We start from the raw sequence: 230,686 nt of genomic DNA on the forward strand, positions 1-230,686 counted from the left end.
ATATAGTTGAGCATTATGAAGAACATAAAAAGCTATTAAACCTTCCAGATTATGCTTTTCCCGCTGCTATGCTATGCTTAGGATATTATCCTGAAGGATTAAAGCTTACTCCTAAACCAAGGTTTGATAAAAAGTATATTGTTTTTAATGAAGAATATAAAAGCTTGAATAGTGATGAAATCAAAGATATGTATTCTTCTTTAAACAATAGATTTAGCAGTGAAAATAAGTACAAAGCTGAAAATTATGCTCAAATGCATTATGCTTTTAAAACAGGTTCTGATTTCTCAGAAGAAATGGCACGGTCAATGAGAGAAATAATAAAGATATGGAATGGTAATAAATTATAAAATTTAAACTATAAAATAAAGCCAGAGCATTGCTCTGGCTTAAAATTTTTTTAATACTAGGCTGGTATATCTGTGTTTTCTTTGCTAGTTGCTTTTGATGCTAATGTAATTAAGTATCCTATAAATATTAATATTATAGGTCCACCATAGGTCTTAATTATTGAAACTACGGCATCTTTTGTGCTTTCAGCACCAAGTACATAGTCAAGACCAGCACCAAAGAAACCGGCAACACTTAAAGCAAATACTATACCTGCCATTATATAAGCAGTAGTATTTGACTTAAACATAGTAAATGGTGCTGATTTTCCTCTTTTTCTAAAGCTAACATAGGCAATTGCTAAAATAGCATAAGGAATTATCAATGATAAGGATGAAAGGTCAGTTAATAGTCTAAAGAAATTATCAATAGATTTAAGTCCAACTGCTGGGACTAGTATTAAGACTATAACTACAGCACATTGTGTCCAGAGAGCATTTTTAAGAACTCCATCCTCAGTTTTTTTAGTTAGGAATTTAGGGAAGGTACCATCTGGAACCTCAGAGAACATAGCTCTTATTGGTGATTCCATCCAAACTACATATGCTGCTACTGATGTAATAGTAAGTATAAGAGCATATATCTGAATTACTATTTTACCGCTAAGTCCATAGTTTTCAGCAAGAAGCTTATAAACTACATAGCTTGCATCCTTAAGGCCAGCCTTTTGAATTACTTCTGGAGAAGCAACAAGGCAAGTTGCTATTGAACCAACAACATATGCTAAGGCTACAAATACAGTTGCAAGAATAACTCCCTTAGGGAAGTTCTTTTTAGGGCTGTCCACTTCTTCTATATAAGTACCTGCAACTTCAGCACCTGCAACAGCAAATAAAAGCCAGGAGAAGGTTGAAAAATATGAAGTATTAAATGTAGGAATTACAGTAGAAGCAGTAAATTGTGTAGCTGAAGGTTTTCCGATAAGAAGTCCTATTATTGCACATACAATAAATATTACAGTTACTGCAATAGTAAATCTTCCACCAAAATCGCTTAGCTTTGAGAATTTTTTAACCCCTGTTGTAGCAATTAAGGTAAGTAATATAGCTAGTACTATTCCTATGTAAGGAAGTATATAGGCATTTGCATCATTGAATCTATTCTCTCCAAATATTGCCCAGGATACCATTACTGGTATTCTTGCAAATACCATCTGAAGGTAAAAAAGATTAGCAATAAAATAAGACCAAGTACCGATATAAGCCCATTTAGACCCTAAACCAGTATCAATCCAAGAATAAATTCCTGCTGCCTTTCCATTATTTACGGAAGCAAGCTCAGCAAAAATCCCTGATAAAGGTAAGAAAAATAATACCGAAACAATAAGCCAGGATGGAATAGCTGCTGGTCCAAGTGCTACCGCATTTGTAGTAATGTTACCAAAGCCAAAGGTTGGAACAAAAATTAACATTACTAGACTCCAGAGACCAATTTTTTTTGAATTATCCATATTAGTCCTCCTTTTACAAACTTGTAAACGTTTGTACAAATTATACAAAAAAAGTTTTTGTATGTTTTTAATTCTACTAAATTTTTTTGAAAAATGCAATATAAAAATTATATAGAAGCAACGCAAGAATTAAATATTTAATGAGATTACTTTTAATGGTATAATTGGTAATGGTGTTATATGCAATTGTTAAAGTTAAATTATATGGGGGTACTTAATGGAAAAGAATAATAATCCAATTATGTCTATCAAGGAACTGAGAATGAGCTATGGTGGCGATGATGTCCTTAAAGGTATAGATTTAGATATTTACGAAGGTGAAATTATAGGTTATATAGGACCTAATGGAGCGGGTAAAAGTACTACAGTTAAAATACTGCTGGGAATTATAAATAGTTATAGAGGTTATGTTGAGATTTTTGGAGAGGATATTTCTAAGGGGTCTATTGAATACAAAAAAAGAATAGGGTATGTACCTGAAACTGCAGAGATTTATGATAATCTTACTGCACAGGAATACCTTACTTTTATAGGAGGAATCTATGGTTTATCTTATAATGCTGTAGATGAAAAGGCAAAAAAGCTTATGAGTTTATTTGGTATTGAACAGCATTATACGTCAAGAATATCTTCCTTTTCAAAAGGAATGAAGCAGAAGGTACTTATTATAGCAAGTCTTATACATAATCCAGATATTTTATTTTGGGATGAACCCTTAAGTGGACTTGATGCAAATAGTGTTATGATTGTGAAAGAACTTCTTTCTGAACTAGCAGCTCAAGGAAAAACTATATTCTATTCATCTCATATAATGGACGTGGTAGAAAAAATAAGTAACAGAATTATACTTATCAATAATGGACAAGTCGTTGCAGATGGAACCTTTGAAGAGCTTAAAGGAAAAGAAAGTGAAGAGTCTTTAGAAGAAATCTTTAATCAGTTAACAGGCTTTAATGGGCATAGAGAAATAGCTGAAGAATTTATTGCTGTGTTAAAGGAGAGATAAGCTATGGTGGAATATAAAATCTTTAAGCTTTTGGATGTATTTAAAGCATTGTTTATTAAAGCAGGTATAGATTATGACATAATGAAAAGAATTATCCAATTAAAAATCATTATGGATGGCAGATCTGTGCCTACAGTATTAAATAATCAAAACTATGATAATAGCAAAGCTAGTGCTTTTAAAAAGTCCTTGATCTCATATGGATTTACTGGAGTAATGATTGGTCTTTTTATGCTAGTTCCACTTCCTATGTTCTATAAAATGAATGTGCAAATCGGGATAATTATTTTTATGATAATGCTAACTATGATATCTGATTTTTCCACAGTTTTACTTGATATAAAAGATAAAAATATATTGGTTCCTAGACCTATAAATGAAAAGACTATATCTGCAGCAAAGATAATTCATATTTTTATATATCTATCTATAATTAATATGTGTATAGCAGGACCATCTCTCATAATTGGAACCTTTAGGTATGGAATAGTGTTTTTTCTGCTATTCTTTCTTCAGTTGTTTTTTATTACCACATTAGTATTGTTTTTTACTTCATTGTTATATTACATAGTTTTGAAGTACTTTGATGGTGAAAAATTAAAGGATATTATTAATTATTTTCAAATAATACTTTCAGTGTTTATGGCTATTAGTTATCAATTTGTTGGAAGGATATTTGAAGTTTCAGACATGAAGTTATTTTATCATGTTAAGCTGTGGCACTACTTTATTCCTTCTATGTGGTTTACAGGAATGTATAGTATGATTTTTGATAAAAACTTTAGCTATTACAATGTTTGTTTTGCACTATTAAGTACTATTGTTCCTGTGGTTGGGATCTTAATTTATTTTAAGGTAGTGGCACCTTATTTTGAAAAAAATCTTCAAAAACTAGGAAATAACAGACTAGAGAAGCAGAAAAAAGACTCATTAAAGGTAATATGTCAAAGGTATATAGCAGAGCTAATCTGCAAGGATAAAACAGAAAAGAACTTATATGTTTTTACAAGGAATATGATTTCAAGTGAAAGAAAACTAAAACTATCCTTATATCCAAATTTGGCTATGGCAATAGCTTTTCCATTAATATTTTTAGTAAATGGAATAAGTATGAAAAAGTCATTTTATGAAAATATAGAAAAAATCATTTCAGGTAAGGGGTACTTTGGAATTTATATTACTGTATTGTCACTTGTTGCGGCTTTTACAGTACTAAGCTGTAGTGAAAAGGCTAATGGTGCATGGGTATATAAAGCTCTTCCTATAGAGAATCCGGGAATTATTTTTAAAGGAGCTGTGAAGGCATACATTATGAAAATTGTGTTTCCAACCTTTGGTATAGTCTCACTTATATTTTTGATTATTTTTAGATTTACTATAGTAAAGGATATGGTAGTTATTCTTTTAAGCCTTTTAGTTATTTTACTTCTTATGTTTAAATTTTTTATGAAACAGCTGCCGTTTTCAAAGGAGTTTGGATACGTTCAGAGTCAAAACTATAAATTAGTAATTTCAAACATAGCTCTAACAGGTGGAGCAGCTTTTTTACATTACTTTTTAAGCAAAATGCCCTATGCAATTTTAGTATATATTGGCGTATTAACTTTAGTTTTGATAATCATATGGAACAGTGCATTTAAATTGAGTTGGGAAGAGTTCTTAAAATAGCAAATTTATTTTAATGAGCTAGGAACTTTATAACAGTGATGGCAAATCTGATATAATATACATGTGGTGCATTAAGTTGAAATTTTTAAAAGTTTTGGGGTGGTGGGTTTTGAGTAAAAGAAGGATACTTTTAGATTTTATTTTAGAACATAAAGTTTCATATATCATAGGCCTTATCTTTATGCTTATAGCCTGCTATGTGCAGACTCTGTTTCCAAAGGTGCTTGGTAGAACCATTGATATTTTAAAGGTTAGTAATTTTGATATTAGCAGAGTTAAGCTTAATATTATATATATTTTGATTATAGCACTAGGGGCTTTTTTAAGCACTTATGCTTGGAGAAATCTTATAATAAGAAATTCAAGAGAGTTTGAATGCGAACTCAGGGACAGGCTTTTTACACATTTTCAAAAGCTGTCACCAGAGTTTTACAATAGAAGGAAAACTGGTGATTTAATTGCTTATGCAATTAATGATATAAGTGCTGTAAGGATGACTCTTGGGCCTGCAACTGCAATGAGTATTAATGGTATAGCCATATGCGCTGCTGCAATTTATTCAATGCTGCAGTCAGTAAACTTACGGCTTACAGTTATTTGCCTTGCGCCTATTCCTATAATTATTGTAGTTATGCTGCAGGTAGGAAAGCTGGTGCAAAAACGATTTAGAAAAGTACAAGAAAGCTTTTCAGCAATTTCTGATAGAGTTCAAGAAAATATCTATGGCATAAGAGTAATTAAAGCCTATGTTCAAGAGGATGAGGAATTAAAGAACTTTGAAAAGTTAAACAATAATATGATGGATGCTAATATGGATATGGTCAGGGTAGCTTCTATGCTGTCTCCAATAATTGAAATTTGCTTCAGTATCAGCTTTGTTGTAAATCTTATTGTTGGTGGAAATATGGTATTAAAAAATACTATATCACTAGGAGATTTTATTGCCTTTAATACATACCTTACTATGATTATGACTCCAATTATTTCAATTGGGCGTATTATAAATATACTTCAAAGAGGAATGGCTTCTTATAAAAGAATCAATGAAATATTCAATACTGAGCCTGATATCACAGATGGTAAAGCCATGATTGACAAGGAAATAAAGGGGTGCATTGAATTTAAAAACCTTAACTTTGCTTATCCTGGATCAGATGAACAAGCTTTAAAGGATATCTGTTTAACAATAAATCAAGGTGAAAATCTTGGTATCATTGGAAGGACAGGAGCGGGAAAGACAACCCTTTCAAGTTTATTGCTGAAGCTTTATAACGTTGAGGACGGAAAGATTTTTGTAGATGGCATAGATATAAATCACTACAGGCTTGATGCTTTAAGAAATGGCTTTGGATATGTGCCTCAGGATAATTTTCTTTTTTCTGCTACTGTAAAGGATAATATAGGTGCTTTTAAAAAAGCTTATTCAATGGAGCAAGTAAAAAAAGCTGCTGAGGCAAGCTGTATATATGAAAACATAATAGATTTACAAGATGGCTTTAATACAATTTTAGGAGAAAGAGGAGTAAATCTTTCGGGCGGTCAAAAGCAGAGGATTGCAATAGCTAGAGCTGTAATTAAGGAACCAGCAGTGCTTATATTGGATGATTCATTATCTGCTGTTGATACAATTACTGAACAAAGGATATTAGAAAATTTCAAAGACATAAGAAAAGATAAAACAGCAATTATAATTGCTCATAAAATCTCTTCAGTTCAGGATTGTGACCAAATAATAGTGTTAGATAAGGGAAGAATTTGTGAGAGTGGAACTCACAATGAGCTGCTTAAAAAAGGGGGGCTGTATTATGACATCTATAGGGAGCAATGGAAAGACAGAAAAAGATGTGAAAATGAAGCTTCATAAATCAAAAAGCTTAGGAAGGCTATTAAAGCTTACAGTACCTTACTTAAACAAAATAATATTGGCAGGAATATGCGTGCTCATGGTTAATGCTGCTCAACTAATAAAGCCGTATATATTAAAGCTTGTAATTGACGACTTTTTAATAAAAAAAATAAGTCCCAGAGGAATGTATTCAATTACTACAATGGGAGTATTGTATTTCTTAGTTGTGCTAGGAAGTGGTTTATTTTCAATTGCTCAAGCTAATTTAATTAACAAGGCTGGGCAACTAATTATGAAGGGGCTTAGAAAAAGAGTTTTTAATATTATCCAATATTTACCTCTTTACTATTTAGATAAAACCTCTTCTGGAAAGCTTATAACTAGGGCAACTAATGATGTGGAAGCCTTAAGTGAGATGTATACAGATGTTTTAATAAACTTATTCAAGGATATATTTTTGCTTATTGGAATAATATATGCAATGCTTGCATTAGATTTAAAATTGGCTCTTATATCCTTTTCAATGGTTCCAGTAATGTTTGCAATAATATTCTTCTTAAAAAAGAAAATAAAAGATAATTTTAAGAAAATGAAGCATTTTATAGGAAGAATAAATGGCTTTATGGCTGAAAATATTTCAGGTATGAGAATTGTACAAATATTTCAGGCAGAAAAGGAAAAGCATGAGGAGTTTAATGAACTAAATAATGAATACTATAAGACTACAGTATTTCAAGTTTGGTTAAATAGTATATTAAGACCAGCAGCAGATGTATTTCAAAGTATCTCAGTGGCAATGATTATTTGGTATGGTATGGGTAAAATAATGAATCAAACCTTAGAAATAGGTGTACTCTATGCCTTTACCACATATATAAAACAATTTTTTAATCCTATCTCTGACCTAGCTGATAATTACACTACAATTCAATCAGCGTTAGTCTCTGCAGATAGAATCTTTGAACTTATAGATCAGGAAGATATTCTAGAAGACTTAGATGCGGGAATAAGCATGGAACATTTTGAAGGTAATATTGAATTCAAAAATGTTTGGTTTTCTTATAATGATGAAGATTGGGTGTTAAAAGATATAAGCTTTAAACTAAGGCGAGGACAAACAGCTGCCTTTGTAGGTGAAACAGGTGCAGGGAAAACAACAATTATTAGCTTAATTAGTGGCTTTTATAAAGTACAGAGAGGAGAAATATTCATCGACAGCATTAATATAGAGGATATTAAACTTAGGGATTTAAGAAAAAATATTGCAGTTGTGCTTCAAGATGTATTTTTGTTTTCAGGAAATATCCAAAATAACATTACGTTAAATGATGAGATATCTAGTGATACTATAGAAGAAGCACTGCAGCTATCCTGTGCAGAGGATTTTGTAAATAATATGCCCCAAGGCTTAAAGGAGCCGGTTATGGAAAGAGGAAGCACTTTTTCAGCAGGACAAAAGCAGCTATTATCTTTTGCTAGAGGCCTTGCTCATACTCCATCAGTATTAGTTCTGGATGAAGCCACAGCTAACATAGATACTAAGACTGAAAAGCTGATTCAAAAGGCTATAGAAAATTCTTCAAAGGATAGAACTACTCTTGTAATAGCACATAGGCTTTCTACCATAAGAAATGCAGATAAAATAATTGTTTTGAGGCATGGAAAAATAGTTGAAATGGGTAATCATGGAGAGCTTATGGAAGCTGGTGGATACTATAAGAGTCTTATAGATAATAGCTCCTCTGATATGTACAAGGCTGGATAGCTAATATGAAGCACACATACTTTCTAACGGTAAGAAGTTTACTTAATGGGCTTTAGAAAAATTTAAACATAAAGATAGAGACTGCTGAGGCCATAAATAGCCGTAAGCAGTCTCTTTATTATTTCAAGGTTTTATATTTTTTAATTACTATCAGTTTTTTATTTAATCCCTCCAAATATGCCACATGGCATTGTTAGTACCGCGAGCAAACACATCTGTTCTATTAGGACCCCAGGAAACAGCTGCTGGATCGGAAGTAATATTACCGTCAAGATTAGTCCAATTACTCCAGCGAGATCCATTCCAGGACATAGTTATTAACTGGTTGTTTTGGTTTCTAGCAAATACTTCAAGTCTGTTATTTTCTCTAGAGGAGACTGCAGGAGCAGAGGTTATTCTTTCACGAAGGTCTTCCCAGCGGCTCCAGCGAGATCCGTCCCACCATAGGTGATATAAGCGGTCGCCGTGTCCTCTAGCAAACACATCAATTCTATTAGCACCCCAGGAAACTGCAGCAGGAGCAGAGGTTAATGTGCCACCAAGGCTTTCCCAGTCGCTCCAACGAGAGCCATCCCACCATTTATGCCAAAGAGCGTTATCAGTTCCTCTTGCAAAAGTATCAAGTCTGTTACGTGCCCAGGAAGAGGCAGCAGGAGAGGAGGTTATATTTCCACCAAGGCTTTCCCAATTGCTCCAACGAGAGCCATCCCAGAAGATATGCCACATAGCATTATCAGTCCCTCTTCCAAACACATCAATTCTATTAGGACCCCATGAAACAGCAGCAGGAGCAGAGGTTAGTGAGCCACCCAGGCTTTCCCAATCACTCCAACGGGAACCATCCCACCATTTATGCCAAAGAGCGTTATCAGTTCCTCTTGCAAAAGTATCAAGTCTGTTACGTGCCCAGGAAGCTGCAGCAGGTGCTGAAGTTATCACTCCGCCAAGGTCCTCCCATCGGCTCCATCTTCCTCCAGGAGTTGGTCCAGGACCAGGTACAGGTGGGGCACTAATGTTTCTTAGAGTAAATTCTATTACATCTCTAAAGGTTCTATCTATTACATTGTTAGGTACTCCTGCTGCACGAAGAGCAACAAATATCCATGCCCTACTTCTTCTAAAGCTATTAAATATAGTATTTGTTTTTTGATTTATGTTCCCACTTGTTGTTCCAGCATTATCAATAGTATAGGCTATTGCATTTCTAAAATAAGTATTGATTAGGGTTCTATTTACTCCGTATCTCTGGAGATTTCTGCTCAGGTCAGGCCTTTGAGCGTTAAGTAATACTAATATTCTATTTACTTCCTGCTGAGGAGCCCTATTATTATCTAAGTAGTCTTCTGAGTTTAATAAGTCATACTCATCGTCGAAAGGTACATCTAAATTATCGTAGTCATCGAAATCATCAAAGCTTCTTGTTTGTTCAGCTGCAAATGGACATATAACTGGCTGTATGCAGTAAGGACAATAAAAATTATTATTGAACATGTAATTCCTCCTGATATTTTTGCTCAGACTATTAGTCTTATCAATTTCATTTTATGATTATAAAGACAGAGTGTTACAAAATAAGAAAAGTATTAATATGACTTTACAAAAATATTATCAAAATACTTTTTAAAATACTTTTTAAAACATATTGAAAAGGTTTACAAGGTGGAGTATTATTAAAGTATAGTTTATGGAAGTAATTTCAAGAAAGGAATGGGGGAATAAAAATGAAGGAATACTTTGTAAATGTACCTGTAATAAAATACGAGGGGAAGGATTCTAAAAATCCTTTTGCTTTTAAGTATTACAATCCAGATGAGCTTGTAGGCGGAAAGACAATGAAGGAGCACTTAAGATTTACAATGTCTTACTGGCATACATTAACTGCTAACGGAACAGATCCCTTTGGAGTTGGAACCTATGAAAAACCTTGGGATGGAGAAACTGACCCTATAAAACTTGCTAGGATGAGACTAGAAGGTGCCTTTGAATTTATGAATAAGCTTGGAATAGACTATTTTGCGTTCCATGATAGAGATATTGCTCCTGAAGGAAAAGACTTAGCTGAAACAAATGCAATACTTGATGAAATAGTAGCTTATGCTAAAGAGTTAATGGCAAAACATAATAAAAAGCTCTTGTGGGGAACTGCAAATATGTTCTCAAATCCTAGATTTGTACATGGTGCAGCAACAACTTGCAATGCTGATGTTTATGCATATGCTGCAGCTCAAGTTAAAAAAGCTCTTGAAATAACAAATGAATTAGGTGGAGAAAATTACGTGTTTTGGGGTGGAAGAGAAGGATATGAGACTCTTTTAAATACTAATTTAAAGTTAGAACAGGATAATCTAGCTAGATTATTTCATATGGCAGTAGATTATGCTAAGAAAATTGGATTCACAGGACAATTTCTAATAGAGCCTAAACCAAAGGAGCCAACAAAGCATCAATATGATTTTGATGTAGCTGCTGTATTAGCCTTCTTAAGAAAATATAATTTAGATAATTATTTTAAAGTTAATATAGAAGCTAACCATGCAACCCTTGCAGGGCATACCTTCCAGCATGAGGTGGCAATGGCTAGAATAAATGGAGCGTTAGGAAGTCTTGATATAAATCAAGGAGATCCAAATTTAGGTTGGGATACAGACCAGTTTCCAACAAATATCTATGATGCTGCTCTTATTATGTATGAAGTTCTTAAAAATGGAGGAATTGCTCCTGGAGGACTTAACTTTGATGCGAAGGTAAGAAGAGCTTCCTTTGAAGCAGAAGATTTATTCTTAGGCTATATAGCAGGTATGGATACACTTGCTAAGGGCTTAAAGGTTGCATATAAGATGTTTGAAGAAGGCGAATTTGAAAAAGTTGTAGAAGATAGATACAGAAGCTTCTCTGAGGGTATTGGTAAGGATATAATTGAAGGCAAAGTAGATTTTGAAGCTTTAGAAAGGTATGCCTTAAACAATAGTACTATTAAAAATAAGTCAGGAAGACAAGAACTTTTAGAAGCAAAATTAAATCAATATATATTCAACGAATAATAGTGTAAAATAATGTAGAGACCCGTAGATAATTTTAGTTTAAATATTGAATCTGCAGCAAAGGTCTCTACATTATATTTATAAGTGGTGATAAAATGATAGCTTTAGATCATAGCGATATAAAAACAAATAATAAAAAGAGAATAATAAGCCTTTTAATTAAAGAAAGGGAACTCACAAAATTAGATATATCAAGAAAGCTTGACATAAGTGTACCTACTGCTACAACTATTGTTGGAGAACTCAGTGAAGAAGGTTTAGTTGAAGAAGCTGGTATGGCTAGTTCTACAGGAGGAAGAAAGCCCGTCATAATAAGGTTTTTACCTAATTCAAGGTACACTATAGGAGTTGACTTAGGAAAGGACTATATTAGGGCTGTTTTAACTAACCTTGACAGCAAAATAATAGAAGATAGAAGAAGAGAACTTAAAACCATTGATAAAGATGAAGTACTGAAAGTTACCAAGGAATTAATAGAAGAAGTAATTAATTTAGATATAAATAAAAATAGTAAGCTTTTGGGAATAGGCTTATCACTGCCTGGTATTGTGAATCAGGAAGAATTGAAGCTAGAAGTTGCAACTAACTTTAGACTAAAAAACATTTCTTTTAAGGAGCTTCAGACTTATTTTAATCTTCCGATTTACCTGGAAAATGAAGCAAATGCAGGAGCTTTAGCTGAATCTAAATTAGGCATAGCTAAGAATTTAAATAACCTCATTTATGTTTCTATTACGGAAGGCATAGGTGGAGGGATTTTTATTAATAATGACATGTACAGGGGCAGAGACAGAAGAGCTGGAGAAATAGGGCACATGTGTATTGCCAAAGGAGGAAGGCAGTGTAATTGTGGCAGAAAAGGCTGCTTTGAAACTTATGCCTCAAATCGTGCTCTAATTAATAGTTATATTGAAAAGACTAATGTAAAGGTAAAAACTATTGATGAGGTAATAAATAGGTACAAGTTAGGTGAAGAAGACGCAGTAAAGGTAGTAGAGGAATATATAGATAATTTGTCTGAGGGTATAGAAAGCTTAGTTTTCATTTTTAACCCCGACTATATTGTTATCGGTGGAGAAATTAGCAAGTACTCAGAAGTATTAAGTCAAAAGCTTTCAGATAAAATATTCAGCAATAATGAATTTTACAGGGAAGGGGATGTGAGTATATTGTTTTCATCCTTAGGAGATGATTCTAATATTTTAGGTGCATCCCTAATACCAGTTTTTAATAGCTTTGGGCTAGATATAAGATAGTTATGCACAAATATTAATCACAAATTAATTAATATTGTCCTAAAAAATGTGGATAAGTTTTTTATAAATAAGGAGTGTTCATTATGAATTTTTTAGGTGTAGATTTAGGAACATCCTCAGTAAAAGTAATAATAATGAATGAGGAGGGACAAGTAATATGTTCTGTTTCTAAAGATTATGATGTGAGCTATCCAAAGGTAGGCTGGGCAGAGCAAAATCCAGAGGATTGGTGGACTGCAACCAGAGATGGTATAAGAGAAATAGTTAATAATTCAAAGGTAGAAACAGTAAGCATTAAAGGTATAGGTTTCAGTGGGCAGATGCACGGACTTGTGCTTCTTGATAAAGAAGGTGAAGTTTTAAGACCAGCTATACTGTGGTGTGATCAGAGAACGCAGGAAGAATGCGATTATTTAAATAAAGAAATCGGTCAGGAAAAAATATCATTTTATACTGGAAATATGGCATTAACAGGTTTTACTGCACCTAAGCTTTTATGGGTAAAAAAGCATGAAGAAGAAATATTCCATAAAATAGCTCATGTGCTTTTACCAAAGGATTATATAAGGTATAAGCTAACAGGGGAATTTGCTACAGATATATCAGATGCATCAGGTATGCTTATGCTGGATGTAAAGAACAGAAAATGGTCAAAGGAAATGCTTGAATTACTTCAAATTGAAGAAGAGGTACTTCCTAAAGTTTTTGAATCTTGGGAAGTAACAGGAAAGCTTACAAGGGATGCAGCAAAAAACACAGGCCTTTCTGAAGATACTGTTGTGGTAGGCGGAGCAGGAGATCAGGCTGCAGGCGCTGTTGGCTGTGGTGTAGTTAAGAGCGGTATATTATCTGCATCCCTTGGAACTTCAGGAGTTATTTTTGCCAGCAGTGACAAATATGAAGTAGACAAAGAAAATAGATTGCACTCCTTTTGTCATTCTAATGGAAAGTGGCATCAAATGGGTGTTATGCTTTCTGCTGCTTCCTGCCTAAAGTGGTGGATTGAAGATATAAACAAGAATACTGAAGAAATGGCCTTTGAAAAACTTTTGGAGGAAGCTTCACTTTCTCCTGCAGGCAGCAGAGGAGTTATTTTTCTTCCCTACCTAATGGGAGAGAGGACACCCTACAGTGACCCAAATGCAAAAGGGGTTTTCTTTGGACTTAATATAACAAATAAAAGAGAAGATATGACAAGAGCAGTACTTGAAGGAGTATGCTTTGGACTTAGAGATTCTCTTGAAATATTGAAAGATTTAAAGGTGCCCATAGAAGCAGTAAGAGTTAGCGGTGGAGGTTCAAAGAGCCTTCTTTGGAGACAAATTTTAGCAGATATATTGGGCGTTAAGGTTCAGGTTATAAACTCAAAGGAAGGCCCAGCTTATGGAGCGGCTATTTTGGCTGCTGTTGGCTGTGGCAGGTACATAACTGTTGACGAAGCCTGTGAAAAGCTTATAAAGGTTAATGAGTCAGTTGAGCCAATAGCTGAGAATGTTGAAAAATATAATGGCTACTACAAGATTTATAACAGCTTATATAGAGCATTAAAAGATAGTTTTAAGGAAATAAGTGAACTGCAATAATAAAACCTAGGGTGTAATAATGCACCCTAGGTTTTATTCTGCTAAAAACTAAAGAAAATTTACAAGGGCAAGGAATAGATAAACAGGTTAAAAAGGAACCTTGAACTCGGTTTAATATATTCTTGCAACAACTGCATCTCCAACCTGACTAGTTGTAGCAGTTCCTCCCATGTCTGGAGTAAGAACATTACCATCAACCAGTACCTCCTGAATGATGTCCAATAATCGTTTACCCCAATCTTCGTATCCAAAGAAATCTAACATTTGACTAACTGACCATATAGCTGCTAGTGGGTTTGCTATGTGTTGTCCAGCAATATCCGGTGCTGAACCATGAATTGGCTCAAACATAGAAGGAAATTTACGTTCAGGATTTAGGTTTGCACCAGCAGCTAAGCCCATTCCACCAGCAATTGCGGCCCCTAAGTCTGTTAATATATCTCCAAAAAGATTAGAGGTGACCACTACTTCAAATCTCTCAGGATGCTTAACCATAAGCATGCTAGCTGCATCAACTAGATAACTGGCAGTTTTAATATCTGGATATTCCTTACTAATCTCGTTAAAAATCTGATCCCAAAATACCATGGAATAATTAAGTGCATTTCCCTTGCTGATGCTAGTAAGAGACTTACCTTTACTGCGAGCTAGCTGGAAAGCATAACGGATTATTCTCTCACAGCCATGACGAGAGAAAACACCATTTTGAATTACAACCTCATAGGGGGAGTTTTTGTAATGCCAGCTGCCACTGCCAGCATACTCTCCTTCACTGTTTTCACGAACAAATATCATATCCACATCTTCACATTTTACATCCTTTAATGGGCATGGTGCGCCTTTAAGCAATTTTACTGGACGTAGGTTCACATATTGATCAAAGCTTTTTCGGATAGTCAGTAAAAGCTCCCAAAGAGAAATATGATCTGGAACACCAGGAAAACCAACAGCCCCTAGGAAAATAGCGTCAAACTTACTTAATTGCTCAATACCATCCTTACTCATCATTCGTCCATTTTTTAGATAGTACTCACACCCCCAAGGAAATGTGACATATTCAAATTTAAAGCTTCCATCTAGCTCTGATATCTTATCCAAAACCTTGATTCCCTCAGCAATAACTTCTGGGCCAATGCCATCACCTGGAATGACTGCTATTCTATGAACGTACATTAATAAAACCCCTTCCTATGATTAGAGTTAGATAAAAAATATTCCACTATTTTCTTTTATCCTACTCCAATATAATATATAAGTAAAACATATTTAATCCAATAAATTTTTGCTACGTTAATATAAAATTCCTTTTATCTCATGTTTATTTAATGCAGAAAAATATGATATACTATTGTGTACTGGAAATAATACTAGGTGGAAAATTATGAGCATAATTTCATGTAATGGTTCTTTTTGTGATATAGCTTTGTAGAATTATGATTCGTAATAGTTATGTTAATTTACATAATTTTGATTTAAAGTTTGTGAGATTTTTAAGTTATTGGGAGAAGGTTAAAGAGTGCCATGAAAAGAATAAATGAAATTTTTAGTGATTATGATACTGGTGGAAACATAAATACTGCCTTTGTAGAATCGGTAGTATTGAGTAAAAAAACTAAATCCTTAGAAATGCAAATCAGCTCAGACAAATACATAGATGTAAGGGAATTTGAGGGCTTTAATAAGTTCATAAGAAAAAGATTTGCCTTAGAAGATTCAAAGATTGCAGTAAAGTACGCTGAGGGAACGCATAAAAAGCCTATTGAAGAAGAACTGAAAAGTATTATATTTTCAGTTGCGGAAAAATACCCTGCATTAAAGGCAGTGCTAGGCAATAGTGAGTATGAAGTTGCTAAAAATACAATCAATTTTAATTTTAAATTCGCAGTATCAGACTTTTTAAAGACCATGGATTATGACAGAAAAATCCATGATGTAATAAAAAGCTTATATGGTTCAACTTATAAAATCAATTTTGTTGATAAAGTGAGCAGTGAAGAATTAGCAAGAATGCAAGAGGATTCACTTTCAAAGGAAATGCAGCTCATTCAAAAAGAAATTAAGAATATAGCAAACAATAGTGCACCTAAACCGCCTAAGGAAGCTTTTGAGAAAAAACAGGAAGTGCAAGGAGAAGGCGATGGGAAAAAAGGTGATCCATTCTTAATATTAGGAAGAAGCACTAAAATTAAGGAACCAATAATAAAGATTGTAGATATTACACCGGATGAGGGAAGGATAGCTATAGAGGGTGAAATATCAAATATAGAATCAAAGGAATTAAAGAGTGGAAAAACCTTGGTATCCTTTGATTTATATGATGGCTCAAGCTCTATGACCTGTAAATCTTTCTTGAAGCCAGGTGAAGAGGAAGAGGTATTACCTAAGCTTAAAAAGGCCAAAGGGGTTAAGCTTGTTGGAAATTCAGGTTACAGCAAGTTCTCCGATGAAATTGAGCTTATTGCTAATACTATTGTAGAAACAGGAGGCAGAAAGAAGTCCAAGAGACAAGATAATTCAGAAGTTAAGAGGGTAGAACTGCACATGCATACCCAGATGAGTCAAATGGATGCTATGACAAATGCCACTGACTTGATTAAAAGGGCCATGAGTTGGGGAATGAAAGCTATAGCTATAACGGACCATGGAGTGGTTCAGTCTTTTCCAGAAGCACATAAGTTACTGGGTAGAGATAATCCAGATATGAAGATTCTCTATGGAGTGGAGGCTTATTTAGCACCAGATAAAAAGCCTTCAGTAACAAATTCAAAGGGCCAGAGCATAGATACTACTTATTGCATTCTGGATTTGGAGACCACAGGATTTTCACCAAAAACGGAAAAAATCACTGAAATAGGAATCATGAAGCTTAAGGATGGAAAGGTAATAGATGAATTCAGCTGCTTTGTAAATCCTGAGAAGCCTATTCCAGCAAGAGTTGTAGAGGTTACTAATATAACTGATGACATGGTAAAGGATGCAGAAACCATAGAAAAGGTATTTCCTAAAATGCTAGAGTTTATCAAAGACAGTGTTTTGGTTGCCCATAATGCAGGCTTTGATATTGGCTTCTTAAAGCATAATGCCAAGGTATTAGGTTATGATTTTGATTATACATATGTGGATACATTATCCTTAGCTCAGGCTATATTTCCTGAATATAAATCTTATAAATTAGGAAGAATTGCTAAAAACCTTGGTATAAAGGTTGAGGTTGCTCATAGAGCCTTAGACGATGTTGATACAACAGTTAAGGTATTCAAAGTTATGCTTGAAAAGTTAAAGGAAAGAGGAGCAGAAGCTATAGATGATATGGATTCCTTAGGAAGTGATGAGGCGGCTAAAAAGCAAGAGTATAAGAAGCTTAAAACCTACCATGCAATTATATTTGCAAAGGATTATGTAGGTCTGAAAAACTTATATAAGCTGGTATCTTATTCTCATTTAGATTACTTTTACAAGAAGCCCCGTATATTAAAGAGTATGTATAAAAAATATTCCGAAGGCTTGATACTTGGAAGTGCCTGCAGCGAAGGAGAGCTGTACCAGTCAATACTTTTAGGAAAATCTGATGAGGAAATTGAAGCTATTGCAGAGGATTATGACTATTTGGAAATTCAGCCTCTAGGAAACAATGATTACCTAGTAAGAAATGATCAGGTAGAGAGTCGAGAGCAATTAAAGGAAATCAATAGAAAAATTGTTGCCTTGGGAGAAAAATTAAATAAGCTTGTAGTGGCTACAGGAGACGTGCATTTCATGGATCCTGAGGACGAAATATATAGGCGTATCCTAGAAGCAGGACAGGGTTTTAAGGATGCTGATAATCAGGCGCCATTGTATCTAAGAACAACTGAGGAGATGCTTGAAGAGTTTTCTTATTTGGGATATGAAAAGGCCTATGAGGTGGTAGTAACAAACACTAACAAGATAGCAGATATGTGCCAGCAGATAAGCCCTATTTCAAAGGATAAAGCTACACCGCACATAGATGGCTGTGAGCAGACTATAAGGGATATTACTTTTGGAAAGGCTCATGAACTCTATGGAGATCCACTTCCTCAGATTGTTCAGGAAAGATTGGATAAGGAGCTGGATTCCATTATTAAAAATGGCTTCTCCGTAATGTACATTATTGCACAAAAGCTGGTATGGAAATCCAATGAGGATGGATACCTAGTAGGTTCTAGAGGATCTGTTGGATCATCTGTGGTTGCATACATGACTGGGATAACAGAAGTAAATGGTTTGCCGCCACATTACAGGTGCCCAAAGTGCAAGCATTCTGACTTTACGGATTATGGCGTAAATAACGGCTTTGACTTGCCGGATAAGGTGTGCCCAGTTTGTGGAGAAAATTTAGCTAAGGATGGTATAGACATACCTTTTGAAACCTTCTTGGGCTTCAATGGTGATAAGGAGCCGGATATCGACTTAAACTTCTCGGGAGAATACCAAGCAAAGGCACATAGATATACCGAAGTTATCTTTGGTAAAGGCACAACCTTTAAGGCAGGAACCATAGGAACCATAGCAGAAAAAACAGCATTTGGATACGTGAAAAAGTATTATGATGAAAAGAATGTTCATGTAAATAAGGCAGAGATTGCTAGAATTTCGGTAGGGTGTACTGGTATTAAGAGAACTACAGGACAGCACCCTGGTGGAATTATAGTTGTACCCAAAGGACGAGAAATATTTGAATTCTGCCCAGTACAGCATCCTGCTGATGATCCTGATTCAGATATAATAACAACACATTTTGATTATCACTCCATCGATCAAAACTTATTGAAGCTGGATATACTTGGACACGACGATCCTACAGTTATAAGGATGCTGCAGGATATAACAGGAGTAGATCCACAAAAAATACCTATGGATGACAAGGATACTATGTCGCTATTCTCATCCACCAGGGCTTTAGGGGTAACACCAGAACAGATAAATTCCAAGGTAGGAACCTTTGGTGTTCCTGAATTTGGTACTAAGTTTGTAAGAGGAATGCTTTTAGATACTATGCCAAAAACTTTTTCAGATTTAATATGTATATCAGGACTTTCCCATGGTACCGATGTGTGGCTGGGAAATGCCAAGGATTTGATTGATCAAGGTGTTATTTCCAGCATAAGTGATGCAGTATGTACAAGAGATGATATTATGGTTTATCTTATCAAAAAAGGATTGCCTCCAAACTCTGCTTTTAAGATAATGGAGACGGTTCGTAAAGGAAAGGCATTAAAGGAACCTAAGTTCCCAGAATATGAAGCTATGATGAGGGAGCATGATGTACCGGAATGGTACATAGCATCCTGTAAAAAGATAAAGTACATGTTTCCTAAGGCGCATGCTGCAGCTTACGTAATGATGGCCTTTAGAATAGCTTGGTTTAAGGTTCATATTCCTAAGGCCTACTATGCAGCCTACTTTTCCATAAGAGCAAAGGCCTTTGATGCAGAATTTATGATTTATGGAAAAGAAAAGGTTAAAGAGAAGATGAAGGAAATTGAAATGATGGGTATGCAGGCCCCACCTAAGGATAAGGATATGTACGATGACTTAGAAATAGTTTTAGAAATGTATGAGAGGGGTATCAAGTTTCTTCCAATAGATTTATACAAATCTCATGCTACAAAGTTCCAGCAAGAGGAAGATGGCTTAAGACCGCCACTTAACAGTATAGCAGGAATGGGAAATGTGGCAGCAGAAAGCATATATAATGCTGTACAGGAAGCTATTCGAATAGAAAAACCTATAAGCTCTATTGAAGACTTAAGAAAGCGTGCTAAGATAGGAAATTCTGCAATAGATTCACTTAAAAAGTTTGGATGTTTTAAAGGACTTCCTGAAAGCGATCAAATATCCTTCTTTGATATGCTGGGGTAAGGAAATTACTTAGTGAAAAAGTTTAGTAAGACTAAATCAAGGAGATTCAAAGTGCTTGATTATAGCATATGCATAACTAGTTAATATTAAAAAAGTATATTGAATAATAAATGGCGCCATGTATTAGTTAAGGCAACTATTGCATGACGCCATCTTTTTTATGAGGCTACTTCCAGTAAAATAAATAGGATTCTTTTGAAGTCCAGAGCTGGTTAATTTGTGATTAGAGTTATATTTTGTGGATAATTAAGGAAATTTTGTGCATAAAAATTTAGTACAATACACTATTTTTTATAAACATATTTTTCCTTTTCAAAGGTTTACAATAAAAAAAGAAAATGGTAAAATGAAATAAAACATAACAGTGCTGCATAATATTGTAATATACAAATCAAAGTGGAGATGAGGCGGACTCGTGAAATTAATAGACGATTTTAAGTGCGTTTTACCAAGTATTTGCTTAATTACAGATGATCCATATCGTGTCAAAATGATTGCTGCTCATTATTTGGACAATGTTGAAATATTTACTGAAACACGTGGACAAGTTGGTCTTATGGGTAAATTCAATAGTATCCCTTTATTTGTTATGTCCGTTGGAATCGGTATAACGTCAACAATGGCTTATTTGACTGAACTTTGCTCAAAGAATAAAATTGAGCGTATTGTCTATTTTGGTGATTGCGTTACAAATGATTACAGCCTACCTGTTGGTTCAATAACTTACATAAAAAAGGCATATGAAAATGACAAATATTACGATGTATCTGATAATTTATTAAAATATGTAGAAATTATAATGAAAAAAAATAATATCAATGCACATGCTTGCGTAACTACTACTAATGATAATTATCTTATTGAAAAAAAGTATATTACCAGTGAAGAATCTAGACTTCTAGATTTCACAACTTCTGCTATATATAGAATTAATAAAAGTAATACTAAAGTGGAATCTTTATCTATACTTAATGTTTGTGAGAATGTTAATACCAACGAAAGAATAGATGAAGCGGTAAGACAAAGTGGCTGCCATTCAGCTATAATGCTAGCACTCCACTCATTAATTTTTTAACTTTTTTTAAAGGGTTGTGAAAGCGTTAACATAAATAAAAGAATAGATAAAGCATAATACGATTGACTGCTAGTCAGTCATAATATTAACACTTTATACTGTAATTTTCAAAACTCACTAAAAGTACTATTCTCTTATTATATGGTAGCGATTAACAATAATAAATATTATTTAGGGGGGCTGAGAATCAAAAAACTAAATATTTGTGAAAGCGTTAACATGAGTAAAAGAATAGATGAAGTATCGAACAAAGTGGTTGCTACTGTGTAATACTGCAAGGCTTCACTCCGTACTTTTTAAAAGTAATATTCTTTTATTTTATGATAACGACTGATAGCAAAAGTATATTGAAAAGGGGATGTAAAATGAAAATAGCAATGAAACCAAAAAAAGCACGGTTATTAGCTGTAATGTTATCATGCTTATTAGTACTAAACACGATAATTACACAAACAGCGCTAGCGGCAGCTACTAATGACGTAGTTAATCCGCCTCAATCTACTGCAGGAAAAACCGAAGTTACATCGTGGAATTTTGGTGCTCTACCTGATGTTACTAATGGTGATTTCGCTGCTACAAGTGGTTATTATAACAACGCCACAACTCTTATGCAGTTATACCAAGGTGCTACTCCTGCAAAAGTAACTTCTGGTTTTACTTACTCCACTTCTTCTTTGAAAAATACTGGATTTGAAAAGCCAAGCTATTGGCTTGTAACAACATCCACTAAAGGATTCAAAGATTTAATATTCAATTTTACTATGTACTCTGCTTCGACAGGTCCTAGGGATTTTAATACAGAGTGGAGTACGGATGGTACAAACTGGAATGTCTTTGGTAATCTAAATAGTTCTACACAATATACTATTAAGAATCCAAGCAAGCAACTTCAAAATTATGGAATGGCTTTACCAGCATCAGCTGAAAATAAAGATGTACTTTACATCAGAGTGGTTAAAGCCTCTGAAGTCCAAGCCAATGGTACAGGAACTATTACAACTTCAAGTACTAATATTGGTAATAATATTAACGGAATTCAAATATATGGTGCAAAAGACCCATTATATACAACACATGCTGTAACTACAACTAACGATATTTCTAAGCCAATATTAGACGTTACACCTATAACTTTGTCTTGTACAGATGCAAATGCACAAATTTTCTATACAACAGATGGAACTACTCCAGCTGCAACAGCAGGTGGTTCTACAAAATTATATAATGGACCTTTCACAGCACTTTCTGAAGGAGGCTTTAAAGGTGCAGATCCATTTGTTGTTAAAGCTGTAGCAAAATCACCAGAACTTTTACCAAGTGATGAAGTAACTTTATCGTTTAATCAAGAAACTATTACTTCAAATGCAGATGCAAAAAAGCCTGCCGTTGTAGGCACTTATGTATGGGTAAAAGGTATTGGTACTTACTCCACTGCAAATAGAACTTTATATATTCAAGATGGTATGAATGTTGGCAGTGGTCTTTGCATTGACAAGTCGGGTGCAGACTTTAGATCATATGTAGGTAAAGAAATATATGTTCATGGTAGAGCTACACTTTATAATGGTCTAATTGAGATTGTTCCAGATGCTGTTGATGCAACAAATGTAATAGTGCGTAATGATAGCCCAGCAATACCAACCCCAACTAAAATTATGTTCGACCAACTTTCAGATAGAGCATATGAGGGAATGTTGGTTGCATTCGATACAGTAAAACTTGATAAAATTGGTGGAACAGACGTTGCAAAATTATTTAATCATACAGTTAGCCAGGCGGGCATATCAAGTACATTGCGTGCTAAGGGTATATCTTCTACAGTTAGTTCAACTGGCTATGTTAATATTAAGAACGCCATTGCAAGCTTTTATAATGGCATACAGATACTTTCTACAAATACATCAGATTTAGAATCTACAGCCATACCAACTGTTGAGTTCATGACTGCAAATGTAACAAGTGGAGCTGCAGTACCACTAAATTCTAAGGTTACACTTACTACAACAACTCCAAATGCAACAATAACTTATAGCTTGAATGGTGGTGCGCCAGTAACAAGTGTCTCAAATTCAATAGATGTTACTATAGATGAATTCAAAGATGGAAAGGCAATTATTACAGCATCTGCTACAGATGGATCATATACAACAGCAACTCAAACTTTCACTTATACACAAAGTAAAGTTGAAGCTGTATCTGCAAAACCAGGTTCTGGTGCAGTTGATCCAACATCATCAATAACATTATCATCAACTACAGCAGATGCAAAAATAGTTTATTCACTATATCAGAATTCTTTTTCAGATAGTGATGGTACTTTGGTTGGAACTGCTGATCAAGAGTATACAGAGCCTATTCAATTACAAGCAGCATACTTCCCTGTAAGAATAGTTGCAAAAGCAACACTTGCAAATTACTTGGATAGTAATGCTGCAACATTCACATACACTGCTAAAAAAGCAGCTGGTGGCGAAAAGAACTACTATGGACAAATACACGGACATACAGCAGAGAATTCAGATGGTCAAGGTACTTTGGCAGAGGCAGATGCTTATGCAAGAGACGTAGCTAAGCTTGATTACTTTATATTGACAGACCACTCAAATTCTTATGATAAAGCTCCAGCTTCAGATACAGCAGCAAGTATTGGTAATATAAATAATTACAATACAACAAACCAACAATGGTTAAATGGTAAAAATGAAGCTAAAAATGCATCAACATCAACTTTCCTCTGCGATTACGGTTATGAAATGACATGGTCTGGCGGTCCTGGACACATGAATACCTTTAATACAACAGGTTTTGTTAGCCGTAATAATGCAGAACTTAATAATAAAACTAATGATGCTGGTATGAGGGCTTATTATGAACTGTTAAAAAATACACCAGGATCAATTTCACAATTTAATCACCCTGGATCTACTTTTGGTAACTTTGCAAACTTTGCTTATTATGATCCTCAGATAGATGATAAAGTTAATCTTTTAGAAGTAGGTAATGGTGAAGGTACTGTTGGTTCTGGAGGGTATTTCCAGTCTATTGATCAGTATATTTTAGCACTAGACAAAGGCTGGCACGTAGCTCCAACTAACAATGGAGACAATCATAAAAAAGCTTGGGGAACATCCAACACTTGTGCAACTGTTGTTTATACAAATGATTTTACAATGGCTGGAATCTATCAAGCTATGCGTGACCGCTCTGTATGGGCAACTGAAAATAAAGATTTAGATGTTGCTTATCATTTGAATGATGGAACAAACACTTACAGCATGGGTGCTATTTTAGATGTAGCTCCTGCTACTGCTAATGTTACAGTAACAGCTAAAAACAAAAATTTAGGAAAAGAAACTAGTAATATTGCTTCAATTGAGCTTATAAGCAGTGGCGGAAAAGTGGTAGATAAAATCAAATACGCTGCTGGAAATAGTGATGTTACTTACACATATTCAATGACAACACCCGCTGCTGGTTATTATTTTGCAAAGATTACTGATAATCAAGGTTTTGTTGCAGTAACTGCACCAATTTGGCTTGGTTCAGCTCCAAAGGTTGGAATAACTTCTGTTGTTAATGATACAGTAATGCCTGTTACTACAGAGGCTATGAAATTAACAACTACTTTCTTTAATAATGAAACAAAAGCTGCTACACTTAAATCTATATCATATACTGTAGATGGAGATGCTTCAGCTAACAAAAATTATGATCTTAATAAAGATATAGCATCACTTGGAAGTGTTACTCATGAATTTAGCTATACTCCAACAACAGCTGGAGATAAAACAGTAAATATTAGTGCTGTTATTACAGTTAATGGGGTAGATACAACTTATACTGCTACGAGTACAATGAAAGTTGTGGATATTAATAAAGTATTGTATGTAGGACTTGACGCTGCTCATGGTAACGAATATGTGAGTGGAGGAGATTATCCTGATTCAATGGCTAACATGATGACACTTGCAGCAAAGAATAGTGTAAGAGTAGTACAACTTAAGACTTCACAAGATTTAATTAACGCTTGCAACAATCCTAAATATAAAATGATGATTTTAAATGCACCATCAAGAAAAAATGCTGCTGCATGGCCAAATCCGACAAACTATACTGCTGATGAAATTGCAGCACTTAAAGTTTTTTCAGAAAACGGAAACACACTTGTATTTGGAAATATTGCAGACTATGGAGAAGCTTCAAATGGTGATACATCAGATCCACAAAAGCATATGGCTGGACTTCAAAATGATGTATTGACTGCTATAGGTTCAACTTTGCGTGAAAGCGATGACGAAGTTATGGACGATGATAATCATAGTGGAACACAGGCATTTAGATTGCTTCCAACTGAACTTAATATGTCTAATCCGTTGATGCTGGGAGTTGTAAATGGACAAACATATAGCCAATTTTCAGGTTCTACTATTTATGCTGTAGATCCAAAAACAGGCGATAGAACTTCAACACTACCAACAACTGTTAGTCCGCTTGTTTATGGTTTCCCAACCACATATTCAGCTGAATGCGATAATGATAACTTTGGATATGGTACAGATAAAGCTACATTCCCATTTGTTGCTGTAGGAAAAAATAAAACAGATAAAGGAATGAACAATGCAGATGGTCTATACATTCCTAAGTATGTTAATCCAAATAGTAGTTTTGCAACAAATCCAGAAGAAAAACTACTAGCAGCATCTGAAAACGTAGTTCATTCTAATGGTAAAACTTCATTAGTTGTTGTGGCTGGTGGTTCCTTCATGAGTAACTTTGAAATACAAGTTACTTTGGAAAATACTGCAACATTACCATATGCTAACTACAACATAATGGATAACCTTTATAAAAATGTTAACCCATTAACCATAACAAGTATTGCTGATGCAAAAAATTTACCTGATGGAACAGAAGTTGTAATCGAAGGTACAGCTACTAGTGAAATAAATACTCAAAGTACAAATACTGATACAAACAAAGGTTTCTTTGACTGTATTTATGCACAAGATGCAACAGGCGGTATTAATTTGTTCCCAGTTGCTTCAGGTGTAAAAGAAGGACAAAAGGCAAGATTTTTCGGTAAAATTGCACATTATCAAGGTGAAGTAGAGTTAACAGTTAGCAAATTTACTATTTTAGATGAAAACATCAATAAAATAGCACCTACTGCTCTTACTTCAAAGGATTCAATGCTGCCAAGCAATACTGGACTTTTAATAAAAACTCAAGGTATTGTGTCAAATATTATAAAAGACAATGACGGAACTATAAATCAATTTACTATTAACGATGGAACTGGACCTGCTATTGTATTCATCAATGGATACATCACAAAGGGAACATCACTTTCATTCGTTAAAGACGGTGCATTTGTTTCTGTTACAGGCTTAGCTTCTATCGGTGAGGTTTCAAGTGATTCAGATATGCACCCAAGAATAAGAGTTAGAGACCGTGCTGAAATAGTTAGTATTCCAAAAGCATTGACAGGAATACAAATTACAAAACAGCCAACAAAGACAGAATATGTAGTTGGACAAAGCTTAGATTTAACAGGATTAGTTGTTACAGGAACATATAATGATGGAACATCAGCTCCAGTAGAAATTACATCCTCAAATATAAGTGGATTTGATAGCACAACTGAAGGAACTAAAACAATAACAGTAACAGTTGAAGGAAAGACAGCAACCTTCAATGTAAAAGTAATAGCAAAAGCATTGACAGGAATAGAAATTACAAAACAGCCAACAAAGACAGAATATGTAGTTGGACAAAGCTTAGATTTAACAGGATTAGTTGTTATAGGAACATACAATGATGAAACATCAGCTCCAGTAGCAATTACATCCTCAAATATAAGCGGCTTTGACAGCACAACTACAGGAACTAAAACAGTAACAGTAACAGTTGAAGGAAAGACAGCAACCTTCAATGTAAATGTAATAGCAAAAGCATTGACAGGTATAGAAGTTACTAAGCTGCCAACAAAGACAGAATATGTAGTAGGACAAAGCTTAGATTTAACAGGACTAGTTGTTACAGGAACCTATAATGATGGAACAAAAGCATCTGTAACAATTACACCTGCAAATATAATTGGCTTTGATAGTTTAACTACAGGAACTAAAATAGTAACAGTTGCATTTGAAGGAAAGACAGCAACCTTCAATGTAAAAGTAATAGCAAAAGCATTGACAGGAATAGAAATTACAAAACAGCCAACAAAGACAGAATATGTAGTTGGACAAAGCCTAGATTTAACAGGATTAGTTGTTACAGGAACATATAATGATGGAACATCAGCTCCAGTAGCAATTACATCCTCAAATATAAGCGGATTTGACAGCACAACTACAGGAACTAAAACAGTAACAGTAACTGTTGATGGAAAGACAGCAACCTTCAATGTAAATGTAATAGCAAAAGCATTGACAGGAATAGAAATTACAAAACAGCCAACAAAGACAGAATATGTAGTAGGACAAAGCTTAGATTTAACAGGACTAGTTGTTACAGGAACTTATAATGATGAAACATCAGCTCCAGTAGCAATTACATCCTCAAATATAAGCGGATTTGACAGCACAACTACAGGAACTAAAACAGTAACAGTAACAGTTGAAGGAAAGACAGCAACCTTCAATGTAAATATAATAGCAAAAGCATTGACAGGAATAGAAATTACAAAACAGCCAACAAAGACAGAATATGTAGTAGGACAAAGCTTAGATTTAACAGGACTAGTTGTTACAGGAACCTATAATGATGGAACATCAGCGCCAGTAGCAATTACATCTTCAAATATAAGCGGATTTGACAGCACAACTGCAGGAACTAAAACAGTAACAGTAACAGTTGATGGCAAAATAGCAGTCTTCTATGTGGAAGTAAAGGCAGCAGCTCCATCAGATAATACTAATTTAGATAACTATGATGGAGAAAAGATTATTGAACTTATTGGTAATGCTTCAACAAGTAAAGTTACAGTAGTTGCAAATACTAATAAGACTGTTGACCAATCAGTATTTGAAGCAATGAAGGGAAAGAATAAGACTTTAGTAGTAAAAACACCAGTTGAGAATAATTCAGGTGTTACGGAAATAGAATTTACCTTTAATGGCCTTAATATGAAGGCAGAGGATGTTAAATCTTTCGATTTATCCTTAAGAGCTGTTCCTGAGCATAAAAATGAAATAGCAGCCTTAGATAAAGATGCTTTAATTTTATCCTTCAATGATAGTGGAAGTCTTCCTGGAATAACAAATGTTAGAATAAAATTAAGCAGTGCTTATACTTCATCAGATAAGCTATATCTTTACTACTTTAATCCTAAAACTAACAAAGCTGAGCTAGTAGGAGGAGTATTAAGTCCTGATAAGGATGGGTATGTAACTGTTGGAATTAAACATTTCAGCGACTACTTTATCAGTGTAAAGGCACCAAGTGGGAATTCAACACTTGAAAACATGCCAAAGACAGGTTCACCTATTGATATGAATTTACTTTTAGGATTAGGATTATTATTTATTGCTTCAGGTGCTTACTTTATATTTAGAAAAAAGCGTACAGTAAAATAAGCATACTATTTTAAGCTTTTGGGCATGTTCTAGAATTAATTATAATTCTAGGGCATGCCTCTTTTATTTTTAAAGTTAAATTATATATTTATAGTTACAATAGAAAGTTTATTTTTATAGTGCTAAAATAATCTATAGAATAATTTAAATATCATAGGAAGTGGGGGATTATTATTAGTTACAAATTAATTTGCATTGATATGGATGGAACTCTTCTAAATAGTAAAAAAAGAATCAGTGACTACACAAAGGCCTCCATAAAGAAGGCTCACGATATGGGAGTACATATTGTTGTAAGTACAGGAAGACTGTATTCAGATGCTGAGGTTTTTTCAGATTTAATAGGTGTAAAATCTCCAATTATAGCTTCAAATGGTGCTGTAGTTAGAGGGATAGAAAAAAATGATATTATTCATAAGAGTATATTTGGTGAAGAATTATGCAATAAATTATTAAACATTTTTGCAAAGTGCAATATACAGCCAATATTTAATACTCCAGAAAAAATATACACTGGAAGTATTAAATATAAGCTGTTTATTGAACAAATCAAGCTTAAGGGTGCAATAAGTAAAAATGTTAAAATACAATATGTTTTCTCCTTAAAGCAGTGGAGCAAAATTTTTAGCCATGAAAAAAATAACATAGTAAAATGTGAAGTTATAACTATAGATAAAGAGAAGCTTCACCAAGTTGGAAAGGAATTAGAAAGCATTAAGGAATTAGAACTAGTAAACTCTACAGATCACAATATTGAAATTACTAGAAAGGGAGTTTCTAAAGGAAATGGTGCCAAAATCCTTTCAGATTATTTTAAGATAAAAAGAGAAGAAATCATTGCTGTGGGCGACAGTGGAAATGATGTTTCTATGATTGAATTTGCAGGTCTCGGAGTAGCTATGGGAAATGCAATGGAACAAGCAAAGCAAGTTGCTGATTATGTTACTGATACTAATGACAATGATGGAGTAGCAAAGGTCATTGATAAGTTTGTTTTACAGAAGGAAAGCCAAAGTGCATAAGTATTTATTACTTAAAAGCAAATTAAGAATATCATTTTGATTTAATCTAACTTTACTAAAATTACTATAGCTTTGAGATTACAAAAAAGGTGCCGTAAAACTTTTATAAAAGTTTTACGACATCTTTTTTTTTCAAGAGCAGATGAAAAACTCCACTCTGTAGAAGCAATTATAAAGCGATAAGGAATAGGGTGGAAATTCAACATATTAATGTTAGAAAATAAAATTCGTGACTATTTTTGTCTAGAAGTTTTATTTTTTAATGGTTAAGAAATAATATTTACAATTATGGAAAATAAATGTTAAAATATAAGCAAATGTAAAACATAAGTTTTACATTTTTAAATAATATAAGGGGGAAATAAAATGAAAAAAAGGGGGCACCAAAGAATATTAGCCAGTTTTCTTACGCTAATATTAATAACAGGATTGATTCCTGAAAAAGCTAGTTCGGTAGAAGTAGCAAATAGTGGAGCGGTGGGAATTTCTACTGAAAAATTAATAGTTAAGGAGCTTACAGAAAAAAGACAGGAAAATGCGAGATTTTTTTTGAACTCGGATGGCTCAGAAACAGCTGTTATCTACAATACTAAAGTAAATTATAGAAGTGGAGATGCATATCAGAGGGTAAGCAATAATTTAATACAACCAGCTGCTCAGTACATGGAATCTGGCTTTACTTATAAAAATGAAGCTAACGACTTTAATGTTTATTTTAAGGATAACATAGCTAAAGAGTCACCTGTGCAATTAGAATTTGGAAACTACCAAGTAAGCTTGACTCCAATATCAGCAAATGGAAGCAATGTATTGCTTGGTACAACTTATAGTTCATCGCAGCTAACAGCTCAAAATACTAGCATAAGCAGCATAGATGAGAAAAATAAACAACTTCCAGCGAACATAAATCAGTATGTTAATCCTGTAGTAAAAGATTCTATAGAATATAAAAACGTATATGGAGAGGGAAGTAGTATTCAATATCAACTTATTAATTCTGGAATTAAAGAAAATATAGTTTTAAATGCGTATAATAACACTAATAAGTTTGAATTTAATTTGAATCTCAAAGGTCTTAAACTAGAAAAAAAAGAAAATGGACCTATTATTCTTAAAGATGCTGTTACAGGAGAGATAAAAGGGGGAATGCCTCTTCCATTTATGGTGGATTCAGCAGAAAATGAACATTACTCAGAGAACATACAGACATACATAGAAACAAAAAATGAGGTAGAGGGCCGTTATAAATTAATATATATAGTTGATGAAGAATTCTTAAAAAGTGCTGATACAGTATATCCTGTTACAATAGATCCACCTATAGTAATACAAGGTTCAAGTTATAATGTTACTCGTGATGCCTATGTAGAAAGTAAGTATCCAGGCAGCAATTATTGGACATCAGCTCAACTAAGAGCAGGTTATGACAAAACTACAGGAACAGCACGTTCTTATGTTAAATTTCCTAATTTGCCAAGCTTGGGGAACGCTACTATTACTGGCGCTTGGTTTGCAGCAGTTGGTACAAATGAAAACTTGGATAAAGGAAACAATGCAACAATCGAAGTGAGAAAACCTAATAGTAATTGGGATTCATCAAATATAACTTGGAATAATGCGCCTAGCTATGGAGAATGTATCGATTCCACTGCAGTTAGTTCACCTGACTGGTATTATTGGAATATTACCAGTGTAGTAAGTGATTGGTATAAGGGCAGTGTAAACTATGGACTAGTGTTGAAAGATAAAAATGAGACCTGGCAGTATAGAAGGTTTTCTTCTTCTGATGGACAATATCCACCAGCTTTAATTATTAACTATATAAGCCCAGTTACCACATTAAGGTCTGCTGCCTATGGAGGGGCTGCTAATTCACAGAATGGGTATGTTAATTTGACCTGGAATGCAGTTTCTGGAGCTAAAGGATATTATGTAGCAATATTTAATGGACTTGAGTACCAGTATTTTGATGTAGGTAATGTGACAAGCTGGACAACTAAAGGCCAAGGAATATGGCCTGAAGCTGGAGAAATAGCTAAAGGAAGGTATCAGCTTCATAAAGATAAATTAGGCGTAGAACTTCCAAATGATCCAGTAAATTGTTATAGAGTATCACCAGGTGATGCTGTGTACAAATCTCAGCATTTTTACTATTTTAGAGTGATGCCTTATAATGATGGCGGATATGCCAACATAGATAGTTGTAATTGTGAAAAGGTGTATATTCCAGATACATCTAGTCCTGAAGGTATTCAAACAACCAGTATTAAAGTAAATAATAATCCGGCTATAAACGAAACCAATGCATGGCAGCTAAAGTTAACTTGGACTATTCCTAAAGACTTACCTGAGGGAAAAAAAGAGGATGGCACAAGTTTAGCAAGCGGCATACAAAAGTATAAGGTTAGATTGATACAAGTTAATAGTAATAGCGTAGTAAAAGAGGCAGAAGTAACTTCTGGCACTACAGAGTATTTATTTAATAATGTGGCTGACAACTATGAGTATAAAGCTGAAATATATGCTTATGATAATAATGGTAATTATACTATAAGTGCTAAAGCTGCAGGTCCTGTTATAACTGGAGATAGAACACCTCCTACAGTACCTTCAAATGTATCAATAAGTAGGTCTTCGGGTAAACTTGGAGATATTCCTTCAATTACCTGGGCAGGCATAAAGGATGAAAAGGGATTATCCTCAGTGCAATATAAGATTAACAATAATGGTTGGGTAGATATAGGTAAAAATACTGAAGGTGGAAGTGTTGATATTAATTGCAGTTATCTTCAGGAAGGTAATAATATTATATATGTAAGAGGAATAGATAAGCAGGGGAATATAGGGGAAAGTAAAGCTGTATATTACAAGCTAGATACCAAGTTGCCTTCTATAAATATTACAAGTCCAAAGGATATGCAGATAATAAATGGACAAATAGGAATTAATGGGGAAATATATGATGAAAATATTAAAGAATGGAAAATTGAATATGGATATGGAAGAACTCCTAGCTCCTTTACTACAGTTAGTGCTGGAACTGCCAATTCACCAGAATTAAACTATATATTAGACGTAAGTGGCTATTTAACCGGTTTGTATACTATTAGGATAACAGCAAAAGATATTGCAAATAACGCAAGTGTAAAGCAAGTTACAGTTGATAAAAGTAATAAAATAGCTTTGGAATCAACTCTAAATATTACACAGCCCATTAAAGGACAAACTTTAAATAATATTATGACTCCAGTAAAATATGCTTTTTTAAATGGAAGCAGTATAGATGGTTTAAAAGGGAAACTGTATATAAATTCCATGCTATATAAAGAACAAAGTGCTAGCACGGATATTCTGCAGATAAATGCATTAGATTTTAAAGAGGGCAGTGAAAATAATATATATGTAGATGCTTTTAACTCTGACGGGAAAAAATTTAGCAGTGAAAGCAGCTATTATATTAAATCAACTAAAGGATTGAAAGATATTCTGTGGACTAAACAAGACAATATAGTATTATCACCTGCCATTACTCTAGAGTATGTAGATGATACAAGTAATAATGGATTTCTTGAAGGACAGGTTGAGTTTGAAAATGAAGTTCAAGCTATTACCCTTAATGATGATGTTTATAGATATGGAAGTACTACTACTTCAGTGAGTTCGAGTGGAGACCCAACTGGTGAGCCTGTAGATTCACAAATAAATTATAAGATTTCTTGTGATAATGGCATAACGTGGAAAAGCATATGGCCAAATAATAAGGCGTTTTTAGATAAGCCTAATAAAAAGATAAAAATTAGAGTTAGTTTGACTATGGCTGAAATTCCATCAAAATATACCACTGCATTACTCCAAAATAAACTGAGTATATATAAGTTTGTTCCTAAGATTTTTGATATTAATATTACTGGTCTATTTGATTGCATACTTGATGATAATTTTAGTAACATGAATAAAATTAATAGTAGTACTATTAATTCTGTGAGCATAAGCAGTGAAGGAATAAAATTAATAAACCCTCAGTCTACAACTAGCAATTCATCATTGTCGACTAAGGTAGTTGGAAGTGTTCAAGCAAAAAAAATAGAGTTAATGGAATCTGTGTCAAAAGTTAGAGTTGAAGCGCAAGAAATAAGAGGCTCAGGAGAAATATTTTACTATATATCCTCTGATGAAGGGGTAAGCTGGCAAAAAATTAATTTAAATGAAGATACTAATCTAAATAAGGCTAGCAATAAACTGATTTTAAAGGCAGAACTGTCAGCTCCTACCGGCGCTGTAAGCCCAACAATAAAGTCATGGAGGTTAATAGAACTTGATTGCAAAAGACTTACCACAAGTAATACTTTTAAAGTTCAGCTTCTAGATATACCACAAAACCTAGAAGCAACTCCAAAAGTAAATTATACTACCTTGTTAAGATGGCAATATGATTTGTTAAAGATTCAGCAAGGAGTGAGGTTTAATGTTTATAGAAGTACAATACAAGGGTTTACACCTTCAAAAGAAAATTTAATTGCATCTAATATTACTACAACTTACTATAACGACTATAACATTAATTATGGTCAGAAATTCTATTATAAAGTTACTGCAGTTAAAGATTTCGAAGGCCAGAAGGGAAGAGAAAGCTGCAGCTCAAATTCTGCTCTAGCTACCATTGTGGATAAAAATGAGCTGGATAAAAGACTTGGGCTAGAGGACTATTGGGCGGCATCTCAGTTTAGGACTGGTGCAGGTTCAGGCTTTATAAATCTAACTAGCGGTAATCTTTGTTATGAAGGTACGGATTTTGTGTATCCCTCCCCTAAACTGGCAATGGTTTTAAGGAGAACCTATAATAATCAAGCTACTTCAAAGTCATCCTTTGGAATTGGTTGGGACTTTAATTTTAATACAAATTTATTAAAAGAATATGATGTTACTGGAAAAATAGTACAAGCTCTTATATTAAAGGATGGAGATGGAACAACCCATAGATTTAAAATAAGAGCAGATGGTACCTATGAAAGTCCTAAGGGTTCTCACATGGAGCTTACGCAAAAAACTAATGGAACTTATGAAATTAGACGAGAGGATAATATAACTTATGTATTTGATAGTTCCATGAACTTAAAGCTGTTTAAAGATGATTTTGGAAATGCTTTGAATATTACTTACAACGGACGTGGTAATATTGACAGTGTTTATGATAACTATAATCATAAAATAAGTTTTTTTTATGAAAATAAAAATATAGATTTAGTTTCAAGCATAGTAGACCCCTCAGGAAGAGTATTTCACTATGAATATAACAGTAATGAAAAGCTTGAGAAGATGTATATAATTATAGAAAATAATCAAGTTTATTCAGAGACCTATTTATACGATAAGAATAATAATATTGAAAAGGTTATAGGCCCTAAAAATCAGCAGACAACAAGCTTTCAGTATTATGATAATGGTACTGTTAAGAGATTTACTGATCCTAAAAGTGAATATATTGATATTCAGTATGCTCCACAGGTGAACGCTGCTATATTTACAGAGGGGGAAACCACGCTCGTATCAAATAGAAATGTAAAAGCTTCTTTTAAATACAATGTGGAAGGTAATCTTATTGAAACAGTAGATCCATTATTAAACCACACTTATTATGAAGTTGATAGCGATTATAATACAAGAGCTATGAAGTATTATAAAAAAACTGATGATAAAAGTGAAGAAATTAAATATTCCTATGATTATGATAGTAAAGGTAATATTATATCTATAACTGATCCAGAATTAAATCTTACAGAGTTTAAGGATTATAATAAATTTAATGAACCCAAAAAGATTATTAAAAAGGGTATAGAAGACGGTAAGGAAGTCATTATTGAGACTAACTATAATTACGATGATAATAATGGTAATTTATTGACTTCAACAGATTCAGAAAATAGAGTGACAACCTATGACTACTATAGTAATGGATTAATAAAGAGTTCCACGGATAACTTCAATAATAAAACTGAGTACATTTATTATGAGGAAGGAGCTTATAAAGGAAAGCTTAGAAAAACAATAGAACCTTTAGGAAAGGTAACAGAAGTAACGGAGTACGACAAGCAGGGTAATGCAACAAAAATAATAACCTATGATGCAAATAATCCTAGTAAAATAGAGGATTCAATTGGGGCTTTATATGATATCCTAGGCAGAAAGACTAGGACTATATACCAAGATAACCAGTATGATGAGTATGAGTATGACTTAAATCATAACCTTGTAGCTAGTTATGATAGGGATAAAGTGCCTACAATATATGGCTATGATGATTTAGACAGGCCAACTTATGTGCAAAAGGTAAATGGTGACTGTTCATCTACATCATATGAGTATAACGCAGATAATAAATTAGTAGTTACTACTGAAGATGCAGGTGCAAGAACAACTCAGCAGTACTATGATGCAGCAGGAAGAGTGGAAAAAACTATATCAGGTAACAATTATACCAGATATGAATATGACAACCTTGGTAATATGACTAAGATATTTGGAAGAGATGACTATGATGAGAAAAAGGAAAAGCTAATAGCTACTGCTCAGTATGATGTTTTCAATAGAATTACTAAGCAATTTATTGATCCAACAAATAAGAATATTTGCAGTTCAGTGGATTATGATTTTCTTGGTAATAAAAAAAGTGAGATAGATGGTTTAGGAAATAAGACAGAATATAATTACGATAACATCGGGAGATTAAAAGCTGTTCACAACTTTGTTACTTCAAGGACATATGATGAGTCAAGTAAGAAGATTACGGAAACTCAAGGGAAAATTGATGATCTAGTAACAGATTATCTTTATGACCAAAGGGATCCAGTAGAAGTTGGATTAGTTTATAACAGTGTTAAGGATGCGCTGCACAGAGAAACAAGAACTTACTTTGATGCTTTAGGAAGAAAAGTAAAGGAGACTAAAAAAGACGGTGAAACTGGTGAACTAAGGGAAACTAAGTATGATTATTACATTACTGGCAAGCTTAAAACAGAAATTAAGCCGGACAAAACCCCTATTTCTTTTGAGTACACCAATTTGCTTCAGTTAAAGACCGTAAAGTATGGAGCAGATAATAGTCAATATACCTCCTTTGATTATTACAACAATGGATTAACAAAATCTATAGAAGATCTAATGAACGGTAATAGTATAAAAACGGATTACCAATATGACAGCATAGGAAGATTGGAACAAATAACCCAAGAAGGACAATATATTGGATATCATTATGATGGAAGTAATAATGTAACGGATATATCTTATGCTTGTGGAGGTGAAAATAAAAATATTCACTACCAATACGATAAATCTAATAGATTAGATTATATTGCTTCAGGTGAGAATACAGTAAGAGAATATAAGTACACCTTTGCAGATAGGGTAGACAATATTATTAACTACAGAAAGTTTGATACTGGAAACAAGGATAGCTATACTCTGCAAAAATATAAATACAATTCTTTAGGACAGCCGGAAGAAATACAATACCTAGAGAACGGAAACTCATTAAAAGAAAAGTATAACCTTCAATTTGACAATAATGGAAGGATAAAAAATGAAGTTTCTTGGTCAAACTATACCAATGCAGATTACACAAAGACAGACTATGAAAACAAAGATAGCAATAAGCAAATTGAAATAAGTAAGACAGAAAGCTACTTATATGATGAACTTGGCAGATTAATAACTGATACAAGTACTAAAACAGAGACGGGCAAGGAGACTAAGAATAAAGTAACAAATTATAGCTATGACTGGGTTGGTAACAGAAAGGCTAAAGTAAGTGATACGGAAACCTTAGCTTATAATTACAATGATTTCAATAACTTGCTAAACATATACAGAAACGGTAATATTAAGAGTAAATGGACCTATGATTTAAATGGCAACCAGCTCACTGAAACAACTAATCGTGAAAAGGATGAGGTTCCAGGAAAGGATGCAGCTCAGGTTACTAAGGAGTTCATATATGATAGGTCGGACAGATTATATAAACTAAAAACAACTGATGGAACTAATCTTCAAGAAGTAACCAATTATTATAATGCAAATGGTGAGAGAACAAAGCAAATTGAAGTAAATAAAAAAGTAACAGACACCAACACTTCAGTACCAGGCTTAGAAACAAGATATTTTTATAATAATGGAAAGCTGCTATTTACAACTGATCAGAACCATACATTAGTTGAGGATAATCTACTTGATCCATCAGGACAAATAATCTTTACAAAGAGAAATGATGGCAATTATACTAACAAATACTTCTTCTACAGCCATGATACAAGAGGAAGCGTAAGCAACATTATAAACCCAGATGGCAAGCTTGTTAAAGGTTACAGCTATGACGAATTTGGAGGCACTGAAGAAAGAGGAGACAAGTCTTTCAAAAACAGTGTAAAATTCACTGGTGCTGTAAATGACAGTTCTACCGGACTATACTACATGAATGCCAGATTCTATAACCCAAGCACCGCTAGATTCCTAACTCAAGATAGCTACACAGGAAATCCATACGAGCCGCGAACTCAACATCTATACAGTTACTGCGCTAACGACCCAATAAATTATACCGACCCTACAGGACATATGATGAGAAGTGATGCAGAAGATGGAGGAAGCACCCCTGACCCATTGCAGACTTATTTGAATAATAGGGTTAAATTGGGAGGCAGCTCCGTACTTTCACCAGCTACTAGAAAAGCTTGGAATGGCTTAAATGATACATTTAAATATGAAGGGGTTATTTCTAATTTCGCAAAAAATATTGACAAAGGGATTAGTAAAGCATCAGATGCGGCGAACAACAATATTATATTTGCTATTGTGCCTTTATTAAGAGGTAACACACAAGCATTAGAAAGGGATACAGAACTATTTGAGAGTAAGATTCCTCGCATAGAAGGTATTATTCAGAGGTCATCTAAAACCTGTAATCTTCCGGTTTTACATTCAGATCAGATTATAATGAATAATTATCAACGATACTATAACGAAGCTTGGTCTCAAGTTGTCAATGATTTCAATAAGGGAAAGATTACTATACCAGCTGATATGAATTGGAAAACTGTACTGGGGCAACGTACTGATTCAATAGCTAGAAATAGACTTATTAATTTTTTGGGAAGAGAAGGAATTCCAGAAGGACCACAAACCGATGTGCTTGTAAACAGGTGGCTACGTGATCCAAGTGGTTCTGGCAAATATCGTATACCTGATTTGAGACTAAAAGCAACTGGAAATATACTTGATGGTACAATTGGTAATAAAACTATGACTTCTCCTCAAATTCAGGATTTTATTAAATTTTCTGGTGGAGATAAAGTAATAATCATAAGACCTTAACTTAAATTGGAAAAGGAGAAACGGTATGGCATTAAGCTGCTGGTATAAGAGACTTAAAGATATATTGATATATAATATACATTATGCACCTAATTATCCTTATGAGGATTACACTAATTTATATAAAGAGTTTGGGCAAATAGAGGAGTATCTTGACAATGTAAAAAATGGAGTAAAGTCTGATTACAAGATAACTCAATTGAATTTTGCTAAAGTGAAAATAAAAGATGCATTTTTAAAGTATGAATCAGGAAACAATGGAAGAGTGTTATTAGAGGAAGCATTAAGATATGTGGAAGATTCTAAACGTGCAAAGCCACCTGCTACAAACTTTATTGCAGGTTCTAATGGTATTGTTAAACTAAATAAAGAAAGTGAAAATGAGTAAAATGAGTATTTATCGGTATATCTAAAACGTAGGTTAAAGATACCTATATTTATATCTATATGAATAATAATGCTATAATGGCTTTGTAGAGAGTTATTAAGCAAAACAAAATAAATGCTAAAATGGTGGTAGCGACAGCAAAAAATTGTTGCTACCATTATTCTTTAATATATAATACATAGTTTCAGTCCTTAGAGAGTATTTAATTAAAAAGTGAAATTTATGTTGTTTCTAGGATAGTGAGTAAAAGAACAGTTAAAATCCAATAAATAGTCTAGTTATTGGACTTCGGAGAAGAAGCATAGGAGAAATAATGGGAAAAGTGGAATAGTAGTGGTAATTATATGTAAGATACATTGAAAAGTTTTTAAAGTAGTGGAAATGGAAGAGTTGCAGACACTAATAATTATGCGCATTCAAAAAGGTTATTTTAGAATAAATATACACAATTATAATAATTAAATTATTATAATTGATTTAACTGCTGAAAAATATGGTGAGATAATCCGAATTAATATAATTGGCACATATAAAAGTGGGGAGCCAATAATAAGTGAGATAAATACCACTAATATAATTAATAAAAAAATAAACTGATATTCTTATAAAGGGAGATTATGATGCCTAAAGAAAAAAATTTCTTTGCTACTAAAGCAGATTTAATAAATGGGCTAGACGCATTTGAGCAATTAAGACCAGTTAAGTATGTAAAATGTGGCGTGTCAGATACTAAAGAAATATTGATTTATGAAACTATTGATGAGTTTATTAACCTAGGTAAAAATAGTACAGGAGATCATCAAAGCGAGAGTTATCTGGTTCTTGATTATAATGTGGATTTAAATTTAAGACAAATAAAGCAAATGGATGGAAGTGTAAAGTATTTTGTTGATCAATTAATGAATAAAAGTTCTGTTGTGTTTTGGCCAGGAGGTATTTATGATGAAACCTATTTAATTTGTGGTCATGTTGCTACAATATCAGATGATCCTATATCATTAGATCTATTTAAGCATTTTTCAATGGCTATAACTAAAGGGTTTGAAAAGGTTGGGAGATATTATATTGGATTAGAGGCTAGGAAATTATCTTTAAAAAGAAGGTTAATTACAATGAATATTAATCAACCTGTAGAATATGATTTGAAGTTATAATCATACTTAAGGAAAACTAATTAAGAAATCTCAAGCAAATTAAGTAAAAAAAATGAATTAGGGGAAAAAGATGAATTTGTTTGGATAGATTTGAGAAAGTAAAATAATGGTGAATCATATTATTAATTACAAAGGCCTTGAGCCAACTTTGAAAAATGCTAAAACTAGGAAGTGATAAAATGACTACATCACTTGTAGGAATGCTGGCAGAAGCAAAAGGCGGTCCGATTGATTATCATGGTAAAAGAGTAATGATGTCATATAAAATACCTGTAACTACAGGTCAGGATGTATTAGTGGAGATTTTAAGGTATGATAATATATTTGAACAAGGAATAGCAATATCTATTGATAAAAGAAAAGGAATAGTAGAAGTTAATAGCCAAAAGACTAATGCTCCTATATTTTGGACAAGGACCGCACCTAGAACATTTAGTTTTAAATGTTTTCCAAGCAAAACCACAGGAGTGTTAAATATTTGGAATGTATGGGAAAATACTGAATACAAGGACAATATTGATGCATGGATAGGTAATGCCGGACTTTACGTTGATCAGGAGGAAGATGGTGCAATTGTTTTTCATTGCAGCAATGGAATGCAGCAGGTTGATTTTGAAAATCTTGTTTTTAGGATCAAATTAAATCAATATAGTGGCAAAGATTAATTCAAGCTATTTACAAAACTAAAAATTCAATACCCTAAATTAAGTTTACAGCATAAAAAGCGAGTTTTTATAGACTCGCTTTTTTTACATCAAATTATACTATTCAATTTATTCTTTAAATGATCAGATATTCTAACCAAAGGTAGTCTAACTTCATCTGAGTCAATAAGACCTAGCTTACTCAGACAGTATTTTATAGGAGCAGGATTAGGTTCTTCAAATAGCATAGGTATTAGTTTTGAGAGCTGCTTCCATATTTCAAGGGCAGCTTTATAATCATTATTTTGTATTTTATTGTACATGTCAATAAAACTTTCAGTATTTAAATGGGAGGAGGCTAATATTCCTCCGCTGGCACCAAGAAGCAGTGAATTATAAAGTAGGATATCTTCTCCTACCATAACTGAAAAGCCGCTGGGTGCATTTAGAATTAGATTCATACTCAGCTTCATGTCACCGCAAGCATCTTTAATACCAACTATATTTTTAAGTTCTGAAAGTTTAAGGATTGTAGGTAGCTCTATATTTCTTCCTGTTCTATATGGAATATTATATAGCACCATATCTAAACTGGTAGACTCCGATATAGCTTTAAAGTGTTCATATATTCCGTTTTGATCAGGTCTATTGTAATATGGACTTACAGAAAGAATCCCTTCAGGCTTATACTTTTCAACTACCTTTATCTTTTCAATAACTTTTTTGGTATAGTTACCTCCAGCACCAACTATGACAGGTACCCTTGCGTTTACATATTCCATGGTTTTATCAAGAATAAGCTCATACTCCATATCAGATATTGTGGGGCTTTCACCAGTAGTTCCTAGCGGTATTATACCTGATATTCCCTTATCTATATAGTAATTAATTAGCTTTTCATAGGATTTTAAATCAACCTTATCCTCTATAAATGGAGTAATTACTGGAAGCCATATTCCATCAAGCTTCATATAAAAAACCTCCTTCTTACTTCTTACTTTTTACCTCTTACTTCTTACTTATCACTTATCATATATTCAGCAATTTGTACTGCATTAGAAGCAGCACCTTTTCTTATGTTGTCAGCGACTACCCAAAGATTAAGACCGTTATTTATGCTGAAGTCCCTTCTTATTCTTCCAACATAAACTTCATCTGTTCCAGCAGCATCTATAGGCATTGGATAGATGTTGTTCTTAACATCATCACGTAAGATTATTCCTTTAGAGTTTTTATATAGTTCAAATATATCTTCTATATTATAGGAAGAATTAAGCTCTACGTTAATGCTTTCACTATGACCATAGTAAACTGGTACTCTAACTGTGGTTGCTGTAATCTTAAGTGAAGAATCCCCTAGAATCTTTTGAGTTTCATCAATCATTTTCTTTTCTTCCTTTGTGTATCCATTATCTAAAAATACATCAATATGAGGAAGTACATTGTAAGCTATTGGGTGAGGATACTTTTTAGGTTCTTCACCTTTTAATCCATTTTCTAGGTCAGAATATCCACCAAGCCCTGAACCAGAAACTGCTTGATAGGTTGAATATACTACTCTTTTAATACCGTAGGCATCATATAGAGGCTTTAAGGCTACTACTGCCTGAATAGTTGAGCAGTTTGGATTTGCAATTATGCCTTTATGCCATTTTATATCCTGTGGATTTACTTCTGGAACTACTAGTGGAACTTCAGAATTCATTCTCCAAGCACTGCTGTTATCTATTACTACAGCGTTATATTTAACAAAAATAGGCGCAAATTGTAGACTTGTATCTCCACCTGCTGAAAAGAGAGCAAAGTCTATTTGCTTGTTAGAGATATTTTCTTCTTTTAATTCTTCTACTATAATTTCACTGCCTTTATAGGATAGCTTGGTACCAGCAGAACGCTTTGAAGCATAGAAGTAAATGTTATTTATAGGAAAGTTTTTTTCCGCAAGTACTTCTATAAATTTTCTTCCTACCATTCCAGTAGCTCCAACTACTGCTACATTATATTTCATATGAATCACTCCTAAATATTTATTTTTATATGAATGTTTTAATAAGCATATACTGACACTTTATTTGGTAAATACAATACAGTATATGACTAAAAAATACAACTGTTAAAGTATTCTTTTACTACTTCTATATCATCAAAGTGTATTGTTCTATCGGATAGTATTTGATAATTTTCATGACCTTTTCCAGCTATAAGAACTACATCACTTGGACGTGCCATTTTTAAAGCATGTATAATTGCTGCTTTTCTATCTAGTATTTTTTCATAACTGCAGTTAGTATTTTTAATACCTTTTTCTACGTCTTCAATAATTTTTTCGGGAAGTTCAGTACGGGGATTATCAGAAGTTATGATGCAGTAATCTGCAAAGTTACCTGCTATATGACCCATAATTGGACGTTTGGTTTTATCTCTATCACCTCCGCAGCCAAATATTACATATAGTTTTCTGGGGTTAAATCTTCTAATGGCATCTAAAGTTTTTTCTAAGCTATCGGGTGTATGAGCGTAGTCTACAATAGCAAGGGGTGTATTATCCCTACACACACACTGAAAGCGACCTTTAATTCCTTCTAGCTGTGCAATGCCTTCAATAATAATATCTAAAGGGAGTCCAAGGAAGTAACAGGCTCCTATAGCTGCAAGAGCATTATATACATTAAACTCTGAGGGAATATTTAATTTAACTTCTTTTTCTACGCCGTGAAAATTTAAGGTGAAGCTTGTGCCAGTAATGGAGAATGACATATTTTTAGCAGAAATATCAGCAGGTGAATTAATACCGTAGGTTATAAAATCACAAGGGCAGTCTTTAATAAATTCCAAGGATACATCATCGTCCATATTTACTATTCCAAGTCTGCACAGACTGAAAAGCTTTTTCTTTGCTATTTTATAATTTTCCATAGTGCCATGCTCATCTAAATGATCTTGACTAAGATTGGTAAAGATGCCTATATCAAAGTCGCAGTTGTCTACTCTATGATTATCCAGTGCTGATGAGGTAACCTCCATCACTACATCATTTACATTTGCATCTGCCATTTCTTTAAAGCTTGCTTGAAGTTCCAGTGAATCAGGGGTGGTTGGGTTAGTTTTCTTTATGCTTAAGGGCTTGTCATCAATGGTATTTTCAATAGTGCTTATAACTCCTACTTTTCTGCCAGCATATTTCAATATACTAGAAATCATATATGTTATAGAGGTTTTGCCGTTAGTACCTGTAGTTCCAATAAGGTTGAATTTATTTGAAGGCTTATTGAAAAATATATTTGCCATTTGTGCCATAGCCTTACGGCCATTCTCAACTTTTATTACTGTAACATGAGATGGAATGTTTTCAATAAATCTTTCAACAACTAAAGCTGAAGCCCCTTTTTCAATTGCTTCTATGGCAAAACTATGTCTATCTAAAACCCGGCTTCTTGTGCAGATAAATAAAGAGTTGCTGCCTACATTTCTGGAATCCCAGCTTATTGTGTCCACTTCATTATTTACGTTTCCTTGAAGTGTTTCATAGTTTATGCCTTTTAATAAATCTATAATTTTCATTGGTTATATCTCCTTTATGCTGTCCTTTAATACTTACACTAATATTGTATTCTAAGTTTTTGCAAATTTTATTGCTTAATGTGCTATAAATATTGCAAAAAGTGCTATAATAAAAAAGTAGGTAAGAAGTAAAAGGTAAGAGGTAGAAGGAAGGTTTTTGTAGTGGAGAAAGAGCTTTCAGGGTATAAAAGAGGATATTTAAAAGAAGATTTTATATATTTTCATTTAAAAGATAAAAAGAGTATGGAATTTGAACTCCATTATCATGATTTTAATAAAATTATTATTACTTTGTCCGGCAAAGTTACCTATCTTGTTGAAGGTAAATCCTATAACTTAAAACCCTGGGACATACTTTTTGTAAGCTCTAATCAAGTTCATAAGGCTATAATAGCTTCTGAGGAAGTATATGAAAGAATAATTATATGGGTAAACCCTCAATTTATCGAAAAGCATAATAGGAGTGACTGTAACCTGTTAACCTGCTTTGAACTCACTTTACTTCAAAAGTTCAATATGCTTAGACTTACGAAGGAACCTTTAAATCAATTAAAACATACTTTAAATCAGCTTGAAGTAGCATGTAAAAGTAATGAGTTTGGAAGTCAAATACTAAAGAACTCCTTATTTCTACAGCTGTTGGTTCATTTAAATAGACTTATGCTGAGAAGCAGCGATTGGGTTATTAAGGACCAGATTTACTACGATAAGAATATAGAAGATATACTAAGTTATATAAATGAGAATATAAGAGAGAATATGAGTGTTGACAGTATAGCTGATAAGTTTTATATTAATAGGCACTACCTGATGCACAAGTTTAAAAAGGAAACGGGTTATACCATTCACAATTATATAGTCCAAAAGAAAATAGCTCTAGCCAGCAGTCTTATAATTCAAGGGGTAAGTATTATGGAGGTGTGTGAAACCTGTGGTTTTAATGACTATTCCAGCTTTGTAAGAGCATATAAAAAACAGTATGGACTGCCGCCTAAAAAACACTTTTCACTTCTTAAAAGTTTGGAGGAAGAATACAAAAGCAGGCATATTATATAGTTCATTGTCTATTAATTTTGTTTACAAAGTGTTTTCTTTTATGAGAGTGAAAAAAAATTAATATATGATATACTTTAATTATTATATTTAAAATTATCAATAATATATTAGAAATATATAAAGGTCCTAAATGGATTTTTAATAATAAATGTCGATAGCAGTCGACATGGATAGATATCACAGTGTTTGGAATGAAATGATGTAAAAGTCCTAAATGGATTTTTACGGACGTCCTACAGACGGGATGTCCGGTGTTTTCAATTGAAAGGAGAAAATATATGCAAAAATGTTCCGTTTGCAAAAAGAATGTTGCAACTATCTTTACAACAAAGATTGAAAATGGAAAACCTGAGACTGTTGGGTTATGTATTCCTTGTGCTCAAAAAATGGGTTTTCCTGTAATAGATCAGGTTATGCAGCAAGCAGGTATTTCAGAGGATGAGCTTGAGAGTATGACTGAACAGATGAATGGCATGCTTGAAAACATGGATAATGAAGAGGGGGATGAAAAAAATTCCCTTATGAATTTTATGAATAACATGTTTCCAGGTATAAATGGTTTAGGAAAAAAGGATGAAGAACTTGAAAGTATAGAAGAACCAGTTAATATAGATAAATCTGCTAACCTAAAAGAAGAATCAAAGGAAAAATCAAAGAAGGGTGGGTTTTTCAAGAAGAGAAAAAACCTTGATACCTATGGCATTAATTTAACTGAAAAGGCTAAGAGTGATGCAGTTGATAAAGTTATAGGAAGAAATAGAGAAATAGACAGAGTTATTCAGATACTAAACAGAAGAACTAAGAACAATCCTATATTGATAGGAGAGCCTGGAGTAGGTAAAACTGCAATTGCAGAGGGTTTGGCAGTTAGAATAGCTGAAAAGCAGGTTCCAGAAAAGCTGTTTGATGCAGAAGTATACCTTTTAGACTTAACTGCAATAGTGGCTGGTACTCAATTTAGAGGTCAATTTGAAGGAAGGATGAAATCAATTATAGATGAAGCTAAGGAATGCGGAAATATAATTCTTGTAATTGATGAAGTTCACAATATTATTGGTGCAGGAGAGGCCCAAGGTGGAGCTATGAATGCTGCTAATATATTAAAACCTGCTCTAGCTAGAGGAGAAATACAAATAATAGGGGCAACTACCTTAGAGGAATATAGAAAGTATATTGAAAAGGATTCTGCACTTGAAAGAAGATTTCAGCCTGTACTAGTAGAAGAACCAAATATACAAGATACTATTGAGATATTAAAAGGAATAAAGCATTACTATGAGGATTACCACAAGGTTAAAATTTCTAATGAAGTTATAGAATCAGCTGCTACTCTTTCAGAAAGATACATTAATGGCAGATTTCTTCCAGATAAGGCTATAGACGTAATAGACGAGGCTAGCTCAAGAGCAAATCTTAAAAATAAAGGTTTAGTTGAACTTAAAGCACTTAAGGAAGACCTAGATGCATTAAAGGAAGAAATTAAAACTGCAGCTGATAATACAGACTACGAAAAGGCAGCTGAGCTTAAGGTTGATGAATGTAAGCTTGAAGGCAAGATAGCAAAGATAGAAAAGGAATGCAGTGAGGTTGAACTAACTGTAGGTGATATTGCTTATGTTATAGAAGCTTGGACTAAGATACCAGTACAAAGCATTACAGAAGAAGAGGCTGATAAGCTGCTTCATTTAGAGGAAAGGCTCCATAAAAGAGTCATTGGACAGCAGGAGGCAATCACAGGAATATCAAGAGCAATTAGAAGAAACAGATTAGGATTCAGAATGAAAAAGAAACCAGCATCCTTTATATTTGTTGGGCCTACTGGAGTAGGTAAAACTGAACTTGCAAGGGCACTGGCTTCGGAGCTCTTTGGTAGTGAAGAAGCACTTATAAGAATAGATATGACTGAGTATATGGAAAAGCATACTGTATCTAAACTAATTGGAGCGCCTCCAGGATATGTAGGCTATGATGAAGGAGGGCAGCTTACTGAAAAAGTAAGAAGAAAGCCTTATTCAGTAATATTATTAGATGAAATAGAAAAGGCTCATCCAGACGTATTTAATATGCTGCTTCAAATACTTGAGGATGGAAGACTTACAGACAGCCAAGGAAGGACAGTTCATTTTGACAATACTGTAATAATTATGACCTCTAATGCAGGAACTAATTTTAAATCTAACGGCATAGGCTTTGCTCAAGAAGGCTATAATGCATTAGAGCATAGAGTAAAGGAAGCATTAAAAGAATACTTTAGACCAGAATTCTTAAATAGAGTAGATGAAACAATAGTATTCAAGAATCTTACTAAGGAAGAATTATATCAAATAATTGATTTAATGCTTAAGGAAGTAAAAGAAGAAGTTGGTGAGAAAAAGATTACTATTGAAGTAACAGGGGCAGTTAAAGAGTTTATACTAGATAAGGGCTATGATGAAAAATATGGCGCAAGACCTTTAAGAAGAACTATTCAGAGATATATTGAAGATGAAATTGCAGAACAATATCTTCTTAAGAAAATTAATGAAGGGTCTCATGTAAAAGTTGATTTAATTGATGATAAAATTGTTTTAATGTAAGTGAGTTTAAAATATCAGCAAATGATTATAGTTTGCTGATATTTTTTTACTATATCAATATAATTGATTATATTGATATAGTAAAAATTTACAAATAAGTACTAAGTATGGTAAAATTAAAGAAAAAAGCAGGAGAGTGTTTATGAGGTTATTTGTGTGGTTAGTTATCATATTTATATTGGGGATAGCCTGTACTAGAAACTTCAATAATAGCTGCAGCTTAGCTAAGGTAAAAAAACTCTACAGCAGAAAGCAATACTTTGAAGCATTAGAGTGTGTGGAAAGAGCTATTGAAAGCAATCCTGAGAATTTTATGCTTTACAACGAAAAGGGATGCATACTTGTCAATCTAGGAAAGGCTGAGGAAGCACTGGAATGTATTGAAAAGGCAATTGCTTTAAAATCTGATGATAATGGACCTTATAATAATAAAGCTTGGGCACTATACGAACTGGGAAGGTTTGAAGAATCTTTAGAATTTAGTAATAAGTCTTTAAAAATTAATTCAAAAGATTATTTTCCCCATGTTAATAAAGGAAATTCACTTCTTGCTCTTGGAAAATATGAAGAAGCAATAGATGCTTATGAAGGTGCGCTAATTCTTGATAAAAATGGGGCTTTTGCATTGTATGGAAAAGGGCTTGCTGAATTTTATGTGGAAAAGTATGAAGCTTGTGTGGAAACTTTTAAGAGATATGTAGGGGTAGGAGAGAGTAAAGAAGATGCTTATTGCTACATAATAAAAGCACTTAACTACATAGGCGAATATCAGGAGCTAATAAAGTTTTGTGATAGGCTTTTCAAACTGAATTCAGGCATACATTGGGCATATTTAGCCAAGGGAGATGCACTATGTTATTTGGGGAAATTCAAGGAGGGACTTGAACTTTTTGATAAGGCTATACAACTTAGACCTGATTATGCAGAAGCTTATTATTATAAATGCAGAATTCTTGCACTTTTCAGGTGTATAGACGAGGCGATGAAAGAATTGAAGCTAGCAGTTAAGCTGGATGATAGTTATAAACAAATTGCTTTAGAGGATGATTTTTTAAACAATATTAAAGTATTTAGCGAATTTAGAAAGATTGTATTAGAGTAAAGTAAAAACACCCAACAATGGGCGTTTTTACTTTTTATTTTTTCTTAGTGGTACTTCTAAGATCGGACATCCATTCATACATTTGTTCTATAGTCATAGAAGAGTTGTTTATTTTTTCATTTATATCATCTAGTTTTTCTGATAGTTCAAAAAGACCCGATTCTACATCCATTATTTTCAGCTGTTCATAAGAAACCTGATTTCCATCTTTATCTACATAAATGCTTTCAGGAGGGTTTCCACATTCAGTACATTTAATATACATCTTACCTGTGCCTTTGTCATTAAAAGCTTTAAAGCTTTCATTATCACATTTTGAACATTTAGGAAGGATAATATGATTTAGACTATCCAGACTATAGTTAAAGGATGTACTGCATTCAGTACAAGTAAGAATTAGCTTATCATCTTCGGTATTTACTTTAAATTTATTGCCGTTGCAGCCCTTTTCTGCACAAACTACTGTAATTATCAACATAACCACCTCCCATATTCTATATTCACAAACAGTGAAATTTATTACTATATTTATTATCTATTCTAGGAAATTATAGCTTTATATGGTGAGATTATTTAGAAAAATATTAACCCCTTGAAACACATGTAACAAGGGGATTGGATTATGAATAAATATCAGAAAACTCAATTCTTATTCTTTCAACTGCAGAGTTATTAAGTTTAGTAGTTTCAATATTGGAACATTGACAATCTTGAACAATCTTTATAGGTAATTGGATTACAAATTCAGTACCATTTCCATAAGTACTATTTACAGTTATATTGCCTTGATGTAATTCCACCAATGATTTTACTAGCGATAATCCTATACCGCTTCCTTCTATGTTTCTAGCAAGGGATTTATCCACCTGTCTAAACCTGTCAAAAACTAAGTTTAGTTTATCTGATGGAATTCCTACACCGTTGTCCTTAACGGATATATAAAAACTGTCATCTGTTTCAAATAGTTTAACTAAAATAGTTCCTCCAGCTTTAGTAAATTTAACTGCATTGGATAGAAGATTTAATATTATCCTCTCAATTTTATCAGAATCTATAGCCATAATTCTTTCTTCTACTTCAGTATCAAAGATTAATGATATAGATTTTTGCTCAATATATTCAGCTACAGAAAGGGTTATATCTTCAATTGTGCTAACTATGTTTTTGTTTTCTAGATAAACTTCGTAGTATCCAGCATCTATTTTAGAAATATCAATTAAATTGTTTACCAGGCGTAGTAATCTAAGGCAATTTTGCCTAATTATTTTTTCGTATTTATCAAATTTACTTATATCTGAATTGCCTTCATTTCTATATAGATCTATAACTTGAATAGCTCCAAGAATTACATTTAATGGTGTCCTAAGCTCATGAGAAATATTTGCAAAGAATTCTGTTCTAAGATTTTCAAAGGCAATAGATTCATCTAATAATCTGGATTTCTCTTCACTTTCTACTAATTTCTTTTCTGAAATTTTGTTCTCGGTGATGTCATGAGCTATAACAGAAACAAAGCCAGCTTCACAGGTATAAATGGAGCCAGATAACCATTTACCGAACACATTAAAATATTCTTCGAATTTCAAACCTTCACCAGTGCTGCATACCAGTGCACAGGTATTTATTAAGTTTTCTAAGTCGGGACTAGCATTAGGAAAAAGATCTCTAAGTGTTTTTCCTAAAACATAGTCTTTTTTGTAATTAATAATCATTGAAAAACTATAATTGATATCTTCATGTATAAAATCTATAATATTATTTTCATCATTATAAACTGCCTTAAGGTATACAAAACCATCCAGCATATTGTCTATTATTGCTCTATATCTATCATTTACAGTAATAGCCCCATCTAACAAGTATAATTCCCCCTTTAATATAATGAATCACTTTAGCATTAGTAAAAATTACCCATAGTTATAATTTTACATTAAAATTTTGAGATATTCTATACCAAAATACGAAATAGTGTGAAGATTACGACTATCATATTTAAGCAATTTGATATTTATACAATGATTGTTAAAGTTTGTAAGTTTATATTGACACGAACATATGTTTGATGTACTATATACTTAATAAGTATAAAATTTAATTTGTTGGCGGTATGAGAAAAATAGGGAGGCGTTTTTATGATTGAACATATTTTAAAAGCTTCTTTAGAGAGGAATATGATTATAACAATCATATATCAAAAGGGAGGAGAAATAACCATTAGAAATATTAAGGTTCTGGATTTAGAAAAAGAGCATATAAAGGCGTACTGCTACCTTAGAAAAGAAAAGAGAATCTTTAAAAAAGAGAATATTTTGTCTGCAGCCTTTTTTAGTTCAAACACTCTTAAGGATATTAATATCTAAAGTATTTATAATTAAAAATTAATAGTCTGTTCATTTTTTTTAAGCACTTTTGGGCATAATAACCTTGTAAAAATTATGGAACATAATGCTAGATTTGGAGGTTGAAGCTCTAGTTAACCTCTAACAGGCAATGAAAGGAGAAAAAAATGAAAAGACAAATCGCAAAAAAGATTGGAGTGGTTACTTTAACTTTAGCAATAGGGGTAAGTTCTTCTGCTTTTGCTCAAGAGAAGAAACCAAATACTAATCAGGATGGAACACAAAAGAACATAGAAATTAAAAAAGACTGTAATGATTGTAACAAAAAACATGGTAGAGCACATATGAAGCATAATAAAGTCTTCGAAAAGATGGGTATAAAGAAAGAAGATATTGAAAATGCTAAAAAGTCAGGAAAGACTATGTTTGACTTAGCTAAAGAAAAAGGCTATACTGAAGCACAAGTTAAAGAGATGATAATAAAGGATAGAACTGAGGCTATAAATAAAGCTGTTGAAAGTGGTAAACTCAAAAAAGAAGAAGCTGAAGTTAAAATTGTAAATATGAAAGAAAAGGTTACTAAATGGGATGGAACTATTAAGGATCATAAATCAGAACATAAGCAAAATAGTAATCAATAGTAGAATTTTTAGAGTGGGATTAAATACCCACTCTTAGTTTATAAAATTGAGTCTGGCAATAATGACTCATAAATAAAATATTATTACTATAGTAAGGGGATGGAAGTATGATTGTTTTTAGAAAATTAACTCACGAAGACTATGATGATATTGTGGATATTTCAAAGAATATATGGGGAGGCGGAGATTATCTTCCGATGGTATTCCATAAATGGGTAGATGATAAAGGATTTTTCTTAGGGGCTGTTGATAGTGATAAAAATAAGGTAGTAGCAGTGGATAAGTTTTCAATTCTACCAGATGGTACTGGATGGCTAGAAGGTTTAAGAGTACATATTGACTACAGGGGACAAAAGATTGGGAGAGATATTGCAGAGGAAACCTTAAGGATAGCAAAAGAACTATTAAAGGAAGGTAGAGTTAATAAATTAGCCTTTGCCACACATATTTCAAATATTGAAAGCAAAACTATGATGGAAAAGAGAAACTTTGTAGCAAAAGAAGCACAAATATTGGCTACAAGGGAGACTCAAAGTTTAGACAGCTCACTTTCTCTTAATAATTTTAAAATTGAACCTTGGGACATATCCTATGAACAGTTTAAGCATATTTCTTATTTAAAAAGGAGAAATGGACTTTTACCTTTGGCCTTTGTTTTTCAGGAAGTAACAGAGGAGTTATATGAGCAAATTAAGGAAGAAGAAGGCTTCATAAAAATTAATGGACATCCAGGTATATTTAAATATAAAGGGGAACCTAATTTTGTTGCAGTTGAAGATACTTTTGAAGGAATAGATACCTTTATGAATTATAGTCTTTTAAAGTATGGCAATGAAGTAAAGGAAGTATATACTCCAGTTTTGACTGATGATATTGAGCTAATTAAAAAGCTAAAAGAAAATAACTATACATCTTGGTATCAGTGGCAGCCAGATTATCTTTATTACATATATAATGGCCAATAGAAAAATTAGAAGAATAAATTGTTAATTATAAATAAAGCCTGAAAATATCACTAAAATAGTATATATTCAGGCTTTACTTTATGGTAAAATATAAGAAATATGGAAAAATAATGGACAAAAAGTTATTTTTGCTGGTTTTGTGGTGCTTGATGTACATAAAAGCCGCCATTAAATACTTTAGGGTTATAAAGTATTTCTGTATTTTGAAAATAAATTGTATGTTTTGCAGTAACTATAAAGGTAATACCATCTACTTTTATTACCTCATCTTCAGATCGGCGTTCATCCAGAACAAGGCCTAATGCAGGCTTGCTTCAGCCAAAAGCTAGTACTTTTAATCTTATTACTCTATTTTGAGAAGAGTTTATTAGATTTTTTAAAGCAGCTTTAGCTTCTTCATTAAATATTATATTCATTAAAATCACTCCTATCTTATATGTATTGCATTTTCATTTAATATTTCTTTTGACAAAAGAAAATACTCTCAATAATATTTTAATCCTATGTAGAAAATTTTATCATAAAATATTTAATTGCGTAATAATTGTTACCGATTTTATTAGCTTAAGTTGATATGATGTTATTGTGATGAACAGGAAAAATTCAGAGCATGAAAGTACTTTAAATGCTACATAAATCTAAAATAATAAGAGCCAAAGGCTCGCTGAGATAATAAGGAGGGTTCTATTAATGAGTATGTTTTGTTATCAATGCCAAGAGACAGCAGGTGGAAAAGCTTGTACAATGAGAGGGGTTTGTGGTAAGACATCTGACCTTGCTAACCTACAAGACCTATTAATGTATGTTTTAAAAGGAATATCTGTTGCTAATGTAAAAGCAAGAGAGCTAGGGGTAAATAGACCAGAAACTGATAAATTCGTATTTGACGGATTATTCATGACTATAACAAATGCTAACTGGGATAAAGCTAGATTCCTTAACGCAGTTAGAGCTGGATTAAAGCTAAGAGATGAAATAGTAGAAGCAGTTGTTAATGCTGGTGGAAAGATCCAAAGTAATTATGAAGGTTTAACATGGAATGGCTCATCCGATGCAGAATTAGAAGTTAAGGCTGAATCAGGAGATGTAAGCATTCTTCAAACTAAGGATGAAGATATAAGATCTTTAAGAGAATTATTAACTTATGGATTAAAAGGAATGGCTGCTTATGCAGAACACGCATATAACCTAGGTTTTAATGATAATGGCGTATTTGAATTTATGCAAAGAGGACTTGCAGCTACAACTGATGATAAACTAGGTGTAAATGAATATGTAGCAATAGTTTTAGAGTGTGGAAAATATGGCGTAGATGCTATGGCATTACTAGATAAAGCTAATACTACAGCTTATGGTAACCCAGAAATGACAAAGGTAAATATAGGGGTAAGAAATAACCCAGCAATACTTGTAAGCGGACATGATTTAAAAGATTTAGAGATATTATTAGCTCAAACAGAAGGAACTGGAGTAGATGTATATACTCACTCAGAAATGCTTCCAGCACACTACTATCCAGCATTTAAGAAGTACAGTCATTTTGCAGGAAATTACGGAAATGCATGGTGGTTACAGGATAAAGAATTTGAAAGCTTTAATGGACCAATACTAATGACAACAAATTGTATTGTACCTCCAAAGGATTCCTATAAGAGCAGAATGTTCACAACAGGAGCAACAGGAGTAGAAGGCGTTAAGCATATAGATAAGAAGGCAGATGGATCAAAAGATTTCTCAGAAATAATAGCTCTAGCAAAAACTTTACCAGCTCCAACAGAAATAGAAAGCGGAGAAATACTAGGCGGATTTGCTCATGCACAAGTATTAGCATTAGCTGATCAAGTGGTAGAGGCAGTTAAAACTGGTGCTATTAAGAAGTTCTTTGTAATGGCAGGCTGCGACGGAAGAATGAAGAGCAGAAACTACTATACAGAATTTGCAGAAAAGCTTCCAAAGGATACAGTCATATTAACAGCAGGATGTGCTAAATATAAATACAACAAGCTAAACCTTGGAGACATCAACGGAATTCCAAGAGTATTAGATGCAGGACAATGTAATGACTCTTACTCTTTAGCTGTAATTGCATTAAAGCTAAAAGAAGTATTTGGTCTTGAAAATATTAATGAATTGCCAATAGCTTATAACATTGCTTGGTATGAGCAAAAGGCTGTAATAGTATTACTAGCATTACTACACTTAGGTGTTAAGAATATTCACTTAGGACCAACACTACCAGGATTCCTTTCTCCAAATGTAACTAAGGTATTAGTAGAAAACTTTGGAATTGGCGGAATAACAAACGTAGATGATGATATGAAGATGTTCATGGAAATGTAATTAACAATAAGCGCACACATAATACAGTTTCATATCCCCTTTTAAGGCCTCCTAAATTTAGGAGGCTTTTTTTCTTTACTTTTTGCATCATAGCTTTATAATAGAATATAACTAATGTAAAGGTTTAAATAATGACAAAAATATGGATTGGGGGAGATTTTATGACAAAATTTGTTGAACTCAAGGCAAAGGACTTAGTTTTAAATTTTCCACAGCTGCCTGCTTTTAAAACCACTGAAGATATTGAGCCCTATAAGAGCATAATAGGCCAAAAGAGGGCAGAAAAGTCTATAGAACTAGGACTAAAGATGAATAAAAAGGGCTATAATATTTTTATTTCTGGTCACAGCGGCACTGGTAAGACTGGTTACATTGTGAGAAAGATTGAAGAATACGCAAAAAATCTTCCAGCGCCAGAGGATTGGTGTTATGTTTATAATTTTGAAGATTCTAATATACCTTTAGCTATTCCTCTAAAAACCGGTACAGCAAATAAGTTTAAAGAGGATGTGGCGGAATTTATAAAATATCTTTTCAAGGAAGTTCCTACTTTTTTTAATTCTCAAAACTATGAAAAAGAAAAAAGTAAGCTCATGGATAAATACGAAGATGAGATAGTGAAGCTTTCTGATTATCTTGAAGAGGAAGCAACGAAGAAGAATTTTAACATTAAGGAAACTCCCACTGGTGAGTTTGTTTTCATCCCAATGATAGGTGATAAAGAGATGGAAACTGAAGATTATAATAAGCTTACACAGGAACAGAAGGAAAAAGTTAATAGTTCTATAGGGGAACTAAGAATGCTTTCTGTAGATATAATTAAGAATACTAGAAAATTATCCAAAAGGATGGAAGAAGAACTAAAGGCTTTAGATAATAAAATTGCTGAAACTATAATAAAGCAAAAAATTTCATACCTTTTTGAAAACTATGGATTAAATGATAAGGTTAGAAGATATATTGAACAGCTTAAAAAGGATATTATACAGAATATAGGAGCCTTTCTTGAGAATGAAGAGCAAGAAAAAAAGGATAAGGAGCTTGAAAAACTATTCTTTAGAAGATACGAAGTTAATGTTTTAGTATGCAATAGTGAAGACAAAGGAGCTCCAGTAATCTTTGCTGATTCTGCGGAGTATGGAAGCCTTCTTGGAAAGGTAGAGTATGAAAATAAGCTTGGAAATTTAATTACTGATTTTTCACTAATAAAGCCAGGGTGCTTGCATCAAGCTAATGGTGGATACTTAATTATAAAAGCCCATGAATTATTTTCGAGTCCAAAGTCTTGGGAAGCTCTAAAGAAGTGTATAAACTTAGAAGTTATTAATATTGAAAATTTCAAGCACGACGTAGATATGCTGCCCATTATTACTCTAAATCCAGAAAGTATACCTTTAAAAGTAAAAGTAATTCTTCTGGGAAGCAATATGCTTTATTCAATGCTGTTAGAAAGGGATTTGGAGTTCGAGAAGTTATTTAAGATAAAAGCTGAGTTTGATAGCGAAATAGAAAATGAAGAAAATAATATTTGCAACTTGGTGGGCTTTCTTTCAAATTATGTTAAGCAGAATGATTTAAGGCATATAACAAAGGCTGGAATAAGCGAACTTTTAAGATATTCTTCAAGACTTGCAGAGAGCAGAAATTATTTTTCGGCATCAATGAGCAAGCTTATGCAGATTGTTGATCTAGCTGATTATTATGCAGCTTCTGAGGATTCAAAGCTTATAGACAGAGAGCATATAAAAAGTGCTATGTTGGAAACTGAAGCTATGCATGGTTTAGTTAGAAAAAAGGTTCTTAATATGTATGAAACTAGAAAATATGTTGTTGAACTAAAGGGAAGTAAGATTGGACAAATTAATGGCCTTTCTGTATCTAATTATGGTGACTGTGTTGTTGGACAGCAGCATAGAATAACTGTTAACACTTATGCAGGTAAAAAAGGTGTAGTTAATATTGAAAGAGAAACTGAAATGAGCGGCAGTATTCATGATAAAGGGATCATGATACTTTCAGGCTTTGTAGGAGAATTATTAGGTCAGGACACAAGAATTTCCTTTAACGCCAGCATAGCCTTTGAGCAGCTTTACTCTGGGATAGAGGGGGATAGTGCTTCTGCAGCTGAACTACTAGCGTTATTATCTAGTCTTTCAGATATTCCTCTAAAGCAAAGTCTAGCTATTACTGGATCTGTAAATCAAAAGGGAGAAATACAGCCAATAGGTGGAGTTAATGAAAAAATAGAAGGTTATTTTGATATTTGCTCCATATTTGGTCTTGACGGTTCTCATGGAGTTATAATACCAGTTACTAATGTGGATGATCTTATTTTGAATGATAAGATAATAAATGCAGTGGATAGTGGATTATTCCATATATACTCAGTAGCAAGCATAGAACAGTGCCTTGAAATTCTATGCGATTATAAATTTACTAGTAGGACATCGCCTAAGCTTATAAAGGAAATTAAGGACAGAATAATTCAAAAGCTTACACGATATAATCAAATTTTAAAAGAGAGTTAAAAAAAACTCTACGGCAAAGCCGTAGAGTTTTTTTATGCATGAGATTTTAAAACAAAAAATTAGTAGTTGCATTACATATATAAGATTTTAAAATACACAGATTTTTTCGAATAATGCATTTAGGATAATGCAAAAATCAATTGACCGAATTGTCAAATAGTGTGACCGATTATGCAAAGTAAAAACAAGTACCCTGTGCTAATCTATTAATGAAATCAATTACAAATAAATTTGTGATGTAAGGGGGAAATAGTATGAATTTAAAAAAGATAGTTGCCTTAGTTATTAGTACTACTATCGCAGCATCTATTCTTGGTGGTTGTAGTCAAGCTACTAGCAGTAACAAGGGTGAAAAAGGAAAAGTAACTTTAGTTTATGGTATTTGGGACAAAAATCAAGAACCTGTAATGAGACAAATAGCAGATAAGTTCCAAGAGAGCCACCCCAATATTAAGGTGGACATTCAGCTTACTCCATACAAACAGTATTGGACAAAACTTGAGACTGAGGCAACGGGGGGGAATCTTCCGGATGTATTTTGGATGAATGGCCCTAATATTGCTAAATACGCTTCTGGCAACATGCTATTACCTATATCAGACAAAGTTAAAAAGGACAATTTGAGTCTTGAGGATTTTCCTAAATCCCTAGTGGATTTATATACAATTGACAGTAAATTATACGGAATTCCTAAGGACTGGGATACTACAGCAGTATGGTACAATAAAAAGCTATTTGATGAAGCTAAGGTTCCTTATCCAAACAGCAGCTGGGACTGGAATACAATGAGAGAAATAGCTAAAAAATTGACAAATAAATCTAAGGGTATATATGGTGTAGCAGCAGCACAAGATGATCAGCAGGGCTATTATAATACAATTTTGCAAGCTGGAGGATTTATAATTTCAGAGGATAGAAAGAAATCAGGATATGATCAGCCAGGTGGGGTCGAAGGTATACAATGCTGGCTAGATTTAATCAAGGATGGTTCTTCACCTACAGCACAGCAGATGACAGAAACTTCAGCTCAAGATTTGTTCTCATCAGGAAAGGTTGCTATGACCTTCCAAGGCTCATGGATGATACCACAATTTTTAAAGAATGATCAAATAAAAGATAATATAGATTTAGTTTCAATGCCAAAAATAAATAAAAATGCAGCAATAATACATGGTCTTAGTAATGTAATTTATACAAAGACAAAGCATGCAGATGAAGCATGGGAATTTGTAAAATTCTTATCAAGTAAAGATGCTAATGAAATGGTTGCAAAATCAGGTGTTGTAATCCCTGCATATAAGCCAGCCCTTCAAATATTGCTGGATTCCTATAAAAATGTAAACTTAAAAGCTTATACAGATGAACTAGATTATTCTGTAATGTATCCTGTATCAAAGAATACATCTAAGTGGGTTACTATACAGGATGAAAATCTTAAAAAGGCATGGGCAGGAGAAATTTCAGCAGCTGATGCATGCAAAGCTATAGCGGATGGAATGAATAAGGCATTACAGGAAGAAAAGTAATATAAATACAGTCGGCACTATTATAGTATTAGTGCTGACTGTTGATAAAGGGGTAATTATATGAGGACAGAATATAGTGTAAATAGCGCACTTAGAAAGCCAAAGCGCTTAGGTAGAAAAAAATTGAATGATTGCTACTGGGGATACCTCATGATTTTACCTGTTATGGTAGGATTGATTGCATTCTACATAATACCATTTTTTAAAACCTTTTTTATAAGTTTTACAAACATGGGAGCCTTCGGAGCATATAATTCAATAAATCTTGACAACTTTAAGAAGATACTTACGGATACAACGTTTTATTTAGCTCTTAAGAATACTTTAGTGTTCACAATTATTGCAGTACCTGTAGGAGTATTTTTATCAATACTGCTAGCAGTTCTTCTTAATTCCAACATTAAAGGTTTGACTGTATATAGAACAATTTATTTTTTACCTGCAGTAACTATGCCTGCTGCGGTTTCAATGGTATGGAAATGGCTATTTAACAGTAATTACGGTCTTATTAACTTTCTGTTATCTAAAGTTGGCATTAAAGGCCCTGGTTGGATAACGGATCCAAAGATAGCTCTTTTCTCTATAATTATGGTTGCTATTTGGACAAAAGTTGGCTATAACATGATAATACTTTTAGCAGGGCTTCAAGGTATTTCTAAGAGCTATTATGAGGCTGCAGAAATAGATGGAGCTGGGGGGCTAGCAAAGTTTTTTAAGATTACTTTACCGCTGCTAACTCCAACCATATTCTTTGTTGTTGTTATGACGTTAATAGAGTCATTTCAAGTGTTTGACTATATATTCATGATGATTTCAACTAATAGCGTAGCGTTGGAAAGCACTCAATCAGTAGTATATTTGTTTTATAGAAGTGCCTTTGAATTACAAGAAAAGGGATATGCATCTGCAATTGCCATTGTGCTGTTCTTTATAATAATGATAATAACTGCAGTTCAAGTAAAATTACAAAATAAATGGGTTAACTATGAATAGGAGGTGTGAGTACTGTGGAAAGTGGAATAAAGAAAACAAATAAAATTTTTATTCACATCATACTTTTAATGGGAATATTGATTACAATAACTCCGTTTATATGGATGCTGCTTACTTCACTTAAAACCTTAGGTGAATCTACGCAGATACCACCCTCAATTATCCCTAAAAAGTTTATGTGGTCAAACTATAAGGAAGTTTTAAAGACATTGCCATTTTCAACCTTTTATTTCAACACTATAGTATCAACCGTGGTTAAAACAGTAGGACAGGTTTTATTATGTTCAATGGCTGCTTATGCCTTTGCAAGAATTGAATTTCCTTTTAAAAATGCCATATTCATTCTAATACTATCAGTGTTGATGGTACCTGGACAAATATTTTTACTGCCTCAGTATATGATAATGCAAAAACTAGGGCTGTTAAACACTTTAAGGGCACTTATAATACCTGGACTCTTTAGTGCCTTTGGAACCTTTTTGCTAAGACAATTTTTTATGACTCTGCCTAAAGAGCTGGAGGAGGCGGCTATACTTGATGGCTGTAATCACTTTCAAATATTTTGGAAGATAATGATGCCACTCGCAAAGCCTGGACTTACTTCTTTGGGAATATTCACTGCATTATGGAGCTGGAATGATTTGATGTGGCCGCTTATAGTAAATACTTCAGATCATAAGATGACACTTTCAGCAGGGCTAGCATCTCTCCAAGGTCAGCACTTAACCAATTTCCCAATACTTATGGCTGGGTCAGTAATGGCTATATGGCCTATGATAGTTTTATTCATAATTTTCCAAAAGTCATTTGTAGAAGGAATAGCTTTAACTGGAACCAAAGGGTAACAATTAAGTTAGGTTAAATGATAAGATCCCTGTTTATTTAAGGGATCGTCTGATGCATAAATCTGATTTTATAGATATGGAATACTCTGATGGAGTCATTCCAGTAATATTCTTAAATTGTCTTGAAAAATGATGAACAGAATTATAGTTTAGTTTATCTGCAATTTCTGAGAAGGTAAAAAGTTCTTCTCTAATAAGTCTTTTAGCTTCTTCGATTTTTAGATGTCTATAAAAGTCCATTATACTTTTGCCTGTGACTTCTTTGTAAATTACTTTAAGTGTAGTTTTGCTGAGATTACAGAAGGAAGCTACATCTTCAAATTGAATAGTGGAATAAAGATTTTTGCTTAAATAATTCTCTATCTGCTTAGCTATTTCTTCATGATACTGTTGTTTTGATTCGGCAGACATTCTTTCTACCTTATCAATACTAGAGTTTTCTCTTAAAAGGTATATTAAAAGCTGTTCAAGATAGATTTTTATTAATTGTTCAGAACCCTTGGGAGGAGATGGTTGTCTATTTAATTTGATTTCTTGTTTTACAAAGTCAGTCTTGATGGGAAGCTTAAAGCATAGGTTAGCTTCCTTAGCTATTTGAGACAATAGATCTTTACAAGTACGATTTAATTTTGAAATTTTATTTTCAAAGTATTTCATTTCAGGTGAAGAGCAGCAAAAGGAGATAACCATGATATTAGGAGCCACTTTTCCGTTGCACCACTGACTGTGAAATTCATTTGGCTTATGAAAGATAGCTTCACCTTGATTTAAAACATACATATTTTCGTCGGCGAGTATTGAAAGTTCACCTTTATCTATATAGACGATTTCCCAGAAGTTATGTGATTCGCCGTAGAATTTATAGTTTTTAGAGAATTCAAAGTAGTGAATAGTTACTACACTGTTAATAACAATATCTTCTTTTAAATCAGTTTTTACAAATTTCATAGCACTACCCCCTGATAGTAATTATTCTAGGAGTTCTTTTGTTATCAACATAAGTATATCATAAAAATACGAATGCAAAATATTGCATAGCATAAAAATATTTATTTGGAGGAAGATCCTAAAAAGGCTTTTATGGGTAAACTCATATTTTAATCCGCAAGGTTGGTTTACCCAGTGTTCTCAGTAAAAGGAGGAAGAAATATGAGAAAATACAGACTTGGAATAATCGGTACAGGAATGAGAACCATGTTTTTCATTAATGAGCTTTTAAAACATGGAAGGTTTGAAATAAAGGCTATATCAGATATACACCAAGAGAATATGGACTTACTTTGCAGCAGATATGAGGCAGAATGGGATAAATACAAGGACTATAAAATGTTGTTAAAAAGAGAGGATATAGATGCAGTTGTGATAATGAGCCCAGATTATGTTCATGAGGAGCAGGCAATAGCAGCTTTTGAAGCTGGAAAGCATGTTTTTCTGGAAAAGCCAATAGCTACCACTATTGAAGGTGGAAAGAGAGTAATTGAAAAGAGAGATGAAAGTGGAAAGACTCTTACAATTGGCTTTGTGCTTAGATATAACAAACTATATAAAAAGATGTATGAAATTGTTAATAGTGGAGCTCTAGGAGAACTTAAGACAGGCTGGGTACTTCACTCAGTTGGTGCGGGAAGCGATTGGTATTTCCATGACTGGCACAGCACCTTTGAAAATACAAGCGGTTTGCTTTTGCAAAAGGGAAGCCATGACTTTGATATTATAAACTGGATTGTAAATTCTAATGCAAAAAGATTAATGGCTTTTGGAAGTCAGGACTATTTCGGAGGAGATAAAGCTAATGAACTAGTGTGCGAAAACTGTGAAGAAAAATATAACTGTCCTGAAGCAACGAGAGAGAGAATAGTTAATTGGGAAAGGTACGATGGTAAAAAGACAGAGGTTTTATATAATATATGGAGAAATCAATGCGCATTTAGAAAAGAAATAGATGTACTTGATAATCATCAAGTAATATTAGAATATACTAATGGAGCTAAGGTTTCTTATATGGAATGTCATTATACTCCTGATGATAACAGAGAGTATATATTTATAGGTACTAAAGGAAAATTAAAGCTGGATGATGCTAAGGACACCATTACTGTACAGTTAAGACACAGCATGTATGATAGAATTGAAACTATTACATATACCAATCTTCAATCCTCAGAAGGACATGGTGGTGGAGACAAGTATATCATCCAAGACTTTGTAGATGCACTTGATACTGGAAAGCAGCCAATAGCAGGAGGAGAAGCTGGACTTGAGGCTATTCTTTTAGGCTTAAAGGCTCATGAGGCAATTAGGACAGGTGAAATACAGGAGTTGTAATGTAATAAAAACTGCTATCTAAAAAAATAGTTGACAACTCAACCTAAGCTGATAAAATTATTATTAAAATTAAAGAATTTAATTGCTTAGGGGGACTTTTATGTTTGATATAGATTCCTGCATAGGATTTATAACTAATAAGGCATCAAAAAAGATAGCAGAAGTATTTAATGATAGATTAATGTCATATGGAATAACAAGAGTTCAATGGATTGCGTTATATTATCTTCTTAAGGATGGTAAGGCGTCTCAAAAAGAACTAGCTGATAAAATGAACATTAAGGAATCTACTATAGTAAGACTTATTGATAGACTGGAAAAGGAAAAGTATGTAGAAAGAGTAAAGGAGCCTGAGAATAGGCGAATAACTTATATTATACTTACGGATTCAGGAAAAAATAGAATTACAGAACTTATTCCTGAAGGAGAAAAAATGAAAGATTCTATTTCAAAAGGCATTACAGATGAAGAGTTTGAAACCTTTAATAGAGTTTTACAAAAAATGATTGACAATATAAGCTAAATTTTAAGTATAAATTTGAGGGCTGTTTACCTGAAGCTAGGTATAACAGTTCTTTTTTTAAAAACATTGTTAAAAAATACACAAAAATATCAATTATAGCTTGAATTTCTATCACATACTTGCTATACTAATAATTAGCATAGCAAGTATTTAAAGGGGGAATATAAAATGGGAAAAAATCCAAGAGAAATGTTAAATGATTTTATGAATGGTTTACAAACAGTAGGAGCGACTAATGAAGCACAAGTTAATGCTTTCATGGGATTATTAGGAGCTGCCTATGAACCAAAGGCATTAGAAGTAAAAACAAAAGAACTTATAAGTGTGGGAATAGCTGCTTATAACAGATGTGAGTATTGCATTGTATTCCATGTATACAAGGCATTGGAAGCTGGTGCTACAAGAGAAGAAATAATGGAAGCAGCGATGGTTTCAGTAGCCTTTGGCGGAGGTCCCTCTATGGCTTATTCTGTAACACTGTTAAAGGATTCTATTGAAGAGTTTGCTCCAGAATTTAATAAGTAGATACATATAATAAGGCAGCTTAAAAGCTGCCTTATTACATAAAGGAGGGTAAAATGGTGGAATTAAAAATTGGTTCATTGCTTGGACATGGTAAAGATGCAGTGGTAACTAATATTCATAAAAAAAATGGCGATAAAGTAGCAGCTGGTGAATTAGTGCTTGAAGTTGAGGGAAGTAAGGGAAATATGGCTGTAAAGTCTCAGGTTTCAGGAAGTATTGATGAAATTAAGGTAGCTGTTGGTGATAAAGTAGATTCACAAACTTTGCTTGCGGTTATTAATGCTGAACAGTTTAAAGGGAGTACAACAACAATTTCAAAAGATAATAAGCCTAACAGCTTTAATTATTTTCAAAATATGATAAAACCAATTAAGCAAAAAATTGAAACAGATATTCTTATTATAGGTGGCGGGCCTGGGGGATATGTAGCAGCAATTAAGGCTGCTCAAATGGGTGCAAAAGTAGTTTTAGCTGAGAAGGAAGCGCTAGGGGGAACCTGCCTTAACTTAGGATGCATACCTACTAAAGCTCTAGTTAGATCTGCAGAAGTATATAGAGAATTAAGGGAAGCAGAAAAGTATGGATGTTACGCTGAAAATATATCCTATGATTTAAAAAAGGTTATGGATAGAAAGGACAGCGTTATTAAGGAATTAGTTTCAGGAATTCAATATCTCATGGACAAAAATAAAATAACTATTGTTAAAGGAATGGCAGAGTTTATTGATAAAGAATCTGTTTTGGTTAAATCTAGTACTAGTGAAACTACTATCATGGCTAAAAATATCATAGTTGCAACTGGTTCAAAATCAGTAAATCCACCTATAAAGGGCATAGAGCTTTCCGAAGTTATTAATAGTAGTGAAGCTTTGAACTTAAAAGAACTTCCTAAAAAGCTTGTGATAATTGGTGGCGGAGTCATAGGAATGGAATTTGCTTTTATATTCTCAAGCTTTGGGTCACAAGTTACAGTTATAGAATATGTTGATGATTGTTTGATGAATTGTGATAGTGATATATGTAATGAACTGTATAGAAGTGCAAAAGATTGTGGTATTAAAATTTATACTAAGGCAAAAGTAGAAGCTATCATAAGAGCTGAAGATGGAAGCAGTATTGTTGAATTTAAAACAGAAAACGAAACTAAATATGTAACAGCTGATAAAATACTTTCAGCAGCAGGAAGGGCTCCTTACTATGAGGGTTTAAACATAGAAAACGCAGGTATTGAACTTGGGGAGAAAAGAGGTATAAAAGTAAATTCTCACATGGAGACAAATGTAGAAGGTATATATGCTATAGGCGATGTAACTAATATAGTACAGCTTGCCCATGTAGCTTCTCATCAAGGAATTGTTGCTGTGGAAAGTATAATGGGTACAAGCGTGGATATGGATTATAGTACTGTACCTAGTGTTATATTTACCTATCCTGAAATTGCAATGGTAGGAATTACTGAAAAGCAGGCTGAAATTATGGGCATAGATATAAAAGTTGGAAAGTTTCCTATTGCTGCAAATGGTAAGGCACTTACCTATGGAGAAAGTCAAGGGTTTATTAAACTAATAGAAGATAAGTCGACAGGTAGACTCATAGGCGGAGCTGTAGTTGGACTTCATGCCTCTGACTTAATTGGTGAAATTACACTTGCTGTAAAGAACAACTTAACTGCAAAGCATATTGAAGAGACTATTCATGCACATCCAACTACAACAGAGATTATACATGAAGCTGCATTGGAGTTAAGAGGGGGTTCAATACACTTTGTCAAATGATGCCTTCAGGTTAGAAATTGTTCATTCAAAATCAAACAATCCATGGTTTAATTTAGCACTAGAAGAATTCCTGTTTAATAATGTTAAGAAAGATGAAGTGATTTTATATCTATGGCAAAATGATAATACAATTGTTATAGGGAAAAATCAAAACCCGTGGAAGGAATGCAGATGTAAGGAATTCGAAGTTATAGGTGGAAGAATAGCAAGACGCCTCTCAGGAGGTGGAGCTGTATTTCATGATATGGGTAACTTAAATTTTACATTTATAATGCATAGGAATAGATTTGAAATAAAAAAGCAGCTTCAAGTAATTATTGATGCTGTAAAAGATTTTGGAATAGAAGCTGAATTTTCTGGGAGAAATGATATTACGGTTCAAGGAAAAAAGTTTTCGGGAAATGCTTTTTACTATGATGGAGAAAAAGCCTATCACCATGGTACACTACTTGTAAATTCGGATATTAATAAAATGGTAAAATATCTGCAAGTTTCTAAAGAAAAAATAATTTCTAAGGGAATTGATTCCGTGAAATCTAGGGTGGTGAATTTAAATACATTTTCAAATTCTATAAATGTAGACACTTTGAAGAAAAAGCTTCAGGCAAGCTTTCTTAACACTTATGATTGTTCTAGTGTGGAAGAATATATTGCCGATGAAAGAATGATTGACATACAACAATTATATGATAAATATTCTTCTTGGAAGTGGAGATATGGTGAAACTCCTGAATTCAATGTATCCCTTGAAAATAGATTTCCTTTCGGGAATGTAGATATAAATTTTTCCTTACATGATGGAAAAATAAGTATGGTGAAAATATACTCGGATGCATTAGACTATAGCTTTATTGATATACTTTCAAAACAATTAACAAATACTGAATTTAAGAAGGAAGCAATTCAAAAAAGCTTAAACGAAGTAAGAAGCAAGAATAGTGTTATAGATGAAATAGCAAGTTGGCTTGTAAACTGTAATGACTTAATATGATTAATAGATATATTCCACTTAAGTTTAATATATAAGCAGTAGTCTAAAGAAAAGACTACTGCTTTTTTAATAAAATAACTAAATTAAATTTAAAATTCAACTTTTAACAATGTTAATTTACTAAGTCATAGATTTTAAATAAAGTTTATAAAAGTAAAATAGGCATAATGGAATAATAAAAAAGCAAACTATTATAGAGGTGAATTATATGATTAATTACGTACCCAATAAGGCATATATAGATCCAAAATGCTTAAAGCTTGAACGAGGAAAGCAAATAGTAGAAAAACTTGAAAAACTAAATGTACCTTTAGAATATACAAAAAAAGTTGAGATAAAGGGAGATTCTCCTGCTGAAATTTATATGAATGCGAAGAATACTGTGCTTGTAACTGTAAACTCTCAGAAGAAGTTAGCACCCTGCAGGCCTTCTGCAGACTATCAGTTTTCACTAACAAGTTCTTGCCCTGGCAATTGCGAGTACTGTTATTTACAAACTACACAAGGTGAAAAACCGTATATAAAGATATTTGCAAATGTTGAAGAAATACTTCAGGTTATAGATGATTATATAGAAGAAAACAAGCCTAATATCACTACCTTTGAATGTGCAAGCATAACTGATCCCATTGGACTTGAGCATCTTACAGGGAGCCTTGGTGAGTGTATAGAATACTTTGGGGGTAGTGATTATGGAAGGCTTAGATTAGTAACAAAATTTGCAGATGTAGATTCTTTATTAAATTTAAAACATAATAAGCACACAAGATTTAGATTCAGTATAAATGCAAAATATGTAATACAAAATTTTGAACATAAGACTGCAAGCTTTGAAGAGAGGATGGAAGCAGTTAGAAAAATTGCAGAAGCGGGATATCCGATAGGTTTTATTGTTGCTCCTATAATGATATTTGATAACTGGCAGCAGCAGTATAATGAACTTTTTGAAAGATTAAAGGGTGCACTAGGCAATTACCAGGAACAAATTAGTTTTGAACTAATTCAGCACAGGTTTACAGCTACAGCTAAAGAACTTATACAAAGCAGATTTAAGAATACAAAATTAGATATGGAAGAACAGAACAGACAGCTAAAGTGGGGACCCTACGGAAAATTTAAATATGTTTATAAAAAAGAACAGAGTATTGATATTAAAAATTATATTACTAAGCTAATAAACACCAATTTTAATAATTCTAATATTGAGTATTTTACATAGAAGCTTAAAAAGGCTGCATAATGATAAGCAGCCTTTTAAAACCATATGAGAGAAAAAATAGTTATATTTTTGATACATTCAAATCCATAACCATATATTTATTTATAGATAATGGATTGATTGCGCTTTTAGCTGTTCCTCTGTATCCAGCACCAAACATATGATATATATTTGAGAAAACTTGAAGCTCTGGAAGTCTTCCAATAAGCCTTTTGCCATCAAATAGAAATGGCAGCTGTACTGGTGTTGCAAAGTCACCAGCTGGGGTGAAATCTCCACCGGAGGCAATTGCAACAAATATTGCTTTTTCTCCTCCTAGCAGGTCTTCTAGGCTTTTATTTGCTTCTTCAACACTAAAGCCTGTTAATCCTAAACTAGGAACACTATCATATTCAGCTACAGCACTACCGGTTAATGCAAGCTTATACTTATCCGCCGTTCTTTTATCAGTATAAGGGGATACAACTACACCGTTTTTTATAAGGCTATATCTATAATTATCATTAACTGTTCCTTCTGCATCAAAGAAAGGATGAATTCCATCTTCAGGGTTTAAAGACTGATAGAGGGTAAAGTCATTGCTAAAAAGCTTTTCTCCTGTTTTACCTGATAAGAGTGAACTGCCTGTAGAAAATAAGTTAGCATTAAGGTCTTGGAGAAACTTCATAAGTGGAAGTCCTTCCAGCATAGAAAAAACTACAGGATAAGTGCCCTCCTTATCAAAGGATAAAAGATTGCTATATGCATCACAGGTGCTATTTGTTAGAGAAAGAAATGCATCTCTATTATATTTTCTTCCTTGAAATTCAACAAATCCATCCATGATATTCCTTGAAGATTTTTCTTTGAAAACAAGTTCAGCAAGCATATATCTATCTTTGTATGAAAGGTTTAAATTTCTTATGTTGCTAAGATTGATTTCCTGCTCTACTAAGTTTATTTTATTTGTAAAGTAAAAATTAGGCTGAGATTTTTTTAATTCTTCCATTACTATACCGATTTCATTAACAAAAGCTTCATCATCTAGCAGTTCTCCTCTACAATCTATAGCTTCTTCTTTGTTAGCTGTAGGTTCAAGGTTATAGGGGATTTTATTAGCAAGTGCTTCTTCAGCTTCTTTAATAAGTATACTGTCCTCTGCATTTCCTAAAGAGCCTGAGATTCCAATGAAGCCATCTTTGTACACTCTCATGCCCGTTTTGGTTATATCCTTTTTCCTTATTGATTCCACAGAAGTTTGAACTATATTTATACTGGTTTCCTTAATTCTATTAGAATATTTTTCAACTACCATAACTGCACCTCCTTATTGTACATTCATATTTCTAACCCTTACGTATGGGCCGCCAAAGCCTACAGGTAGAGGGAATTGTTCCATTTTTCCGCATCCGCCAGTTACAAAAGATATAATTTGGAGTTTATCAGATAGTCCGTCTATTTCAGAAAGGGTGTCAAATACGCTGCCAGTTATAACAGAAACATTAACTGGTTCTGCTATTTTTCCATTTCTTATATAGTAGCTTCGATTAGGTGCTAAAGTAAATGTGGACATACCAGAGCCGTGCTTTATAGTTTCAACTAAAATACCTTCTTCAACTTCTGAAATAAGCTGTTCTTTGGTTTTATTTCCAGGCATTATATAAGTGCAGGTCATTCTAACAATAGGCTCAAATTCAAAATTAATTGCTCTTCCGTTACCTGTTACATCTTCTTCAAGGGAGGCGGAAGTAACGGCACTGTGAAGTCTTCCTTTAAGTATTCCATTTTGAATTAAAAAGGTTTTTCTAGCTCTTGTACCTTCATCATCAAAAGGTACATAACCGCTGGATATTTCATTTCCATCATCAACTATAGAGAGATGCTCTGGCGCAATTCTTGAACCTAGAGCCCATTCTTTTTTCATGGTTTCATCTCCAAGCATAAAGTCTGCTTCGCTCTTGTGACCAAAGCTTTCATGGGCAAAAACACCAGCTGCCTCTGGTGAAAGAATAACAGTATACTTGCCAGGTATTACTGATTTAGCTTCATGTAGATAATTTTCGCAGAGCTTAATATATTCTACAAATTCATCTTCTTTATTCAACAGCTCATTGAAATAGCAGGAAGATCTTTGAAAACCATCTGTAAGCTGCTTTTCACCTTCTGCCATATTAAATCTAAGAGAAAAACCAGCTCTTTGGCTGTCAAAGGTTAAATTAGAGCCTTTACTGGAATATATATTTTTCACTTTTCTTTCATCGATGTATTTAAATGAATACATTTTTATAAATGGATTTTTGATATATTTAAAGTAAGGTAATAGAAGGGAAAGCTTTCTTTCCTTTGGGATTTTAGATATATCATTGTCTGTAAAAGTTATGCAGCTTCCGCTGTTAGTCTCTAGCTTTTTAATTACAGGATGATCATAAATATTCTCGTTTGGCGTTGCTAAGGAAGCTAAATTATCAATTTCCTTTTGAATGTTAGAGATGTCAGTAGTAGAACTGTAGTACCACTTTATGCCATCGAATACTCTAATAAATGCGGCTTTATAATGTCTTGTTTTATTTTCATCAAGATTTTCCATAGTATAGAATATTTTTGTTTCAAAAACTTCCTCTATACGTACATCAGTATAAAGATTTCTTGGAAATATAAACATGGAATCCCTCCTTTATCCACATGTAAAGTTAAGAATAACTATTAATTGTGGACTAATTTTTATAATTTTAGGATAATTATACCAGGTAATTAAAGAATTTCATAGTGATATATAAAACGCCCACCTTATAAACCTATGTTCAGAGAAGAAGAAATATGCATATTTGGAAGCGTTATAATTAGACACGAATTGCGAAAAATGTTATAATATGAATGAAAATGAGTGTGCGCAAGGGGGATTGTCATGAAGTTTTTAGTAAAAAGGTTTAAAAAAATTAAACTAAAAAATGGAATTTTCATAATAGTTCTAATCTCGATGATATCATATATGTTAATGTGTGGTGTAGGATATAGAAATATGAGCAGTATTGATAAGAATGTAAAAAATATATACTCAAATAAATTGATTCCTATCACAGATATTTCGGCAATAAGATCAAATTTACTTGGTATGAGACTTATTATGAATAAGGCTCAGTTATCCTATACTCCTGAATACATGGCTAAAATATCAGATTATGATGTTCAGATTAAAAATAGCTTTAAAGACTATAAAAAAAGTACCATGACTAGTGAAGAAAAGAAAATGCTTACGGATATTGAAAACGATTATAATGCATACATAAAACTTTGGGACGGTGTAAAGGATAAGGTTTCTAAAGGAGAGGATTTAACAAGTACAGAAAACGAAGAATTATATAGTAAAGGAGAGATATTGGAGGAGAGTATAAAGCAGCTTCAAAATTTAAATGCAACTAATGCAGAAAAATTAAACATAGACAGTGAAGCACTATTTAAAAGTAATATAATACTTCTACTTGTTATAGCATTAGCTTCCATAGCTGTATTTATGATTGTTGCAATAGCCTTTTCAATAACTATTAGTTCCTCTTCTATGGAATTAATCCAAAAATTAAAGAAGATTGCTGGTGGTGACTTTACAGTTGAGCTAGAGAGAAACAATAAATCTGAATTTGGGCAGATGAGTAAAGCTCTAGGAGAAACTTTAGATAATGTATCAGCCATGATTATAAATATAAAAGAGAAGTCAAATCATATAGATATGCAGTCCTATAACTTATCTTCTACAGCAGAGGAAATGACATCCTCTTCTGAAAATGTTGCTACTGCTATATCGGAGGTGGCAAGTGGTACAAGTTCTCAATCTAATGAGTTAATGAGTATAAGTGAGATTGTACAGGATTTTGGAGAAGAATTAGAAAAATTAGTAGTATCCATTAATGAAATTGAACAAAATACAAGGGGGATTAATAACTTAGCAGGATCCAGCAATAAAGATATGGAAAAACTAGCTGCTTCGGTTCAAGGTTTAAGTAGCTCCTTTAACAGCTTTATTAGTAAAATAGATAATTTAGGTATGAGTATAAATCAAATAAATGAAATAACTGCCTTGATAAATGATATTGCTGATCAAACTAACTTATTGGCACTCAATGCAGCAATTGAAGCTGCCAGAGCTGGTGAAGCAGGAAAGGGTTTTGCAGTAGTAGCTGATGAAATTAGAATGCTTGCTGAACAGAGTAAAACATCTTCAGAGAACATTAATGTATTAATAGGCACTATAGCAGATGAGTCAAAAGAAATGATACTTTCTGCTGGAAATATGGATAATGAAATGCAGCAGCAAATCAATATGATTAATAGTACTATTGAATCCTTTAAAAATATAATTAATGCAGTTGAAATGGTTATACCAAAGGTAGAAGAGGCAAATGGTGCTGTGGTAAAAATAGATAGCGAAAAGAATGAAATACTTGAAAAGGTTGAACAGGTATCTTCTATATCGCAAGAAGTTTCAGCATCATCAGAGGAAATTGCCGCAGCTGCACAGCAGATGAATTCTTCTTCAGAGGAAGTAGCAACCTCTGCAGCACAATTGACCGATTCAACCAAGGAAATGATGGAACAGGTTGAAAAGTTTATAGTGTAATCTTTTAAAGGCGGCTTATTGGCCGCTTTTTATAAATTTTTCCTATAGATAAAAGCTATGGCTGAAATTTTATCTATTACTAAAAATAATTTTACATTTGGAAAAAATAGTGATATAATTTTTATGTTGTTAGTGACAAGGCTCCTTGGTCAAGCGGTCAAGACGCCACCCTCTCACGGTGGAATCAGGGGTTCGATTCCCCTAGGAGTCACCATTACAATATAATATTGGGGTGTGGCCAAGCGGTAAGGCTCCAGACTCTGACTCTGGCATTCGTAGGTTCGAATCCTACCATCCCAGCCAATTTTATATAAGCAAATTATAAAAAAGAGTTCATAGAAGAGCTCTTTTTTTATTTTTTTGCTCCTACACTTTTTTTAAAATTCTTGTTAGTTATAGATATTATACAAAAGAAATAATACAATATGCATTTTTAAGTATAAGTATTAATAAAATATGCATAATTATAAAATTACTATTTTAAACTTAATACATAATTATGAAAAGGTTTATATGCTTTTATTTGATAAAATTGAAGCAAATCTATGAAAACATAAGTAAATATGAGAAATAGCTATATATTTTGAATGAATCCAGATAAGCAAAAGAAAATGATGTTGTATAAATATGAATAATAATGTATAATTGTTGCATAAGTTGAGTATAAATATACAAATTAAATGTATAAATATTAAATGTGATAATGGTTTTGTAAGGAGGATGTAGTATATGGAAAAAGTAATTTTAGCTTACTCTGGAGGATTGGATACTTCAATAATAGTTACTTGGTTAAAGGAAAATTATGATGTAGAGGTAATTGCAGCTTGCATAGATGTGGGCCAAGGGGAAGATATGGAGGCAATTAAGGAAAAAGCAATAAAGACTGGTGCTTCCAAAGTATATGTAGAAGATTTAAAAGAAGAGTTTGTAACTAAATATTTATATAATGCTATTAAGGCAGGGACTCTGTATGAAGGTAAATATTTGCTGGGAACAGCATTAGCTAGACCATCCATGGCTAAGAGATTAGTTGAGATAGCACATGCTGAAGGAGCTAAATATATATGTCATGGATGTACTGGTAAAGGCAACGATCAAGTGCGCTTTGAGGTAGGAATAGCAGCTTTTGATCCCAGCATAAAAATAATAGCGCCGTGGAGAATATGGGATATAAAATCAAGAGAGGATGCTATTGATTATGCAGAAGCTAAGGGGATAGATATACCTGTTACTAAAGAAAAAATTTATTCAAGAGATAAAAATCTTTGGCATGTAAGTCATGAGGGGGGAGATCTAGAAGATTTAAAAAATGAACATAAAACAGATATGTATCTGATGACTATACCTCCTGAAAAGGCAAAGGATGAAGCAACATATGTAGAAATATATTTTGAAAAGGGTGTACCAGTAAAAATTAATGGTGAAGAAATATCCCCAGTAGGAATAATTGAAACCTTAAATAAATTAGGCGGAGAAAATGGGATAGGTGTTATAGATATTCTAGAAAACAGACTTGTTGGAATGAAATCAAGAGGTGTTTATGAAACTCCAGGAGGAACAATACTTTATGCAGCACATAAAGAACTGGAATATGCAACTCTAGAAAAAGATTCGCTACATTACAAACAGCTTATAGCACAAAAGTATGCAGAACTTGTATATAATGGACTTTGGTTCACTACCTTGAGAGAGTCCTTAGATGCATTTGTAGAAACTACACAAAAGAATGTAACAGGAAGCGTAAAGCTAAAATTGTATAAAGGCAATATAATGGTAGCTGGAATTGATACACCATATGCATTATATGAAGAGTCCATTTCCTCCTTTGGTGCAAGTAATATGTATGATCATAAGGATTCAGAAGGCTTTATTAATCTATTTGGATTGCCATGTAAGATAAATGCACTTATTAAAGAAAAAAATAAGCTTTCAGAAAAGCTAGGAAGATAATTATAAGTGCATTCTTATACAAAAAGCTAATAAAGATAAAAGAAAGGTTTGATTGATGTGAAGCTTTGGGGAGGAAGATTTTCTAAAGAGGAAAGTAAGCTTATGGAGGAATTCAACTCTTCTCTAAGCTTTGATAAGAGGTTGTATAGTGAGGATATTAAAGGCTCAATAGTCCATGCAGCAATGCTGGCGAAGTGCAGTATAATAAGCAAATCTGAAGCAGATATAATAATTGAAGGATTAAAATCTATCAATAAGGATATTGAAGAGGGACAGTTATTAATCCAAGGAGATTACGAGGATATACACAGTTTTGTAGAGTCTAACCTTATTACTAGGATAGGAGAAGTAGGAAAGAAGCTTCATACTGCAAGAAGCAGAAATGACCAAGTTGCATTAGATATGAAGTTATACTGTAAAACTAAAGCAAAGAATATTATTGAAGAACTTGAAATTCTCATAAGTGTACTTGTTAAAGTGGGAGAAAGCAATAATGTAATTATGCCTGGGTATACTCATCTTCAAAGGGCGCAGGTAGTTACTTTTAAGCACCATATGATGGCTTACTGCAGTATGTTTGGAAGGGATAAGAAGAGAATAGCTAATGCAGTAGAAGTAATGAACGAAAGCCCTCTTGGCTGCTGTGCGCTGGCAGGTACTACTTATAGTACAGATAGAGAATTTACTTCTAGTGAGCTTGGCTTTAATAAGCCGGTAGATAATTTTTTAGATGGAGTAAGTGATAGGGATTTTGTAATAGAGCTTTCTGCGTGCTTTTCCATAATAATGATGCACCTGAGCAGATTAAGTGAGGAATTGATACTATGGAGTTCTAAAGAATTTGATTTTATTATTATAGGTGACGAATTTACTACGGGCAGCAGTATAATGCCTCAAAAGAAAAATCCTGATGCTGCTGAACTTATAAGAGGAAAGACTGGAAGGGTATATGGAGCACTTATAGCCATACTTACAGCAATGAAGGGACTACCATTAGCATATAATAAGGATATGCAGGAGGATAAGGAGCTGTTCTTTAATGCTATGGATACCACCTCTATATGCATAAGAGTAATGGGAGAAATGCTTAACACTATTAAGGTGAATAAGGATAAGATGTATAGTGCGGTGAAAAAAGGTTTTTTAAATGCCACAGAAGCTGCAGACTATCTTGCTTCTAAGGGTGTACCATTTAGAGATGCACATGGCATAATTGGTGCTATAGTAATATACTGTGAAGAAAATAAAAAGGCTATAGAGGAATTAAAACTAGAAGAGTTAATACGTTTTAGTGGTATGTTTGAGAACGATATTTATGAATTTGTATCTTATAATAACACATTAGACAAAGGTATAAAAAAACTATTAAAATAAAGGAAAACTGCAGTTCAAATCGGGGCTGCAGTTTTTTATTTTATAAAATTTTTTCAAATAAGGTATTGCAAAGATGAACAATGTTCAGTATACTATGATTATAGAAGTTTCGGATAATAAATATTAAATAGTAGTAATTATTAAGGAGTGCATTAAATTATGAAAGAAAAGAAATATTCAATACTTCCTATATTTTTTACAGTGTTTTTGGATCTTTTAGGCTTAGGTATTGTAATTCCTATATTACCAGCTGTTCTTTTAGATCCTAGAGGAGGGGTATTACCTTTTAGTTATACTTTTTCAACTAGAACCATGTTATATGGATTTTTAGTAGCGGCTTATCCAATAGCACAGTTTTTTGGAGCTCCAATATTAGGTACTCTTGCAGACAAAAATGGAAGAAAAAAACTGCTGCTCATATCACTTTTAGGAACTTTGATAGGCTATATTATTTTTGCTATAGGTATTATCGAAAAAAATATTTATCTTTTATTCTTAGGTAGAATAATTGATGGATTCACTGGAGGAAATATTTCTATAGCACAATCAGCTATGGCAGATATAAGTGATGAAAAAACTAAGTCAAGAAATTTTGGACTTATAGGTATGGCTTTTGGACTTGGATTTATAATAGGGCCATATGTGGGAGGAAAACTTTCCGACGCATCTATTGTAAGCTGGTTTACTTATGCAACACCATTTTGGCTTTCAGTGGTATTAACTACAGTTAATATACTGCTTGTAGTTTGGAGATTCCCAGAGACATTAGCAAAAGGAAGACAGGTTAAGGTTAGTGCTTTTACTGGTATAAGAAATCTTAAAAAAGCTTTTGGATATGAAGAACTAAGAACCATGTTCTTAGTAGGATTTCTTCTAACTGTAGGATTCAACTTCTTTACACAGTTTTTTCAAGTGTTTTTGATAGGTAAGTTCCATTTTTCTCAATCAAAAATCGGTGACTTCTTTGCTTATATGGGATTATGGATTGCACTAGCACAGGGTATGGTATTAAGACCTCTAGCTAAAAAGTATAAACCAGCAAGTATATTAAGCTTTTCAATAATACTTTTAGCAGCAAGTTTTCCAATACTTTTAATTCCTGATAAAGCAATGTGGCTATATTTAATAGTACCATTCATATCAATATTTCAGGGATTAACTCAACCAAACAGTACAGCTATAGTTTCCAACTTAACGGATAGAGAAAAGCAAGGTGAGATATTAGGAATAAACCAATCAATACAATCAGTAGCTCAAGCTATTCCACCTATAATTGCAGGCTTTGTAACTTCTGTTAATATAAATCTTCCTACAGTATTTGCCGCTGCAGCTACATTAGCAGCGTGGTTAATGTTTAGATTTGTATTTTTAAAAAAGAAGGGTGCCGTAGAGAAACTTCAGCTGCAGCAAATTAATTAAATAAAAATAATATATAGAATATGGTGATACCTCTATACAAATTCGTATGGGGGTATAACTTTTTCCACATATAGATAAAACTGTGTGATTTTTATGTGATAATTATGTGTTTTAACATTTTGTTCATAATGTTGTCACTAGCTTGTCAACAACCTCAAATAATATTTAATTATTGTTAAAGAAAAAGCAGTTAAAAATATATATTACTTAGAAAGTAGGAGGAATAACTGTGAAAAAGACATTAATTAAGATTTTAATAGCTTGTTTAATTGTAGGTGGTGTAGGGGCTGGAGGATATTATGGCTACACAAAGTATAAAGCTAGTAAAGCTACGGTAGCAACAGTGCAATATATAACTGCTACTGCAAGAAAGATGAACCTTCAAGTAACTATTCAAGGAACTGGAAGTGTATATGCGGCTAATCAAAAGGATATTGTTGCTAATAATAATGGAGATATTAAAGGCTTAAGTTTGAATGTTGGTGATACAGTTAAGAAGGGAGCTAAGATTTGTACTGTATATAGCGATCAAGTACAACAAAATGTAACTAAGGCTTCAAATAATCTTCAAAAGCAAAATCTTCAGCTTGCAAATGCAAAGACTGATGATGCTGTAACACTACAAAACTTGGCTATAAGTGATGCTCAAAACGACTTAAATAGTGCTATAGCACAAAGGGATAAGATGACAATTACTTCACCTATAGATGGAATTGTTATTGCTAAAAATAATGATAATGGTGATTCCATTCAAGCTAATAAAGCAATTTTAACAGTTGTGGACCCTACTTCCTATAAAATAAAAGTAGCAGTAGATGAATTGGATATAGCTAAGGTAAAACAGGGGCAAAAGACTGAAATTAAATTTGGTGCTATAAAGGATAAAACCTATGAAGGAACAGTAGATACTATAGCAGAGACTGGAACAACTTCAAATAATGTTACTACCTATGATGTGGTTGTTTCTATAAAAGATCCTTCTGGCATTAAATTAGGCATGAATGCAAATGTAAGTATTCAAGTTGAAAACAAAGAAAATGCATTAGTTATACCAACAGAAGCTTTGGTTGAAAGAAATGGCAATAAATTTGTATTGATAGAAAATAGTGATGGAACAAATACAAGTTCAAATGGTAATTCACAGAAAAATGCAGAAGCTAGTACACCTAGCAATGGTCAAAATACTGGAACAAACCAAGGTGGTAACGGACAAAATAGTGGATGGAATCAAGGTGGTAGTGGACAAAGTTCACAAGGACGTTCAAATAATGGACAAAGAAATCAAAATGGACAGAGCTCAAGAAATGCGTCAGGATATGCTGGTGCAGCGTACAGTGGTAAAGGTAAGCTAGTTCCAATTAAAACAGGCACCGAAAATGAAAACTACATTGAGGTAACTGAAGGTTTAACAGAAGGCGAAAAAGTATTAATAGCTTTACCTCAAGTAAGTACAACTAATAATAACAATAATCTGAGAAACAGCTTTGGCGGAAGCATGGGTGGTTTCGGCGGAGGTATGGGCGGAAACTTTGGAGGTCAAGGTGGCACAAGAAATAATGGTGGAAACAGTTCAACAAAGAAGAATTAGGACATTTTAATTTTATCAAGTTTCATATGGAGGAAAAATATATGAATGATTCCATGGGCAAAGTCGAACTTATAAAAATGAAAGACATTAATAAGATATATAACATGGGAAGTTCCACCTTTACTGCTTTGAGCCAGGTTAACCTTACAATATGTAAAGGGGAATATGTGGCTATTGTAGGACCTTCCGGAGCAGGTAAGTCTACGTTAATGAATATTTTAGGATGTTTGGATACTGCATCTAGTGGTGAATATATTCTGGATGGACTTAACACAAAATGCAGTGATTCAAAGCTGGCGGAGATAAGGAATAGTAAGATTGGCTTCATATTTCAAAATTATAATCTGCTTCCAAAGCTGAACATTATGGAAAATGTAGAGCTGCCTCTTCTGTACTTAGGACTTTCTAAAAAAGTGGTTAAGGAAAGAGCTTTAGAATCTCTAAAAAGGGTTGGCCTTGAAACTCATCTTAAGCATAAATCCACTGAACTTTCTGGTGGACAAAAACAGAGGGTAGCTATAGCTAGAGCTTTAGCTACAAAGCCACAGATAATACTTGCAGATGAACCAACAGGAGCATTGGACAGTAAGACTGGAAAAGAAGTTTTAGCTATGCTTAAGGATTTAAATAAAGAAGGCAATACTATAATAATAATTACCCACGATAATGAAATTGCTAGTGAAGCTAAGCGTATTATACATGTAAAGGATGGAAAAATCACATCTGATACTATTAATGAAAATATAAGGGAAGAGGTGTAGCTATGAGATTTACAAGACTTTTTAAGATGGCTATGGCCTCCATCTGGGGTAGTAAGATGCGTTCCTTTCTTACTATGCTTGGAATAATTATCGGTATTTCCTCGGTAATAGTTTTGGTAGGCATGGGTCAAGGAACAAAAAAACAGGTAACAGATCAAATAGAAAAGCTGGGAACAAATCTTATTACTGTAAGTATCACAGGTAACAGGACTGCAGCGATTACTGATGAAGAGCTTGCGGATTTAAAGACAAAGCCAGGTATTAAGGAAATTGCTCCTACTCTAACTCAAGGAAACGTAAATGTAAAGGCTGGGGATCAAACAGCTACTACAAGCCTTGAGGCATCTACTCCAAATTACACTGAGATAAGAAAAGTTGGAGTTAGCGCTGGTAGATTTATTACAGACAGAGATTTAGAGAATAGATTTAAAGTAGCTGTAATAGGTGTTGATGTAGCTAACAATCTATTTGGTAATACCAATGTTGTAGGAAAAACTATGTATGTTAACGGAATTGAATTTAATATAGTAGGACTTCTGGAATCTACAGGAACTTCAGCTGCTGGCTCTAATGATGATAAGATCATATTGCCCCTTACTACTGCTCAAAGACTATTAAAGACTACTGCTATCAGAACCTTTTATGTAGAAGCTGCGGATAAAGATAAGGTTTCAGAAGCTATGTCTTATCTTCAATTATTTTTAAATAAAAAGTATAATAATGATACAAAGTCCTATAGGGTATTCAATCAAACTTCCCTATTAGACACAGCAAACACTACAACTCAGAGCATGACTACAATGCTAGCTGGTATAGCAGCTATATCTCTCGTTGTTGGTGGAATAGGTATAATGAACATTATGCTTGTATCAGTCGTTGAAAGAACTAGGGAAATAGGCATAAGAAAAGCTATAGGAGCCAAGAGGGGAACAATACTTACTCAATTCCTAATTGAAGCTTCAACTATAAGCAGCTTAGGTGGAGTTATTGGAGTTTTAATTGGATTTCTAGCGGCTTATGGTGCTGAAAAGTTCTTTAATATGACTATTGTGATATCAAATAGCGTTGTATTTGGAGCGTTCTTATTTTCTGTTTTAGTTGGAATTATATTTGGAATATATCCAGCTAGCAAGGCTTCAAAGTTAAATCCAATAGATGCCTTAAGATTTGAATAATTCTCAAAACTCATGTAGTATTAAATATAGGATAAACTATAGCTGCATGAGTTTTTGACATATTATCATTGAGGTAATAGTCTAAATAACGATTATTGGGTAGTTAAGGTAATGATATTTAGTGTTAATTAAACTCAGATGCTCGCCAGTAGAGCTTACATAATAGATTGCAAAGTGGTTTGGGTAAAAGGAGAAAATTATGAACGAAACTATCTTGATTGTAGATGATGAAGAAAGAATTAGAAAGCTTATAGGTGCTTATCTTAAAAAGGAAGGCTATGAAATTTTAGAAGCAGAAAATGGTTTAGAGGCTTTAAACAGCTTTAAAAATAATAATGTGCAGCTTGCTCTATTAGATGTTATGATGCCAGTAATGGATGGATGGACTGCTTGTAGGGAACTAAGAAAAATTTCAAATGTGCCTATAATTATGCTTACAGCAAAGAGCGAAGATGAAGATAAATTATTAGGCTATGAATTTGGAACGGATCACTATGTAACTAAGCCCTTTAATATGAGAGTGCTTTTAGCTCAGATAAAATCTATATTGAATAGAGTTTACAGTGATAAGCATGAAGATGTAAGTAAATGCATGGATTTTGATGGACTATATATCGATGAGCTTTCACATAGAGTAACTATAGATAGTAACGCTATAAATCTTTCTCCAAAGGAATTTGATCTACTGCTTTATTTTGTAATCAACAAAGGTATTGTTTTGACTAGAGAGAAGATTCTTGATTATATATGGGGAATGGATTTTGAAGGTGATTTAAGAACTGTAGATACTCATATAAAAAGACTTAGAGAAAAGCTTGGAGATAAGGCCTATTTAATAGCCACAATAAGGGGCACTGGTTACAGATTTGAGGTGAGCAATGAAAAATTGTAATGAAGTTTTTCTTAAGGGTAGAGAAGTACTTTTAGAAAAGCTTAATGTATTTAAAAATAGGTTAAATAAAATAAAAATAAGGTTTAATATATTTAAAAATAACAAAAGTATAATTAAAAAACTGTTTATCATTACAGCAGTGGTTTTTGCATTGTTCATTGGAGGAACCCTTTTAATACAATCTTTATTTTTTGAGAAGTTTTATATTACGAAGAAAACCGACGAACTCAATGAAAGCTTGAGGAAATTTGTTAGTGCATACAGCAAACTTGAGGATAATACTAAAATTGCTTCGCTTATTGAAGAATATGAGCAGAACAACAATATAAAACTAGGCATACTTGATAGTTCAGGAGTATTAAGTGTGGTACAAAAGACTTCAGGTAATAGAATTGATCCAATGAAAACTAGAGAATTAGACCTATATGCAAGGCGACTGATTCAGAATCAGGATACTCTTACAAAGATTAAGAATAGCAACAAGATTTACTGTGTAATTTCAACAAAAAATGATCAAATTTCTAGGAGTATTGTTAGTATCTATTATCAAAAAGACAAAAATGAATATATAATAGCGCTTTCATCACTTCAACCTGTGAATGAGGCAGTGTCAGTAATTAAAGAGATGTACCTGTATTTTTGTATAGGAGCTCTATTCTTTATTATAGTTCTGGCTTTTGTATATTCAAATATGATTGCAAAACCACTAGTTAAGATAAATAAGACTGCTACTAAAATGGCAAACCTGGACTTTACAGAAAAATGTCAGATTACGACTATGGATGAGATAGGCAATGTAGCAGCATCACTAAACTTTCTTTCGGAAAATCTTGATAGTGCATTAACTTCCTTAAGGGATGCCAATGCACAACTAGAGCAGGATATAGAGAAGGAGAGAAGGCTGGAGAGAACTAGAAAGGAGTTTGTTGCAGCGGTATCCCATGAGTTAAAGACTCCTATTACTTTGATTGACGGCTATGCAGTAGCGTTAAAGGATGATATTTTTGAAGGAGCAGATAGAGATTACTACCTGGATATAATAATAGATGAAGCAAGTAAAATGGGAAGCCTAGTAACAGATATGCTTGACTTATCACAGCTTGAATCAGGCAGCTTTAAGCTTAATAGACAAGAATTTAATTTGACAGAGCTTATTACTTATACACTTAAGAAATATGGAACGCTTATTGAAGAAAAGTCAGTTAAACTGTATACAAATTTAATTGATCCTGTAATTATAAATGCAGATTGGAGCCGCATGGAGCAGGTAATCACCAATTTTATTACTAATGCTATAAGACATGTGGACAATGAGGGTACTATAACTATCAATACTTCAAAAGTTCAGGATAGTATAAAGGTTGAAATTGAAAATACGGGATCTTCAATTCCGGAAGAAGAAATGAAAAGGCTTTGGGATAAATTTTATAAGCTTGATAAGTCTAGAAACAGAAAGCTTGGAGGTACGGGTATTGGATTGTCTATTGTAAAGAATATATTAGAACTTCATGAGTATTCCTATGGAGTAGAAAATACTGAAAAGGGAGTTAAATTCTATTTTGCTGTATCTCTAGTAAAAAATGAAAATAATAATGATTAAAAAAATAAGCCTAGGAATTAACCTAGGCTCTTTTTTTTATTACTTTAAACCTTGTTCGTAGGATTCAACCATTTTCTTAACCATTTGTCCGCCTACGCTTCCAGCTTCTCTTGAAGTAAGGTCTCCATTGTAACCTTCTTTTAAATTAACTCCTACTTCACTAGCTGATTCCATTTTAAATCTGTTTAATCCTTCTTTTGCTTGAGGTACTAAAGTTCTGTTATTATTATTTGCCATATTAAATTCCTCCTTTTTATTAATATGTAACTTTATGTTGGTTCATTGTTGTATTATAAGTTTGTACAATTTGAGAGTTTATATCCTATGAAACTATAGGTAAATGGTGAACATTTTTCCTTTAAAGTAAAATGAGGAACTTATATTAAAGCAAAGACTGTTACGAAATTTAATATAACCCTAACGTATTAAAAATATTCTGAATATATTTAATGCTGAATAATCAACTAAGTTCATAAATATTAAGTAATTTTAGTTACTTAATAATATTTGTTGGTTAGGAGAGAAATCTATGAAAGAATTTTATTAGGAGCTTATTTTCTACATAGAACCTTAAATTAAAATATATTTATAAAGAAAAACCTGAGCCTAAGCTCAGGTCTCTTATTAAATATTATTTTAAACCTTGTTCGTAGGATTCAACCATTTTCTTAACCATTTGGCCTCCTACTGAACCATTTTCTCTTGAAGTAAGGTCTCCATTGTAGCCTTCATTTAAGCTAACTCCTACTTCTCTAGCTGCTTCCATTTTGAATCTGTCTAATCCTTCTCTTGCTTGAGGTACTAATGTTCTGTTATTTCTTCTTGACATGATTGAATTCCTCCTTTTTTTTATTATGTAGTTAATTTCTAGTTGAACCTTTGTTGTAATAACAGTATGTGTAGGTTAAGGTTTTATATCCTATGAAAGTAGTGGAAGTACATGCAGTGCTTGGCAATTTTCTCTATTTTAAAATTTAGATTTGAAGTTAGGAAAAGGCTTTTATTATTGAGGAAGATGTCTACTTACACTTGCTGCTGATTTGAACTTATGTATTGTATAAAAAAATTTATTATGTGGATTGATAGGGATAATTGAATATTCTATATAACTAAAAAAGGTGCAAATTTGCACCTTTTTTATGTTGATTACTTATATGAATTAGACTTACAATTTCTATGGAAGCATTATAAATCTTAATATGAACAATAATGCAAGTATATAAACTATTGGATGAACCTCTTTTCTTTTTCCTGTAACTAGCTTAACTATTGGATAGAAGATTATTCCTGCAGCTATACCATTTGCAATGCTGTAGCTGAATGGCATAATAGCTATTGTAAAGAATGCTGGAAGGGCCTCTGTAAAATCATCAAAGTTTATCTTTGTAACAGCACCCATCATAAGTACCCCAACAATTACAAGAGCTGGAGCAGTTGCTTCAGCTGGTACAACTCCAACCAATCCGCTAAAGAATATTGAAAGTATAAATAACACACCAACTGTAAAGGAAGTTAAACCTGTTTTACCGCCCTCTGAAATACCAGAAGTTGATTCTACATAAGTAACTACAGTACTAGTACCAAGCATTGAACCAACAGTAGTAGCTACTGCATCTGATAAAAGAGCCTTAGGCATATTTTTTACTTTTCCATCTTTATCAAGCATGTTTGCCTTTTGTGCAGTTCCAACAAGAGTTCCAAGAGTATCGAATAAGTCAACTAAGCTGAAAGTGATAACTACCATTACTACACTCATTAATGCTCCAAGTACTCCCTTACCACCACCGTGTCCAAGTAGTCCACCAAAGTCCATTTTGAAAAATGTAGGAGCTAGTGAAGGAGGTGCGCTAATTATGTTTGCACCACCAAGGTGAGTAATTCCAAAAGGAATACCTATTAATGTAGTTAATATAATTCCAATAAGCATTGAACCTTTAACGCCTCTTGACATTAGAATAGCAGTTATTGCAATGCCTATTAATGTAACTAATGCTGATGGAGTAGTGAATTTTCCAAAGGTAACTAGTGTTTCTGGGCTTGCTACAATGATACCACCGCTCTTAAGTCCAATTAGAGCTATAAACAAACCAATACCACCGGATATAGCTAATTTAAGGTTATGAGGTAGTGCATCTACAATTTTTTCTCTAATAGAAGTTACTGTAATTATTATAAATAAAACACCGGAAATAAATACTGCTGCAAGTGCTTGCTGCCAGGTATAGCCTAAAGTTAAACAAACGCTATAAGTGAAAAATGCATTTAAGCCCATACCTGGTGCTTGTGCAAAAGGTAGGTTAGCATAAAGTGCCATTACTAAGGTTCCTACAGCTGCTGCAATACAGGTAGCTGCAAAAACAGAAGCAACTACTGGGTCATTTAATGCAGTAAAGGCAGCTGCACCATCACCTTTAATATTAGCTGCATTCATACCTGCGAACTTTAAAATGTTTGGGTTAACGAAAATTATATATGCCATGGTAATAAAAGTAGTTATACCAGCAAGTATTTCCGTTTTCACATTAGTGTTATTCTCTGATAGCTTGAACATTCTTTCAAGAATGGATGAATTTTGGTTTGAATTTGACATATGTGTACCTCCTCGCCCTTCTTTGAGAATCACAAAGATAATTAATCTGTGTGTCTCCTTAAATAAAAATAGTATTCCACTTTTGGCTAATAAAATCCAAAGGTGAAATACTTATTTTACATAATGAGGTAAAATATATATTTACTAAGGATTCAGCCATAGCCAAAAGATTGTAAGGTCTTCTGTAGAAACTCCTGAACCATATTATCAGGAATATATGGATGAATAATTTTTACTATATAAATATACGGTTTTATTTTACCTCTGTCAATACATTTTGAACAAAAAAGCGAATATTTCTACAAAATTTTTATTTAACATTCGACTTTATTGTCTAAAAACTTGCTGTTCTAAATCCCATATCCTTGTTACAAAGTCACAATAAAAATCGCTTTCGTGGCATACTAGAACCACTGTGCCGTTAAAATTAACTATAGCTTCCTTTAGAGCTAATTTAGCATTAACATCTAGATGGTTTGTTGGTTCATCAAGCAGCAGCCAATTTCCAGGGTACATCATAAGTTTGCAGAGTCTAACCTTTGCTTGCTCACCACCGCTTAAGCTGCTCATTTTTTGAAATATTAATTCTTGCCTTAAGCCGCATCTTGCCAAAGCCTCGCGTATTTCTCTTTGGGTCTTTTTGGGGTAAGCATTCCATACTTCCTCAATGGCAGTTAAATCACTAGCCTTAGTCTCCTGCTCAAAATATATAGGGGTTAGAGATTCACCAAGTTTTATTTTGCCTCCAAGTGGCGGTATAACTCCCATTATTGTCTTTAATAGAGTAGACTTGCCTATTCCATTGCAGCCTGTTACAGCTATTCTCTCACCTTTAGTTATATGGAGATTAAGATTATTCATAATTGGATAGTTATAGCCAATGTTTAAATCATAACTATCAAATACATGCTTCCCTGAATCACCAGAGAATATAAATGAGAAGTTTGATTTTAGAGAAGGCTTTGGTTTTTCAAGTCTCTCAATTTTATTTAGCTGCTTCATCTTACTCTGAGCTCTTTTAGTAGTAGCAGCTCTTACAATATTCTTTTTAATAAAATCCTCCATACGTTTAATTTCTTCCTGCTGCTTTGCATATTGCTCAATATACCTTTTAGTTTCTTCATCCTTTAGTTTTAAATATTTATTGTAGCTTCCTGGATAGCGTTTAATATTAGTAAACTCCAGGTGATATATAACATTAGTTATTTTATCTAAAAAATCAGTATCATGTGATATAACCATAAAACTATTAGGATAGTGCACAAGGTATTCTGAAAGCCATTCAATATGCTCCTTATCCAAGTAGTTTGTTGGCTCATCAAGAAGAAGTATATCTGGATTTTCCAGTAGCAGCTTAGCCAACTTAACTTTAGTTCTCTGACCGCCACTTAATTTTTCTACTGGTGTACTCATGTCTAGTGCAAATAAACCTAAGCCTTGTGCCACTTGATCTATTTTACTATCAATACTATAAAAATCACTAATATATAGTTTATCTTGAAGTACTCCTAAATCCTTTAAGAGTCTTTCCATATCCTCAGAGGCGCAGTGACCTAGCTTGTCGCCTATATCAAGCATCTTTTTTTCTATTTTGTAAAGGTCACTGAATACTTGCCGGAGTGTATCTCTTATACTTAATCCCTCTGTAAGAATTGAATGCTGATCTAAGTAGCCAACCTTTTTAGAGGAAGAATATTGCATAGTACCGCTGTCTGGTACAAGTCTTCCAGTTAATATATTAAATAGGGTAGTCTTACCGGCACCATTACTTCCAACTAAACCAGCGTGATCTTCCTTTAAAAGTCTAAAGGATATATTATTTAATATTGTTTTATCTCCAAAACTAAAATTTAAATTTTCAACGTTAATTATGCTCATTTTAATACCTCCTGTGGTTTAACTTTTATTTAACCTATTGTTAAGGCAGTTAATTTTATATTTAAAAGTGTAAATATTTATTAAAAGCTGCTAGAGAAAAAGCCTCAAAAAGCACAAAAGGAAAGGGGAGATTAACTCCTCTTTCCTAAATATATAAACGTGCTTTTATATGCTTATGTGCTGAATGCAGCTAGCTATAAAAGAAATGTTTACTTAAATCCTTAAATCCAAAACAGCCAGTATAACTTACAACCTTTGCATAATTAAAATAATGCAGTAAAAAATAATACTGTTTTAAAAGTAAGAATTTAAGACGTAAAAAAGAGTCTTATCTTCAAATGGTAATTTCTATTAGGTTTTTAGCTTAAAAAAGGGCAGACTTCCCCTAGGTTAAGCTAAAACCGCTGTTAGAATTACCATTTTACACACGATAGACTCACATCTCCTTTATAGAAATAAATATTTACTACTATAGTATATACCAGAAAAGAAAAAAAGTATACATTAAATGTAAAAAAGCTGCCCCAATATTTTGGAACAGCTTTAGTATAATTATTTTGAAATTTCGTTTAAAAGACTAATTGTGTATTGGGCTGCCATACTTTGCTGCTCAGCAGAAGTAATCTTGGCTGAGTTATCACCCTTTTGAGGGCCGTAGCTTCCAAACTGTGCATGGTTTCCACCTTCAATTGCCTTAAATTCTGCATCCTCTGGTACTAAGGATTTAGCTCCCTGTACTTTTTTTAAATCTGCGCAGCCATCTTCTGTGCCCCAAACAGAAAGTACTTTAAGGTTTTGTTTTGACATGTTATTTTTATCCTGAGGGTATGCTGCATATAGAACAAGTCCCTTAACTTGATCTGGATGTTTATAAGCATAACTAGCAGCCATTACTCCCCCTAAGGAATGACCACCTATTACCCAGTTTTCTACATCTGGATTAGCAGCTATTACATCCGAAGCTTTATCTGAACTTAAGATTGCTAGATTAAGCGGCATTGGAGCAATGATAACTTTATATCCACTAGCGGCTATCTTGCTGCATAGAGGTGCGTAGGCATCAGCAGCTACTTTTCCACCAGGATAAAATATAAAGCCAGTTTTTGATTTTTTCTCTTTTGGAGCAAAAGTTATAAATTTATCCTTGCTAATTTCTATACTTGAGCTGTTATTAAATACGGCTGTAGCTTCTTCAGCTGGGCGATAATAACTGGAAACCCATATAGCACAGTAAGCTGTTAACAATAATACTATTGCAAGTGGAATGAATTTAATTAGTTTTTTCTTTTTCATAAAAGCCTTCTCCCAAAAAAAATTATATCAATATAATTATACTGCATAGTTTAATAACTTTCGATAAGGAATTTTTTGATGAAAATAGGGCATAATATTATTGTTACAATTTTCTTCATAAATCGATTTTATGCTTTTACCATAATTAGTGGTTTTTCAAAAAGTTATAATTATGTTATAATAAAACGGAAAAAATAGATGGAGGTATGTTCTATGCACAAAAAATTATCAAAAGATGCGTATGGTGGTGTTGCTGGTAAAGATTATGTTCCTTATATTTCCAGTGGCTCTAAGTTTGGTGGAAACGTTTCAGTATTAATTATCGGTATTATTTTATCTGTATTATTTGCGGCGTCCACTGCTTATTCTGGTATGAAATCAGGACTTACAGTTGCTGCAGGTATACCAGGTTCTATAATAGGTTCCGCATTTATAGCGGCATTTGCTAAACAAAAAGGTATCCTTGGTAAAAACTTAGTTCAAGGTATGTCAAGTGGCGGAGAATCTGTTGCTAGTGGTATGATCTTCGTTTTACCAGCCGTTTTATTAATTGGCTCCAAAGTTTCTTTCCTAGAAGGCTTTCTTGTAGGTGTAGGTGGAGTTTTATTCGGTTTAGGTATAGCTTCTCTTGTTTATAATTATTTATTAGTTGAAGAACACGGAAAGTTAATGTACCCTGAGTCAATGGCTATATCTGAAACACTTGTTGCTTCAGAAGGTGCTGGAGATTCACTAAAGTACATGGGAATCGGATTCGGAATAAGTGGAATTATAACTGTTATAACTGGATCATTCTTAAATATAGCTAATAATGTTATAAGCTATATAAATGAATCCTTCTACAAATGGAAATTTGAAGTTGAAGTTAATCCTCTATTATTAGGTATAGGATTCATAGTTGGATTAGAAGTATCCTTAACTATGTTTGCTGGTTCATTATTAGCTAACTTCGGTATTTTACCTTTAATAGGTTATTTTTCTTCTTTTGCAAAAGATGGTATAACTGTATGGAATAATCCTAGCGTTGCAATAAATGCTATGAAGGTTAAACACATTGCTGGTAGCTATGTAAAATATATAGGTGCTGGAATGATGCTTTCAGGTGGATTAATAGGTGCAATAAAGCTTATACCTACAATAGTATCATCCATAAAGGAAACACTTAATGCTAAGGCTACAGGTGCAGGAAAATCATCTGCTAACATAATATTAATTAGCGGAGTAGTAATAGGCTTTATTGCTGGATTTGTTATATCCGGTGGAAATATATTAATGGCAATAACTGCTTCTATTTTATCACTATTCTTATCATTACTATTTGTTATAGTTTCTGGTCGTTTAACTGGTACAATTGGAACTTCAAACCTTCCTGTATCCGGTATGACTATAGCTTCTTTAGTTCTTGTAACTTTATTATTCGTTGTAATGGGATGGAAAAGTCCTGAGAACAACAGATCTTTACTTTTATTTGGTACATTTATAGTTATTGCTATATCAATAGCTGGTGGTTACAGCCAATCACAAAAGGTTACTTTCGTTATAGGTGGAGACAAGAGCGAAATGGATAAATACTTCGCTATAGCTAGTATAGTTGGTGTTGCAGTAGTTGTAGGAGTTATATTATTACTTTCAAATCAACTTTCAATGACTGGTGATAATGTTCCATTCGCATTACCTCAAGCTAACCTAATGTCAACTTTGACTGCTGGTATAATGTCTGGTCAATTACCATGGGCTATGATAATAGTTGGTGCAGTTATGGGAGTCGTTTTATACTTCTTAGATCTTCCTATAATGACAGTTGCTATAGGATTCTATTTACCAATTGCTACAACTTCTATAATATTAATTGGCGCATTAGTTCGTCTATTTATTGAAAAGACTTCAAAGTCTGAACAAGAAAAGGAAGTTAAGGTTTCCAATGGTATAAGTTTATCTTCCGGACTAGTTGCTGGTGGTTCTATTATAGGACTTGTAGGTATAATTCTTCAAGTAACAGGAGTTATAACTGGAAGCGGTCCAAGTGGCTTTGCTGCTTCAAATGGAATGGCATTTGTAATATTAGTAGTTCTTGTAATAGCTACTATAATACCTTTACTAAACAGTAAAGTAAAAAATGTTGAATAGCAGAAAACAGCTTTAAATATAATACTTAAAGTCTCACATAATTTATAATATAAAGTAGATATTAGATGGCAGCGTATAAAAGCTGTCATCTTTTTTTGCATGCACATTTAAACAAGCCTAGAAAGCTAAAGCATTAAATACTTTTCTGTTAGTTAGTGAATACTATGGTGTTTATGGTAACTTTTATGGTTAACTAACGTATATATAGTTATAGCATGGCTTAGTAATATTTATAAGGGGGAGCCTTTTTATGAGAAGAGCATTTATGTTTATATGTTCTCTAGTTATTACTGCAATATTTATTGGATGTCAGCCTGTGACAAAGCAAGTTTGTATTGACTGGGTTGATGCAATAAAAGTCAATGGTAAAGTTTATTCAAATAACTACAGACAGATTATTACTGACGAAAAGATAATAGATAAGGAAATTGACGTTGTAAAATTTAAAGTTGCTGAAAATATAAACGATCCTGAATATAGATTAAAAGACGGTGATGCTACTTTTCTGCAGCCTGGAACAAAGATATTTTCAGTTAAAGGGTATGATAAGAATAAAGTAGCAGCAGTAAAAGTGGGGGTAAATTGGATATTATATATTGCAGAAGGTAATAGAGATTTAGTAACGGAGGATAAGGAAGAGTACATTAGTGCTTCAAAGCTTGTAGTAGCAGGTATAAATGAAAAGAAAATAGAGATAGAGGATAAGAATAAAATAGAAGAAATAGCTAAAATATTAAAGCAAAACTCTAATATATCACAGATGCCAGACCTTAATAATCAAAAGAGATTTAGTTTTTACTTTGTTATAAAAGATAAGGATGGAATAGGCAAAATAGCTACAAGGTATTATTTATCCTATGAAGACATAAATAATGACGGATATATTGAAGCTGGAAATAATATTTTAAAGGTTAATAACACTATAAATAAAATGCTTACTGAGGGTCTATAAAAGTAATGAAAAGGATTATGGTTGTCTGTAGTCCTTTTTATTATTGTCTTTATTAGGATACTTCTAATTTGAAAGTAGGTGTTTATTATTTGATATTTTGTATATAATTGGTATAATATATATATATATATCAATTTAAGGAGGAATAATTGTGAAGTCTATGAACAAGAAGGTTGTGAGTATAGCTACTTCTATTATACTTGCAGCATCCTTTATTACTGGCTGTAATAAAACTAATAACCAGGACAGTCAGGCAGTATTTAATAACATAAAGAGTGAAACTAAAATAGAAAATATGTCAAATACTATAAAAGAACTAACTTCAGAAAAATATGAGGGTAGATTAACTGGCTCTTTAGAAAATAAAATGGCAGGAGACTTCATTGCAGAGCACTTTAAAAAGATTGGGCTTCAAAGTCCAAAAGATATAAACGACTTTATGCAGTATTATAAACAAAATACTATTAAAATGAAGAATAGGCCACTTATGAAAACCTTTGATTCTTCCAATAACATTTTGAAGGAATATCAGTTTCTTGATAACTTTTATTTTACTCTAGCAGCACATAGAAAAATTAATGGTGTTGTTGCTGCACCAATGTATTATGTAAGCAAAGAATCTGATTTAAATAAGGATAATAAGGAATTAGAGAATAGAGTGCTGCTTATACCTAAAGAAGTTTATTTAAATAAGAATATAAGTGATTTTGATAACATTCTAAATTTAGTTCCTAGTATAAAAGCTTTAGTAATAGAAAGGGATAAAAATGATCCAAAACAGTTTGAAGCGGGATATTTTATGAATCCAGTAAATGTTCCATCTCCTACTTCAATAAATAATGATGGAACATTTATGGTGATGTGTGATTCGCCCACCTTTTTAGAGCTAAAAGCATCTGCTGAAAAGGAGCAGTCATTATACTTAGAAGCAAGCTATGAAATAGAGACTAAAGAAGTGGCAAACATTGTAGGTATGATACCTGGAAGTGACCCTAAGCTTAAAGATGAATATATTATGATAAGCTGCCATTACGATCACATAGGGAACAATATGAATGGTACTTATAACCCAGGAGCTTTTGATAATGCCTCGGGAACTTCTGTAATGATGGAGGTTGCAAGGATACTTAAGGCCAAGGATATAAAACCCAAAAAATCTATAATTTTTGTTGCTTTTAATGGAGAAGAAAATGGTCTTATAGGCTCTAATAAGTTTGCATTTAATCCACCTTGTGATTTGAGCAAGACTGTGGATATAAATCTTGATATGGTAGCGGGTAAAAATGATCTTCCTTTGACCTTTTATTCTACAAAGGACAGTGACTTGATTAACGATTTATCCGTTTATGCTGATAAATTAAAAATAGCTCATGATAAAAAAACAGGGAATAGAAGCGATCATACATCTATAGAAGATATGGGGGGGCAGGCTGTTACACTAACAGAATGGGATATGAAATCAGGCTACCACAGCCCAAAGGATACTATTGATATTATTGATACAAAAGAATTGGGTAAAATAGCTGATTTTATTTGCTACTATATAACTAATAAGGCTCTCTAACACAAAAGTACAAGATGCTTTGAAAAACGTCTGTAACAATTACTTTCTGTGTAAATTATAGAGTAAAGATTTTATAAATAAAAAAGTCAGTATCTTAAATTATAAATTAAAATAAGATACTGGCTTTTTTTATCCTAAATAAGCTTCCTTAACCTTTTCATCCTTTAAAAGGTCTTTTGCATTACCTTCTAATACTACTCTGCCAGTTTCCAGTACATAAGCTTTGTTAGCTATGGAAAGGGCTAGGTTGGCATTCTGTTCTACCAAGAGTATAGTGGTGCCAGCTTCATTTATTTGTTTAATTATATTGAATATTTCTTGAACTACAATAGGAGCGAGGCCCATGGAAGGTTCATCTAAAAGCAGAAGTTTAGGCTTTATCATCATAGCTCTGCCAATAGCCAGCATTTGCTGTTCTCCACCGCTGAGGGTACCAGCAAGCTGTTTTCTTCTTTCCTTAAGTCTTGGGAATTTTTCAAATACAAAATCATAGTCTGCTTTAAAATTAGCTTTATCCTTCCTAGTATAAGCACCTAGCTCTAAGTTCTCCATTACAGTCATGCTGGAAAATACTCTTCTTCCTTCTGGCACATGGGCTATACCAAGACTAGGCAGTTTATGAGCTGATAATGTTTTAAGTGGTGTATCACCAAATAGTATTTCACCAGACTTAGGAGTTTCAAGTCCTGAAAGAGTTCTAAGAGTGGAGGTCTTTCCAGCGCCATTAGCACCAATGAGGGTAACTATTTCTCCCTGACCAATTTCTAGGTTAATTTCTTTTAAAGCATGAATAGAGCCATAATAGAGATTTAAGTCCTTAACAGTTAGCATGCAGCTGCCTCCTCTCCAAGGTAGGCTTTAATAACTGCAGGGTGACTCTTTATATAATCAGGAGCACCTTGAGCTATTATTTTTCCGTAATCTACCACCACAATTCTCTCACAAAGTCCCATAACCAGCTTCATATCATGCTCAATTAAAAGTACTGCTAACTTATATTCTTCTCTAATCCAAGTAATCAGCTTCATTAGCTCCTGAGTTTCCTGTGGATTCATACCTGCCGCAGGTTCATCCAAAAGCAAAAGCTCTGGTTTAGCTGCTAGTGCTCTAACTATTTCAAGCTTTCTCTGTTCTCCATAGGATAGGCTAAGAGCCAATTCATTTCTTTTATTCCAAAGGCCAAATACCTCTAAAAGTTTTAAACTTTCGGCCTCAATTCTTGCCTCTTCGCTAAAATAGCGTGGAGTCCTTAATATGGAATGAAGCAGATTATATTTTGCTTGAAAGCTAAAAGAGATTTTAACATTATCAAGTACAGTCATGTTGCTAAAAAGTCTTATATTTTGAAAGGTTCGGCAAATGCGCTTCTTTGTTATTTCATAAGGCTTTTTACCATGGACATATTCCTGGTTAAAACTTATAGTTCCACTAGTAGGAGAATAAACTCCAGTAAGCATATTGAAAATAGTTGTTTTTCCAGCACCATTAGGACCTATGAGTCCCACAAGCTCTCCATGGTTAATGTTAATTGAAAAATCCGATACAGCGGTAAGCCCGCCAAAACATATTTTTAAACTATCTGCTTGAAGAAGCATTTGCATTACCTCCTTTTTTACCAATGTCTTTAAATATTTTAAAGGATAATTCCTTGTTGCCCATTAGTCCTTGAGGTCTGAATATCATAATTAGTATGAGGAGAAGAGAATATACAATCATTCTATAATTAGCAAATTCTCTAAGTGCCTCTGGAAGCAGTGTTAGTATACCAGCTGACAGCATTGAGCCAGTAAGACTTCCCATACCTCCAAGAACTACATAAGTTACAATTTCAATGGATTTCATAAAGTTAAAACTATTTGGTTCTAGGAACATAAAATAGTGTGCATAAAGAGCTCCAGCAACTCCTGCAAAGAAGGAAGATATTATAAAAGCAATAAGTTTATATTGAGTTGTATTTATTCCCATAGCCTCTGCTGCAATTTCATTTTCCCTTACTGCAATCATAGCTCTACCTTGAGTGGAATTTATTATATTCTTTAGTACAACAAAAGTAATAATTACACCTAAGAATACCCAGGTAAAAGTAGTTTTTGGAGGAATTCCTGCCAGCCCCCTAGCTCCTCCAACAGGCTCGATATTTGTTATTGCGACTCTTATCATTTCACCAAAACCAAGAGTGGTAATAGCAAGATAGTCTCCTTTAAGCCTTAATATAGGAAGTCCTATTAGAAAGCCTATAATTCCAGCTGCAGCTCCGCCTCCAACAACACATAGTAAGAAAGGTAGGTGAAGCTTTAATGTTAACATTGCCGCTGCATAGGCTCCTACTGACATAAAACCAGCATGCCCCAATGTTAGTTGGCCAGTAAAGCCTATTACTAAATTCAAGCTAAGTGCTAGAATCATGTTTATCCCAATAAGTATCAAAATTTGTTCATAGTATCTGTTTAGAAATCCCCCTTTAATTAATCCAAACAAAACAAAATAAACTAAAAGAGCAAAGATAATATTAATAATTGTTTTTTTGTTGATTTTTAACACAAATATCACCTACACTTTCTCACTGGACTTCTTGCCTAGCAGTCCTGAAGGTTTTATTACTAGTACTAAGATTAATATGCCAAAAGCAATTGCATCTGAAAGTTTAGAAGATATATATGCTTTAGTTAAGGTTTCTGCTATACCCATAAATAGACCACCAAAAATTGCTCCAGGTATTATACCTATACCGCCAAGTACAGCTGCTATGAAAGCTTTTAGACCAGGCATTACACCCATTAATGGGTCAATCCTATTATAGAGAATACCTACCAAAACACCAGCAGCACCAGCTAGTGCAGAGCCTATAGCAAAGGTTATAGATATAATATTATCTATATTGATTCCCATAAGCACAGCAGCATCCTTATCTAGCGCAGCTGCTCTCATAGCTTTTCCAACTTTTGTTTTATATACAACAAACTGAAGAAGTAGTGCTAAAACTACTGATACACATAAGATTATTAGCTGTAGATTATTTATTTGAAGTGCCCCAAAGCTAATATTTTTTTGTGGCAGAATAGATGCTGGATAAGGTTTAGGGTTAGGTCCAGCTATAAATCTAGTAGCATTTTCTAAAAATAGGGAAACACCAATAGCTGTAATTAAAAGAGCTATTTTTGGTGATTTACGCAGTGGTTTATAAGCTGCTTTTTCAATTAAAATACCAAGAAGTGCTGAGAGAGTCATAGCTATAAGAAGGGTAGGTATGAAGCCTAAATGTAAAGTGGTACATACATAGAAGCCTATAAAGGCACCTATCATGTACACATCTCCATGAGCAAAATTTATAAGTCCAATAATTCCATAAACCATAGTATATCCAAGTGCTATTAGTGCATAAACACTTCCAAGAGCTAAACCATTTATAATCTGCTGAATTACTATCAAAATTATCATCTCCTCCACTAGCTTTTAAATGACAGCAGAGGTCTGCTGTCATTTGTATAAGGTTATTTATGTTTGTACTTATGATGGCAAATTATAAATTAAGGGTTAACTCTCAATGTAAATTTAGTTTTATCTCCATCAACCTTAACAATAACTGCGGATTTTACTGCATTCCTCTTCTCATCAAAGGATACTTTTCCTGAAACTACAGTAACATTAGTTTTCTTTAAGGCTTCCTTTATGCTGTCACCATCTGTCTTTCCAGCAGCCTTAATTGCTTCAACAAGGATTTTACCAGCATCATAGTTTAAGACCGCCATAGTATCAGGTGTAGTTTTATATTTATCTTCATAGGATTTCTTAAAATCAGTTACTTCCTTTGAGGTATCTTCAGGTGAGTAGTGATTTGAGAAATAAGCTCCGTTAACTGCTTCACCGCCTATTTTAAATAAATCTGCTGAGTCCCAGCCATCTCCACCTACAAATGTTGAGGTTATTCCTAGTGCTCTTGCTTGTTTAGCAATTAGAGCAACAGTACCGTAATAATCAGGAAGGAATAATACTTGTGGATTTAATGCTTTTAATTTAGTTAGCTGTGCATTGAAGTCCTGTTCACCTTTGTTATAGTTCTCAGATGCAACAACTTTACCACCAAGCTTTTCAAAATTTGACTTGAAGTTTTGAGCTAAGCCGCTGGAGTAGTCATTTCCATTATCAAATAGTACAGCAGCAGTTTGTGCCTTTAAGCTTTCAAAAGCAAATTTAGAAGTAACAACTCCTTGGAATGGATCTTGGAAGCAGGAACGAAATACATATTCGCCAGAGTCTGTGACTTTAGGATTTGTACCAGTTCCAGTTACCATAGGTACCTTGAATTGATTTGCAATTGGACCTACAGAGCTGCATTGAGAACTGGTTAGTGGACCTACTATACCAACTACCTTGTCATTGTTTATTAGCTTTTGAGCCGCAGTAGCAGAGGTAGCTGGCTTACTTTCGTCATCTTCAAAAACAAATTTAATATTTTTTCCAAGCACTCCACCAGATTTATTAACTTCCTCCTGAAGTATTTCTAAGCCATTTTTAGCTGATTGTCCGTATGTAGCTACATCACCAGTTAGTGATAGAATAGCTCCTATTTTTATTTCATTAGAGTTAGAGCTAGCTTTACTGCAGCCTGCCATAACTCCCAATGTCAACATCATACTTAGTGCTAAAGCAATTCTCTTTTTTACCATTTATAATTTCCCCCTTAAAATTTAAATCCTTTTTAATAATAAAATACTTAAGATCACTAATGTCGCTTATATCGCTAATGTCTGATTGCATTTTAAATCCCCCCTCAGAACTAATTTTTTGCATGCAAATAAAAGGTCCAACGCAAGCTTCTCTAATCACTATTGTGTATCACTTTGTGAAACACTTTGGTGAAAGAAAAACCTACGCCGGACCTTTTATATCAGCGGTGTAACATTGCGCTAGTTGCAATGTCTGTATCGCTCGGTCCAGACTTAAGCAATGCTTAACGGAACCCTAGATACACTTTTTCTTACTAGTATGAATTTTGCAGGATGACAAATTGCAAATTTCATTTTTATTATAATATCATGTATTGTAAAAGGTTGCAAGAGTAATATTGCAATGATAATGTTTACATAAAAAATTTTATTATAATATAATGATTTTTTAATTAAATAACATATTAGTTAATTAATTTAGTTAAACTAGAGTATAGATATAGATGCATATATTATTTATTTCTATATAATTTATTTCATAATATAACTTATTTTGGAGGCATGTTAATTGAAAAGCATACTAAGATTAATTTTATGTGCAAGCAGCGTTTTATACTTGATGTTTCTATTTAATGAAAATGTACAAGGCTTTGAAGTGAATAAATCTTCATTGCCAGATGAGCAACTTTGCATACAGCATAACGAAATTGAAAAAGGTGAAAAGATAATTTATTTAACCTTTGATGATGGTCCTAGTATACTTACAAGTAGAATATTGGACATATTAAAAGAACAGGACGTTAAGGCCACATTTTTTCTTATAGGTAATCAAATAAATGGATTTGAGGATGTAGTAAAGAGAATTAATAATGAAGGACATAGTATGGGACTTCATACTTATTCACATAACTTCAAAAAGATATACCGCAATAAGAGTTCTTTCATTAATGAAATGGTGGATTGTCAAGTAGAGATAGTGAGGGCTACAGGCAGTTCCACTAATGTAATTCGATTTCCAAGAGGAAGTAGAAGGCTATTAAGCAACGAATTGTTAAATCAGTTACATGACTACAATTTTAAAATATATGATTGGAATATGGAAACAAAAGATGGGCTTAATCCAAAACTATCTCCAGATAAGCTATATAGAGAGGCTACGAAGAGATGTGAACAGTCATCAAATATAATTTTGCTTATGCATTGTGATTATATGCACAAAAATACCTGCAAGGCATTACCAAGAATAATAATGTACTATAAAGAACAAGGATATGAATTCAAAGCTATCACTGAAGAAACTCCTGAGTTATATTTTCCTATTTCCAGAAAAACTTTTAACTTTTTTAAAGCAGCACTCTAATGTTAGAATGCTGCTTTAATTTTTCAAATATAAGAAGCTGAATTAGAGGTTTATTTTATAGGTACTAAGGGGATAAAATATTTAAGTGTATTTTATTGACACCAATACAAGGAAATGGTTTAATAAATTTACCAGTGTTTAATAATGGAAAAGATTACGGGGACTAAGGAATAATTGCACATTAGATTAAGTGCTTTCTTAAAATATTTTAATTAATGGAAGGGGTTCTTTTAAATGAAGAGTATAATTATTTATTCTACAAAGCATGGAACTACAGAAAAGGCAGCAAGGATATTAAGCGCAAAGCTTCCAGGAGAGGTAGTACTTAAAAATATCATGAAAGAAAATGTTTCTTCTTTGGAGGAATATGATAATGTTATACTAGGCGGATCAATTTATATTGGAAAAGTACAAAAAAATCTAACAGAGTATATGCAGAAAAACCTAAAAGAGCTTCTCAGCAAAAGAGTCTCACTATTTTTATGTGCTGGTGAGACCAATGAAGAATTAGCAGCAAAGCAGATAAAGGGAGCATTTCCAGAAGAACTTTATAAAGCGGCTATATGCAAAGATAGCTTTGGCTTTGAGTTTAATTTTGATAAGTTGAACTTTTTTGAAAAGCTTATTATGAAAAAGGTAAAAGGTGTAAAGGAAAGCTATTATGAACTTAAAGAAGATTCTATTGATAGGTTTGCTAAAGTTATAGCTTCAAATAAATAGTATAAAAGAAATTAAATAACTAAAGCATATATTTCAGAAGTAAACAAAAGACTTGCTATTTATTGTAAAATAGTAAGCCTTTTGTTATTATATACACATTTCAGTTTTAATGTTAAGAAGTTAATGTACCTATCTTATTCAATAATTTTGTTACTGTTGAAAACGCCTCAGAAAGCTCAACTAATTCATCTAATTGTAATACACTTAGTTTCTTTAGAATTAAATCATCCACAAGACTAGTAGATTTTTCAACTAACTCTAGTCCATTATCGGTTAATTTAATATGAGTTACTCTTCTATCATTTTTATCTTTGACTTTAATAACATAACCTAAATCACTTAATTGTTTAAGGCATCTGCTAGTATTTGGTACTGTAATAGATAATCTCTTAGCTAGCACAGAGGATGTTATATCCGAGCTAAAATAAATTTCACGAAGAGCTCTAAATAAAATTGGGCTAATTTCCAGGATATCAGTAGGAAATACATCTAGAACTTCTTTTTCAAAAGCTGTATAAAAACTAATTATTTCTTGTATTACTTTCTTTTTATCTTCTTCACTCACTGTATTCATCTCCTGCAAATTAAATTGTGTAATTAACTAATTTGCTTTATTGGAAGTTTTAGATGTTAAAGTATATTTTCGAACTAATAGAATATCTACGCTTCTATTTTTAGCTCTTCCTGCCTCGGTAGAATTATCATATTTAGGCTTGTACTCACCTAAGGCTTGAATTTGAAATTTCTCTGGAGAAAGATGCCCCTGATCTACCATAACGTTCATAACATTTGAGGCACGCATATAACTCAAGTCCCAGTTTGAGCGATATTTGCTATTGTGTATTGGCACATTGTCTGTGTGACCACTAATCCTTATATCATTATCCAAATTCTTTAGCATATTTGATATTTGAAGTAGTACAGGATTAAAATTACTTAGGATTTCTGCTTCTCCAGAATTAAAAATTACTGCCTCTTGTATGTTTATGCTAAGCCCTTCTGCATCCAGGTTAACATTTACTTTATCCTGATAGCCATCTTTTTTTATCTCTTCTTCTAAAGTAGCTTTTAATCCAACCATCTTGTCCTGTTCAACTATACTGTTCATTTCAGCAGTGGAATTAGATAACTGCATAGGGCTTCCTCCTGTGCCTTGTAATGCACCAGAACCACCTTGGAAAATAACATTGAATTGTTGACTAAGCTGTTTAAATTTCTCGCTGTCAACTTTACTCATAGCAAACATAACGATAAAAAGTGCCAGCAAAAGTGTCAGCATATCTGAATAAGGTAGCAGCCAGTTTTCGTCTATATGCTCTTCATCATGCTTTTTTTTCCCTTTCATTATTAATCCCCTTTACACTAAACGTTAGTATTTACATCTTCAAGCTTTAATCTATCTTTAGGACTTAACATACTTACAAGCTTTTCTTGGATAGCTTTTGGATTTTTTCCTTCTTGAATTGCTAAAATGCCTTCCAGCATTATTTGCATAATAGCAACTTCTTCATGTGATTTTCTTTTTAATCTAGATGAGAATGGGTGCCAAACAACGTAACCAAAGAAAATTCCATATAGAGTAGCTATAAATGCTGAAGCTATTGATTCTCCAAGTTTTTCAGTATTGCTTAAATTTCCAAGGGCACCTATAAGACCTATAGCTGCACCCATAACACCAAGAGTAGGAGAAGCTCCGCCTGCGGTTGAAAAAATTGAAGCACCTGTTTTGTGTCTTTCTTCCATAGCTTCAATTTCATCAGTTAGAACTTGTCTAATATACTCCGGCTCATTACCGTCAACTATCATTTCTATTCCTTTTTTCATGAATTTATTTTCAAGCTCTTGTGCTCTTCCTTCTAGTGATAATAGTCCATTTTTTCTGGTCTGCTGAGCCATATCAACAATTAGATTAATTATTTCTACGGGATCTTCTTTAGCCTTGTCCTTAAAAAGAACTCCGAATAATTTTGGAATATTAAGAAATTCACTTTTTGGGAAAGAATTCATTACTGCTGCCATAGTACCAACAAGAATTACCATTACAGCTTCACCATTAACTAGTATAGCTGCACTTACACCCTTTAAAAACAATCCTGTAACAACTGCAATAAATCCCATGACTAAACCAACTAATAAGAATATATCCATTTTTCCACCTCAATTTACAAAATGATATGTGAAGCATGTCGAGTTATATACTAATTTGTAAGTATCACATATTAAGTATATTAACACATTAATTATCATATGAAAACTATCTTGTGATAGGTTTTTTTATAGCCCTCTAAAACTGAAAAATCATCTCCTTCTTAAGCACCTAGCAACACAGACATATTTTATATATCGAATTAATATTAAAAAGCTTTAAAGAAGAAAATGAAATAACATATAATTGTCTAAATCTAGTTATACTAAGTTTATATATAAAATTAATATAACTATTTTGGAGGTATTAATATGGAAAATAACAATGAAAGCTTAAACTTTAAAATAAATCCTGATGACTTTACAATTAAATTAAATGATGAATTCTTTGACCCTGAAGCAGAAGTTCCAGTGGATCAGGCTCATTTACTAAGGATGAACATAAATAAAAATGATGTACAGACAAATGCTCCAGTAGAGCAAATTCAAAAGGAAGCGCAAGAAGAGGCAGGACCTAATATAAAAATTGAAGTGACCAAATCAGGTGCAGAAGTTAACATAAATACAAAAAAAGTACCAAATCAGTGTAGCACTGAGAAGAATAGTAACAATAAGGCTATTTTGGGTGCTCTTATAGCTGTAGCAGGTATATTAATGTTTTATTCTCATAGGAGAAGATAAGTTAAGTTAAAATAAATAAAGCGGTGATATGTGAAATCATCGCTTAAATTATATGTACTTTTTTATACTGGAATTCTTAATGCTAAAAATGCTATAAAGCAAAATATTACAGTGATAATTGAAAATACTGATACAATTTTGGTTTCATCCCAACCACTGAGTTCATAGTGAAAATGTATTGGACTCATCTTGAAGAGCCTTTTGCCACGGAGTTTGAAGGAGGAAACTTGTAATACTACTGATAGTATTTCAACGACATAAATTATTCCAACTAAAAGTATGATTAGGGGAAGCTTTAATATCATAGCAACAGTAGCTACAGCACCACCTAAGGCTAATGATCCTGTATCTCCCATAAATACCCTGGCAGGATACATGTTAAACTTTAAAAATCCAGCTACAGCACCTACAACTGAAGTACAAAATATACATAGACTATAGTGCCCAAGTCCAAAGCTCAAGGTTGCAAAAAAGGTCATTATTAATAGGTTAATTGTTGCCGCTAAACCATCTAAGCCATCGGTAAGATTTGCACCATTGGTAGTACAAGCGAAATAGAAAATTATAAAAGGCAAATACCACACGTCCAATTGAATACTTTTGCTGGAAAATGGAATTAAAATACTTGTACCATATCCTAGAATATAGCAAGTATAGTAAGCTAGCCCGGCAGAAAAAATAACAAGCAGCAGCATCTTTTGATAAGCTCTAAGACCTAAGTTTTTTTTTCGTACTGCTTTCATGGCATCATCTAAAAATCCTATAAATCCAAAGCCTAAAAGGCCGAGAAGTGCTATTATACCTTCGTTTCTTATATTTTTAGTCATTAATAGCAATGTAATTATTATTGAGAGTATAAAAATAATACCTCCAAAGGTAGGTGTTCCTGATTTTTTTTGATGATGCTCTGGCTCTTCTTCCCTAATATGCTGTCCAAGTTTTAATAGACCTAAAGATGGAATTAAAAGGGTTCCAACAATAAGTGAAATCAAAAATGATACAAGCACTGTTAGTATAATCATTCCGTTCACAACAGTACCTCCTTAATAATTTATTTTGAACGCAAAGCTTATGCTCTATAAAATTAGTTCTTCTTTATTATAAATATATGATTTGAATCTTAGATGTATTTTCAATTTATTGAATAAAATTCATAACTTTGATTTTTAGGTTTAGCTTGTAGAACCTGTGGGAAAGCTTTAAATATAAGGGACTATGTGGTATAATTTGTATTAAAATTATATTTTTTATTTTTAAAGGCTGTCACCACTTTTCAATAAATTGAAAGTGATAGAACTTTTTTTCGAAGGGATGAATTGTATTGTTTGATGTTCAGTGGGAAGAAGAGCTTTTATGCAATGTTAAAAGGAATATTATTTGGACACTTGAAAAAAATTATAACAACAATCAAACTTTAATGGCAAAGGATTTGAATATAAAAACAAATACGTTATATACCTATATAAACACTGATACTAAGCCATCCTTGACCTTTATATGCAAGCTGTGCAGCAGAGCAAATATTGAACTAGAAGCCTTTATTTATGAGGATCTAGGTAACATCGATAAGAAGATTAAAAACAAAGAAATTATTAAACAAATATATAATAGGTTTAAGGGGACTTACTACACATACTTTTTTGTCATAGATTCAAACTCTCTAAAAGAAGGCTTAGTTCAGGAGGCAATATTGCAAATAAGCGAAAAGGGAGTAGCTAATTTTGAAATATTGCATTCAAACAAGGTGTTTTCAGGAGGGTTAATAGTATCAGATGAAATAGTATACTTCGATCTTAAAAGTGCAAAGGAAAAAATAAATATAACTGTAAAAAACCCAGGTAAAAATATTAGAGAAAAGTATCTTGGAGGCGTTGGAATAACAAATATTTCATCTCCAGAGGATAACAGAATACCAAGTGCACAAAAGATTGTTATAAGTGCAGAGAGAATACCTATAGATAAGTACTTTATTGCTTTAAGCGAGTTTTTATCTATAGATATGAGCTTTAAAATAAGAAAAAAATTTCTCCTTGAGATTTTTAGTGAAAAGTTAAACATAAGTTCTGAAAAATATGAAAAACTAAAGGTACTGCTTCAAAATAATAAAATCTCAGATGAAGGAAAAGTAAAAATTGGTGAGAAGCAATTGAACTTTATTCAATGGGTTTTAGATAAAGAAGAGTTTACAATTTTTAAAAGCACAATTGAGGAATCTCATGATCCTAAGGATATAGTAAGACCAAATGGCATAAAGGTTAATCTTGAAGAGGATAAAATGCTGTATAGGTTTATAAAGAATGAATTTAGTTTTTGCAATCATTGTGAGTAAAATTAAGTCTGATTTTATACTATATTAGCATGTTAGCTATTTCTATGGTAGAAAAACATGTATTTTTATGGTATATTTATAAAAAAGTAAAGAAAAAGGAATGAGTGTAATGGAAGAAAAAAATACTTCATCTAACTTTATTAAAAATATCGTAATTGAAGATTTAGAATCAGGAAAACACAAGGAAATAATAACTCGATTTCCACCAGAGCCAAATGGATACCTACATATAGGCCATGCTAAATCTATAGTATTAAACTTTGAACTTGCAGATGAGTTTAAAGGTAAAACTAATCTTCGTTTTGATGATACAAATCCAGTAAAAGAGGATACTGAATATGTTGAATCCATTGAAGAAGATGTAAGATGGCTCGGTTTTGAATGGGAAAATTTACACTTTGCTTCAAGCTATTTTGAAGAAATGTATAATAGAGCAGTGCACCTTATCAAAAAGGGTAAGGCTTATGTTTGTGACCTTTCAGGCGATGAAATAAAAGAATACAGAGGAACACTGACTAAACCAGGAAAAGAAAGTCCATATAGAAATAGAACTGTAGAAGAAAATATAGACTTATTTGAAAGAATGAGAAAAGGCGAATTTAAAGATGGTGAAAAGGTTCTAAGGGCTAAAATTGATATGGCTTCACCAAATATAAATATGAGAGATCCAATTATATATCGTATAGCACATGCATCTCATCATAAAACAGGAGACAAATGGTGCATATACCCAATGTACGACTTTGCTCACCCAATTGAAGATGCAATTGAAGGCATAACTCACTCTATTTGTACACTTGAATTTGAAGACCATCGTCCACTATACGATTGGGTTGTTAATGAATGTGAAATGGAAAGTAAACCAAGACAAATTGAGTTTGCAAGATTAAATATAACAAATACAGTAATGAGTAAGAGAAAGCTTAAAGCTCTAGTGGATGCAAAGGTAGTTGATGGATGGGATGACCCACGTATGCCTACTATCGCTGGACTTAGAAGAAAGGGCTACACTCCAGAAGCAATAAGAAACTTCTGCAGAGAAATTGGAGTTGCTAAGAGCAATAGTACTGTAGATTCTCAAATGCTTGAGCACTTTATAAGAGAGGATTTACAGATGAAGGCTCCAAGAACTATGTCTATATTAAAACCACTTAAGGTTGTTATAACAAATTATCCAGAAAATCAAGTGGAGATGTTTACTGTAGAAAACAATCCAGATGATCCAGGTATGGGAACAAGAGAAGTGCCATTTTCAAGAGAAATATATATAGAACAGGATGACTTTATGGAAGTGCCTCCTAAGAAATACTTCAGGCTTTTCCCTGGAAACGAAGTGAGATTAAAGAGTGCATACTTCATAAAGTGTAATGACTTTGTTAAGGATGAAGCTGGAAATGTAGTAGAAGTTCACTGTACTTATGATCCAGAAACAAAGAGCGGTTCAGGCTTCACTGGAAGAAAGGTTAAGGGAACAATTCACTGGGTAGATGCTAATTCTGCAGTTTCAGCAGAATTTAGATTATTTGAGCCTTTAATCCTTGATGAAGAAGACGAAGATGGAAAGACTTTCCTTGAGCAAGTAAATCCGAATTCCATGGAAGTACTTCAAGGCTTTGTAGAACCACAAATGAAGAATGCAAAACCACAAGAGAAGTTCCAATTCTTCAGACATGGATATTTTAATGTAGACCCTAAATATACAACACCAGAAAAGCCAGTATTCAACAGAATAGTATCCTTAAAGAGTTCCTTTAAGATAGGTTAATAATAAAAGCAGTACTGATTTTAAATTAGTACTGCTTTTTTATTTTTTTGCAAAAAACTATTGCATAAGAACAAATGTTTGTATATAATAAGAATATAGCAAATGAAACAAATGTTCGTATTTAATAAATGATAAAATTTATTAAAAATATTAGGAATAATCCTTGCAGATATGGAATATAAATTATCTATACACAGGAAAAGGGGGATATTAACATGTACAATAGTGAATTAAGAGGAATAGCAATGAATACAAAGGAATTAAAGGATATAGCAATTTTCTTTAAGAAAAGGGGCATTTCACCAACAATAATGGAATTGTGCAGCAAGTCTTTTGCTAGTTTATATCTTCAGCAGTATAGAACAGAACACATACATTCTTAATATAATAGATTTACAGTTATAAAAAACAGCCATAGGATATAAAATATCTTATGGCTTTCTTTATTCATGCAATAAAGTTTATTTATTTCCCATTTTACCTAAAAGTAGTGAGTCATAATATTTTCCTTCTATAAAAAAGTGGTCTTTTAGACGCCCCTCTAATACATATCCATTCTTTTCTAGGATTCTAGCAGAGCCGATATTTGCATCTACTACTGTGGCATGCAGCTTATGCAGATTGAGTGCTTCAAAGGCAAAATCACTTACTAAAGCAACGCTTTCAGTTCCATAGCCTTTACCCCAATGATTTTTATGAAATACATAACCTATTTCAGCCTGATTTGCTTCCTTATCAAAATTGAAAAGCATAACTGTTCCTATAACTTCACCAGTTGTTCTTGATACAACAGAAGCATATAAATGAGTGCCTGCAACCTCACGGTCTATCATTGTTTGAGTGTACTCCTGAGTTTCATTCAAAGTTTTCATTAAGTTCCAACCTATAAAGCGCTTAACATCTTTATCAGATGCATAGCTGTGTATAGCTTCTGCATCATTTATACTTAGTGCTTTAAAGTAAACATTTTTTCCTTCTAGTGAGTGAAATAAACTTGTATCCATATTATTGTGTCTCCTTAACTATCAATTAATATTGTAATAGAATTGTGGACTAATTTATTATCATTATACCTTTTGTGTAATGAATTTACTATCATTGATTATATTACAAATATAATTACATAGTATACAAGCATAATTGCTATTCCAAGAGGAATACCGAGTTTGATCCATTCACTGCTTTGGATTTTTAGCTTACCAGCAGAAATAATATTAGGGATATTTCCTGGTATCATCATTCCTCCACTAATTAGCAGTCCCATTAGAACGGCTTTAACTTGTGTTTCAGTCATTTTTGTACTTATTTCAGCTGCAGCTAAGGTTGCATTGTCAAGAACAGCTGAGGACATATTAACCCAATATAAATAGCGAGTATCAAGAGGAAGGATATAATTATCAATTATTGGCTTGAAACCTTCTCCAAGCAGTTCAAGGGCGATAATAAATAAGAATATTTTCAGTGCTCTAATAACTATTACTGAATTGGTCTCTTCTACAACTATTTCATCTGCAGGATCTATTTCCTTTTTCTGTTGGATTCCAAAACCTGCTCCAATAACTCCTAGAACTAGTATTCCTGGTATAATATAAATTCCAAACTCATTTAAAAGAAACCAAAAGCTTGCACCCAGCTTAGAAACCACGATTGTTGATAGTGGTTCACCTATTGGGGTTAATACTGCTCCAAGTCCAATTGAGAAACAGGCAACTATATCTATTTTAATTTTATTACTTCTATCTATTGGAAGAAGACTTATGATTTCTACTAAAAGCAGGGCAGCAATAATTGCAGTTACAATACTTGATAAAAGGCCAATTATAACTATTAAAAGGAATATAAACACCTTAAGAGGAATACGTCGTAATATGTATTCCATTGCTCCTTCAATATAGTCATTTAGCCTTTTAAATAAAAAGCCTCCAACTAATACTGCAAATGCAATTATATACATGAATTTATTCTCAGCAATTTTAAGGAGAAGTTCCCCATTTAAAGATCCAGAAGTAATAGATGCTGCAACACCCACTAAAAATAGAAAAATTTCAAGATTTTTTTCTACTTTCTTTGATGCTATGGGTAATACAAAAGTTATTAATAAAAGTAAAGCTAATATATAAAACATAATTTAAACCTCCTATTGTAGGGTATATTAAATTAAGCCCAGTATCCTTAATTTAATATACCCAAGAATCATAAAATGAACTTACTTTTCGTTTTGATTTTTTTGTTTTTCATTCTTTTCAGATTGTTTTGGAAAAATAAAATTAAAATATACGAAACCTATAACTATTGCTGCGACAGGAATAATTATAATTAAATTACTTACATCCATATGATTACCTCCTTGTAAAATTAGCCAATAAGTTAAAACACTGGGAAACAAAAAAATAAAAAGGCGGAAAACTCAAATAAGAGTTTCCCACCCTAGAAACAAATTTCTTGGAATCAAACTTAAGTTTGTCCAACCGAAAAAAATATTAAACTTTATATAAATAATATAACATAAAATTGATGTAGATTCAAATTAGTATTAGTTACATTTTTGTTAATCTAATTATTTAACTAATTCCCAATAAATTAAACACTTATCTCTATTTATTTCTTTCATGCCTGCTTTTTCTAATATTGAAGCTGAAGGTTTATTTTCTACTAAACAATCTGCTTTAATTATATTCACGCTTTCTTGAGAAAGTGTCCAATCCATAATAGCCCTTAATGCCTCATACCCATATCCCTTTGCTCTCTCATCTGCTATTAACCCGAAGCCTATTTCCACTTCGCCTTTTTCATCAGGCTTACCATGAAAACCGATGTCACCTATAACTTTGAAATTATCCTTTTTTACAATCATCCAAAACTCAAAACCGCTTGGAACTTTATCTTTTTCTAATGATTTATTTATAATTGGCAATATGTCCATAGTATCATCTGTAGGCCATGCTCCATCTGTTACAATGCCAAGCTTTTCAAGCTGGTCAGTTTTCCTCTGCATTAAAGATCTAGTTATATCTAAGGTTACTGGTATAAGTACTAATCTCTCTGTTCTAATGTTTTCTAAGCTCATTCTTTTCCTACCTTTCAAATCATCCTATTTTGCTTAAATAGTGCTTTATCATAGTTTTTTTAACTTAATACTTCTGAAATATTACCTCTTAAATATTTAACCCAATCATTATAAATATCTTCTTCAGATTTGGAGAACACAGTGCTATAGGACTCACCTTTTACTAACCTAACTACTTTGTCCCAGCCATAGGTCTTATCTAAATATCCAACATATAAATAAGAATATCCGTAGCCATTTATATTTCCAAATTTAATTTCATTTTCTATTTTAGTATCCTTAAAGCTAGGTATCTTAGCCATTTGCAGCAAATCCTTTGGTGGAGTTTGTTTTGACAAATAGCCAGCAACTCCATTATCCAGCCAATATGAAAGCTTTGGATTTATTTGATAGTTGATTGTGTGTATTAATTCATGAGGTGCTGCTGACAGTATACTGTCATGGTTATGTGAAGATAACTTTGCATAAGGTGAAACCATTAAGGCTACATCTTTTTTATTGTCTCCTATGTACCAACTGGGAGCAAACAGCAGGGTTATAAAGCCTGCCTTTCTTATGTGTAGTGACTTTTGCTCTTTGTATATATACATCTTAGTTTTATTCTTATTGGTATACTGAAGCTTATCCCTTATTTCCTTAGCTGTGGATTCTAAAAGATTATATACTTCCTTAGCGCCTTTATCATCTCCACTTTGATAATAAACATCTACATATTGTCCCTGCATTACCTTCATATCGGAGGTTTTTAAGTTCCAAACAGGTATGTACTGCAGAATTAGAGCAAATATTAGTGTAATTATAATAGCTGCTAGGTATTTAAGCTTTTTATTCATTTTATAGGTCATAAAATCATCCCCTTTCAGAATTAAAGTGAAAAGTATATTAAATTAATTTTGTAGTTTTATAAATCAATTTTAAATTTGCTCCTACTCCACAGCCACATTGGTGTATGAATATCAATTGAACAATATTCAGTATTAGCCAATAGTTCTTCCCATCTATTGGCGACAATATCTTGTACATTTGATTTTAATTTTTCATCGGATGTAATGATTCCTAGTTTTTCACTTGCTTGAATAATATGCGTATCTGGAGCAATGCTAATATGATTCCTATCTAAAAAAATTACATCCGTTCTTTGTTCTATAACATGTAACCAATAATTCATTATTTTGTTTCCACTTAAATAAGGAAAATCTTTTTTATTGGTAAGCATATATTTTTTTATTTTAGCTACTGAATAATTATTAGTTGAAAATAATAAACGAATATCTCCTTTAAAGTCTCTCTCTATTGTATTGCAAAGGGTACGCCATATAATCGGTTGTTTATTTTGCTGTAAAGCTACTTTATATCTCGTTAATTTGTCTTTTAACTCTTCTTCACTCATATCTATAACTGCCTTTGGTGAAAATACTGTTTGAGTTTCTACATCATTCCAAGTCCTATTTGCACATTCCCATAGTACATAAGAATTACGCTGATAGTTTAATGCCATTGGTAAAGAAAAATATAAATAATTTTCTAATGATTGCTTTGGAAGATGTGGATTTTCATCTTCTGGCATTTTTTCTCCTCCGAGTTCGCCAGTTTTATATAGTTCAAGTAATCTATAAACACGTATTAAAATTTCATTGCTGTTTTGCATCATAAAACCTCACTTCGTAAAATTATAGTTTGATTTTAACAACATTGTTTTGAAATTTATTACAATTATTCGTTACATTGACCTATTTAATTTCGTTCAAATTCTTGCCAGTAATTATCTTAAAGAGCTTTTCGGACTTTTCTTTGTCTAATTGAGCATACTTAGTTTCATTGTCTATAACAAGTTCTATTTTATCTTTATTTTTTATCAGATATAACTAGACAAAAGGTTGCTATTGGTCCTAGGAGCAAAGACAGTAGAAACCAATTAAGACCAGATCTATTTTTACCTTGAGCAAGTCCTGCATTAATCAGTGCTAAGGTTCCCCATCCAACATAAAACTCATTATTCATACTAACCTCCTACAACAAAAATTCGCTCTAAAATACCAATTTCATTTTATAATATTAAGAAAAAACATTTTTTCATCTTTATGTCTCTCCTCACATTCTAATAAATATAATATAGGCGGTTTCTATAATACGAATTTTCCTAATTCTACTATATAGTATATTAGTAGAATTTTCAAATATTTAGAAAGTTTGTATTAAGATTCTTGTTTTTGTTAATAGAATATTAAATAAAGTTGTATATTTACATTTAAAAAAGTTTTTGCTATATTTAAGTTAGATATCTAATTATTAGATATCTAACTATAAGTTTGGAGGTAACTATGAAAGAATTACATAAAGTTCTTATAAGATTGATTAACAGCCACAGAAGAACGGCACATAGAGAATTTAATAAAGTAGGTTTATCCAAGGGTCAGCCTAAAATACTGGATTTCCTTGTACTTAACAATGGCTGCATACAAAAGGATATAGCAGATAATTGTCATATAGAGCCTGCTACAGTAACCAGCTTGCTTGCTAATATGGAAAAAAAAGAGCTTGTTTATAGAAGTCAAAACAGTGAAAATAGAAGAATTTTAAATGTGTTTCTAACTGATAAGGGAATAGAGGCTCAAAAGAAGGTAATAAAAATATTTAATGGACTAGATGAGCTTTGCTTTAAGGGCTTTTCAGAGGATGAAAAAACTCAGACCATAGAACTGCTTACTAGAATTCAAAATAATTTGGATGAAGGGGAAAAGGATAATGCTTAAGCTTTTGAGGTTTTTAAAGGGCAGTGCAATTGTTTGTGCCATTATAGCACCACTTATGATGGTGCTGGAGGTGTCCATGGATTTGCTTCAGCCAAAGCTGATGGCTAGTATTATAGACATAGGGGTAGCTTCGAATAATAAACAATATATTTTTTTAGTGGGCAGTAAAATGATTTTGGCTGCGGTGATTGGAATAATAGGAGGCGGAGGCTGCTCAATATTTGCAGCTATAGCAGCCATGAAGATGGGGGAAAATTTAAGACAAGGCTTATTTGATAAGATACAAACACTATCCTTTATGGAGATAGATAAATTAAAGACCTCCTCACTAATAACAAGACTTACAAACGATGTTACTCAAATTCAAAATATGATGCTTACAGCAATGAGGATAATGGTAAGATCACCACTAATGTGTATAGGTGGTATTATAATGGCCTATACTCTTAGCCCAAAGCTTTCAGCAATATTTCTAGTTTCACTTCCAATAATTATAGCTGCTGTAATTATAATAATGAGAAAATCCTTTCCACTTTTCTTATCACTTCAAAAGAAAATTGACAGTATGAATGTGGTTATGAGAGAAAATATTCTAGGTGTAAAGGTAATTAAGGTTTTTAATATTGTATCAAGGCAGATGGATAGGTTTAACAGCGCAAATGATGCTTTGAGGGATGGAAACATAAAAGCACAAAATATAAATATGCTGCTTTGGCCTATTGTATCTTTAGTAATGAATGTTACTGTAATAGGTGTACTTTGGCTCGGTGGAGTAATGGTTAATAATAATGTACTTAAGGTAGGAGTCATAATGGCCTTTATTAATTACACCATACAGATAATGAATTCTTTAATAATGGCTGTAAATATTGTTATAAATTTTTCAAGGGCAAAGGCATCTGCAGATAGAATAAATGAAGTATTTTCAATGACACCTTCCATTCAAAATAAGGAAGCTGCCAAGGATTTTAAGAACTATGACATAGAATTTAAAAATGTAGCTTTTAAATACAATGACAGCTCTGAATATGTTTTAAAAAATATAAATTTCAGCATTAAACAGGGTGAAAAGGTTGGAATAATAGGTAGTACTGGCTGCGGTAAGAGTACTCTAGTCAGCTTAATATGCAGATTATATGATGTGACTGAAGGACAGGTGCTCATAGGCAATGTGGACGTAAAAGCTCTAAACTTAAAGCAGCTTAAAGATAACATTAGCTTTGTTACACAGGAAAACACAATATTTTCAGGAACTATAGAGGACAATATTAGGTTCGGAAATTTAGATGTAGATGAAAATATACTTATAGATAGTGCAGTGGATGCAGAAGCTTATGAATTTATTATGCAGAAGGAAAATGGATTTCAAAGCAGCATAGAGCAAAGGGGACAAAACCTTTCAGGAGGACAAAAGCAGCGTTTGTGTATTGCAAGAGCACTAGTTAGAAATAGCAAGATTTTCATTATGGATGATTCCACCAGTGCACTGGACATGGCAACAGAGGCAAGACTCCAAACCTCCATAAAAAAGAGACTTCAACATAAGACTATGATAATCATTGCCCAGAGAATTTCTGCAGTTATGGATGCAGATAAGATCATAGTTATGGATGATGGGGAAATAAGCTCAATTGGAAACCATGAATATTTAATGAAAAACAATGAGATATACAGAAGCATTGCTGTATCACAGCTAGGAGAGGAGGTAGAAAGAATTGGCTAGTGCAAGAGAATTTGCTGTAGTTAGGCCTGGGGATATGGGACGTAACAGCAGATTTAATAAAAAAACAGAAAAGCTAAAGGACCCTTTTGGAACTGTAAAGAGATTACTGAAATATGTAGGGAATAAAAAGTTCGCATTGGTGCTTATATTTGTATTTTCCTTAATAGTTACTTTAACTAGCATTGTTGGAACTAGAATAAATGGCTATGCAGTAGATAATTATATTCAAAAAAGGGACTTAGTAGGACTAAGAAATATATGTATTGTTTTAGCTGTCATATACCTTATAAGCACGGCAGCTACCTTCTTTCAAAACAGATTAATGGTCTACATAGCTCAGTTCACTTCTTCAAATATTAGGAAGGATTTGTTTGTAAGTATTCAAAAGCTGCCTTTAAAATATTTTGATACACATTCCAGTGGGGATATTATGAGCAGATTAACAAATGATGTGGATAACATAAGCATGACACTGTCTCAAAGCGTAACTCAATTTTTTTCAGGTATTATAAATGTATTAGGTATGCTCATAGCTATGCTTATTTTAAGTCCAACTCTTACTGTAGTTACAATTATAACAACACCTCTTATGCTTTTAATAACAAAAATACTTGTAGTAAAAACTCAGCCCTTTTTTGTAAAGCAGCAGAGGGTACTGGGAAATTTAAATGGTTTTATTGAAGAAATGGTTTCAGCACAAAAGACAGTTATGCTTTTTTCAGAGGAAGAAAAGGTAAAGCAGCAGTTTTCAGAAATCAACAGCGGACTTACAAGCAGTGCAATTTTTGCTCAGGGACTTTCTGGAATTATGGGGCCGGTAAATAATTTTATAAATAATCTGTCTTATCTAATTGTTGCAGTTTTCGGAGGATATTTAGCTGTATCAGGTAAGGGAGGAATAACTGTAGGTGTTATCCTTACCTTTATAATATACATGAGGGGGTTTACAAGACCTATTAATGAAATATTAAATATTTTTAATGTTATACAAAGTGCACTAGCAGGTGGAGAAAGAGTTTTTGAGGTTATGGATGAAGAGAAGGAGAAGGATGCAGTGGAAGCAGAAGACATAAATGATATAGAAGGACATGTGTGCTTTGAAAATGTGGATTTTTCCTACAATGAAGATAAGAAGATATTAGAAGGCTTAAACCTTGAGGCAGAAAGCGGCACTGTAGTTGCTGTGGTAGGGCCCACTGGGTCAGGTAAAACCACAATAATAAGCCTGCTCACCAAGTTTTATGATATAGACAGCGGAAAAATAACCATAGATGGTAAGGATATAAACAGTATAAAAAGGGAAAGCCTAAGGCGCAATGTGTCTATGGTACTTCAAGATACCTATCTTTTTTCAGAAACAGTTATGGAGAACATAAGATATGGAAATGTAACGGCCACAGATGGAGAAGTAATAGAAGCTGCAAAACTTGCTAATGCCCATCACTTTATCATGCAGCTGCCAGAGGGCTATAATACAGTTTTATCTGATAATGGCAGTGATTTATCCCACGGACAGAGGCAGCTTTTAGCTATTGCTAGAGCCAGTGTAGCAAAGTCTGCTATATTAATACTGGATGAAGCTACCTCATCCATAGACACTCGTACTGAGATGGTTATACAAAAGGCAATGTTGAATCTTATGAAGGGCAAAACTACTTTTGTAATAGCTCACAGACTAAGTACTATAAGAAATGCTGATAAGATAATAGCACTAAAAGATGGCAAGGTTGTTGAAATAGGAACTCATAATGGACTTATTGAAAAGGGTGGCTTTTATGCAAATCTTTATAACAGCCAATTTAGAACAGGCGTAGCTTTAGAATAGAGTGGAAATACAAATGAAGGCCAATTGGCCTTCATTTATATTTATCATATATTTAGTTCCTTTTTTTTATTAATTAATTCTTTAAATTTTAAATCCATTTTAATATATTCATCAGAACCTGGGGCATACTTGCTTAACTCACCCAATACATAGGAAATTTCATTTTCAATAAGCATCTTTTTTTCTTTTAATTCCCTTTGATTATCAACCTTGGGAGTAAGCTTGCCTTCTAAAAATTCTTTAAGCCCATATTCTAGTCTTTTAACCTTATTGTTCTCAAAAATTAGCAGCTTATTGCACAACTTTTCCATCATATACCTATCATGAGATATAAGAAGAATTGTTCCGTTATAGTTTAAAAGTACTTCTTCTAATTTTTCTCTGCTGTTAATATCCAGATGATTTAGTGGTTCATCGAGTACAAGCAGATCGCACTCCTTGGTAATTAATTCTGCAATTCTAAGCCTTGTAAGTTCTCCTAGACTTAATGATTCTAAAGACTGATTCATCATATATTCATCAAAACCCATGTTATAAAGTAGGGTTTGAAGCTTTCCTCTTTCTTCTCTTGAAGGAACATCAAAAAAGCTAAGCACTGTTTTTTCCATATTCAGGTTTCCAAGGTCCTGACTTATATATCCAAGCTTTACTGAAGAACTAAAAAAGATATTACCACTATCTGTACCTTCAGTGCCCATCAACATTTTAAGCAGAGTTGTCTTTCCGCAGCCATTCTCTCCAAAAATACCAACCTTTTCTCCCTTTTGAATATAAAAAGAGCTATCTTTAAAAAGAGTTTTATCTTTAAAGGCTTTAGAAATATTAGAGGCTTCAATTACTCTATTTCCCTTAAGTACTGCAGTGTTTAGGTTAAAATCTATTTTGCGCTCTTCCTTTGGCTTTTCTACACCTTCAATTTCAATCTTCTCCAGCCTTTTAATCCTTGACTTTATTTGAATATCTTTCTTTTTAGCCTTCATACGGTAATATTCTTTCATACCCATTTTATTTCCAGATTCTAATCCCTTTTTGCGAGAATCCCTGTGAGCCTTGGCAGACCATTCTTTTAAAGTTTTTATTTGTTCGTTAATATTTCGTTTCATTTCCTCCTGCTTATAATACTCATTAAGCCGACTCTCATATCTTCTTTTTTTCTCTTCTCTATAAAAGCTATAGCTGCCGCTATAATCCTCAAGAGTATGGTTTTCAATTTCAATTATTCTAGTTACACACTGGTCAAGAAAATATCTATCATGGGAAATAACAAGAACCGTGCCTTTATACTTCTTAAGCTCTTTAATCAGCCATTTCACCCCCTCATAGTCAAGATGATTTGTAGGTTCATCAAGTATTAAGAAATCCGGGTTCATAGACCATATTTGTGAAATGGAAAGCTTTGTTTTTTCTCCACCGCTTAAATTCTTAAGCTTTGTATCATCCCACTGAAAAACTTTTTTTAGAGACAAGGTACTGGAAGTATAAAGATAATCTTTTAAATTGCCTTCATCAAAAATATTATCTACATAGGCAGATTCTTGCTTAAGGTAGCCGATATTAACGGATTTTTTATGCCAACAGATACTGCCGTCATCTATATCAAGCTTTCCAGCTATAATATTTGCCAAGGTAGTTTTTCCAGCACCGTTAAGCCCTACAAGGCCAATCCTTTCTCCAACTGATATATCAAAATTAATATTATTTAGTATATTTGTGTCACCATAATCCTTTTTAATATCCCTACAGGATAACAATATCGCCATAACAATTCCTCCATCAATTCATTATAGTTTTTAATTGTTTTAAAGCTTTTAATCTTCATTTTCTTATCCTCTCTTTCATCTTATTAGAAAACCTTTTAGAGAAATTAACGCAAAAAGGCTGCAAAGGAACATTAAGCTCATTTGCAGCCCTAAAAATAAAAACCATGCTAAACAGCATGGCTAATATTATAGTTAACTATGAAGGTCTAACATAATGCCTGTGTTCTTAAAATTCAAAAATGTAAAAGAAGGTGACTTAAATAAAGCTGACACTTTATCACTTTCTTTACATCAATATTAAATTGAATTAATTAAGAACGTTAATCTTCATTAGACCTTTCCTCCGTGATTTTCTTTTTATACTATATATTATATCGTATTTTTTATAAAAATAAACTAGTATTTTTACATAAACTATTACTTTTTCACTATTACTTCTTACCTGTTATGCCTTGGTAATATATGCTATAATTTAAAAATAAGAAAAGACTTTAATATTATGATTAAGAGCTTTACGATGAGGGATAAAATGATAATATCAGCTTTGCAAAGAGCAGAGACGAAAATTATGTTAGTGATATAAATAAATTACTACAGTAATTATTTTGTTAGGAGGGTGATTATAATGGAATTTTTAAATTTAGCAAAACAGCGTTACTCAGTAAGAGACTATGAAAAGAGAGAAGTGGAAGAAGAGAAGCTTCAAAGGATACTAGAAGCGGGCAGAATAGCTCCTACAGGTGCAAATCGCCAGCCTCAAAGGTTTATAGTGGTTAGAAGTGAAGAGGGACTAAGCAAATTAAAGGGAAGTGCCAATGTTTATGGAGCACCTCTTGCTATTATTGTATGTGCTGACCACAGTGCAACCTGGAAGAGATCCTATGATAGAAAGGATATTGCAGATATTGATGCCAGCATTGTTACAGACCATATGATGCTTGAAGCAACAGAGCTTGGTATAGGAAGTGTTTGGATATGCCACTTCAATCCTGAAAAACTTAGAATAAACTTTAACATTCCAGAAAATATAGAGCCAGTAAACATATTGGCTTTAGGTTACCCAGCAGGAGAGGCAGCATCACCAGATAGGCACGATACTTTAAGAGTGCCTCTTGATCAGCTTGTTCTCGGAGAGTATTAAAATTTATCAACCTGGTTAAAAACTAAAGAAAAAGTGCGAGAGACTAAAACTCGCACTTTTTTAATAGGATATTCATTAAAAAAATGTATATTAATGCTTTATCGTATAAAGGAGGCAGCTATAAATAATACACATATACTTAACACTCCGAAAAACATACCTGACTTAACTTTAACTTCTTTTGCATAGTTGCTACCATATAATTGCTTAGAAATAAAGGATACTACAGTGAAATATACCCCTACTAATATAAATGCTGTTAATGTGTGTGAACCTGAACTATTCACATAACCAAACCTCAATTTATCAAAATTATCAAGTTGGATTTTTCTTATTACACCTATTATTAAGCAAATTGGTATGATAAATAAGTAAAAGTATTTTTTTAGAGACTTTAGCATAATTAATCTCCTTTTTTAGGAATCAATAAAGTTAAGTAGTATTGGATTTAATTTATTTGCTTGTCTTAACGGAAAATCATGATTTGCTTTATCAAGTAATAGGGTTTGGCAATATGGATTCCTTTTGCCAAGCTCTGATAACGATTTTTTCATTTCTTTTACTTCCTTGGTTCCACATATCGCAAGCATAGGAATTTTTACATTTTTATAATTGGTGAGATTGTCTAGAAAGATTCTGTTTTCAAACCAAGCAGCATATTGCTGTGGAGTTATTTTTTTTGCATATTCAGCCATAAAATCTGCCTGCCTTTTCGTATAATGCCAGTACTTTCCTTGAAGTCTAATAAGCCAACCAAATTTCAACATTTTGCAAGTGAATTTAGCCATCTTTGTATACATTTTTATTGACTTATCTGAAGCGCAAACCCAAGCGCTTAGAAATACAGCTTTGTCAAAGAATGCTTCATATTGTGACACCATGGCTACAGCCAGTTCTCCACCTAAGGAATGTCCAACAAGAGTTACTTTATCTTTTCCGAGATTTTTAATAATTTCAGCAACAGCTTTAATTGTCTTTTCAGGATCGTAAATTTCATTTACTTCTTTTCCACTGCCATAGAGATGTGGTACCACAAGGTGATATTTATTTTGAAAACAATATTGATTGCAAAAGGTATCAGTAGCGGCAGCTCCATGCAAAAAAACTATGGTATGATTTTCTCTATTTCCGTATTCATCGAAGTACATATAAATTCCTCCTTATAAAAATTCTCTTTATATTGCATTAAAATCTTTGCAAACTCACTTTCAATTTCATCGATACTGATATTATTTTTGAATGCATTTCTCATAAACCCATCAGAACACCATAACAAAGTTTTAAAAAGCAGAGCCACATCTACGCCTTTTTTGAATTTATTTAAATCTACCTTTTCAAAGAATCGTTTGCAGTTTTCATCATTTATAGGTTTTACATATTGAGATATCTCATCTACAACTTCAATGTCATTTTCTAAATATACTTTAACAACAAAATCATATACATATGGGTGTTCTTTCATAAATTTGCATTTAAAGTGCTGAGACTTGAGTAGTAACTCAAAGAAATCTGTTTCTTTTGAGTCGTAATTTTTTTCTAATTCACTTGTATATAAGCTAGCACAGTACTTATATAAGAAAAGATATAACTCTTTTTTGTTTTTAAAATAATGAAATATGAGCCCTTTAGAGATCCCCGCTTCTCTAGCAATTTCTATTGTGGAGGTGTTGCTGTAATTAGATGTAGAGAAGACTTTTATAGCACCATTGATAATCTGTTCTTGCCTGTCTAATGGTAAATTATAAAACTTATTATTCAAATTGAGCCCCCAATCTCATTGACTGTTAAGTCAATAATTGCTTTAGTAAATATTACCTCCATTGACCATTTTAAGCAAGATAGTTTATATTAATAATTTTATATTTTTAGCTTAAGTAATATATGATTACAGTATAGAATCCATATTGTCTAAAACTATGTATTTTATGTATGAAGAAATGTACCTTTAATAACTATATTTGTGTTAAATAAATATAATAAAAAAGGCTGCCGGATATTGAATTTACTGGTTAAGTATCAGGCAATTCAATATGCAGCAGTCTTAAGTTATATTAAAACACTTTCCCATTTTACAACTTTATTTTTACCGGTTGTTTTAGCATAGCCATTGGCTTTTTCAGCCTTGTCTATAATGTTATCTATATTGCAGCCGTCCTCAGGATAATTTGCAATCCCAATAGATATGGTAATAGGATATATCCAGTCTTTAGATTGCTCTTCAACAGCTGATCTAACTCTCTCTGCTAGTCTCAAAGTGTTAGATCCAGAGGTGTTTTCTAGAATAACTAAAAATTCATCACCAGACAGCCATCTATATACCTTATCGCCACTTCTTACTGAGCTCACAAGTATTTGAGAAAGCCTTTTTATCATGTCATTTCCAGCTCCATAGCTTATTTTGTTGTACCTTTTTAAATTATCACCGTCAATAAAGAGTACGCTAAAGCCTGTACTATAAATTTTGTATTCATTTATTAAGTTTGATAAATAGAGTTTACCTGCCCTTTGATTTGGTAGTCCTGAAATATCATCTGTAAGAGCTAGGTGATAAGCATCATTATAGCTAGCAACAGTTTCTCTAATTCTACTAGTCACATTTGAAAGAATATGACGAAGCAATCTATCCTTAGAAAACTTTCCATGCTTATCATTTAACTTTTTATCAGAATCCTTAAGAAGCAGTTCGTAAAAGGATTCTATAGAATCAATTTTTGAATCATAGCATTGAACAAGCGTATGCACTTCATGAGCGTAAACACCATTTTCCTCCATAAACTCCTTATGTTTTTCATTTATAGTAAAAGGCATGTCCCCTATTTCTTTAAGGGTAAGCTCTGGCAGCACAGCTATAAATTCATCTCCACCAGTACGAAAGGTATAAAAAGTTTTAAGGGAAGATAATACATTACTTATGGAAGATGACAAGCTTTTGAGGCATAGATCTCCAATTTTTCTGCCATACTGCTCATTAATATGAACCATACCTACAATATCAAAAATCATTATTATTCCATTGCTGCTGAATACCTCTGAAAAGTCTGAGTCAATGAACTTTAAAAAGTTTGGCAATCCGGTTAAAGGATCCACATACACGCTATTTTCTAACCAATTGATTTCCATTAATAGTCCCCCAAATCTTAAAAAACATATATATCTTATTAAAAAATCTGCTATTAATAGCCCCATAAGCAGAATTTATATAAAATATAATGATAACTTTAGTAAAAAGAGTAGCTAAAATCCATTTTACTATAATTTTAATATATTTAAAAAAAATAGTCAAATAATTACAAATAATATGATAATGAACATTTGGTTATATAAAAATAACTAAGTGTTAAAAGAACTTAATAATTATTTTTTTACTTCTTGAAAACGTTTTTGTTGATTTGAATAAAGATAGGTGATACAATTATTATTAATATGATAGTTAAACTATCAGAAGTTTAAAGCGTGATAATAGAGGTTTACGGGGGTATTGAAATGAACATTGTTTTTAGCTACAGCTTAGGAAATAAAAACGTAAGTACAACTTTTAAAGATAATTTTTCAAATGAGGATTTTAGTGCAAAAGTTCTACTTGATGAAAAGCAGAATTATAAAAGACTTAAGGTTTCAATCGTGCCTATGGCAGAACTTGAAATATACGAACTTAAGGTTGTTTTTCATTATTCCTTTAAAGATAGTCATAAAATATTTGTGAATGGTTATCAATCCTGGACTGACAGCAGAGAGTTTTCTGTAAATGAAAAACTAAGAACAATATCAAAGCTTGCAGCTCCAGTAGTTAAAAAATATCAGTTAGATAAGTATGGAGATTACACCTTTAAAAAGTATTCAAGAAAAATAGGTGATTTCCATGGATACACCTATTCCTATATAAGACAGGGAAAAAATCTTGAACTTATAGGGTCTCTATCTGAAAAGAGCGGCTACACCATAATAGAAGAAAAAGTTAAAAACAATGAGATAACAATATATAAGGAATGTAAAGGACATTGCATAAATAGCGAATATGAGGCTTTTGATATAATTTTGACTAAAGGCAGTGAAAGTGAAGTTTTTGATACCTATTTTAGCTTAATGAATATTAAAAAGCCAAGCTGTAAACCTATGACTGGTTGGACAAGTTGGTACAATTACTATCAAAATATTAATGAAGATATAATACTTGAAAATTTAAATAATTATAAAGCTTTGGAACAAAAAATTGAGATATTTCAAATAGATGACGGCTATCAAACTGCAGTAGGGGATTGGCTTTCCATAGATGGAGCTAAATTTTCTAGAGGGATGAAGCATATTGCTGACAGTATAAAAGCTTGCGGCTTTAAGGCTGGAATATGGCTTGCTCCTTTTGTGTGTGAAACAAACTCGGAGATTTTTAAGGAAAAGAAGCACTGGATTTTAAAGGATGAAAAGGGCGAAATGGTGTTTGGAGGCTCTAACTGGAGCAAGTTCTATGCACTTGATATATATAATAAGGAAGTAAGGGATTATATAAAAGAAGTATTTTCTGTGGTGCTGAATTATTGGGGCTATGACATGGTGAAATTGGACTTTTTATATGCTGTATGCCTTGTGCCAAGAAAGGATAAAACTAGAGGCCAAATCATGACTGAGGCTATGGAGTTTTTGCGTGAATGTGTAGGGGATAAATTAATACTAGGCTGTGGGGTACCTCTTGGACCTGCCTTTGGTAAAGTTGATTACTGCAGAATAGGCTGTGATGTTGGACTTGATTGGAATGATAAGCCATATATGAGGCTACTTCACAGGGAGAGGGTATCTACATTAAATGCTATAACAAATGCTATAGGCAGACGCCAGCTGAATGGAAGAGCATTTTTGAATGACCCGGATGTATTCCTTTTGAGAGAGGATAACATAATGCTTACGGATACTCAAAGGGAGACATTATCACGAGTGAACAGTATATTTGGCAGCCTTATTTTCACATCGGACAATATTAAAAAGTATGATGACAAAAAGCAGCTAATGTTCAATCATGTAATGAATTTAAAGGACAAGGTAATAAACAGTGTAGAAGAGCTTAAAACTGGCTTTCTTGAGGTGCGCTACAGCGTAGATGATAAATATTATTTAGCTTTAATTAACCTATCAGAGTTTGATATGTATTATAGAAACAGTTTCAAGCTAAATGAAGTATTTTTAGATAGAGAAGATAATGCTTCAGTAGATGATAATAACCTGCTAGTGAAACCGTATGAATGCAGAGTATTTATTTTAGATAATATATAGAGATAAGGAGCGCAATAATTGTGATTAACACAATTATTTACGCTCCTTTTCATTATAATGCGTCCCTTAATTCAAGGCATCTTTTATACATAGGATCAAATTCACAACCGCAATTTCCACATTCTTTGTCAGCTTGTTCTATTGCTTTGATTAAGTCCTCTTTCGATCCATTCCCATTAAGATATACTTTAGATGGAATAGCAATTAAGTCCCAACCAGATTCTGCGAACTTTTCTAAAATGACTTTTAGTTCCTCCATAGTAAATCCCCTTCCATGATTAGAATATGCTAAACTATTACTTATTTACATTGTACCAGATAATGGATATAGTTGCACTAATATATCCTTAATATCTAATGTGTGTGTTTCAGTATTGTAATTTGTAGAGAAAATAATACAAGCCTCATGCTTAATAATACACAATTCCTACCTTTGGGTAACCTGTCCTACTTTAAAGTGCGTACTTTTCTAATTGCCTATAATATAACATACTTAAAGTAAGTTAATGCTTATAAGCAATTTATAAATAATAAAGGAGAGTAAATAATGCTTAAGAAGATTTTTGAACCTGGCAGAATAGGAAACTTAGAGGTTAAAAATAGACTTATAGTGCCTCCAATGCTTACTGAATTTGCAGCTGAGGACGGTAGGTTAACTGAAAGATATATAAGATATTACGAAGAAAAGGCAAAAGGAGGCTGGGGGCTTATTATCTGCGAAGATAATGTAGTGGATCCTTATGGAGCTGGCTTTAAGAGAATAGCTGGCCTATGGTCAGACGACATGATGGAAGAGCATACGGAACTAGTGGAAAGAGTTCATAAGGCTGGTGCTAAAATAGCAGTTCAAGTTTACCATGCTGGAAGAGAGTCGAGCAGTGTTATAACTGGCAGAAGACCAGTAGCACCTTCACCTGTTCAAGACCCTACACAGGAAGAAACCCCTAAGGAATTGACAAATGAAGAAGTAAGAGAATTAGTTGAAAAGTTTGCACAAGCAATAAGAAGATGCAAAGAAGCTGGATATGATGCAATTGAGCTTCATGGTGCGCATGGGTACCTTATAAATCAGTTTATGTCTCCATTTTCAAATAAGAGAACTGATGAATATGGCGGAAACTTTATGAATAGATTAAGATTTCCTATTCAGATAATAGAAAGAGCAAAGGCTTTAGTTGGAGAGCATTATCCTATCATCTTTAGAATATCTGCTGATGAAATGGTAGAAGGCGGCTTAACTATCGAGGATACTAAAATAATAGCTCAAATACTAGAGGAAAAGGGTGTTGCTGCACTCCATGTATCAGCTGGTGTATATAAGAGCGGCGCTATAGTATCTGCTCCAACTGTAATTAAAACTGCTATATTTTCAGATTATGCTAAAGAAATTAAAAGGGTTGTTAATATACCAGTTTTCACAGTAAATAAAATCATATATCCTATGGTTGCTGAGTCACTATTAAAGGAAGGAAAGGCGGACTTTATAGCAATGGGCAGAGCTTCTATAGCTGATCCATACCTTCCTATGAAGGCTAAACAGGGTAAATTTGATGAGATTATTTACTGTATAGGCTGCAGACAGGGCTGCCAGGGTAAAATTGCCATGCAGGAGTCTGTATCTTGTTTAGTAAATCCTAAAACAGGAAAAGAAGTGGAATATGAAATAAAAGAAGCTGAGGTTAAGAAAAAGGTCATGGTTATAGGGGGCGGACCAGTTGGTATGGAAGCTGCTATTGTAGCTTCAAAACGTGGACATGAAGTAACTCTATATGAAAAAGCCGACAGGCTAGGCGGTCAATGGCTTCTTGCTGCTATTCCACCAGGAAAAGAGCTTTTAAATACACTAACAGTATGGCAAAAGGGAGAACTGCAGAGGGCTGGAGTTACGGTAGCATTAAATACAGAAGTAACAAAGGAATTAGTAGTAAGTGAAGATCCAGATGAGGTTATAATTGCAACTGGAGCTAATCCAATAGTTCCGCCAATACCTGGAGCAGATAAGCAGCATGTATTTACTGCAAATGATGTGCTTCAAGGAAAGGTTGACTTAAAAGATAAGGTAGTTGTTATAGGTGGTGGACTTGTGGGCGCTGAAACTGCTGATCATATAGCTGTGCACAATAAAAAGGTGGCTATAGTTGAAATGCTTCCTGAAATAGCTAGAGATATGGAAAGTGCTTCAAAACAATTTCTATTAGAAGAACTAAAAAAGTATGAAGTGCCATGCTATGTAAATTCTAAGGTTTTAGAGATTAAAGATTCAACTATAGTAATTGAAACATTAGAAGGTAAAAAGGAACTTGAAGCTTCACAGGTTGTACTTGCAATAGGCTCAAGATCTAACAAATCACTTGCAAAGACTTTAGAAAACCAATATAAGATTACTGTTATAGGTGATGCTTCTGTAGTTGGTAAAGCATTAGATGGTATTAATTTAGCTTATAAGACTGCACTTGTTATATAAGGGGGCAAAAACTAATGAAAACTCTTTTTGATAAAACTGTGCTGAAGGGCATGAAAATGAAAAATAGATTTGTTAGAGCAGGTTTATACCTTGCTCTAGCTGGAGAAAAGGGAAGATTAACTCCAGAGATTTTTAAAATATATGAGGAATTAGCTAAAGGAGGAGTAGGAACTATCATAACAGGCTACAGCTATATAAGAGAAGAGGATCAGCCTAATACAAATATGGTAGGTATTTATGATGATTCTTCCATAGAGGATTTTAAGAAGTTTACAAATATGATTCATCAATATGATACAAATGTAATTTTGCAAATAGCTAGCGGAGGGTCTCTTACCTATGCTCCTATAGGGGGAAGGAAAATTTTGGGACCATCTGCGGTTGAAAATCAAACTACTAAAATTACACCTAGAGCTGTGACAAAGCATGAAATAAAAGAGCTAGCAAAATCATATGCTGAGGCTGCGTTAAGAGCTAAAAGAGCAGGCTTTGATGGAGTTGAAATTCATACTGCCCATGGCTATTTATTGAGTCAATTCCTATGTCCATACTATAACAGAAGAACTGATGAGTATGGAGGCAGTATTGAAAATCGTTCAAGAATTCTATTTGATGTATATAATCAAGTACGTAAGGCTGTGGGAGAAAGATTCCCTATTTTCTTTAAGATAAATAGTTCAGATTATATGGAAAATGGATTAACTATAGAGGATAGCTTATATGTGGCTGAGGCTTTAGCTAAGCTGGGAGCAGATGCTATTGATGTAAGTGGTGGTAATGAATCAAGCACAGAAGCAATAGAAAATAATCTTACCACCGCAAGAACAGGTATATATAACAGTACTGAAAAGGAAAGCTATTTTAAGGATTATGCCATAGAATTAGCTAAAAGGATTTCCATTCCTGTTATTTTAGTTGGCGGAAACAGGCATATTGAGGTGATGGAAGAGCTTTTGAATAAAAATAACATTGAATACTTTGCAGTAGGAAGACCTCTAACATGTGAGCCAGATTTGATAAATAGATGGGCCTCAGGAGATATTAGAAAACCTAAATGCATATCCTGTAATAAGTGTTATTATACGCCAGGGAAAAGATGCATTATTAGATAATAAATTTATTAATGTGCAGGTTGTTTATTAATTATAAATTTATATTATAATATTTATGTACGCAAAATATTAGGCAGGTGAATATTAGTGATAAATTATAATAATAAACAATACGTATGTCTTTTAGACCTGGGCTTTGAAATCATAAGGGGAAAATGGAAGGCAGTAATACTATGTCATCTTATTGAAGGACCTAAAAGATTCTTAGAATTGCAGAGAATTACCTGCGGTGTAAGTCAAAAGGTATTAAATGAGCAATTACGTGAGCTTGAGGAAGACGGTTTAATAGATAAAATTATTTATGCTGAAGTACCCCCAAGGGTTGAATATAAGCTGACGGAAAAAGGCAGGGAGCTTGCTCCAGCATTAAAGATGATAGAGGACTGGTCAAAAAAGCATTATAGTGAATTTATACAGAATATTGAAGAATAAGGAGCATAAATGAATTTACACAAATTCATTTACGCTCCTTAAATTATATTTTAAACATAGAAACTATTTTTACTAGAGAATCTGACTTTTCTTTTGCTGATTGTGATAGATTTATGACCTCATAGGACATCTGTGTTATATTTGAAGCTTCCTCAGCAATATTTGAAGCACCCTGAGCCTCATCATTAGAAGCACTTGATATTTCTTCTATTGATCTAACCATGTTCTGCATCGAAGCAAAGAGCTCTTCAGAAGTAGCACTAAAGTCAGTTACTATATCATTTACTTTCGCAGAGCTTTGGCTGAAATGTTCGCTGGTATTTACAAGGCTATCATAATCATATAGTACTCGCTTGTCTATAAACTCTAAAATTTCACCAGAGCTGGAAGAAAGATTATTTACAGCTTCTAATATCACTGCAGTAACATCTTGTATTTTAGAAACCATATTTTTTGAGTCTTCTGCCAGCTTTCTTATTTCATCAGCAACCACTGAAAAGCCCTTTCCAGCTTCACCAGCTCTTGCAGCTTCAATTGCTGCATTCAAGGCGAGCAGATTTGTTTGTGAAGTTATTTCAAGAATAGCCTCAGATAATTCATTAATTTGATTTACAGCCTTTGACTTATCAATTGCCATTTGCAGATCTATCTTTGTTTTTCCGTATATTTCAAGGGCATTTTCTTTGGAAGTCTTTGCATAATGTTTCATTTCATTACTCATGCTATTTATTTCACCTACAGTAATTGAACCCTCCTGGGCTTTTGAAGCAATTACTTCCACAGTTTTTTCAATTTCTAAGGAGGTAACATTCATTTCTTCAGTGGCTGAAGCAGTTTCTTCGGCTCCTGCAGACAGTTCTTCTGAGGTAGCTGATATTCCCTCTATATTTTTAGTAAGCTTATTCACTTCTTCATTAATATCAATAAGCATTCTGCTCACATTGGAAGATTCTTCAGCAACCTTTATTACAAGAGCCTTTAAGGACTTTTGCATTGTACTTATTGTATTTGCTAAAATACCTGTTTCATCTCTCATTTTAAGAAGCCCTTTAGGAACCTCATAAGTAAAATCTCCTGTTGCAACAATGCTTAAACAGTCAGAGGCTGTTTTTATTGGTTTAGTAATACTTCTTGAAATCATTATTGTAATGATTATACTTATGGCAACGAAAAAGATAAAGCTGAAACTTAATATTGTGATAAGCTCATTTATTTTTGACATTACTTCCTGCTTTGGGGCTGTTATAGCTAAGGACCAGCGGGATCCTTGCACTGGAGCAAAGCCCATGTAGTAATTAGAACCCTTGTAGTTATATTCGCCTACACCACTTTTTCCTTCTGTCATTTGTTTTATTAGTTCAGATATAGACTTTAGTTCTGTATCTTTTTTCGCATTCTCTAAAGTATTATCCATTTTTAGTACAAGATTTTTATCTTGATTTGCTACGGTTGTACCATTATTGCTAACCATAAAAGCTGTGCCGCTTTTACCGAATTTTATATCACTAGTAAAATCGCTTAGGGCATTGCCATCACGAACAGCAATTAGTACTCCAACCACTGCATTATTATTTTTTATAGGAACTGCATAAACTAAAACTATGCTGTTATCAACCTTACTTATTAGCGGATCTGATACTTCTACTTTTCCAGCTGCTGCCCCCTTAAAATAATCCCTGTCTGCTAGATTTGCACTTTTTCCATCAGTATATTTTACATTGCCCTGTAAATCTGCAATACCCATTTTAGTATGTCCACTTCGCTTAACTTCATTTTTAAGCAGCTCAAGCTTTTCTTCTGCTGCTAGTTTATCTGTCTTTACAAATTCGCTTTCTGCTAGTGATTCAAGTGTATTAGTTTGGACCTTTATTCCATTCTGTACAACTTCGGCGGATTCAGCTGCCATTCGGGATATAGAATCATCAATGTTGGAGCTTAAGGCACTAGTGGCTGATTTATAGGCTACATACCCAAGTCCAAGACAAATAATAATTAATAAAGATCCAAAAGATAAAAATAATTTTGTTCTGATACTTCTTAATTGCAACATATGATCCCCCTTTAGAATAAAATTATATTATTAAATAAAAGTAAGCAGTATAGAGCTCTACTTTTATAAAATAAGTGCATTTAAAAAATTAATCGAAAATGGAAGCATTTTATAACTTTATATACCTTTTTGTTTTATGATATAGTAATATTAAAAAGGTTTATACCACTTTTGTGGATTTGTCATTGACTTGGTTATGACAGTTGTGTTTTATGGCATATCTTGTCTGTTATGATAAAAATGATAACTTATTTGAATTAAGGGGGAGAGCTTTTTGACAGCTAGTATTACATTTGGTGAGTGCCTAAATTATATGCTTTCAACTCTAGATATAAGCATCAGTAGATTATCTAAGGCAATTAATGTAGATAACTCACTTGTCAGCCGGTGGATTCATGGAAGTAGAATTCCCGGGTATAATACAGATCACATTGAGAATATTTCAGAATACCTTTCAAAAAATGTTCATAATACTTTTCAAGAAACTAGGTTAAATCAGCTTTTTTTCAGTGCACAGCAGAATTTTGAATTAGAAGCTAACATTAAAGAAAAAATAAAAAAGGTATTATTAGAAGCTCAAGGATATTCAATCGAAAACAAAAAAGAAAAGCAAATTGAAAAGAAAAAACATAAAAATGATAAAGAACACATATCCAAATTTACATTTTGTGAAAAGCTGAAGTTAATTGAAAAAAGCAATTCATATGAGGGTAAGCCTGTATGGAATTCCAATAATACCGCAAAATTAATGGAGTTATCAAGTGAAGATAAAATAATTTTTGGGATAGAAAATGTTATAGCTGCAAGTATTGATTTACTTGAAACAACTGCAAAGAAAAGCTGCAGTGAAATAAGCAATACAATTTATATAACTTATTACCAGGATATAGATAGCTCGCAGCACCATGCCCTAATTAATTTGAGAGATGTACTGCTAAAGGCTATAAATAGTGGATGGAATTTGGTTCTGCTTTTAAAAATGGATGGTGATATAAATAAATTAATGGAATTTATACACTTTTCAAGGCCACTATTTGAAACAGGAAAATTTTATCCATACTATATCAATAAATATGATAATTCCTCTTTATCTAGGGAAATTCTTGTAGTTCCAGAGATTGGTGCAGTGTCATGTTTTTCAACAAATATTCATTCAACTGTTGACTGTGCCTTTTACTTTAAAAGCAAAGCTGCTATCAAAACTTTCATAGATTGTTATAATGTGATTTTAACTAATGAGGCGAGCCCATTAATAACCTATTATTCTTCTGAAAATAGTATAGATTATGGACTTTGTTTAACTGAGTGTGAAGAAAACATAGGTAATAGATTTTTATACAAATATTCCTTTAGTATGGTTACAATGCATGAACATTTATACAAGAAACTCTTAAAAAGGAAAAAGTTTTCTACGGATGAAATGCTGATGGAATTGGAGATTTATAGAAGGCGATTAAGTTCATTTTTGTCCAATGTACAGATTTATGAATATAAGGACATATATATGGAAGATTCTATTAGGATGCTAATAAAAAACAGGCAGTTTTATTATTATAATTATTCAGGTGTTCAGATTATGGAATTGGAAGCTGAGGACATAATTGAGTATTTAGAAAATGTGATCTACCTTCTTAAAACCCACAATAACTACAATATTGCATTCATATCTAGAGGTGATGTGAAAAACCACAATTTAAATTGTGTGGTTAAGGATAGGAAAGCAGTGCTGTTTGAATGTTATGAACCTTCAAAAAACATAGCAAAGGTGCAGTTGTCCATAGAAGAACCTACTATAGTTAAAGCTTTTTACAGGTATTTTGAAGAAATCTGGAAGCATATCGCTCCTGTAAATAATGATAAAAATGAAATTATTAAGTGGCTTGAAAGTCAAATAAATGTACTTAAAAAAATGGTCAGTTAAAAAATCAGCGTAGACAGATTTGTATTTTAAATCTATCTACGCTTTTTATTCTACAACATATTTTTTAGCTTCATGACAGCGTAATCAATAACACTGCTTAAATTACTGTTGTTTTTGCCAGCACCTTGCGCAAGAGATTTGCTACCGCCGCCTTTGCCGTCAATAAGGGTTATGGCATCCTTTAATAAGTCATTCATGCTTAAGTCCTTTAGATTTTTAGAGCAGGTGAAAATTAAATTTGCTCTATCCTCAGAAGTTACAGCTATAAGGCTTACCACATTATCCTTTTCTGTAAGCTTTGAACTAAGCTTGCTTATATATTTTGCATCCTCATTGTGATATATTCTGTTTACTATAGTTATATCCTTTGTCTTGCCGGATTCCTCAAGTATTTCCTTTACTTGAAAATCCTGAAGTTGAGCTTGAAGGTTTTTATTTTCTTCTTTTAGTACTCTTAAGTCACTATCTAAATTCTTAATAGCTTTTATGGAATCTTCTTCATTGCTGTTTAGATATCTGCATATAGTTTCAGAGAATCTATCCTTTTTAAAATTATCATCTATGGCACGGTTTCCTGCTAAAAACTCAATTCTTGTGGCGCCCTTGTATTTTTCCCATCTTTTTATCTTTATAAGTCTAAGCTCAATGGTTGAACTAGGATGTACACCGCAGCAGGCATTTATATCTAAGTTTTCAATTTGGACTATTCTTATCTGCTCGTCAGTATTTGGAAGTGCACGTCTAAGCTTATAATTTTTAAGTTCCTTCCTAGAAGGAGTTATAAAGTTAACCTTTAAATTTTCACCTATATGTATATTGGCTAGTCTTTCAGCTTCTCTTACCTGCTCTTCAGTTAAAATACCTTCAATGTCTACAGTACTAATGTCTTTTCCTAAGTGAAAGCCGCAGGTATTAGCCTTAAATAAGGAGAAGAAGCAGCCTGAAAGTACGTGTTGACCTAAATGCTGCTGCATTCCATCTACACGCCTAGCCCAATCAATAGAGCACTTTACATTGTGTATTTTCATAGGCTTTTTTTCCATTACGTGATATATTGTTCCATGCTCTTCGTACACATCTATAACTTCATTATTTTCTATAAAACCTAGATCACAAAATTGACCACCTCCACCAGGAAAAAAAGCAGTCTTGTCTAAAATCACATGAAATTTGCCATCTATCTCTTTTACATCAATAATTTCTGCTGTGAAGTCCTTGATATATTGACTTTCGTAAAATAGTTTTTCCATTATATTCACCTCGTAAGTATATCTTAATTAATATCCTCTTTAATAAATAATAATTCAATGTATAGTAATATTACAAGTAAAATAGAGTAAATACTTTTAATATGATATTATTAAATTATATAAAAATAGTTAAATAACAAATTTATAGGAGAGCAAAAGATGGAGAGTACAGTTTTTAAAAAGATGAAACTAAAAGAAGGTACTACAGGAGTTTACCTATATGCTCCAGAAGAATACATAGCAATGACAAAGGAGCAGAGCATAGTTGATTTTAGTGAATGTGAAAAATATGGCTTTGTGCACCTATTTGTAACCTCAAAGCAGGACTATTTGGATAGAATTAATGAGGCTATATCATTATTAGGTGAAAATGGAGTACTTTGGATTTCCTATCCAAAATCGGATAGAAAGAATAAGTATGATATAAATAGGGATGTATTATTTGCTACAACTCAAGAAATTGGCTACATTGCCTGCAGCAGTGCAGCGCTTGATGAGAAGTGGTCTGCAATGAGATTTAAAAAGATGTAGTTCTAAAGCTTTTTATGAAAAGCATATTTTAAAGATCTGTTTAGTTATGATGTAGACTAAAACAGGTCTTTATTTTATTGTTTTTGAATAGATTAAACTGTACAAATGAGCCAGAATGGAAAAGGTTTTCCTATATGCAGTCGCCAAGTTTTTACAACAATTCAGAAAAGTGGTTAAAAGCCAAAAGAATTTGGAAAAAGAATTAAAAATAGTTGGTAAAATATATTTAATTCTTTTAGAATTGGTGGTATAATTCAAATATACGTAACGTGTGTTATGTTTGTTAGAAAATTAACATGCAGAAAAAATTAGTATGAAATGGAGGAAAGATGATATGGATAAATACAAGGTTATTGAGATTAAGCAAAGTGTTTTTGAAAATAACGATAGACAAGCAGATTTGCTTAGAAAACAATTAAAAGAAGAAAAGACCTTTTTGTTAAATTTAATGTCATCACCAGGTTCAGGAAAGACAACTACCTTAAAAAGAACAATTGAAGCTTTGAAGGACGAAATGAGAATTGGGGTTATGGAGGCGGACATTGATTCAGATGTGGACGCAAATACTATCTCAAAAACAGGTGCAAAGGTAATACAACTGCATACAGGCGGAATGTGCCATCTAGATGCAGATATGACTAAACAAGGTCTTGAAGCACTTGGAACTGAAGATGTTGACATTGCAATACTAGAGAACGTTGGAAACCTAGTATGCCCAGCAGAGTTTGATACTGGTGCATCAAAGAACGCTATGATTTTAAGCGTACCAGAGGGAGACGACAAGCCTCTAAAATATCCACTAATGTTTTCAATAGTTGATGTACTTTTAATTAACAAAATTGATGCTATAAGCATTTTTGACTTTGATTTTAAAGCGGTAGAAGAACGTGTGAAAAAATTAAATCCTAATATCAAGGTTATACCTATATCAGCTAAGACAGGTGAAGGAATTGACCAGTGGGCTAATTGGCTTCGCAGCGAAGTTAAAAATTGGAATGAAAAATAATTATATAATGTAATATTATCTTGGGGGGAAATAATAAGATGGTAAAGAAAAAAGTACTCGAAATGGCCAATAAAATAGCTGCTGGTATCACTGGCGGACTAGTAAAAGTAAAACCAGAAGATCCGGAATATAGAATTTTTGAGCCGCTTGTTACTGATGAAATGGCAGAAGTAGCACTTTGTCTTGAAATAAGAAAATTTAAAACTGTACAGGAAGTCGCTGCAAAATGCGGAAAACCAGCTGCAGAAGTAGAAAAAATGTTGTATCAAATGGCTGTAGATGGTGTTATTAAATTAGAAACAGTTGATGGTGTTGATCAGTATTGTCTTGAGCTTTTCGTTCCAGGATGTATGGAATACATGGTAGATAAAAAAGAAAACTTGGAGAAGTACCCAGTAATTGGTGAGTGTTTTGAAGAATATACAAGAAAATTAGGTGCATTAATGGCAGGAAATATTCCAGTTGGACTAGGTGTAATGAGAGTTATTCCAGTTCAAAGCGCTATTGATGGAGATACAAGAAAGGCTTCTTATGAAGAAATAGAATACCTTCTTAATAAATATGATCTTTTTGCTGTTACAGATTGTGCATGCCGTGCATCCATGAGAGTAATTGGACAAGGTTGTGGACATAGAGTTGAAGACATATGCCTTAGACTAGGACCAGCTGCTGAATACTATATTCGTACAGGAAAAGGCAAAGAAGTTACTAGGGAAGAAGCTAGGGAAATTTGTTTACAGGCTGAAAAAGAAGGACTAATGCATCAAATACCTAATTTATCAGGACCAGGAAATGCACTTGCTATTTGTAATTGTTGTGGATGCTCTTGCTTTGGACTAAGAAATGCAAATCTTTATAGAAACCCTGATTGGTCTAGATCAAACTATGTTTCACAAGTAGATACAGAAAAGTGTGTTGCTTGCGGAGAGTGTGTAGAAAACTGCCCATCAAATGCATTAACCTTAGGACAAAAATTATGTTCAAAGGACCCTGTTGAAGCTCCTAAACAAAAAGATACTCCATATGATACTAAATGGGGAAAAGATAAATGGAATTTTGATTATCGTCATCGTAAGGTTGTTGATGATGGTGGAACAAGCCCATGTAAAACTGGATGTCCAGCTCATATAGCAGTTCAAGGATATATTAAGATGGCATCACAAGGAAGATATAGAGATGCACTTGAGCTTATAAAGAAAGAAAATCCACTACCAGCAATTTGCGGACGTATCTGCCCAAGAAAGTGTGAAGCTGTTTGTACAAGAGGAGACGTGGATGAGCCACTAGCAGTTGATGAAGTTAAAAAGTTCATTGCTGATCAAGATATGAAAGCAGAACATCGCTATGTACCTGAAAAAATGGTAAAAAGATCAGGAAAAATTGCTGTAGTAGGTGCAGGCCCTGCAGGACTTTCATGTGCTTATTTCTTAGCTGTTGATGGATATGAAGTAACAGTGTTTGAAAAGCAAAAGAAGCTTGGTGGTATGTTAACACTTGGAATACCTTCCTTCAGACTTGAAAAAGAAGTAGTTGAATCAGAAATAGATGTACTTAAAGAACTAGGAGTGGAATTTAAGACAGGAGTTGAGGTAGGCAAGGATGTAACAATTCCTGAATTAAGAAAGCAAGGATATAATGCCTTTTATTTAGCAATAGGTGCTCAAGCTGGTAGAGGCCTCGGACTTGAAGGTGAAAATTCTGAAGGCGTAATAACTGGTGTTGAATTCTTACGTAGAGTAAACTTAGGTGAAGATCTAAGATTAGAAGGACCTACAGTTGTTATAGGTGGAGGAAATGTTGCTATAGACGTTGCTAGAACCGCTGAGAGAATTGGCGCTTCAGCTGTAGATATGTTCTGCTTAGAGAGCAGAGTAGAAATGCCTGCGCTTGATGAAGAAATTGAAGAAGCAGAAGCAGAAGGAATTGTTATAAACAATTCATGGGGTCCAAAGAGAATTATAGTTGAAAATGGGCATGTGGTAGGAGTAGAGTTCAAAAAGTGTATTTCCGTTTTTGATGAAAATAAGAGATTTAATCCTAAATTCGATGAAAATACAACAAAGATAGTAAAAGCAAGTAATGTACTGCTTTCAGTTGGTCAAGGAATAGATTGGGGTAACCTACTAGAAGGCTCCAAGATTGAATTAAATCCAAATAAGACAATAAAAGCTGACCCAGTAACCTATCAAACTGGTGAGGAAGATGTATTTGCAGGCGGAGATGCTTTAACTGGACCAAAATTTGCTATCGATGCAATTGCGCTTGGAAAGCAAGGTTATATTTCAATTCATCGTTATGTTCATGGAGACAGTTTGACCTTAGTTAGAGAAAGGGAATACCACGCTCTTGATAAAGAAAACCTAGACATGGCTGGATATGATCGTTTACCTAGACAAAGAGCACTTCATGTAGAAGGAGATACATCAAAAGTAAGCTTTAAGGATACCCGTGTTACCTTTACTGAAGAGCAGGTTAAGAAGGAAACAGAGCGTTGCCTTGGCTGTGGTGCTACAGTTGTGGATCAATACCAATGTGTAGGCTGTGGAGTTTGTACTACTAAATGTAAATTTGATGCAATTTCATTGGTTAGAAAATATGATGCAGCTGGTTCAGATATTGATCATATGAAACCTATAGTTATAAAACACGTTATCAAACGTCAAGGAAGAATTGCAATGAAAAATGTGAAGAGGCTTTTTACAAAATAGAAAGATAACGAAGGTTAATAGACTATTAAAGTTAATAATTACGGGGGAGCAGGAGTTCTCCCGTTCTTTATACTCTGATAAGAGAGGTGATTTAATTTGCATGAAATAGGAGTTATGATTGAAGTTGTTAAAATGGTTGAGAATTTTGCAAGAGAAAATAGAGTAACAAAAATTGAAAAGCTAGTCCTTCAAATAGGGGAACTATCACCCATGATTCCAAGATACATAGAAGAATGCTACCCAGCAGCAGTGTATGGGACGTCGCTAGAAAAAACGAAATTAGAAATTGAAATTTTGCCAGGAAACGGCATTTGCAAAGATTGTAATAAGGTTTTTAATCTTATTGAGAATAAAAATAAATGTCCACACTGTGGAAGCAGACATTGGGAGATACTGTGTGGAAAAGAGTTCATGATTAAAGAAATAGTCGCTTGCTAAGCTGTGCAACGGGGACGTTTCGCGTGGCACACGCCATTACTTATGGAACTGCGGGGATGTTTCGCATGGCACAATAGAGTCAATTATGTACGTGACGTGGTGACACTTTGTATTGCGCAATATACAATATGAAATGGAGGGGTTTTATGGCGCAAACAACAAAAAAAGCACTAGCAGCTTCGCTGAAAAAATTAATTGCTGGAAAACCACTCGATAAGATTACTGTTATTGATATTGTGGAAGACTGTGAAGTTAATAGGCAAACCTTCTATTATCATTTTAAGGACATTTATGATCTTGTAGAATGGATTTATAGTAGCGAAGCAACGAAGGCTTTAGGTAACAAAAAAACTTATGATACATGGCAGCAAGGCTTTGTACAAGTTTTTCAATATATTCTAGATAATAAAGCACTTGTAACAAATACCTATCATTCTGCTAATAGGGAGCATCTCCAGGGATTCCTTAGCAATGAATGCTATATTCTTTTAATGGGTGTTATAGAAGAAAAAGCTGCTGGTTTGTCAGTAAGAGAGGATGATAAAGCGTTTATATGTAATTTTTACAAATACGGATTCGTGGGACTCATTGAACAATGGATTCGTACAGGAATGAGGGAAGATCCTTCTGCCATTGTTGAACGCTTAAGCATTCTTATCCAAGGGGATATAGAACAAGCACTGAAAAAATTTAAAAAAGACAAAAGTTTATACAAATAGGCATCTTTGTATAAACTTTTTACAATGTAGGCCCTGTGTACAAGCTTTAAACACAGGGCTTACATTGTCTATTGAGGAAATTTTTAGTTTTTTTTATCATATAAACATAGGATAAAATGAACTGGAGGGAATTAATAATGTATTATAGTAATGGAAATTATGAAGCTTTTGCGCGTCCTGAAAAACCAGCTGATGTAGATAATAAATCAGCTTACTTAGTTGGAGCGGGTTTAGCTTCTCTAGCAGCAGCATGCTTTCTAGTAAGAGATGGACAAATGAAAGGTGAACACATTCATTTTCTAGAAGAGATGGATCTTCCGGGAGGAGCTTGTGACGGTATCAGAAATAATGAAAAAGGCTTTATTATTCGTGGCGGAAGAGAAATGGAAAGTCATTTCGAGTGTTTATGGGATTTATTCCGTTCAATTCCATCAATTGAAACAGAAGGCCTTTCAGTACTAGATGAATATTACTGGCTAAATAAGAAAGATCCAAATTATTCATTACAAAGAGTAATAACAAATAGAGGAGAAGATGCTCACACTGATGGAAAATTTACTCTAAGTGATAAAGCTTCTATGGAACTTGTAAAGCTATTTATGACTCCTGATAAATATTTATATGATAAGAAAATGAATGAAGTGTTATCAGAAGACTTCTTTAATTCTAACTTTTGGTTATATTGGAGAACTATGTTCGCTTTTGAAGAATGGCATAGTGCTTTAGAAATGAAGCTTTATTTCCAAAGATTTATTCACCATATTGGTGGACTACCTGATTTCAGCAGCTTGAAATTCACAAAATATAATCAATATGAATCCTTAATTCTTCCAATGATTAAATACTTGGAAGCACATGGTGTTCAATTCCAATATAACACTGTAGTAAAGAATGTTGTATTTGATATTACAGAGGAAAAGAAAGTTGCAAAGAAAATCATCTGCGAACATGAGGGAAAAGAAGAATGCATAGACTTAATAGAAGATGATTTAGTATTCGTTACAAATGGCAGCTGTACAGAAAATGCTGCTTTAGGTGATAATGATAATGCACCTGTATTTGATAATTCAATAAAAGGATGCTGGGAGCTTTGGAGAAATATTGCTGAACAAGATCCATCCTTTGGACATCCAGATAAGTTCTGTACTGACACTAAAGCAACAAACTGGGAATCAGCTACAGTTACAACTCTTGATGACAGAATCCCACCTTACATCGAAAAGATTTGTAAGCGTGATCCATTCAGCGGAAAGGTTGTTACAGGCGGTATAATTACAGTTAAGGATTCAAATTGGCTAATGAGTTACACTTTAAACCGTCAACCTCACTTTAAATCACAACCTAAAGATCAATTAGTTGTATGGGTATATGGATTATTTACTGATGTACCTGGTAATTATATTAAAAAGCCAATGAGAGAATGTACTGGAACAGAAATAGTTGAAGAATGGTTATATCACCTTGGTGTTCCAGAAAATGAAATTCATGATATGGCAACAAAGTCAGCTAACTGTGTTCCATGTATGATGCCTTATATAACTGCATTCTTTATGCCTAGAACAGCAGGTGACAGACCTAATGTAGTTCCAGATGGATGCGTTAACTTTGCTTTCCTTGGACAATTCGCTGAAGCACCTCGCGATGTTGTATTCACAACTGAATATTCTGTAAGAACTGCAATGGAAGCAGTATACACTTTACTTAATATAGACAGAGGAGTTCCAGAGGTATTTAACTCCTGCTATGATGTAAGAGTTCTTTTAGATTCAACATCAAAGATGATGGAGGGAAAGAAGATAACTGATGTAGATCTTCCAATTGAAGCAAAACAGGGTTTAATGGAAGTTATGAAAAAGGTTAAAGGAACAGTTGTAGAAGAGTTGCTTGCAAGATATAATATAATTTAAATAAAAAAGTCCACTGATTTTAATAATCGGTGGACTTTTTTATTATAAATTCTAATCCTCCAAAGGAAGCCATTCAAGAACTCTTTTAATATATGTATCCCAGAATTCCCAGTTATGCTCTCCAGGTCCTTCTTCATAAGTAACATCAATACCATTACTTATAAGGAAATCTCTGAAATTGCGATTGGCTACAACCAAAGAGTCCTCTGTACCGCATGCCATATATATTTTAGGGAAATGTATACTGCTATCCTGCTGCATCTTTTCTTTGATTAATTCCACAAGTACCGTTGGATTTTTATCACTTTTAACAGCCTCATTTAAGTCTCCAAAGCAATTTTCGAAGTATGCACGATTTCCAATCAAAGATCTCTCATCATAAGGCATGTTTAGGGTTTGTTCAAGGGTCAGAGCACTAGAGAGTCCTGCAATGCAGCCAAAGTTTTCATTATATTTTAACCCATTTCTTATAGCACCGAAGCCTCCCATAGAAAGACCAGCTATAAATGTATCTTCTCTTTTATGAGAGAGATTAAACATTTTTCTTGTAATCTCAACTAATTCCTTTCCAATAAACTCCCCATAGAAGTTTCCAGGTCTAGGATTGTCAACATAGAACGAATTATCTCCTGAAGGCATAACCACAGCAAGATTTTTCTCTTCTGCCCATTTTTGAATTCTTGTATGTGATAGCCAATTCATATAATCGCCATATATACCATGAAGAAGATACAGAGTTTTATATGGTTTATCTTCTACAAAAGGCATTCCTGGTGATGGTTCCTTATCTGTTGGTAAAATAACTAGAATCGGAACACTTTTCATTAAAGATTTAGAGTTAAAATTTACTTGTAATATAGCCATTTTAATTCCTCCTATCGCTGGGGATACCATTGTATCGGCAAGAGTCCCAGTTAATTCTTAACGAAAATTTCATTTGCTAACTTTTCCGTTAAAGGTCATTTAGGCCTTTAGCCCCAAATTTATCTTAAAGTACTATTTTTATTTTATCCCTTTAGGCTGGAAGATGCTATACCTTTAGTAGAATATTAGTATTTATGGCATAATTGCAACAATGGCTATGTTTTTATTTAAAAATTCTGGCAAAAAGTAATAAAATATATTTACAATTGCTAAATAAAGTAATAAAATCTATATATAGGTAAAATAAATAATTTAACTTTTCAATAATAATATATAGGAGGTTATATTTGTGAAAATACTAAAATATTCAAGAGCTTCTAAACAAATATTAAATCTCTTTAAGCCTTATATTAATAAAATCATTTTTATAGTACTTACTATGGTTATAGGAACTATTATATCTATGTTAATACCCCTTCTTGCAAGGAAGATAGTGGATGAGGGGCTAATCAATAAAGATATATACGTAGTTGCGAAATATTCTTTAATAAGCCTTTTGGTAATTATTATTCAGCAATTCACTGAGTTTGTTCAAACAAAGAATACCTTAAATATAAACAGTAAAATTAAATATAGATTAAACAGCAAATGCATATCAAAGCTGTTTAAGGTTAAGATGAGCTATTTTGATAACAATAATGTAACTGAAATAATGAAAAATATCTCCATGGATATTGAAAATATTTTAAAGCTGTCCGATAGCTGCACTCTGCTCATTATAACAGAAAGTCTTAAATTTATAGGGGGAATTGTGGGACTGCTGCTCATCAACTACAAGCTTACCCTATGTGTTCTATTATTTATCCCTATAAAGTATAAGATAACCTTATTACTATCTAAGAGAAAAGAAAATCTGTTTAAAGATTATATGAAATATAACTCGGATTACTACTCCTGGTTTGGAAACACAATATCTGGAATTAGAGAGATAAAGCTTTGGAATGTTTATGATATTAAGAAGATGGAATTTACTAAAAAGCAGAGGGATTTAATAAAGACAGATGTAAAGTTTGGATATTTAGACAGGGTAAATGAAATAAGCCAAGCACTTCTGCTTCAGGGTTTAACTACTGTGCTGTATATTTTAGGAGCCTTTATGGTTATAGGCAGCAGCTTAAGTATAGGCAGCTTATTTGCCTTCCTCACGTATTCAACCTATGTAACAAATCCAGTTTCAATAATACTGAATGTAAGGTATTCCTTTTCTGCTATATTTCCTTCCGCTAAGAGGCTATTTGAGTTTTTAGATATGGAAGATGAAGAGTTTAACTACAGAAATAACAGGGTCAAATATAGAACTATAAATGGAGATTTGGAATTTAAAGATGTTAGCTTTTCTTATAACGAGGAAAAGAGTGCATTGAAGAAGATAAATCTTAAGATTAATAGAGGCGAAAAGGTGCTTTTGCTTGGTAACAACGGTTCAGGAAAAAGCACGCTTATAAAATTGATTTTGGGATTATATGAGCCTACTGAAGGTAATATTTTTATCAATAATCTTAACATAAAACAATTAAAGTTCAAGGATTATAGAAATATATTTTCTGTTGTGAATCAGGACAGTTACATATTTGATGGGACTGTGAAGGATAATATCAGCCTGTTTTCCAAGATGAATAATGAGGAAATGGAAGAGATATGCCAAAAGAGCGGGGCTATAGAATTCATTAACAACCTTCCTAATAAATATGAAACTATTTTAGGGAGAAAGGGAGTTAAGCTGTCAGGAGGGCAAATTCAGAAGCTGGCTATAACAAGAGCAATGGCCAAGGATTTTGAAGTGTTGATTTTTGATGAAGCAACTTCCAGCTGTGATTTTATGAGTCAGCTATATATAAGGGACTTGATTAGAAAATCCTTTGTAGATAAAACAGTAATAATGATAACACACAAAATAGATATAGAGCTATTACAGTCTGTAGACAAAATAATTATCTTAGATAATGGAGAAGTGGACTCTGTAGGTACTCATGAGGAGCTTTTAATTGAAAGTGTCAGCTACAAAAGAATGCTGGATAAGTATTACGAAAGCATAGGTGAAAAGGTGGTATAAAGAATTTGTATTTTTTAATTTCTTATTAAAAAATTCAGATAAATAAACAAGAGAGGAGGGGAGATACTACATAAACTTAGGAAAAGTGCTTGTAATTTAAGCTGACCTTTAAGCTTGGCATGACACAAAGTATTAAATTAATTAAATTAAAAGGTAATGAGTGAAGGGAGAATTATTATGAAAAAATTAAACAAAAACGTAAATCTTAGAAAAGAGAATTTGGAAGCTTACAATGCTTATAGCTGTACTTGCAGCTGCAGCAGCTACTGCACTGGTGGATATCCATCTTCCTATTATAATTTTAAGGCACTTCAAGCAGACGTAACTATGGAATATTAATAAAAATCAGGATTCAGGGTTAATCCCTGAGTCCTTTTAAATAACATTAATTCCAAGAGAGGGAGGGGCAAGTATGGAAGATAACAAAGCATTTATACATCAATTTAGCACTTATAATAACGACTATGTGTATGATGTAAATACTAACGAAATACTTAAAATAAATAAAGAGTGCGGTGAAATACTAAAGTGCGTACAGAAGGGTGAAATAGGTGTACAAGCTATAGAGCATAATGAAGTTCTAAATAAGATTAAAGCTCATGGCTACCTTTCAAGTCATAGATTATCTGAAATAATACATCCAGAAGATGAACTATTGGAATTTAGACTTAACAATAAGTTAAACATGGTAATTCTTCAAGTTACACAGCAGTGTAATTTAAGATGCAGCTATTGTCCTTACTCTGGAGGATATTATAATAGAGAGCATGCAAATAAAAAGATGAATTTTGATATTGCTAAAAGGGCCATAGATTTTTATATGAATCGCAGCGCAGACAGTGAAGCATTAAGTGTAAGCTTCTATGGTGGAGAGCCATTATTAGAGTTTGAACTTATTAAAAAGTGTATTGATTATGTTGAAAGTAAGGCAGAAGGTAAAAAAGCCTTTTTTAACATGACCACTAATGCCACCTTGCTTACTTCTGAAATTGTTCGGTATATGCAGCAGCACAATATTGATTTAATGGTAAGCTTAGATGGACCAGAGCAGGCCCATGATAAAAATAGAGATTTTTATGGAGGAAAGGGCACCTTTGAAACTGTTGTAGAGAGACTGGAGATGGTAAAGGAACAGTTTCCTGAATTCTTTAAGACTATAACCTTTAATTGCGTAATGGATCTTGATAATGATTTTGGTTGTGTAAGCGAATTTTTTACCAGCTTTGATGTGATAAAAGATTCTCATATTAATTTTTCAAGCTTGAATGATGATCATGCTAAAGATAAAAGAAACGTCAATAAAGAAGATTATGTATCAAAGTACAACTATGAATTGTTTAAATTATTCCTATCTAAAATAGGTAGATTTGATGAAAAGAATGTATCGAAAATGGTATTGGGCTATTACAGCAATCTTCAAACTAAGATTTTTCAGGAAAGGCGTACAGAAGGGCAGAGGGAAAAGGGACATCCTGGAGGACCATGCGTTCCTGGAGCTCAAAGGCTGTTCGTGGATATATACGGGAATCTATATCCTTGTGAGAGAGTAAATGAATCTTCTAAGGCTATGAGAATAGGACATATAGACCAAGGTTTTTATATGGATAAGGCTAGGGAGATATTAAATATAGGAAAACTAACAGAAGAAAGCTGTAAAAACTGCTGGGCCTACAGATTTTGTTCTTTATGTGCTTCAGCAGCAGACGACTTAACAGAATTATCTGCTGAAAGAAAAAGTGAAGGATGCAGAGGGGTTAAGGCAGGGATTGACAGAATGATGAAGGATTACTGTATTTTAAAGGAGAATGGAGATTCCTTTGAGAGCATTAAATTAGTGGAATATATTTAGAATATGGAGATGAAGAGCATGTTTAAAAAGAAAGCTATGATATATCCAGTAGATAGACAAGCGGTTCCTCTATTAAGATACAATTATCTACTAAAAGAATATGATATTGAATATGCGGTTTCACCAAAGGGCTGGGGTGTAAGTGGAAAGGACTGCGGCGTTCTAGATGGTGGAAATAAGCTTAATAAGATAATAACTACAGACTTTGAGGAGGCCTTACAGCTTTGTGACTGTGTTATATTTGCCGAATCTGATATGCCTTTAAGCTTTGAAGAGATGATTTTTCCAAAGCTTAAGAGGGCTCTAGAAACAGGTAAAGATATAATCTGCACCTTGGAGATTCCAATGGAATTTCAGGAGGCTATTGATAAGTTGGACATAAAAAGCAAATTTACATATTATCCAAAGGAAAAGTGCTTTAACTTTAAACCAATAGAGCATGAATATATCTATGACATTGGTGTTCCTGTTATAGGTGTATTTGGAGTAGCTGAGAGAAGCTCTAAATTTAACATACAGCTTGCTCTTAGAGAAAAGCTTATTGCTCAAGGGTACAAGGTGTCGCAGATAGGTACAAAGCATTATTCCGAGCTTTTTGGCTTTCACTCCTTTCCTAAATTTATGATGAGCTCTAATATTAGTGAATCCAATAAGATTATGCTGCTTAATCACTTCATTAAAAAAATCGAAGTGGAGGAAATGCCAGACATAATTATTGTTGGAGTACCTGGAGGACTTATGACCTATAACAATAATTACACCAATAGATTTGGAATTATGGCCTTTGAGGTATGCAGTGCAATTCAGTTTGACTCTGTAGTGGTAAGTACCTTGTACAATGATTATAATGAAAATTATTTTACAGCAATGAAGCAGGCTCTAAGGTATAGATTGGGCATAGAAGTAGATGCCTTCAATATGGCACCGCTAAAAGGCAATTTTGAAGTTTTGGATGATAAGAATAGATTTGATTATTTAACCTTAAGCAGTGATTTCATAGATAATAAAATAAAGACCTACAGCAATTTAGATTTTAAAATTTACAATGTTTTAAATGATAAAAACAATGAGGAGCTTATGAGTTACCTTGTTGATAAGCTGGCAGGCTATTCTGATATTCAGGCAATATAAAGTTGGAGGTTAATTATAATGGAGAAGGAACTTATAAGAGAACAATTGCTAAATATACTGGCTGATAAGTATAGGGTAAAGGTAGAAAAAAGTGATAGTACTTATGATTTAAATCTATTAGGCAAGGAAATGAATATGGGACCGGGGGATTTACTTTGCTTTTTCCTAGAAGTTGAGAAAAAATATAATATAAATATTAATGAAGATGAAATTATGAATGGCTGCTTTAAAACTATAAATTCCATAGCACAGCTGATTTGTGAAAAGTCGGATTATTGTCTCCTGAGTGATCCAAATGCTGAATTACAATGAAATAGCCGTTATTGACGATGGAATAAATGATGGCTTTTATACTAATATTACTAGGTTAAGTAGGAGCATAGAAATTCATGCTGACTGCGGAATAATTGAATATAAAAATAACAAAATAGAATTTAGCCATGGAACAGTCTGTGCAGCAATAATATGTAAATATGCTAAAGAGGCTGTAATTAGCAGTGTTAGAATTCTAAATGAAAGAAACAAGACTACAGCAGCCCAGCTTATAAAGGCAGTGGAATGGTGTCTTGAGAACAATATTGGAATTGTGAATCTAAGCCTTGGTTCCACGGATATTAATGAAAAAGAAAACATCAGTTGTGTTATAAATAAAGCTGTAGATGCAGGAATGATTATAGTTGCAGCCAGCAGTAATAATGGCAAAATAACTTATCCGGCTGCTTTTTCAAAGGTAATAGGGGTTAAAACTTTAGGACAGCAGTATGTTGGTGAAGGCTACTTATATCACTATAGACCTGTAGATGGTGTGGATATATCAGCGCCTTCGGTGCATAAACTAGTAAATTATTTTGGAGAAGATGAAAGCAGCTCCTGTAATAGCTTTGCAGCTCCCTATATTACAGCACAAGTATATAATATTCTTAAGGAAGCTCACTCAGCATATTCGCCTTTAGAGGTAAAAAATATGCTGTTTCTAAAAGCAGCAAACTTTGAAGAAATTAAAGAGGTCAGCAAAGCATCTAAAGCTGACCTTTGGTATATGGATATGAATCTGTGTCTTAGTGACAGACTGAATAGGTCTATAGATATTCCAATGCTATTGGTGGTAGGGGAAAAAGAAAAGGGAATGGCAGCGGCCTTAAAGCTTGAAGAGCTTTTCAAACTTCAGGGGTATAGATGCGGAGTATATTCAGATATAGACAACTGTGAAATGAATTACTTGCCTTTTAAAGAGCTATATTATGAAAAAACTATACAGAGTGATCACATTAAAGGCATAATAAGTTTATTTGAAATTGATCTAGGCATAGTTTTTGTGGAGTTTAATAGACTGGATATAAATTATCTAAAGGTTGTTGAAGAGGTTATAGAAAATGATATAAGAATAGTTGTGAACAATGATAAATGTAATATAATTGTACTGAGTGAAGAACAGGAAAATCTTAAAGTGCCATATAGAGCTAAAGATGTAGATGAAGCATTTAAGTACATATTGGAGCTCTATCAGTAATTATTCTTCAATGAAAGAGATCGTTGTTTAGTTATGCCAGCTTGGCACATCTACATGCCTCCAATCATAAAATATAAAAATAATGTGTTTTTATGGAGGTAACTATGTTCATTTGTCCATACTTTAATTATAGCAATTATTGTAGAAATGATGAGAAAAAGAGTTTTACAATAGAAGAAGCAGCTTGGGTTGCAAGATACTTAAAAATTAAGTTTGAGAATTTTGATTTAGAAGACTTTAGAATTGGCTTAAATGTAGAACTAGAACATGGAACAGTGAATCCAAATACAAATATAACCAATGATGATCCTATTATAACAGGAAAAATAACACTTGCTCATTTAAATGAGTACCCGGATTATTATAAAAGACTTACTAAGATGGAAGAAGAAGCCGAGCAATATTGGAATAAAAGCAAGTCTAATGGCATAGAAAAATTAGGATAAGAGTAAGAAAATCTTAATATAAGAATAAATATTTTAAAAACGCAGAGGGCCTTCCTCTGCGTTTTTTTATAGAGCGTTCTTAAGGCCGCATCCCCGTGGCACATGACAATTGTCATATGGAAAAGTAATTTAACTCACTATTTTCATAGGGGGTATTAAAGTATTATAACATTAGAAAAACAAATGGAGGTATTAAAAATGATAGTTGAGATAAATAATCTGGTTAAAAGATACAAGGATTTTATAGCAGTGGATAACTTAAACTTATCAATAAAAGAAGGGGAAATATTTGGTCTCCTTGGACCAAACGGAGCAGGAAAGACTACAACAATAAATACAATATTAGGTCTTAGTAAAAAAGACAGCGGCGAGGTTAAAATTTTTGGAAAGAGTATGGATAAGTACGAAGAGGAAATAAAGAGAAATATAGGAGTAGTTCCTCAGAATATTGCTGTGTTTAATGATTTAACTGCATATGAAAATGTAGAATTTTTCGGAAGGCTCTATGGCTTAAGAGGAAAACTTCTAAAGGAAAGAGTAGAAGAAGCGCTGGAGTTTACCGGACTTTTGGATAGAAAGAAGGATTACCCAGGAAAGTATTCAGGAGGAATGCAGAGAAGATTGAATATTGCTTGTGCCATTGTTCACAAGCCAAAACTTATAATCATGGATGAGCCTACTGTAGGTATAGATCCACAGTCAAGAAATCACATATTGAATTCTGTTAAAAAGCTTAATGAAGGCGGCTCTACAGTAATTTACACTTCCCACTACATGGAGGAAATTGAGGAATTATGTACGGACATAACAATAATGGACCACGGAAAAGTAATAGCTAAAGGAACAAAAGAGGATTTAAAATCACTGGTATCCTTAGAGGAAAAGCTTACCCTAACACTATCTAATGTTAACTATACCATGGTGGATGAAATCAAGAGAATTTCAGGAGTTAAAGACTGTATAGTTGAAGATAGAAACATTACAGTAATATCAAAAAAGGACTGCAGAAATTTAAGCAGAATCATAGATGCAGTTAATAACTCAAACAGTGAAATATTAGGAATAGATGTTGAAAAGCCAAGTCTTGAGGGAGTATTCCTTACTCTTACAGGAAGAAAGCTGAGAGATTAGTAGGAGGGGTAACATGAATGTAATATATATAGCCTTAAGCACAATAAAACGGAACTTCAGAGATAAGAGATCTATGTTCAGGTCAATTTTAATGCCTATACTAATGATCATCGTTCTTGGAACAGCGCTTAACAGTGCTTTTGAAGGGCAGAAGATAGATAAATTTAATGTATGCTATCTTAATCAGGACAGTGGAACTCAGGGTGAGGAGTTTACAAAGTTTCTGAACTTAGATGACATAAAGGATGTACTGAACGTAAAAGAAGTAGCTTCTATTGAGGAAGGGCAAAAGCTCATTGACGAGCAAAAGGCTGTTTCACTAATAGTAATTCCAAAGAATTACTCTGAAAGGTTAAAATCAGGAGAAAATGCTTCGATTCAAATTTATAAAACCAAGTATACAGATTTTAAAAATGAGATTGTTGAAAATATAGTAGATGCTTACAATTCGGCTGGAAATGCCATGATGGCAGCTGCAAAGCTTAACCCAAAGGATTTAAGCTATAGCCGCTACAGCACAATAAAGGAAAATGTACTATCTACAGAAGGAAAGGCTCCAAGAGCTATAGATTATTACGGCGTGGCAATGCTGGTCTTAGCTATAATGAGCTCTGCATCCTTTGCAGCAGATATGGTTTCAGAGGACTACTTTGAAAATGTAGGAGTAAGAGTTAAGTCAACACCAGTAAAGCCTTTTGAGAGACTGCTTGGAAAAATAATTGGCTGTGTATTTGACATATTTGTGAAAGGTGTAATCATCATAGCCTTTAGTAAGTTTATATATCACGTGAACTGGGGAAGCAACTATGGAATGATAGCTTTAATTATGGTAAGTGCAGCTGTGTTTTCCACTATATTTGGAATGTTTCTAACTATGGCCGTTGGAAGTGGCAACAGAGCAAATGGGATTATAACCTTAGTAAATAATATTTTCACCTTTGTAGCAGGAGGATACGCTTTAATTATTACGACTGATGTTCAGACGTCAGCACTAATGCATCTTTCACCAAACTTTTATCCAATGACTGCGCTATTAAATGTAATATATTCAAATAATTATAGAGTTAATGTGCACTTCTTTAGCACAGCAGGTTATATTTCAATGCTTTGGGTGCTTTCAGCTGTGCTTTGTCTAGGCTTTATTGCACTTGAAAGGAGGAGAATAAGATGACAATCTTTTTTACAAATTTAAAAAGAATCTTTAAGAAAAAAGTAAATAGAATAACTATATTCCTTGCGCCTATTGTATTTATTATTTTATCCTTTAGTTTAATTACTCCTGGTACTATACATGTAGCAGTAGCTGATAAGGATAATACTGAATTCAGCAGAGCTTTTATAGAAGGGTTAAAAGAAAAAGCTGATGTTGGAGTTATATCAGAAGAGAATATGAAAACAGGTGTATACAATAAAACCATTGATTACGGAATTGTTATTGATAAAGGCTTTACAGACAGCTTAATAAAGGGTGAGGATGTTAAAATAGAATCCTTTAGGGCTGAGGGAGCAGGAGTGACTTCTATTGTGAAGCTGTATATAGAAAATTATATAAGCGCAGCAAAGAATATAGCAAAAAATGCTAATCGAAATAGTGAAGTCTTCTATTCTTCCTTCAAGGACTATGAAAAGGGAACCTTTAACAGCGAGAATATTGTGTTTGGAAATACTCAAGGTGATGGGAAAAAGGAAAAGATGGCACTTGGAATGCTTGGCTATGCAATGCTTCTAATAGCAACCTTTTCAACAAACATGATTCTTGAAGACAAGAAAAACAATACCTATACTCGTATGTTTTCAACTCCTCTAAAAAATTGGAACTACATGCTTCAAAATATACTTAGCATGCTGGTAGTAGTAATAATTCAAGTAGCTGTAGCCTTTCTATTTATGACAGGAGTGTTCAAGGCTCAGCTTGGGGCATCAGTATTAAGCTTGTTTCTCATATATACTATCTTTGCTGCCTGCAGTGTAGCACTAGCCCTAGCAATTGCAAGTGTTTCTAAAAACGTTAAGCAGGCTTCGGTTTTAGGACTATTAATAAATACCTTGGCAGGAATGGTTGGAGGCTTCTTCTGGCCAAAGGACTATATGCCAAGTACCTTACTTACCATAGGAAAGTTCACACCAGGATACTGGCTAACAGATGGAGTTGATAAGCTTTTAACTTCACCATCCATAACCTCTGCAGCACAGGATATAGGAATAATATTATTGTTCACATTGGCTTTTTTCATGGCTTCCTCATGGAAAAAGGTATATATAGAAAATATTTAATGAAAATGTTTGGGATGACCTGTATAATGATTTTATACAGGTTATTTATTTATAAAAAGGGTGCGTAATATGGAATATTTATTTAGGACATTGATTTTTTTAGTTATTATAGGTAAGTATGTACTTCTAAGAAGTATTTCTTCAGTGGAAGTGGCACTGCTTCTTGTGATAGCTACTGCAAATATATTTAAGCATAAATACAAGGTTACCTGGATAGGATTAATAGTGGAAATGGCACTGGCAGCCTTTGGATGCAGCTACAGCAGCTATTTTAGCTTAATATATGTACTTATAGCCTATGATGCTGGCAGTAAAAATATGAAACCTCTAGTAGTCCCATCAGCTATACTGGGGATGTACTTTTCAGCAGCAAATAATATTTTGGAAACAGGAGCATTTATTGCTGCAGCCTTTATGTTTGGAATACTCAATTTAAGGTTTGAAGAAAAGGTAAGCTCCTTTAAGGAAACCTATGATAATGAAAGAAGATACAGATATGAACTGGAAGCTGCTAAACAGAGACTTTTAAATTCGGCAAAGGAAACAGCCTATTTAGCTGAGATCAGAGAGAGAAACAGGATTGCTAGGGAAATTCACGATACTGTAGGGCACAGCCTTGCAGGTATTTTAATTCAGCTTCAGGCAGCTCAAAAGCTTAGAAATAGGGACGAAGAAAAGTCTGATGAACTTCTAGTGGATTCAATTGAGAGATTGTCGGATACCTTAAATGTGATGAGAAATACAGTCCACAACATAAAGCCTGGTGATTCCATGGGAATTGATTATATAAAAAGTATTATAAATAACTTCAATTATTGTCCTGTAGATTTTAAATGTTCAGGAGATTTTAGTAGTCTTCCAGCAAATATACTGGAAACCATAAGCTCGGATATAAAAGAGGCACTTACAAATGCCTATAAATACTCAAAAGCTACAGCTATAGAAGTAAAAATAGACATAGATCAAAGCCGTGTAAGAGTGTATATTAAAGATAATGGAGAAGGCTGTCCTAATTTAAAGGAAGGCTTTGGCTTAATGGGAATAAGGGAAAGAATCAAAAATTTAGGGGGAACAGTTTCCTTCAGCGGGGAAAATGGTTTTGTTATAGTTTATGTAATTCCTATTGGGAAGGGGGATAACAATTGAAAGTAATAATAGTAGATGATGACGGACTAATAAGGGACAGCTTAAAGCTGGTTCTAGGGCTTGAAGAGGATATAGAGGTAATTGGTACAGCTAGAAATGGAATGGAAGCCTTTGAACTCTGTAAGACAGACAAGCCAGATATTGTACTAATGGATATAAGAATGCCAGTAATGGATGGGGTACTTGGAACAAAGCTAATAAAAGAAAATTTTAGAGATGTTAAGGTTGTAGTGTTAACCACCTTCAAGGATGATGAATATATACGAGAAGCTGTTATGAATGGGGCTGAAGGCTATATATTAAAAAACCAGTCCACGGACAGTATTATAGAAAGCCTTAGAACAGTGCATAAAGGCAATACGGTTTTTGAGAAGGATGTAGTTAATGCAATTACAGGCATGATTAGAGAAGAAAGAAGCAAAAAGCCCTCTGACTATAATTTATCCGAAAGGGAATTTGAGGTACTCTCTCTAATTGCTGAAGGCTTATCAAATAAGGAAATATCGGAAAAGCTGTTTTTAGGAGAGGGTACTATTAGAAATTACATAACAAATATACTGGAAAAGTTGGAGCTTAGAGATAGAACTCAACTGGCTATCTTTTATTTAAAAAACTTTTAAGATGCAGCATGCGGTGCCACGGGGACGTTTCGTCTGGCACATGTGCCAAGCGAAACGTCCCCGTGGCACCCGTGACATGAAATTTACTAAAGGAGATGAAGGTAGAAAATGAGCAAAAGTATTATAAAAAAAGAGAATATAATTGATTTAGTTTTTATAATTATAGGTAGCTTTATTAGCTCAATGGGTATTAATATGTTTTTAACTCATGCAAGGCTTTTAAGTGGTGGAGTTACAGGTATTGCATTAATTATACAATATGTATTCAATATACAGGCTGGAATATTAATTATATTACTAAACATTCCATTATTCGTGATAAGCTTCTTAAAGCTTGACAGAAAATTCACCATATACTCCTTGGTAGGGACTATAACTCTATCAGTAGCTTTGATTATAACACATCCAATAGCTAATGTTTTAAATATAAATGATAAATTACTTTATTGCTTATATGGTGGAGTAGTAAACGGTATTGGTTTTGGTCTTGTATTTACACATAATGGTTCAACTGGTGGATTTGATATTATATCAATGATTGTAAGAAGAAAATATTCTAATATAAATTTAGGAAAAATATCCTTTGCTATTAATCTTATTATAGTGTCAGTAAGTGCATTTATATTTGGTCTTTCTAGCGCTCTGTATACGCTAATTGCAATGTATATAACATCTTTTGTATTAGATAATGTTGTAAAAGGCTTTAATCAAAGAAAAATGGTGCTTATAATAACTGAAAAGGAAGAAGAAGTATCAAAAATAATTATGACAAAGCTAGGAAGAGGAGTTACTTATCTATATGGAGAAGGTGCTTACACTGAAGTAAATAAGAAAATACTTTACTGTATAGTACAGTCCTCCCAAGTTCCAGAAATTAAGCGTATAGTAACAAATATTGATAAAAAGGCCTTTCTTACCTTTGTAGATGCTACAGAAGTTCAGGGGAAGGGATTTAAAAATGCGCTATAGCGCCGCAGGGCAATGATCTTTGGCACAAATTGAGCTGTAATGCATATATTTTATAAATATGTCAAAAAAACATCAGCAATGATTTACTGCTGATGTTTTTAGCATTTATAGCAAAATATCTTGTGAATATTTATTTTTAGATTCGTAAAGCATGAGGTCAGCTTCATGAATTAATTCTTCAAAGGTAGCATCTACAGAAGGCTCATATATGGAATAGCCCATGCTAATTGATAGCTTATAAGGTTTATTTGAAGCTAAATTGTACTGATAAAAATTATTATATATAAGCTTTATAATATTCTTTGCTTCAGCCTCGGATGCTTTGTTTACAGCAATCACTATGAATTCATCACCGCTAATTCGAGCCACAATATCATCCTTCCCAAGGGAATACTTAAGGAGCTTTGCAGCTGCCTTAATGGCTTCATCACCTTCTTTATGGCCAAAGCTATCATTAATAGATTTAAGCTTATTTAAATCTCCATAAAAAAGTGTAAATTTACCTCCAGTAATAACTGCGGCATTATATAGATTTCCTCCACTGTGATAAAAGCCCTTTCTGTTTAAGATACCTGTTAATTCATCAATATACATTGCTTTATTTTCGTCTACTAGTTTCTCGATTTTGATAAATGCATCAGAAAACCTCGAGGCAAGCAGATATGCTTGAGAGTAAGTGAAAATAAGAAATCCATAGGGTGCAAGGGAGGATGCAAATAACGTACCAGCTTGCACAAGCATATCGTGGGCTACTGAAGCAATGAAGATAATAAATCCAAATAGAACTATAATCGAGCCTTTATTTTTGTCTGCAGCAGCTTTAATAGCAGCATAAAGTACATAAATACAAACTCCTACTGTCCATATTTCAAAGCAGATTAAAAATCTATCATAGAATTCTATATTAGTTAACACTGTTATTAAGCTAATAACTAACGAAGCAATATTTATTCCAGTAACCACTTTATCAGATATTTCTTTTTTGAAGAGCTCCTTGAAATACATAAATATAAACGGTAGAGCTGCATAAGCTGAGAGGTAAGCTATTTTATTAAATAGGCTAAAAGGAATATTAGGAAAAAATTCATACACAACCCTTTGACTTACTAAAAAAGTTCTCAGTGCAATGATAATAGAGAAAATCCCGAAATACAAAGGTTCTTTGTATTGTTTCCTTTTAAAGTGCAGTGCAAAATGATAAATTCCTATAATGAAAAGGCATCCTATAGTAAAAATATCTGTAGCAGCATTTACGATATAGGATCTTTTTATTTGCATGGAATTTCCTAAAAACATGTCTTGGACTTTTCCTGTCACATTATTATAATTTGACATTTGAATTACTATTTCTGCTTGAGAATTGTGACTATTGAAAAATACCAATTGGTGTTCATAACTTCCGGCAGCACTTGCGGAATCTGTACTTACATTACCCACGGAGGATACTAATTGTCCATTAATCCATATTTTTGATGCAGATAATAAGTATTTGGTTTTTATCCCATAATAGCCATTATCCTTTGGATTCATATTTACTAAAATTCTCATTGTTGCATAGCCATATTTAGGCAGTTTTTTATTGCTGTCAGTTGCTATGAAGGAATTTGGTACTTTAAAGTAATCTACAGCTTGTCTTAAATTATTGCTATTAAAGTCTTTTGGCTCTAGTAATTCTCCGGGATATATTTCCCACTGTCCATCCAGTTTAACCAGTCCATCTTTTTCAAAGTTCCAGCTACTTAAGTCCAGCTTTCCGTGTTTAGCTGTAAGAACATTATCTTTCTTTGTGCTGCAGCTGCATAGTAAAATTATTGTAAAAAGTGAAAAAATAATAATTAATGCATGTCTTTTTTTGAATAAATTATTTATGTTAAACATCTACAAATGTGTTTCTCCTTTAAAATGAAGTATCATATGAAGATTATAGCACTAAAGTGATTTTATGCGCATAAAATGACAAAAAATATGTAAAAAGGGCACAAAAAAGCCATATAAAAGAGATTTTGGCTTTGGGTATGCAAAGATAGATTAATCACTAAACTTTTTTATTGGTACAAGTTTAAAATGTTCTTTTATATATTTAAGTAAAGAAGCTATGTCTTTATTTGGTTTTATATGGCGTGAGGTACAGCAGTACATATATCCAGGCTCAGGTGTAACAAGGCGTCGTATTACTATATTGGGATTATTAATTTTGAAGGCCATGGCTGAAGTAACAGTTACAATACCCGCGTTTTCTCTCATAGCATTGACAAAATTTAAGCTATAACTGGAGGAAACAATGATATGGGGATTAATGTTAGTTAACTTACAAAAGTAATCGAACATTTCTCTAAGAGCATTCTCAGGAGATCCGGTTATAATTTTTTCCCCATCCAAAAGGGAAAAATCCATAGAACCTTCAGTGATAGCTAGAGGATGATCTTTATGAAATGCAGCATACATATAGTCTTCTGCCAAGGGAAGGCAGTTAAATAGTTCTTGCTGAAAGGGATTGACTAAAAAGGCTATATCTATCTCATCTTTAAGTAGTTTTTGAAGGCAAATTTGTTTTGACCATTCCTGGATGTGAATATCCACATCTAAGTTATTTTTCTGATATTCAAAGATAAAATCTGTGTTCACACCATTTGACAATCCATAGGCAAAGGCAATATATATGGATTGTCTATTTTTTTGTTTGTATTTTTCGATTACTCCAGCTGCTTTTTTGTATTCTCCCTGCATATTTTTTAGAATAGGATAAATACCATTACATATCTCTGTAGGTGTAACTCCGGATTTGGAACGCTCAAATAAAACCACGTCCAGTTCCTTTTCCAGGGATTTAATCTGTCTGCTAAGTCCTTGTTGGGTAATAAAGAGCTGTGCACTGGTTTTTGATATATTAAGTTCCTCATAAAGCTGCAAAAAGGATTCGATAAATTTTATTTGCAATTTTCGTCACCTCTAGTTTTACAATATAATTTTATTCTACAACTAATTGTTGTGGATGTCTATTTTTTGTTGTTTTACTAAATAATTCACAAACTTTAAAATTTAGATAGATATGTTTTTTAAATATGTGCAATTAAAACTAATATATAAGGGCATGGGAGGGGTTAAAAATGGCTATTAGAAAGAAGATTGCAAAGCTTGCTAAAAAGATATGTGGAGCAACTGCAATGATGATTACAATTGATGAGAAGGCTCCGGAATACTACGTTCTAGAATGTGTTGTAACAGATGAAATGGCAGATGTAGGTTTAGCTATGGAGCTAAGAAAACCTGAGACTATTGAACAGATAGCAAAAAAGTGCGGGAAGACTGTTGAAGAAACTAAAAGACTGGCAATGGAGCTTGCACAGGTAGGTGCATGTATTTTCCATTCAGAACATGGAGTTGACTTATTTGAGTTAACAGTGTTTGTTCCCGGTGTAATGGAAAAGGTAGTGGGCAACAAAGAGCTGTGTGAAAAGTATCCTCAGATTCCAAAAGCTTTTGAAGAATACGCAAGACTTAGAGGCGGTATGCTGTCTCCTAAAATGCCTGTTGGAGTGGGTCCAATGCGTGTAATTCCCATAGAATCTGCTATTGATGGTAATACCCGCAGTGCATCTTATGAAGAAGTATCTGCCATTTTAAATGGTCATACTCTATTTGCAGTAGCAGATTGTTCCTGTAGAAGATCAAGGCGTCTTTTAGGTGAAGGCTGTGGACATTTAGAGCAGGACATGTGCATTCAGCTTGGAGAAGGTGCTGAATATTACATACGTACGGGAAGAGGAAGGGAAATAACACGTGAAGAAGCCTTCGAAATTATAAAAAAGGCAGAAGAAAACGGTTTGATGCATCAAATTCCTAATATAGACGGCAATAAAACTCACGCAATTTGTAACTGCTGTGGCTGTGCTTGCTATTCTATGAGAAATGCAGCTTACTTTAATTCTCCAGATATGATTCGATCAAACTTTGTTTCACAGGTAGATACAGAAAAGTGTATGGCATGTGGACAGTGTGTTGAAAATTGTCCAGTTAATGCGTTAAAACTTGGACAAAAACTATGTTCAAAAACTCCTATTGAAACTAAAGAAACACTTTCACCAAGAGACCATGTTTGGAGTTCAAAATATTGGAATCCGGATTATCGTGAAAATAAAAAGGATGTTGTAGACAGCGGTACAGCTCCATGCAAGTCAGAATGTCCTGCTCATATAGCTGTGCAGGGATATATAAAGCTTGCTTCTCAAGGAAAATATGCAGAGGCACTAGAGCTTATCAAAAAAGAAAATCCATTCCCAGCAGTATGCGGAAGAATTTGTCCAAGAAAATGTGAATCAGCTTGTACTAGAGGACATATTGATGAACCAATTGCTATAGATGAAATAAAAAAATTCATTGCTGATCAGGAGTTAATCAAAGATAAGCGCTTTGTGCCTAAGAAGAGATATAATTATGGTAAAAAAATTGCTGTTATTGGCGGCGGTCCTGCTGGATTATCCTGTACCTATTATTTAGCTATGGACGGCTACAAGGTAACTATATTTGAAAAGCAGTCAAGGCTTGGTGGTATGCTGACTTTGGGAATACCTTCTTTTAGATTGGAAAAAGAGGTTGTTTACGCTGAAATTGAAATTTTAAAGGAACTTGGTGTTGAATTTAAAACTGGAGTGGAAGTTGGCAGAGATATTACCTTGGAGGAGCTTAGAAAACAGAATTTTGAAGCCTTCTACCTTGCAATTGGAGCACAAAATGGAAGAAAGCTAGATATTGAAGGAGAAGATGCACAGGGGGTTATTACAGGAGTAGAGTTCCTAAGAAATGTGAATCTTGGAAAGCAGGTTAATCTTAAGGGTAATGTAGTTGTAATGGGTGGCGGAAATGTGGCAATAGACGTAGCAAGGACAGCAGTGCGTGAAAAGGTTAATAAGGTAGAAATGTACTGTCTCGAAAGCCTCAGTGAAATGCCAGCTCTCGAAGAGGAACTTGAGGAGGCTTTGCAGGAAGAAATAAAGATTAATAATTCCTGGGGGCCAAAACGCATATTACACGAAAATGGCAAGGTTACTGCTGTGGAATTTAAAAAATGTATTTCTGTGTTCGATGAAAATGGAAGATTTAATCCTAGATACGATGAAAATAATACTATAACGGTGCAAGCAGATTATGTGCTGCTTTCTGTAGGGCAGTCCATTGATTGGGGGAATCTGCTAGCTGGAAGTAAGGTTGAGCTTAATAGAAACAACACTGCAGCAGCTAATTCATTTACCTATCAAACAGGAGAAAAGGATATTTTTGTTGGTGGAGACGTATATACAGGACCTAAATTCGCAATTGATGCAATTGCTGCAGGTAAACAAGGTGCTATTTCTATTCACCGTTATGTTTGGGAGGGACAGAGCCTTATTTATGGCCGTGATAGAAGAGAATATCATGCACTAGACAAAGACAATATAATTATAGAGGGCTATGATACAACACCTCGACAAAAGGCTGGTCATTCAAAAAATACTGCAATGTCCTTTAAAGATAGTCGAATAACCTTTACCGAAGAGATGATGAAAAAAGAAACACAGCGCTGTCTAGAATGTGGTTCAGTAGTAGTGGACCAGGAGATGTGTGTAGGTTGTGGTCAGTGTACCACAAAATGTAAGTTTGATGCTATAAAACTTATTAGAAAGTATGATAAGGCAGGCACCACCTTTGAAAAGCTTCCATTGAAGCTGGCACCTAATGCAATAAAACGTGCTGGTAAAACTGTAATACGCTCAGTAAAAGATGTATTTTAATTCGTGTCATAGGGACGCTTAGCACATAGAAAAAACGCAGAGGATCCTCTGCGTTTTTTCTATATGATTATTTACTTATTTTTTTCACGTCCAAATAGTTTGTGCCCCATACACCAGCAAGAATCATAATGGAGCCTATAATATGATAATAGGCGAAGTTTTCCTTTAAGATTAGAACTCCAGCTATTATTGAAACTATAGTTGCCATATTAGAAATTACAGCAGATTTTGATGCCTCTATTTTAGAAAGAGTATAGTTTATTAAAAAGTAAGCTACTATGGATGATAAAATTCCTAGATATACTACTGAAATTATAAAGTCTTTGTTTTGTAGAGGTTTAAAGAACAAGGAAAGTGTTCCATTGCCTAGGTGATTTATTAGGGACATTAAAGTGAATATAACTGCACCCTCCACCATCATAGAATAAGTAAGTTCTATAGGTGTAAATTTCCCTGAAAGCTTTCTAGATATAATAGTAAAGGCAGCGGCTGAAAGTACAGCTCCTAGAAGCAATGCCATTCCAAGAAGGCTTCCACCACCTGAGCCAGAGCTTCCCATTATTCCGATATACATGACCCCAGCTACAGATAGAAATATAAATACAAGCTGAAGTCTTGAAGGCTTTTCTTTAAGAAAATAAGCTGAAAGTATTACTACGAATATTGGGATTAGTGAAATCATAAGTCCTGCTTGAGAAGAACTGGAGTATTTAATTCCATAGGTTTCGAAAATAAAATATACAACGGGTTCCATAAATCCAAGCAGCAGCAGACCTTTTAAATCCTTACCTTTATAATCCACTTTAATTACTTTAAAAAGCAATAAAGCTGACATAACTATTAATGCCGTTAAAAATCTAAAGGATATTAACTCCAAAGGCTCTGAATGAGCTAAGGCTTTTTTAGAAAATAAAAAGCTGAGCCCAAATATAAAAGAGCTGCCTAGTCCAGCAACCATTGGCAAAGTACTATTTTTATTTTTCATAGTTATCTCCTATCTAAATTCAGTCTAAGTAAATTGTAATATAAAAGATAGCCTGTTTCAAGCATTTAAGGAGAGCTAAGGAAAGTATTTCACTTTAGCAGAAAAGGCAGTAGGAGGCTAGTCTTTTTTCTATTTTTATATAAAATGTTACTTGTTTAAATAAACCCAAACTATGATAAAATATAGGTAAAACATGCGCTGAAATTAATTGATAAAAAGCTGAAAGGAAATATATTAGTGAATAAATTAATGGGCTTTTACGAATTAAAGAACTCTACTCTGCCAACTATTAAATGGGAAGTATATGATGGACAGCAGAATTTTAATAAAAAGCAGCTGTGGACACTGCGCACGGCTGTATATCAAGGCAAAGACATAAATCTTCCTAGATATATTGGTATAAATGGCGAAGAAGCAAAGAAAAATGCTGATGCTTTATATAGCCAATTTAAAGAAAGCGGGATGGTTATATATTACCCTTATTTTATTGCTGAAAAGAGCGGTACCTTAAATGTATTTATAGATAAAACAGTAATTGAGGCAGTGAAAGAAGATCTATGGAACCTAGTAACCTATTCTAAAAAGGATGTAACTATAATACAAGATAAAAATGAGGAATTAAGATATATTGGTGATGAACACTTCCTTAGAGAGGATGAGCTGTCAGAGCTTATGAAGTATGTACCAGTTGTAAAGTCAATGTTTAAAGAACAGCTAATTGAAGGAGAAAGCATCCTTCTAGAATGGAGCTATGCTTACAACTGTGGTGTTGATAGAAATAAAATAGGCAGTAAGTATTTAGTTTTTTACGAAGCAAGGACAGTATAGGAAATTTTTATAGGTGATCATAGAGTAAATGTCACTGCTGCGCCCAAGAATAGTAATAAAATGTGCCAAGCATTAAGGTCACTAGGCACGGAAAGGTTAGTTATTATGCACTACAAAGAAGTTAAAGGAATACTATCGCCAAGTAACGGCATGAATATATATAGAGGCTGTACTCATGGCTGCATTTATTGTGACAGCAGAAGTAAATGCTATAACATGGATCATGCTTTTGAGGATATAGAGGTTAAAAGCAATGCGGTGGAACTGCTTACGGAAGCTCTTAAGAGAAAGAGAAAAAAGTGTATGATTGGTACTGGAGCAATGACTGATCCCTATATCCATCTAGAGAATCAGCTAATGCACACAAGAAAAGCACTTGAGGTGATAGATAAATATGGCTTTGGTCTCAGCATTCAGACTAAATCAAATCGCATTCTTCGGGATTTGGATTTGCTTAAAAGTATAAATGAAAAGGCTAAGTGCGTGGTACAGATGACACTAACCACCTACGATGAGAACCTGTGCAGAATAATTGAGCCAGATGTAAGCACCACAAAGGAACGATTTGAAGTTTTAAAGATAATGAGGGACAATAAAATACCTACAATTGTTTGGCTGGATCCTATTTTACCCTTTATAAATGATACGGAAGAAAATCTTAGAGGTATTTTAGAATACTGCCTTGAAGCCAAGGTATATGGAATTTTGTGCTTTAATATGGGATTAACCTTAAGGGAAGGAAACAGAGAGTATTTTTACGCTAAGCTAGATAAGTATTTTCCTGGCTTAAAGGAAAAATATCATAAAAAATACGGCTACAGCTATGAAATTCTTAGTGATAACAATGATGCCTTGATGGATATTTTCAAGAGAACCTGCAGAGAAAATGGAATAGTGTACAAGGCTAATGATATTTTTAAGTATATGCATGCCTTTGAAGAAAAGCAGGAGGCAGAGCAGCTTACTCTTTTCTAGACGAGTAGGTGGGACGATTAGTAATAGTAAAGCTAAATAATCACCAAGCTTATTTATTAGGCTAGTGATTATTTTTTGTCTATTTATCATATTTATAAATGAAAATCAGATGATTTTAGCAGTTCAAAGTATATGAGAGGAAAAAATCCCATTTGATGTTTAAAAAACTTTAATAAAATTCAATTTTTCATTAAAGTTTGCATAAATGCATACGAAAGAAGTATAGAAAGAGTATATAAAAAGCGTTAATTATTGTAAAGCTTAATATATGTAAAAGGGCAAGGAGAGAATTATGAGAATTACTGACTTTTTTAAAGCAAAGGATATTATGGATAAGATTATCACCAGAGCTAAAAGTACTGAGAAAGATGTTGTGGATAAGCTTATTGATAGGCTTCAATGCTCTGATGAAGATAAAAGAGAAAATGCACTAGATGTACTTTCTTCTATGGACCTTACCGTAGCTGAAGGAATAAAGGTATTAGAGGCAGCTAAAAAGAGTTATCCCAAGAGTAAGTTTGATTGGAAGGATATCTCCACTGATTTAATCGATATATGTGCTAACAGGCCCTACAGCGAATACGTATTGAAAATAGATGATATATATGATCGGCTTAATGCTAAGGCAAAAAATTCGGCTTTAAATTTTCTTGCAAAGTATGAAAGTGAACAGGCAATAATAACTTATCTTAAGCTGCTGGAAAAGGATTATGAGAAGATGGATAGGCTGCCTTCTGGAAGCTTAAATAAAAAGCCAAGAAATGGAGATATACTATTTCCTGGGTTATTAAAATTTGTAGATAATAAAAACATTACAGTGGATATATACATGATATTATTAACTTACTTTAGTAATGGCGTTGTAAGAGCTGAGCAAATCGAAAATTCAAAGGCCATGATAGTTAAGGATATAGTAGAAATGTCTCAAAGAATAATGAGCTTTGAGCTTCAGGATAGTAGATCCTTTTGGAACAATGGAGAATATTTGGACCTTAGATATGAGGCAGGAGTTTACTTTGATCTTGCAGGCTATATAAATAGCCCAGAGGTTATTTTAGCACTAAGAAACATAATGCAAGTAAAGGACATGAGACTGAAGATGTTTGCTGCTGTTTCCCTTATAAGACTTGGAAAAACAATCAGCCCTGAGGATGCCCTAGAAATTGCAGCAGACAGTGAGGTTAGAAACTGGTTTTATATAAATCTTGAAAAGCTAGAAAAAGAAGATATATTTCCTGAGCAATATAGAACCCAACATGCCTTTGCAGAATCAAACATGGTGGATTGGCTTATTTATCCAACAGAGCTTGGAAGAGTACCTGATTACATTGAGTTAATGAATGTATTTGATAATGAGGAAGAAGAATACTATTTATTCCGCTTTAAATGCAATAATGATGAAGACGGCTGGCTGGCGGGAGTATCCGGACCCTATGAGAAAGATGAAATACCAACTACCTCAGCAGGAGGCTATACCTTTAGCCACTTTGAAAAATGGGAAAGCAAAACACCAGAGGAGCATTTAAATGCTATAGTTGAAAATATAAGTGAATACTGGATGAAGAGAGCAGAGGAACTAGAGGCCTAAAGAAGCAGAACATTATATATTTGATATGGGGATGATAATATGAAAAAGCCAAAGGTACTAGCTAAAGGGGACAAGGTTGCAGTGGTTAGCTTATCAAGCGGTATACTTGGTGAAGCTTTTGCCGAGCATGAATTAAAACTTGGAAGTAAGAGACTTAAGGAGTTTGGATTAGAACCGGTCTTCATGCCAAATACCCTTAAAGGAATAGAATATTTAAAAAGTCACCCTGAAGCCAGGGCACAGGATTTAAAGGACGCCTTTTATGATAAAGCTATAAAAGGAATTATATGTGCAATTGGCGGAGATGATACTTATAAAACCTTGCAGTATTTATTAGAGGATCAAGATTTTATTAATGCTGTACATAATAACCCTAAATTGTTTACAGGGTTTTCAGATACAACAATTAATCATTTGATGTTTTATAAGCTTGGAATGGCTACTTTTTACGGACCTAATTTCATTTGTGATTTGGCTGAATTAGAGCACCAAATGCTGCCATATACAAAACGGGAATTCTTGAAGTATTTTAATAATGATAGCGAAAGCTGTATTGAATCAAGCAAGGTATGGTATAAGGATAGAACAGATTTTTCCATAATTTCCCTTGGAACCAGCAGAATAGGTCATCTAGAAAAAAGAGGCTACGAAGTTTTACAGGGAAGTGGAAGCTTTAAAGGAAGACTGCTAGGTGGCTGTATGGAGAGCTTATACCATATATTAACCAATACTCGCTACATAGATGAAAAGGATGTATGCGAAAAGTACGGTATTTTCCCATCCTTAGATGAATGGAAAGATAAAATATTGTTCCTTGAAACCTGTGAAGAAAAACCAAAGCCAAGTATATTTGAAAAAGAGTTAAATACATTAAAAAGCACAGGCGTTTTTGATGTAATAAGCGGCATAATTGTTGGCAAGCCTCAAGATGAACAATATTATGATGAATATAAAGAAGTTTTTTATAAAGTTATTGATAATAAAGAATTACCCATCCTCTATAATGTGAATTTCGGACATGCATATCCAAGATGTGTTATTCCATATGGAATTGAAACAGAGGTGGATTTAGATAAAAAAAGCATTACCTTTAAGGAAAGTTTTTTTCAGTAATTGGAGAACTTGTGAATAGGTTTCAGAAGGTGAAACCTCACAATAAAATTGCTATTATCTTATTATATATATTCCCTCTTAAAAAGCTAGTTTTAGTATAAATTCTAAGACTAGCTTTTTTTAAATAGAGCCAAACTATGGTAAAATATAATATAGAATGAGGAGAAGGGAATGAGTTAAATTCTTTACTAAAAATTAGGGGGTATTTTCATGTATGATGTTTGTATTATAGGTGCTGGAGTTGTTGGGGCAGCTATTGCCAGAGAGTTATCAAAATATGATTTAAGTATATGCCTTATTGAGAAAGAGGAAGATGTTGCTTTAGGGGCATCAAAGGCTAATAGTGGAATTGTACATGGAGGATATGCAGCAAAGCATGATACTTTAAAAGGAGAATTGTGCATAAAAGGAAATAAGTTATATAGTGAGCTTAATAAGGAACTTAACTTTGGTTTTAGAGAGACAGGGGCCTTGGTTTTAGGTTTTTCTCTAGAGGATGAAAAGAAAATTAGAGAGCTTTACGAAAATGGACTAAAGGTTGGATGTGAAGATTTAGAGATACTACATGGAGAAGAAATTAGAGAGATAGAGCCTAATATTAGTAGTGAGGCAAAGGTAGCTCTGTATTGTAAAAGTGTAGGGGTTGCTTCCCCTTATGAACTTGTAATTGCCCTTGTGGAAAATGCTATAGATAATGGTGTTGAGCTTAAGCTGGAATCCGAAGTTTTAGGAATTAAAAAAGAAGATGATAAATTTAATATAAAAACAAGCAATGAAGATATACAAAGCAGGTATGTTATAAATGCTGCAGGCCTATACAGTGATAAGGTGGCAGAAATGATTGGAGTTAAGGATTTTTCTATTGTACCTAGAAGGGGGCAGTATGTACTGCTTGGAAAAGATCAAGGACATCTAGTAAAAACTGTAGTCTTTCAAGTTCCTACTGAAAAGGGCAAAGGAGTACTTGTTACAACCACATACCACGGAAACTTGATGATTGGACCCAATGCAGAGGAGACTTATGATAAGAATGATGTAGGAACAACTATAGAAAGCCTTACACAGGTTATTAGTGCAGCGCGAAAATCTATAAAAGCTTTTGACATAAGAAAATCACTCACTACCTTTTCAGGAATAAGGGCTGTAAGCAGTACAGGAGATTTTATAATAGGAGAATCCAGGGTTAATGGGTTTATAAATGCTGCAGGTATTGATTCCCCAGGACTTACATCTTCACCAGCTATAGCAGAAAAAGTTTTACAGATACTTCATGAAGCAGGCTTGAAGCTTGTAAAAAAATCAAACTTTATTTCCTATAGAAAGCCAATAATAATTAAAAAGGATGAAACTTTTAATGGAACAATTGATGATGCTGATCCAGCAAAGAATATAATATGCAGATGTGAAAAAGTTACTGAAGCAGAGATTTTAGACTCAATGAGAAGAGGAATAATGGTAAAAACTGTGGATGGTATAAAGAGACGTACTAGAGCTGGTATGGGACCATGTCAAGGAAACTTCTGCAGAGAAAGAGTGAAGGCAATAATTGCAAGAGAACTGAACATGAAAAAAGAGGAAGTAATGCAGAGAGGAGCTTTGGAAGCTTCACCTGAAAGAGTAAGCATAAATTTGATTAGAAAGTGTGGAGTATAAATAGGCTATGTTTTATTATAGTGTTGATAATATGATAATTTTCAAGAGAAGTCATTTTGGGACTTCTCTTAATTCACATTTTACTAAATTTTAAATTATGTTCATTTGCTTTGCTATTCATATTGTGATAACCATTTGCTAAGTATATCCATACCTTTGTGAACAAAGACTAAATTGACCACTATAATTATTAAGGCCAAAATAGAATACAAGACAACAGCTTTTAACTGAAATAATTTTACTATATTTTTAAGAATATAAATACATATAGGCAAACAAATAATGCTTGTAATAACAGCAGGCACATATTTTTTTACTATCAATGCTTGCAAACAATGTATTACCAAATGTAAAGTAAATACAATAAAAAATCCTACCCATAGGATATACCAATTTGTCACATAAGAGACAACAGTAATTATACTAATCAAAATAAATTCTTCTGCTACGCCAAATGCGAAAGATGATGTTGTAATATTATCAAAATGAGGTAATAACCTTTTTGATAATGTAGGAAATCTTTCACATAAATATTGTCTATACTTACTTATCCACCATTGCATGAAAATTATCTCTTCAAAATCGTGAAAAATAAAAAGTATAGGAAACAGCCATACAACTATTTTTATATCATTCATCCTCATCCCTCCTAGAAGCCTATTGTATAAGTGATTTTCATGTATTATTACAAATATGGATTACATTATAGTTTAATTATAACATTAACTTCAATATAAAGATGGTATAAGTGCCTAATAGTGGGAAGCTAAAATATATAAAGATTTTATTTAATAAAAGGGGGAGAATTATGAGTGGATTAGAAAACAAGATATGCCTAGTTACAGGAGCTAGCTCAGGAATTGGTAAGGGTGTGGCAAAAATAATGGCTCAAATGGGGGCTCAGGTCATCATGGTAAGTCGAGATAAGCCTAGAGGAAAAGAGGCTTATGAGGAAATCAAAGGTATTTCAAAAAATGCTGTGGATTGGATGCCTGCAGACCTATGCTCTATAGAATCTATTAATAGACTCTCTGAAAATTTAAAGGATAAATATCCTAAGTTGGATATTCTTTTTAACTGTGCTGGAGACAAGATTATGAAAAAGTATAGCACAATAGATGGCTTTGATGGATTATTTTTTAGTAACTACCTAGGACACTTCTTACTAACAAACCTGCTGTTTGAAATGCTTAAAAATGGCGCTTCTTCAAAAGTTATTACAATTTCTGGGCGAGGTCATAAAGCTTCAAAGACTGAAGGCAATTTTAATGGAACCATTAATTTTGATGATTTACAAGGAAGTAAACACTTTTCTTATGGCAAATATGCTAAGCAGGCTACACTAGCAAAAATACTGTTTACCTACGAGCTTAGCAGAAGATGGAAAGACTATGGGATTGCAGCAACCACCCTATGTCCAGGACTTACACGTACAAGTCAAGGTGAGTATTTTCCACTGCCTTTAAAAATGCTAGTACCATTAGTTTATATGCTAAAAGATACACAAACTCCAGAAGAAGGAGCTATGCATCTAGTAGAATTAGCAAAAAAGGAAAATGGAGAAATAAACGGAAAATATTTTGAAGGCGATAAAAAAGGATTGTTTGAAGCCAAGTCTTCAGATGAATCATATGATATGGCGGCCGCAAAAAAGCTTTGGATAGAAAGTGAAAAATTACTTAGTCTGTAACAAGCTTTTTAAACCTAAGAGGTAAATTAAAGACATATACAATTTATCAGATGAAGTAAAAGCAGAACACATAAAAAGTGTTAATAGGTTATAAAGCTTGATATAATGGAAAGTGTGATGAAATGGGGAATACTCATTTCTATTTAAAACTTAAGGATTTCAAAAATTGTACGAAGAAAGCAGGAGACTCATAATGGAAGAAAAAGTCGAGGACAATATAAATTCAACTGAAAGAACACTAAAGACAGGCAGTATCTACAAACACTTTAAAGGTAATGAATACCTTGTGCTGCACCTAGCAAGACACTCTGAAACCTTAGAGGAATTGGTGGTTTATCAAGCACTGTACGGTGAAAGAGGTATATGGGTAAGACCATTAAAAATGTTTTTAGAGCAGGTTGAAGTGGATGGAAAAATGATGAATAGGTTTGAGGAGAAATAAAAATGAAAACAATTTTCTTAAGTTTTACCCCAGAACCTTTCTATGAACCCATTACAAAGGGAGTAAAGCGATATGAATATAGAAGTAGGTTTTGCAATGAAGAATGTTATGCATATCTATATTTAAGTGCGCCTGTGCAAAAGGTAGTTGCAAGAATTAAGTTTGGTAAACGTATCGAATTAGAGAGTTGGGAAAAAGAATTTAGTGATGATGAGGAAGCAATGAAGAGGCTAAAGGAGTTTAAAACGGAAGGAAAAAGATATGCCATACCAATATTGGAATTTCAAGAAATTGCTCCTGTAACTCTAAAAAGGATAAAGGAGCAATTTACAGATTTTAGACCTCCGCGCTCATATTATATTTTAGATAATAATCCTCTATTATTAGAATATCTAGATAGCATACAACTTTTAGGAAATAAGCTTGTAAATGATTTAACTTGCATAGAGTCAGCTGAGGTATGTACGTATTGATTATCTAGAAATGGATAAAAATAAAATCCGGTAGGATCTCACAAAGAATATCCTATCGGATTTAGTTTGTCAAAAATTATTTTATAATTGTAGATGAAGTTTTTTTAGCTTACAATAGACAGAGAATATCTGTTTATTATTTTCCGTAAAACTCAAGAATTTAGCATAAACGACAAAACTCATAGTATATTATATTTTGAATGGAAGGGGAACATGTTAATGGTTAATATAAATAATGTACTTTCAAGAGCGCAGCAGTTGCCAGGTGAAGGAGCGGAAATATATAGGCCTAATAAAAATTATGAGCTAATAGGTTTACATTCTACATTTCTTTGGAATTATTGCGATGTGGTTACATACCACCAAATTGTTGCTGATAGATTGAAGACTTTATATAAAGAAATCGATGTGGCATATGAAGAGTTTAGGGCAAAACGTGAAAAAATAGATTTAAAGAATATGGATGATGAAGAAGCTGAAATGTATAACTATCGCTTATCAATGGCCCTCACTGGACTAAGAGATAGGGAGTCAGAAATAGATTCATCCGCTGCTTTTCTAAAGAATAATTATATAATACTTTTATGGGCTATGGTGGAACAATACCTTGGAAAAACACTGGCCATTGGAGAAAAAAACATAAAAGGTTCATCAGCAGGCGGATCACATGTATGGAGAAATACTGTTACTAGCTTTAGTAAAATAGGTATTGATGTAAAAGCATGTAAGGGATATTCCAATATTGATGAATGCAGAGTACTAAATAACAAAATAAAACATGTAGGAGCTGTTGACGAAGATTTGGCTAAGTATCCATATTTTAGTAGCTTTTTAGGTAAAGATTTAAATACAATGGATTTTGAATTACAAAGGTATACAGATTCTGTTTTTGAATTTGTTGGTAATGTTATGGAAGAAGTGGATTTAAAGATGGTATAACTGCTTAACTGTGCTGGAGATAAGAAGAAATAGGTATATATTATTAAATATGCTATAATTGAATAAGCATTTTTAAGCTGAATTTATTTTTAGTGTACTTAAGGGAGATATAAAATTTGGATACGAATTTGACAGAGGGCAAAATTTTTAAGAAATTGATTATTTTAGCACTGCCTATTATGGGAACATCATTTATACAAATGGCCTATAATTTGGCGGACATGCTATGGGTTGGAGCTATAGGCTCAAGAGCTGTTACAGCTGTTGGAACTGCAGGATTTTTTACCTGGTTTGCCTCTGCTTTCATAACCATTCCGCAAATAGGTGCTGCAGTTGGAATAGCACAATCAGTAGGAAAGAAGGATGCAGAGGAAACTAAAAGCTATATAAGACATTCAGTGCAGCTTACTGTGATTTTAGCACTGCTCTATGGTGTTTCTATATTCATATTTAGAAGACAGTTTATAGGCTTTTTTAATCTTAAGAGCGAAGATATTATAAACAATGCATCAAGTTTTCTAGGCATAATATCACTGGGTATGGTTTTTTTCTTTTTATCTCCAGTTCTTACAGCTATCTTCAATGGACATGGGGACAGCAGGACACCTTTCATAATTAGCACTATAGGGCTGGCAATAAATATCGTTCTGGACCCTTTTTTGATATTAGGAATTGGGCCTTTCCCAAGGCTAGAGGTTTCCGGAGCAGCTATCGCAACCATATTTGCTCAGTTTTTTACAGCAACAACATATATTTTTGTTATAAAGAAAAGAACTAATTACTTTAAGGGAATTCATTTTCTACATAAACCTGACTGGAAACATATGAGTAAGATAGTGAGATTTGGGTTGCCTGTATCACTACAGAGTGGAGCCTTTACGTTAATAGCTATGATAATTGCAAGAATACTTTCGAATTGGGGGCCTACCCCTATTGCTGTGCAAAGTGTGGGTTCACAAATAGAGTCCATATCCTGGATGACCGCTGGAGGCTTTCAAACAGCTTTAGCAGCTTTTGTCGGTCAAAACTTAGGTGCGAAAAAGTGGGATAGAATTTATAAGGGATATTTTACAGCCATAGGCATTATTTCTGTTATAGGATTAATAACGTCAAGTCTCTTAATATTCTTGCCAGGACCAATTTTCTCGATTTTTATACGCGAGAAGGATGTTGTAAAAGAAGGAATAGTATATCTTAGAATACTTGGGGTTTCGCAATTTTTTATGTGTATTGAAATAACCACTGCAGGAGCCTTTAATGGACTTGGAAGAACAGTACCGCCTTCTCTAAATGGTATTGTTTTTAATGCCTTGAGAATTCCAGGTGCAATACTATTATCAGCAGAATTAGGTTTGTCCGGAGTTTGGTGGAGCATAAGTCTCAGCAGTATAATGAAAGGTATCATATTAACAAGTTGGTTTATTATTTTTCTCAGCAGGCATCCAGAAATAGGGGCAAGAAACATTTTTTCCTTTAAAAGATTGAGAACCTGATGAAGTATGGAGGAATAAACTTGGTTGAATTTTGGGATATATTAGATAAAAACGGTAATGTAACAGGACGTGTTCACCAGCGTGGCAAGCCCATGAACAAAGGCGAATTTCACCTTGAGGTTTATGTTTGGATTGAGAACGACAACGGTGAATACCTTATATCGAAAAGGTCCCCGAACAAGACGTTCCCCAATATGTGGGAATGCACGGGCGGAAATGCGGTTGCGGGAGATGATAGCTTGGCTACGGCATTGAAAGAAGCAAAAGAAGAATTAGGTATTATTCTTGAGCCGCAGAACGGACGAATGATTCAACATCTCTTACCGTGTAGCGATGTTGAATGTCGGGGGTTGGCTGATGTTTGGTTATTTCGGCAAAATGTAGACATATCAACCGTAATTTTTGCTCCTGATGAAACCTGCAATGCAATGTGGGCAAGCCGTGATGAAATTAACCGTATGATTGACGAGGGAACATTCACAACATGGGAACAATACAAATACATTGACGAATTGTTTGAGGAAATTAAAATGGATTGATGGATTGCACACAGTATAAGCATTTTTAGTACCAAACTACTACACAACTTTCTTATAAAACGTCACATTGGTAGTTTTATACAGAGATTACTTAATATTAGGTGGTGGAGAGTAAATATGAAAATTCAAAATAAAATGGCATGTTTAGCGGTACTTTTTTTAGTATCAATAGAGCAGGTTATTAAAATAGTAATTTACAACAATTTTCTTGACAAAAAATCTCCTATATTGTCTCCTATACTATACTTTGAGCCTAGGTTTAATAGGGATTATTCATGGCTTAATTCTATGTTACAATTAGGTATCAGTAAATGGATACATATTTCAGTAGTAGCTATTATGAGTATATTAATATATCTATTTTATAAATATCTAAATAAACAATTTGGAAATAACAAAATTATTGATATCATGTATGCTTTTATTTTTTCTGCTGCTATATGTTCATTAATTGACAAGATTTTTTGGAATGGTAGTTTAGATTACATCTTAGTAAATGGTTTTTTTACATTTGACTTAAAAGATGTATACATTAATATTTTTATTGGATTACTAATCTTATCATTGCTTTTAAAAAACGAAGTTTTAAACCAAATTGATGAAAACATAGTAAAAAATTTTACTAAATATATTCTACGAAAATTAAAAGTAATAATTAAACATTGAAAGAACAAAATTTTTTAATGATTGAGTTGAGTCACAATGTTCATATATGACGAATTATAAACAAAGTTATACACAGAAAAAGGCATAGAACGAAAGGAAGTGAGTTTTGGTGAGGGTTTGGTACTTATAATACAATCTCTCACTAAAGATAAATTATGATAAAACCAATTATAAAAGATATATTATTTTTAGGACAAAAATCAGAAGAGGCAACTAAAGATGATATAGCAGTAATTGATGATTTAATAGATACATTAAGAGCAAACCTTGAAATGTGTGTTGGATTGGCTGGTAATATGATTGGAGTAAAAAAGCGTATATTAGTATTTGCAGTAGGCAACCTTATTGTACCTATGATAAATCCAGTTGTATTAAATAAAGAAAGGATTTATGAAACTGAAGAGAGTTGTTTATCTTTAATTGGCTTTAGAAAAACAAAGAGATATGAAAAGATAGAAGTGGAGTATCTTGATAGAAATTTTAAGAAGCAAAAGCAAGTGTTTACTGGATTTACAGCACAAATAATTCAACATGAAATGGATCATTTTGAAGGTATAATAATCTAATTGAATAATTAAAATATGAAGAAAAATAGGTATGTAAAAAAAGAAAGAGAGTAAAAAGATGGAAAAGTTTTATAAAGCTATAGAGGAAAAAATAAGAAAGTCAGGATATCCTGGAGAAGTCAGTGGCGAAGAAATCTACGCTGAAATAAGTGATGAGGCCGAGGATCAAGAAGAAGGAAGTTACTTATTCATGAAGAAGCAAAATGATGATAGCATGTTCGAGTACAGAGTGGATATTTTAGAGGACAATATTAATTTAGCAACCCTAACGATACATACACCAAAAGGAAATTACTTTATTGATTTTGATGCTGAATAGATAGACGTATTAGAGATGTTTTTGGAGCAGGTTGAAGTTGAGGTAAAACCTACTTAATGGGCTGTATTTAAATATATTGGTGAAAATGAAGATTGCGTAGGCGAAGACTTGGAGATATTTTAATAATATTTCCAAGGCTTTTTTTATTTTTTGAATTAGAAAAATATTTGAATTAAGATTAGAAATTTATCTAATTTAGTTCACAATTTTTAAAAGCAGCATATATATGAATTAGAGAGATATCTAATTTAAAAATAGATGAAAATTAGGAGGGTAATATGAGAATAACCTTTGATGAGCAGATGGGACATATAGTAGATATATTTACAAGTTTAGAATTCATAGCCGAAGATGGTGATGATGAAGCGTTTAGTAAATATCAAATAAAACAGAATGAAAAGGTAGAAAGGGCTATAGAAGAATTAAAAGAAAGCCCTAACATGAACCTGGAGAAAATTAGATTTTTCTTTAAGGATGAGACAAAGATTTTTTCTTCCTTGCTTCAGATTAAAGAATTATGGAATAAGAATTTAACTGAGGTTTTAGATCTCATAAGAAATAAGGGTGAGGATGAAATAAAATATAACCTTGTGAAAGAACTTACATATGGTATGGCACTACCAGAAGAAGAAATTCAACAAATAACTTTTTCTAATGAAAGTTTTATAATGTTTATAAAGGAATTAAACATCAGTGCTGAAGGAAAGTGGAATTTATTTTTGTTTACACAAGATATTAAAATTTATTTAGAAGAATTTACTGTGCTTATAAATGAGTACCTTCCTATTTACAGCAAAGTCACCAAAAAATATAGCAGATATGCAGAGAAAGAGGCGCAGTATTATAAAGATAAAATAGAAGAAAAAGGCATGGGATTTATTAATGAATTACTTAGAGATGCAGTAGATACGGAAGAAGGAATAGATGAAATTTCAGTATCCTTCATGTTTTATAACTGTTATAGCATTATTTCCAGTACCGTAGAAAAATCAAGATACTTGCTAACAGGAATAAGATGTGAAGAGTTAATTAATAAAATTTGTGGTAATACGGATATAGAAAATAATCTTTTAATCTTAAAAAACTTAAGTGATAAAACTAGATATGGTATTTTAAAGCTTCTATCTCAAAGGCAGAGCTATGGGCTAGAGCTGGCTGAACGGTTTAAATTAACAAATGCTACTATATGTTATCATATGAGCTATTTGCAGTTTTCCAAGCTAGTGCAAATAGAAAAAAAGGATCATAAAGCCTATTATACTTTAAATAAAGAAGTGCTAAGAAAATGCTTTGAGTTTTTCTATAAGGAATTTGGCTTATATAAATAAAAATGAATCCGGAGGTGGATATATTATGATTATAAAATGGATGAAATTAAAAAAGAATTTTGACTATAAAATGATAGTCTTAGAAAATCAGCACATCACATTAGTTTCAAGTAATTTAAGGTAATTAGTAACTTTATATTAAATATACTTTAAAGGAGCCAGTTTTAGCGGTAGTGCTAAGGCTGGCTTTTTTAATAGAAGCTAAAAGTAATAAATATGAAATAAGACTTGATGATAAAGAGGAGCATTATGAATTACTGGAAGCAAAGCTTCAGGAAGAGGTTAAGGAATTCAGATAATATGTAAAATGTTTGCAAAATATGGTATAATCTGCTTATATCATACATGAGGTGAGCAATAAAATGGGATTATTTAATAGAATGAAAGAACCGGTTTTTCTTAAGGAAAGCAGCGATGCAGAAGTACAATTAGACAAGCTTAAAGCATTAGAATCCTTACTTAATGCAGAAGGGCAAAATATAATAAAACAAGATATAAAACGCCTTGAATATGGAATTGCAGGAGAAAAGAATATTGAATTTGAATTAAAAAATAGTCATATGCCTATGTGTATTTTGCATGATATCTATCTTGAGGATGGGGATTTGAGCGCCCAAATAGATTATCTTGTGTTTACAAAGAAGATTTGCTTCGTTATCGAATGTAAAAATCTTTATGGAGATATTGAAATAAATAATTCTGGTGACTTTATTCGCACCATAGAATTTGGTGGCAGAAGGAGGAAAGAGGGAATTTATTCTCCTATTACACAGAATCAACGACATTTGGAATTAATGAAGAAAATTAAGAATGACAAAAATAATAATATATTGATGAAATATATGGCTGGAAGATACTTTGAAGATTTTAATAAATCAGTAGTAGTTTTGGCTAATCCTAAGACTGTACTTAATGCAAAGTATGCAAAGAAAGAAGTAAAAGAGAAAGTTATCCGTGCTGATCAGTTGATTCAATATATTAAGGAAATGTACGCAAATTCCAAAGTAGCAGCTGATTCTGAAGATAAAATGTTAACTTGGGCTCAATCATACTTGGATTTACATAGGGATGTTGAGAAAGATTATACTGGAAAATATGAGCAGTATAAAATTGATATAGTAACGCCACAGAAGGTAGACGAAGAAGTACCAGCTCCAGTAGAAGAGAGAATCACAATAAGAGTAGACGAGGTTCCAGTTGAAGAAACGAATATTTTTAAAGAATTAAAGGCATATCGTTTAGATAAGAGTCGTGAAGAAAAAATAAAACCGTATTTCATTTATAATGATAATCAGTTAAAGGATTTAATTGCAAAAATGCCTAGAAACAAGGAAGAACTACAGAGAGTTGTGGGATTTGGTGAAATAAAGGCAAATAAGTATGGTGATGATATCTTGAAAATTATAAAGAAATATTAGATTAATGAACTATAAGGATAGAGTATTAAAAAATAAGCTTCCTATCATCCATATACTTGTTAGGCTAATAATGCGAAGCTAGGATGAAGATAGAAGAATGGCTAGATGTGAGAAAATTTTAGAATATGATATAGTGAACCTTATCATAAATGACGTAGACTTTTTTGTATAAGCATTATAAAATAGGACTTACCATGATAAAGTGGGGCCTTGTTTATTCTTATGTTGAATACAATATTAGTCAGTGTTTAAAACTTAGGATACATAAGGATTGTTCTTATTATGCCATAGATTACCTTGAACTGTTTGTTGCAATATGAAAGTAAGTGTGATATAATCTGAGCAAATATGATGATTGGAGTTGGAAAAATGATTAAATTTTCTTGCTAGTTTTACAAAGCATAATAAAGTTGTGGGGTCGTACAATACCACTTTTTTGTTGTGCCTATGCAAGAAATTAATTGTTTTTTCGCTCAGAAAATATATACTCGTCATGCCTCTAATAGGGGTTTGCCTTTGCTGTATTTGTGAGCTGCAAGAATAATAATTTCTTGCAGCTCTTATTTTTTACAAGTCATGACAATAATTAGGAGGGATTATACATGGATAATAAAGATACTTCGCTAACGCATGATAATCTTCATATAGAGCCGGATATTTCGGGCGACATTTATATGAAGTAATACCAGTCGCCTAAGATTCCGACTTTGTTATTTATACTTTTAATTACAAAGGAGGATAAAAATATGTCTTTAATAAATGTAACAAACCTGACCTTCTCTTATGAAGGCAGTTATGATAATATTTTTGAAAATGTAAGCTTTCAAATTGATACCGATTGGAAATTGGGCTTTACCGGAAGAAATGGACGAGGAAAAACTACATTTCTGAATCTTTTACTTGGTAAATATGAGTACACTGGAAATATTTCAGCGAATGTAACCTTTGAATATTTTCCTTATGAGGTGAAGGAAGAAGAAAATTTTACTATAGATATCATAAGAGAAATCAGTCCAAATTCAATGGGTTGGGAGATAATGAAAGAATTATCACTTTTAGATATAGACGATGATGCTTTATACAGACAGTTTTATACACTATCAAAAGGAGAAAAGACCAAAGTATTGCTTGCTGCTATGTTTTTGAAGGAGAACTCCTTCTTACTTATTGATGAACCTACCAATCATTTAGATGCTGAAGCTAGAAAAAAACTAAGTAATTACCTTAGAAAAAAGAAAGGATTTATTCTTATCTCACACGATAGGTACTTTCTGGATAATTGTATTGATCATGTTCTTTCAATAAATAAGACAAATATAGAAATACAAAAAGGTGATTTTTCTAACTGGTGGGAAAATAAGCAAAGGCAGGATAACTTTGAGCTTGCAGAAAATGAGAAGCTTAGAAAAGATATTAATCGCTTATCAGAGTCTGCTAAACGAACAAGTAATTGGTCCAATGAAGTAGAAAAATCAAAAAAAGGAACAACAAACTCTGGCTCTAAGCTGGATAAAGGTTATGTTGGACATAAAGCTGCTAAGATGATGAAACGCTCTAAGTCAATTGAAAGCAGACAGCAAGTTGCTATTGAAGAAAAGTCTAAGCTTCTCAAAAATATCGAAAGCTCCGACAGCCTGAAGATGTCCCAACTTGTTTATCATAAAAACAAACTTGTGGAACTTGAGAATGTTTCGATTTTTTACGGTGACACCATGGTCTGTAAAGATGTTAGCTTTAGTATTGAGAAAGGTGAGCGAATTGCACTTAAAGGTAAAAATGGCTCAGGAAAATCAAGCCTTATCAAGCTTATTTGTGGTGAAGATATAAACTACACAGGTAATTTCAATAAAGGAAGTCAGCTTAAAATATCCTATGTGTCCCAGGATACATCTCAGCTTAAGGGGAGCTTAACTGACTACGCTTTAGAAAGCAATATTGACGAAAGTCTTTTTAAAACTATTTTAAGGCAGCTTGATTTTTCAAGAACTCAATTTGAAAAGGATATGTCATCTTTTAGCGGTGGCCAAAAGAAAAAAGTACTCATTGCAAAAAGTCTTTGTGAGAAAGCTCATTTGCATATCTGGGATGAACCACTTAATTTTATTGATATTATCTCTCGTATGCAGATAGAAGAGTTACTGCTTAAATATTCACCAACCTTACTGTTTGTGGAACATGACAGCGAATTTTGCAAAAATATTGAAACAAAGATTTTTGAGCTTTAGCCTTATGAATGAGAGTATGTTAAAAGGGGTAGTGACAGGACTACCCTTTTTATTTGTATAAAGTGGAATGCAATGGAGGTCGTAAGTTGTATGGAACAAGAACAAAGAGCAATAATTGTAGGCTGTAATCTCAAGAATGATAAAGAATTTTTTAATATGATGAAGGAGCTGTCTAGCCTAGCTGATGCATGTGATATTGAGGTAGTTGGTGAAATTACTCAAAAGTTAGAACGAGTGTATTTCTCTCATTATCTAGGTAAGGGAAAAATCCAAGAATTGTTTACATTAATTCATGAGAAAGATGTGAACGTGGTTATTTTTAATGATGAGTTGTCTCCTTCACAAATTCGCAATTTGGATACAGCTTTAAAATGCAAGGTAATAGATAGAACGACTCTGATTTTGGACATTTTGGCTAAGAGAGCTAAAAGCAAAGAAGCACAGCTGCAGGTAGAAATAGCAAAATTACAATATGTTCTGCCGAGAGTAACTGGACTTGGAGGATCATTAAGTCGGCAGGAAGGAAGTGTAAGATTTATAAGCAGAGGTTCAGGAGAAACAAAACTTGAACTTGATCACAGAAAGATTAAGGATAAAATCAGTGGGCTGCAAGCAGAACTGGAAACACTTGTAATTCAACGTCAGAATCAAAGAAAACAGCGCAAAAAATCAGGAATACCGGCAGTTGCTTTGGTAGGATATACAAACGCAGGTAAGTCAAGCATTATGAATTCCTTGATAGACTTGTACGGTTCTTCAATTGATAAGAAGGTATTTGAAAAGGATATGTTATTCGCTACATTAGAAACTTATGTAAGAAACATTAAGCTGCCCAATAATAAATCCTTCCTGTTAAGTGATACAGTAGGGTTTATCAGTAAGCTACCTCACCAGCTTGTAGATGCATTCCGCTCAACTTTAGAGGAAATTACTGAAGCTGATATGCTGGTTCATGTAGTTGACTATTCAAATCCTAATTACAAACAACACATTGAAGTTACAAAGGATACACTAAAAGAGTTAGGTGCAGATACTATACCTATTATTTATGCTTATAATAAGACAGATTTAGTAGAGGGTGAAATCACAAAAGATGAGAAAGACTGTATATATATTTCTGCTAAAAATAAAGCAGGAATAGATGAGCTAGTAAATGAAATTTCCAAGAGGGATTTCCTACAGCACGTTTTCTGCCAGCTGCTAATCCCATATGAAAAAGGAAATATATTGTCATACCTTAAGGATAATGCCAATATCAAATCAACTGAGTATAATAGTGATGGAGTGCTGATATCCATGGAATGTAAGGAATCAGATTATGAAAGATATAAGCAATTTGAAAGCCTGATTAAAATATAGTTATCTTTGTATAGTCACACTAGTATTTATTAGCAGTTCTTATCGACTTAAAATAAATCTACTAAAAATTATATTATATTTTGTAAGGAAGTTTAAAATTACTAAAGGGAACCGTATCATAAATAACGGAGGTTTTTGTTCAAGTGATGGCTTTGGATACAATCTTAAAATATTTTTTTAATTGATTGCAGCAAAGAAGAGGCTGCAGATAGATTATGTAAAAACAAATCTGTCTGCAGCCCAATTTGGCATTATAGATGAGTTGGCGATGTCTTGGAAATTAAGAAACTATCTGAACATCAGTGCCGTCGGTTCTTACTTTGTAAAGCAAATTATCCTCTGCAGGGTTTTCAAAATAGATCCAACCACCTATAACGTTTTTTATTTGGCCATCAAAGGTTGTAAAATGTATAACCTTGGTTCCATCCAGTGAAATTTTATTATTAGATAAATATATATAATAATTATCAGTAAATATTTTGCCACCTATGCCGTTTTCCAAGACGGTATATCCGGTACCATCGATATTAATCTTGCAAAGTGCACCACTGCCAGAATCACTTGTGTAATAAACTGCAGTGTTAACTACTAGAATTGTATGATTAACGTTCAGATAATCTTTTCTTAGCAATTGTAATGCGGTACCATCAGTTTTGACTTTATACAGGCCATAAGTAAAATATTCATTGTCAAAATAAACCCAATCTCCAGATACGCGGTATTGTCGTATAGGCTGATCAATAACCATTGTTTTTATATTAGTTAAAACATTGACTTTGTATAATCGTTCATCATTTGAATTAGAAAAATAGAGGTAAGAACCATCTAATTGCATATTCCATGTAGTCCCATCGCACATTTTAACTTTGTTGGTTCCATCTAAATTCATTCTATATATAGAACCACTATTAAGTTCTGCAAAATATATATAACTATCTTTTACATTAATTGAAGTATAGAAGCCTTCTGCTAATAATCGTGTCTTACCAGTACCATCAGTTTTAATCCTATACAAGTAGTTATTATCCCATATATTAAGATAATAAACCCAATCACCTATTTGAGCAATAACCTGGCCGCTTGGGGTATTGTCATTCTGAACAACCGTCAGATTTAATTTGATACGTTTATCATAACCATCGACAATACCTTCAATTGAATAGTTTCCTACTGTATCGGTACTAAGTTGACCAAGCCAATGAACAGGTAAGTTTTTTGTTGTTCCGTCACTAAAAACTGCCGGAACTTCATTGGGCAGTGATAATTGCTGTCCTTTATTTCTAGTCTTATTTAAGTCACTAACGCTGATGCCTGAGTAAACCGTTACTGTTAATTTGGCTTTTCCAGGATAGCCTTCAACTGTTCCATACAAGGTATAGGTACCTGGAGTAGATGTGTCCACTGTAGATGAATTCCAGGTGACATCTGCATTTATTGCACCCCCATTCCAGCCGGTTGTTACTGCATATACTGTTTTGGGTGGGGCATAAGAAGTACCCTTTAATACTGTTTGGAAAATATCCGGGACGTTCGATATTGTATAGGAACCAAAAGGGATTTGAGTGTTATCAGGATTTAACACATACATTACCGGCGACTCATCATCGATAAAATAAACCGAATCATCAACTACATTAACAAAGAATCCTCCGTTATTGGTATAACAAGAAGTCGGCCTTCCATCCAGAGTGATAGCTGTCTCTACCATAGTGCTCAGCATTATTCCGTAATAAATCTTGCCTTTTGAGACATTAATAAAGGCGGATTCCTGGGAATTTAATTTCGTATTGCTTGTCCCATCTAAATTCATTCTATAAATACAATAGTTATCATTGCCGTTGGTGTAATAAATCCATCCATTATATATATTGATTTCCTCTATAATACCGGTGCAAATCTTTCTATTATCCGTTCCGTCTATATTTATCCTATAAAGTGAATAGCTGTCCGAATCATCAATGTAGTATATATAGTTATCTACTACATTGATGTATGAAACTTGATCTTTAGTTAATTTCTTTTTCTGAGTACCATCAATATTAATACTGTAAATCGAGTTATTATCCGTTCTGTTAATATAGTAAAGATAGCCATTTGAAATATTTGTGGAAATTGTAAGATCTGTATTCAATCGCACTTTGCCGCTTCCGTCAGTTTTTATTTTATATAAATATCCATTGTCGGAGAAGTTAGAATAATAAATCCAATCGCCAATAACATTTATATATAAAGAATTATCTGAGTTAAGCTTGGTTATTGAGGTAATGTTATAATTCATTTTGTATAAGTAACCGTTATCATTCTGATTACTATAGTATCTGTAAGTGCCCTTCTTGGCTATTAAGCCAAAATTATTTATGTTTCCAAAGGTATTTCCCTGTTCTTTACCCAAAGCCCGCGCAATTAAAGTTAAATCGTAAATATCTACGATATTATCTTTGTTGATGTCATAATCAGAAGACCAATTCTCACTCTTGCTTGAACAGTTATATCTTTTTCCAAGCTCAGCGAGATCCTTCATGTCAACTATCCAATCATCATTTACATCGAAATTTTCGAAAGAAAGCGTTGAGGAATCAACTGCAGCCTTTACAGTATAGGAATTATAATCTGTGATTCCCAAAAAAAGTAGAAGTAAGGTATAGACTATCATAAGTAAGACCTTTTTCAAGAAAAATTCCCCCCATTTTTTATTTTAATATGTATATAGATTAGAAATATTATGGATTTTAAGTATAATTATATCATATGAGTATAAAATTCTCTTTAAATATTATTATTTAAAATTAAAAATTCGATATGCTGCGTTCTGTTAAGATATAGAGCAAGTGGTATATAACCTCAGAAACTAGAATTACGGTGAACCGTATCATAAATAACGGAGGTCTTTATAAAGAGATTTATTTAGTCATACCTCTACCATTGAATAGAGCGACTATACTATGAAAGTAGTATAGTCGTTTTAATATTGATGTAGTTAAGATTTTGGTGGACAAATTTCGACGAAAGCCAAGTTAATATAGATATTCTTAATTACACTATTAATTCTAATTTAGTTCTCTAACTCATATATCTACTAGTGATAACATTTAATCAAGGAGTTAGGATGAAATTAAAATCCACGTATAGTTTTTTTAAAGCATATTTTAATTATGTTACTACTGGAAACATCAACTATGCTAGAGCAATTTCTGAGACTATGGAAGTTATCAGAGATACTTTGGAGCAAAAGAATTTGAGACCAATACAAATATACCTGCATAAGCCATATTCTCTTAAGATTGCAAAAGAAATGCTTCAGAGGTTAGTTCCACTTGCTATGTCACAATACCAAGATCCATTTAATGAAATCCAATATTTTAACATTACAGCAGATATAAATAAAAATTTAATTACTACTAATCATAAGGGTATAGATATACCCTTAGAAGGCGGATGTGATAAGAAAAATAATAAGCTTATTTTTCTTACATTTAGTCCACCAAGCAACATGAGAGAAGAAGTTAGAGTAATCAAAGGGCTGATTAAAGAATTTGTTGTAGCAGGTACTTCACTAACCAATATTGAAACTGTTGCTTATTGGGATTTAAGCAAAGGAAAGATAAAGGAGATAGAATATCAACCTTTACAACCGGTAGATAAACAGAGTTTAATTGATGCTGCTAATAGGATTTAAAAAATATCTGATTTAAGTCTCTTAATAATAAATTTTTGAGCAAATAGCAAAAACAAGTGCACTGCTTAAAATGGCATTGTGATTGGTTTTGCTATTTTATTATCTTAGAAGCAATATGCTAATATGATTTGCAAATAGTTTCTTAAGGTTTTAAATAGACGTTAGTATATTGAATATTCAGTGGATAAAGTTATAAAGATAGTATTTGGAATAATGGCTCCAAGTACATGCAGCTTTCTAGTAATCTCGGAGATGGTAGCATCTTTGATATTGAATATAATCCTATACTTCTTATTAACAACAAGGCTCTTCATTTAAAAAGTAAACAGATGAAGACGAGAATATTAAATGGGAAGAAATGATGAAGCTTATTATAAGTAAAGACACTGTGTGTATTGGGTTTCTCATTATCCATATAATCAATAGTTAAGTAGTCTATAATCATAATGAGTACAGGCTTTTTAATTGATAGTTAATTACCATAAGTTGTATAATTAATATATCAAAGTAATACGGACTTGTAAAAAAAGACGAAGTAAATAATATAATGGAGATATGTGAAATGAGAATATTGATAATCAATGGTAGTCCACATAAAGGAAATACATGGCGTTTAACGGAGGAAGTCAAAGAACAAATAGCAGTTATAGATAATACAGTAAAATTTGAGGAGATACATTTAAGTGAATTAAATATTCCATTTTGTATAGGCTGTAGCGTGTGTTTTAGAAAGGGGCATATTTTTTGTCCTCATAATCAGTATATCCAGCCTATTATGGATAAAATTGAAGGTTGTGATGGGGTAATTTTTTCTGTTTCCTGTTTTCAAGGTGCTGTTACCGCCATTACTAAAAATTTTACCGACCATTTGGCATTTTTACTTCATCGCCCCAGATACTTTTATAAAAAGGCTTTGATTATTTCAACTACAGGCGGTGTTTCTGCAAATAGTGTTACACAATCTCTAGCTAATACTTTACCAGGCTGGGGATTTAATAAATGCTATCAATTGCCTATTGTTGCATTGAGTTGGAATGCCTATAAACCAACTGAAAAGCATAAAAAAAAGGCATTTAAAATATCGAAGGCGTTTTATATTGATTTAAAATCAAAAAGACTTCATTCTCCGAAAATTGGAGTTTTAATTCCTTTCAACTTATTCCAAGCCATGTGTAAGGAATATACACCTGGATCAGAATACTCAACACAAGACGGAGTTTTTTGGAAAAAGTATGTTGGTATGAGATATGCTCCAGGAATTCCATTACCGATATACAAAATGGCGATTGGAAGGATTATCTATCAAATAGGGAAGTATCTTTCACCAAAGATGATTGTAACATACAAAAAATGAATATATCATTATAATGACATATTTCGTAATCTTCTTATATTCTAACGTAGCAACAATTATAACTTAAAAACATTTGAACTATTTGCCAACTTCCTATTATCCATATTAGTAGTAGATATAAGGACTAATAGGTTATAAATGGTATGAGTTCTGAAATATATTTTGAATAAATTGTTAAGTACATTATCATAAATTCATTAGTAAGTAGAGCTAACCCCACAGCTGAGGTTAGCTCTTATTCGCGTAAAAATGTAATAGACATATGGTATTTATTTTATAACTTTGCATATAATTCAGGAATCTAGCACAACCGACAAATTTCCCCTTATTAATACAGCATGATGGGTTTACAATGTAATTATGTAAATAAATTAAATTAACATAAAGGTGAGAAATATGAAAGTTTATAACAAATTAGTAAGAGATAAAATACCTGAGATTATAGAAGCTCAAGGTAATAAATATGATATAAGAATTGCTGATAAAGAAGAACACTATAAATTACTGGAAGCAAAGCTTCAAGAAGAGGTAAAGGAGTTTGTAGGAGGCAAAAACCTAGAAGAGCTTGCGGATGTAATGGAAGTGCTATATGGACTAGCTGATAATTTGGGATATAGTGAAGAGGATTTGAATAATAAGAGAATTGAGAAGCGGGAAAAAAGAGGGGGATTTAAGGAAGGTGTAGTCCTTCTTAAGGTTTATGAAGAGTAGTATTTATTTGCCTGAAGGCTTAATTTCATCAAAGGAAATACAAATAGGAGTTCCATATAGTGAAAAAGTAGATACTAGAACCTTTTCAAGGCTTTTAGATGATAATAAGGTAGTGGCAAGCTATAAGATGTATTGGCTGCTGGGAATATTAGAGGAAGTAAATATAGGGAACAACGAAATTGAGTTTAAGAAATTAATTGCTAGGATGATAGTTTATGCTTGGTATCCTCATACTCAGTACAAGCTTAGTTTTGGAAGCTTTGACAATCTGAAAAAGCCAATAAATTATGTAGCAGAGAAATATAGCTTTAAATCTAATTGCGATGAAAAAGAACTACTAGAATTCCTATATTCTAGCAATGATAATGAGCTGCTGAAAATGATGAAAGATCTAACTTTAGAAGTGCCTTACAGACTGCTATCACCATTCTTTTCATCAGAGCTTAGAGGGGTAAAGGACCATTTTAAAAATAAGCTAATTGTGCAGCAATCTTTAGCTAGTGATTGTTGCTTATATAAAATAATTAAAGATGATAAGGATTATATTTTAATAAATGATGGATGGGAAGATTATCTCAAAAATAATTATAGGGTTATTAAAGCTTGGATTTATTATAAATTAGTAGGATTCCTTCAAAAGAGAAATCCAAATACACCAGCTATACCATTTAAATTAGAAGCACCAAAGGTCAGAAAGTTGACTAAAGCGACAAAGTTATGGAATGAAATTATCCTGAGCAAAGGGGTAAGAGACATATATACAGGAAAAGACTTTAATGAGGATAACTATAAAAAATATGGGGTATTAAGTATAGATCACTTTGTACCTTGGAGCTTTGTTTTGCATGATGAAATGTGGAATCTTCTGCCTACATTTAAGAATGTAAATAGTTCAAAAAGTAATTGTTTATTGCCTTATGATTCTTATATTGATGGCTTCTGCGATGTACAATATAAGGCATTTACATATATGTGTGACAAAAGGAAGAAAGATGCGATGGAAGATTACATCAATATATTGAGATTGGACAATCCTTATATTTATTGTAAGAAAAATTATGAGGGTAGCTTTAAAAATAAGCTTAAAGAATGTATTTCACCACTTTATCAAATTGCTTTAAATCAGGGATTTGAGGTAAATGAAAAATTATTTTTATAAAATAATGGAGGAATTTAAGGGCGGAATAGGATTTTGGGAATTGCAGTGGGAGTGGTTAAAAGTGGAATAAGTTAGGAAGAAGCTTGGTTTATAAAAAATACATAAGAACAATATATAAATACTATAGCTAATAAGCATAATTGAGGAGGTCATTATGAAAACTAATGATAGACCAATAAATGAATTGATGAAAGATATAAGTGACGGAAAAATTCAATTGCCGGATTTCCAACGTGGATGGGTATGGGATGATTACAGAATACGTGCGTTAATTGCAAGCATTTCTAATAATTATCCTGTAGGGGCGGCAATGTTTTTAGAGTATGGAAATGTCAATATACGTTTTAAGTATAGAACAGTAGAAGGCTCTGATAACATTGGCGTAGTTCCGACAGAACTAATTTTAGATGGGCAGCAAAGACTTACATCAATATTTTCAGCAATGTTTTCTGAAAAACCGGTTAAGACAAGAACAGATAAAGGAAAGGATTTAGAGCAATTTTATTTTTTGGACATCAATAAGTGTTTATCAACTGATATAGATAGAGTAGATGCTATCATATCAGTTCCAAAGAGTAAAATTGTTACAACAAATTTTGGACGAGATGTAATACTAGATTTATCGTCTCAGGATAAGGAATTTGATCAGCATATGTATCCTTTAAATCTTATATTGAATTTTACAAAGAGTTCACAATGGCAGAATGCTTACTATGCTCATCACAGTTTTAATCCTGATATTATGAAAAAATTTATTGAATTTGGTGAAAAGATTACAGTTCCTATGATGCAATATAAAATTCCGGTTATAACGCTTGAGAAGGATACACCTAAGGAAGCAGTATGTCAAGTATTCGAGAATGTTAATACAGGTGGTGTATCTTTGACGGTGTTTGAATTGGTTACAGCAGTATTTGCTATGGATGACTTTGAATTGCGTAAAGATTGGGAAAAACGATATGCGGATTCATTTGGTGGAGATATACTATCTATTGTTACAGCAACAGATTTTCTAACAGCTATTACACTATTATCCTCTTATAAGAGTGGTGGAACAGTAAGCTGTAAAAAGAAGGATGTCTTGAATTTGACATTGGAAAACTATAAAAAATATGCTGATGAGTTAACAAATGGATTTGTTGAGGCAGAGAAACTTCTTAATGAAGAACGAATTTTTATGAGTAGAGATTTACCATATACTACGCAACTAATTCCGTTAGCAGTGATATGTACACTGCTTGGTAACAAGATACATATTACAACTAATAAAGATAAAATCAAACGTTGGTATTGGTGTGGAGTATTTGGCGAATTGTATGGAAGTGCTAATGAAACTAGATATGTTAATGATATTGTAGGATTAATGGAATGGATTGAAAACTGCGGAAGTGAGCCTAAGACAGTAAATGAGGCATACTTTTATCCAACAAGACTGCTAAGTTTGCAGTCACGTCAAAGTGCTGCATATAAAGGCATTATGGCATTAATACTAAAAGAACATTGTAAGGATTTCATAAGCGGAAGAGAAATGGATTTTACAGTTTACAAATCGGATGCAGTTGATATACATCATATATTCCCAAGAAAATATTGTGAGAGTATGGGATATCCAAGCAAGAAGTGGAATTCTATTGTAAATAAAACACCTATTTCTTATAGCACTAACAGAGAAATCGGAGGTGTAGCACCAAGCAAATATATAGGTAAAATTGAAAAAAACGGGAAGGTTTTATCATCTGTATTGGATGATTATTTAATTACACATAAAATAAATCCAGCACTATGTAGAACTGATGATTTTGATGCATTTATATTAGATAGAGCGAAACAACTTCTTGATGTAATTAGCAAAGCTATGGGAAAACAAATTAATGGACGTGACAGTGAAGATGTTGTAAATAGTTTTGGTGGGATATTATAGTTTATTTTAATATTGTAATTGTTTCCGCAAATTTCCTCTTAATTATGTGGTAGGAAAAGAATGTTGTGGCATTATATTAATTTTAATATCCTTTTCCACTTCAGATTTTTAAGTTGTATAAGAAAAGGTTATTGATTAAAAGAAGTTAAAGATACTGAAACGCTTCAGTAGTAGTAAAAATAAAAAAACTTATAGTAAAAACTCTAGAATCTATTTATGAAGCTTATTGCTGGTGAAGCAAAACACTGGAATAGTTAAAAGGAGTACAAATGAACAATTTAATACAAAAGAGTAATGGAGTAAAAGTAGAAAATATTATAGATATTAAACCAATTGAGGAAACTAATGATAGTAAGCTCAAAATTACTTCAGATATTTTAAAGGCAAGTAAAACAGGACTGATTAATAATTTAATAGATTCTAATTTGGCTTTGAGACCTAAGCTTATTATTAATGATTTTAATAAGGGAAGTAAAGTTTTAAGCGATATTGTAGGAGAGCTTTCTAAATGCAGTGAATTTATGATATCCGTTGCTTTTATTACAAGCAGTGGAGTGTTGCCACTCTTAGAGACTTTAAAGAATTTAGAGAGAAAAGGTGTGCAAGGAAAGATTTTAACTACAGATTATTTAACCTTTAGCGAGCCAAAAGCATTGAAGAAGCTATTAGAGTTTTCTAATATTAAGGTTAAATTATATAGTAAGGATAACTTTCATACTAAGGGGTACATTTTTAAGCATAATGACTATTATAAACTTATTGTTGGGAGTTCTAATTTAACACAAACTGCTTTAACTAAAAATAAAGAGTGGAATATAGAAGTATCTTCATTAGAAGAAGGGTCACTTACTGAGGAAGTATTGAATGAGTTTCAATCAATGTGGCAGGAAGCTGATGATTTAACTTTAGAGTGGATCAAAACCTATGAAGAAATATACTCAAAACAGAGAGAATATACAAGAAAAAGTAAGGTTCCAAGAATTTCTCAATATACACTAAAGCCCAATAAAATGCAAGTATCAGCAATACAGGCTCTAGAAAATATAAGAAAAAAGGGTTGTAATAAAGCGTTAATAATTTCGGCTACTGGTACGGGAAAAACTTATTTATCAGCCTTTGATCTTAGAAATTACAATCCTGAAAGAGCATTATTTATTGTACATAGAGAGCAAATAGCAAAGCAGGCACTTAATAGCTATAAAAATGTTTTTGGTGATACTAGGAGTATGGGAATCCTTTCCGGAAGTTTTAAGAAGTTGATAAAGATTTTATTTTTTCTACAGTACAAACTTTATCAAAAGATGAAGTGCTGCAGAGTTTTTATAAGGATCAATTTGAATATATTATCATTGATGAAGTGCATAAAGCAGGTGCTGCTACCTATCAAAAGATTGTAGATTATTTTGAACCTAAGTTTTTACTAGGTATGACAGCTACACCTGAAAGAAATGATGATTTTAATATTTTCAAAATGTTTGATTATAATGTTGCATATGAAATTCGTCTTCAGCAGGCATTAGAGGAAGATCTATTATGCCCATTTCATTACTTTGGAATTACTGATATATCTATAGATGGGAATACTCTTGATGAAAATACTGATTTTAGATATTTAGTAGATGATGAAAGAGTAAACCACATTATAAATAGAATTAATTTTTACGGCTTCTGCGGTGAAAGAGTAAAGGGATTAATTTTTTGTAGTGATAAAAAAGAGGCTAAGGCACTATCTAATAAGTTTAATGAACGTGGCTATAAAACATTAGCATTAACTGGGGATAACTCTCAGGAGGAACGTGATGAGGCGATTCAGCGTTTAGAGCAAGATGAAACTGAAAATAGTCTAGATTATATTTTTACTGTAGATATTTTTAATGAAGGTGTTGATATTCCAGCAGTTAACCAGGTAGTAATGTTGAGGCCTACTAAGTCAGCTATTATTTTTGTACAGCAATTAGGTAGAGGACTTAGAAAACATAGTGAAAAAGAATATGTTGTTATCATAGATTTTGTTGGAAATTATAATGGCAATTTTTTAATTCCAATAGCACTTTCTGGCGATAGATCCTATAATAAGGATACTATTAGAAAATATGTTATGGAAGCAAATAGATTGATTCCAGGCTGCTCTACTGTTAATTTTGATGAAATTTCAAAGAAGCGTATTTTTGAATCCATAGACAAAGCTAACTTTAATGACATTAAGCTTATTAAGAAAAGCTACAGTGCATTAAAACAAAAATTAGGTAAAATCCCTGTTCTTATGGAATTTGATTTATATGAAGCTATAGACCCTGTTAGAATATTTGATAGTAGTTCTTTAGGCTCTTATCATAAATTTTTAACTAAGTATGATAAGGAATATACAATAAAATTTAGTGAAACCCAAGAAATGTTTATTGAATTTATTTCTAAAAAGCTTGCAGCAGGAAAAAGAGTTCATGAATTAGAAATGCTTAAATGTGCTATAAATTATAAAGATAATTTGATAAGCAGACTAAAATATACACTGAAAGAACAATATGATATAGATTTTAATGATAATACAGAAACATCTATTGTGAATGTACTTACCAATGGATTTGCCTCGGGAGCCGGAAAGAAAACCTATGAAAAATGTATCTTTATAGAAAAGAACGGCTCTGACTATAATATTTCTAAGTTTTTCCTAGAAAATCTAGAAAACCAGGATTTTAAGAGAAGTATTCTGGAATTGGTTGAGTTTGGAATAAATAGATATAAGAATTTTTATAACAATAGATATATGAACACAAGTTTTCAATTATATCAAAAATATACCTACGAAGATGTTTGCAGGCTGCTTGAATGGGAAAAAGGAGAGGTTGCACTTAATATTGGTGGCTACAAATTTGATAAAAAGACTAAAACCTATCCAGTGTTTATTAATTATGAAAAGTCAGAAGATATTTCAGATACTACAAACTATGAAGATAGATTTTTGTCACCATCACAGCTAATTGCAATATCAAAAGCAGGTAGAACTGAAAGTTCCGATGATGTTAGACAAGCATATAATGCAGAAAAAGACGGAGTTGAAATGTACTTGTTTGTAAGGAAAAATAAGGATGACAAAATATCAAAGGAATTTTATTTTTTAGGAAAAATAAAGGCTGTAGGATTACCTGAAACCTTTACTATGAAAAATACTAATAAAACTGCTGTGGAAATTAATTATCAATTATATACATCTGTAAGACAGGATATTTATGATTATATAATTTCATAGGGGAAAATCTAGCTAGATGATAATATAAATTCAAATAAAAAGTGGTGTTTGTTTAACCTTATCCAAAGCTTAACAAATGCCACTTTCTTATTTTAAAAATCTATATTTAGTTATGCTTAAGTTTCTCAACTACTAAAATATCTGCTGGCACCCAATTAAGAGTATTCATTTCAGCTTCAGTTAACCATTTAGCAGCATTGTGAGCGTTTAAGTGTAATTCGCCGCTTTTTATATTACATATAAAGCAATGCATTGTAAGATGAAAAGTTGAGTAATCATACTCAATTGTAGTTAAAAATTCATCAACATTAATGTCCACTTCTAATTCTTCCTGAATTTCACGAATAAGAGCTTCTTCTCTTGTTTCAGAAGGTTCTATTTTTCCACCTGGAAACTCCCACATATTTTCAAATTCACCATAGCTGCGACGAGTAGCTAGAATTTTATTATCATGTTTTATAATAGCTGCAACTACTTCTATTGTCTTCATATATATACCCTCCATTTAAACTAATACAATTAAATGTTCTTGAGTATTATAGCACTATAAGTATCTTGGGACAAGTAAAAGTAAGATTCTTTGGTGAATGTGCCATTGATGAGCTACTGGGATCTACTGTGATGTTTCGTTTAGTACTCAGATATCTTGCTGTAGATTTTTAAGCATAAAATAAAAAAGGAGAAGGCGTGCTTCTCCTAAAGAGTCATATGCTTTACTTTTACGCCCTCTACATCCTCTAGTTCTTTTTCAAGGGTATTTACATCTTCTTTCTGTCCTTGGACATGCAAAAGTATAAGTCCTCTATTAGCACAAAAGTTTTCATCTGCTTCGTGAAGTCCAAGTCTAGTCTTTATAATGCAACCATGCTTTGTTAAAACTGTCTGTACCTGTGGAGCATGATCAGCTCTTGGATCAATAGTTAAAGCCATTATAGTAGTTTCCATAATAAAACCTCCAATACATATTTATCTATAGTTTTTCCAAAGGTAAGTAGTCCTATGTACACATGATTTGATGATGTTGTAATTAAAAAGGGCTTACTATGATGTGTAAGTCCTTGATTCAACTATATGCAATAACAAAAAGCATTTAAATAGCAGCTATCACTTTTGTTCTAAAGGACTTGCCCTTACTAGCTTTTTAACATCAGCAGAAGGTTCTCTATATTTTCTCCAGTAAAAAGTTAATGACGAATAAACAATGATTAAAAAGTGCTAAATATTTTTATTTATAAATGAAAGTGTAACACTTTTAATCCTCTTTGCATACTCTGCTAGTAGATAGAAGTAAGTAGGAGAGGTTTAAATGGAAAAAGTTTCATCTAAAAGATTAATTGTTAATTTGGAAGAATACGTTGTTGAAGTAGCTCAGGAAAAAGCCAATATTATGTTTAAAGGAGATCTAGATTGTTATATTAATTGGCTTATATGCAGTAATAATAAGCATGAGATTAAGAAAAAAGTAAAACTCATTGATGAAGTTTTAGAAGCAAAAAAACCACAGTCTATACCTGATACTGTAAAAACTGCTATGTATAATAATGAATGCGATTTTTGCAAAGAGCCTATTTATCAAGGAGAAGAAATTTGTCAGGCAGAAGGGTATGAACATTATATTCATAAAAAGTGCTGCAAGAAAGAAAGTAAAACAAATTTTTAAGCAATTTATAAGGTAGTGTAAATTTATATTCTTTATAAAAATGGTATTTATTCAAGCTGAATAAGTATCATTTTTAATTTTAAGCTTTTTTATAAATATTTTTATTGTTTAAGTTTCTCAACTACTAAAATATCTGCTGGGACTAAGTTAAGACTATTCAATTCATCTTCAGTTACCCATCTAGCGGCATTATGAGCGTTTAGGTGTAATTCACCGCTTATTATATTACAAATAAAGCAATGCATTGTAAGATGAAAATTTGGGTAATCATAATCAATAGTAGTTAAAAATTCATCAATATTAACATCTACTTCTAATTCTTCCTGAATTTCTCGAATAAGAGCTTCTTCTCTTGTTTCTGAGGGCTCTATTTTTCCACCTGGAAACTCCCACATATTTTCAAATTCACCATAGCTGCGACGAGTAGCCAGAATTTTATTATCATGCTTTATAATAGCTGCAACCACTTCTATTGTCTTCATTGATATTCCTCCATTAAGTTAAAAACAAATAAATGTATCTTGAGTATTATAGCACTATGAGTATGGTGGAACAAGTAGTTGCAAAGAATATGCTTCTAAATGAGTACACATAGTTCTTGCATTTTAATTATTCAAATTACACCTTTCATATCATTGAATAAATAAATATTAATTGCAAAAAATTGTGATTGAAGCAACACAGCTTTAGAAACGGTAATATTTAGAAAGGTGGAATATGTATGTCAGAAAATCAAAATTTATCGAGGGGACTAAAAAATCGTCATGTTCAGTTGCTTGCAATTGGAGGTGCAATTGGTACTGGATTATTCCTTGGTTCAGGCAGATCCATTCATTTGGCTGGCCCATCTATTTTATTCGCCTATATGATAACAGGGGTAATTTTATTTTTTGTGATGCGTGCCCTTGGTGAATTATTGCTTTCTAATTTAAACTACCATTCCTTTGTAGACTTTGTATATGATTATCTAGGATCTACAGCAGCATTTATTACTGGATGGACCTACTGGTTTTGCTGGATTTCACTTGCTATGGCTGATGTAGCTGCCACTGGACTTTATATACAATACTGGTTTCCCAATATAGCTCGATGGATTCCAAGCCTTATAGTTCTTGTAATTTTACTAATTATGAACCTTACCGCAGTAAAGTTATTCGGTGAAATGGAATTCTGGTTTGCATTAATTAAAGTTGTTGCAATTTTATCACTAATTATAGTTGGTACATTTATGATTATTAAAGGATTTTCTACAAATGCTGGTGTATCTAGCTTTACAAACCTTTGGAGTCATGGCGGGTGGTTGCCAAACGGTGTAAGTGGTTTTATCCTTTCCTTCCAAATGGTTGTATTTGCTTTTACTGGAATCGAATTAGTTGGTTTAACAGCTGGTGAAACTGAAAATCCAGAATATGTTATTCCAAAGGCTATTAACAATATTCCAATTAGAATTATTATTTTCTATATGGGAGCACTTACTGTTATTATGAGTATATACCCATGGAATTCAATTAATCCAGTTAAAAGCCCATTTGTACAGGTATTTGCTGCAGTGGGAATCACAGCAGCAGCAAGCATTGTAAATTTTGTTGTACTAACATCAGCTGCATCTGCTTGTAACAGCGGTATTTTCAGCACAAGCCGTATGGTTTACTCTCTTGCTAAAAAAAATAATGCGCCTGAGTCGATGAAAAAATTAACTTCTAATCACGTACCTTATAATGCTACAATATTCTCTGCTGCTGTTATCTTGATTTCAGTTATTTTGAACTATATTATGCCAGAAGGGGTATTTGTACTAATTACAAGTATATCAACATTCTGCTATATCTTCATTTGGGCAATTATAGTTATCTGCCATCTAAGGTATCACAAAGCCAATCCTGAACTTGCTGCTAAGAGCAAATTTAAAATGCCACTATATCCAATAATAAACTATGTAATTCTAGCATTTTTTGCTTTTGTTATAGTTACATTGGCACTTAATAATGAAACTCGTGTAGCCCTATTTGTAACACCTGTATGGTTTATACTGCTTTGGATGATTAACAAGAGAATCAAATCAAAAATGAAAAATGAAGAAGCTAGCAAAAAAGATATAGCATAGGTCAATACTATAAGGTAGTTTTTTTATATCTATGGTAAAAAATAATATTTTATTGCATTTTGTGGGATTTATCTATATAATGGATATATAGGTAAAAAATATTTAAACAGGAGGTTATGAATATGTTAAGAACTAGATGGTTCATGCTCGGCAATGTAGGGTTATTTCATAAATTTAATAAATTAAACATTCATGACCTTGGTGTGCATTTTTCAATGTAATTATTTTGTTGCCTTTTGAAATGTATATATGCCATAGGTTGTGCGCCTATGGCTTTTTATTTTAGTAATAAAGGATATTGCCTTTTAAACCTCAATTTCCTATTGCTAATTTTGCTTACAAAGCCGTAGAATTTTATGTTCTTCGGCTTTTTTATTTATAAACTTTTGTTTTATTGAAAGGAAGGGAAGAAAAATGTTTAAAAATTATGTTAAGAAAATGCGGAAATGGGATTCTACTTTTTATACTTGAGTATGCAAAATTTTTATCTCATCAATATTAAGGGGGGGCTTATTATATGAAGAAATTGTTTAAGTTAATTAAGGGAAATAGATTGTTATATCTTGCAGCCATGATGGCTATAGCAATATCTACCTTTCTATCTACACTAGAGCCTATGGTTACTAAAGTAACTATAGATTCAATAATTGGAAATAAACCTTTAGACGTACCAGCACCTATTGCTAGGTTCGTAGTGTTCTTAGGCGGTAAGGATGTATTATGGAGAAATTTATGGATTTGTGCCTTATGTCTTGTTGCAATAACCAGTACAAGAGGAATATTTTTATTCTTAAGAGGAAAGCTCTCCTCTCAGGCTGCTGAAAATATTGCACGAAATATGAGAGAAAAACTTTATGATCATATTCAAAACCTGCCTTATGGCTACCATGTAAAGGCTGAATCAGGAGATTTAATTCAACGCTGTACCTCAGATGTAGACACAGTTAGAAAATTCTTTGCAAATCAAATGGTTGATATAGGAAGGGCAATTTTTATAGTAACTTTTTCACTTATAATGATGCTTTCATTAAATAAAAAGATGACATTGATTGCAATGATTATAGTACCTTTTATATTTATCTTTTCCTATGTATTCTTCAACAAAATAAAAAGTACCTTCGAAAAATCAGATGCTCAGGAAGGTGTACTGACTTCAATACTTCAAGAAAACCTTAGCGGAGTAAGGGTGGTAAAAGCCTTTGGAAGGCAAACCTTTGAGATCGAAAAATACGAAAAGGAAAATGCTAAATATAGAGATTTAACCTTCAAGTTGATTAAATTACTTTCTACCTATTGGTCACTATCAGACTTTCTTTGTATGACTCAAATAGGATTAGTTCTAATGTCTGGTATTTATTTTGCAGTTAAAGGTGAGATAACACTAGGTACATTAGTAGTTTTTAACACCTATGAAGGAATGTTATTATGGCCTATTAGACAGCTAGGAAGAATCCTTTCCGATATGGGAAAAATGACTGTTTCATTAGGAAGAATAACAAATATCCTTGAAATACCTGAAGAGCAGGAGCATGGAAAAGCATTAAAACCAGAGATTCAAGGAGAAGTTACCTTTGAGAATGTAACCTTTGAATATGATAAAGATAGTGAAGTGCTTAATGATATAAGCTTTACGGTAAAGAAAGGAGAAACAGTAGCCATTGTTGGACCTACTGGTTCTGGTAAATCATCACTTATGCATCTTCTATTAAGACTTTACGACTATAATAAAGGTTCCATTAAGATTGATGGCATAGAGCTTTCTGATATAGAAAGAAAATGGATAAGAAACAATGTAGGAATCGTGCTTCAAGAGCCCTTTCTATATTCAAGGACTATAAAAGAAAATATTAAAATAGCAAAGCTAGATAGTGAAGACATTGAAATCGAAAATGCAGCTACGGCAGCAGCAGTACACAATGTTATAACTTCCTTTGAAAAAGGCTATGACACTATAGTTGGAGAAAAAGGTGTTACATTATCAGGAGGACAAAGACAAAGGGTTGCAATTGCAAGAACCCTTATTAAGAAGATGCCTATTCTTATATTTGATGACTCTTTAAGTGCAGTTGATGCTGAGACTGATAGATTAATCAGAGAAGAATTAAAGAAGAAGAGTGCAGACAACACTACCTTTATAATCTCTCACAGAATCTCAACAGTTATGGATGCAGATAAGATTATAGTTCTAAATCATGGAAAAGTCGAAAGTATAGGCACTCATGATGAGTTAGTTAATAAGGATGGTATCTATAAGAGAATATGGGAGATACAAAATTCATTGGATACCTTTGACGAGGAAGATAATAAGGCATGCAATGAGTAAAAGGGGGATGATGTTATGGCTAGAATTGATGAAAATAAAGTAACAGAAAAAATAGATATAGGTATATGGAGAAAGCTCTTTAAATATCTTACAGAGTTCAGAAGAGGACTTGCATTTATGGCATTATTAATGGTAGGAGTTGCAGGCATAGATGCTATTATGCCTCTTCTCACCCGTTATGCCATAGATAATTTTATAGCAAAGAAAACTATGGATGGATTAAAACTTTTTGCAGTAGCTTATTTTAGCATAATTTGCTTTCAAGTATTTAATATAAAAATGTTTATTTGGCAAGCAGGAAAAATTGAAACCCACCTGGCTTATCATATAAGAAAGCTTGGCTTTAAAAGGCTTCAACAGCTGTCTTTTTCTTATTATGATAATTCTTCAGTAGGATGGCTTATGGCAAGAATGACCTCAGACGTAGCAAGACTTAGTGAAATTATTTCCTGGGGACTAATCGATATGGTATGGGCATTAGTTATGATGATTGGCTTTTTAGGAATAATGTTCTACTGCAATGTAAAGCTGACATTAATAAGCATGTGCGTAGTACCTCCCCTATTTGTTATAGGAATGTTTTTTCAAAAGAAAATTTTAAAATCTTATAGAAATGTAAGAAAAATAAATTCTCAATTAACAGCGGATTTTAGTGAAGAGGTGGCTGGTGCTAAGACTACAAAGACTCTTGTGAGAGAAGGAGAAAACCTGAAGGAATTTAGGCAGGATGCCACTAATATGAGAAATTCTGCTGTAAGAGCAGCAATGTTCTCCGCGCTTTTCCTTCCAATAGTCATATCTATGGGAAGCATAGGTACGGGCTTTGCAATTTGGATTGGTGGAAAAAGTGTTATAGGAGGCACCTTATCTTACGGTACCTTTGTAATGTTTATTGCTTATACGGTTCAATTCTTTGATCCAGTAAGCCAGCTGGCTGGAACTATCGCAGAGCTTCAACATGCTCAGGCTTCAGCAGAAAGAATAATCTCTCTTGTAGAAACTGAACCAGATATATGGGATAGAGAAGATGTAATTAAAAAATATGGTGATTTATTTGATGCTAAAAAAGAAAACTGGGAAGAGCTTCACGGTGATATAGAATTTAAGAACGTTTGCTTCTCCTATAAAAATGGAGAAAAAGTACTTGAAAACTTTAACCTTAAGGTTAAGAAAGGTGAAACAGTTGCTCTTGTTGGAGAAACAGGCTCTGGAAAAAGCACTATAGTAAATTTGATTTGTAGATTCTATGAACCAAACAGTGGAGAAATATTGATAGATGGAGTTGACTACAGAGAAAGATCTCTGTTATGGCTTCAATCTAATATAGGTTATGTGCTTCAAAGTCCGCACCTATTTAGCGGAACTGTTAGAGACAATATAAGATATGGAAAGCTTGAAGCAACGGAGGAAGAAATTGAAATAGCAGCAAAGCTTGTAAATGCTCATAGCTTCATAATGAAAATGGAAAAAGGCTATGACACAGAGGTTAGTGAAGGTGGCGGCAACCTTTCAACTGGTGAAAAGCAGCTTATCTCCTTTGCTAGAGCTATAGTAGCAAGCCCTGCCCTATTTGTACTGGATGAAGCAACCTCCTCTATAGATACAGAAACTGAAAGAATGATACAAAACGCTATAGATAAAGTACTCCATAACAGAACAAGCTTCGTTGTAGCTCATAGACTTTCAACTATAGTTTCTGCTGATAAAATCCTTGTAATAAGAAATGGTAAAATCACAGAAGCAGGAACCCACAGAGAATTGATAAGAAAAAAAGGTTACTATTATAACCTGTATACTAATCAACTTCTTGAAGAGAAAGAAATGGAAAGCAAGGCTGTGGTTTCATAAAAACTTCTGCGAGAGTAGAGAACCTTGAAGAGTTTATGAAAATTACACTTAGAACTTGAGGTATTAAGTATTAATATATGCTAAATTATGGTAATATATATAAATAACTAAACTATATCTATTTTAAATTAATTTTATAGGAGGCTGAGGGTTATGGGGATTTTTAATGCTACTGAGTATTCAGTTCAAATGGCTGAAAAGGAATTTGGTAAGCTGCTTGCTCCAGGTGAGAGAATTGAAAGGGCATACAGATTAATTAGGGATACCTTTATTTTTACTGATAAAAGATTGATACTAATTGATGTTCAAGGAATAACAGGAAAGAAGGTTGAAAGCCATTCTATTCCGTATAAATCAATATCACATTTTAGTGTTGAAAGCGCTGGGGTAATGGATTTAGATGCAGAGTTAAAAATATATATCAGTGGTAATATGACTCCAATAGAAAAGACATTCAGCAAAAACCTAAATATATATGAGGTACAGTCAGTATTGGCAGGCTATGTATTAAAATAATTAGAGGCGATTAAAATTATCGCCTCTTTCTTATAGTGAAGGTGTTATTCTATAAGGTAAACTTCATCATTTCATATATTTGTCTACCAATTGGTAACATCTTTCTTGCGTTGATTTTGCCAAAGATCCCGCATATAAAACTTTTTCCATAGTACCACCGGCCATTTCTGCTGCATCCTTTTTAGCTTTAGCATCTCTATCTTTTATCCACTGAAGTTCTTCGTTTTGTAATTTTTTCATATCAGTTGCGGATAACTGAGTTTTTAAAACGCCATAGATTTCATTTAATGCGGTATCCCATTGTTTATATTCTTTATATGCCTCTTGATACATATCATTGGTAGTTGCAGAGGGAGAATTAGCTCCCTTAAACTCTAATTTAATTTTATCTAGTTTAGCTTTGTATTCCTGCTTTTTACTGCCTTGATTAGAGGGATTACTTTGAGTATTGGAACTAGATTGATTATCTGCTATTTTTGTTTTAATGTTGCTTTCGGAAAGTTCATACCAATCTACGTCTTTTTTTTCATTTTGTTTTTTAGTAAAAGAATCAAATGCTTCTTTTGAAACGGGTTTATTATTAATGAAGTAGGATATGGATAAACCCTTAGTGTTTTGACTTGACTTCATATATCCTAATACATCAGTTTCATAGGCATTTGAATTGAATTTCAGTTTTGAACATTCGTTATCATATGCACCGCCTGAACTCCAAAAGGTGCCGTCAACCTTAAGCATTTCTAAACCTCTGTACACTTTAAAGTATCCATAAACTTTACCATTCATATAATGAAGGATTTCGTAAAACTCTGGATGATCACCCGCTGTTAATTCAAGAACAACCTCAGGTATTTTGTCACCATCCATATCAAGTACTGCGAAACGCGTTGCTTTGAAGGTAGTATCATAAAGCTTTTTATTAGTTAAAAAATCCTTCAAATATATATCTTGCTTGTTATCTGTGCTATAAAATTCAGCCTTATTTTGTAGTGCTGCTTTATATGCATTCATTGCTAAATTCTTAGTGTTTGTATTTTCATCTTTGCTATCTGAAGAAGTACTTGTAACTGTAGCTTTTACATCTTCATTATTTGTAGCACTTACAACTGTGGATTCCTTGCTATTTTGCTGTGCAGTATTATCCTTAATAGATTTTCCGCAGCCTGCCAAAAGCATAGGAACTGTGATAATTGCTAAAAGTATTTTTTTATTCATTTTAACCTCCATTTAAAACTCTGCTTTGTTAACTTATTTTATTTTGAAATTTATAGAGCTTATTAAATATATCTTATAGAATTATATATCAAATTTACCTAAAAATAGTTACATAGTAGTTACAAAGCAGGCGTGCCATCAGGAAGCTTAGTTTGGCACACTAAAGTTCCTTTTATCCTGCAAAAGAAAAATTATTTTACTTTCTAGAGGACTATATATCAGAAAACTCTATATTTACTTTTTCTACAGGTGCTGTTTTAAGGTTCAGCTTTTCAGAGTTTTGTTTTTTAGTCTCAGGTAATGTGGCTGGTAAAGTGATAATGAAGGTGGTGCCTATGCCATACTCACTCTCCACTGAAATTGTACCTTTGTGCAGTTCCACCAGTGATTTAACCAGTGATAGACCAATACCGCTGCCTTCCTGTGATCTAGTGAGGGATTTGTCAACTTGGACAAATCTCTCAAATATTGAGTTAAGATCATCTTTTTGCATTCCAATTCCTGTATCCTTTACACGGATTGTAACACTGTCATCACTATCTGTAAGTTCTACGGTGATTGTTGCTCCAGGATTAGAAAACTTTACTGCATTGGAAAGTAAGTTTAGCATCACTCTCTCTATTTTATCCTTGTCAAAGCACATGTATTTTTCTTCAACGTCCGTATCAAAGCATAATTCAATTCCATTGTTCTTGATATAATTAGCAGCTGACATGGTGGTATCCTCCACTGCTGCTACTATGTCATTGTAATTAAAATCCGGTTCTATATAGCCAGATTCAATTTTTGAAATATCTATAATATTATTAACCAGCCGAAATAATCTATAACAATTTTGTTTCATAATCTTAAGGTGTTTTTGAAGCTCTATTTGGTCGGCTGAAATTTTACCATTATCAATGTAAAGCTTTATAAGCTGTATGGTGCTTAGTATAATATTAATAGGAGTACGAAGTTCGTGGGACATATTTACAAAGAATTCGTTTTTCATCTTATCGTACTTTGACATCTCAAGCAGTAACTTTTTCTTTTCTTCTAAAATTTCTTCCTTCAACTTTATTTCTTCAGAGTATACCTCAAGCTTAGCCTGGGATTCTGCTAAATGTACAATGATAGAAAAGAACATACTTACAATGAAGAAAAGCATAGCCCATTGTGTAAAAAATTTTAATTTCACTGTATCAATAACAGTGTACCAGCGGATTAAGTCTATGATTGCAAATACATAGAGTAAAATAAAGTTCATACCAAAGACTCTTTCTATTTTTGTTCCTTTGAACAAAGATTTTACCGTCATAAAGGTTATAGTCATTATTATGCATATTAATAATACATGAAAATACTTCATGGAGTTATATATGGAAAAGATGTGTAAAAGGCTGCCTGCAATGCTAAGCGCTGTAAAAATGGATGTAATTATGGCTAATAAGTTCAATAGGGCTGCAAATTTACTGTTTAGTATACTTTTTAAAAATAAACATAACCAAACAGGCATAAGGTATATAGAAGTTAGATTTAAGTACAGCCAAAGCACAGGAGCATTTAAGAAATACTGCTTTACGCTGGTATTGGAAAGTAACCATATACCAGTAAAAATTGAAAATAGACCTAAATATAATAAGGGTTTTTTATTGTTTCTTAACTTATCTATAAAGGATATTAAAAAGGAGCATATGCCTACAAAAACAAAAAGTCCAACAAGCACTATTGTATCTATATCCTGCTTAAAAAGCTTTTCGGGGAAGCCGCTTTTAGGTCCTATATCAAATTTCCCCAAGATTCCAGTGCTAAATTTATTTAGAGAATACATTCTTATATAAACGGTTTTCCCAGCATAATCCTTTGGAAGAGTTATTATGTGCCAGGATGTACCTGGGGAATATTTATCATTAATAGTATTAAAATCTCCAAATTTGCTTATCAATTTGCCATCTAAATATAATTCAAAGGTTTTATCATAGGTATAAAGTAATAAAGCAGGCTCGTCAACATGATAATCCGAGAGAGTGGTTTTTATCCAAAGATAGTTGCTGTCTATATTACTCTTTCCTTCTTGTGGGGCACTGCAAGGCAGCCAGCTAGTAGAGCTGCTTTTATCTTTTACCCAGACTGGTATACCGGCTTCATCCATAGGAGAATCCCCAACTCTATATTCCCATTTATGATCATCAATAGAACATGAAGTTTTAAGGACTTCCTCTGCATATACAGAATGCACGCTGGCAAAAAGTATAAAAATCACTAAAGCAAAAAACAGTTTCTTCATTAGCAAGTCCCCCTTAAGTATATGTTTATACATATTATATCAAAATTTTACCTAAATTTACATAAGCCGAAATAAATTTGTCGAAATATACCTGGCATAACCCTCTAAAAAATTCATATGGATACGTATATTCAATAGGCGCAAAATATAACACAAGTTACGAAAGAGGTAAAGTATGCTAAGTATTAGAACTAGAAAAAGTAGAAAAAACAAAGTAGTAAAAATTTTGCAGGTTAAGGATTTGAAAATAGACCATACAGAAAATAAAAGCTTTACTGAGGTAGAAGAAGAGCTGACACTAGAGCAGTATGTGAAGGATAGGGATTTTTTAGAGGCAAAGGATGTATATAATATTACTTTGAGCTTATGCGAAACACTGATCAATTTAAATAGTTTAAACTATTCTATTGAGTGCAGTCAGCTTATCCCTTCAAATATTACCATAAATGATAACATGAAAATTTATATAAAGAATTTAGGAGTTTCAAAGTATTTTCATTTAAGCAATAGCAATTCTATGAGTATATCAAGCTTTAAAAGTACATATGATAATCAGCAGAAGCTTGAGCAAATTATAAATACTTTGGGTATACTTATGTATTTTATGGCTACAGGTAAAGAACCAGTTACAATGTTACAGCCGCTTTTAGAGGATAGCTATGGCAGCAATGTAGAAAGTAATCTAAAAAGAATAATACAAAGGTGTTTTCATATTGATATAAAAAAGAGATATGTTTCAATTGAAGAGCTAAATAAAGAAATAATTATCCAACTTATGATAAAAAATAAATATGAAAAGATAGAAAAGTTATGCAGCACTTATAGTGATTCAAGTAATCCTTTAGGTTATAATAGGTTAACAAGGGTACATAAGCGTAAAGCTAAAAGAAACTTTAACACAGTATTATCGAAGATTAACGCTACTTTATCAACATTATTATAAAGTAATAAATAATTTATATTTTAAAATGGGTGAGAGCTTATGAAAATTTTAATTATGAAAATTACACTAAGAGCTTCTTGGGTACATTCCTTAAAGGAAAAGAGAATGGTTGTAAAAAGTATTGTTCAAAAGCTTAAGAACAAATTCAACATATCTGTAGCTGAAGTTGATGAGCAGGATATTCATCAGATCATAGTTATAGGTATTGCTGCAGTATGCGGAAGTTCAGCTCAGGTGGATTCTACAATGGAAAATATAATTGATTTTGTTGAAGCTAATACAGATGCAGAATTAGTTGATATTGCTAGAGATGATGCCATTGGATATTTTGATGATAATAAGCTTAATATTTAAGCTTTACTGTAAATATTGGTGTATAATAGATGTAATATATAATCCTTAAAGTTTTCTGAAAGGGATGAGATAATGAAACCAACAATTTTATTGTTTAATATAACGGATAAAACTAAATATGCCAATATTTTAAAGGCGGCCATGCCGCTTAAGGTGAGAATTAAGAAGGTAGACAGGGAGGATTATCTGCAGCCAATTGGCTATTTAGCAGGTAAGAAGGAAATTGCTTCTGTACCAGAAAAGTACGAAGGTTCAGAGTTTGATGAAGAAATGCTTTTGATTTCTGATTTTACAGATGCAATGCTAAATCAATTGCTGAATGCTTTGAGAAAATCAGCTGTAAAGATTAATTTCAAAGCTGTTTTGACTCAGACTAATGAAAAATGGAACCCAATACAGTTATATGAAGAATTAGGTAAAGAGCATGAACAATTAAATAAATAGGGTAATAAGCTAAGGGGTCTGTGCAATACACAGACCCCTTAACTTCAGCAATTAAATTGCAAACCTCTCAAAGTGAATATTTTCTTTAGGTACTCCTAAACTATTCAAGTTCTTAATTTGAATATCCATCATAATAGGAGGACCACAAATGTAAAAGTCATATTCAAGTACATCCTCCAAATATTTTTTAATAATATTAGTGTCTATATAACCCTTTTCTCCTGTATAAGTATTATCATTTGAAAGAATAGGCACGAATTTAAAATCTTTAAATTTTGATGTATAGTCATCTAACTCATCTTTACATATAACCTCAGATAGATCTCTGGCACCCCACAGCAGCACCACTTTTTTGCTATTATCAGTTGAATTCATATGCCTTAACATTGCTAAAAAAGGAGTTATTCCTATGCCGCCAGCAATAAAGCATATTTTTTTATTTTCAGGTCTTTTTAAATATGAAAATGAACCAAAAGCTCCATCAATATATGCACTATCACCAACCTTTACTTTGCTTAGTTTGTTTGTAAAGTCGCCGAGTTGTTTTACTGTTATAGAAACAAAATCCTGCTCAGAAGGGTCTGAGGAAATAGTAAAGGGATGCTCATCACGTGGGACTTCAAGATTATAGATTCTCACATATAAAAACTGGCCAGGAAGATAATTAAAAACTTTCCCCTGCGATGGCTTGAATTTAAGGGTGACAATGTTATTAGAGTTATTAATAACTTCAGATACAGTATATTTTTTGTTTTTATTAAAATATACCTTAATTATTTTATGATTAAAATATAGCGCAAATGGTACAACAAAATAAATTATTAATATGGTTTCTAAATAAATATTTGAACTAACGGAATATGCAAGTAAAATATGAACTAAGAGAACTATGAGACCTATAAGTGTAATGTTGTGTATCAAAACCTTATATTGATATTTAAGGTTGAGCATCTTATTCAAAAGGCTTCGAATATAATCTGCAGGTTTAAATTTGAAGAACAGTTTATTTATCATCATAAGTATGCTGAATACGCTTATACTAATAAAAATTATAAAGGCAGCATCGCCTAAAGAGGTTTGAAAGGATTCTGAAAAGTAGATTTCTTTTAGCATCTTATGTGTAAAAGCAAAAATTATGGCTAAAACAGCAATTATCATATGGAATCTGTATATTCTGTCCATGCCGAAGAGCCTATCAATAATCTTAGTTCTTGATGTTAATAAAAACTGAAAAGCAAAAAGTACATAAGCTGTTATTCCAAATATTCCAGATAAAATTAATAAGGAATCAGAGTTACTGTTTATAGAAGTTGTAACATAAAAAGTTGATGGTAAAATAGCCGCAAAGATATAAAAGAGAATCCATAATAAACGTTTTGATTTCATTCTAACACGTCCTTTATACTAAAAATAAAATTTTATATTAAGAAATAATCGTTGTTATTTAAATTGTAGTACGATTTGGTAAATAATTCAATAATGTTTTTCCTTGGTTTTCTCCAAGTTTTTACTATATATTTTAATTTAACTAAGAAATAATTGAAATATAGCGTTAGTGGGTGGAAAAAAAACTAGAAAAAGGGGTGTTTTTCAATTATAATATGATTAATAAGTAGGTTTTAAAGATTATGTAATAAGTGGTAGAAATAAGTAAAATAAAAAAGTGTGTTCTTACAAAAAGAGATTTAGTAGGAGAGTTGTTATATGAACAGACAAGCTATAAGAGGAAAAATAGATATGCTACTTAAAGAAGTTGATAAATTAAGATTTATTGATTCGAGACGGGCAATGGAAATTTCAAATGATGCACTTATTTTATGTAAACAAATAGACTACGTACTTGGTGAGAAATTAGCTAATTTTTATATAGCAAACTGTTATTATAATATTGGTGAAAATGACAGTGCATTATCTTTACTACTTGATTCTCTTCATTATTTTGTTAAGGAAGAATTACAGGATCTTAAATGGATGGCATATAATTTACTTGGAATTTTATTTCTTCATATTGGTGATATGGATAGAAGTATGGATTCTCATAATAATGCTCTGGCAGCTGCTGAAGAAATTGATAAAGGGAAAAAATATAACAGTGAATTTAATTCTAAAAAGTCATTGGTAAGAACTTTTAACAATATATCAGAAAATTATAAGGAACTTAAGCAATATAAAGAAGCATTGAATTTCTGTAAAAAGGCATATGATATTGATATAGAATTTGAGTATAGTTTATCACAAGGTATAGTGCTGTTGTCTTTAGGTGAAATATATTATTTAATGGGAGACTATGAAAAGGCAGATAATATTGCTTATAAGTCACTAGAGTATATAAGAAAATATAAGTATATTATAGCTGAGGCAGATGCATATAAATTGATGGCTTTAACCTCATGGAGAAAAGGCAATTATGACAAGGTAGATGAATATTTTCATATCGCAATGAATTTAAATGAGAAAGAAGCAGTACCAGGTTATTATATTGATTCGTTAATAAGTTATTTTGAATATCTAAAAGAACAAAATAGAAGTACTGAAGCTATAGAAGTATTAACTAATGCATGTAATTTATCAATACAATTCAAGTTGTTTGAAAAGACATCTAAAATATCTATTATGTTATCAAAGTTTTATGGTGATTTGGGAGATTATAAAAATTCTTTCGAATACACTAAACTTCATTATGATTATGAAGAATTATATTCAGAGACATATCACACTAATATTATCAATAGTCTAAATATAAAAAAGAAAATTCAGGAGATTGAAAAAGAGAATAATAATCTACAGATTCAAAGGCAATCATTAGAAATGCTCGTTGATAAAATTTCTATAATAAGTGAGTTAGGTCAAAGAATAACCTCCACATTAAATATGGATTTATTAATGGAAATACTTTATTCAAGCATTAAAAGTTTTATGAAATTATCGTATTTTGCAGTTGGTCTTTACGATGAAAAGGATTTTTCTGTGAAGTATTTATATATTATGGATAGGGAACAAAGAAAAGAACCACAAGCTGTGCTAATTAATGAAGGACAAACTATTGTAGGGGAGTGTATCAATAGTAAAGAAATAATTGTAATTAATAATGCAAGAAAAGAGACAAAAAGATATATGGATGAAGCAACATTTGATAGAATGTTAAAATATAAAAACAATGCTGAATTAAATTCACTTATGTTTTGCCCTCTTATTATTAATACAAAAGTTATTGGAGTAATGACAGTACAAAGTGAAGAAGAAGAAGCATTTAATCAATATTATGTGGAAATGCTAAAATCACTGTCTGCATATGCTGCCATTGCAATTAATAATGCTATGAAATCAAAAGAATTAGAAGATCTAAATCAAGTTTTATTGTCTTTGGCTGAAAAAGATCAATTAACTGGCATAGCTAATAGAAGGAGATTTGATGACTATATTGAAAATACTTGGAATGCAAGTATGGAAAAGGGAGATAATTTAGCACTATTTGTTATTGATATAGATTATTTTAAAGAATATAACGATAATTATGGACATTTAGAAGGCGATAAATGCCTAGCTTGTATTGCTAAGGCCTTATCATCTATAAATATCAGACCATATTTTATTGCAAGATATGGTGGAGATGAGTTTATGATTGTGCTGTCAAAATGTTCAAGTGGGGAAGCTATTAAATTTGGAGAATTTATAAAAACTACAATTGCAGTGCTTAACATTCCTCATGAATTCTCAAAAATATCAGATAGAGTTACATTGTCAATTGGTATTGCATGCATGGTTCCTAATGAAGATATTAAACTTAAAGAATTTATAAGACAAGCCGATGAGCAGCTTTATGTTGCTAAAAAACTTGGTAAAAATCGAGTTGTATATCGAGGTTGCTAGGGTGATATTCTAAAACCACTGCATATATAAGAATTAGTAAATTGTATGATATAACTGCATTAATAAAGCTCCTTGTATATTTACAAGGAGCTTTGTATTAAGCAAAAGCATCAACCATGTTGTGATTGTAATATTGTTAAGTCTATTGTATATAATGCTATCAATATTATTTTTAATACCACTAATATCATTATTATCTAAATCAAAGAATCTGCCTATATTATAAGATATTTCACTTGATATTAAGTCTTTAGCATAACTCATATATCCGTTTATGACTTCAAAGGAATTTATTCCGTTCATGCAAATCACCCCTTCAAAAGTTACATCGTTATTTATAACCAAAACTTTAGAATAAATGATAAAATATAGTAAATTAGGTATATATTTATGTTTTGCAATTATATAGTATAATTACTTTATTGGATGTTAATTGAGTATAGTTTGCATTTTAACAAAATATTACTCAGCAGAAAACAGGAAGATTTCCTTCTTTTAAAAATGATATACTTCTAACATAAAATAAATTTGTGTGAGGAGCTGTTTTATAAATATGAGTAAAATTGGTATTATCAACTGTTATAATGAGAGCAGAACATGTTCAAGCTATGGATGCTTTAAAGCTTTTAATAATAGAGAGGGATCCTTTAAAAATTATGATAGTAATTCAGAAGTAATGTGTTTTGTTCACTGCAATGGATGCAGCGAAGATTCTGTGCAACAAGTTTTGGAGAAATCAAGAATAATGAAAAATAAGGGTGTTGATACTATTCACTTATCTACATGCATAAAGCTAAAATGTCCACTGTATAATAAGTTTATTGAAGCTTTAGGCAAGGAAATTGATATTGTAGGATATAGTCATGATGTAGATTAAGCTCTTAAAATTAGAAGTTTATGGAGGCCCTAATATGAGAAATAGTGGCATGATATCTGAGAATGAAAAGTGGAGAGCGGTAATAGATTGTGATAAGCAGTACGATGGATTGTTTTATTACGCAGTAAAAACAACTGGCATCGTCTGCAGACCATCCTGCAGGGCTAAAACACCATTGAGAGAAAACATATTGTTTTTTAATAATATTAGTGATGCCATAAAAGAAGGCTTCAGGCCATGCAAGTTATGCAGACCAGATATAACTAATCATGATTATGAGCCTAATAATGAACTTATTCAAAAGGTAAAGGAAAAATTAGATCAAAACTACAGTGAGCCTCTACATTTAGAGGCTATTTCCTGTGAATTTGGTATTAGTGCAAGTCATCTAACCAGATTATTTAAAAGCTTTTATGGGATTTCTCCAATATATTATATTGTTAAATTGAGAGTAGCTAAGGCAATTGAAATGTTTGAACAGACAGACAGGAGCATTCTTGATATAGCCTATGCTGCTGGCTTTAGAAGCTTATCCAACTTTTATAAAAGCTTTAAAGAACATACAGGGCATACGCCAAATGAATACAGAAGGGGCAGCAATTGATAGCAACATCAATAAGTTTTTAGAGGAATAATGTAATTCACTGCAAGTAGATTTGTATGGATAATGTTGTCATTTGAATATATAATTTATTTTAAGAGAATGGGGGTTTTCACTGTGTATCAAATAGTTGATTATCAGAAGGATGATTTTCATACTACATCTGATCCCAGAAAAATAGATATTGATGCTGTATGTTCACTTCTTGCAAAGTCTTATTGGGCAAATTCTCGAGAGAGAGATACAGTTATTAAATCATTAGAGAATTCACTATGCTTTTCTTTATTTCATAAGGAAAGACAAATTGGGCTAGTGAGGGTTATTACAGATGGTGCTACCTATGCATATTTATGTGATGTTATAATTGATGAAGAGTATAGAAATAAAGGATTAGGAACTTGGTTTTTTGAATGCGTTATGAAGCATCCTGATTTGCAGGATTTAAGAAGGTGGAGCCTTGTTACAAAAGATGCACATGAGTTTTATAAAAAGTTTGGCTTCAGTGATTTAAGTAATCCTGAAAAGTATATGGAAAAGTTCAATGGCTAATGTGGGAAGGGGAATTGGGATGGATAATGAGATTTGCACAGGATGAACTTAATTTAAAGCGTTTAGTTGCAATAGCTTATCCTGATAATAAAAGATCTTGTAATGTTATTGAAAAGTTAGGATTTATATATAAGGGAGAACAAGAACATTTTAATGTAAACTTTTCTTATTATGAGCTTGAGTTAAGTAAAATAAAGGAGAATTAAACATGAACAAAAGAAAGTGGACAAAAGAAGAAATTGAAGAGTATAGAAAAATACATGGCGCTCTTTTTTACTGCAATAAGGAAGATTCTAATTTTTTTATTCCAAAAGCCTATGGAATTGGATTAACAGTGAACTGGGCAAACCCAATTACTTGGATATTCATTTTAGCAATTATACTGCTTATTGTTGTACGTAAATTTTTATAAAAAATTTTATTCTTTTATGGTGCTGCAATGGTACGTCATAGAAGAGTCAATAAATAGTAATTCATGGAGGTCATTTAATGAAAAAAGTATATGAAACTGAAAGACTTATATTAAAGGTATTAGACAAGTCCTATGCACAATTGGTTATAGATTATTATTTAAGAAATAAGTCTTTTTTAGAAGAGTGGGAAGCAGGGAAGAGTGAAGAATTTTATACAAAGCAATATCAAGAGGTACAATTAGCCAATGAGTTATCTAATATTGAAAATAAAAGGTCTTTCAGGTTATGGGTTTTCAAAAAGGAAGATAGTAGTAGAATAATAGGTTCTGTTGGCTTTAACAACATTGTATGGGGAGCATTTCTATCTTGTCATCTTGGTTACAAATTAGATAAAGATGAAATGAATAAAGGTTATATAACCGAGGCAATTCAAAAGGGAATTGAAGTTATGTTCAATGAATTTGGACTACATAGAATTGAAGCCAATATTATGCCTAAAAATAAACGCTCCTTAAGGGTAGTTGAGAAGTTAGGATTTTATAACGAAGGGTTGGCATATAAATATTTAAAAATGAATGGTAAATGGGAAGACCACATACACATGGTTTTATTAAACGATAATATATAATAAAGATTCTTCGCATTGTTCCTAAAGAATTTAATAATCAAGAATTTAGCGTTAACACAACTTAGTAAAATACTACGATGTTAAGGAGGACTTTATGTCAGATATTATAATCAAATTACTTGAGGAGTCAGATGAACAGGAACTTTTTACATTTGAACTTAAAAATAGGGCTTTTTTTGAGAGAGTAGGCTTCCCAAGAGGAGATAACTATTATGAATTAAATAATTTCAATACAATAATAAAGAAGTCAATTGAAGATCAAGAGAAAGGATTAGCATATATGTATTTAATTAAGAATCATACAGGAATGATTCTTGGTAGAATAAATTTATTATCAATTGAAAGAGGAATTTTTAATAAGGCTGAACTGGGCTATAGAATGGGCGAGGAACATCAGGGAAAGGGATATGCAACAAGCGCTGTAAAACTTGTTTTAGATGAAGCAGCCAATAAGCATAAGCTTCATAGGATAGAGGCTGGGACATCACCTAATAATATTGGATCCCAAATAGTATTAATAAAGAATAATTTCCAGTTTATTGGGCGTTTTAATAAATATATCTATAAGAATGGAGAATGGTGTGACAGCATATATTTTGAAAGAGTACTTGATTAAATATATACTGACAAATACGGCTAAGACGCATTCTTCTTATATTGTAACTAAACAATACTTTCATTATCCATATAATCAATTGTTAAGTAGTCTGTATTCATTATGAGTACAGGCTTTTTTTGATAATTAATTACCATAAGTTGTATTATTAATTCATTAAAGTGATAAGGACTTGTAATTTATTCTACATATAAAGGTTTAGTTGCAAGAGCTAAATACAATGTTCAAATATTGTTATGGAACCTGCTATTGAGAATAATAAAGATATAATTTTATATTGCTATTTTTTTACTTGTGCATTAAAATATATTTATCGTTAAAATAATTTTATCGTAAAATATATTTTAAAGGGGTGGTCATATGAACATAAAACTTTTAAGGCATAAAAATTTCTCTCTGCTTATAGCTGGAAAATTTATTTCGTTGTTAGGTACTCAGATGCAGGACTTTGTATTATCATTATATGTACTAAAGCAAACCGGCTCTGCTACATTGTTTGGATCAGTACTTATTGCTGCTTTAATTCCTCAGTTGTTATTTTCACCTTTTGCAGGAGTTATTGTGGATTGGATGGATAGAAAGAAAATAATAGTTTATTTAGATTTATTAAGCGGTACAGTAGTTGGGTTATTTGCTTTTATTTATTTAACTAAAGGAACTCTATCTCTAACTAACATATATGTACTTGTTATTGCACTGACTCTTATATCTGCATTTTATCAGCCTGCAGCAGGAACAATTATTCCTTCAGTTATAGAAAAAGATGATCTGGTGGACGCTAATGGAATAAATTCACTCATAACTAATATGGGTAATCTCATTGCACCTCTAGTTGCAGGTGCCTTATTTGGGTTTTATGGAATGATACCAATATTAGTCCTAAATTCCTTTAGTTTTATTGCAGCAGCTTTTGGAGAAATATTTATAAATATCGATAAAGTAAATAAGATGCCTGAAAAGATTAGCTTTCAAACATTTAAATCTGATTTTGATGAAGGAATAAAATTTATAAAGGATAGAAATATTCTTCTTCAGATAATAATTTTAGCTCCTATCATTAATTTCGTATTTGATCCCCTTTTTTCAACCGGATTAACATACATAACAAAAAAGCTTTTGCAAGTATCGGATTTTGAATATGGTCTGATGCAGATGATAATTGTAGCGTCAATGCTGTTATCTCCATTTATTGCAAGTAAATATGCAAAAAAATATACCCTTGGTAAAATTTTGTTTATTGATGTTCTTATATCTTCTTTATTAATTGGAATAATGGCTGTTGTATCTTCACCAATATTTATCGGCTTGTTCAGCAATAATCTGATTCCTTTTATATGTATTATTTCAGTATGTTTTATTATTGGGATGGTAATAAGTACTGCGAATATAGCATTAAGCTCACTATTTCAAAAAATAGTGCCAATTTCTATGATGGGAAGAGTAGGAACCGTGATGAACACTTTTTGTATGGCAATTGTTCCTTTGGGGCTCTTAATATTTGGATTCTTATTTGATATAATAAGTGCATGGGTTAGCGTATCAATTGCATCATTTATATTGTTGACAGCAATACTTTGCTTTAGGAAAACTTTATTCAACACTAATGACGACATAGAAATTTCAATTGTTACTAAAAGTGAATTTGATGCAATAAAATAGAACATTAATATGTGATATGCTATACTGCTTTGTGTAATAAACTTAAGAAATTTATAATATATAGATTAATTGGAGGATGCAAAGTGGAAGAAAAAAAGGTACTTACAACCATTGAAGAAGTTAAGGCAATTTCAGATCCTTTCAGATATAGAATTTTAACAGCCTTTTATAAACTCAATACCCCTGCAACAGTTAAAGAAATAGCTTCAGAAATAAATGAAGTTCCTGCAAATGTGCATTATCATGTTAAAAAAATGGAAGCATCAGGCATACTGAAACTTGTTTTCACTAGGGAGATAAAGGGTATTATTGCAAAGTATTATGAGCCAACAGCAGAAAATTTTCAAATAAAATGTTCTTCAGACTTGGACACTGTAAGCAATAAACTTATTCTTGCAGAAAAGCAGAGGATGCTGTCCCAAATTTATGATTCAAGTAAAAATATTTTTATTGAACAACTAAGTTATTCATCTAAAAACAACGAAAAGGATCCAGGAACTATAATTTTGGAGGATTTATACCTGAATGATACGGAAGTTCAAGAATTTAAGAAATATATCGAAGGTTTTATTAATAAGCATAAAAAATATCCTGAAAATGTATCAGGAATTAGTAGAAATCATTTATTTGTTAGTTTCTTCAAAGAGAAAAACGAAGAATAGTGACTTCATAATCTTCTTAGCTTTGCAGAAGTACCCTTATGGTGTAAAATTATACTATAAGGGTATATAGAAGAGTATGTTACTCCTTTGAGTTGGAATACATAAACAAAAGATTTAATGAACTTGCTGATTGAAATATATCTCAGACTTCCCATATAAAATAGTGGTTACTCTAAAACTAAAAAAATAGAACAAATGGTGTTCTATTTTTTTAATTTCTTATATGATTAACCTAGAATAGGTTTTATTTATATTCTATGATTCTATTTGAGACCTTTATCAGCTTTACATTTCTTTTCTGCATTTTATCATTAAAAAGTTTACTGGAGGTTTATCTGGGTTCTCCTTATTTATTTCATCAATCTCTATAAAATCTAAAAGCCCATAATTTCCAAACTCTTTCTCTATTGACTTAGAATCATAGAAAAACAGTTTTACCCCATACGTTGTTTCATAATAATTTTCAGCAAGCTTCGTGCCATTACCGTACATTGGAGCTTTTTCTGAAACAGCCGTAAAAATCATATATCCACCTGGTTTTAAATGGTTATAGCAATCATTAATAAACTTTTTTCTTTCATCTTCGTTTAACAAATGAATAAGAGCAAAGCTAACTACACCATCATAGAGTTTATTTTCAAAAGGCATATCTGATACTGACCCATGATAAATTTTATTATTAATTCCATTTTGCCTTGCTATATTAATGGCTGTTTGAGAAATTTCGATTCCTGTAATCTCCATGTTATTATCAATAAATGGTTTTGCATTTCTTCCATATCCAATACCTGGTATTAAGATATCCTTTAGATTATTTTCAGCAAAGTAATCTGCTACTATAACTGCAATGTTTGATGGCTCAAACCCCCACATTGCTTGCTTTTCTACAAAACTTTTTTCCCAAAACTCTGACATATAAACATCTCCTTTAAAAATTTTTATTATTTTACTATTAATATAAATCTTATTGTAGACTAAACATTGTTAACAAGCTGTTTATAACAAAAATATAATCAATTCAATCAAATATATTACAGACTGTATTTATCTATAATTAGAGTATAAAAACACCTATGAAATTAATGCGTTTTTATATAATTTCAAATAGTTTTTTATTTTTAAGATAAGTTTCCATTATATTCGCTGCTTCTTCCATTGCTTTTTGTATTTTGCACGCATGATTTTCATCCATTTCACATGTAAACATAGGGCTACTTCCTTCTGTTGCTTTAATTACATCTAAAAGTGAAATATCTTCTTTGCTTTTACGCAAAATATAACCACCATTTACACCAGGAGTTGATTGAATTATATTAGCTTTTACTAACTGTGTTAAAATCTTTGACAAATAACTCGGCGAAATATTTAAATGGTTTGCCAAAGGATGCAAACTTAAATTATCTCTTTTATCATACTTAATCATATATGCAACTATATGTAATGCATAATTAGTAGCTTTGGTATACTTCATATTAATCCTCCATGTACCATTAATCAGATATTACAGACTGTATTTGTCTATAATATACCCATTCATACTTTTAGTCAATACTTATTAATGATTAAGTAACTTTTATTATGTTTTTTATCGAAACCTATAAATTCCAATTTGTAGAGTTGAGGTAACTTTATTTTGGCTTCAGTTCAGTTTGAACGTACTTAAATCATAACATATGGCTGATATGCAATAGTATTGATAGTTAATTACCATAAGTTGTATAATTAATTATTAAAGTAATAGGAAATTGTAATTTATTGTGAAGTAATAACTACTTATTCACAAATTGATAAACAAGAATTTATGTAGGCTTTAGTGATGCGCTCATGATTAAGACGGTATCAATATAAAAATACTAAGGAGGATATATGTTATGGCACGCGTTAAGGCAAATGGAATACAAATTGAATATGAGGTTTTTGGAAAGAAGACAAATCCTACAATAGTGCTTATTGCAGGAAATGGTGCCCAGTTAAATTTTTGGGAACCAGATTTTTGTGAAATGCTTGCAAATTATAATTTACAAGTTATACGCTTTGATAACCGCGATGCTGGATTGTCTACAAAATTCGATGCAGCTGGTATTCCTGATATGAAAAGAATATACCAGGAGGCACAAGAGGGAAAACCAATTAAAACAGCATATACATTGGAAGATATGGCTGATGATGTAGCTGGTTTGCTAGATGCATTGGAAATAAAGAAGGCTCACATCTGTGGTGCTTCTATGGGAGGCACCATTGCTCAGGTTTTTGCCTATAGGCATCCTTCGCGTATATGTAGTTTAATTTCTATTATGTCATCTACAGGTAATCCGAATAATCCACAAATATCACCAGAAACATTGGCGATTGTTACAGCAACACCTCCAACTGAACGGGATGCATATATTGATTATACTTTACATATGTGGAAAAATATTTGGAGTAAGGGATTTCCTTTTGAAGAAGAACGTGCAAGGCGGTATTGTGAAGAAAGCTATGATCGTTCTTATTATCCACAAGGAGCTGTACGCCAAAATGCAGCGTTAGTTGCTAATGGTGATAGGAGACAACACCTTTCATTATTAACAATTCCGACATTGGTGATTCATGGAACAGCAGATGTATTGTTTTCTGTGGAAGCAGGAAAAGATACAGCACGCACAATACCTAATGCTAAATTACTTTTGATAGAAGGAATGGGACACGATATGCCTAAGGGAACATGGAAATGCATAGTCGAAGCTATTGCAAATCAGGTAAACAACACATCTCATTCATGCTAATGGAAAGGTGTAATCCTGTTTATTATGTGCACAGAAAATAGATTGATTATTATCACAAGTTCCAATTTGTGGTTAAGAGTTATTTCACATTTTTCATATAAACCGTCGCATTGGTAGGTCAATGCGATGGTTTATATAAGAATACAAGATAACTGAATAAATAGTAATTTGTATCGCAGATTTTAATAGGACTTATAGGAGGAAATAGCATGGTATTAGAAACTCAGAGATTAGTTTTAAGAGAAATGACACAAGCAGATTTTCCGACTCTTTGTAAAATTTTACAGGATGATGATGTAATGTATGCTTATGAGGGTGCATTTAGCCTTGATGAGGTTCAAGGATGGCTTGACAGACAAATTGAACGATATAAAGAATTTGGCTTTGGCCTATGGGCAGTTGTTCTGAAAGAAACGGGTATAATGATAGGACAATGTGGGTTGTCAATGCAAGATTGCAACAACAACAAGGTATTGGAAGTCGGATATCTTTTTCAAAAAGATCACTGGCATCACGGATATGCAAGTGAGGCCGCAATCGCCTGTAAGGAATATGCCTTTGATAAGCTGAATGCTAAAGAAGTATATTCTATTATTCGAGATACAAATATACCGTCACAAAACGTAGCCATGCGAAATGGAATGACTTGTGTAGATAAATTCATCAAGCATTACCGGGGCATCGATATGCCTCATCTTCTATTCTATGTTAAGAAGATATTATGAGTATAATACGAAATGGGATAAATTTCAATTGTTTAATTGAACATAACTAGGATAATATGTATTTTAGGTACTCGTATTTTTGAATTTGTTACATTATTTGTATTGGAAAGTAGAGAACATCTATTTCTATTAACGTCCTACTACCCATATAATCAATAGTAAAGCAGCCTGTAATCATAATGAGTACAGGCTTTTTTATTGATAATTAATTACTATAGGTTATATAATTAATATATTAAAGGAATATGGACTAGTAAGATAGTACGAACATTATTCAATCAAATAAGAGAGATATACATTGAATAAATCCTAATATATATTGCGAATTTTAAGGTGGTAAAAGAATGAGAATATTTCAAACATGTTTTTTTATAATTGGAATCATATTCTGGTTAATAATAGGACTTATAATAGCACTAAATTCTAATTGGATTTTAGGCATTAAAAAAAATGCAACGAAAGAAAAATATAAATATAATTATTTAGAAAGTTTTTCTAGAAGAAAGGTATGGGATATAAGTAGGGTTAGCCCATGGAAAGTTATTTGGTTTATAATCGTTATGGGCATAACAATTTACTTTCTTAAACCGAACCTTCTTGATATTCCTCAATTAATAACTGGAAAACTAAATTATGTCACTGGGGAAGTAGTAGAAATAAAACATTATAGCAAAGACCCAACAGACTATGTTTATCTGTCTACAGGAGAAGAGGTTGAATTTTTCTTTTCATCTGGTGTAAGTAAATATGATTCTTATAAAATAGGATATCTAACCCATACCCATAAAGCAATTTATTGCGAGAAAATCGTTTTGGGCAGTAATAATGAAAAGGCAGGAAAGGTTATAGGGTTCCCTTTTAAAGATATCTTGTTGTTCCTTGCTATACTAGGTGCAATAATCTTTTTAGCATTTATTTCACCATTTATTAAATTTAAAGTATTCATACCAACAACTATAATTGCCATTCCGACATTTGCTTATTATTTTACGAAATATGGAATGCAAAATGGTATTTGGGTTTCGGTTAAAAATGAAGGCATATTTGGTTTAGTTATGAGCATTATATTTTCAATAATGATATTTTTTATGTATTTACTTGAAAAACGAAAGTCTGATGATTTCTATAGAACTTATTTATGTGCGCAATTATTTTCGATTTGTGAATTAGGATTACTTATATGTTTAGTGTTTAATTTGGACTAAATAAACTAATACTAAAAGAATATTTTTGAACTATATATCAGATAGCTATTTCACAGTATTGCTTGGTTTTCAAATGACAAGGTAAATTCTAATTACTTCGCATTCTTTTTATATTGTAACTTACCAACAATTGTAGCTTAAAAATATTTGAACTATTTGTCAACTTCTCATTATCTATATAATTAATTCTTAAGTAGCCTGTATTTATTATGAATACAGGCTTTTTTATTGATAATTAATTACCATAAGTTGTATAATTAATTATTAAAGTAATACGGACTTGTAAATTATTGCGAATTAAATGGAGGATGTTATATGGCACAATTTTATTTAGTTAGACATGGACAACCAGATTATAGCCCATGTGATGAAAGAGGATATATAGGACATGGCAAAGATTTGGCGCCTTTATCAAAAGAAGGTATAGCACAAGCATTGGCAACAGCATTAGACCCGAGATTAAAAAGTGCAGATATTATTGTATCTTCCCCATATACAAGGGCTTTACAGACTGCTGCAATTATTTCTCAAAAGACAAATATTGATATAACAGTAGAGATGGACTTACATGAATGGATGCCTGATTTAACCTTTCAATATCGTGTATTTGAAGAATGTTTAGACTTAACAAAAGATTTTAATAATCATAAAGGTATCTATCCTAACGGAGAGACAAGACGATGGGAAGACTTAAATTCATTAAGAAGTAGAGTTAAAAAGGTTGCTGATAAGTACGCTAATTATAATAAAGTGATAATGGTATGCCATGAAATGGTTATAAGAACATTGACATATGCAGAAAGAATTGCCCCTGGTGAAATAATTGAGTGTCATTATGAAATAGGAAAAAGTGATGAACTTTATTCTTTCGCATAATAAACAAGAATTAATTCACAACTTTCTTATATTACGTCTCATTGGAAGTCTATTAACAATTAAAAATCATGCTTTATTGAGTGAGGTTAAAGGAAATGGCAAGAGGAATTATTATTTTTGGTTCAGCTGGTTCTGGAAAAACAACATTGGGAAAATTGGTTGCAAAAAAGCTTGATTTTCCTTATTTCGATATAGACGATTATATTTGGAGAAAAGATACAGATCAACCTTTTACCATTATGTATACTCACGAGGAAAAAATCAACAAATTGATGACAGATATATCAAAAGGAACTCATTTTGTGATGGCGGGCTCTATGGATAGCTTTAATCAACCATTTGTCCCATTATTTGATTTAGCAATACATATTACAGCTTCCATTGATATTAGAATTGCCCGAATTAATAGGAGAGATTATGAAGTATATGGAGAGAGAATTATGGAAGGTGGAGATATGTATGAAGGACACTGCCGTTTTCTTGATAACTCAGCAAGATATGATACCGATGGTTCTCCATGTATGAGTAAGCATGCACAATGGGCTAATTCGTTACCTTGCAAAGTATTTCGGCTAAATGGAGATGAGGACTTAAATAAGAATGTTGAAATAATAGTCCATGAATATTTGATGCAGGATTCTCAAAGATAAGTTTAAATGTAAGGCAACTCAATAAATAGTAATTTGAATTGATGATTATTTTATAAAGTCAAAAAAGATAAAGCAAAGAAAGTCGAGAAATCCTCTTTCAAAGTTTCTATAATAGGAATTGTCAGGAGGTGATGCAGATGACAGAAAAAGTGGAAGCAGTTCAACGGATGCAAAATTATATCGAGGCTCATTTAACAGAACGCATTACGCTTACAGATTTGTCTGAAGCGGCCTTTTTCTCTCCGTGGTATTCCGCCAGGTTATTCAAAGAAATGACTGGGTTAGCCCCGGCAGATTACATCAGGCGGCTCAAACTATCCAAATCCGCACTTAGGCTGCGTGATGAGACCTGCAGGATCATCGATGTGGCCTACGATATGGGATTTAGAAGTGTGGACAGCTATCAACGAGCATTCTTTCGGGAATTCGGCTGTAACCCTAAAGAATATGCCTTAAATCCGATTCCTCTGTCTTTGTTCACTCCCTATGGCGTAAAATTTAGAGAACTTTGGAAGGAGCCGAATAACATGGAAAATATTAAAAATGTCTTTATTCAGGTAATTGATAAACCCCATCGCAAGGTTATCATCAAGCGCGGTCAAAAGGCAACGGGATATTGGGAGTATTGTCAGGAGGTTGGCTGTGATGTATGGGGTTTACTCACCAGCATGAAATCTTTGTGTGGAGAACCAGTGTGTATGTGGCTACCTGAGCAGTACCGCAGACCGGGAACTTCGAAATATGTGCAGGGCGTCGAGGTAGCTGTCGATTACAACGGTCCTGTTCCCGATGAGTTTGATGTAATCATGTTGCCCAAGGCTAAATATCTGATGTTCCAGGGAGAACCCTTCGCCGAAGAATACTACTGCGAGGCAATTGAAGTACTTCAAGCCTCTATGGACCGCTATGATCCGGCAGTAATTGGATATGCCTGGGATGATACCAATCCTCGCATACAGTTAGAACCTATTGGAAAGAGAGGATATATCGAACTGCGGGCAGTTAAATAAGTGTTCGATTGTGTTAGTGTAAGCATAATGCAAAGCTAACAAATTTCAGCTTGTAAATTCCAATTTGTTTAAAAGTCTGTATTCATAATGAATGCAGACTTTTTTATTGATAGTTAATTACCATAAGTTGTATAATTAATTATTAAGGTAATATGGACTTGGAAGATAAGACGAATCAAAATAAATATATGTTTTAAAGCAATGAGGAGTAATCAATATGGAAAGTATAACAAAATCAAAACTAACCTCTGAGCAAATTAATATGATGACAAGACAAGCATTCGGAAATAGAACAAAACCGGAAATAATAACAGAGTTAGCTGATGGCTATTTTAACACTGCATATATGTTAACTCTCACAAATGGATTTAAAACGGTACTCAAGGTTTCACCACCTAAGGAGGTGGTTGTAATGAGGTATGAGAAAAACATCATGGAAACTGAGGTGTATGTTTTAAATAAGATTAAATCACTTGGAGATATGCCGACTCCAAAGGTTTTTTATTATGATCAAAGTGGAGAAATTATTAAAAATGACTTTTTCTTCATGGAGTTTGTAGATGGTGTACCACTCAATAAGATACGTTCAGAACTTACAGAAGAACAGTATAGAGAAATATCATCTGAACTTGGTGGGATTGCGCGAAAAATCCACAGTATAGAAGGCAGCTATTTCGGATATATATCACAGGATGATAAGAAATTTGACACATGGGATCAGGCTTTTTTATGTATGATAAAGGAGTTACTAGCCGATGCCATAGATGCTAGGGTTATACTCCCTTACGATTATGATAAAATTTACAATATGATATATGAAAAGCGTGAGGTATTAAACATAGTAAAAATGCCATCGCTTGTACACAAAGATTTGTGGGACGGAAACATATTTATAGACCCTAAGACATCAAAAATAACAGGTATTCTTGATTGTGAGCGTGCAATATATGGAGATGCACTACTAGATCCAGTATGCGGTTTTCTTTTAAATAATAAAGATTTCATGCAAAGTTATAAAGGAAGGATATACCTTGAGAAGGAAGAGGAAATAAGGGCAGTTCTTTATCAAATATATCTTTATCTTATTATGGTTATAGAATGCTCTTATCGTAAGTATCCTGACGAAAATCAATCTAAATGGTCAAGTATACGACTTGAAGAAGCACTAGTTGACCTTTTGAAATTATGAGAATTTATATTATATAATGCTCTTTTAAAATGTCACATTTGTAGGACTTTACGAACATAATATCTATTTTACGCAATGACATAATTCAATAATCTACATAATAACTGAATTGACCATATGGAATACTATTGATATTATGGTGTTATAAGTACAATACTATGAAGAACTAACAATTTGTATTAGGCGGTGCATCAATGAAAAAGCTGTTAACTATGCTTGTAGTCTTCGTCTACATGGTACCACTATCGCTTTTCTTGACTTTTTATCAGATTTTTACAAAAGAAATGAAAAATTCTTTTAAATTTGCCATTTTTGCGATTCCATTGTTACTCATGATTGTGGTGTTTATATTGGTAGCTTTAAACATCATGGTCGCGGTACATTCCATAGTACGGGCACAAGATTTGTCGTTCAGAACAGTTATGATTTTCAAATTGTGTCTTATACCATTTTATTTACTCAATTTTGTTTGCTGGATGTTTGCTTCAATGGTATTCCATATTGCAATAATTATCTGGCCGATGATTCCATTTATCATTGCATACACTTATCTTACCTTGCTTGGAACATCCACATTTGTAATAGCTAAACTATTTTCTTTACGCAAAAGCAAAATAATTACCACAAAACAATTTGTCCTTCATTGTATATTACAGCTTATTTTTACAGTAGATGTGATAGACGCTATTTATTTAGCGACAAAGCAAAAAAAGTTTAAATCTCTTTTGGTGCTAAAACAATAGATTATAAGCATTATCTGAATATACAGCTATGTAACGGCTTTCAAAAAAGCAACCTCCACAAATCCATATTTTATCCTTTATTGACGATTCACAACTTTCTTATATTACGTCATATAGGTAATATTTACAATTAGGGTTTAGTTTCATATGCATTTTATTTTTAATAGTAAATTATCGTTAACTATAGACTTTGCTTATTAGTTCATAAAATGCTGTAATTGCTTTTATCATCTCTAAATTAACCTTATCTAGATAAATATTTATATTTTCAATTAAGTCCCTTGTATTTGGTTCATTATATATAAACTCTTTAAGTTCTTTTTTTAACATTTCCATATTGTAATAATTATACTTCATTTTTAAAGAGTACTTTAGAGCATGTATAATTAGTATTACTTTAATTTGATCTTCATTAAATAATCTATAATTATTACCTTCTCCTCTAACTGATGAAATTAATCCAATAGTTTCCCAGTAGCGTATTGTTGTTGTACTTATATCTGTAATTTTGCTTATTTCCTTTATAGTCATTAAATTTTTTTTATCTTTTTTTATGTCACTACTTTTATAATTTAGATTTTTTATAAGATTTTGGCCGACTCTTTCCAATCGCATTTTTTCAGCATATAAATCAGCTTGAGATTTAGTAATCATCCATAATGCTTTATGGTCATTCCCCTTCATATGCTCTCTCAGTAAATCTCCAGTAAATTCTAGGCTATATCCTTTTACCATGTTTCTAATACAGATAAGATAATCAAGATGAATTTGTGTAAATATTCTATATCCAGAATCCGTTCTTTTAACAGGCGGGATAATTCCCATATCTTCATATATTCTAATAGTTGATGTACTAATATTTAATTTTCTAGCTATATCTATAGGTCTATATTCCATTTTTCCTCCTTTCAGTGGGGACACTGGGTAACTCAAGATGCTTACTACCGCTAACAAGTTACCCGTTAAAGTCCATTTAGGACTTTAACTTCCCTTACTAATAAAAAAGATTAATCAGTATTATAAGGTTCATAAATATAATTTCTTGTTTTAGCTGCACTTATTTAATAAAAGTTTCTAAGTGCATTAATGTTATATAATTAAATTGTAACATTTACTCTGTATAATTAAAACAAATTTATGGGAGGTTTATTATGGGAAAACATAAAGATGGACATAGCTATATGAATTGTGTGGGTATAATAAGAAAAATTGAAGATATTCCAGAATTAAAATTTAGATTAATAGATATAAGTGAGAGTAAATCGCATAAGCAAATGTCTAAGTATAGTTTACTATTAGCTGAACATATTTTAAAAGTTAGCAACATTGAGAAAAGCAGTGATATTGCTGAATGTTTTGAAATAAACCTAAAATGGCAAGATGGAAAAGTAAAATTCCAAGATGCAAGAAACGTTGCCTTTAAGATAAACAGACTTGCTAGTGAAGAAAAGGATCCTGTGAGGGTAAAGGTGTTACGAGCTATGGGCCAAGTTGCTGCTACACCTCATGTTAAGTGGCACGCCTTAATTGCTTCGGATTATGCAATCACTTTGATAAATTTACTGTATCCCAATGATTTAGATGAAGTTAGGAAAGAGAGAGAGATTCAAATTGGATTAATGAAAAGCGTCTAATTTAGAGTGATCAGGAGGAAATTCTATGGAAAAGTATACAAGAGAAGAATTGGAACAAGCACTACGAGTTATAGTATCAACTATTAGCAAGTGTGAAAAAATATGGCCCAAATTTGCAGAGGGTACCTCACAACACACGCTTCTTAAGAATAGGATAAAAGCGATGTACATTTCAAAATCCTTAATATCAGACGAAGAGATTATGGACACATATACAAAAGAAGAATTGATAGAAGCTCTACCCCCAGTATCTTCAATTATCAGCAAATGTGAAAAAGCACAGCTAAAATTTGAGGAGGGTACTGCTCATCACACTCGCCTTAAGAAGATAATAGATGCTATGTATATTTCAAAATCCTTAATAACAGATGAAATTAGTAAAAGAGATTAATTTTCAGTAATTATATACAAGAAAAAATATCCATTTTATAGTATAATTACCTTAATAAATATTAATGTGGATTTATGAAGTATCATGAACTATTGAAATTAGTATATAATCTCTAAAAAGTATGTGATACTTATACCGCAGCTTATAGGTGCGATATTGTTCACTAACTATAGATTAACATAGAGAGTAGGGATAAATATGAGAGCACCATATCAAGTTTTAGTGTTTCCTTATTATATAAGTGATAAAGGCATAGAATATGCTATATTCCGTACAAGTGATGTTGGCTGGTGGCAAGCTATTTCTGGTGGAGGAGAAGATGGGGAAACAATAATTGAATCAGCTAAAAGAGAAGCATGGGAAGAAGGAGGAATTTCTAAGGATTCATTGTACATAAAGTTAGATACAGTTAATTCAATTCCTGCTGAAGAATTTGAAGAAAGTATCCATTGGGATAAAAATATCTATGTTATACCTGAAAATTGTTATGGGGTTGAAATAATAGATAAACAATTAACACTTTCACATGAACATACTGAATATAAGTGGATGAGTTATGCTGATGCTATTTCATGTTTAAAATGGGATGGAAATAAAGTGGCGCTTTGGGAACTTAACAAAAGACTTAGTTAGAAATTTTAAATTTTATGCGGAATAAGTGAATGAGCTATTCGCGCTAAAGAAGGATCACACCCTACTATGTCTGGTGCTATATCATCTATTGCTTGGACGTATAGAGGTATATATGCGATGGCATTAATAATTGTCTTTTCATATGTGATGTATTCAAACTTAAATAAAAAAGTTAAAGCATCTATATTTATGTTAATGTTGATATTAAACCTGCCATTAATGTATTTTATGGAACTTAGGGGGATTTTATTATGAATGAGGATGAGAATAAAAATATTACTGATGGAAGTTCATTTTTTACTGAAAATAATGTGCTTAAGAGAAGAGAAATCATATATTTGATAAAGGTTTTTGGGTTATCAGTTCTTTTATTTTTTATAATAGGTGGAGGAAGT

General features: G+C 32.7%; 191 protein-coding genes, 2 tRNA genes, 1 pseudogene, 2 riboswitches and 1 other annotated feature (2 of these 197 only partly in view). Of the genes and pseudogenes, 137 read left to right on the forward strand and 57 right to left on the reverse strand.

The features are described from left to right. Positions 1-350, forward strand: the final stretch of a protein-coding gene (locus bsdE14_RS15300) for a nitroreductase family protein (protein WP_264850860.1). Its footprint begins 430 nt before the window's first position; only the last 350 of its 780 coding nucleotides appear in the window; its start codon lies off the left edge, out of view; it ends in the stop codon at positions 348-350. Positions 351-406: 56 nt separating this feature from the next. Here bsdE14_RS15300 and bsdE14_RS15305 read toward each other — a convergent pair whose 3' ends face one another. Then, positions 407-1,840 (reverse strand): amino acid permease, encoded by a 1,434-nt coding sequence (locus bsdE14_RS15305; protein WP_264850861.1) that lies wholly within the window; start codon positions 1,838-1,840, stop codon positions 407-409. Between the two features lie 217 nt (positions 1,841-2,057). Between bsdE14_RS15305 and bsdE14_RS15310 the strand changes: the two genes are divergently transcribed. From bsdE14_RS15310 to bsdE14_RS15325, 4 genes are all read left to right on the forward strand, one after another. Then, on the forward strand, positions 2,058-2,846 hold the full coding sequence (locus tag bsdE14_RS15310; protein ID WP_264850863.1) for an ABC transporter ATP-binding protein: 789 nt from the start codon (positions 2,058-2,060) through the stop codon (positions 2,844-2,846). Positions 2,847-2,849: 3 nt separating this feature from the next. Then, positions 2,850-4,514, forward strand: a complete 1,665-nt coding sequence (locus tag bsdE14_RS15315; protein WP_264850864.1) for an ABC transporter permease — start codon at positions 2,850-2,852, stop codon at positions 4,512-4,514. Between the two features lie 109 nt (positions 4,515-4,623). Further along, positions 4,624-6,378, forward strand: coding sequence for an ABC transporter ATP-binding protein (locus bsdE14_RS15320; RefSeq protein WP_264850866.1), 1,755 nt, complete (start codon positions 4,624-4,626; stop codon positions 6,376-6,378). Continuing rightward, positions 6,320-8,125 carry an ABC transporter ATP-binding protein gene (locus bsdE14_RS15325; protein ID WP_264850868.1) on the forward strand — a complete coding sequence of 602 codons (1,806 nt, stop codon included), beginning with the start codon at positions 6,320-6,322 and terminating at the stop codon, positions 8,123-8,125. The genes bsdE14_RS15320 and bsdE14_RS15325 overlap by 59 nt, the downstream gene beginning before the upstream one ends. Before the next feature lie 162 nt (positions 8,126-8,287). Here the strand turns inward: bsdE14_RS15325 and bsdE14_RS15330 are convergent, their stop codons facing one another. After that, positions 8,288-9,616 carry a PLL family lectin gene (locus bsdE14_RS15330; protein ID WP_264850869.1) on the reverse strand — a complete coding sequence of 443 codons (1,329 nt, stop codon included), beginning with the start codon at positions 9,614-9,616 and terminating at the stop codon, positions 8,288-8,290. A gap of 230 nt (positions 9,617-9,846) precedes the next feature. On the opposite strand from bsdE14_RS15330, the gene xylA reads away from it, so the two are divergent. The 3 genes from xylA (at position 9,847) to xylB (ending at position 14,005) form a co-directional block, all read left to right on the forward strand. Further along, on the forward strand, positions 9,847-11,166 hold the full coding sequence (gene xylA / locus bsdE14_RS15335) for a xylose isomerase (protein WP_264850871.1): 1,320 nt from the start codon (positions 9,847-9,849) through the stop codon (positions 11,164-11,166). Between the two features lie 95 nt (positions 11,167-11,261). Beyond that, positions 11,262-12,422 carry an ROK family transcriptional regulator gene (locus bsdE14_RS15340; protein WP_264850872.1) on the forward strand — a complete coding sequence of 387 codons (1,161 nt, stop codon included), beginning with the start codon at positions 11,262-11,264 and terminating at the stop codon, positions 12,420-12,422. A gap of 83 nt (positions 12,423-12,505) precedes the next feature. Continuing rightward, entirely contained in the window at positions 12,506-14,005 is a 1,500-nt protein-coding gene (gene xylB / locus bsdE14_RS15345; protein WP_264850874.1) for a xylulokinase, read from the forward strand. Positions 14,006-14,116: 111 nt separating this feature from the next. Here the strand turns inward: xylB and bsdE14_RS15350 are convergent, their stop codons facing one another. Next, positions 14,117-15,178 (reverse strand): tartrate dehydrogenase, encoded by a 1,062-nt coding sequence (locus bsdE14_RS15350; protein WP_264850876.1) that lies wholly within the window; start codon positions 15,176-15,178, stop codon positions 14,117-14,119. A 348-nt stretch (positions 15,179-15,526) separates the two neighbouring features. Here bsdE14_RS15350 and polC point away from each other — a divergent pair, with 348 nt between their 5' ends. The 8 genes from polC to bsdE14_RS15390 all read left to right on the forward strand — a co-directional run bounded on the left by polC (position 15,527) and on the right by bsdE14_RS15390 (position 41,135). Continuing rightward, positions 15,527-19,888, forward strand: coding sequence for a DNA polymerase III subunit alpha (gene polC / locus bsdE14_RS15355; RefSeq protein ID WP_264850877.1), 4,362 nt, complete (start codon positions 15,527-15,529; stop codon positions 19,886-19,888). Positions 19,889-20,303: 415 nt separating this feature from the next. Beyond that, on the forward strand, positions 20,304-20,963 hold the full coding sequence (locus bsdE14_RS15360; RefSeq protein WP_264850878.1) for a phosphorylase family protein: 660 nt from the start codon (positions 20,304-20,306) through the stop codon (positions 20,961-20,963). A 365-nt stretch (positions 20,964-21,328) separates the two neighbouring features. Beyond that, complete coding sequence (locus bsdE14_RS15365; protein ID WP_264850879.1) at positions 21,329-28,540, forward strand: bacterial Ig-like domain-containing protein; 7,212 nt, start codon at positions 21,329-21,331, stop codon at positions 28,538-28,540. Between the two features lie 188 nt (positions 28,541-28,728). Next, entirely contained in the window at positions 28,729-29,562 is an 834-nt protein-coding gene (locus tag bsdE14_RS15370; RefSeq protein ID WP_264852277.1) for a Cof-type HAD-IIB family hydrolase, read from the forward strand. A gap of 366 nt (positions 29,563-29,928) precedes the next feature. Further along, positions 29,929-38,928 carry a DNRLRE domain-containing protein gene (locus bsdE14_RS15375; RefSeq protein ID WP_264850880.1) on the forward strand — a complete coding sequence of 3,000 codons (9,000 nt, stop codon included), beginning with the start codon at positions 29,929-29,931 and terminating at the stop codon, positions 38,926-38,928. A 25-nt stretch (positions 38,929-38,953) separates the two neighbouring features. Next, positions 38,954-39,316, forward strand: a complete 363-nt coding sequence (locus tag bsdE14_RS15380; RefSeq protein ID WP_264850882.1) for a hypothetical protein — start codon at positions 38,954-38,956, stop codon at positions 39,314-39,316. Between the two features lie 620 nt (positions 39,317-39,936). Next, positions 39,937-40,470 carry a hypothetical protein gene (locus bsdE14_RS15385; RefSeq protein WP_264850883.1) on the forward strand — a complete coding sequence of 178 codons (534 nt, stop codon included), beginning with the start codon at positions 39,937-39,939 and terminating at the stop codon, positions 40,468-40,470. A 179-nt stretch (positions 40,471-40,649) separates the two neighbouring features. After that, positions 40,650-41,135 carry a hypothetical protein gene (locus bsdE14_RS15390; protein WP_264850884.1) on the forward strand — a complete coding sequence of 162 codons (486 nt, stop codon included), beginning with the start codon at positions 40,650-40,652 and terminating at the stop codon, positions 41,133-41,135. An 89-nt stretch (positions 41,136-41,224) separates the two neighbouring features. Here the strand turns inward: bsdE14_RS15390 and dapA are convergent, their stop codons facing one another. The 3 genes from dapA to bsdE14_RS15405 all read right to left on the reverse strand — a co-directional run bounded on the left by dapA (position 41,225) and on the right by bsdE14_RS15405 (position 44,675). Further along, the gene (gene dapA / locus bsdE14_RS15395; protein WP_264850885.1) at positions 41,225-42,085 is read right to left on the reverse strand and encodes a 4-hydroxy-tetrahydrodipicolinate synthase; all 861 of its coding nucleotides are present in this window, start codon (positions 42,083-42,085) and stop codon (positions 41,225-41,227) included. Between the two features lie 44 nt (positions 42,086-42,129). Further along, positions 42,130-43,122 (reverse strand): aspartate-semialdehyde dehydrogenase, encoded by a 993-nt coding sequence (locus tag bsdE14_RS15400; protein WP_264850887.1) that lies wholly within the window; start codon positions 43,120-43,122, stop codon positions 42,130-42,132. 89 nt (positions 43,123-43,211) lie between these two features. Next, positions 43,212-44,675, reverse strand: a complete 1,464-nt coding sequence (locus tag bsdE14_RS15405; RefSeq protein ID WP_264850889.1) for a UDP-N-acetylmuramoyl-L-alanyl-D-glutamate--2,6-diaminopimelate ligase — start codon at positions 44,673-44,675, stop codon at positions 43,212-43,214. A 162-nt stretch (positions 44,676-44,837) separates the two neighbouring features. On the opposite strand from bsdE14_RS15405, the gene bsdE14_RS15410 reads away from it, so the two are divergent. The 3 genes from bsdE14_RS15410 (at position 44,838) to bsdE14_RS15420 (ending at position 49,409) form a co-directional block, all read left to right on the forward strand. Continuing rightward, positions 44,838-45,731 (forward strand): AraC family transcriptional regulator, encoded by an 894-nt coding sequence (locus bsdE14_RS15410; protein ID WP_264850890.1) that lies wholly within the window; start codon positions 44,838-44,840, stop codon positions 45,729-45,731. Between the two features lie 278 nt (positions 45,732-46,009). Beyond that, a complete protein-coding gene (locus bsdE14_RS15415) occupies positions 46,010-48,307 on the forward strand; it encodes an ATP-dependent Clp protease ATP-binding subunit (protein ID WP_264850892.1) in 2,298 nt (765 codons plus the stop codon). Between the two features lie 142 nt (positions 48,308-48,449). Continuing rightward, positions 48,450-49,409, forward strand: a complete 960-nt coding sequence (locus bsdE14_RS15420; RefSeq protein WP_264850894.1) for a tetratricopeptide repeat protein — start codon at positions 48,450-48,452, stop codon at positions 49,407-49,409. 34 nt (positions 49,410-49,443) lie between these two features. On the opposite strand, the gene bsdE14_RS15425 is transcribed toward bsdE14_RS15420, so the two are convergent. Both bsdE14_RS15425 and bsdE14_RS15430 read right to left on the reverse strand, forming a co-directional pair. Further along, entirely contained in the window at positions 49,444-49,887 is a 444-nt protein-coding gene (locus bsdE14_RS15425) for a hypothetical protein (protein ID WP_264850895.1), read from the reverse strand. A gap of 142 nt (positions 49,888-50,029) precedes the next feature. After that, complete coding sequence (locus tag bsdE14_RS15430) at positions 50,030-51,268, reverse strand: sensor histidine kinase (protein WP_264850896.1); 1,239 nt, start codon at positions 51,266-51,268, stop codon at positions 50,030-50,032. Between the two features lie 273 nt (positions 51,269-51,541). Here bsdE14_RS15430 and bsdE14_RS15435 point away from each other — a divergent pair, with 273 nt between their 5' ends. From bsdE14_RS15435 to bsdE14_RS15470, 8 genes are all read left to right on the forward strand, one after another. Continuing rightward, positions 51,542-51,769 (forward strand): hypothetical protein, encoded by a 228-nt coding sequence (locus bsdE14_RS15435; protein WP_264850897.1) that lies wholly within the window; start codon positions 51,542-51,544, stop codon positions 51,767-51,769. A gap of 146 nt (positions 51,770-51,915) precedes the next feature. Beyond that, complete coding sequence (locus bsdE14_RS15440) at positions 51,916-52,389, forward strand: hypothetical protein (RefSeq protein WP_264850898.1); 474 nt, start codon at positions 51,916-51,918, stop codon at positions 52,387-52,389. A gap of 107 nt (positions 52,390-52,496) precedes the next feature. Then, the gene (locus bsdE14_RS15445; RefSeq protein WP_264850899.1) at positions 52,497-53,354 is read left to right on the forward strand and encodes a GNAT family N-acetyltransferase; all 858 of its coding nucleotides are present in this window, start codon (positions 52,497-52,499) and stop codon (positions 53,352-53,354) included. A 690-nt stretch (positions 53,355-54,044) separates the two neighbouring features. Continuing rightward, positions 54,045-55,694, forward strand: coding sequence for a hydroxylamine reductase (gene hcp, locus bsdE14_RS15450; RefSeq protein ID WP_264850900.1), 1,650 nt, complete (start codon positions 54,045-54,047; stop codon positions 55,692-55,694). A gap of 161 nt (positions 55,695-55,855) precedes the next feature. Next, positions 55,856-58,222: a Lon protease family protein gene (locus bsdE14_RS15455; RefSeq protein ID WP_264850901.1), complete on the forward strand. Its 2,367-nt coding sequence runs from the start codon at positions 55,856-55,858 to the stop codon at positions 58,220-58,222. Between the two features lie 254 nt (positions 58,223-58,476). After that, entirely contained in the window at positions 58,477-59,748 is a 1,272-nt protein-coding gene (locus bsdE14_RS15460; RefSeq protein WP_264850902.1) for an ABC transporter substrate-binding protein, read from the forward strand. A 60-nt stretch (positions 59,749-59,808) separates the two neighbouring features. After that, entirely contained in the window at positions 59,809-60,741 is a 933-nt protein-coding gene (locus bsdE14_RS15465) for a carbohydrate ABC transporter permease (protein ID WP_264850903.1), read from the forward strand. Positions 60,742-60,809: 68 nt separating this feature from the next. Next, entirely contained in the window at positions 60,810-61,586 is a 777-nt protein-coding gene (locus bsdE14_RS15470) for a carbohydrate ABC transporter permease (protein ID WP_435382610.1), read from the forward strand. A 33-nt stretch (positions 61,587-61,619) separates the two neighbouring features. Here the strand turns inward: bsdE14_RS15470 and bsdE14_RS15475 are convergent, their stop codons facing one another. Next, entirely contained in the window at positions 61,620-62,534 is a 915-nt protein-coding gene (locus tag bsdE14_RS15475; RefSeq protein WP_264850905.1) for an AraC family transcriptional regulator, read from the reverse strand. 201 nt (positions 62,535-62,735) lie between these two features. Here bsdE14_RS15475 and bsdE14_RS15480 point away from each other — a divergent pair, with 201 nt between their 5' ends. The 6 genes from bsdE14_RS15480 (at position 62,736) to splB (ending at position 68,944) form a co-directional block, all read left to right on the forward strand. Next, positions 62,736-63,911, forward strand: a complete 1,176-nt coding sequence (locus tag bsdE14_RS15480; RefSeq protein WP_264850906.1) for a Gfo/Idh/MocA family protein — start codon at positions 62,736-62,738, stop codon at positions 63,909-63,911. Positions 63,912-64,011: 100 nt separating this feature from the next. After that, positions 64,012-64,434: a MarR family winged helix-turn-helix transcriptional regulator gene (locus bsdE14_RS15485; protein WP_264850907.1), complete on the forward strand. Its 423-nt coding sequence runs from the start codon at positions 64,012-64,014 to the stop codon at positions 64,432-64,434. Between the two features lie 168 nt (positions 64,435-64,602). Beyond that, positions 64,603-64,959: a carboxymuconolactone decarboxylase family protein gene (locus bsdE14_RS15490; protein ID WP_264850908.1), complete on the forward strand. Its 357-nt coding sequence runs from the start codon at positions 64,603-64,605 to the stop codon at positions 64,957-64,959. 53 nt (positions 64,960-65,012) lie between these two features. Beyond that, a complete protein-coding gene (gene lpdA / locus bsdE14_RS15495; RefSeq protein ID WP_264850909.1) occupies positions 65,013-66,734 on the forward strand; it encodes a dihydrolipoyl dehydrogenase in 1,722 nt (573 codons plus the stop codon). After that, positions 66,724-67,725, forward strand: coding sequence for a lipoate--protein ligase (gene lplA / locus bsdE14_RS15500; protein WP_264850910.1), 1,002 nt, complete (start codon positions 66,724-66,726; stop codon positions 67,723-67,725). The genes lpdA and lplA overlap by 11 nt, the downstream gene beginning before the upstream one ends. Before the next feature lie 208 nt (positions 67,726-67,933). Continuing rightward, positions 67,934-68,944, forward strand: a complete 1,011-nt coding sequence (splB, locus tag bsdE14_RS15505) for a spore photoproduct lyase (protein WP_264850911.1) — start codon at positions 67,934-67,936, stop codon at positions 68,942-68,944. 61 nt (positions 68,945-69,005) lie between these two features. Here splB and bsdE14_RS15510 read toward each other — a convergent pair whose 3' ends face one another. Together bsdE14_RS15510 and bsdE14_RS15515 are read right to left on the reverse strand one after the other, a co-directional pair. Then, positions 69,006-70,238: a metallopeptidase TldD-related protein gene (locus bsdE14_RS15510; RefSeq protein ID WP_264850912.1), complete on the reverse strand. Its 1,233-nt coding sequence runs from the start codon at positions 70,236-70,238 to the stop codon at positions 69,006-69,008. 12 nt (positions 70,239-70,250) lie between these two features. Then, positions 70,251-71,585: a TldD/PmbA family protein gene (locus tag bsdE14_RS15515; RefSeq protein ID WP_264850913.1), complete on the reverse strand. Its 1,335-nt coding sequence runs from the start codon at positions 71,583-71,585 to the stop codon at positions 70,251-70,253. A gap of 243 nt (positions 71,586-71,828) precedes the next feature. Here bsdE14_RS15515 and bsdE14_RS15520 point away from each other — a divergent pair, with 243 nt between their 5' ends. The 11 genes from bsdE14_RS15520 to bsdE14_RS15570 all read left to right on the forward strand — a co-directional run bounded on the left by bsdE14_RS15520 (position 71,829) and on the right by bsdE14_RS15570 (position 84,294). Continuing rightward, entirely contained in the window at positions 71,829-73,535 is a 1,707-nt protein-coding gene (locus bsdE14_RS15520; protein WP_264850914.1) for a methyl-accepting chemotaxis protein, read from the forward strand. 139 nt (positions 73,536-73,674) lie between these two features. Then, positions 73,675-73,749: transfer RNA gene (locus tag bsdE14_RS15525), tRNA-Glu, on the forward strand. 14 nt (positions 73,750-73,763) lie between these two features. Continuing rightward, positions 73,764-73,838 (forward strand) — tRNA-Gln (locus bsdE14_RS15530). A gap of 426 nt (positions 73,839-74,264) precedes the next feature. After that, positions 74,265-75,485 carry an argininosuccinate synthase gene (locus bsdE14_RS15535; RefSeq protein WP_264850915.1) on the forward strand — a complete coding sequence of 407 codons (1,221 nt, stop codon included), beginning with the start codon at positions 74,265-74,267 and terminating at the stop codon, positions 75,483-75,485. A 57-nt stretch (positions 75,486-75,542) separates the two neighbouring features. After that, positions 75,543-76,859 carry an argininosuccinate lyase gene (gene argH / locus bsdE14_RS15540; RefSeq protein ID WP_264852278.1) on the forward strand — a complete coding sequence of 439 codons (1,317 nt, stop codon included), beginning with the start codon at positions 75,543-75,545 and terminating at the stop codon, positions 76,857-76,859. Positions 76,860-77,018: 159 nt separating this feature from the next. Beyond that, a complete protein-coding gene (locus tag bsdE14_RS15545; protein ID WP_264850916.1) occupies positions 77,019-78,278 on the forward strand; it encodes an MFS transporter in 1,260 nt (419 codons plus the stop codon). 229 nt (positions 78,279-78,507) lie between these two features. Then, positions 78,508-79,866, forward strand: coding sequence for an efflux RND transporter periplasmic adaptor subunit (locus bsdE14_RS15550; protein WP_264850917.1), 1,359 nt, complete (start codon positions 78,508-78,510; stop codon positions 79,864-79,866). A gap of 41 nt (positions 79,867-79,907) precedes the next feature. Beyond that, positions 79,908-80,627: an ABC transporter ATP-binding protein gene (locus tag bsdE14_RS15555; protein ID WP_264850918.1), complete on the forward strand. Its 720-nt coding sequence runs from the start codon at positions 79,908-79,910 to the stop codon at positions 80,625-80,627. Positions 80,628-80,629: 2 nt separating this feature from the next. Beyond that, positions 80,630-81,802: an ABC transporter permease gene (locus tag bsdE14_RS15560; RefSeq protein WP_264850919.1), complete on the forward strand. Its 1,173-nt coding sequence runs from the start codon at positions 80,630-80,632 to the stop codon at positions 81,800-81,802. A gap of 199 nt (positions 81,803-82,001) precedes the next feature. Next, positions 82,002-82,694: a response regulator transcription factor gene (locus bsdE14_RS15565; protein WP_264850920.1), complete on the forward strand. Its 693-nt coding sequence runs from the start codon at positions 82,002-82,004 to the stop codon at positions 82,692-82,694. Next, positions 82,681-84,294 carry a sensor histidine kinase gene (locus bsdE14_RS15570; protein ID WP_264850921.1) on the forward strand — a complete coding sequence of 538 codons (1,614 nt, stop codon included), beginning with the start codon at positions 82,681-82,683 and terminating at the stop codon, positions 84,292-84,294. Before bsdE14_RS15565 ends, bsdE14_RS15570 begins: the two co-directional genes overlap by 14 nt. Positions 84,295-84,333: 39 nt before the next feature. Here the strand turns inward: bsdE14_RS15570 and bsdE14_RS15575 are convergent, their stop codons facing one another. The 5 genes from bsdE14_RS15575 to bsdE14_RS15595 all read right to left on the reverse strand — a co-directional run bounded on the left by bsdE14_RS15575 (position 84,334) and on the right by bsdE14_RS15595 (position 90,055). Further along, positions 84,334-84,531: an alpha/beta-type small acid-soluble spore protein gene (locus bsdE14_RS15575; protein ID WP_264850922.1), complete on the reverse strand. Its 198-nt coding sequence runs from the start codon at positions 84,529-84,531 to the stop codon at positions 84,334-84,336. A 394-nt stretch (positions 84,532-84,925) separates the two neighbouring features. Continuing rightward, positions 84,926-85,123 (reverse strand): alpha/beta-type small acid-soluble spore protein, encoded by a 198-nt coding sequence (locus tag bsdE14_RS15580; protein ID WP_264850923.1) that lies wholly within the window; start codon positions 85,121-85,123, stop codon positions 84,926-84,928. A gap of 345 nt (positions 85,124-85,468) precedes the next feature. Next, positions 85,469-86,884, reverse strand: coding sequence for an NCS2 family permease (locus tag bsdE14_RS15585; RefSeq protein WP_264850924.1), 1,416 nt, complete (start codon positions 86,882-86,884; stop codon positions 85,469-85,471). Positions 86,885-87,023: 139 nt separating this feature from the next. Then, positions 87,024-87,125: riboswitch (purine riboswitch) on the reverse strand. A gap of 86 nt (positions 87,126-87,211) precedes the next feature. Next, positions 87,212-88,762: an ABC-F family ATP-binding cassette domain-containing protein gene (locus tag bsdE14_RS15590; protein ID WP_264850925.1), complete on the reverse strand. Its 1,551-nt coding sequence runs from the start codon at positions 88,760-88,762 to the stop codon at positions 87,212-87,214. Between the two features lie 552 nt (positions 88,763-89,314). After that, positions 89,315-90,055, reverse strand: a complete 741-nt coding sequence (locus bsdE14_RS15595; protein WP_264850926.1) for an alpha/beta fold hydrolase — start codon at positions 90,053-90,055, stop codon at positions 89,315-89,317. Positions 90,056-90,268: 213 nt separating this feature from the next. Between bsdE14_RS15595 and bsdE14_RS15600 the strand changes: the two genes are divergently transcribed. The 3 genes from bsdE14_RS15600 to bsdE14_RS15610 all read left to right on the forward strand — a co-directional run bounded on the left by bsdE14_RS15600 (position 90,269) and on the right by bsdE14_RS15610 (position 94,698). Continuing rightward, complete coding sequence (locus bsdE14_RS15600) at positions 90,269-92,182, forward strand: OPT family oligopeptide transporter (RefSeq protein ID WP_264850927.1); 1,914 nt, start codon at positions 90,269-90,271, stop codon at positions 92,180-92,182. 250 nt (positions 92,183-92,432) lie between these two features. Next, positions 92,433-93,134 (forward strand): hypothetical protein, encoded by a 702-nt coding sequence (locus tag bsdE14_RS15605; RefSeq protein ID WP_264850928.1) that lies wholly within the window; start codon positions 92,433-92,435, stop codon positions 93,132-93,134. Positions 93,135-93,294: 160 nt separating this feature from the next. After that, positions 93,295-94,698 (forward strand): M28 family metallopeptidase, encoded by a 1,404-nt coding sequence (locus tag bsdE14_RS15610; protein WP_264852279.1) that lies wholly within the window; start codon positions 93,295-93,297, stop codon positions 94,696-94,698. A 129-nt stretch (positions 94,699-94,827) separates the two neighbouring features. Here bsdE14_RS15610 and bsdE14_RS15615 read toward each other — a convergent pair whose 3' ends face one another. From bsdE14_RS15615 to bsdE14_RS15640, 6 genes are all read right to left on the reverse strand, one after another. Beyond that, positions 94,828-95,529: an ABC transporter ATP-binding protein gene (locus tag bsdE14_RS15615; RefSeq protein WP_264850929.1), complete on the reverse strand. Its 702-nt coding sequence runs from the start codon at positions 95,527-95,529 to the stop codon at positions 94,828-94,830. Then, the gene (locus bsdE14_RS15620) at positions 95,523-96,293 is read right to left on the reverse strand and encodes an ABC transporter ATP-binding protein (RefSeq protein ID WP_264850930.1); all 771 of its coding nucleotides are present in this window, start codon (positions 96,291-96,293) and stop codon (positions 95,523-95,525) included. The genes bsdE14_RS15615 and bsdE14_RS15620 overlap by 7 nt, the downstream gene beginning before the upstream one ends. Then, a complete protein-coding gene (locus bsdE14_RS15625; protein WP_264850931.1) occupies positions 96,274-97,239 on the reverse strand; it encodes a branched-chain amino acid ABC transporter permease in 966 nt (321 codons plus the stop codon). Before bsdE14_RS15625 ends, bsdE14_RS15620 begins: the two co-directional genes overlap by 20 nt. A gap of 9 nt (positions 97,240-97,248) precedes the next feature. Beyond that, positions 97,249-98,136 carry a branched-chain amino acid ABC transporter permease gene (locus tag bsdE14_RS15630; RefSeq protein WP_350339561.1) on the reverse strand — a complete coding sequence of 296 codons (888 nt, stop codon included), beginning with the start codon at positions 98,134-98,136 and terminating at the stop codon, positions 97,249-97,251. Positions 98,137-98,225: 89 nt separating this feature from the next. Then, positions 98,226-99,365: an ABC transporter substrate-binding protein gene (locus tag bsdE14_RS15635; protein WP_264850932.1), complete on the reverse strand. Its 1,140-nt coding sequence runs from the start codon at positions 99,363-99,365 to the stop codon at positions 98,226-98,228. Continuing rightward, on the reverse strand, positions 99,295-99,456 hold the full coding sequence (locus bsdE14_RS15640; protein WP_264850933.1) for a hypothetical protein: 162 nt from the start codon (positions 99,454-99,456) through the stop codon (positions 99,295-99,297). Before bsdE14_RS15640 ends, bsdE14_RS15635 begins: the two co-directional genes overlap by 71 nt. A 112-nt stretch (positions 99,457-99,568) precedes the next feature. Beyond that, positions 99,569-99,675: riboswitch (guanidine-I (ykkC/yxkD leader) on the reverse strand. A 258-nt stretch (positions 99,676-99,933) separates the two neighbouring features. Between bsdE14_RS15640 and bsdE14_RS15645 the strand changes: the two genes are divergently transcribed. Further along, positions 99,934-100,725, forward strand: coding sequence for a polysaccharide deacetylase family protein (locus bsdE14_RS15645; RefSeq protein ID WP_264850934.1), 792 nt, complete (start codon positions 99,934-99,936; stop codon positions 100,723-100,725). 234 nt (positions 100,726-100,959) lie between these two features. Continuing rightward, a complete protein-coding gene (locus bsdE14_RS15650) occupies positions 100,960-101,445 on the forward strand; it encodes a flavodoxin domain-containing protein (RefSeq protein ID WP_264850935.1) in 486 nt (161 codons plus the stop codon). A gap of 112 nt (positions 101,446-101,557) precedes the next feature. On the opposite strand, the gene bsdE14_RS15655 is transcribed toward bsdE14_RS15650, so the two are convergent. The 3 genes from bsdE14_RS15655 to motA are packed head-to-tail and all read right to left on the reverse strand — an operon-like array spanning position 101,558 to position 103,593. Next, a complete protein-coding gene (locus bsdE14_RS15655) occupies positions 101,558-102,010 on the reverse strand; it encodes a MarR family winged helix-turn-helix transcriptional regulator (RefSeq protein ID WP_264850936.1) in 453 nt (150 codons plus the stop codon). A 36-nt stretch (positions 102,011-102,046) separates the two neighbouring features. Next, positions 102,047-102,790, reverse strand: a complete 744-nt coding sequence (locus bsdE14_RS15660; RefSeq protein ID WP_264850937.1) for a flagellar motor protein MotB — start codon at positions 102,788-102,790, stop codon at positions 102,047-102,049. A 17-nt stretch (positions 102,791-102,807) separates the two neighbouring features. Then, positions 102,808-103,593 (reverse strand): flagellar motor stator protein MotA, encoded by a 786-nt coding sequence (gene motA / locus bsdE14_RS15665; protein WP_264850938.1) that lies wholly within the window; start codon positions 103,591-103,593, stop codon positions 102,808-102,810. Between the two features lie 309 nt (positions 103,594-103,902). Between motA and bsdE14_RS15670 the strand changes: the two genes are divergently transcribed. Further along, entirely contained in the window at positions 103,903-104,271 is a 369-nt protein-coding gene (locus tag bsdE14_RS15670; RefSeq protein WP_264850939.1) for a hypothetical protein, read from the forward strand. Positions 104,272-104,333: 62 nt separating this feature from the next. Here bsdE14_RS15670 and mraY read toward each other — a convergent pair whose 3' ends face one another. Beyond that, the gene (gene mraY / locus bsdE14_RS15675) at positions 104,334-105,293 is read right to left on the reverse strand and encodes a phospho-N-acetylmuramoyl-pentapeptide-transferase (RefSeq protein ID WP_264852281.1); all 960 of its coding nucleotides are present in this window, start codon (positions 105,291-105,293) and stop codon (positions 104,334-104,336) included. 299 nt (positions 105,294-105,592) lie between these two features. Between mraY and bsdE14_RS15680 the strand changes: the two genes are divergently transcribed. The 3 genes from bsdE14_RS15680 (at position 105,593) to bsdE14_RS15690 (ending at position 108,748) form a co-directional block, all read left to right on the forward strand. Next, entirely contained in the window at positions 105,593-106,600 is a 1,008-nt protein-coding gene (locus bsdE14_RS15680) for a hypothetical protein (RefSeq protein WP_264850940.1), read from the forward strand. A gap of 109 nt (positions 106,601-106,709) precedes the next feature. Then, positions 106,710-108,365 carry a glutamine--tRNA ligase/YqeY domain fusion protein gene (locus tag bsdE14_RS15685; RefSeq protein WP_264850941.1) on the forward strand — a complete coding sequence of 552 codons (1,656 nt, stop codon included), beginning with the start codon at positions 106,710-106,712 and terminating at the stop codon, positions 108,363-108,365. Between the two features lie 215 nt (positions 108,366-108,580). Next, the gene (locus tag bsdE14_RS15690; RefSeq protein WP_264850942.1) at positions 108,581-108,748 is read left to right on the forward strand and encodes a hypothetical protein; all 168 of its coding nucleotides are present in this window, start codon (positions 108,581-108,583) and stop codon (positions 108,746-108,748) included. 78 nt (positions 108,749-108,826) lie between these two features. On the opposite strand, the gene bsdE14_RS15695 is transcribed toward bsdE14_RS15690, so the two are convergent. From bsdE14_RS15695 to bsdE14_RS15725, 7 genes are all read right to left on the reverse strand, one after another. After that, a complete protein-coding gene (locus bsdE14_RS15695; protein ID WP_264850943.1) occupies positions 108,827-109,369 on the reverse strand; it encodes a GNAT family N-acetyltransferase in 543 nt (180 codons plus the stop codon). 98 nt (positions 109,370-109,467) lie between these two features. Next, a complete protein-coding gene (locus tag bsdE14_RS15700; RefSeq protein ID WP_264850944.1) occupies positions 109,468-110,490 on the reverse strand; it encodes a DUF1646 domain-containing protein in 1,023 nt (340 codons plus the stop codon). 81 nt (positions 110,491-110,571) lie between these two features. Further along, positions 110,572-110,700 carry a hypothetical protein gene (locus bsdE14_RS15705; protein ID WP_264850945.1) on the reverse strand — a complete coding sequence of 43 codons (129 nt, stop codon included), beginning with the start codon at positions 110,698-110,700 and terminating at the stop codon, positions 110,572-110,574. 81 nt (positions 110,701-110,781) lie between these two features. After that, positions 110,782-110,835, reverse strand: a sequence feature (sodium ion sensor (DUF1646 type); this cis-regulatory element may regulate processes involved in with the transportation of sodium ions). Positions 110,836-110,922: 87 nt separating this feature from the next. Then, positions 110,923-111,432, reverse strand: a complete 510-nt coding sequence (locus tag bsdE14_RS15710) for a GNAT family N-acetyltransferase (protein WP_264850946.1) — start codon at positions 111,430-111,432, stop codon at positions 110,923-110,925. Positions 111,433-111,491: 59 nt separating this feature from the next. Beyond that, positions 111,492-112,277, reverse strand: a complete 786-nt coding sequence (locus bsdE14_RS15715; RefSeq protein ID WP_264850947.1) for a hypothetical protein — start codon at positions 112,275-112,277, stop codon at positions 111,492-111,494. A 56-nt stretch (positions 112,278-112,333) separates the two neighbouring features. Beyond that, a complete protein-coding gene (locus bsdE14_RS15720; protein WP_264850948.1) occupies positions 112,334-112,999 on the reverse strand; it encodes a hypothetical protein in 666 nt (221 codons plus the stop codon). Between the two features lie 278 nt (positions 113,000-113,277). Further along, a complete protein-coding gene (locus tag bsdE14_RS15725; protein ID WP_264850949.1) occupies positions 113,278-113,433 on the reverse strand; it encodes a hypothetical protein in 156 nt (51 codons plus the stop codon). A gap of 320 nt (positions 113,434-113,753) precedes the next feature. Between bsdE14_RS15725 and bsdE14_RS15730 the strand changes: the two genes are divergently transcribed. From bsdE14_RS15730 to bsdE14_RS15740, 3 genes are read left to right on the forward strand one after another with little or no spacing between them, the layout of a single operon-like run. Continuing rightward, on the forward strand, positions 113,754-114,185 hold the full coding sequence (locus bsdE14_RS15730; protein WP_264850950.1) for a MarR family winged helix-turn-helix transcriptional regulator: 432 nt from the start codon (positions 113,754-113,756) through the stop codon (positions 114,183-114,185). After that, complete coding sequence (locus tag bsdE14_RS15735; protein WP_264850951.1) at positions 114,178-115,908, forward strand: ABC transporter ATP-binding protein; 1,731 nt, start codon at positions 114,178-114,180, stop codon at positions 115,906-115,908. Before bsdE14_RS15730 ends, bsdE14_RS15735 begins: the two co-directional genes overlap by 8 nt. Next, a complete protein-coding gene (locus tag bsdE14_RS15740) occupies positions 115,901-117,733 on the forward strand; it encodes an ABC transporter ATP-binding protein (RefSeq protein ID WP_264850952.1) in 1,833 nt (610 codons plus the stop codon). Before bsdE14_RS15735 ends, bsdE14_RS15740 begins: the two co-directional genes overlap by 8 nt. 44 nt (positions 117,734-117,777) lie before the next feature. Here bsdE14_RS15740 and abc-f read toward each other — a convergent pair whose 3' ends face one another. Continuing rightward, positions 117,778-119,493 carry a ribosomal protection-like ABC-F family protein gene (abc-f, locus tag bsdE14_RS15745; protein ID WP_264850953.1) on the reverse strand — a complete coding sequence of 572 codons (1,716 nt, stop codon included), beginning with the start codon at positions 119,491-119,493 and terminating at the stop codon, positions 117,778-117,780. A gap of 625 nt (positions 119,494-120,118) precedes the next feature. On the opposite strand from abc-f, the gene bsdE14_RS15750 reads away from it, so the two are divergent. Next, positions 120,119-120,634 carry a nitroreductase family protein gene (locus tag bsdE14_RS15750; RefSeq protein WP_264850954.1) on the forward strand — a complete coding sequence of 172 codons (516 nt, stop codon included), beginning with the start codon at positions 120,119-120,121 and terminating at the stop codon, positions 120,632-120,634. A gap of 98 nt (positions 120,635-120,732) precedes the next feature. Here the strand turns inward: bsdE14_RS15750 and bsdE14_RS15755 are convergent, their stop codons facing one another. The 4 genes from bsdE14_RS15755 to bsdE14_RS15770 all read right to left on the reverse strand — a co-directional run bounded on the left by bsdE14_RS15755 (position 120,733) and on the right by bsdE14_RS15770 (position 123,754). Beyond that, complete coding sequence (locus bsdE14_RS15755; protein WP_264850955.1) at positions 120,733-121,035, reverse strand: hypothetical protein; 303 nt, start codon at positions 121,033-121,035, stop codon at positions 120,733-120,735. 15 nt (positions 121,036-121,050) lie between these two features. Next, positions 121,051-121,782: an alpha/beta fold hydrolase gene (locus bsdE14_RS15760; protein WP_264850956.1), complete on the reverse strand. Its 732-nt coding sequence runs from the start codon at positions 121,780-121,782 to the stop codon at positions 121,051-121,053. Continuing rightward, positions 121,740-122,393: a TetR/AcrR family transcriptional regulator gene (locus bsdE14_RS15765; RefSeq protein ID WP_264850957.1), complete on the reverse strand. Its 654-nt coding sequence runs from the start codon at positions 122,391-122,393 to the stop codon at positions 121,740-121,742. Before bsdE14_RS15765 ends, bsdE14_RS15760 begins: the two co-directional genes overlap by 43 nt. A gap of 287 nt (positions 122,394-122,680) precedes the next feature. Further along, positions 122,681-123,754: a diguanylate cyclase domain-containing protein gene (locus bsdE14_RS15770; protein ID WP_264850958.1), complete on the reverse strand. Its 1,074-nt coding sequence runs from the start codon at positions 123,752-123,754 to the stop codon at positions 122,681-122,683. 363 nt (positions 123,755-124,117) lie between these two features. Between bsdE14_RS15770 and bsdE14_RS15775 the strand changes: the two genes are divergently transcribed. Then, positions 124,118-125,896 carry a glycoside hydrolase family 36 protein gene (locus bsdE14_RS15775; RefSeq protein WP_264850959.1) on the forward strand — a complete coding sequence of 593 codons (1,779 nt, stop codon included), beginning with the start codon at positions 124,118-124,120 and terminating at the stop codon, positions 125,894-125,896. Between the two features lie 52 nt (positions 125,897-125,948). Here the strand turns inward: bsdE14_RS15775 and bsdE14_RS15780 are convergent, their stop codons facing one another. Next, on the reverse strand, positions 125,949-126,155 hold the full coding sequence (locus bsdE14_RS15780; RefSeq protein WP_264850960.1) for a hypothetical protein: 207 nt from the start codon (positions 126,153-126,155) through the stop codon (positions 125,949-125,951). A gap of 288 nt (positions 126,156-126,443) precedes the next feature. Here bsdE14_RS15780 and bsdE14_RS15785 point away from each other — a divergent pair, with 288 nt between their 5' ends. The 3 genes from bsdE14_RS15785 to bsdE14_RS15795 all read left to right on the forward strand — a co-directional run bounded on the left by bsdE14_RS15785 (position 126,444) and on the right by bsdE14_RS15795 (position 129,904). Continuing rightward, positions 126,444-128,360 carry an oxidoreductase gene (locus bsdE14_RS15785; RefSeq protein WP_264850961.1) on the forward strand — a complete coding sequence of 639 codons (1,917 nt, stop codon included), beginning with the start codon at positions 126,444-126,446 and terminating at the stop codon, positions 128,358-128,360. Between the two features lie 14 nt (positions 128,361-128,374). Continuing rightward, positions 128,375-129,472 carry an NADH:flavin oxidoreductase gene (locus tag bsdE14_RS15790; RefSeq protein ID WP_264850962.1) on the forward strand — a complete coding sequence of 366 codons (1,098 nt, stop codon included), beginning with the start codon at positions 128,375-128,377 and terminating at the stop codon, positions 129,470-129,472. A gap of 87 nt (positions 129,473-129,559) precedes the next feature. Further along, complete coding sequence (locus bsdE14_RS15795) at positions 129,560-129,904, forward strand: winged helix-turn-helix transcriptional regulator (protein WP_264850963.1); 345 nt, start codon at positions 129,560-129,562, stop codon at positions 129,902-129,904. 43 nt (positions 129,905-129,947) lie between these two features. Here bsdE14_RS15795 and bsdE14_RS15800 read toward each other — a convergent pair whose 3' ends face one another. Next, positions 129,948-131,954 carry a methyl-accepting chemotaxis protein gene (locus bsdE14_RS15800; protein WP_264850964.1) on the reverse strand — a complete coding sequence of 669 codons (2,007 nt, stop codon included), beginning with the start codon at positions 131,952-131,954 and terminating at the stop codon, positions 129,948-129,950. Between the two features lie 274 nt (positions 131,955-132,228). Between bsdE14_RS15800 and bsdE14_RS15805 the strand changes: the two genes are divergently transcribed. Next, positions 132,229-133,875 carry a hypothetical protein gene (locus tag bsdE14_RS15805; RefSeq protein ID WP_264850965.1) on the forward strand — a complete coding sequence of 549 codons (1,647 nt, stop codon included), beginning with the start codon at positions 132,229-132,231 and terminating at the stop codon, positions 133,873-133,875. A gap of 50 nt (positions 133,876-133,925) precedes the next feature. Here the strand turns inward: bsdE14_RS15805 and bsdE14_RS15810 are convergent, their stop codons facing one another. Next, positions 133,926-135,125, reverse strand: a complete 1,200-nt coding sequence (locus tag bsdE14_RS15810) for an alanyl-tRNA editing protein (RefSeq protein ID WP_264850966.1) — start codon at positions 135,123-135,125, stop codon at positions 133,926-133,928. A gap of 159 nt (positions 135,126-135,284) precedes the next feature. On the opposite strand from bsdE14_RS15810, the gene bsdE14_RS15815 reads away from it, so the two are divergent. From bsdE14_RS15815 to bsdE14_RS15840, 6 genes are all read left to right on the forward strand, one after another. Next, on the forward strand, positions 135,285-135,656 hold the full coding sequence (locus tag bsdE14_RS15815; RefSeq protein WP_264850967.1) for a DUF3052 domain-containing protein: 372 nt from the start codon (positions 135,285-135,287) through the stop codon (positions 135,654-135,656). A 334-nt stretch (positions 135,657-135,990) separates the two neighbouring features. Beyond that, the gene (gene hypB, locus bsdE14_RS15820; RefSeq protein WP_264850968.1) at positions 135,991-136,662 is read left to right on the forward strand and encodes a hydrogenase nickel incorporation protein HypB; all 672 of its coding nucleotides are present in this window, start codon (positions 135,991-135,993) and stop codon (positions 136,660-136,662) included. 38 nt (positions 136,663-136,700) lie between these two features. Beyond that, on the forward strand, positions 136,701-139,370 hold the full coding sequence (locus bsdE14_RS15825) for an FAD-dependent oxidoreductase (RefSeq protein ID WP_264850969.1): 2,670 nt from the start codon (positions 136,701-136,703) through the stop codon (positions 139,368-139,370). Between the two features lie 96 nt (positions 139,371-139,466). Continuing rightward, positions 139,467-139,808 carry a hydrogenase maturation nickel metallochaperone HypA gene (locus bsdE14_RS15830; RefSeq protein WP_264850970.1) on the forward strand — a complete coding sequence of 114 codons (342 nt, stop codon included), beginning with the start codon at positions 139,467-139,469 and terminating at the stop codon, positions 139,806-139,808. A 146-nt stretch (positions 139,809-139,954) separates the two neighbouring features. Beyond that, positions 139,955-140,527, forward strand: coding sequence for a TetR/AcrR family transcriptional regulator (locus bsdE14_RS15835; protein WP_264850971.1), 573 nt, complete (start codon positions 139,955-139,957; stop codon positions 140,525-140,527). A gap of 137 nt (positions 140,528-140,664) precedes the next feature. Beyond that, positions 140,665-142,434, forward strand: coding sequence for an oleate hydratase (locus tag bsdE14_RS15840; RefSeq protein ID WP_264850972.1), 1,770 nt, complete (start codon positions 140,665-140,667; stop codon positions 142,432-142,434). A gap of 51 nt (positions 142,435-142,485) precedes the next feature. On the opposite strand, the gene bsdE14_RS15845 is transcribed toward bsdE14_RS15840, so the two are convergent. After that, positions 142,486-143,298 (reverse strand): alpha/beta hydrolase, encoded by an 813-nt coding sequence (locus tag bsdE14_RS15845; protein WP_264850973.1) that lies wholly within the window; start codon positions 143,296-143,298, stop codon positions 142,486-142,488. 349 nt (positions 143,299-143,647) lie between these two features. On the opposite strand from bsdE14_RS15845, the gene bsdE14_RS15850 reads away from it, so the two are divergent. The 13 genes from bsdE14_RS15850 to bsdE14_RS15910 all read left to right on the forward strand — a co-directional run bounded on the left by bsdE14_RS15850 (position 143,648) and on the right by bsdE14_RS15910 (position 156,487). Continuing rightward, entirely contained in the window at positions 143,648-145,411 is a 1,764-nt protein-coding gene (locus bsdE14_RS15850; RefSeq protein ID WP_264850974.1) for an ABC transporter ATP-binding protein, read from the forward strand. 177 nt (positions 145,412-145,588) lie between these two features. Further along, on the forward strand, positions 145,589-145,750 hold the full coding sequence (locus bsdE14_RS15855; RefSeq protein ID WP_264850975.1) for a hypothetical protein: 162 nt from the start codon (positions 145,589-145,591) through the stop codon (positions 145,748-145,750). A 73-nt stretch (positions 145,751-145,823) separates the two neighbouring features. Then, positions 145,824-147,260 carry a Cys-rich peptide radical SAM maturase CcpM gene (gene ccpM, locus bsdE14_RS15860; RefSeq protein ID WP_264850976.1) on the forward strand — a complete coding sequence of 479 codons (1,437 nt, stop codon included), beginning with the start codon at positions 145,824-145,826 and terminating at the stop codon, positions 147,258-147,260. Positions 147,261-147,278: 18 nt separating this feature from the next. Continuing rightward, the gene (locus bsdE14_RS15865; protein WP_264850977.1) at positions 147,279-148,391 is read left to right on the forward strand and encodes a TIGR04066 family peptide maturation system protein; all 1,113 of its coding nucleotides are present in this window, start codon (positions 147,279-147,281) and stop codon (positions 148,389-148,391) included. A gap of 18 nt (positions 148,392-148,409) precedes the next feature. Next, entirely contained in the window at positions 148,410-148,703 is a 294-nt protein-coding gene (locus bsdE14_RS15870) for a peptide maturation system acyl carrier-related protein (protein ID WP_264850978.1), read from the forward strand. After that, positions 148,687-149,901, forward strand: a complete 1,215-nt coding sequence (locus tag bsdE14_RS15875; protein WP_264850979.1) for a S8 family serine peptidase — start codon at positions 148,687-148,689, stop codon at positions 149,899-149,901. The genes bsdE14_RS15870 and bsdE14_RS15875 overlap by 17 nt, the downstream gene beginning before the upstream one ends. A 104-nt stretch (positions 149,902-150,005) precedes the next feature. Further along, entirely contained in the window at positions 150,006-150,347 is a 342-nt protein-coding gene (locus bsdE14_RS15880) for a DUF5661 family protein (protein WP_264850980.1), read from the forward strand. 198 nt (positions 150,348-150,545) lie between these two features. Then, positions 150,546-151,478: an ABC transporter ATP-binding protein gene (locus bsdE14_RS15885; RefSeq protein ID WP_264850981.1), complete on the forward strand. Its 933-nt coding sequence runs from the start codon at positions 150,546-150,548 to the stop codon at positions 151,476-151,478. Between the two features lie 13 nt (positions 151,479-151,491). Continuing rightward, positions 151,492-152,649: an ABC transporter permease gene (locus bsdE14_RS15890; RefSeq protein WP_264850982.1), complete on the forward strand. Its 1,158-nt coding sequence runs from the start codon at positions 151,492-151,494 to the stop codon at positions 152,647-152,649. Further along, complete coding sequence (locus bsdE14_RS15895) at positions 152,646-153,752, forward strand: ABC transporter permease (protein WP_264850983.1); 1,107 nt, start codon at positions 152,646-152,648, stop codon at positions 153,750-153,752. Before bsdE14_RS15890 ends, bsdE14_RS15895 begins: the two co-directional genes overlap by 4 nt. Before the next feature lie 69 nt (positions 153,753-153,821). After that, positions 153,822-154,898 (forward strand): sensor histidine kinase, encoded by a 1,077-nt coding sequence (locus bsdE14_RS15900; protein ID WP_264850984.1) that lies wholly within the window; start codon positions 153,822-153,824, stop codon positions 154,896-154,898. After that, positions 154,895-155,518 carry a response regulator transcription factor gene (locus tag bsdE14_RS15905; protein ID WP_264850985.1) on the forward strand — a complete coding sequence of 208 codons (624 nt, stop codon included), beginning with the start codon at positions 154,895-154,897 and terminating at the stop codon, positions 155,516-155,518. The genes bsdE14_RS15900 and bsdE14_RS15905 overlap by 4 nt, the downstream gene beginning before the upstream one ends. 108 nt (positions 155,519-155,626) lie before the next feature. After that, on the forward strand, positions 155,627-156,487 hold the full coding sequence (locus bsdE14_RS15910; RefSeq protein ID WP_264850986.1) for a YitT family protein: 861 nt from the start codon (positions 155,627-155,629) through the stop codon (positions 156,485-156,487). Between the two features lie 105 nt (positions 156,488-156,592). On the opposite strand, the gene bsdE14_RS15915 is transcribed toward bsdE14_RS15910, so the two are convergent. Next, positions 156,593-158,365 carry a diguanylate cyclase gene (locus bsdE14_RS15915; RefSeq protein ID WP_264850987.1) on the reverse strand — a complete coding sequence of 591 codons (1,773 nt, stop codon included), beginning with the start codon at positions 158,363-158,365 and terminating at the stop codon, positions 156,593-156,595. 150 nt (positions 158,366-158,515) lie between these two features. After that, entirely contained in the window at positions 158,516-159,424 is a 909-nt protein-coding gene (locus tag bsdE14_RS15920; protein WP_264850988.1) for a LysR family transcriptional regulator, read from the reverse strand. A 170-nt stretch (positions 159,425-159,594) separates the two neighbouring features. Between bsdE14_RS15920 and bsdE14_RS15925 the strand changes: the two genes are divergently transcribed. Next, on the forward strand, positions 159,595-162,255 hold the full coding sequence (locus bsdE14_RS15925) for an FAD-dependent oxidoreductase (protein ID WP_435382536.1): 2,661 nt from the start codon (positions 159,595-159,597) through the stop codon (positions 162,253-162,255). A 67-nt stretch (positions 162,256-162,322) separates the two neighbouring features. On the opposite strand, the gene bsdE14_RS15930 is transcribed toward bsdE14_RS15925, so the two are convergent. Next, positions 162,323-163,240: a DMT family transporter gene (locus bsdE14_RS15930; protein ID WP_264850989.1), complete on the reverse strand. Its 918-nt coding sequence runs from the start codon at positions 163,238-163,240 to the stop codon at positions 162,323-162,325. A gap of 237 nt (positions 163,241-163,477) precedes the next feature. Here bsdE14_RS15930 and bsdE14_RS15935 point away from each other — a divergent pair, with 237 nt between their 5' ends. The 5 genes from bsdE14_RS15935 (at position 163,478) to bsdE14_RS15955 (ending at position 169,397) form a co-directional block, all read left to right on the forward strand. Beyond that, complete coding sequence (locus bsdE14_RS15935) at positions 163,478-164,068, forward strand: hypothetical protein (protein ID WP_264850990.1); 591 nt, start codon at positions 163,478-163,480, stop codon at positions 164,066-164,068. A gap of 105 nt (positions 164,069-164,173) precedes the next feature. Beyond that, the gene (locus tag bsdE14_RS15940; RefSeq protein WP_264850991.1) at positions 164,174-165,043 is read left to right on the forward strand and encodes an SPL family radical SAM protein; all 870 of its coding nucleotides are present in this window, start codon (positions 164,174-164,176) and stop codon (positions 165,041-165,043) included. A 292-nt stretch (positions 165,044-165,335) separates the two neighbouring features. Continuing rightward, positions 165,336-166,631 carry a hypothetical protein gene (locus bsdE14_RS15945; RefSeq protein ID WP_264850992.1) on the forward strand — a complete coding sequence of 432 codons (1,296 nt, stop codon included), beginning with the start codon at positions 165,336-165,338 and terminating at the stop codon, positions 166,629-166,631. Positions 166,632-166,670: 39 nt separating this feature from the next. Continuing rightward, positions 166,671-167,744, forward strand: coding sequence for a S66 family peptidase (locus tag bsdE14_RS15950; RefSeq protein WP_264850993.1), 1,074 nt, complete (start codon positions 166,671-166,673; stop codon positions 167,742-167,744). Between the two features lie 210 nt (positions 167,745-167,954). Then, a complete protein-coding gene (locus tag bsdE14_RS15955) occupies positions 167,955-169,397 on the forward strand; it encodes an NAD(P)/FAD-dependent oxidoreductase (RefSeq protein WP_264850994.1) in 1,443 nt (480 codons plus the stop codon). 113 nt (positions 169,398-169,510) lie between these two features. Here bsdE14_RS15955 and bsdE14_RS15960 read toward each other — a convergent pair whose 3' ends face one another. After that, a complete protein-coding gene (locus bsdE14_RS15960; RefSeq protein WP_264850995.1) occupies positions 169,511-170,035 on the reverse strand; it encodes an HXXEE domain-containing protein in 525 nt (174 codons plus the stop codon). 170 nt (positions 170,036-170,205) lie between these two features. Here bsdE14_RS15960 and bsdE14_RS15965 point away from each other — a divergent pair, with 170 nt between their 5' ends. The 14 genes from bsdE14_RS15965 (at position 170,206) to hflX (ending at position 182,854) form a co-directional block, all read left to right on the forward strand. Next, a complete protein-coding gene (locus bsdE14_RS15965; RefSeq protein ID WP_264850996.1) occupies positions 170,206-171,087 on the forward strand; it encodes an SDR family NAD(P)-dependent oxidoreductase in 882 nt (293 codons plus the stop codon). A gap of 193 nt (positions 171,088-171,280) precedes the next feature. Beyond that, on the forward strand, positions 171,281-171,529 hold the full coding sequence (locus tag bsdE14_RS15970) for a DUF1653 domain-containing protein (RefSeq protein WP_264850997.1): 249 nt from the start codon (positions 171,281-171,283) through the stop codon (positions 171,527-171,529). A gap of 2 nt (positions 171,530-171,531) precedes the next feature. Then, on the forward strand, positions 171,532-172,002 hold the full coding sequence (locus tag bsdE14_RS15975; RefSeq protein WP_264850998.1) for a hypothetical protein: 471 nt from the start codon (positions 171,532-171,534) through the stop codon (positions 172,000-172,002). Positions 172,003-172,221: 219 nt separating this feature from the next. After that, positions 172,222-172,941, forward strand: a complete 720-nt coding sequence (locus bsdE14_RS15980) for a hypothetical protein (RefSeq protein WP_264850999.1) — start codon at positions 172,222-172,224, stop codon at positions 172,939-172,941. Positions 172,942-173,057: 116 nt separating this feature from the next. Further along, positions 173,058-174,434: an MATE family efflux transporter gene (locus bsdE14_RS15985; protein ID WP_264851000.1), complete on the forward strand. Its 1,377-nt coding sequence runs from the start codon at positions 173,058-173,060 to the stop codon at positions 174,432-174,434. Positions 174,435-174,454: 20 nt separating this feature from the next. Then, positions 174,455-174,973: an NUDIX hydrolase gene (locus bsdE14_RS15990; RefSeq protein WP_264851001.1), complete on the forward strand. Its 519-nt coding sequence runs from the start codon at positions 174,455-174,457 to the stop codon at positions 174,971-174,973. Positions 174,974-175,090: 117 nt separating this feature from the next. After that, positions 175,091-175,639, forward strand: a complete 549-nt coding sequence (locus bsdE14_RS15995; RefSeq protein WP_264851002.1) for a signal peptidase II — start codon at positions 175,091-175,093, stop codon at positions 175,637-175,639. A 155-nt stretch (positions 175,640-175,794) separates the two neighbouring features. After that, positions 175,795-176,205, forward strand: coding sequence for a peptide deformylase (locus bsdE14_RS16000; protein WP_264851003.1), 411 nt, complete (start codon positions 175,795-175,797; stop codon positions 176,203-176,205). 58 nt (positions 176,206-176,263) lie between these two features. After that, positions 176,264-176,524 carry a hypothetical protein gene (locus tag bsdE14_RS16005; protein ID WP_264851004.1) on the forward strand — a complete coding sequence of 87 codons (261 nt, stop codon included), beginning with the start codon at positions 176,264-176,266 and terminating at the stop codon, positions 176,522-176,524. Positions 176,525-176,802: 278 nt separating this feature from the next. Next, positions 176,803-177,852, forward strand: a complete 1,050-nt coding sequence (locus tag bsdE14_RS16010; protein ID WP_264851005.1) for an ArsR/SmtB family transcription factor — start codon at positions 176,803-176,805, stop codon at positions 177,850-177,852. A gap of 173 nt (positions 177,853-178,025) precedes the next feature. Then, positions 178,026-178,151 carry a hypothetical protein gene (locus bsdE14_RS16015; RefSeq protein ID WP_264851006.1) on the forward strand — a complete coding sequence of 42 codons (126 nt, stop codon included), beginning with the start codon at positions 178,026-178,028 and terminating at the stop codon, positions 178,149-178,151. Positions 178,152-178,214: 63 nt separating this feature from the next. Then, positions 178,215-179,270 (forward strand): HRDC domain-containing protein, encoded by a 1,056-nt coding sequence (locus bsdE14_RS16020; protein ID WP_264851007.1) that lies wholly within the window; start codon positions 178,215-178,217, stop codon positions 179,268-179,270. Between the two features lie 746 nt (positions 179,271-180,016). Beyond that, positions 180,017-181,495 carry an Lsa family ABC-F type ribosomal protection protein gene (locus bsdE14_RS16025; protein ID WP_264851008.1) on the forward strand — a complete coding sequence of 493 codons (1,479 nt, stop codon included), beginning with the start codon at positions 180,017-180,019 and terminating at the stop codon, positions 181,493-181,495. Positions 181,496-181,585: 90 nt separating this feature from the next. Beyond that, positions 181,586-182,854 (forward strand): GTPase HflX, encoded by a 1,269-nt coding sequence (gene hflX / locus bsdE14_RS16030; protein WP_264851009.1) that lies wholly within the window; start codon positions 181,586-181,588, stop codon positions 182,852-182,854. Positions 182,855-183,134: 280 nt separating this feature from the next. Here hflX and bsdE14_RS16035 read toward each other — a convergent pair whose 3' ends face one another. Then, positions 183,135-185,525, reverse strand: coding sequence for a DUF5050 domain-containing protein (locus tag bsdE14_RS16035; RefSeq protein ID WP_264851010.1), 2,391 nt, complete (start codon positions 185,523-185,525; stop codon positions 183,135-183,137). A gap of 435 nt (positions 185,526-185,960) precedes the next feature. Between bsdE14_RS16035 and bsdE14_RS16040 the strand changes: the two genes are divergently transcribed. The 6 genes and pseudogenes from bsdE14_RS16040 to bsdE14_RS16065 all read left to right on the forward strand — a co-directional run bounded on the left by bsdE14_RS16040 (position 185,961) and on the right by bsdE14_RS16065 (position 194,922). Continuing rightward, the gene (locus tag bsdE14_RS16040; RefSeq protein ID WP_264851011.1) at positions 185,961-186,530 is read left to right on the forward strand and encodes a hypothetical protein; all 570 of its coding nucleotides are present in this window, start codon (positions 185,961-185,963) and stop codon (positions 186,528-186,530) included. A gap of 562 nt (positions 186,531-187,092) precedes the next feature. Continuing rightward, positions 187,093-187,884, forward strand: a complete 792-nt coding sequence (locus tag bsdE14_RS16045) for a flavodoxin family protein (protein WP_264851012.1) — start codon at positions 187,093-187,095, stop codon at positions 187,882-187,884. Between the two features lie 396 nt (positions 187,885-188,280). Further along, on the forward strand, positions 188,281-188,595 hold the full coding sequence (locus bsdE14_RS16050; protein WP_264851013.1) for a nucleoside triphosphate pyrophosphohydrolase: 315 nt from the start codon (positions 188,281-188,283) through the stop codon (positions 188,593-188,595). Beyond that, positions 188,585-189,754 carry an HNH endonuclease domain-containing protein gene (locus tag bsdE14_RS16055; RefSeq protein WP_264851014.1) on the forward strand — a complete coding sequence of 390 codons (1,170 nt, stop codon included), beginning with the start codon at positions 188,585-188,587 and terminating at the stop codon, positions 189,752-189,754. The genes bsdE14_RS16050 and bsdE14_RS16055 overlap by 11 nt, the downstream gene beginning before the upstream one ends. A 154-nt stretch (positions 189,755-189,908) precedes the next feature. Next, a complete protein-coding gene (locus bsdE14_RS16060) occupies positions 189,909-191,675 on the forward strand; it encodes a DUF262 domain-containing protein (RefSeq protein WP_264851015.1) in 1,767 nt (588 codons plus the stop codon). Between the two features lie 269 nt (positions 191,676-191,944). Continuing rightward, positions 191,945-194,922, forward strand: a pseudogene (locus bsdE14_RS16065) (DEAD/DEAH box helicase). 106 nt (positions 194,923-195,028) lie between these two features. Here bsdE14_RS16065 and bsdE14_RS16070 read toward each other — a convergent pair. Both bsdE14_RS16070 and bsdE14_RS16075 read right to left on the reverse strand, forming a co-directional pair. Next, positions 195,029-195,412: a (deoxy)nucleoside triphosphate pyrophosphohydrolase gene (locus tag bsdE14_RS16070; RefSeq protein WP_264851016.1), complete on the reverse strand. Its 384-nt coding sequence runs from the start codon at positions 195,410-195,412 to the stop codon at positions 195,029-195,031. A 206-nt stretch (positions 195,413-195,618) separates the two neighbouring features. Further along, positions 195,619-195,867: a CPF_0552 family protein gene (locus tag bsdE14_RS16075; protein WP_264851017.1), complete on the reverse strand. Its 249-nt coding sequence runs from the start codon at positions 195,865-195,867 to the stop codon at positions 195,619-195,621. A 361-nt stretch (positions 195,868-196,228) separates the two neighbouring features. On the opposite strand from bsdE14_RS16075, the gene bsdE14_RS16080 reads away from it, so the two are divergent. After that, positions 196,229-196,582: a hypothetical protein gene (locus bsdE14_RS16080; protein WP_264851018.1), complete on the forward strand. Its 354-nt coding sequence runs from the start codon at positions 196,229-196,231 to the stop codon at positions 196,580-196,582. A 101-nt stretch (positions 196,583-196,683) separates the two neighbouring features. Here bsdE14_RS16080 and mutT read toward each other — a convergent pair whose 3' ends face one another. Next, the gene (gene mutT, locus bsdE14_RS16085) at positions 196,684-197,064 is read right to left on the reverse strand and encodes an 8-oxo-dGTP diphosphatase MutT (RefSeq protein WP_264851019.1); all 381 of its coding nucleotides are present in this window, start codon (positions 197,062-197,064) and stop codon (positions 196,684-196,686) included. Positions 197,065-197,303: 239 nt separating this feature from the next. Here mutT and bsdE14_RS16090 point away from each other — a divergent pair, with 239 nt between their 5' ends. The 4 genes from bsdE14_RS16090 to bsdE14_RS16105 all read left to right on the forward strand — a co-directional run bounded on the left by bsdE14_RS16090 (position 197,304) and on the right by bsdE14_RS16105 (position 203,373). Beyond that, the gene (locus bsdE14_RS16090) at positions 197,304-198,686 is read left to right on the forward strand and encodes an amino acid permease (protein ID WP_264851020.1); all 1,383 of its coding nucleotides are present in this window, start codon (positions 197,304-197,306) and stop codon (positions 198,684-198,686) included. 517 nt (positions 198,687-199,203) lie between these two features. Beyond that, entirely contained in the window at positions 199,204-201,009 is a 1,806-nt protein-coding gene (locus bsdE14_RS16095) for an ABC transporter ATP-binding protein (RefSeq protein ID WP_264851021.1), read from the forward strand. Positions 201,010-201,024: 15 nt separating this feature from the next. After that, a complete protein-coding gene (locus bsdE14_RS16100; RefSeq protein ID WP_264851022.1) occupies positions 201,025-202,857 on the forward strand; it encodes an ABC transporter ATP-binding protein in 1,833 nt (610 codons plus the stop codon). A 153-nt stretch (positions 202,858-203,010) separates the two neighbouring features. Next, a complete protein-coding gene (locus bsdE14_RS16105; protein WP_264851023.1) occupies positions 203,011-203,373 on the forward strand; it encodes a PH domain-containing protein in 363 nt (120 codons plus the stop codon). Positions 203,374-203,439: 66 nt separating this feature from the next. Here the strand turns inward: bsdE14_RS16105 and bsdE14_RS16110 are convergent, their stop codons facing one another. After that, a complete protein-coding gene (locus bsdE14_RS16110; protein ID WP_264851024.1) occupies positions 203,440-204,588 on the reverse strand; it encodes a lysozyme inhibitor LprI family protein in 1,149 nt (382 codons plus the stop codon). A gap of 211 nt (positions 204,589-204,799) precedes the next feature. After that, positions 204,800-206,854, reverse strand: coding sequence for a sensor histidine kinase (locus tag bsdE14_RS16115; protein ID WP_264851025.1), 2,055 nt, complete (start codon positions 206,852-206,854; stop codon positions 204,800-204,802). Positions 206,855-207,029: 175 nt separating this feature from the next. Between bsdE14_RS16115 and bsdE14_RS16120 the strand changes: the two genes are divergently transcribed. From bsdE14_RS16120 to bsdE14_RS16130, 3 genes are all read left to right on the forward strand, one after another. Next, positions 207,030-207,797 carry a protein kinase family protein gene (locus bsdE14_RS16120; RefSeq protein WP_264851026.1) on the forward strand — a complete coding sequence of 256 codons (768 nt, stop codon included), beginning with the start codon at positions 207,030-207,032 and terminating at the stop codon, positions 207,795-207,797. Between the two features lie 39 nt (positions 207,798-207,836). Then, positions 207,837-208,151 carry a DUF503 domain-containing protein gene (locus tag bsdE14_RS16125; protein ID WP_264851027.1) on the forward strand — a complete coding sequence of 105 codons (315 nt, stop codon included), beginning with the start codon at positions 207,837-207,839 and terminating at the stop codon, positions 208,149-208,151. A 72-nt stretch (positions 208,152-208,223) separates the two neighbouring features. Further along, the gene (locus tag bsdE14_RS16130) at positions 208,224-208,595 is read left to right on the forward strand and encodes a DUF3783 domain-containing protein (protein ID WP_264851028.1); all 372 of its coding nucleotides are present in this window, start codon (positions 208,224-208,226) and stop codon (positions 208,593-208,595) included. A 51-nt stretch (positions 208,596-208,646) separates the two neighbouring features. Here bsdE14_RS16130 and bsdE14_RS16135 read toward each other — a convergent pair whose 3' ends face one another. Beyond that, the gene (locus tag bsdE14_RS16135; protein WP_264851029.1) at positions 208,647-209,981 is read right to left on the reverse strand and encodes a ferredoxin reductase family protein; all 1,335 of its coding nucleotides are present in this window, start codon (positions 209,979-209,981) and stop codon (positions 208,647-208,649) included. 318 nt (positions 209,982-210,299) lie between these two features. Here bsdE14_RS16135 and bsdE14_RS16140 point away from each other — a divergent pair, with 318 nt between their 5' ends. Beyond that, positions 210,300-212,465 (forward strand): diguanylate cyclase domain-containing protein, encoded by a 2,166-nt coding sequence (locus bsdE14_RS16140; RefSeq protein WP_264851030.1) that lies wholly within the window; start codon positions 210,300-210,302, stop codon positions 212,463-212,465. A 33-nt stretch (positions 212,466-212,498) separates the two neighbouring features. On the opposite strand, the gene bsdE14_RS16145 is transcribed toward bsdE14_RS16140, so the two are convergent. Then, on the reverse strand, positions 212,499-212,768 hold the full coding sequence (locus bsdE14_RS16145) for a hypothetical protein (protein WP_264851031.1): 270 nt from the start codon (positions 212,766-212,768) through the stop codon (positions 212,499-212,501). Between the two features lie 250 nt (positions 212,769-213,018). Between bsdE14_RS16145 and bsdE14_RS16150 the strand changes: the two genes are divergently transcribed. The 9 genes from bsdE14_RS16150 (at position 213,019) to bsdE14_RS16190 (ending at position 218,470) form a co-directional block, all read left to right on the forward strand. Beyond that, complete coding sequence (locus bsdE14_RS16150) at positions 213,019-213,342, forward strand: CGGC domain-containing protein (RefSeq protein ID WP_264851032.1); 324 nt, start codon at positions 213,019-213,021, stop codon at positions 213,340-213,342. Between the two features lie 34 nt (positions 213,343-213,376). Beyond that, positions 213,377-213,946, forward strand: a complete 570-nt coding sequence (locus tag bsdE14_RS16155) for a bifunctional transcriptional activator/DNA repair enzyme AdaA (protein WP_264851033.1) — start codon at positions 213,377-213,379, stop codon at positions 213,944-213,946. A gap of 114 nt (positions 213,947-214,060) precedes the next feature. Beyond that, complete coding sequence (locus bsdE14_RS16160; RefSeq protein ID WP_264851034.1) at positions 214,061-214,492, forward strand: GNAT family N-acetyltransferase; 432 nt, start codon at positions 214,061-214,063, stop codon at positions 214,490-214,492. Positions 214,493-214,518: 26 nt separating this feature from the next. Then, entirely contained in the window at positions 214,519-214,698 is a 180-nt protein-coding gene (locus tag bsdE14_RS16165) for a GNAT family N-acetyltransferase (protein WP_264851035.1), read from the forward strand. Positions 214,699-214,700: 2 nt separating this feature from the next. Further along, the gene (locus tag bsdE14_RS16170; protein ID WP_264851036.1) at positions 214,701-214,904 is read left to right on the forward strand and encodes a DUF5808 domain-containing protein; all 204 of its coding nucleotides are present in this window, start codon (positions 214,701-214,703) and stop codon (positions 214,902-214,904) included. A 77-nt stretch (positions 214,905-214,981) separates the two neighbouring features. Further along, positions 214,982-215,533 carry a GNAT family N-acetyltransferase gene (locus bsdE14_RS16175; RefSeq protein ID WP_264851037.1) on the forward strand — a complete coding sequence of 184 codons (552 nt, stop codon included), beginning with the start codon at positions 214,982-214,984 and terminating at the stop codon, positions 215,531-215,533. Between the two features lie 94 nt (positions 215,534-215,627). Continuing rightward, positions 215,628-216,149: a GNAT family N-acetyltransferase gene (locus tag bsdE14_RS16180; protein WP_264851038.1), complete on the forward strand. Its 522-nt coding sequence runs from the start codon at positions 215,628-215,630 to the stop codon at positions 216,147-216,149. A 360-nt stretch (positions 216,150-216,509) separates the two neighbouring features. After that, on the forward strand, positions 216,510-217,808 hold the full coding sequence (locus bsdE14_RS16185) for an MFS transporter (RefSeq protein ID WP_264851039.1): 1,299 nt from the start codon (positions 216,510-216,512) through the stop codon (positions 217,806-217,808). A gap of 83 nt (positions 217,809-217,891) precedes the next feature. Next, positions 217,892-218,470 (forward strand): winged helix-turn-helix domain-containing protein, encoded by a 579-nt coding sequence (locus tag bsdE14_RS16190; RefSeq protein ID WP_264851040.1) that lies wholly within the window; start codon positions 217,892-217,894, stop codon positions 218,468-218,470. 285 nt (positions 218,471-218,755) lie between these two features. Here the strand turns inward: bsdE14_RS16190 and bsdE14_RS16195 are convergent, their stop codons facing one another. Both bsdE14_RS16195 and bsdE14_RS16200 read right to left on the reverse strand, forming a co-directional pair. After that, a complete protein-coding gene (locus bsdE14_RS16195) occupies positions 218,756-219,385 on the reverse strand; it encodes a class I SAM-dependent methyltransferase (RefSeq protein ID WP_264851041.1) in 630 nt (209 codons plus the stop codon). Between the two features lie 175 nt (positions 219,386-219,560). After that, positions 219,561-219,941, reverse strand: a complete 381-nt coding sequence (locus tag bsdE14_RS16200; protein WP_264851042.1) for an RrF2 family transcriptional regulator — start codon at positions 219,939-219,941, stop codon at positions 219,561-219,563. A gap of 400 nt (positions 219,942-220,341) precedes the next feature. On the opposite strand from bsdE14_RS16200, the gene bsdE14_RS16205 reads away from it, so the two are divergent. The 8 genes from bsdE14_RS16205 (at position 220,342) to bsdE14_RS16240 (ending at position 227,633) form a co-directional block, all read left to right on the forward strand. After that, entirely contained in the window at positions 220,342-221,235 is an 894-nt protein-coding gene (locus tag bsdE14_RS16205; protein WP_264851043.1) for an alpha/beta fold hydrolase, read from the forward strand. A gap of 209 nt (positions 221,236-221,444) precedes the next feature. Next, entirely contained in the window at positions 221,445-221,960 is a 516-nt protein-coding gene (locus bsdE14_RS16210; RefSeq protein WP_264851044.1) for a GNAT family N-acetyltransferase, read from the forward strand. Between the two features lie 344 nt (positions 221,961-222,304). Further along, positions 222,305-223,165 carry a cytochrome b family protein gene (locus bsdE14_RS16215; protein ID WP_264851045.1) on the forward strand — a complete coding sequence of 287 codons (861 nt, stop codon included), beginning with the start codon at positions 222,305-222,307 and terminating at the stop codon, positions 223,163-223,165. Positions 223,166-223,480: 315 nt separating this feature from the next. Further along, a complete protein-coding gene (locus bsdE14_RS16220; RefSeq protein ID WP_264851046.1) occupies positions 223,481-224,041 on the forward strand; it encodes a histidine phosphatase family protein in 561 nt (186 codons plus the stop codon). A gap of 95 nt (positions 224,042-224,136) precedes the next feature. Then, a complete protein-coding gene (locus tag bsdE14_RS16225) occupies positions 224,137-224,691 on the forward strand; it encodes an AAA family ATPase (RefSeq protein WP_264851047.1) in 555 nt (184 codons plus the stop codon). A 137-nt stretch (positions 224,692-224,828) separates the two neighbouring features. Next, positions 224,829-225,701 carry a helix-turn-helix transcriptional regulator gene (locus tag bsdE14_RS16230; RefSeq protein WP_264851048.1) on the forward strand — a complete coding sequence of 291 codons (873 nt, stop codon included), beginning with the start codon at positions 224,829-224,831 and terminating at the stop codon, positions 225,699-225,701. 217 nt (positions 225,702-225,918) lie between these two features. Continuing rightward, positions 225,919-226,890 (forward strand): phosphotransferase family protein, encoded by a 972-nt coding sequence (locus tag bsdE14_RS16235; protein WP_264851049.1) that lies wholly within the window; start codon positions 225,919-225,921, stop codon positions 226,888-226,890. A 194-nt stretch (positions 226,891-227,084) separates the two neighbouring features. Then, positions 227,085-227,633 (forward strand): DUF6652 family protein, encoded by a 549-nt coding sequence (locus bsdE14_RS16240; RefSeq protein ID WP_264851050.1) that lies wholly within the window; start codon positions 227,085-227,087, stop codon positions 227,631-227,633. Between the two features lie 177 nt (positions 227,634-227,810). Here the strand turns inward: bsdE14_RS16240 and bsdE14_RS16245 are convergent, their stop codons facing one another. Beyond that, positions 227,811-228,530 (reverse strand): MerR family transcriptional regulator, encoded by a 720-nt coding sequence (locus bsdE14_RS16245; protein WP_264851051.1) that lies wholly within the window; start codon positions 228,528-228,530, stop codon positions 227,811-227,813. Positions 228,531-228,784: 254 nt separating this feature from the next. Here bsdE14_RS16245 and bsdE14_RS16250 point away from each other — a divergent pair, with 254 nt between their 5' ends. The 4 genes from bsdE14_RS16250 to bsdE14_RS16265 all read left to right on the forward strand — a co-directional run. Beyond that, complete coding sequence (locus bsdE14_RS16250; protein WP_264851052.1) at positions 228,785-229,267, forward strand: putative immunity protein; 483 nt, start codon at positions 228,785-228,787, stop codon at positions 229,265-229,267. A gap of 25 nt (positions 229,268-229,292) precedes the next feature. Further along, entirely contained in the window at positions 229,293-229,658 is a 366-nt protein-coding gene (locus bsdE14_RS16255; protein WP_264851053.1) for a hypothetical protein, read from the forward strand. Positions 229,659-229,856: 198 nt separating this feature from the next. After that, complete coding sequence (locus bsdE14_RS16260; protein ID WP_264851054.1) at positions 229,857-230,291, forward strand: NUDIX hydrolase; 435 nt, start codon at positions 229,857-229,859, stop codon at positions 230,289-230,291. 251 nt (positions 230,292-230,542) lie between these two features. Beyond that, positions 230,543-230,686, forward strand: partial view of a hypothetical protein gene (locus tag bsdE14_RS16265; RefSeq protein WP_264851055.1) — the 5' portion only. Its footprint extends 84 nt past the window's final position; only the first 144 of its 228 coding nucleotides appear in the window; it begins with the start codon at positions 230,543-230,545; its stop codon lies beyond the right edge, outside the window.

The sequence above is a fragment of the Clostridium omnivorum genome, from assembly GCF_026012015.1.
GTDB classification, from domain to species: Bacteria; Bacillota; Clostridia; order Clostridiales; family Clostridiaceae; genus Clostridium_AX; species Clostridium_AX omnivorum.

Coding starts and splice junctions, on each gene's coding strand:
- bsdE14_RS15305 (WP_264850861.1), bottom strand. CDS start 1,840: ATGGATAATTCAAAAAAAATTGGTCTCTGGAGTCTAGTAATGTTAATT.
- bsdE14_RS15310 (WP_264850863.1), top strand. CDS start 2,058: ATGGAAAAGAATAATAATCCAATTATGTCTATCAAGGAACTGAGAATG.
- bsdE14_RS15315 (WP_264850864.1), top strand. CDS start 2,850: ATGGTGGAATATAAAATCTTTAAGCTTTTGGATGTATTTAAAGCATTG.
- bsdE14_RS15325 (WP_264850868.1), top strand. CDS start 6,320: ATGACATCTATAGGGAGCAATGGAAAGACAGAAAAAGATGTGAAAATG.
- bsdE14_RS15330 (WP_264850869.1), bottom strand. CDS start 9,616: ATGTTCAATAATAATTTTTATTGTCCTTACTGCATACAGCCAGTTATA.
- xylA (WP_264850871.1), top strand. CDS start 9,847: ATGAAGGAATACTTTGTAAATGTACCTGTAATAAAATACGAGGGGAAG.
- bsdE14_RS15340 (WP_264850872.1), top strand. CDS start 11,262: ATGATAGCTTTAGATCATAGCGATATAAAAACAAATAATAAAAAGAGA.
- xylB (WP_264850874.1), top strand. CDS start 12,506: ATGAATTTTTTAGGTGTAGATTTAGGAACATCCTCAGTAAAAGTAATA.
- bsdE14_RS15350 (WP_264850876.1), bottom strand. CDS start 15,178: ATGTACGTTCATAGAATAGCAGTCATTCCAGGTGATGGCATTGGCCCA.
- polC (WP_264850877.1), top strand. CDS start 15,527: ATGAAAAGAATAAATGAAATTTTTAGTGATTATGATACTGGTGGAAAC.
- bsdE14_RS15365 (WP_264850879.1), top strand. CDS start 21,329: ATGAAAATAGCAATGAAACCAAAAAAAGCACGGTTATTAGCTGTAATG.
- bsdE14_RS15375 (WP_264850880.1), top strand. CDS start 29,929: ATGAAAAAAAGGGGGCACCAAAGAATATTAGCCAGTTTTCTTACGCTA.
- bsdE14_RS15380 (WP_264850882.1), top strand. CDS start 38,954: ATGGCATTAAGCTGCTGGTATAAGAGACTTAAAGATATATTGATATAT.
- bsdE14_RS15385 (WP_264850883.1), top strand. CDS start 39,937: ATGCCTAAAGAAAAAAATTTCTTTGCTACTAAAGCAGATTTAATAAAT.
- bsdE14_RS15390 (WP_264850884.1), top strand. CDS start 40,650: ATGACTACATCACTTGTAGGAATGCTGGCAGAAGCAAAAGGCGGTCCG.
- dapA (WP_264850885.1), bottom strand. CDS start 42,085: ATGAAGCTTGATGGAATATGGCTTCCAGTAATTACTCCATTTATAGAG.
- bsdE14_RS15400 (WP_264850887.1), bottom strand. CDS start 43,122: ATGAAATATAATGTAGCAGTAGTTGGAGCTACTGGAATGGTAGGAAGA.
- bsdE14_RS15405 (WP_264850889.1), bottom strand. CDS start 44,675: ATGAAAATTATAGATTTATTAAAAGGCATAAACTATGAAACACTTCAA.
- bsdE14_RS15415 (WP_264850892.1), top strand. CDS start 46,010: ATGCAAAAATGTTCCGTTTGCAAAAAGAATGTTGCAACTATCTTTACA.
- bsdE14_RS15420 (WP_264850894.1), top strand. CDS start 48,450: ATGAGGTTATTTGTGTGGTTAGTTATCATATTTATATTGGGGATAGCC.
- bsdE14_RS15425 (WP_264850895.1), bottom strand. CDS start 49,887: ATGTTGATAATTACAGTAGTTTGTGCAGAAAAGGGCTGCAACGGCAAT.
- bsdE14_RS15435 (WP_264850897.1), top strand. CDS start 51,542: ATGATTGAACATATTTTAAAAGCTTCTTTAGAGAGGAATATGATTATA.
- bsdE14_RS15440 (WP_264850898.1), top strand. CDS start 51,916: ATGAAAAGACAAATCGCAAAAAAGATTGGAGTGGTTACTTTAACTTTA.
- bsdE14_RS15445 (WP_264850899.1), top strand. CDS start 52,497: ATGATTGTTTTTAGAAAATTAACTCACGAAGACTATGATGATATTGTG.
- hcp (WP_264850900.1), top strand. CDS start 54,045: ATGAGTATGTTTTGTTATCAATGCCAAGAGACAGCAGGTGGAAAAGCT.
- bsdE14_RS15455 (WP_264850901.1), top strand. CDS start 55,856: ATGACAAAATTTGTTGAACTCAAGGCAAAGGACTTAGTTTTAAATTTT.
- bsdE14_RS15460 (WP_264850902.1), top strand. CDS start 58,477: ATGAATTTAAAAAAGATAGTTGCCTTAGTTATTAGTACTACTATCGCA.
- bsdE14_RS15465 (WP_264850903.1), top strand. CDS start 59,809: ATGAGGACAGAATATAGTGTAAATAGCGCACTTAGAAAGCCAAAGCGC.
- bsdE14_RS15470 (WP_435382610.1), top strand. CDS start 60,810: ATGGGAATATTGATTACAATAACTCCGTTTATATGGATGCTGCTTACT.
- bsdE14_RS15475 (WP_264850905.1), bottom strand. CDS start 62,534: ATGAAATTTGTAAAAACTGATTTAAAAGAAGATATTGTTATTAACAGT.
- bsdE14_RS15480 (WP_264850906.1), top strand. CDS start 62,736: ATGAGAAAATACAGACTTGGAATAATCGGTACAGGAATGAGAACCATG.
- bsdE14_RS15485 (WP_264850907.1), top strand. CDS start 64,012: ATGTTTGATATAGATTCCTGCATAGGATTTATAACTAATAAGGCATCA.
- bsdE14_RS15490 (WP_264850908.1), top strand. CDS start 64,603: ATGGGAAAAAATCCAAGAGAAATGTTAAATGATTTTATGAATGGTTTA.
- lpdA (WP_264850909.1), top strand. CDS start 65,013: ATGGTGGAATTAAAAATTGGTTCATTGCTTGGACATGGTAAAGATGCA.
- splB (WP_264850911.1), top strand. CDS start 67,934: ATGATTAATTACGTACCCAATAAGGCATATATAGATCCAAAATGCTTA.
- bsdE14_RS15510 (WP_264850912.1), bottom strand. CDS start 70,238: ATGGTAGTTGAAAAATATTCTAATAGAATTAAGGAAACCAGTATAAAT.
- bsdE14_RS15515 (WP_264850913.1), bottom strand. CDS start 71,585: ATGTTTATATTTCCAAGAAATCTTTATACTGATGTACGTATAGAGGAA.
- bsdE14_RS15520 (WP_264850914.1), top strand. CDS start 71,829: ATGAAGTTTTTAGTAAAAAGGTTTAAAAAAATTAAACTAAAAAATGGA.
- bsdE14_RS15535 (WP_264850915.1), top strand. CDS start 74,265: ATGGAAAAAGTAATTTTAGCTTACTCTGGAGGATTGGATACTTCAATA.
- bsdE14_RS15545 (WP_264850916.1), top strand. CDS start 77,019: ATGAAAGAAAAGAAATATTCAATACTTCCTATATTTTTTACAGTGTTT.
- bsdE14_RS15555 (WP_264850918.1), top strand. CDS start 79,908: ATGAATGATTCCATGGGCAAAGTCGAACTTATAAAAATGAAAGACATT.
- bsdE14_RS15560 (WP_264850919.1), top strand. CDS start 80,630: ATGAGATTTACAAGACTTTTTAAGATGGCTATGGCCTCCATCTGGGGT.
- bsdE14_RS15565 (WP_264850920.1), top strand. CDS start 82,002: ATGAACGAAACTATCTTGATTGTAGATGATGAAGAAAGAATTAGAAAG.
- bsdE14_RS15570 (WP_264850921.1), top strand. CDS start 82,681: ATGAAAAATTGTAATGAAGTTTTTCTTAAGGGTAGAGAAGTACTTTTA.
- bsdE14_RS15575 (WP_264850922.1), bottom strand. CDS start 84,531: ATGGCAAATAATAATAACAGAACTTTAGTACCTCAAGCAAAAGAAGGA.
- bsdE14_RS15580 (WP_264850923.1), bottom strand. CDS start 85,123: ATGTCAAGAAGAAATAACAGAACATTAGTACCTCAAGCAAGAGAAGGA.
- bsdE14_RS15585 (WP_264850924.1), bottom strand. CDS start 86,884: ATGTCAAATTCAAACCAAAATTCATCCATTCTTGAAAGAATGTTCAAG.
- bsdE14_RS15590 (WP_264850925.1), bottom strand. CDS start 88,762: ATGAGCATAATTAACGTTGAAAATTTAAATTTTAGTTTTGGAGATAAA.
- bsdE14_RS15595 (WP_264850926.1), bottom strand. CDS start 90,055: ATGAAAAAGAAAAAACTAATTAAATTCATTCCACTTGCAATAGTATTA.
- bsdE14_RS15600 (WP_264850927.1), top strand. CDS start 90,269: ATGCACAAAAAATTATCAAAAGATGCGTATGGTGGTGTTGCTGGTAAA.
- bsdE14_RS15605 (WP_264850928.1), top strand. CDS start 92,433: ATGAGAAGAGCATTTATGTTTATATGTTCTCTAGTTATTACTGCAATA.
- bsdE14_RS15610 (WP_264852279.1), top strand. CDS start 93,295: ATGAACAAGAAGGTTGTGAGTATAGCTACTTCTATTATACTTGCAGCA.
- bsdE14_RS15615 (WP_264850929.1), bottom strand. CDS start 95,529: ATGCTAACTGTTAAGGACTTAAATCTCTATTATGGCTCTATTCATGCT.
- bsdE14_RS15620 (WP_264850930.1), bottom strand. CDS start 96,293: ATGCTTCTTCAAGCAGATAGTTTAAAAATATGTTTTGGCGGGCTTACC.
- bsdE14_RS15630 (WP_350339561.1), bottom strand. CDS start 98,136: ATGATAATTTTGATAGTAATTCAGCAGATTATAAATGGTTTAGCTCTT.
- bsdE14_RS15635 (WP_264850932.1), bottom strand. CDS start 99,365: ATGGTAAAAAAGAGAATTGCTTTAGCACTAAGTATGATGTTGACATTG.
- bsdE14_RS15640 (WP_264850933.1), bottom strand. CDS start 99,456: ATGCAATCAGACATTAGCGATATAAGCGACATTAGTGATCTTAAGTAT.
- bsdE14_RS15650 (WP_264850935.1), top strand. CDS start 100,960: ATGAAGAGTATAATTATTTATTCTACAAAGCATGGAACTACAGAAAAG.
- bsdE14_RS15660 (WP_264850937.1), bottom strand. CDS start 102,790: ATGAAAGGGAAAAAAAAGCATGATGAAGAGCATATAGACGAAAACTGG.
- motA (WP_264850938.1), bottom strand. CDS start 103,593: ATGGATATATTCTTATTAGTTGGTTTAGTCATGGGATTTATTGCAGTT.
- bsdE14_RS15670 (WP_264850939.1), top strand. CDS start 103,903: ATGGAAAATAACAATGAAAGCTTAAACTTTAAAATAAATCCTGATGAC.
- mraY (WP_264852281.1), bottom strand. CDS start 105,293: ATGATTATACTAACAGTGCTTGTATCATTTTTGATTTCACTTATTGTT.
- bsdE14_RS15685 (WP_264850941.1), top strand. CDS start 106,710: ATGGAAGAAAAAAATACTTCATCTAACTTTATTAAAAATATCGTAATT.
- bsdE14_RS15690 (WP_264850942.1), top strand. CDS start 108,581: ATGTACAATAGTGAATTAAGAGGAATAGCAATGAATACAAAGGAATTA.
- bsdE14_RS15695 (WP_264850943.1), bottom strand. CDS start 109,369: ATGGATACAAGTTTATTTCACTCACTAGAAGGAAAAAATGTTTACTTT.
- bsdE14_RS15700 (WP_264850944.1), bottom strand. CDS start 110,490: ATGTTTTATATATTAGCTTTACTTTTATTAATAACTTTTGTATTACCC.
- bsdE14_RS15705 (WP_264850945.1), bottom strand. CDS start 110,700: ATGGATGTAAGTAATTTAATTATAATTATTCCTGTCGCAGCAATAGTT.
- bsdE14_RS15710 (WP_264850946.1), bottom strand. CDS start 111,432: ATGAGCTTAGAAAACATTAGAACAGAGAGATTAGTACTTATACCAGTA.
- bsdE14_RS15715 (WP_264850947.1), bottom strand. CDS start 112,277: ATGACCTATAAAATGAATAAAAAGCTTAAATACCTAGCAGCTATTATA.
- bsdE14_RS15720 (WP_264850948.1), bottom strand. CDS start 112,999: ATGCCAGAAGATGAAAATCCACATCTTCCAAAGCAATCATTAGAAAAT.
- bsdE14_RS15725 (WP_264850949.1), bottom strand. CDS start 113,433: ATGAATAATGAGTTTTATGTTGGATGGGGAACCTTAGCACTGATTAAT.
- bsdE14_RS15730 (WP_264850950.1), top strand. CDS start 113,754: ATGAAAGAATTACATAAAGTTCTTATAAGATTGATTAACAGCCACAGA.
- bsdE14_RS15735 (WP_264850951.1), top strand. CDS start 114,178: ATGCTTAAGCTTTTGAGGTTTTTAAAGGGCAGTGCAATTGTTTGTGCC.
- abc-f (WP_264850953.1), bottom strand. CDS start 119,493: ATGGCGATATTGTTATCCTGTAGGGATATTAAAAAGGATTATGGTGAC.
- bsdE14_RS15750 (WP_264850954.1), top strand. CDS start 120,119: ATGGAATTTTTAAATTTAGCAAAACAGCGTTACTCAGTAAGAGACTAT.
- bsdE14_RS15755 (WP_264850955.1), bottom strand. CDS start 121,035: ATGCTAAAGTCTCTAAAAAAATACTTTTACTTATTTATCATACCAATT.
- bsdE14_RS15760 (WP_264850956.1), bottom strand. CDS start 121,782: ATGTACTTCGATGAATACGGAAATAGAGAAAATCATACCATAGTTTTT.
- bsdE14_RS15770 (WP_264850958.1), bottom strand. CDS start 123,754: ATGGAAATCAATTGGTTAGAAAATAGCGTGTATGTGGATCCTTTAACC.
- bsdE14_RS15775 (WP_264850959.1), top strand. CDS start 124,118: ATGAACATTGTTTTTAGCTACAGCTTAGGAAATAAAAACGTAAGTACA.
- bsdE14_RS15780 (WP_264850960.1), bottom strand. CDS start 126,155: ATGGAGGAACTAAAAGTCATTTTAGAAAAGTTCGCAGAATCTGGTTGG.
- bsdE14_RS15785 (WP_264850961.1), top strand. CDS start 126,444: ATGCTTAAGAAGATTTTTGAACCTGGCAGAATAGGAAACTTAGAGGTT.
- bsdE14_RS15790 (WP_264850962.1), top strand. CDS start 128,375: ATGAAAACTCTTTTTGATAAAACTGTGCTGAAGGGCATGAAAATGAAA.
- bsdE14_RS15800 (WP_264850964.1), bottom strand. CDS start 131,954: ATGTTGCAATTAAGAAGTATCAGAACAAAATTATTTTTATCTTTTGGA.
- bsdE14_RS15810 (WP_264850966.1), bottom strand. CDS start 135,125: ATGGAAAAACTATTTTACGAAAGTCAATATATCAAGGACTTCACAGCA.
- bsdE14_RS15815 (WP_264850967.1), top strand. CDS start 135,285: ATGGAGAGTACAGTTTTTAAAAAGATGAAACTAAAAGAAGGTACTACA.
- hypB (WP_264850968.1), top strand. CDS start 135,991: ATGGATAAATACAAGGTTATTGAGATTAAGCAAAGTGTTTTTGAAAAT.
- bsdE14_RS15825 (WP_264850969.1), top strand. CDS start 136,701: ATGGTAAAGAAAAAAGTACTCGAAATGGCCAATAAAATAGCTGCTGGT.
- bsdE14_RS15835 (WP_264850971.1), top strand. CDS start 139,955: ATGGCGCAAACAACAAAAAAAGCACTAGCAGCTTCGCTGAAAAAATTA.
- bsdE14_RS15840 (WP_264850972.1), top strand. CDS start 140,665: ATGTATTATAGTAATGGAAATTATGAAGCTTTTGCGCGTCCTGAAAAA.
- bsdE14_RS15845 (WP_264850973.1), bottom strand. CDS start 143,298: ATGGCTATATTACAAGTAAATTTTAACTCTAAATCTTTAATGAAAAGT.
- bsdE14_RS15855 (WP_264850975.1), top strand. CDS start 145,589: ATGAAAAAATTAAACAAAAACGTAAATCTTAGAAAAGAGAATTTGGAA.
- ccpM (WP_264850976.1), top strand. CDS start 145,824: ATGGAAGATAACAAAGCATTTATACATCAATTTAGCACTTATAATAAC.
- bsdE14_RS15865 (WP_264850977.1), top strand. CDS start 147,279: ATGTTTAAAAAGAAAGCTATGATATATCCAGTAGATAGACAAGCGGTT.
- bsdE14_RS15870 (WP_264850978.1), top strand. CDS start 148,410: ATGGAGAAGGAACTTATAAGAGAACAATTGCTAAATATACTGGCTGAT.
- bsdE14_RS15875 (WP_264850979.1), top strand. CDS start 148,687: ATGCTGAATTACAATGAAATAGCCGTTATTGACGATGGAATAAATGAT.
- bsdE14_RS15880 (WP_264850980.1), top strand. CDS start 150,006: ATGTTCATTTGTCCATACTTTAATTATAGCAATTATTGTAGAAATGAT.
- bsdE14_RS15885 (WP_264850981.1), top strand. CDS start 150,546: ATGATAGTTGAGATAAATAATCTGGTTAAAAGATACAAGGATTTTATA.
- bsdE14_RS15890 (WP_264850982.1), top strand. CDS start 151,492: ATGAATGTAATATATATAGCCTTAAGCACAATAAAACGGAACTTCAGA.
- bsdE14_RS15895 (WP_264850983.1), top strand. CDS start 152,646: ATGACAATCTTTTTTACAAATTTAAAAAGAATCTTTAAGAAAAAAGTA.
- bsdE14_RS15900 (WP_264850984.1), top strand. CDS start 153,822: ATGGAATATTTATTTAGGACATTGATTTTTTTAGTTATTATAGGTAAG.
- bsdE14_RS15910 (WP_264850986.1), top strand. CDS start 155,627: ATGAGCAAAAGTATTATAAAAAAAGAGAATATAATTGATTTAGTTTTT.
- bsdE14_RS15915 (WP_264850987.1), bottom strand. CDS start 158,365: ATGTTTAACATAAATAATTTATTCAAAAAAAGACATGCATTAATTATT.
- bsdE14_RS15925 (WP_435382536.1), top strand. CDS start 159,595: ATGGCTATTAGAAAGAAGATTGCAAAGCTTGCTAAAAAGATATGTGGA.
- bsdE14_RS15930 (WP_264850989.1), bottom strand. CDS start 163,240: ATGAAAAATAAAAATAGTACTTTGCCAATGGTTGCTGGACTAGGCAGC.
- bsdE14_RS15940 (WP_264850991.1), top strand. CDS start 164,174: ATGCACTACAAAGAAGTTAAAGGAATACTATCGCCAAGTAACGGCATG.
- bsdE14_RS15945 (WP_264850992.1), top strand. CDS start 165,336: ATGAGAATTACTGACTTTTTTAAAGCAAAGGATATTATGGATAAGATT.
- bsdE14_RS15950 (WP_264850993.1), top strand. CDS start 166,671: ATGAAAAAGCCAAAGGTACTAGCTAAAGGGGACAAGGTTGCAGTGGTT.
- bsdE14_RS15955 (WP_264850994.1), top strand. CDS start 167,955: ATGTATGATGTTTGTATTATAGGTGCTGGAGTTGTTGGGGCAGCTATT.
- bsdE14_RS15960 (WP_264850995.1), bottom strand. CDS start 170,035: ATGAATGATATAAAAATAGTTGTATGGCTGTTTCCTATACTTTTTATT.
- bsdE14_RS15965 (WP_264850996.1), top strand. CDS start 170,206: ATGAGTGGATTAGAAAACAAGATATGCCTAGTTACAGGAGCTAGCTCA.
- bsdE14_RS15970 (WP_264850997.1), top strand. CDS start 171,281: ATGGAAGAAAAAGTCGAGGACAATATAAATTCAACTGAAAGAACACTA.
- bsdE14_RS15975 (WP_264850998.1), top strand. CDS start 171,532: ATGAAAACAATTTTCTTAAGTTTTACCCCAGAACCTTTCTATGAACCC.
- bsdE14_RS15980 (WP_264850999.1), top strand. CDS start 172,222: ATGGTTAATATAAATAATGTACTTTCAAGAGCGCAGCAGTTGCCAGGT.
- bsdE14_RS15995 (WP_264851002.1), top strand. CDS start 175,091: ATGAAAATTCAAAATAAAATGGCATGTTTAGCGGTACTTTTTTTAGTA.
- bsdE14_RS16000 (WP_264851003.1), top strand. CDS start 175,795: ATGATAAAACCAATTATAAAAGATATATTATTTTTAGGACAAAAATCA.
- bsdE14_RS16005 (WP_264851004.1), top strand. CDS start 176,264: ATGGAAAAGTTTTATAAAGCTATAGAGGAAAAAATAAGAAAGTCAGGA.
- bsdE14_RS16010 (WP_264851005.1), top strand. CDS start 176,803: ATGAGAATAACCTTTGATGAGCAGATGGGACATATAGTAGATATATTT.
- bsdE14_RS16020 (WP_264851007.1), top strand. CDS start 178,215: ATGGGATTATTTAATAGAATGAAAGAACCGGTTTTTCTTAAGGAAAGC.
- bsdE14_RS16025 (WP_264851008.1), top strand. CDS start 180,017: ATGTCTTTAATAAATGTAACAAACCTGACCTTCTCTTATGAAGGCAGT.
- hflX (WP_264851009.1), top strand. CDS start 181,586: ATGGAACAAGAACAAAGAGCAATAATTGTAGGCTGTAATCTCAAGAAT.
- bsdE14_RS16040 (WP_264851011.1), top strand. CDS start 185,961: ATGAAATTAAAATCCACGTATAGTTTTTTTAAAGCATATTTTAATTAT.
- bsdE14_RS16045 (WP_264851012.1), top strand. CDS start 187,093: ATGAGAATATTGATAATCAATGGTAGTCCACATAAAGGAAATACATGG.
- bsdE14_RS16050 (WP_264851013.1), top strand. CDS start 188,281: ATGAAAGTTTATAACAAATTAGTAAGAGATAAAATACCTGAGATTATA.
- bsdE14_RS16055 (WP_264851014.1), top strand. CDS start 188,585: ATGAAGAGTAGTATTTATTTGCCTGAAGGCTTAATTTCATCAAAGGAA.
- bsdE14_RS16060 (WP_264851015.1), top strand. CDS start 189,909: ATGAAAACTAATGATAGACCAATAAATGAATTGATGAAAGATATAAGT.
- bsdE14_RS16070 (WP_264851016.1), bottom strand. CDS start 195,412: ATGAAGACAATAGAAGTAGTTGCAGCTATTATAAAACATGATAATAAA.
- bsdE14_RS16075 (WP_264851017.1), bottom strand. CDS start 195,867: ATGGAAACTACTATAATGGCTTTAACTATTGATCCAAGAGCTGATCAT.
- bsdE14_RS16080 (WP_264851018.1), top strand. CDS start 196,229: ATGGAAAAAGTTTCATCTAAAAGATTAATTGTTAATTTGGAAGAATAC.
- mutT (WP_264851019.1), bottom strand. CDS start 197,064: ATGAAGACAATAGAAGTGGTTGCAGCTATTATAAAGCATGATAATAAA.
- bsdE14_RS16090 (WP_264851020.1), top strand. CDS start 197,304: ATGTCAGAAAATCAAAATTTATCGAGGGGACTAAAAAATCGTCATGTT.
- bsdE14_RS16095 (WP_264851021.1), top strand. CDS start 199,204: ATGAAGAAATTGTTTAAGTTAATTAAGGGAAATAGATTGTTATATCTT.
- bsdE14_RS16100 (WP_264851022.1), top strand. CDS start 201,025: ATGGCTAGAATTGATGAAAATAAAGTAACAGAAAAAATAGATATAGGT.
- bsdE14_RS16105 (WP_264851023.1), top strand. CDS start 203,011: ATGGGGATTTTTAATGCTACTGAGTATTCAGTTCAAATGGCTGAAAAG.
- bsdE14_RS16110 (WP_264851024.1), bottom strand. CDS start 204,588: ATGAATAAAAAAATACTTTTAGCAATTATCACAGTTCCTATGCTTTTG.
- bsdE14_RS16115 (WP_264851025.1), bottom strand. CDS start 206,854: ATGAAGAAACTGTTTTTTGCTTTAGTGATTTTTATACTTTTTGCCAGC.
- bsdE14_RS16120 (WP_264851026.1), top strand. CDS start 207,030: ATGCTAAGTATTAGAACTAGAAAAAGTAGAAAAAACAAAGTAGTAAAA.
- bsdE14_RS16125 (WP_264851027.1), top strand. CDS start 207,837: ATGAAAATTTTAATTATGAAAATTACACTAAGAGCTTCTTGGGTACAT.
- bsdE14_RS16130 (WP_264851028.1), top strand. CDS start 208,224: ATGAAACCAACAATTTTATTGTTTAATATAACGGATAAAACTAAATAT.
- bsdE14_RS16135 (WP_264851029.1), bottom strand. CDS start 209,981: ATGAAATCAAAACGTTTATTATGGATTCTCTTTTATATCTTTGCGGCT.
- bsdE14_RS16140 (WP_264851030.1), top strand. CDS start 210,300: ATGAACAGACAAGCTATAAGAGGAAAAATAGATATGCTACTTAAAGAA.
- bsdE14_RS16145 (WP_264851031.1), bottom strand. CDS start 212,768: ATGAACGGAATAAATTCCTTTGAAGTCATAAACGGATATATGAGTTAT.
- bsdE14_RS16150 (WP_264851032.1), top strand. CDS start 213,019: ATGAGTAAAATTGGTATTATCAACTGTTATAATGAGAGCAGAACATGT.
- bsdE14_RS16155 (WP_264851033.1), top strand. CDS start 213,377: ATGAGAAATAGTGGCATGATATCTGAGAATGAAAAGTGGAGAGCGGTA.
- bsdE14_RS16165 (WP_264851035.1), top strand. CDS start 214,519: ATGAGATTTGCACAGGATGAACTTAATTTAAAGCGTTTAGTTGCAATA.
- bsdE14_RS16170 (WP_264851036.1), top strand. CDS start 214,701: ATGAACAAAAGAAAGTGGACAAAAGAAGAAATTGAAGAGTATAGAAAA.
- bsdE14_RS16175 (WP_264851037.1), top strand. CDS start 214,982: ATGAAAAAAGTATATGAAACTGAAAGACTTATATTAAAGGTATTAGAC.
- bsdE14_RS16180 (WP_264851038.1), top strand. CDS start 215,628: ATGTCAGATATTATAATCAAATTACTTGAGGAGTCAGATGAACAGGAA.
- bsdE14_RS16185 (WP_264851039.1), top strand. CDS start 216,510: ATGAACATAAAACTTTTAAGGCATAAAAATTTCTCTCTGCTTATAGCT.
- bsdE14_RS16195 (WP_264851041.1), bottom strand. CDS start 219,385: ATGTCAGAGTTTTGGGAAAAAAGTTTTGTAGAAAAGCAAGCAATGTGG.
- bsdE14_RS16200 (WP_264851042.1), bottom strand. CDS start 219,941: ATGAAGTATACCAAAGCTACTAATTATGCATTACATATAGTTGCATAT.
- bsdE14_RS16205 (WP_264851043.1), top strand. CDS start 220,342: ATGGCACGCGTTAAGGCAAATGGAATACAAATTGAATATGAGGTTTTT.
- bsdE14_RS16210 (WP_264851044.1), top strand. CDS start 221,445: ATGGTATTAGAAACTCAGAGATTAGTTTTAAGAGAAATGACACAAGCA.
- bsdE14_RS16215 (WP_264851045.1), top strand. CDS start 222,305: ATGAGAATATTTCAAACATGTTTTTTTATAATTGGAATCATATTCTGG.
- bsdE14_RS16220 (WP_264851046.1), top strand. CDS start 223,481: ATGGCACAATTTTATTTAGTTAGACATGGACAACCAGATTATAGCCCA.
- bsdE14_RS16225 (WP_264851047.1), top strand. CDS start 224,137: ATGGCAAGAGGAATTATTATTTTTGGTTCAGCTGGTTCTGGAAAAACA.
- bsdE14_RS16230 (WP_264851048.1), top strand. CDS start 224,829: ATGACAGAAAAAGTGGAAGCAGTTCAACGGATGCAAAATTATATCGAG.
- bsdE14_RS16235 (WP_264851049.1), top strand. CDS start 225,919: ATGGAAAGTATAACAAAATCAAAACTAACCTCTGAGCAAATTAATATG.
- bsdE14_RS16240 (WP_264851050.1), top strand. CDS start 227,085: ATGAAAAAGCTGTTAACTATGCTTGTAGTCTTCGTCTACATGGTACCA.
- bsdE14_RS16245 (WP_264851051.1), bottom strand. CDS start 228,530: ATGGAATATAGACCTATAGATATAGCTAGAAAATTAAATATTAGTACA.
- bsdE14_RS16250 (WP_264851052.1), top strand. CDS start 228,785: ATGGGAAAACATAAAGATGGACATAGCTATATGAATTGTGTGGGTATA.
- bsdE14_RS16255 (WP_264851053.1), top strand. CDS start 229,293: ATGGAAAAGTATACAAGAGAAGAATTGGAACAAGCACTACGAGTTATA.
- bsdE14_RS16260 (WP_264851054.1), top strand. CDS start 229,857: ATGAGAGCACCATATCAAGTTTTAGTGTTTCCTTATTATATAAGTGAT.